159 protein-coding genes, 9 tRNA genes and 5 pseudogenes (1 of these 173 cut by a window edge) are annotated in these 172205 nt (G+C 59.2%); 59 read left to right on the top strand and 114 right to left on the bottom strand.

What is annotated here, in order from left to right:
* The coding region (gene ilvA / locus BT119_RS12290) for a threonine ammonia-lyase, biosynthetic (RefSeq protein WP_072365767.1) at positions 1 to 1473 on the top strand (1473 nt) is incomplete at its 5' end.
* A 164-nt stretch (positions 1474 to 1637) separates the two neighbouring features.
* Here the strand turns inward: ilvA and BT119_RS12285 are convergent.
* The 32 genes from BT119_RS12285 to BT119_RS12130 form a co-directional block, all read right to left on the bottom strand.
* A complete protein-coding gene (locus BT119_RS12285) occupies positions 1638 to 2462 on the bottom strand; it encodes a DUF2242 domain-containing protein (RefSeq protein WP_058397563.1) in 825 nt (274 codons plus the stop codon).
* 233 nt (positions 2463 to 2695) lie between these two features.
* Positions 2696 to 2772: transfer RNA gene (locus tag BT119_RS12280), tRNA-Asp, on the bottom strand.
* A 115-nt stretch (positions 2773 to 2887) separates the two neighbouring features.
* Positions 2888 to 2964, bottom strand: a tRNA-Asp gene (locus tag BT119_RS12275).
* Positions 2965 to 3043: 79 nt separating this feature from the next.
* Positions 3044 to 3119, bottom strand: a tRNA-Val gene (locus BT119_RS12270).
* A gap of 150 nt (positions 3120 to 3269) precedes the next feature.
* Positions 3270 to 4034, bottom strand: a complete 765-nt coding sequence (locus BT119_RS12265; RefSeq protein WP_161428779.1) for an SDR family oxidoreductase — start codon at positions 4032 to 4034, stop codon at positions 3270 to 3272.
* Between the two features lie 50 nt (positions 4035 to 4084).
* On the bottom strand, positions 4085 to 5296 hold the full coding sequence (locus BT119_RS12260; RefSeq protein ID WP_003368440.1) for an O-succinylhomoserine sulfhydrylase: 1212 nt from the start codon (positions 5294 to 5296) through the stop codon (positions 4085 to 4087).
* 20 nt (positions 5297 to 5316) lie between these two features.
* Positions 5317 to 6825 (bottom strand): amidophosphoribosyltransferase, encoded by a 1509-nt coding sequence (gene purF, locus BT119_RS12255; protein ID WP_003347797.1) that lies wholly within the window; start codon positions 6823 to 6825, stop codon positions 5317 to 5319.
* Positions 6826 to 6837: 12 nt separating this feature from the next.
* Entirely contained in the window at positions 6838 to 7425 is a 588-nt protein-coding gene (locus BT119_RS12250; RefSeq protein WP_003318487.1) for a CvpA family protein, read from the bottom strand.
* A 118-nt stretch (positions 7426 to 7543) separates the two neighbouring features.
* Entirely contained in the window at positions 7544 to 8215 is a 672-nt protein-coding gene (locus BT119_RS12245) for an SPOR domain-containing protein (protein WP_003368439.1), read from the bottom strand.
* Complete coding sequence (gene folC / locus BT119_RS12240; RefSeq protein ID WP_072365765.1) at positions 8199 to 9503, bottom strand: bifunctional tetrahydrofolate synthase/dihydrofolate synthase; 1305 nt, start codon at positions 9501 to 9503, stop codon at positions 8199 to 8201. Before folC ends, BT119_RS12245 begins: the two co-directional genes overlap by 17 nt.
* Positions 9500 to 10420 carry an acetyl-CoA carboxylase, carboxyltransferase subunit beta gene (gene accD, locus BT119_RS12235; protein WP_003318491.1) on the bottom strand — a complete coding sequence of 307 codons (921 nt, stop codon included), beginning with the start codon at positions 10418 to 10420 and terminating at the stop codon, positions 9500 to 9502. Before accD ends, folC begins: the two co-directional genes overlap by 4 nt.
* Positions 10421 to 10672: 252 nt before the next feature.
* Complete coding sequence (locus tag BT119_RS12230; protein ID WP_003368435.1) at positions 10673 to 11293, bottom strand: phosphoribosylanthranilate isomerase; 621 nt, start codon at positions 11291 to 11293, stop codon at positions 10673 to 10675.
* Between the two features lie 61 nt (positions 11294 to 11354).
* Positions 11355 to 12179, bottom strand: a complete 825-nt coding sequence (gene truA / locus BT119_RS12225) for a tRNA pseudouridine(38-40) synthase TruA (RefSeq protein ID WP_003368434.1) — start codon at positions 12177 to 12179, stop codon at positions 11355 to 11357.
* Positions 12180 to 12338: 159 nt separating this feature from the next.
* Positions 12339 to 15167 carry a motility hub landmark protein FimV gene (locus BT119_RS12220; RefSeq protein ID WP_072365763.1) on the bottom strand — a complete coding sequence of 943 codons (2829 nt, stop codon included), beginning with the start codon at positions 15165 to 15167 and terminating at the stop codon, positions 12339 to 12341.
* A 109-nt stretch (positions 15168 to 15276) separates the two neighbouring features.
* Complete coding sequence (locus BT119_RS12215) at positions 15277 to 16290, bottom strand: aspartate-semialdehyde dehydrogenase (RefSeq protein WP_003431002.1); 1014 nt, start codon at positions 16288 to 16290, stop codon at positions 15277 to 15279.
* Between the two features lie 85 nt (positions 16291 to 16375).
* Positions 16376 to 16936: a DUF1285 domain-containing protein gene (locus BT119_RS12210; RefSeq protein ID WP_003431001.1), complete on the bottom strand. Its 561-nt coding sequence runs from the start codon at positions 16934 to 16936 to the stop codon at positions 16376 to 16378.
* 28 nt (positions 16937 to 16964) lie between these two features.
* Positions 16965 to 17567 (bottom strand): DUF4823 domain-containing protein, encoded by a 603-nt coding sequence (locus BT119_RS12205; protein WP_003318496.1) that lies wholly within the window; start codon positions 17565 to 17567, stop codon positions 16965 to 16967.
* 123 nt (positions 17568 to 17690) lie between these two features.
* Positions 17691 to 18353, bottom strand: coding sequence for a TetR/AcrR family transcriptional regulator (locus BT119_RS12200; RefSeq protein ID WP_003368424.1), 663 nt, complete (start codon positions 18351 to 18353; stop codon positions 17691 to 17693).
* A gap of 153 nt (positions 18354 to 18506) precedes the next feature.
* Entirely contained in the window at positions 18507 to 19160 is a 654-nt protein-coding gene (locus BT119_RS12195; protein WP_072365761.1) for a LysE family translocator, read from the bottom strand.
* Positions 19161 to 19463: 303 nt separating this feature from the next.
* On the bottom strand, positions 19464 to 20249 hold the full coding sequence (locus BT119_RS12190) for a TatD family hydrolase (protein ID WP_003368418.1): 786 nt from the start codon (positions 20247 to 20249) through the stop codon (positions 19464 to 19466).
* 14 nt (positions 20250 to 20263) lie between these two features.
* On the bottom strand, positions 20264 to 20620 hold the full coding sequence (locus BT119_RS12185) for a PilZ domain-containing protein (RefSeq protein ID WP_003368414.1): 357 nt from the start codon (positions 20618 to 20620) through the stop codon (positions 20264 to 20266).
* A 34-nt stretch (positions 20621 to 20654) separates the two neighbouring features.
* A complete protein-coding gene (locus tag BT119_RS12180) occupies positions 20655 to 21641 on the bottom strand; it encodes a DNA polymerase III subunit delta' (RefSeq protein WP_072365759.1) in 987 nt (328 codons plus the stop codon).
* Positions 21634 to 22266, bottom strand: coding sequence for a dTMP kinase (gene tmk / locus BT119_RS12175; protein WP_003368410.1), 633 nt, complete (start codon positions 22264 to 22266; stop codon positions 21634 to 21636). Before tmk ends, BT119_RS12180 begins: the two co-directional genes overlap by 8 nt.
* Before the next feature lie 19 nt (positions 22267 to 22285).
* The gene (mltG, locus tag BT119_RS12170; protein ID WP_072365758.1) at positions 22286 to 23419 is read right to left on the bottom strand and encodes an endolytic transglycosylase MltG; all 1134 of its coding nucleotides are present in this window, start codon (positions 23417 to 23419) and stop codon (positions 22286 to 22288) included.
* A 2-nt stretch (positions 23420 to 23421) separates the two neighbouring features.
* The gene (pabC, locus tag BT119_RS12165; protein ID WP_003368405.1) at positions 23422 to 24237 is read right to left on the bottom strand and encodes an aminodeoxychorismate lyase; all 816 of its coding nucleotides are present in this window, start codon (positions 24235 to 24237) and stop codon (positions 23422 to 23424) included.
* Entirely contained in the window at positions 24237 to 25481 is a 1245-nt protein-coding gene (gene fabF / locus BT119_RS12160; RefSeq protein ID WP_004408311.1) for a beta-ketoacyl-ACP synthase II, read from the bottom strand. Before fabF ends, pabC begins: the two co-directional genes overlap by 1 nt.
* Before the next feature lie 114 nt (positions 25482 to 25595).
* Positions 25596 to 25832, bottom strand: a complete 237-nt coding sequence (gene acpP / locus BT119_RS12155) for an acyl carrier protein (RefSeq protein WP_003368401.1) — start codon at positions 25830 to 25832, stop codon at positions 25596 to 25598.
* A gap of 191 nt (positions 25833 to 26023) precedes the next feature.
* Positions 26024 to 26767: a 3-oxoacyl-ACP reductase FabG gene (gene fabG / locus BT119_RS12150; protein ID WP_003318510.1), complete on the bottom strand. Its 744-nt coding sequence runs from the start codon at positions 26765 to 26767 to the stop codon at positions 26024 to 26026.
* Between the two features lie 15 nt (positions 26768 to 26782).
* Positions 26783 to 27721: an ACP S-malonyltransferase gene (gene fabD / locus BT119_RS12145; protein WP_025990978.1), complete on the bottom strand. Its 939-nt coding sequence runs from the start codon at positions 27719 to 27721 to the stop codon at positions 26783 to 26785.
* Between the two features lie 116 nt (positions 27722 to 27837).
* Positions 27838 to 28860: a phosphate acyltransferase PlsX gene (gene plsX / locus BT119_RS12140; RefSeq protein ID WP_072365757.1), complete on the bottom strand. Its 1023-nt coding sequence runs from the start codon at positions 28858 to 28860 to the stop codon at positions 27838 to 27840.
* Between the two features lie 4 nt (positions 28861 to 28864).
* The gene (gene rpmF / locus BT119_RS12135) at positions 28865 to 29047 is read right to left on the bottom strand and encodes a 50S ribosomal protein L32 (protein ID WP_003179396.1); all 183 of its coding nucleotides are present in this window, start codon (positions 29045 to 29047) and stop codon (positions 28865 to 28867) included.
* Positions 29048 to 29060: 13 nt separating this feature from the next.
* Positions 29061 to 29588: a YceD family protein gene (locus tag BT119_RS12130; RefSeq protein ID WP_002552687.1), complete on the bottom strand. Its 528-nt coding sequence runs from the start codon at positions 29586 to 29588 to the stop codon at positions 29061 to 29063.
* 106 nt (positions 29589 to 29694) lie between these two features.
* Here BT119_RS12130 and BT119_RS12125 point away from each other — a divergent pair, with 106 nt between their 5' ends.
* The gene (locus tag BT119_RS12125) at positions 29695 to 30273 is read left to right on the top strand and encodes a Maf family protein (protein ID WP_003430981.1); all 579 of its coding nucleotides are present in this window, start codon (positions 29695 to 29697) and stop codon (positions 30271 to 30273) included.
* A 55-nt stretch (positions 30274 to 30328) separates the two neighbouring features.
* Here the strand turns inward: BT119_RS12125 and sppA are convergent, their stop codons facing one another.
* The 3 genes from sppA to rluC are packed head-to-tail and all read right to left on the bottom strand — an operon-like array spanning position 30329 to position 32960.
* Positions 30329 to 31327, bottom strand: a complete 999-nt coding sequence (gene sppA / locus BT119_RS12120) for a signal peptide peptidase SppA (RefSeq protein WP_003368394.1) — start codon at positions 31325 to 31327, stop codon at positions 30329 to 30331.
* Between the two features lie 24 nt (positions 31328 to 31351).
* The gene (locus BT119_RS12115) at positions 31352 to 32014 is read right to left on the bottom strand and encodes an HAD-IA family hydrolase (protein WP_003430979.1); all 663 of its coding nucleotides are present in this window, start codon (positions 32012 to 32014) and stop codon (positions 31352 to 31354) included.
* Positions 32004 to 32960, bottom strand: a complete 957-nt coding sequence (gene rluC / locus BT119_RS12110; protein ID WP_003317474.1) for a 23S rRNA pseudouridine(955/2504/2580) synthase RluC — start codon at positions 32958 to 32960, stop codon at positions 32004 to 32006. The genes BT119_RS12115 and rluC overlap by 11 nt, the downstream gene beginning before the upstream one ends.
* 726 nt (positions 32961 to 33686) lie before the next feature.
* Between rluC and rne the strand changes: the two genes are divergently transcribed.
* The gene (gene rne / locus BT119_RS12100) at positions 33687 to 36989 is read left to right on the top strand and encodes a ribonuclease E (RefSeq protein ID WP_175550569.1); all 3303 of its coding nucleotides are present in this window, start codon (positions 33687 to 33689) and stop codon (positions 36987 to 36989) included.
* Between the two features lie 153 nt (positions 36990 to 37142).
* On the opposite strand, the gene murB is transcribed toward rne, so the two are convergent.
* From murB to BT119_RS12050, 10 genes are all read right to left on the bottom strand, one after another.
* Positions 37143 to 38162 carry a UDP-N-acetylmuramate dehydrogenase gene (gene murB, locus BT119_RS12095; RefSeq protein ID WP_065349319.1) on the bottom strand — a complete coding sequence of 340 codons (1020 nt, stop codon included), beginning with the start codon at positions 38160 to 38162 and terminating at the stop codon, positions 37143 to 37145.
* A gap of 34 nt (positions 38163 to 38196) precedes the next feature.
* Positions 38197 to 38961: a 3-deoxy-manno-octulosonate cytidylyltransferase gene (kdsB, locus tag BT119_RS12090; RefSeq protein WP_003317470.1), complete on the bottom strand. Its 765-nt coding sequence runs from the start codon at positions 38959 to 38961 to the stop codon at positions 38197 to 38199.
* Entirely contained in the window at positions 38958 to 39143 is a 186-nt protein-coding gene (locus BT119_RS12085; protein WP_002552679.1) for a Trm112 family protein, read from the bottom strand. The genes kdsB and BT119_RS12085 overlap by 4 nt, the downstream gene beginning before the upstream one ends.
* 17 nt (positions 39144 to 39160) lie before the next feature.
* The gene (lpxK, locus tag BT119_RS12080; protein WP_058416599.1) at positions 39161 to 40156 is read right to left on the bottom strand and encodes a tetraacyldisaccharide 4'-kinase; all 996 of its coding nucleotides are present in this window, start codon (positions 40154 to 40156) and stop codon (positions 39161 to 39163) included.
* On the bottom strand, positions 40156 to 40587 hold the full coding sequence (locus BT119_RS12075) for an ExbD/TolR family protein (RefSeq protein ID WP_003317468.1): 432 nt from the start codon (positions 40585 to 40587) through the stop codon (positions 40156 to 40158). Before BT119_RS12075 ends, lpxK begins: the two co-directional genes overlap by 1 nt.
* A complete protein-coding gene (locus BT119_RS12070) occupies positions 40584 to 41261 on the bottom strand; it encodes a MotA/TolQ/ExbB proton channel family protein (protein ID WP_003430973.1) in 678 nt (225 codons plus the stop codon). The genes BT119_RS12075 and BT119_RS12070 overlap by 4 nt, the downstream gene beginning before the upstream one ends.
* Before the next feature lie 81 nt (positions 41262 to 41342).
* Positions 41343 to 43559 carry a DNA internalization-related competence protein ComEC/Rec2 gene (locus tag BT119_RS12065; RefSeq protein ID WP_072365755.1) on the bottom strand — a complete coding sequence of 739 codons (2217 nt, stop codon included), beginning with the start codon at positions 43557 to 43559 and terminating at the stop codon, positions 41343 to 41345.
* Positions 43560 to 43695: 136 nt separating this feature from the next.
* Positions 43696 to 44484: an ABC transporter permease gene (locus BT119_RS12060; RefSeq protein ID WP_003368378.1), complete on the bottom strand. Its 789-nt coding sequence runs from the start codon at positions 44482 to 44484 to the stop codon at positions 43696 to 43698.
* The gene (locus BT119_RS12055; protein ID WP_003317464.1) at positions 44481 to 45413 is read right to left on the bottom strand and encodes an ABC transporter ATP-binding protein; all 933 of its coding nucleotides are present in this window, start codon (positions 45411 to 45413) and stop codon (positions 44481 to 44483) included. The genes BT119_RS12060 and BT119_RS12055 overlap by 4 nt, the downstream gene beginning before the upstream one ends.
* 183 nt (positions 45414 to 45596) lie before the next feature.
* Positions 45597 to 46220, bottom strand: coding sequence for a glutathione S-transferase (locus BT119_RS12050; RefSeq protein WP_072365754.1), 624 nt, complete (start codon positions 46218 to 46220; stop codon positions 45597 to 45599).
* Positions 46221 to 46380: 160 nt separating this feature from the next.
* Between BT119_RS12050 and BT119_RS12045 the strand changes: the two genes are divergently transcribed.
* From BT119_RS12045 to BT119_RS12035, 3 genes are all read left to right on the top strand, one after another.
* Positions 46381 to 48828 (top strand): acyl-CoA dehydrogenase, encoded by a 2448-nt coding sequence (locus BT119_RS12045; RefSeq protein WP_072365753.1) that lies wholly within the window; start codon positions 46381 to 46383, stop codon positions 48826 to 48828.
* Between the two features lie 76 nt (positions 48829 to 48904).
* The gene (locus BT119_RS12040) at positions 48905 to 49315 is read left to right on the top strand and encodes a PA2817 family protein (protein ID WP_003317460.1); all 411 of its coding nucleotides are present in this window, start codon (positions 48905 to 48907) and stop codon (positions 49313 to 49315) included.
* A 190-nt stretch (positions 49316 to 49505) separates the two neighbouring features.
* On the top strand, positions 49506 to 50360 hold the full coding sequence (locus BT119_RS12035; protein WP_003368372.1) for a pirin family protein: 855 nt from the start codon (positions 49506 to 49508) through the stop codon (positions 50358 to 50360).
* A 67-nt stretch (positions 50361 to 50427) separates the two neighbouring features.
* On the opposite strand, the gene BT119_RS12030 is transcribed toward BT119_RS12035, so the two are convergent.
* Together BT119_RS12030 and BT119_RS12025 are read right to left on the bottom strand one after the other, a co-directional pair.
* Entirely contained in the window at positions 50428 to 51609 is a 1182-nt protein-coding gene (locus BT119_RS12030) for a patatin-like phospholipase family protein (protein WP_054080800.1), read from the bottom strand.
* A gap of 32 nt (positions 51610 to 51641) precedes the next feature.
* Positions 51642 to 52574 (bottom strand): lipid A biosynthesis lauroyl acyltransferase, encoded by a 933-nt coding sequence (locus tag BT119_RS12025; RefSeq protein WP_072365751.1) that lies wholly within the window; start codon positions 52572 to 52574, stop codon positions 51642 to 51644.
* A gap of 120 nt (positions 52575 to 52694) precedes the next feature.
* On the opposite strand from BT119_RS12025, the gene minC reads away from it, so the two are divergent.
* From minC to BT119_RS11995, 5 genes are all read left to right on the top strand, one after another.
* Entirely contained in the window at positions 52695 to 53435 is a 741-nt protein-coding gene (gene minC, locus BT119_RS12020; RefSeq protein ID WP_003368369.1) for a septum site-determining protein MinC, read from the top strand.
* Positions 53436 to 53666: 231 nt separating this feature from the next.
* Positions 53667 to 54479: a septum site-determining protein MinD gene (gene minD / locus BT119_RS12015; protein ID WP_003317454.1), complete on the top strand. Its 813-nt coding sequence runs from the start codon at positions 53667 to 53669 to the stop codon at positions 54477 to 54479.
* Positions 54479 to 54733, top strand: a complete 255-nt coding sequence (gene minE / locus BT119_RS12010; protein ID WP_003317453.1) for a cell division topological specificity factor MinE — start codon at positions 54479 to 54481, stop codon at positions 54731 to 54733. The genes minD and minE overlap by 1 nt, the downstream gene beginning before the upstream one ends.
* 90 nt (positions 54734 to 54823) lie before the next feature.
* Positions 54824 to 55459: an RluA family pseudouridine synthase gene (locus BT119_RS12005; RefSeq protein WP_003368367.1), complete on the top strand. Its 636-nt coding sequence runs from the start codon at positions 54824 to 54826 to the stop codon at positions 55457 to 55459.
* 632 nt (positions 55460 to 56091) lie between these two features.
* Positions 56092 to 57381, top strand: a complete 1290-nt coding sequence (locus tag BT119_RS11995; RefSeq protein ID WP_003368366.1) for a M18 family aminopeptidase — start codon at positions 56092 to 56094, stop codon at positions 57379 to 57381.
* Between the two features lie 254 nt (positions 57382 to 57635).
* Here the strand turns inward: BT119_RS11995 and BT119_RS11990 are convergent, their stop codons facing one another.
* Positions 57636 to 60992 (bottom strand): beta strand repeat-containing protein, encoded by a 3357-nt coding sequence (locus BT119_RS11990; protein ID WP_371857170.1) that lies wholly within the window; start codon positions 60990 to 60992, stop codon positions 57636 to 57638.
* Between the two features lie 847 nt (positions 60993 to 61839).
* Positions 61840 to 62559, bottom strand: coding sequence for a UTRA domain-containing protein (locus BT119_RS11985; protein WP_003368362.1), 720 nt, complete (start codon positions 62557 to 62559; stop codon positions 61840 to 61842).
* 354 nt (positions 62560 to 62913) lie between these two features.
* Between BT119_RS11985 and BT119_RS11980 the strand changes: the two genes are divergently transcribed.
* The 6 genes from BT119_RS11980 (at position 62914) to BT119_RS11955 (ending at position 68261) form a co-directional block, all read left to right on the top strand.
* Positions 62914 to 63981 (top strand): ABC transporter substrate-binding protein, encoded by a 1068-nt coding sequence (locus BT119_RS11980; protein WP_003368360.1) that lies wholly within the window; start codon positions 62914 to 62916, stop codon positions 63979 to 63981.
* Between the two features lie 78 nt (positions 63982 to 64059).
* Positions 64060 to 64866: an alkaline phosphatase family protein gene (locus tag BT119_RS11975; RefSeq protein ID WP_003430952.1), complete on the top strand. Its 807-nt coding sequence runs from the start codon at positions 64060 to 64062 to the stop codon at positions 64864 to 64866.
* Positions 64863 to 65705, top strand: a complete 843-nt coding sequence (locus BT119_RS11970; protein ID WP_003430949.1) for an ABC transporter permease — start codon at positions 64863 to 64865, stop codon at positions 65703 to 65705. Before BT119_RS11975 ends, BT119_RS11970 begins: the two co-directional genes overlap by 4 nt.
* A complete protein-coding gene (locus BT119_RS11965; protein ID WP_003368352.1) occupies positions 65692 to 66489 on the top strand; it encodes an ABC transporter permease in 798 nt (265 codons plus the stop codon). The genes BT119_RS11970 and BT119_RS11965 overlap by 14 nt, the downstream gene beginning before the upstream one ends.
* A gap of 1 nt (position 66490) precedes the next feature.
* Positions 66491 to 67480 (top strand): ABC transporter ATP-binding protein, encoded by a 990-nt coding sequence (locus BT119_RS11960; protein WP_003430947.1) that lies wholly within the window; start codon positions 66491 to 66493, stop codon positions 67478 to 67480.
* A 127-nt stretch (positions 67481 to 67607) separates the two neighbouring features.
* Positions 67608 to 68261 carry an HAD family hydrolase gene (locus BT119_RS11955; RefSeq protein WP_003368346.1) on the top strand — a complete coding sequence of 218 codons (654 nt, stop codon included), beginning with the start codon at positions 67608 to 67610 and terminating at the stop codon, positions 68259 to 68261.
* Positions 68262 to 68280: 19 nt separating this feature from the next.
* Here BT119_RS11955 and BT119_RS11950 read toward each other — a convergent pair whose 3' ends face one another.
* On the bottom strand, positions 68281 to 69243 hold the full coding sequence (locus BT119_RS11950; protein WP_072365747.1) for an NAD(P)H-quinone oxidoreductase: 963 nt from the start codon (positions 69241 to 69243) through the stop codon (positions 68281 to 68283).
* Between the two features lie 138 nt (positions 69244 to 69381).
* Between BT119_RS11950 and BT119_RS11945 the strand changes: the two genes are divergently transcribed.
* Together BT119_RS11945 and BT119_RS11940 are read left to right on the top strand one after the other, a co-directional pair.
* Positions 69382 to 71463 (top strand): carboxy terminal-processing peptidase, encoded by a 2082-nt coding sequence (locus BT119_RS11945; RefSeq protein WP_003430942.1) that lies wholly within the window; start codon positions 69382 to 69384, stop codon positions 71461 to 71463.
* A 117-nt stretch (positions 71464 to 71580) separates the two neighbouring features.
* Positions 71581 to 73353, top strand: coding sequence for a GGDEF domain-containing protein (locus BT119_RS11940; RefSeq protein ID WP_042930573.1), 1773 nt, complete (start codon positions 71581 to 71583; stop codon positions 73351 to 73353).
* 17 nt (positions 73354 to 73370) lie between these two features.
* Here BT119_RS11940 and BT119_RS11935 read toward each other — a convergent pair whose 3' ends face one another.
* From BT119_RS11935 to BT119_RS11915, 5 genes are all read right to left on the bottom strand, one after another.
* Positions 73371 to 73742 (bottom strand): hypothetical protein, encoded by a 372-nt coding sequence (locus BT119_RS11935; RefSeq protein WP_003430937.1) that lies wholly within the window; start codon positions 73740 to 73742, stop codon positions 73371 to 73373.
* Positions 73739 to 74080 (bottom strand): helix-turn-helix domain-containing protein, encoded by a 342-nt coding sequence (locus tag BT119_RS11930; RefSeq protein WP_003368334.1) that lies wholly within the window; start codon positions 74078 to 74080, stop codon positions 73739 to 73741. The genes BT119_RS11935 and BT119_RS11930 overlap by 4 nt, the downstream gene beginning before the upstream one ends.
* Positions 74081 to 74180: 100 nt before the next feature.
* Positions 74181 to 74633 carry a YkvA family protein gene (locus tag BT119_RS11925; RefSeq protein WP_003430931.1) on the bottom strand — a complete coding sequence of 151 codons (453 nt, stop codon included), beginning with the start codon at positions 74631 to 74633 and terminating at the stop codon, positions 74181 to 74183.
* 366 nt (positions 74634 to 74999) lie between these two features.
* Positions 75000 to 75773 carry a BamJ family beta-barrel-assembly machinery protein gene (locus BT119_RS11920; protein WP_003368330.1) on the bottom strand — a complete coding sequence of 258 codons (774 nt, stop codon included), beginning with the start codon at positions 75771 to 75773 and terminating at the stop codon, positions 75000 to 75002.
* Between the two features lie 206 nt (positions 75774 to 75979).
* Positions 75980 to 77389, bottom strand: coding sequence for a DUF4329 domain-containing protein (locus BT119_RS11915; protein WP_072365745.1), 1410 nt, complete (start codon positions 77387 to 77389; stop codon positions 75980 to 75982).
* A gap of 247 nt (positions 77390 to 77636) precedes the next feature.
* On the opposite strand from BT119_RS11915, the gene BT119_RS11910 reads away from it, so the two are divergent.
* Positions 77637 to 78155, top strand: a complete 519-nt coding sequence (locus BT119_RS11910; RefSeq protein ID WP_054080794.1) for a cupin domain-containing protein — start codon at positions 77637 to 77639, stop codon at positions 78153 to 78155.
* Between the two features lie 32 nt (positions 78156 to 78187).
* Here BT119_RS11910 and BT119_RS11905 read toward each other — a convergent pair whose 3' ends face one another.
* The 5 genes from BT119_RS11905 to BT119_RS11885 form a co-directional block, all read right to left on the bottom strand.
* Complete coding sequence (locus tag BT119_RS11905) at positions 78188 to 78580, bottom strand: VOC family protein (RefSeq protein WP_003368327.1); 393 nt, start codon at positions 78578 to 78580, stop codon at positions 78188 to 78190.
* 56 nt (positions 78581 to 78636) lie between these two features.
* A complete protein-coding gene (locus tag BT119_RS11900; protein ID WP_003368326.1) occupies positions 78637 to 79827 on the bottom strand; it encodes a CaiB/BaiF CoA transferase family protein in 1191 nt (396 codons plus the stop codon).
* Between the two features lie 125 nt (positions 79828 to 79952).
* On the bottom strand, positions 79953 to 80348 hold the full coding sequence (locus tag BT119_RS11895) for a hypothetical protein (protein ID WP_003368325.1): 396 nt from the start codon (positions 80346 to 80348) through the stop codon (positions 79953 to 79955).
* Positions 80349 to 80710: 362 nt separating this feature from the next.
* Positions 80711 to 80787, bottom strand: a tRNA-Asp gene (locus tag BT119_RS11890).
* A 21-nt stretch (positions 80788 to 80808) separates the two neighbouring features.
* A tRNA-Val gene (locus BT119_RS11885) sits at positions 80809 to 80884 on the bottom strand.
* Between the two features lie 171 nt (positions 80885 to 81055).
* Here BT119_RS11885 and rdgC point away from each other — a divergent pair.
* The gene (gene rdgC / locus BT119_RS11880; RefSeq protein ID WP_003317427.1) at positions 81056 to 81976 is read left to right on the top strand and encodes a recombination-associated protein RdgC; all 921 of its coding nucleotides are present in this window, start codon (positions 81056 to 81058) and stop codon (positions 81974 to 81976) included.
* Positions 81977 to 82072: 96 nt separating this feature from the next.
* Positions 82073 to 83023 carry a bile acid:sodium symporter family protein gene (locus BT119_RS11875; RefSeq protein ID WP_003368323.1) on the top strand — a complete coding sequence of 317 codons (951 nt, stop codon included), beginning with the start codon at positions 82073 to 82075 and terminating at the stop codon, positions 83021 to 83023.
* A gap of 214 nt (positions 83024 to 83237) precedes the next feature.
* On the opposite strand, the gene BT119_RS11870 is transcribed toward BT119_RS11875, so the two are convergent.
* The gene (locus BT119_RS11870) at positions 83238 to 85112 is read right to left on the bottom strand and encodes an MFS transporter (protein WP_003430909.1); all 1875 of its coding nucleotides are present in this window, start codon (positions 85110 to 85112) and stop codon (positions 83238 to 83240) included.
* A 242-nt stretch (positions 85113 to 85354) separates the two neighbouring features.
* Here BT119_RS11870 and BT119_RS11865 point away from each other — a divergent pair, with 242 nt between their 5' ends.
* The gene (locus tag BT119_RS11865; protein WP_003430908.1) at positions 85355 to 88831 is read left to right on the top strand and encodes a hybrid sensor histidine kinase/response regulator; all 3477 of its coding nucleotides are present in this window, start codon (positions 85355 to 85357) and stop codon (positions 88829 to 88831) included.
* 70 nt (positions 88832 to 88901) lie between these two features.
* On the opposite strand, the gene BT119_RS11860 is transcribed toward BT119_RS11865, so the two are convergent.
* Positions 88902 to 89840 carry an aspartyl/asparaginyl beta-hydroxylase domain-containing protein gene (locus BT119_RS11860; protein WP_044310477.1) on the bottom strand — a complete coding sequence of 313 codons (939 nt, stop codon included), beginning with the start codon at positions 89838 to 89840 and terminating at the stop codon, positions 88902 to 88904.
* Between the two features lie 174 nt (positions 89841 to 90014).
* Positions 90015 to 90989 (bottom strand): cysteine synthase A, encoded by a 975-nt coding sequence (gene cysK, locus BT119_RS11855; protein ID WP_003430906.1) that lies wholly within the window; start codon positions 90987 to 90989, stop codon positions 90015 to 90017.
* A 126-nt stretch (positions 90990 to 91115) separates the two neighbouring features.
* On the opposite strand from cysK, the gene BT119_RS11850 reads away from it, so the two are divergent.
* Complete coding sequence (locus tag BT119_RS11850) at positions 91116 to 92183, top strand: DUF748 domain-containing protein (RefSeq protein ID WP_072365742.1); 1068 nt, start codon at positions 91116 to 91118, stop codon at positions 92181 to 92183.
* 64 nt (positions 92184 to 92247) lie between these two features.
* On the opposite strand, the pseudogene BT119_RS11845 reads toward BT119_RS11850, so the two are convergent.
* Positions 92248 to 92469 (bottom strand): annotated as a pseudogene (locus tag BT119_RS11845) (DUF2442 domain-containing protein); the annotation flags it as partial.
* Between the two features lie 172 nt (positions 92470 to 92641).
* On the opposite strand from BT119_RS11845, the gene BT119_RS11840 reads away from it, so the two are divergent.
* Both BT119_RS11840 and BT119_RS11835 read left to right on the top strand, forming a co-directional pair.
* Complete coding sequence (locus tag BT119_RS11840; RefSeq protein ID WP_072365740.1) at positions 92642 to 93487, top strand: AAA family ATPase; 846 nt, start codon at positions 92642 to 92644, stop codon at positions 93485 to 93487.
* 39 nt (positions 93488 to 93526) lie between these two features.
* Positions 93527 to 94705, top strand: a complete 1179-nt coding sequence (locus BT119_RS11835) for a vWA domain-containing protein (RefSeq protein WP_003368305.1) — start codon at positions 93527 to 93529, stop codon at positions 94703 to 94705.
* Positions 94706 to 94762: 57 nt separating this feature from the next.
* Here the strand turns inward: BT119_RS11835 and BT119_RS11830 are convergent, their stop codons facing one another.
* From BT119_RS11830 to BT119_RS11820, 3 genes are all read right to left on the bottom strand, one after another.
* Positions 94763 to 95287, bottom strand: a complete 525-nt coding sequence (locus tag BT119_RS11830; RefSeq protein WP_003368303.1) for a DUF2937 family protein — start codon at positions 95285 to 95287, stop codon at positions 94763 to 94765.
* Between the two features lie 46 nt (positions 95288 to 95333).
* A complete protein-coding gene (locus BT119_RS11825; protein ID WP_072365738.1) occupies positions 95334 to 96134 on the bottom strand; it encodes a class II glutamine amidotransferase in 801 nt (266 codons plus the stop codon).
* A gap of 76 nt (positions 96135 to 96210) precedes the next feature.
* Positions 96211 to 96687 carry a hypothetical protein gene (locus tag BT119_RS11820; RefSeq protein ID WP_003368300.1) on the bottom strand — a complete coding sequence of 159 codons (477 nt, stop codon included), beginning with the start codon at positions 96685 to 96687 and terminating at the stop codon, positions 96211 to 96213.
* Positions 96688 to 96819: 132 nt separating this feature from the next.
* Between BT119_RS11820 and BT119_RS11815 the strand changes: the two genes are divergently transcribed.
* The 7 genes from BT119_RS11815 (at position 96820) to BT119_RS11785 (ending at position 103697) form a co-directional block, all read left to right on the top strand.
* Positions 96820 to 98880 (top strand): S9 family peptidase, encoded by a 2061-nt coding sequence (locus BT119_RS11815; RefSeq protein WP_072365736.1) that lies wholly within the window; start codon positions 96820 to 96822, stop codon positions 98878 to 98880.
* Between the two features lie 76 nt (positions 98881 to 98956).
* Positions 98957 to 99433, top strand: a complete 477-nt coding sequence (locus BT119_RS11810; protein WP_003345583.1) for a cyclic nucleotide-binding domain-containing protein — start codon at positions 98957 to 98959, stop codon at positions 99431 to 99433.
* Positions 99434 to 99499: 66 nt separating this feature from the next.
* Positions 99500 to 99874, top strand: coding sequence for a YajD family HNH nuclease (locus tag BT119_RS11805; RefSeq protein ID WP_003317410.1), 375 nt, complete (start codon positions 99500 to 99502; stop codon positions 99872 to 99874).
* An 86-nt stretch (positions 99875 to 99960) separates the two neighbouring features.
* Positions 99961 to 101739, top strand: coding sequence for a copper resistance system multicopper oxidase (locus BT119_RS11800; protein ID WP_072365734.1), 1779 nt, complete (start codon positions 99961 to 99963; stop codon positions 101737 to 101739).
* 8 nt (positions 101740 to 101747) lie between these two features.
* Positions 101748 to 102644 carry a copper resistance protein B gene (locus BT119_RS11795; RefSeq protein WP_003368284.1) on the top strand — a complete coding sequence of 299 codons (897 nt, stop codon included), beginning with the start codon at positions 101748 to 101750 and terminating at the stop codon, positions 102642 to 102644.
* A gap of 66 nt (positions 102645 to 102710) precedes the next feature.
* On the top strand, positions 102711 to 103211 hold the full coding sequence (locus BT119_RS11790) for an RNA methyltransferase (protein WP_003317406.1): 501 nt from the start codon (positions 102711 to 102713) through the stop codon (positions 103209 to 103211).
* A 105-nt stretch (positions 103212 to 103316) separates the two neighbouring features.
* Complete coding sequence (locus tag BT119_RS11785; RefSeq protein ID WP_003368282.1) at positions 103317 to 103697, top strand: YgaP family membrane protein; 381 nt, start codon at positions 103317 to 103319, stop codon at positions 103695 to 103697.
* Between the two features lie 4 nt (positions 103698 to 103701).
* On the opposite strand, the gene BT119_RS11780 is transcribed toward BT119_RS11785, so the two are convergent.
* Positions 103702 to 104151 (bottom strand): YcgN family cysteine cluster protein, encoded by a 450-nt coding sequence (locus tag BT119_RS11780; RefSeq protein ID WP_003368281.1) that lies wholly within the window; start codon positions 104149 to 104151, stop codon positions 103702 to 103704.
* Positions 104152 to 104361: 210 nt separating this feature from the next.
* Here BT119_RS11780 and BT119_RS11775 point away from each other — a divergent pair, with 210 nt between their 5' ends.
* Entirely contained in the window at positions 104362 to 104955 is a 594-nt protein-coding gene (locus tag BT119_RS11775; RefSeq protein WP_003317403.1) for a nitroreductase family protein, read from the top strand.
* Between the two features lie 66 nt (positions 104956 to 105021).
* Here BT119_RS11775 and BT119_RS11770 read toward each other — a convergent pair whose 3' ends face one another.
* The 6 genes from BT119_RS11770 to gvpU form a co-directional block, all read right to left on the bottom strand.
* A complete protein-coding gene (locus tag BT119_RS11770; protein ID WP_054080784.1) occupies positions 105022 to 105954 on the bottom strand; it encodes a D-2-hydroxyacid dehydrogenase in 933 nt (310 codons plus the stop codon).
* 70 nt (positions 105955 to 106024) lie between these two features.
* Complete coding sequence (locus BT119_RS11765) at positions 106025 to 106318, bottom strand: YcgL domain-containing protein (protein WP_003317401.1); 294 nt, start codon at positions 106316 to 106318, stop codon at positions 106025 to 106027.
* Positions 106315 to 107448: a ribonuclease D gene (gene rnd, locus BT119_RS11760; RefSeq protein ID WP_010432132.1), complete on the bottom strand. Its 1134-nt coding sequence runs from the start codon at positions 107446 to 107448 to the stop codon at positions 106315 to 106317. The genes BT119_RS11765 and rnd overlap by 4 nt, the downstream gene beginning before the upstream one ends.
* Positions 107449 to 107637: 189 nt before the next feature.
* Positions 107638 to 109278, bottom strand: coding sequence for a phosphoethanolamine transferase (locus BT119_RS11755; RefSeq protein WP_003430856.1), 1641 nt, complete (start codon positions 109276 to 109278; stop codon positions 107638 to 107640).
* Positions 109279 to 109510: 232 nt separating this feature from the next.
* The gene (locus tag BT119_RS11750; RefSeq protein ID WP_003345569.1) at positions 109511 to 111202 is read right to left on the bottom strand and encodes an NAD-dependent malic enzyme; all 1692 of its coding nucleotides are present in this window, start codon (positions 111200 to 111202) and stop codon (positions 109511 to 109513) included.
* Positions 111203 to 111515: 313 nt separating this feature from the next.
* The gene (gene gvpU, locus BT119_RS11745) at positions 111516 to 111998 is read right to left on the bottom strand and encodes a gas vesicle accessory protein GvpU (RefSeq protein WP_003409447.1); all 483 of its coding nucleotides are present in this window, start codon (positions 111996 to 111998) and stop codon (positions 111516 to 111518) included.
* 297 nt (positions 111999 to 112295) lie between these two features.
* On the opposite strand from gvpU, the gene BT119_RS11740 reads away from it, so the two are divergent.
* The gene (locus BT119_RS11740) at positions 112296 to 113279 is read left to right on the top strand and encodes an LLM class oxidoreductase (RefSeq protein ID WP_072365730.1); all 984 of its coding nucleotides are present in this window, start codon (positions 112296 to 112298) and stop codon (positions 113277 to 113279) included.
* A 472-nt stretch (positions 113280 to 113751) separates the two neighbouring features.
* On the opposite strand, the gene BT119_RS11730 is transcribed toward BT119_RS11740, so the two are convergent.
* The 5 genes from BT119_RS11730 to dapA all read right to left on the bottom strand — a co-directional run bounded on the left by BT119_RS11730 (position 113752) and on the right by dapA (position 117446).
* A tRNA-Ser gene (locus BT119_RS11730) sits at positions 113752 to 113841 on the bottom strand.
* A gap of 91 nt (positions 113842 to 113932) precedes the next feature.
* Entirely contained in the window at positions 113933 to 114643 is a 711-nt protein-coding gene (purC, locus tag BT119_RS11725; RefSeq protein ID WP_003430849.1) for a phosphoribosylaminoimidazolesuccinocarboxamide synthase, read from the bottom strand.
* Between the two features lie 28 nt (positions 114644 to 114671).
* Positions 114672 to 115430: an MBL fold metallo-hydrolase gene (locus BT119_RS11720; RefSeq protein ID WP_003430848.1), complete on the bottom strand. Its 759-nt coding sequence runs from the start codon at positions 115428 to 115430 to the stop codon at positions 114672 to 114674.
* Complete coding sequence (bamC, locus tag BT119_RS11715) at positions 115431 to 116549, bottom strand: outer membrane protein assembly factor BamC (protein ID WP_003368268.1); 1119 nt, start codon at positions 116547 to 116549, stop codon at positions 115431 to 115433.
* An 18-nt stretch (positions 116550 to 116567) separates the two neighbouring features.
* Complete coding sequence (dapA, locus tag BT119_RS11710) at positions 116568 to 117446, bottom strand: 4-hydroxy-tetrahydrodipicolinate synthase (RefSeq protein ID WP_003368265.1); 879 nt, start codon at positions 117444 to 117446, stop codon at positions 116568 to 116570.
* 325 nt (positions 117447 to 117771) lie between these two features.
* On the opposite strand from dapA, the gene BT119_RS11705 reads away from it, so the two are divergent.
* Both BT119_RS11705 and BT119_RS11700 read left to right on the top strand, forming a co-directional pair.
* Positions 117772 to 118335, top strand: coding sequence for a glycine cleavage system transcriptional repressor (locus BT119_RS11705; RefSeq protein ID WP_003368263.1), 564 nt, complete (start codon positions 117772 to 117774; stop codon positions 118333 to 118335).
* A gap of 9 nt (positions 118336 to 118344) precedes the next feature.
* Positions 118345 to 118818, top strand: coding sequence for a peroxiredoxin (locus BT119_RS11700; protein WP_003317382.1), 474 nt, complete (start codon positions 118345 to 118347; stop codon positions 118816 to 118818).
* 66 nt (positions 118819 to 118884) lie between these two features.
* On the opposite strand, the gene BT119_RS11695 is transcribed toward BT119_RS11700, so the two are convergent.
* A complete protein-coding gene (locus tag BT119_RS11695) occupies positions 118885 to 119955 on the bottom strand; it encodes an AI-2E family transporter (RefSeq protein ID WP_003430845.1) in 1071 nt (356 codons plus the stop codon).
* Positions 119956 to 119990: 35 nt separating this feature from the next.
* Entirely contained in the window at positions 119991 to 120242 is a 252-nt protein-coding gene (locus tag BT119_RS11690; RefSeq protein ID WP_003368260.1) for a sulfurtransferase TusA family protein, read from the bottom strand.
* A gap of 140 nt (positions 120243 to 120382) precedes the next feature.
* Between BT119_RS11690 and BT119_RS11685 the strand changes: the two genes are divergently transcribed.
* On the top strand, positions 120383 to 121816 hold the full coding sequence (locus BT119_RS11685) for a M48 family metalloprotease (protein ID WP_003368258.1): 1434 nt from the start codon (positions 120383 to 120385) through the stop codon (positions 121814 to 121816).
* 76 nt (positions 121817 to 121892) lie between these two features.
* Here the strand turns inward: BT119_RS11685 and nadA are convergent, their stop codons facing one another.
* Entirely contained in the window at positions 121893 to 122951 is a 1059-nt protein-coding gene (nadA, locus tag BT119_RS11680) for a quinolinate synthase NadA (RefSeq protein ID WP_003368256.1), read from the bottom strand.
* A 322-nt stretch (positions 122952 to 123273) separates the two neighbouring features.
* Between nadA and BT119_RS11675 the strand changes: the two genes are divergently transcribed.
* Positions 123274 to 124128, top strand: a complete 855-nt coding sequence (locus BT119_RS11675; RefSeq protein ID WP_072365728.1) for an oxidoreductase — start codon at positions 123274 to 123276, stop codon at positions 124126 to 124128.
* 70 nt (positions 124129 to 124198) lie between these two features.
* Here the strand turns inward: BT119_RS11675 and BT119_RS11670 are convergent, their stop codons facing one another.
* The 3 genes from BT119_RS11670 to BT119_RS11660 all read right to left on the bottom strand — a co-directional run bounded on the left by BT119_RS11670 (position 124199) and on the right by BT119_RS11660 (position 126546).
* Positions 124199 to 125524: a hypothetical protein gene (locus BT119_RS11670; RefSeq protein ID WP_072365726.1), complete on the bottom strand. Its 1326-nt coding sequence runs from the start codon at positions 125522 to 125524 to the stop codon at positions 124199 to 124201.
* A 119-nt stretch (positions 125525 to 125643) separates the two neighbouring features.
* Positions 125644 to 126225, bottom strand: a complete 582-nt coding sequence (locus tag BT119_RS11665; RefSeq protein WP_003368249.1) for a DedA family protein — start codon at positions 126223 to 126225, stop codon at positions 125644 to 125646.
* Between the two features lie 54 nt (positions 126226 to 126279).
* Complete coding sequence (locus tag BT119_RS11660; protein WP_003351897.1) at positions 126280 to 126546, bottom strand: cupin domain-containing protein; 267 nt, start codon at positions 126544 to 126546, stop codon at positions 126280 to 126282.
* A gap of 54 nt (positions 126547 to 126600) precedes the next feature.
* On the opposite strand from BT119_RS11660, the pseudogene BT119_RS27815 reads away from it, so the two are divergent.
* Positions 126601 to 126737: pseudogene (locus BT119_RS27815) on the top strand (TIGR03756 family integrating conjugative element protein); the annotation flags it as partial.
* 167 nt (positions 126738 to 126904) lie between these two features.
* Positions 126905 to 126997 (top strand): annotated as a pseudogene (locus BT119_RS26780) (twitching motility protein PilT); the annotation flags it as partial.
* A gap of 355 nt (positions 126998 to 127352) precedes the next feature.
* Here BT119_RS26780 and BT119_RS11650 read toward each other — a convergent pair.
* Positions 127353 to 129437 carry a calcium-binding protein gene (locus tag BT119_RS11650; protein WP_072365722.1) on the bottom strand — a complete coding sequence of 695 codons (2085 nt, stop codon included), beginning with the start codon at positions 129435 to 129437 and terminating at the stop codon, positions 127353 to 127355.
* Between the two features lie 205 nt (positions 129438 to 129642).
* Between BT119_RS11650 and BT119_RS11640 the strand changes: the two are divergent.
* A pseudogene (locus BT119_RS11640) lies at positions 129643 to 130793 on the top strand (IS3 family transposase).
* Between the two features lie 330 nt (positions 130794 to 131123).
* Here BT119_RS11640 and BT119_RS11635 read toward each other — a convergent pair.
* The 17 genes from BT119_RS11635 to BT119_RS11555 all read right to left on the bottom strand — a co-directional run bounded on the left by BT119_RS11635 (position 131124) and on the right by BT119_RS11555 (position 144773).
* Positions 131124 to 131199, bottom strand: a tRNA-Lys gene (locus tag BT119_RS11635).
* Between the two features lie 64 nt (positions 131200 to 131263).
* Positions 131264 to 131953: a 7-cyano-7-deazaguanine synthase QueC gene (queC, locus tag BT119_RS11630; protein ID WP_003364714.1), complete on the bottom strand. Its 690-nt coding sequence runs from the start codon at positions 131951 to 131953 to the stop codon at positions 131264 to 131266.
* A gap of 1 nt (position 131954) precedes the next feature.
* Positions 131955 to 132602 carry a 7-carboxy-7-deazaguanine synthase QueE gene (gene queE, locus BT119_RS11625; RefSeq protein WP_003390957.1) on the bottom strand — a complete coding sequence of 216 codons (648 nt, stop codon included), beginning with the start codon at positions 132600 to 132602 and terminating at the stop codon, positions 131955 to 131957.
* Between the two features lie 171 nt (positions 132603 to 132773).
* Complete coding sequence (gene ybgF, locus BT119_RS11620; RefSeq protein ID WP_072365720.1) at positions 132774 to 133592, bottom strand: tol-pal system protein YbgF; 819 nt, start codon at positions 133590 to 133592, stop codon at positions 132774 to 132776.
* 6 nt (positions 133593 to 133598) lie between these two features.
* Positions 133599 to 134102 carry a peptidoglycan-associated lipoprotein Pal gene (gene pal / locus BT119_RS11615; RefSeq protein WP_003314369.1) on the bottom strand — a complete coding sequence of 168 codons (504 nt, stop codon included), beginning with the start codon at positions 134100 to 134102 and terminating at the stop codon, positions 133599 to 133601.
* Between the two features lie 52 nt (positions 134103 to 134154).
* Entirely contained in the window at positions 134155 to 135405 is a 1251-nt protein-coding gene (tolB, locus tag BT119_RS11610; protein ID WP_210434907.1) for a Tol-Pal system beta propeller repeat protein TolB, read from the bottom strand.
* Positions 135406 to 135452: 47 nt separating this feature from the next.
* On the bottom strand, positions 135453 to 136523 hold the full coding sequence (tolA, locus tag BT119_RS11605) for a cell envelope integrity protein TolA (protein WP_003364724.1): 1071 nt from the start codon (positions 136521 to 136523) through the stop codon (positions 135453 to 135455).
* Positions 136523 to 136987 carry a protein TolR gene (gene tolR / locus BT119_RS11600; protein ID WP_002554654.1) on the bottom strand — a complete coding sequence of 155 codons (465 nt, stop codon included), beginning with the start codon at positions 136985 to 136987 and terminating at the stop codon, positions 136523 to 136525. Before tolR ends, tolA begins: the two co-directional genes overlap by 1 nt.
* Positions 136988 to 137001: 14 nt before the next feature.
* Positions 137002 to 137697 (bottom strand): protein TolQ, encoded by a 696-nt coding sequence (tolQ, locus tag BT119_RS11595; RefSeq protein WP_002554655.1) that lies wholly within the window; start codon positions 137695 to 137697, stop codon positions 137002 to 137004.
* Positions 137687 to 138154, bottom strand: a complete 468-nt coding sequence (ybgC, locus tag BT119_RS11590; protein ID WP_003314364.1) for a tol-pal system-associated acyl-CoA thioesterase — start codon at positions 138152 to 138154, stop codon at positions 137687 to 137689. Before ybgC ends, tolQ begins: the two co-directional genes overlap by 11 nt.
* 134 nt (positions 138155 to 138288) lie before the next feature.
* Positions 138289 to 139350, bottom strand: coding sequence for a Holliday junction branch migration DNA helicase RuvB (ruvB, locus tag BT119_RS11585; protein ID WP_003433316.1), 1062 nt, complete (start codon positions 139348 to 139350; stop codon positions 138289 to 138291).
* Positions 139351 to 139959 (bottom strand): Holliday junction branch migration protein RuvA, encoded by a 609-nt coding sequence (gene ruvA, locus BT119_RS11580; RefSeq protein WP_003364731.1) that lies wholly within the window; start codon positions 139957 to 139959, stop codon positions 139351 to 139353. It lies immediately after the preceding gene.
* An 86-nt stretch (positions 139960 to 140045) separates the two neighbouring features.
* Positions 140046 to 140570, bottom strand: a complete 525-nt coding sequence (ruvC, locus tag BT119_RS11575; RefSeq protein WP_003364732.1) for a crossover junction endodeoxyribonuclease RuvC — start codon at positions 140568 to 140570, stop codon at positions 140046 to 140048.
* A 130-nt stretch (positions 140571 to 140700) separates the two neighbouring features.
* Positions 140701 to 141447, bottom strand: coding sequence for a YebC/PmpR family DNA-binding transcriptional regulator (locus tag BT119_RS11570; RefSeq protein ID WP_003364734.1), 747 nt, complete (start codon positions 141445 to 141447; stop codon positions 140701 to 140703).
* A gap of 117 nt (positions 141448 to 141564) precedes the next feature.
* Positions 141565 to 143340, bottom strand: a complete 1776-nt coding sequence (aspS, locus tag BT119_RS11565) for an aspartate--tRNA ligase (protein WP_002554661.1) — start codon at positions 143338 to 143340, stop codon at positions 141565 to 141567.
* A gap of 292 nt (positions 143341 to 143632) precedes the next feature.
* Positions 143633 to 143977, bottom strand: a complete 345-nt coding sequence (locus BT119_RS11560) for a ribbon-helix-helix domain-containing protein (protein ID WP_072365718.1) — start codon at positions 143975 to 143977, stop codon at positions 143633 to 143635.
* Between the two features lie 322 nt (positions 143978 to 144299).
* Positions 144300 to 144773 carry a Dps family protein gene (locus tag BT119_RS11555; RefSeq protein ID WP_003314356.1) on the bottom strand — a complete coding sequence of 158 codons (474 nt, stop codon included), beginning with the start codon at positions 144771 to 144773 and terminating at the stop codon, positions 144300 to 144302.
* Between the two features lie 469 nt (positions 144774 to 145242).
* On the opposite strand from BT119_RS11555, the gene BT119_RS27635 reads away from it, so the two are divergent.
* Positions 145243 to 145851 (top strand): cold-shock protein, encoded by a 609-nt coding sequence (locus BT119_RS27635; protein WP_003364739.1) that lies wholly within the window; start codon positions 145243 to 145245, stop codon positions 145849 to 145851.
* 64 nt (positions 145852 to 145915) lie between these two features.
* Here the strand turns inward: BT119_RS27635 and BT119_RS11540 are convergent, their stop codons facing one another.
* Positions 145916 to 146122 carry a SlyX family protein gene (locus BT119_RS11540; protein ID WP_003364741.1) on the bottom strand — a complete coding sequence of 69 codons (207 nt, stop codon included), beginning with the start codon at positions 146120 to 146122 and terminating at the stop codon, positions 145916 to 145918.
* 2 nt (positions 146123 to 146124) lie between these two features.
* On the bottom strand, positions 146125 to 146550 hold the full coding sequence (locus BT119_RS11535; protein ID WP_003433318.1) for an HIT family protein: 426 nt from the start codon (positions 146548 to 146550) through the stop codon (positions 146125 to 146127).
* Positions 146551 to 147407: 857 nt separating this feature from the next.
* Here BT119_RS11535 and BT119_RS11525 point away from each other — a divergent pair.
* The 3 genes from BT119_RS11525 to BT119_RS11515 all read left to right on the top strand — a co-directional run bounded on the left by BT119_RS11525 (position 147408) and on the right by BT119_RS11515 (position 151642).
* Positions 147408 to 148733 (top strand): OprD family porin, encoded by a 1326-nt coding sequence (locus tag BT119_RS11525; protein WP_072365714.1) that lies wholly within the window; start codon positions 147408 to 147410, stop codon positions 148731 to 148733.
* A 171-nt stretch (positions 148734 to 148904) separates the two neighbouring features.
* On the top strand, positions 148905 to 150620 hold the full coding sequence (locus BT119_RS11520; RefSeq protein ID WP_072365712.1) for a proline--tRNA ligase: 1716 nt from the start codon (positions 148905 to 148907) through the stop codon (positions 150618 to 150620).
* 65 nt (positions 150621 to 150685) lie between these two features.
* Positions 150686 to 151642, top strand: coding sequence for a hypothetical protein (locus BT119_RS11515; RefSeq protein WP_003433321.1), 957 nt, complete (start codon positions 150686 to 150688; stop codon positions 151640 to 151642).
* A 48-nt stretch (positions 151643 to 151690) separates the two neighbouring features.
* Here the strand turns inward: BT119_RS11515 and dinB are convergent, their stop codons facing one another.
* Complete coding sequence (dinB, locus tag BT119_RS11510) at positions 151691 to 152752, bottom strand: DNA polymerase IV (protein ID WP_003364753.1); 1062 nt, start codon at positions 152750 to 152752, stop codon at positions 151691 to 151693.
* 261 nt (positions 152753 to 153013) lie between these two features.
* Between dinB and BT119_RS11505 the strand changes: the two genes are divergently transcribed.
* From BT119_RS11505 to BT119_RS11485, 4 genes and pseudogenes are all read left to right on the top strand, one after another.
* A tRNA-Met gene (locus tag BT119_RS11505) sits at positions 153014 to 153090 on the top strand.
* Positions 153091 to 153389: 299 nt separating this feature from the next.
* Positions 153390 to 153466 (top strand) — tRNA-Met (locus BT119_RS11495).
* 374 nt (positions 153467 to 153840) lie between these two features.
* Positions 153841 to 156458 (top strand): annotated as a pseudogene (mprF, locus tag BT119_RS11490) (bifunctional lysylphosphatidylglycerol flippase/synthetase MprF).
* Positions 156458 to 157792, top strand: a complete 1335-nt coding sequence (locus BT119_RS11485; RefSeq protein WP_072365709.1) for a virulence factor family protein — start codon at positions 156458 to 156460, stop codon at positions 157790 to 157792. Before mprF ends, BT119_RS11485 begins: the two are co-directional and overlap by 1 nt.
* An 86-nt stretch (positions 157793 to 157878) precedes the next feature.
* Here BT119_RS11485 and BT119_RS11480 read toward each other — a convergent pair whose 3' ends face one another.
* Positions 157879 to 159774, bottom strand: a complete 1896-nt coding sequence (locus tag BT119_RS11480; RefSeq protein WP_003433327.1) for a potassium transporter Kup — start codon at positions 159772 to 159774, stop codon at positions 157879 to 157881.
* 333 nt (positions 159775 to 160107) lie between these two features.
* Here BT119_RS11480 and BT119_RS11470 point away from each other — a divergent pair, with 333 nt between their 5' ends.
* From BT119_RS11470 to tsaA, 6 genes are all read left to right on the top strand, one after another.
* Positions 160108 to 161199, top strand: coding sequence for a catalase family protein (locus tag BT119_RS11470; protein ID WP_072365707.1), 1092 nt, complete (start codon positions 160108 to 160110; stop codon positions 161197 to 161199).
* 311 nt (positions 161200 to 161510) lie between these two features.
* Positions 161511 to 162854 carry a 30S ribosomal protein S12 methylthiotransferase RimO gene (rimO, locus tag BT119_RS11460; RefSeq protein WP_003433328.1) on the top strand — a complete coding sequence of 448 codons (1344 nt, stop codon included), beginning with the start codon at positions 161511 to 161513 and terminating at the stop codon, positions 162852 to 162854.
* A gap of 102 nt (positions 162855 to 162956) precedes the next feature.
* Positions 162957 to 163397, top strand: coding sequence for a GNAT family N-acetyltransferase (locus BT119_RS11455; protein WP_058416028.1), 441 nt, complete (start codon positions 162957 to 162959; stop codon positions 163395 to 163397).
* A gap of 92 nt (positions 163398 to 163489) precedes the next feature.
* Positions 163490 to 164200: an rRNA pseudouridine synthase gene (locus tag BT119_RS11450; protein ID WP_003364769.1), complete on the top strand. Its 711-nt coding sequence runs from the start codon at positions 163490 to 163492 to the stop codon at positions 164198 to 164200.
* 79 nt (positions 164201 to 164279) lie between these two features.
* Complete coding sequence (locus tag BT119_RS11445) at positions 164280 to 164741, top strand: YehS family protein (RefSeq protein WP_003433332.1); 462 nt, start codon at positions 164280 to 164282, stop codon at positions 164739 to 164741.
* 10 nt (positions 164742 to 164751) lie between these two features.
* Positions 164752 to 165444: a tRNA (N6-threonylcarbamoyladenosine(37)-N6)-methyltransferase TrmO gene (tsaA, locus tag BT119_RS11440; protein ID WP_003433334.1), complete on the top strand. Its 693-nt coding sequence runs from the start codon at positions 164752 to 164754 to the stop codon at positions 165442 to 165444.
* Between the two features lie 96 nt (positions 165445 to 165540).
* Here the strand turns inward: tsaA and fpr are convergent, their stop codons facing one another.
* Positions 165541 to 166320 carry a ferredoxin-NADP reductase gene (gene fpr, locus BT119_RS11435; protein WP_002554680.1) on the bottom strand — a complete coding sequence of 260 codons (780 nt, stop codon included), beginning with the start codon at positions 166318 to 166320 and terminating at the stop codon, positions 165541 to 165543.
* A 123-nt stretch (positions 166321 to 166443) separates the two neighbouring features.
* On the opposite strand from fpr, the gene BT119_RS11430 reads away from it, so the two are divergent.
* Positions 166444 to 167370, top strand: a complete 927-nt coding sequence (locus BT119_RS11430) for a LysR family transcriptional regulator (RefSeq protein WP_003339525.1) — start codon at positions 166444 to 166446, stop codon at positions 167368 to 167370.
* A 20-nt stretch (positions 167371 to 167390) separates the two neighbouring features.
* Here BT119_RS11430 and BT119_RS11425 read toward each other — a convergent pair whose 3' ends face one another.
* From BT119_RS11425 to BT119_RS11410, 4 genes are all read right to left on the bottom strand, one after another.
* The gene (locus tag BT119_RS11425) at positions 167391 to 167756 is read right to left on the bottom strand and encodes a diacylglycerol kinase (RefSeq protein WP_003364775.1); all 366 of its coding nucleotides are present in this window, start codon (positions 167754 to 167756) and stop codon (positions 167391 to 167393) included.
* Between the two features lie 81 nt (positions 167757 to 167837).
* On the bottom strand, positions 167838 to 168485 hold the full coding sequence (gene erdR, locus BT119_RS11420) for a response regulator transcription factor ErdR (RefSeq protein ID WP_003433336.1): 648 nt from the start codon (positions 168483 to 168485) through the stop codon (positions 167838 to 167840).
* Positions 168486 to 168500: 15 nt separating this feature from the next.
* Complete coding sequence (locus tag BT119_RS11415) at positions 168501 to 168683, bottom strand: hypothetical protein (protein WP_072365702.1); 183 nt, start codon at positions 168681 to 168683, stop codon at positions 168501 to 168503.
* A 46-nt stretch (positions 168684 to 168729) separates the two neighbouring features.
* Positions 168730 to 169440, bottom strand: a complete 711-nt coding sequence (locus BT119_RS11410; protein WP_003433338.1) for a tRNA-uridine aminocarboxypropyltransferase — start codon at positions 169438 to 169440, stop codon at positions 168730 to 168732.
* Positions 169441 to 169694: 254 nt separating this feature from the next.
* Between BT119_RS11410 and BT119_RS11405 the strand changes: the two genes are divergently transcribed.
* Both BT119_RS11405 and BT119_RS11400 read left to right on the top strand, forming a co-directional pair.
* A complete protein-coding gene (locus tag BT119_RS11405) occupies positions 169695 to 170111 on the top strand; it encodes a quorum-sensing-regulated virulence factor family protein (protein WP_003364781.1) in 417 nt (138 codons plus the stop codon).
* Between the two features lie 194 nt (positions 170112 to 170305).
* Entirely contained in the window at positions 170306 to 171418 is a 1113-nt protein-coding gene (locus BT119_RS11400) for an LOG family protein (RefSeq protein WP_072365700.1), read from the top strand.
* A 13-nt stretch (positions 171419 to 171431) separates the two neighbouring features.
* On the opposite strand, the gene recX is transcribed toward BT119_RS11400, so the two are convergent.
* Together recX and recA are read right to left on the bottom strand one after the other, a co-directional pair.
* Positions 171432 to 171899, bottom strand: coding sequence for a recombination regulator RecX (gene recX, locus BT119_RS11395; RefSeq protein WP_072365698.1), 468 nt, complete (start codon positions 171897 to 171899; stop codon positions 171432 to 171434).
* Positions 171900 to 171904: 5 nt separating this feature from the next.
* Positions 171905 to 172205, bottom strand: the 3' end of a protein-coding gene (gene recA / locus BT119_RS11390; RefSeq protein WP_002554688.1) for a recombinase RecA. The gene runs 764 nt beyond the window's last position; 301 of the gene's 1065 nt are visible here — the last part of the coding sequence; the start codon falls outside the window, past its right edge; the stop codon is at positions 171905 to 171907.

Genomic DNA, 172205 nt, shown 5'->3' with positions numbered 1-172205 from the left:
TACGACGTTGCCATCGAAACGCCGCTGCAAGGCGCTCGCCAGCTGTCCGAACGGCTGGGCAATCAGGTGCTGCTCAAGCGCGAAGACCTGCAGCCGGTGTTCTCGTTCAAGATTCGCGGCGCGTACAACAAGCTCGCGCAATTGCCCGCAGAGCAGACTGCACGGGGCGTGGTGACGGCATCGGCGGGTAATCATGCCCAGGGCCTGGCGTTGGCGGCACGCGAGTTGGGGATCAAGGCGACCATCGTCATGCCGCGCACCACGCCGGAGATCAAGGTCGAAGGTGTGCGCTCGCGGGGTGCCACCGTGGTGCTGCACGGCGATTCCTTCCCGGAAGCGCTGGCCTACTCGCTGAAGCTGGTCGATGAGCAGGGCTTCGTCTACATCCATCCGTATGACGACCCCGACACCATCGCCGGGCAAGGCACTGTGGCGATGGAGATTCTTCGTCAGCAACCGGGCCAGCTGGATGCGATCTTTGTTCCGGTCGGGGGCGGCGGTCTGATTGCCGGTATCGCGGCGTATGTGAAATACCTGCGCCCGGAGATCAGGGTGATCGGCGTCGAGCCGGACGACTCCAACTGCCTGCAAGCGGCGATGGCCGCCGGGGAGCGCGTGGTGCTGAGCCAGGTCGGACTGTTTGCCGATGGCGTGGCAGTGGCGCAGATCGGCCACCACACCTTCGAAGTGTGCCGCCATTATGTCGATGAAGTGATCACCGTCAGCACCGACGAGATCTGCGCGGCGATCAAGGACATCTACGACGACACCCGTTCGATCACCGAGCCCTCCGGCGCGCTGGGCGTGGCCGGGATCAAGAAATATGTCGAGCAGCGCGGCGTCAGCGGCCAGACGCTGGTGGCGATTGATTCAGGGGCCAACGTCAACTTCGACCGCTTGCGTCACGTGGCCGAGCGCGCCGAACTGGGCGAAGGCCGCGAGGCGATCATTGCGGTGACCATCCCCGAACAACCGGGCAGCTTCAAGGCGTTCTGCGAGGCCATCGGCAAACGGCAGATCACCGAATTCAACTACCGCTACCACACTGATCGCGAGGCGCACATCTTCGTCGGCGTGCAGACCCATCCCGAGAACGACCCACGCAGCGCCCTGATCGCCAGCCTGACCGGCCAGGGCTTCCCGGTGCTGGACCTGACCGACAACGAACTGGCCAAACTGCATATTCGCCACATGGTTGGCGGGCATGCCGAGCGGGTCAATGATGAAGTGGTGCTGCGCTTCGAGTTCCCGGAGCGACCGGGCGCGCTGTTCAACTTCCTCAACCGTCTAGGCGGCCGCTGGACCATCTCCATGTTCCACTACCGCAACCACGGCGCTGCTGACGGCCGCGTGGTTGCCGGGCTGGTGGTGCCGGAGGAAGAGCGGCATCTGGTCGGTGCTGCGCTGGATGAGATTGGTTACCCGTATTGGGACGAGAGCGAGAACCCGGCGTACAGGCTGTTTCTGGGCTAAGGCCGGGATATCTCGCGTTCCTCACGCTCCGCGTCACAAGAGGACGCAGAGCGTCCAGACCGGCATACCCACGCGGAGCATGGGCACGACGGTGATCTGACTGACAACTATCGTTCCTTACGCTCCAGCGTGGGAATGCAGTTCACGACGCTCCGCGCCACACCTTACTGCGCCGGGGCGGGCTCGACTGGCGTGGGGGCGGTGCTTTCGGCAGGTTCTGCGGCCGGTGTTTCGACCGTTTCTGCCTTGAATGAAGCAGGTTCGGACGGTGCAGGCACTGGTTCGCTTGCAGCAGGCGTAACCGGTTCGGCAGCAGGCTCGGCCTTCGGCGCGTTTTCTGACGACGCAGGCGCTAGCTTCGCAGGCTCGGCAGCCTTGGCGGGAGCCGCCGGGGCTGCGGGAGCCGTGTCAGGCACACCGAGGTCGGCCTTGGGCTTCTCGACAATATGCGCAGCCTTTTTCACTTCAGGCGGCAGGAAGTTTTCCACCAGACCGAAAAAGCGCTCGTAGAACTTTGCCGACGAGACGGTCTCACTGGCGACCTTGACCATCGAGTCGTCAGTCGAGCCTATCGGCATCGACACGGAACCCAGCACGCCGACACCGAGGCTGGCCGAGTTGTTGGTCTTCTTCAACGCGTAGCGGTCTTGCAGCGCGTTGGCGAACATGGTGGAACTGCCATCCTTCGCATCGGCGGCGCACACCAGATTGAAGCTGATTTCGATATGCGTATCGCCGGTCTGCTGGAAGCTCTTGCGGCCGGCAATCATCTTAGGGTCGCTGCTGGTGATGATATAGCCCTGACTCAGCAAGGCACGCCGCCCCGCCTCGCAGTAAGCCATGTCGGTCGCTGGGTAGCTTCGGGAGAAGGTCCCGGCGTCGTCGAAGTGTTCATGGTCATACACCGCCTGCTTGGGCGATGAACAGCCGGCTGCCATCAACACGGCAGAAATCCAGAGGGCGGTACGAACGTTCAGTAGCTTAAACATCGAAAATCCTGAGGAAGGAAAAGACTGCCAGCAAGACTGCGAACTGGGAAATGGCGGTAAGTCTGCAACAAGGCCGACGCTGGATCAACGTACAGTTCAAAAGGATTTGGATACAAACCACTCAGGCGCACGAAGCCAGGCCCTCAGACACACAAAATGCAGACAACAAAAAAGCGACCCTAGGGCCGCTTTCTTGTTTGCTTCAAGGAGTTCAAGGGCCTTGAAGCGGTGTATGGCGCAGCGGACGGGACTCGAACCCGCGACCCCCGGCGTGACAGGCCGGTATTCTAACCGACTGAACTACCGCTGCGTATCGCTGTAAACCTGTTTGAAACAAACCTTAGGTAGGCTGCTTCCTGTACATGTGACCGAAAGACCCTTGGGCTTTTCAATCGCAGACCCGGAGAACCCGATCTGTACAAATATGGCGCAGCGGACGGGACTCGAACCCGCGACCCCCGGCGTGACAGGCCGGTATTCTAACCGACTGAACTACCGCTGCGCATTGTGGACTTGCGTCCGTGTAAGCTTTTTAAAATCACTTTTGAAAGCCCTCGTACTTCAGCTTTCAAACTCAACGATGGTGGGTGATGACGGGATCGAACCGCCGACCCGCTGCTTGTAAGGCAGCTGCTCTCCCAGCTGAGCTAATCACCCTTTGCTTCGTTGAGGCCGCGAAATTTACGCACCTAACGAACCTAAGTCAATAGCCTGATTGAAGTTTTTTTAAAAACCGCCTCAATCACAAAACCCTCACCACACACCAAAAGCACAAGCAATAGCTCAATCGAAGCTCGTCCGCGCAAACTACTCGGCGTACACCATCTTGCGCGTCATGCCACCGTCGACCACGAACTCCTGCCCGGTCACGAAACCGGCGTTTCTGGACAACAGCCAGGCAACCATTGCCGCAACGTCCTCCACTGTCCCTACCCTGCCCGCCGGATGCTGGGCATGATCGGTCTCGGACAAAGGCTCGGCTCTGCGCAACGAGGGGTCGCGCGCGTCGATCCAGCCAGGGCTGACAGCATTGACACGAATCTCCGGCCCCAAACTGATCGCCAGCGCATGTGTCAGCGCCATCAGACCGCCCTTGCTGGCCGCATAAGCTTCGGTGTCGGCCTCCGACTGGCGAGAGCGTGTGGAGGTCAGGTTGACTATGCTGCCGCAATGCGCACGCAGGTAAGGCGCGCAATGCTTGGCCAGCAGCATCGGACCGCCGAGGTTGACTGCCAGTACACGGTTCCAGTGCGACAGCTCAAGGCTTTCCAGCGTAGTGTTGTGCGGATCGGCGATCGCGGCGTTGCACACCAGCGCATCGAGACGACCGAACTGCCGAAGCACCTCGGCCACGCCCGCTGCGACCTGCTCTTCACTGGCAACGTCCATGGCAATGAACAGGGCATTTTCACCCAGGGCACCGGCCACTTTCGAACCACGCGCACGATCCAGATCGGTCAACACGACTTGCCAGCCTTCGGCAATCAGCCACGCTGCAATGCCGAGCCCGATACCGCGAGCGGCACCGGTCACCAGGGCGACACGACCATTGTGGACGCTGGAAAATTTCAACGCCCACGTCTCACCCGGCTTGCCACTGGCCGGTTTGCTGGCCTCGCTACTCACAACGCCGCCAGACCACGGGCCAGGTCAGCCTGCAGATCAGCCACGTCTTCCAGCCCCACTGCAACCCGAATCAGGCTGTCGCGAATACCTGCGGCCTCACGTTCCTGAGGTGCGAGACGACCGTGAGAGGTGGTGCTCGGGTGAGTGATCGTGGTTTTGCTGTCGCCCAGGTTGGCGGTGATCGAAATCAGTCGCGTGGCATCGATGAAGCGCCATGCGCCGTCCTTGCCACCCTTGACCTCGAAGCTCACCACCGCGCCGAAACCCTTTTGCTGACGCTGGGCCAACGCGTGCTGCGGGTGGCTCTTCAGCCCTGCGTAATGGACTTTTTCGATGCCATCCTGCTGCTCGAGCCACTCGGCCAGTGCCTGGGCATTGGCGCAGTGAGCGCGCATGCGCAGGTTCAGGGTTTCGAGGCCCTTGAGGAAGATCCACGCATTGAACGGGCTGAGCGTCGGCCCGGCAGTGCGCAGGAAGCCGACCACTTCTTTCATCTGCTCGCTGCGCCCGGCAACCACGCCGCCCATGCAACGGCCCTGGCCGTCGATGAACTTGGTGGCCGAATGCACGACAATGTCAGCGCCCAGCAACAGTGGCTGCTGCAAGGCCGGCGTACAGAAACAGTTGTCGACGATCAGCATCGCGCCCTTGGCGTGCGCGATCTCGGCCAGGGCCGCGATGTCGACCAGCTCGGCCAGGGGATTGGACGGCGATTCGACGAAGAGCATTTTGGTGTTGGGCTTGATCGCCGCGTCCCAGCCGCTCAGATCGGCGAGAGGAACGTAATCAACCTCGACACCAAAGCGCTTGAAGTACTTGTCGAACAGGCTGATGGTCGAGCCGAACACGCTGCGTGACACCAGAACGTGATCACCGGCGCTGCACAGGCTCATCACCACGGCCAGGGTTGCCGCCATGCCGGTCGCCGTGGCGACAGCCTGCTCGGCACCTTCCAGTGCGGCAATGCGCTCTTCGAAAGAACGCACCGTCGGGTTGGTGTAACGCGAGTAGACGTTGCCCGGTACCTCACCGGAGAAACGCGCAGCCGCATCGGCGGCCGTGCGAAATACGTAACTGGAGGTAAAGAACATGGGTTCGCCATGCTCTCCTTCCGGTGTACGGTGATGCCCGGCACGTACGGCTAGGGTATCGAAACCTACGCCTTCAAGGTCGCTGTCCAGCCGACCTGCATCCCATTCCTGAGTCATGCCGCCCACTCCTTGCCCAATTAGTTGTTGTACAGATCGATGATCGCGCTCACTGCCTGAGTCTTGATCTTGGAGGCGTCATTACGCGCGCTCTCGATCCGGTTCAAATAATGCTCGTCGATGTCGCCGGTCACGTACTTGCCGTCGAAAACCGAGCAATCGAAGTTGTCGATCTTGATTTTCTTGCTGCCGCTGACCGCTTCGATCAGGTCATTCAGATCCTGATAGACCAGCCAGTCGGCACCGATGAGGTCGGCCACGTCCTGAGTGGTGCGGTTGTGGGCAATCAGCTCGTGAGCACTCGGCATGTCGATGCCGTAGACGTTGGGGTAGCGCACAGCCGGGGCTGCAGAACAGAAGTAGACATTCTTGGCACCGGCTTCGCGGGCCATCTGGATGATCTGCTTGCAAGTGGTGCCACGTACGATGGAGTCATCCACCAGCATCACGTTCTTGCCACGGAACTCCAGCTCAATGGCGTTGAGCTTCTGGCGTACGGATTTCTTGCGCGCAGCCTGGCCCGGCATGATGAAGGTCCGGCCGATGTAACGGTTCTTGACGAAGCCTTCGCGGAACTTGACGCCCAGATGGTTGGCCAGCTCCAAAGCGGCGGTCCGGCTGGTGTCCGGAATCGGGATGACCACATCGATATCGTGATCCGGACGCTCGCGCAGGATCTTGTCGGCCAGCTTCTCGCCCATGCGCAGGCGCGCCTTGTAGACCGAGATGCCGTCGATGATCGAATCCGGGCGCGCCAGATAGACGTGCTCGAAGATGCACGGTGCGTACTTGGGGTTGGCCGCGCACTGACGGGTGTGCAACTTGCCGTCTTCGGTGATGTAGACCGCTTCGCCCGGCGCCAGGTCGCGAATCAGGGTAAAGCCCAGTACGTCCAGCGATACGCTTTCCGACGCGATCATGTACTCGACGCCTTCGTCGGTATGACGCTGGCCGAACACGATAGGACGAATGGCGTCCGGGTCACGGAAGCCGACGATACCGTAGCCAGTGATCATGGCCACGACCGCGTAACCACCACGGCAGCGATTATGCACATCGGTCACTGCCGCGAAGATATCCTCTTCGGTCGGCTGCAACTTGCCACGCACGGCCAGCTCATGGGCGAATACGTTGAGCAGCACTTCCGAATCGGAATTGGTGTTCACATGGCGCAGGTCGGATTCGTAAATTTCCTTGGCCAACTGCTCGACGTTGGTGAGGTTGCCGTTATGCGCCAGCGTGATGCCGTAAGGCGAGTTGACGTAGAACGGCTGAGCCTCGGCCGACGTCGAGCTGCCCGCGGTGGGGTAACGCACGTGACCGATGCCCATATGCCCGACCAGACGCTGCATATGACGTTGATGAAACACATCGCGCACCAATCCGTTGTCCTTGCGCAGGAATAACCGGCCATCATGGCTGGTTACGATACCGGCAGCGTCCTGGCCGCGGTGCTGGAGGACGGTAAGCGCGTCATACAGCGCCTGATTGACGTTCGACTTGCCGACGATACCGACGATGCCACACATGCGACACAACCCCTACTTAGTGGAACTGGATTTACCGAGCACATCCTGCGGCATTGTAGACGGCAGGATCTGTTCCTTGAACGGCATGTCAGCGGGTACGCTGATGCCGCTGGCGAGCCACTTGCTGGACATCCCGAGAATCAGGTTTTTCGACCAGTCAGCGACCATGAGAAATTGCGGCACCAGCCTCGACTGCTGCCACCATTGATCCTGTTGCACCGGCCCCAGGCTCAACAGCCCTACCGCCACAACGACAAGCAGGCCTCCGCGCGCTGCGCCGAAGACCATACCGAGAAAACGATCGGTCCCGGAAAGCCCGGTGACGCGAATCAGCTCGCCTATCAGAAAATTGACCATGGCGCCTACCAGCAGGGTGGCGACAAAAAGAATGGTACAGCTCGCGATCACGCGGGCCGAAGGTGTTTCTATGTAATTGACCAGATACTGCGACAGCCCTGCGCCAAACATCCAGGCCACAACACCTGCAATGATCCACGTCGTCAACGACAGTGCTTCTTTTACGAAGCCGCGCTTCAGACTGATCAGGGCGGAGATGGCGACAATTCCGAGAATTGCCCAGTCAACCGGAGTAAATGGCACGTTGCAGCCTGCAGACGGATAAGGCGGCGCATTTTAGCAGAGCGTCCGCCTGCCGGTAAGCAGCGATTACCGGCGCGAGGCATTTTCCTTTGTGCCAGGGGCACCAGGTGCCGAACGGTCAGCCGCGCTCGGGCTGAAAGCGCACCACAATACCCTTGAGCTTTTGCTGTTTATCGAGCTGATCGCGCAGGCGATCGGCCTCGGAGCGCTCGATGAGCGGGCCGACAAACACCCGGTTCACGCCATCAGCGGTGCGAATGTAGGCGTTGTAGCCCTGGGTACGCAGCGTCTTTTGCAGATTGTCGGCATTGGCCCGATTGGACATGCTTGCCAATTGCACCGACCAACTGATCGACAGACCATTGGCATCGACGCCAGCAGGTGCTGCAGGTTTGGCAGGAGCCGGTGTCGCTGCTGGTGCAGCAGCCGTCGCTGGCGCCGGAGCGGGTGCCGGTTTGGCAGCAGGTTTGGAGACCGGAGCAGCAGGCGCTGCAGGTGCAGCCTGAACAGTCGGCGCAGGCGCGATCGGCATGGCAGGCGGCTGGTTGCTGCTCATGTCATCATCACCCGGCACAGGCTCCTGAGGCAGAACCTGAGGCTCCGGAACAGGCACCGGATCGACCCGCACCTGCGCAGCTGCAGGCGCCTGAGGCGCGGCTGGCGCCTCGACCTGCACCTGACGTGTTTCATCTTCACGCGTGAAAAGCATGGGCAGGAAAATGACCGCCACGGCGATCAGCACCAGTGCTCCAACCATTCGCTGCTTGAATACGTTATCCAGCAAAGCCATTTGCAGCGTCCTCATCGGTGTACCGGGCCAACCATTCAAGGGCCTCGGCAACACAGTAAAATGAACCGAACAGCAGAATCTCGTCATCGGGCGTGGCATGCGCGCACTGAGCTTCCAGCGCCAACGCGATACTCTGATAGGACGTCACGCGGGCGCCAAGGTTCTGCAAGGCCGTCTGCAACTCTTCTGCTGGCCGACTGCGCGAGGTCGGAAGCGGCGCAACAGCCCACTCTTCAATGACCGGTGCCAGGTGCGCGACCACGCCGTCGAGATCCTTGTCGCTGAGCAGACCAAACACCGCTCGACGCTTGCCGCCAACTGGCTGCCGCGCGAGGCGTTGGCCCAGAAACCGGGCCGCGTGGGGGTTATGGCCTACATCCAGAAGCAGGTTGAGCGACTTGCCGTGCCACCTGACGACCCTGCGATCGAGACGACCGGCGAGCCGGGTCTCGGCAAGCACCTTGCCTGTCGCATCCGCTTGCAATGGATACCCCAGCAGGGCAAAGGCCTGAAGCGCCAGCGCGGCATTCTGCATGGGCAGATCGAGCAGCGGCAGACCGCGCAGCTCGATCTGCTCGCCCTGAGCGACACCACGCCAGTCCCAGCTGTCTTCACCTATGGAAAGATCGAAATCCCGGCCACGCAGCAACAACGGACAGCCCAGCTCGCGAGCTTTGGCCAACAACGGCTCGGGGGGCGCGGGGTCACCGCACAGCGCTGGGCAGCCGGCGCGAAAGATCCCGGCTTTCTCGAAAGCGACCGACTCACGGGTGTCGCCCAGATACTCGGCATGATCGACCCCGATACTGGTGACCAGCGCCAGATCCGCATCCACTAGATTGACCGCGTCCAGACGACCGCCCAGACCGACTTCCAGCACCACTGCATCGAGCCGGGCCTGCTCGAACAGCCAGAACGCCGCCAGCGTGCCCATTTCGAAATAAGTCAGGGTGACATCGCCGCGCGCCGCTTCCACCGCAGCGAAGGCGTCGCATAGTTCCAGATCGGTTACCTCGACGCCCTGCACTTTCACCCGCTCGTTATAGCGAATCAAATGCGGGGAGCTGTAGACACCAACCTTCAAGCCCTGAGCCTGCAACAAGGCAGCGACAAAGGCGCAGGTCGAGCCCTTGCCGTTGGTGCCCGTCACCGTGATCACCTGGCGCGCCGGGCGTGTAAGCCCCAATTGCAGCGCCACCTGTCGAGACCGGTCCAGGCCCATGTCGATGGCCGACGGATGCAGTTGCTCCAGATAGGCGAGCCAGTCGCTCAGGGACGTAGAGGTCATATCGTCGCGGGTGCCGGCGGGACGACGATTGGCTCGATGACGGGTGCGACAAAGCGAGGGGTCGGCAGATTCATCATCTGTGCCAGCAGGTTACCCAGGCGCGGACGAAGCTCACTGCGCGAGACGATCATGTCGATGGCACCGTGATCCAGCAGGAATTCACTGCGCTGGAAGCCTTCAGGCAGCTTCTCGCGAACCGTTTGCTCGATGACCCGTGGACCGGCAAAACCGATCAGCGCCTTGGGCTCGGCGACGATGACGTCACCCAGCATGGCCAGGCTGGCGGAAACGCCACCGTAGACCGGGTCGGTCAGCACCGAGATGAACGGCAGCCCTTCTTCGCGAAGACGCGCCAGAACAGCCGAGGTCTTGGCCATCTGCATCAGCGAGATCAGCGCTTCCTGCATGCGCGCACCGCCGGAAGCGGCGAAGCAGACGAACGGGCAGCGATTTTCCAGCGCATAGTTGGCGGCACGTACGAAACGCTCGCCGACAATGGCACCCATCGAACCACCCATGAACGAGAATTCGAATGCCGAAGCCACCACCGGCATGCCCAGCAAGGTGCCGCTCATGGAAATCAGCGCGTCCTTTTCACCGGTCTGCTTCTGCGCAGCGGTCAGGCGATCCTTGTACTTCTTGCCGTCGCGGAATTTCAGACGGTCGACCGGCTCGAGATCGGCACCCAGCTCTTCGCGCCCTTCGACGTCCAGAAAAATGTTCAGACGTGCACGTGCGCCGATACGCATGTGGTGGTTGCACTTGGGGCAGACGTCCAGGGTCTTTTCCAGCTCAGGGCGATACAGCACCGCCTCACAGGACGGGCATTTGTGCCAGAGGCCTTCGGGAACCGAGCTCTTCTTGACCTCGGAACGCATGATCGATGGGATCAGTTTGTCTACCAACCAGTTGCTCATGCTTTATATCTCCAGTACCGGTGTGGCTCGAACGACTGACAAATCAAACGCCAGTCGCATGCCCTCGGATAAATTCGTATATGGACGACGATGAAAGGATAGCGATCGACTCATGGCCGGACCTGCGCGCCCCTCACCCCGATTTTTCACAACGACGGCGTTGCTCAGTGGCACCACCGCTTACTCGATTCGACCCGCGTGCCTCGTGGCGGGAACAGGCTTATGGACGGCGGCCGATCAATAGCCGTCACATCAGGTGCCGTGCACCGCACTCATGAACGCCAGGATCTTCTCCCGATCCTTGATGCCCTTGCTCTTTTCAACGCCGCCGCTGACATCCACTGCATAGGGCCGGACTTGAGCGATGGCCTGCGCCACATTGGCGGACGTCAGCCCGCCCGCCAGGATGACCGGCTTGTCCAGGTCGTCCGGAATCAATGCCCAGTCGAAGGTTTCTCCGGTACCGCCGGGCACCCCTTCAACGTAGGTATCGAGTAGCACGCCGCGTGCATTGCGATAGGTCCGGCAGACCCCGGCAATGTCATCACCGGCCTTGACCCGCAGCGCCTTGATGTACGGGCGATGATACCCATCGCACTCATCGGGTGTTTCATCGCCATGAAACTGCAGCATGTCCAGCGCGACGGCATCCAGCGTCTCGTTGAGCTCACAGCGACTGGCGTTGACGAACAGGCCAACGGTGGTGATGAACGGCGGCAACGCGGCAATGATGGCACGCGCCTGCAATACCGTCACCGCACGCGGGCTTTTCGGATAGAACACCAGACCGATAGCGTCGGCACCTGCCTCGGCGGCAGCCAGTGCATCCTCTATGCGGGTAATCCCGCAGATCTTGCTGCGAACGGCTGACATGTCGTGAGTAACCTCAAGCCTTTCGGAAAGTCCCGGATGTTAGCAAATGCTGCCGGGATCGTCAGCCGTCCAATTCCGCAAAGCCCGTAAGAAAATGAGGACCGATATAGCGCTCGGGCAACGGGAACTCATCACGGTACTCGACCCCGACCAGGTACAGCCCGTAAGGATGGGCCGTGACACCACCGGTACGCCGAATCCGGCTTTCCAGCACCTCCCGCGCCCACTCGACCGGACGCTCGCCGGTGCCGATGGTCATCAGCACTCCGGCGATATTGCGCACCATATGATGAAGAAAGGCATTGGCGCGCACATCGATCACGATCATCTTGCCGTGACGGGTCACGCGCAGATGGTGCAACTGCTTGACCGGCGACTTGGCCTGACACTGACCGGCGCGAAAGGCACTGAAATCGTGAGTACCCACCAAGTATTCGGCAGCCTGCGCCATGCGCTCGACATCCAGCGGGCGGTGGTTCCAGGTAATTTCCTGATTCAGGTGCGCCGGGCGGATCTGATCGTTGTAGATCACATACCGATAACGCCGGGCGATGGCCTTGAAGCGCGCGTGAAAGGTGGCCGGCATGACTCTGGCCCAAGTGACGCTGACATCATGGGGCAGATTGATATTGGCGCCCATGACCCAGGCCTTCATGGTGCGCTCGGCCTGGGTGTCGAAGTGCACCACCTGACCACAGGCATGCACCCCCGCGTCCGTGCGACCGGCACACATCAGTGACACCGGTGACGCGGCCACTTTTGACAAAGCGTCTTCAAGGGTTTCCTGCACGGTCAGCACGCCGGACGCCTGACGCTGCCAGCCGCAATAGCGCGAGCCCTTGTACTCGACGCCCAGCGCGATTCGGGAAAAGCCCTCGGCCGCCATCTCGGCGGCCGGGTTATCTATGTTCGCCAAAGTGGTACAGCCTGTCGGTTCGCGAAAAGTCGGCCATTATACGGCCGCAAAAAAAACACGCTACTCAAGCCGGACATCTGAAATGCAAACGGCCGCATAAGCGGCCGTGTGCAGGTTGCCGGGGTTGAATCAGGCCAGCCGCGAAAGCATCTCCCGCGCTTCGCTTTTCTGACCGTCATCGCCCTCGGTGACGACCTCATCAAGAATATCCCGAGCGCCGTCCGCATCGCCCATGTCGATGTAGGCACGCGCCAGATCAAGCTTGGTCGCCGCCTCGTCAGTACCAGCCATGAAGTCGAAGTCCGGCTCGTCATCCAGCGCTGCCGCATCCTCGGCGGTGAATCTTGGCTCATCGAGCGGCGGATGTTCGAGATTCTGCGAAAGACGCTCAAGCTCGGCGTTGACGTCGTCGATTTCAGTCGCGAATGCCTGGCTTGCCTGATCGGTTTCAATCTCGTCCGCCAGCGACAGGTCGAAATCCTCTGGAAGCTCAAGGTCATCAGTGACCGGTGGTGTAGGCGAGGTTTCACCCAAATCCAGCGGATCTTCGCCAAGGCCGAGCAGGAAATCATCTTCGCTCTTGAGGGCCGGGTCTTCCTCGGACAAGTCCAGATCGAAGTCGGCGAGGTCCTGCGGCGTTGCCGCTGCACGGGCCTCTTCCTGCTGCTGCATGACAGACTCGAAGCTCAGCTCTTCGTCATCCGCTACCGCCGAGACCTTGGGCTCGTCGAGCATCAGGTCATCGAGATCGTTAACGGTAGAGACTTCAGGCACAGACGGTTCTTCGAACTCGTCCAGGCTCAAGTCAAAATCGTTATCAAACGGGTCTGCCTCTTCGACAGGCTCTGCGGCCAGCGGAGCGGTGACTTCCGGCTCAGGCTCAGGCGTTGCAACAATTTCAGGCTCAGGCTCAGGCTCAGGCTCCTGCTCTGCCGAATCATCGGCCAGCAGCTCTTCAAGATATTTGGCATCGAGCTCTGCAACCAGTGCGGCCGTTGTAGCCGCCGCGGCGGCTGCAGCGACGGCAGGAGCAGCCGATGCAGTAGAGGTTTCAGAAGCCAGCGGCGCAGCAACAGGTGCCACCGGCTTCAGGGTCGAGTTAAGTTCTTCCCGCTGCTCGACCTCAGCTTCAAGCTTTCCCGCAGCCACCAGTTTACGTTCGTGGGCGGCATAGGCTTTGTTGTTACCCTGCTCGGCGTAGATTTCCATCAGTTTCAGACGGATATCGTCGCGCTTGGGGTCTTCGTTGACGGCTTCTTCCAGCAGCTCGATCGCCTGATTCATACGACCGTAAGCGATATGGATCTCGGCCTGAACCAGCGGATCGGCAGGACGTTCACGACCGGCAACGGCTGCTGCGGCGCCTCCCATGCGCACGTTGGGCGGCGGCACATCAAGCCCGTCGAAGCTGGCGGGCGGTGCATTCATGTCCATGTCCGAGACGAAATCCGACTCCTCGGCCAGCGCACGCGCCATGCGCTTGTGCTTCTCGGCTTCGGCCTTCGCCGCGCGACGACGCGCCAGGAACAACAACAGCAAGGCCAGAATCAGCAGTACCGCCCCGCCGATCAGGCCAAGCAGTACAGGGTTGTTGATGATTTTCTGCAGCGCGTCCTGGTCTTCGTCTGCTGCAGCAACCGGCTCCACCGCCAGCGGCTGCTCTGGCGCCGGCGTCGCAACTTCGGCAGCACCGGCAGGCAATGCATCTTCAGGCGCAATCTCGCCAGCCGGTTTGACCGGAGCACCGTTGGCGTCGACCAGCGAGGCAGGCACCGCCGCGTTGGCCGGCGTTGCAGCTTCCGGGGTAGCGGCAGGTGGAGGCACGACTGCGCCAGCGGCCTGCATCTTGGCCAACTGACCGTTTTTCAACTCGATCAGACGCTGCAGCTTGTCGAGCTGGCTTTGCAGGTCGTTCATGCGGCTTTTCAGCTCGGCATTATCACGACGTGTGGTATCCAGCGCTTCCTGAGCCACGGCCAGCTTGTTGCCCAGATCGCTGTCGCCCGCCGCACCTTTTGCCGCCGGCTTGCCGCTTGCCGAAACCAGACTGAGGTTATCGGAGGTATCCACTTTGGAAGGCGCCGCACCCGCGCGGTCACGACGGGTAGCATCGACCTGACGTGTACCGGCCGGCAGACGGCGACCTTCACGCCAGGCGCTGTATTGCCGGGAAACTTCTGCCACTGCCTGTGATTGCGGCAGCGCGGTGGTCTGCTGCGGCGTCGGAAGGCGCAGCACCTGCCCTTTCTTCAGGCGGTTGATGTTGCCACCAATGAACGCATCCGGATTCAAAGCCTGAATCGCCAGCATGGTTTGCTGGACAGTCCCGCCATTGCGCACCTTCGCAGCAATTTCCCACAAGGTGTCGTTATTGGCGGTGACGTACTGTGACTGCTTGTCGGCGGCTGGCGCCGGCAATGTGGATGTGTTGGCTGCCGGTGCTGGCGCTTCGGCTGCCGGCGCTTCAGCCGACGGGGCTACCGTTGCCAGTTGCGCAGGCGCCGCGGGCGCTGCAGCGGGGGCCGGGGCAGCAGCCGCAGCGGCTGCCTCGGGAGAGAATTTCGGCGGATCGAGCAGAAGGCTGTACTCACGCAGCAACCGGCCATTGGGCCAGAGCACCTGAACCAGAAACTTCACATAAGGCTCGCGCACCGGCTTGCTGGAAGTAATGCGCAGAACACTTTTACCGCTGGCATTGATAACCGGGGTAAAGGTGAGATCGTTGAGAAATGCCTGACGGGTCACACCCGCCTGCGCGAAGTCGGCCGTGGTGGCCAGGCTGGGCACAACTTGCGTTGCGTTGAGCCCCTGAGCCTCGGTCAACTCGATTTCCGCTACCAATGGCTGATTCAGGGTCGACTTGACCGACAATTCCCCGAGCCCCAGCGCCTGCGCCATACCCGATGACAGCGCTGATGCCGCAGCGATTGCTAATACCAGTTTACGAACCTGAACCATAGCCCATCCCTTGTTTAAAGATTCCCCGAGATCCGGGGAGGTAGTCCTGCATTTGGGTGTAAGGCGTATCGCCGCTAAAACAATTATTCAAATTGTTGCCAAGTATCTTTTACACATAGTCTTTTATCAACAATTCGCCAACCTGCACAGCGTTGAGCGCAGCGCCTTTGCGCACATTATCCGAGGTCAGCCACAGATTGAGCTGCTCGGAATCGTCGGTTCCCGCCCTGACGCGTCCCACATAAACCACGTCCTGGCCCACCGCATCGCCCACCGGCGTAGGGTAATCCCCCGCATCGACCAGTTCGATTCCGTCTGCAGACTCGAGTGCTGCATTGACCGCCGCCACGTCGACCGCCCCGGCCGTGCGCAACGCTACCGTGAAGCTGTCACCAAAGAACACCGGTACCTGAATGCAGGTCGCAGACACTTTGAGCGATGGCAGCGCCAGCAGTTCGCGCAATTCTTCGACCAGACGCCTTTCCAGCGGCAGGTGCCCCGACGCGTCTGGTGTCCCTACTTGCGCCAGCAGGTTGAACGCCATCTGACGATCAAAAAACCGCGCTTCCAGCGGGCGAACATTCAATAGCTCGGTGGTCTGACGAGCCAGCTCACTGACGCCTTCACGCCCCAGTGCCGATACCGCCAGACACGCCGTTACCGCCACCGACTGTATATCGATCAGGCCGAGCAACGGCGCCAAAGCCAGGGCAACCGCAGTGGCAGAAGCACTGGGACTGGCAACCAGACAAGGAGCGACGCCACGGTTGTGCAAAAGCGTAGCATTTATTTCCGGCACGACATTAGGTGCCTGGACTGCGGTAAATGCGCCCGACAGGTCGATGACCGTGCACCCCGCCGCTACCGCCTTTTCGGCGTGACTGCGACTGACCGCAGGTCCTGCAGCGAAAAACGCCATGCGCACCGTGCTGAAATCGAACTCGTCGACTTCACGTACGCGCACATTCTTGCCTCGAAACGGCACCGAGTGGCCTGCGGATTCGATGCTGGCCAGCAGGTACAGATTGCCGACCGGGAAATTGCGCTCCTCCAGAACCTGCACAACGGTTTCGCCGACAGTACCGGTTGCGCCGACTACGGCGATATCAAAGGACTGGCTCATGCAAAAACCTCAGGAAAATCAGGGAGCGGCACTTTAACCGCCGCATTGCCGACAGGCAATTCAAGCCGGCAATCAGGTGTGTATTTCAAGGCTCGAGCCCTATCGGGAAGAACACGCCATGGCTCCAGACGCCCAGCCAGCGCTGTTCATCTATATCGCGGGAAACGGCCAGCTCGACCAACTGATAGAAAACATTGCGGTGAATCAGCGCCTCCAGATTGCTCCGCACGTGAATGTAGGGCGCCGGTTCCTGGGTATCAGGGTCGGTTACAACGCGTAAAGGGTGTTCCGGTCCCGCCTCGGCCTGATCCTCTACATTGGTCAGAAAGCGCAACACCTGGCCCTCACCCTCCCCCAGCACCTCAAGGCTGACGGCGACAAAAGGCGCATCATCAACCGTGATGCCGACCTTCTCCACAGGAGTGATCAGGAAATAGTCGTCGCCGTCGCGGCGCATAATGGTCGAGAACAACCGGACCATCGGTTTGCGGCCAATCGGCGTACCCAGGTAATACCAGGTACCGTCGCGAGCGATACGCATGTCGATATCGCCGCAGAAATCCGGATTCCACAAATGAACAGGCGGCAACCCCTTGGTTTTGGGGATCTGTGCAAACAGATCACCCGCCTTGTTTGAATCGGTCACTCCACCCTCCTGATGCGAGCTTTAGGCTCTAGCGTTCGACACCCAATAAGGTACGAGCGTAGTCCTCAAGAGGCGGACCCAGCAAATCCTCCGGGCTTTTGTCGTAAAGCGTCAGCAATCCGCCACGGCTGCGAATGCGTGCGCTGTCGATGAGGTAGCGGGTGCCGGTCTCGATCAGCATCAGCTGAATGACGCCGCTGTCGACGCCCAGACGATCCACCGCTTCCTGATCGGCCCATTGATCGCCATTGCCGATGCGGTCGTCAGCCTTGGCGAAACGCGCATAGAGCAAATAGTGTGCGCCCGCAGCACGCGCCTCGACCATGGCTTCATCCAGCCCCAATGGGCCTCGGGCACGACGGACCATCGGGAAGTACTCGATAAAGCCCTTGAAGGCTTCTTCAGCCACCACGTTGGGGCGCGGATAGGCATTGCCTGGCGGCACGAAGGCGCCCTGAGCGATGTAAATGAACGAGTCAGGCTGCACGCGCCAGTTGGCAGTACGACGGGTTTCGCTATGGTCGAGCAGACCTGCGTCGCTGAATTGCTCGCGAACACCTTCGCCCATGTCACTGACTTTCATGCAGCCACTCAACGCCAGAAGCGCGAGCAGCATAACCAGGCTACGCATTATCCCCTCCCAAATACCGGTGACGGAAAACCGGCGAATGGTCGTCGGATGCAGCTTCCGCGCCATATCTGGCACAGCCGCCATCAAAGCCTTGAAGCTGGCGCTCAAGACCGGGCTGGCGGGTTATTCGGCGGCGGGATCCGGCGTGGGCTCAGCGCTGACGTCGCCGTCGCGCTTGCGCTTATTACCCATGCGTACGCCGATATCCATGAGGAAGTGGAAGAAGCCTTCCTGGTCTTCCAGCACGTTGCTCCAGAACGGCGAGTGATACAGCGCAACGGCGCCATGCACCAGCGCCCAGGCAGCACAGTAATGGTAGTAAGGCGGGACATCTTCGAGCTTGCCTTCACTGATGCGGCCTTTGATCAGCAGCGTCAGGTGTTCGAAGTTGGAAGCGCGGATCTTGTGCAGCTCTTCGACCAGCTCAGGCACCTGATTGCCCTTGACCACCTTCTCTTCCAGGCGGTCGAACAGACGATAGCGCTGCGGGTCACGCATGCGGAATTCGAAGTAGGCGCGCGACAGCGATTCCTTGTCCTTGTCGACATCGGCCGAATGCAGCAGCTCGTTCAGGTCCCGCTCGTAGTCGAGCATCAGGCGCAGGTAGATTTCCGCCTTGGACTTGAAGTGCTTGTAGATGGTGCCTTTGCCAATGCCGACGGCGTCCGCGATCATCTCGACAGTGACGCTGTCTTCGCCTTGCTCGAGAAACAGCTTTAGCGCGGTGTCGAGAATTTCCTGCTCACGGCGGCGAAATTCACGGACCTTACGAGGTTCTTTCTGCATAGAGAGGTCTGTCAGGATCGAAATCGAAGCGGGGTATTATGCCCAATCGGCGCTAAATTGCACGGTTCATCCATACTTGTCGACCTGCATGAACGATTCGCACGGGAAATCCGCACCGGTCATCGCGCGCTAGCATTCCGCTGCGCTGGAAATCTAGTGCGCTGGCAACGCGGGGGCAGCGACGACAAATTCCATATAACCCGTGATCACCACATACAACGTGAAGTAGGCAAAGATCAGCGCCGAGGCTATGTAAGACCAGCGCAACATTCGCTCGCCCATGAAACGCCCTCCCTGGTGAGCCAGCGCACACAGCGAGATCGACCAGACCACGCCTGCGGCGACGAACCCGGCGAGAAAGGTCGAAGCGCTGGCAAGATCAGAGCCTTGCCGGGCAATCAGCGCTCCGCCGACTGCGGCAAACCAGAGGATGGCGCTGGGAGAGGACATCGCCAGAAAGATCCCGCGCAGGAACAGCGCCAGGCTGGATTTTTCCGATGCAACGTCATGGCTGCCGAGACCGGTGCTGACGGCGGTGGCACTCATGACCATCCTGAAGCAGAACCAGGCCAGCACCGCAGTGCCGCCAATCCAGAGCACGTAGCGCACGGCTTCATATTGCAGCAGCACGGCCATGCCGAGCATGGCCAGGATTGCGTAGGCCAGATCCCCAACGCAGGTTCCCAGGCCCAGCCACAGGCCTCTGGAAAAACCGCGCTGCATGGACAGCGTAATCATGGCGATGTTTGCCAGACCGATGTCCAGGCACAAGGAAAGACTCAGCAGAAAACCATTGGAAAACTCCACCCCACCACTCCATTACTGCGACACCTTGGTATTTCGCCCGATGAGAGTGTTCATCGAGCACTCAAGGATCGCTTTAGTATTCCAAAACTGTTTAAAAAACGACCAAAAGACACTGGACGCTACGCCGTCCTGAACAATACTTAAGCTGCTGACGCGTTATCATTCCCCAAATGACTCGGCAGTAGAGGTGCCAAAGGAAGAGCGCGCCTTTGTTTTACTCCTAATGGTCTTAACCCGGCTTCACCCCCCAGAATCCGGGTTTTTTTTGCCTGCGATTTGCCTGCCCGTCGACGTCCGTATCCGTCAGCGCTGAACGTGCGCCAGCGGAAACAGGCGAGCGAAATTGGCTGTGGTCTGCTCGGCAAAGCGCTCATAGGACTCGCCTCGCAGCATGGCCAGAAACTCGGCAACCTCACGTACGTACTGGGGCAGATTCGGCTTGCCCCGGTACGGGATCGGTGCAAGGTACGGGGAGTCGGTCTCGACCAGCAAACGATCGGCGGGCACCTGCCTGGCAACGTCGCGCAGGGCATCGGCATTGCGAAACGTCACGATACCGGACAGCGAAATGTAGTAACCCAGGTCCAGCGCGGCCTTGGCCATCTCCCAGTCTTCGGTGAAACAGTGCAGGACACCGGCGTGGGGCAAGGCGGCTTCGCGCAACAGGCTGAGGGTATCGGTACGTGCGCCCCGAGTGTGGATGACCACTGGTTTTTCAGTGATTCTGGCTGCCTCGAGATGAACCCGGAAAGACGCCTGTTGCAGCTCGGCCGCTTCAGGTTCGTAGTGATAGTCCAGACCGGTCTCGCCAATCGCTACCACCCGCGGGTGATCCAGTTCCTTGAGCAACCAGTCCAGGGGCGGCATTTCGCCGGGCTTCACGTCCAGCGGATGAATGCCCACCGAGCAATCGACATCCGCGTAGCGTTCGGCGAGTGCCTTGACCGCACTCGCATTGTCGGCGCTGACACCGATGCAGAGAAAATGCCCGACCCCTCTGCCACGGGCGGCATCGAGGGCTGCATCCAGAGAGCCATCGTGCTGGGCAAGGTCAAGGCGATCGAGGTGACAATGGGAATCTACAAGCATGGGTTAAAACACAACTACATCGTATGGGTTGGACGATCGGACTTGAGAGCGCCGACCAGGTAAGTTTCGATCAGATTGCGGGCGGTGTTGTCGCCGTCATTGAACTGCACGCCCACGCCAGCGGTGCGATTGCCCTGGGCGCCTTTTGGCGTGATCCAGGCAACCCGGCCGGCTACCGGAACCTTTTCCGGTTCGTCCATCAGATTGAGCAGCATGAACACTTCATCGCCCAGCTTGTAGCTTTTGCTGGTCGGAATGAACAGCCCGCCGTTTCTGATGAACGGCATGTACGCAGCGTAGAGAACGGATTTGTCCTTGATGGTCAGGGACAGAATGCCATTACGTGGACCTGTGCTCGGCGGCAAACTCATGACAACACCTCAACGGTTCCGGATAACGCAGAGTCTACGCCTGTCCCGGCAGGCCTGCCCACTGCACCAACAACGCTTCAAGCAGCAAGACCCGATTGAGGTTGGCCTTGGACATGACTTTCTGACGCTGCGCCAGAATCCAGTCCTGAATATCCAGCACTTTGGCGCGAGAAGACTTCTGCGCCAGGTACTGAATCACCTTGCGCATGTCACCCAGGCCAAGGCCTTCCTCGTCCTGCGTCATCTGATAGCGCAGGATCAGATGCGACCAGTCACAGAACCAGTCGAACAACAGTAACAGCGGGATATCCTTCCAGCCTTCGGCCAGCTGGGTAGCCGACTGTTGTTGCTTGAGCAGCTTCTTGACGCCGTCGACCACCAGCGCGCGCTGTTCGCGAACGCCCTGCGTATGCAGCGCCACCGCAGCCAGCGGCGACCCGGCGGCCAGCGTCAGCAATTCGAAGCGCTCGTCCTGGGAGCAATCGGGCAAGGCCCCGCTCAGCCAGTCGAGGCTCATCTGCTCGCCAGGCAATGGGCAGGCCTGCTGCACGCAGCGGCTCCTCACCGTTGGCAGCAAACGACTCGGTTGATGGCTGACCAGCAACAGAACGGTATTGCCTGACGGCTCTTCCAGACTTTTCAGCAAGGCATTGGCGGCGTTGGTATTCATCGCTTCCACCGGCTCGACGAGCACCACCTTGCGCCCGCCCATCTGGGCGGTCTGCACCACGAAACTGACCAGATCACGCACCTGATCGACCTTGATCGGTTTGTCCGCCTCTTCCGGTTCAAGCACGTAATTGTCAGGATGGCTGCCAGCCGCCAGCAGCAGGCAGGACTTGCAGTGCCCGCAGGCATCGAGCCCTTCGGGCGTCTTGCACAGCAGGCTGGCCATCAGCCGTTCAGCCAGGGCGCGCTTGCCGATACCCGCCGGCCCGTGCAGCAGATAGGCGTGAGCATGCTGGGCGCGACCGGCCATCTGCTGCCAGAGCGAAGCCTGCCAGGGGTAGGCTTCAGCCACGTTGCAGCTCCAGCAACTGAGGCAGCAAGGTATCGAGGGAAGCCTGAACATCGGCCAGGGTCTGTGCGGCGTCTACCAGGCGATAGCGCGCAGGTTCAGCCTTGGCGCGCTCCAGATAGGTGCTGCGCACGGCGTCGAAGAATGCCCGGCCTTCCTGCTCGAACCGATCCAGCCGACCGCGTGCAGCGGCACGTGAAAGGCCGATCTCCACGGGCAGGTCGAACACCAGCGTCAGGTCAGGTCGCAGGTCGCCTTGAACGAATTGCTCCAGCGCTGCAATACGCTCATGGGACAGGCCGCGACCGCCGCCCTGATAGGCGTAGGTCGCATCGGTAAACCGATCACAGAGCACCACCTCGCCACGCGCCAGCGCTGGACGAATGACTTCGGCCAAATGCTGTGCACGCGCGGCAAACACCAGCAGCAGTTCGGTGTCGGCGCTCATGGCCTCGTCGCTGGGCGCCAGCAACAGCTCGCGAATACGCTCGGCCAGCGGAGTGCCGCCCGGTTCGCGGGTCAGCAGTACCTGAATACCCTGCGCACGCAATTGCGCCGCCAAGTAGTCGCGGTTGGTGCTTTTGCCTGCACCTTCCGGGCCTTCAAGAGTGATAAACAAGCCAGTCACAGGTCATCCTTAATCGTCATCATTGCGCACTCGGCTCGGACTGCGGCGCATCCGGAGCATCCGCAGGCACGGTTTCCGAAGAGGGCGAGTCAGTTGCCGGTGCCGGTGTGGCCGGTGCTGCAGGTGCCGGGCTGGAGCGATAATCCGCGCGGCGCTTGAGCTGATAGTCACGCACGGCCGCATTATGGGCATCCAGGTCGTCCGAGAACACATGGCTGCCGTCACCCTTGGCCACGAAATACAGGCTGCTGCCGTCCACCGGATTGAGCGCAGCATGAATCGCTTCGCGCCCCACCAGCGAAATGGGCGTCGGCGGCAGGCCGGCGATCATGTAGGTGTTGTAGGGTGTTGCTTCCTTGAGGTTGGCGCGGGTCAGTTTGCCGTTGTAGCGCTCGCCCATGCCGTAGATAACGGTCGGGTCGGTCTGCAACTGCATGCCCAGCTTCAGGCGACGCACGAACACACCGGCTATCTGGCCGCGCTCCTGAGGTACGCCGGTCTCCTTCTCGACCAGCGATGCCATGATCAGCGCCTGGTAAGGGTTTGAATAGGGAGCCTCTGACGACCGCGCATTCCATTCCTCGTCGAGTACTTCTTCCAGGCGGCTATAAGCCTGCTTGAGCAATTCGGCATCGGTCATGCCGCGCACGTAGCGGTAGGTGTCGGGAAAGAAGCGGCCTTCTGGAAACACATCGGGATGGCCGATTTTCGCCATCAGCTCGCTGTCGGACAGACCTGCCAGCGTTTGATCGAGCTTGGCCTGCTTGGCCAGCGCAGCACGCACCTGGCGGAAATTCCAGCCTTCGACCAGCGTCAGGCTGTATTGCACGACCTCCTTGCGCTTCCAGACGTCGAACAGGCCCTTGACGTTCATGCCCGGCACCATGCGGTATTCACCGCTGTGCAGCGCCTGTCCGGACAGGTTGAAACGCCAGTAGAGACGCAGCCAGAAAGCGTCCTTGATCACGCCATCGGTCTGCAATCGATTGAGTACGCCGGTCGGCGTTGAACCAGCAGGAACGTCCAGCAGTTGTTCCTGAGCCACCTCAAGTGGCTGGTTCAGCGCCTGATACTGCTGCCAGAACGCAAAGCCGAGCAGCAAACCTGCCAGGACAACCGCTGTTTCCAGCAACACCAATATTTTTCGGATCAAAATCAGATATCCAGAAGGGTGCGGGCAATACCTTGCAGTTTACGGGTGAGCGGCCCGACCGGCCAGTTCAACGCTGCAAAGCTGCAAACCGGCCAGACGCCGTACACGCTATTGCATAGAAACACTTCGTCCGCCGATTCAAGGTCAGACATGTGCAGGTCACGGATATCGACAGCCAGCCCCAGCTTTGGTGCCTGATGCAGCAACTCGGCACGCATCACACCGGCGACCCCGCAGCGGCTGAGATCGGCAGTCAGCAGACGACCCTGACTGACCAGAAACAGGTTGCTGTAGACACCCTCTATCAGTCGCCCGGACGTGTCACGCATCAAGCCCTCGGCGTGCTCGCTGTCACTCCACTCGGAGCGAGCCAGTACCTGCTCCAGACGATTGAGGTGCTTGAGTCCAGCCAGAAGCGGCTGTTCCGCCAGACGCGTCTGGCAGGCAAACAGGCGCACGCCCTGCTCGGCATGCACACCCGGATAGGCTGGCGCAGGGCCGCCCTGCAGGATTCGACGCGATTGAGCATTGGGGGCTGGAGCGTAACCGCGCTGGCTGTCGCCGCGGGTAAGGATCAGCTTCATGACCCCATCGCCAAGCTCTGCAGCGAAGCGGGTCATTTCTGCACGGATAAGCGCATGATCGGTTGCGATCGACAAGCGCGCGCATCCGTTTTCGAGACGCTGCAGATGGCGCTCCAGGAGCAATGGCTGCCCGGCCTTGACGACGATGGTTTCAAACAGTCCATCGCCGTAGGCCAGCCCCCGGTCCTTGAGGGACAAGGCGTCTGCGGGGCAGCCATCGACCCAGGCGGGCATTACTCGGCGAACCGACGGAATACCAGCGAGCCGTTGGTGCCACCGAAGCCGAAGGAGTTCGACAGAACGACGTCGATCGGCATGCGGCGCGCTTCGTGGGGCACGAAGTCCAGATCGCAGCCTTCGCTTGGCTCATCCAGGTTGATGGTCGGCGGAGCCACCTGATCAACCATTGCCAGCACACTGAAGATCGCTTCGACAGCACCGGCGGCGCCCAGCAGGTGGCCGGTCATCGACTTGGTCGAACTGACTGCCAGCTTGTAGGCGTGATCACCGAATACCGATTTGATCGCAGAAGCTTCGGCCAAATCGCCTGCAGGCGTCGACGTACCGTGTGCGTTGATGTACTGCACCTGATCGGGATTGACCCTGGCATCACGCAACGCATTGACGATGCAGCGCGCAGCACCGGCGCCGTCATCAGGTGGCGAGGTCATGTGATAGGCGTCACCGCTCATGCCGAACCCGACCAGCTCTGCATAGATGGTCGCGCCACGCGCCTTGGCGTGCTCAAGCTCTTCGAGCACCATGGCACCGGCACCATCTGACAGGACGAAGCCATCGCGGCCCTTGTCCCAGGGACGACTGGCGCGGGTGGGGTCGTCGTTGCGGGTCGACAGCGCACGCGCTGCACCGAAGCCGCCCAGACCGAGGCCGCAGGCGGCCATTTCAGCGCCGCCAGCGATCATCACGTCCGCTTCGTCATAGGCGATGTTGCGCGCGGCCATGCCGATGCAGTGGGTTGCAGTGGTGCAAGCCGTCGCGATGGAGTAATTGGGTCCCTGTGCGCCCAGATGGATCGACAGGAAACCGGAAATCATGTTGATGATCGAGCCAGGAACGAAGAACGGTGAAATCCGTCCTGGACCCTGCTCGTGCAGCAGACGACTGCTGTTTTCGATATTGGTCAGACCACCGATGCCCGAACCCATGGCAACGCCGATGCGCTCACGGTTTGCATCAGTGACTTCAAGGCCGGCATTACGCACTGCCTGGAAGCTGGCCGCGAGGCCATACTGAATAAAGAGATCGAGGCGGCGCGCTTCTTTGGGCGCGAGGTATTCTTCGACGTTGAAACCCTTGACCGAGCCGCCGAAGCGGGTGGTGAAGGCTGACAAGTCCGTGTGCTCGATAAGGCCAATGCCACTGCGGCCCGCCAGAATGCCTTGCCAACTGCTGGGCACGTCATTGCCCAGTGGCGAAAGCATGCCCATCCCGGTGACCACGACGCGTCTACGCGACACAGGACTCTCCTTCTCTCTTGTTTACGGAACAATCACAGCGTTTTTTAAAGAAAAAACCGCACGCCGATTAAAGCAGTGCGGTTTTCCCGTGACAGCAGTCAGCGACTACAAATCTTAAGCCTGATGGTTAGTGACGTAGTCGATTGCTGCTTGAACGGTAGTGATCTTTTCCGCTTCTTCGTCCGGGATTTCGGTCTCGAATTCCTCTTCCAGAGCCATTACCAGCTCGACGGTGTCCAGGGAGTCAGCGCCCAGGTCCTCAACGAAAGAAGCAGTGTTGACAACCTCTTCTGGTTTGACGCCAAGTTGCTCTGCAACGATTTTCTTGACGCGCTCTTCGATGGTGCTCATACCTAGTTTTAACTCCTAGTGGAAATGTTCAGGCATCTGGCCAGTGGGTAAGTGTATAGAAGAGGTTTTGCGAATTTCAAGCTTAACGCTCTCCCCTTATGCCCAACCGTACCTTCGCCCATTCATAGATTGCAGCTTTATAACGGATTTTAGACAGCTCGTATGACATTTTTTTGAAACAGGTCGTCACATTAGCTCATGTACATGCCGCCGTTAACAGGGATTGTGGCCCCGGTAACGTAGCCTGCGCCTTCGGACGCAAGAAAAGCGACTACGTGCGCAATCTCTTCGGCTTGCCCCAAACGGCCCAGGGGTATCTGGGTAATCAGTGACTCACGCTGAGCCTCAGGCAGCTCACGCGTCATGTCGGTGTCGATGAAACCCGGTGCCACCGAATTCACGGTGACCGCCCGCGAGCCCACTTCACGGGCCAGAGCCCTGCTGAAGCCTTCCAGACCGGCCTTCGCGGAAGCATAGTTTACTTGACCGGCGTTGCCCATGGCACCCACAACCGAACCAATGCTGATAATACGTCCCCAACGCGCCTTGGTCATGCCACGCAAAACGCCCTTGGAAAGACGGAAAAGGCTGTTCAGATTGGTGTTGACGACGTCATACCATTCGTCATCTTTCATGCGCATCATCAGGTTATCACGGGTGATACCGGCATTATTGACCAGAATCAACGGTGCGCCAACGCGCTCCTGAATGGTGGACAGGACCGAATTCACAGACTCGGCATCACAGACATCCAGCATCAGGCCAAAGCCTTCGATGCCGTTTTCCTTGAACGTCGCACTGATGCGCTCGGCGCCGGACTCTGACGTCGCGGTGCCCACGACAACAGCACCGTTGCGTCCCAATTCCAGAGCAATGGCTTGACCAATGCCGCGACTTGCACCGGTTACCAGTGCCACTTTACCTTGAAGGCTCATGCAGGCTTCTCCTAATCAGGCCAGTGCCGCGCGCGCGGCGGCAAAGGCGTCCGGGGTATCAAGGTTGTAGGTAATCACGCCGTCGGCGCAACGCTTGTTCAGACCGGCCAGCACTTTGCCCGGACCGCACTCCACAAGCTGGGTCGCACCGCGACTCGCCAGACATTGAATGGATTCGACCCAGCGTACCGGCTTGTACAACTGCTCCAGCAAATCACGCTTGAGCGTCGCCAGATCACTGACAGCACTGGCACTGACGTTTTGTACCAGCGCGATTTCCGGCGCCTGCCATTCGATGGCCTCAACAGCCTCGGCGAAACGTTCGGCAGCCGGGCGCATCAGTTCGCAGTGCGATGGCACGCTGACCGGCAACGGCAAGGCGCGCTTGGCACCACGGGCCTTGCACAACTCCATGGCACGCTTGACGGCCTCGGCGGAACCGGCAATCACCACCTGACCCGGCGAGTTGAAATTCACGGCACTGACGACTTCGCCCTGCGCCGCTTCGGCGCAGGCTGCGATAACGTCGGCATCATCCAGACCCAGAATGGCGGCCATGCCGCCCTGACCCGCTGGCACCGCTTCCTGCATCAACTGGCCGCGACGCTCGACAAGCTTCACGGCGTCGGCCAGGCTCAGGCTTTGCGCGGCCACCAGTGCGCTGTATTCGCCCAGGCTGTGACCGGCGACGAACGCAGGAACCGCACCGCCCTCGGCCAGCCACACATGCCACAAGGCAACGGAAGCGGTGAGAATGGCCGGCTGGGTCTTGTCGGTCTGATTGAGCAGCTCGGCAGGACCGTTCTGAGTCAATGCCCACAGGTCGTAGCCAAGAGCTTCGGAAGCCTGCTCGAAAGTGTCGAGGATCAGCGGATGCTGCGCGCCTTGCTCGGCGAGCATACCGAGCGATTGCGATCCTTGACCCGGAAAGACGAATGCGAGGGATGCAGACATTTGACAAGCCTCTGAATTATTGTCGCCAAAATGGGCGTCCGGACAAGCCGAACGCGGGAATTCTAATTTACATGACTGATCGGTTGGATGACTGACCAGTCTGATGCGTCACATTTTCAGGTTCGGCCGTCCTGAAACATCGCTTCAAGCCGCCCCTTCAAACGCTCTGGCAGGTTTTCACGGGACTCGACGACCGCTCGCTGAATCGCACTCTGAAAACCTGAAACACTCGCAGAACCGTGGCTTTTCACCACGACCCCCTGCAACCCGAGCAGGCTCGCACCATTATGACGGGCGGGTGCCAGATCGGTCTGCAAGCGCTTCAGCAAGGGCAACGCCAGCGCGCCGACTGCCCTGCTGAGCAGATTACGCTGGAACAGCGCCTCGATTCTGGCTGCAATCATGGTCGCCAGCCCCTCACTCGACTTGAGCAATACGTTGCCGACGAAACCATCACACACCACCACGTCAGCCTCCCCCCTGTACAACCCGTCGCCTTCTACATAACCAATGTAGTTAAGCCCCGACGCAGACTGCAAAAGACCGGCAGCACGCTTGACCTGCTGATTGCCCTTGATGTCTTCAGTGCCCACGTTGAGCAAGGCCACTCTGGGCGTTGCGACACCGAGGATCTCGGCAAGCACCGAACCCATCACTGCAAACTGATAGAGCGCCTCGGCACTGCAATCTACGTTCGCCCCCAGGTCCAGCAGTTGGCAATGACCCGAGCAAGTGGGAATGGCTGCGATCATTGCCGGGCGGTCGATCCCTGGCAAGGTCTTGAGCACGAACCGGGAAAGCGCCATCAGCGCACCGGTATTGCCGGCACTGACACAGGCCTGGGCCTGACCGCTGGCCACCAGCTCGAGAGCAACGCGCATGGAGGAGTCAGGTTTGCCACGCAACGTCTGAGACGGACGCTCGTCCATCGCAATCGTTTCACTGGCATGAATGACACGCAGGCGCGAACGGTCCACGGCTTCATGAGCAGAGACGAGTTCTTCAATAAGGGGAGCTTGGCCGACAAGGGCCAGGTGAAGCGAGGGAGTAGCTGTCAGGCACGCGAGGCTTGCCTGAACAATGTTGCGGGGACCGAAGTCCCCGCCCATTGCGTCGATCGCGATGATCGGAGCGGACAAGAAATTACTCGTCAGCGCCCTTGTCGATCACTTTACGACCACGGTATACGCCTTCTGGCGATACGTGGTGACGCAGGTGAACTTCACCAGTGGTCTTTTCTACCGACAGAGTGCTTGCCTCAAGAGCGTCGTGCGAACGACGCATGTCACGGGCAGAGCGGGATTTTTTGTTCTGCTGAACAGCCATAATTGATTAACTCCTAAACGTTTGGGTCACGCTTTAACTGCGCCAATACACTGAACGGGTTGGACCGCGTTACCTCGTCCACGCTCGGTTCGGGCTCATCGAGACCCGCCGGTTGCTGGCATTCTTCAGGATGATGAGCAGGCACAATGGGCAAGGCGAGCAATAGCTCCTCCTCGATCAATGCCAGCAGATCCAAAGGATCTTCGCCCAGTTCCAGCACGTCATAACCTTTCGGTAACGACTGGGTATTCGCACCCTCCTTCACCACGGCGTAACTGCATTCGCTGTGGATCGGCAGGGTCACCAGCTCAAGACAACGCTGGCAAACCATCTTGACCGGGACGTCTATCGAACTGTGGATAACCACAGAACGGCGTTCGTCACGCTCAAAAACGAATTTCGCCTGCACCGTACCGACAGTGTCGGCCAGCGGGTCGCAGAGTCTCTTCAGATCGCCCAGCAGCACTTCACCCTGAAGGGTAGTGCCGCGATCGGACAATTTGCGCGGGTCAACGTGAGATGGAATCGGGTCATTCAACATAGGCGCAGCATTCTAGGGATGCCCCCCGGGCATGTCAAAGGAAATTCAGGCCTGTTCGTCACTCCGGCCACTCTTTAGAATCAACGCTCAGCCTACGGAGAACCGCATGCCATCCCTGCTCCTCGCTTCCAGCTCCTCATACCGCCGCGAACTGCTCGCCCGCCTGCGCCTGCCATTCACCTGCAGGTCTCCGGATATCGATGAAAGCCGGCGACCGAACGAGGCCGCATTCGACCTCGTACAACGCCTTGCCCGGGAGAAGGCCCAGGCGCTGGCCGCGGAACATCCACACCACCTGATCATCGGCTCCGACCAGGTCGCCGTTCTTGACGAACAGGTCCTGGGCAAACCGCACAGCTTCGAACGCGCACTGGAACAGCTGACGGCAGCGAGCGGCAAAAGCGTGACCTTCCTGACCGGTCTGGCCCTGCTCAACAGCTCGACCGGCGAGTGCCAGGTCGACTGCGTGCCTTTTACAGTACACATGCGCGAACTCGACCGGGCCAGCATCGAACGCTACCTGCATGCTGAACAGCCCTATGACTGCGCAGGCAGCTTCAAGGCAGAAGGCCTTGGCGTCAGCCTGTTTCGCAGCACCGAAGGCAGCGATGCGACCAGCCTGATCGGCCTGCCGCTGATACGCCTGGTGGACATGCTAATAAAGGAAGGCCTCAGCGTACCCTGAGACTCAGACAAAGAACCCGGCCATCGGCCGGGTTCTTTATTTCTGCATCAAGCCATCAACGCAGGCTTGGGCCGTTGAAACCGACCAGCATGGCAATTCGCTCAGCGATACTGGTGCCGAGTTTTTTCGAAAAGCGATCAAAAGGCGACTCTTCGACGGTGTACTCGACGATGTCCTTTTCCTTGATTACGTCACGCGCAACATAACTTGCACTGCCCAACCCATCCACCAGACCCAGCGCAACAGCCTGCTCGCCGGTCCAGATCAGCCCGGAGAACAGCTCCGGGTGATCCTTGTCCTTCAGCCGGTCGCCACGACCCTGTTTGACACTGGCGATGAACTGGCGATGAGTCGTGTCCAGCACACCCTGCCAGAACTGCGTTTCATCAGCCTTCTGCGGCTGGAACGGATCAAGGAATGCCTTGTGCTCGCCGGAAGTATAGGTACGGCGGTCAACGCCGAGCTTATCCATGGCACCGACAAAGCCGAAACCTGCTGCCGTCACACCGATCGACCCCACCAGACTGGCCTTGTCGGCGTAAATCTGGTCAGCGGCACTGGCGATGTAATAAGCCCCCGAAGCACCGAGATCGGTAATGACCGCATACACCTTGATGTCCGGCTTCGCCGCGCGCAGACGACGGATTTCGTCGTAGACATAGCCCGACTGCACAGGACTGCCACCCGGGCTGTTGATTCGCAGAATCACACCCTTGGTCTTTTCATCCTCGAAGGCCTTCTGCAGCGCAGTGACAATGTTCTCGGCACTGGCCGCTTCCTTGTCGGCAATCACGCCCTGCACATCGATCAGCGCAGTGTGGCTGGAACGACGAGAAGTGCCGCCCTCGAAATCCAGCATCGGGACGATCACTGCAACAAACAGGAACGCGAACGTCAGCAGCTTGAAAAAGATCCCCCAGCGACGCGCGCGGCGCTGCTCCTGAACACTGGCCAGCAGCGTCTTTTCAAGAAGCTTCCAGCTCTTCGCCTCTTCCCTGCCATTGATGCCCTCGTCCGCGCCTTGCGAAACGGGTGCCTTCCATTCGTCAGACATGTTCCAATCACTCCAACCCGAAAACTAGACGCTGCGCCCGTTCAACCAGGTGCGCAGCTCGGAAAAATGCTCGATAGCCAGCCGCGGCTCGAACTGACGCAGCGACTCCAGCGGCTGAGCGCCATAGCCCACCGCAACCGAATCCATACCGGCGTTGCGAGCCATCAACAGATCGAACGAAGCATCGCCGATCATTAGCGAACGCTGCGGCGTAACCTCACAGTGCGCCATGATCTCGTTCAACATCAGCGGATCAGGCTTGCTGGCGGTCTCGTCGGCTGCCCGGGTGACATCGAAGTAATCCTGCCAGCCATTGGCCTTCAGCACACGATCAAGCCCACGACGCGCCTTGCCGGTAGCGACCGCCAGACGATAGCCGTCCTCGCGAAACGCCTGCATCGACTCCACCACACCGTCGAACAGCGGCGACGGCACGTTATCCATCGCCATGTAACTGTCCGCGTAGTGCTGCCGAAAATCGATCAGCTGGTTGCCGCTGATCTGCGGATACAGGGTTCGAATCGCCTCGGGCAGCCCCAGGCCAATAATCCCCTTGATCGCCGTATCGTCGCGAACTTCAAGGTCGGTCTCGATGGCCGCCGTGCGCATGGACAGGACGATACGCCCGACCGAGTCGGCCAGTGTGCCGTCCCAGTCGAAAATCAACAGATCGTAATCACGGCGCACTCAAACGCTCCACTGTTTTGGCCCACATGTCATCGACAGGCGCCTGCACATTAAGCTTGCTGCCATCGGGCATCGGCACCGTCAGCATGTAGGCGTGCAGAAACAGACGCTTGCCGCCCAGATCGCGAATTTCGCGACTGAAATTCTCGTCACCGTACTTGGTGTCACCTGCAATCGCATGACCCGCGTGCAAGGTGTGCACGCGGATCTGGTGGGTACGTCCGGTGACCGGCTTGGCTTCGACCATGGTGGCAAAGTCGCCAAAACGACGCAGCACCTTGAAAATCGTCAGAGCCTCCTTGCCCTCTTCATTCACTTCGACCATGCGCTCGCCGGAGCGCAGGTTGCTTTTCATCAGCGGCGCACGCACCTGCTTCAGGGCCGTTGCCCAGTTACCGCGGACCAGCGCCATGTAGCGCTTGTCGACGCCGTCGCCGCGCAGGGCTTCGTGCAGATGACGCAGCATGCTGCGTTTCTTGGCAATCATCAGCAGACCGGACGTGTCGCGATCGAGACGGTGCACCAGTTCGAGCTCCTTGGCATCCGGGCGTAACTGGCGAAACGCTTCGATCACACCAAAACTCAGGCCGCTGCCGCCATGCACGGCGATACCTGCGGGCTTGTTGAGCACGATAAGCGCCTTGTCTTCGTAAACGATCGCAGCTTCGAGACGCTGCAACAATGCCTGCGCGACCGGCACAGGCTCGTCGCGCTCAGGCACGCGCACAGGAGGAATGCGCACGATATCGCCTGCCTGCAACTTGTACTCCGGCTTGATCCGCCCCTTGTTCACACGCACTTCGCCTTTGCGCAAAATGCGGTAAATCAAGGTTTTGGGTACACCCTTGAGATAAGTGATCAGAAAATTATCGATGCGTTGACCGGCAAGTTCCGGGGCAACCTCAACCAGCTGGACGCCGGGGGTTGGGGGGGCAATATTCGTCATGCCGCAAATGATAACAATTTTTTATGGATTTGAAGCACTTAATGATTGCTGCTATAGTCGCGAACGCCGCCAAAAGCGGCCGGACAGCGGAGCAACGGTTGACAACCGGCCCTGACCAACGCAATTCACAAGGACGGGAGGCCGTCCTACGCAGTGTTCGGTGACAACGGAGCACGCTGAAAACGTAACGAGCGCAGGTGACATGAGGCCGGAAACACGCCTGACCGCAGAGCAGACAGCTCGCGGCCAGTGCGGACAGTTCATGGCCAGTTCACAAAGTGCAGTCGCTTTCAGACGCTACGAGCGAATGCTTCGGGAACAACGCCTCAAGCCATGATGCGCGACCTTCCCTATCGAAGGTCGCGGTAAATGCCAACCCGCTGCGGATTCTGCGCGCGGCAGCACCCGAATTATCAGGGATACGTGTAGGGTGGAGACGCACAACCATCGGACTGTGTAGCACAAGGCTTGTTCTAGACGCTTCATCTCGTCCGCTACCGATGGTCGATTCCTCCTCCTGACAAAGCTTTTGCTGAAAGGGGTGTCTTATGCCACCACAGCAAGCAGGAAACGTCGTCGCGACCCTCCGCCCCCTCTGGGCGAGGACCTCGCTAGACACTGGAGTGTCCAACCACTCCTGACGTGCCCTGACACCGACCGTGAGAAGTCGTGTGTGCCGAACGCCGTTTCCGGCAGCCCGGAAACCGACGGTACTACATGAAAAGAATGCTGATTAACGCAACTCAACCCGAAGAGTTGCGTGTTGCACTGGTAGACGGCCAGCGCCTCTACGACCTGGACATCGAGTCAGGTGCACGCGAGCAGAAGAAGGCCAACATCTATAAAGGCCGAATCACTCGCATCGAACCCAGCCTCGAGGCTGCCTTTGTCGATTTCGGCTCTGAGCGCCACGGCTTCCTGCCCCTCAAGGAAATCTCCCGCGAGTACTTCAAGAAAGCCCCTGAAGGCCGCGTCAACATCAAGGACGTCCTGAGCGAAGGCCAGGAAGTCATCGTTCAGGTCGAGAAAGAGGAGCGTGGTAACAAGGGCGCAGCCCTGACCACCTTCATCAGCCTCGCAGGCCGCTATCTGGTTCTGATGCCGAACAACCCTCGTGCCGGCGGTATCTCGCGCCGTATCGAAGGCGAAGAGCGCAACGAACTGCGTGAAGCCCTCAACGGACTGATCGCTCCAGCCGACATGGGCCTGATCGTTCGTACTGCCGGCCTGGGCCGCAGCAGCGAAGAAATGCAGTGGGACCTCGATTACCTGCTGCAACTGTGGACCGCCATCAAGGAAGCGTCCCTCGATCGCTCCGCCCCTTTCCTGATCTACCAGGAAAGCAACGTCATCATCCGCGCCATCCGTGACTACCTGCGTCAGGATATCGGTGAAGTCCTGATCGACAGCATCGAAGCCCAGGAAGAAGCGCTGACTTTCATCCGTCAGGTGATGCCGCAGTACGCCAGCAAGATCAAGCTGTACGAAGACAGCGTTCCGCTGTTCAACCGCTTCCAGATCGAAAGCCAGATCGAAACCGCCTTCCAGCGCGTAGTCGAACTGCCTTCCGGTGGCTCCATCGTCATCGATCCGACCGAAGCCCTGGTGTCCATCGACATCAACTCGGCGCGCGCCACCAAAGGCAGCGACATCGAAGAAACCGCCCTGCAGACCAACCTTGAAGCGGCTGAGGAAATCGCCCGTCAATTGCGTCTGCGTGACATCGGCGGCCTGATCGTCATCGACTTCATCGACATGACGCCGGCCAAGAACCAGCGCGCCGTGGAAGAGAAAGTCCGCGAAAGCCTGGAAGCCGACCGTGCCCGCGTGCAGATCGGTCGCATTTCGCGCTTCGGTCTGCTGGAAATGTCCCGTCAGCGCCTGCGTCCATCGCTGGGCGAAAGCAGCGGCATCGTCTGCCCTCGCTGCAACGGCACCGGCATCATCCGTGATGTTGAATCGCTGTCGCTGGCCATCCTGCGCCTGATCGAAGAAGAAGCCCTGAAAGACCGCACTGCCGAAGTGCGCGCCCAGGTGCCGATTCCGGTCGCGGCTTTCCTGCTCAACGAAAAACGCAACTCGATCACCAAGATCGAACTGCGCACCCGTGCGCGCATCATCATTCTGCCGAACGATCAGCTGGAAACGCCGCACTTCGAAGTTCAGCGTCTGCGTGATGACAGCCCTGAAGCGCACAGCAGCCAGACCAGCTATGAAATCGCTGCTGCCGCTGCCGAAGTGGAAGAAATTGCACCACTGGCCGCCGCAACCCGCACCCTGGTTCGTCAGGAAGCGGCCGTCAAGACTGCTCCGGCTCGCGCCAATGCGCCGGTCCCGGTAGAAGCCGCTGCCCCTGCGGCAACGCCTGCACCGGCACCTGCCGCTCACGAGCCAAGCCTGTTCAAGGGTCTGGTGAAATCCCTGGTCAGCCTGTTCGCGACCAAGGAAGAGCCTGTCGCTCCGGTTGTGGTTGAGAAGCCTGTTGCAGAACAGCGTCCAGCCCGCAACGAGGAACGCCGCAACGGCCGCCAGCAGAGCCGTGGCCGCAACAATCGCCGCGACGAAGAGCGCAAGCCTCGTGAAGAACGCGTCCCCCGCGAAGAGCGTGCAGAGCGCGCACCTCGTGAAGAGCGTGCTCCGCGTGAAGAACGTGCACCTCGTGAAGAGCGCACCGTTCGCGAACCGCGTGAAGCCCGCGAGGAGTCGGCACCGCGCGAAGAGCGTCCAGCCCGTACCACTCGCGAGCGCAAGCCGCGTGAAGCGCGCGAAGATCGCCCGGTTCGCGAACTGCGCGAGCCTCTGGATGCAGCCCCTGCGGTGAACCTCGCTCGCGAGGAGCGTCCTGAACGCGCACCACGCGAAGAGCGCCAGCCGCGCGCACCTCGTGAAGAACGTCAACCACGCGCCGAACAGGCCGCGGCTGCCGTGAGCGAAGAGGAAGTGCTGCTCAACGAAGAGCAGATCAATGACGAGAACCAGGAAGGCAACGACGGTAGCGAAGGCGACCGCCCTCGCCGCCGCTCGCGTGGCCAGCGTCGTCGCAGCAATCGTCGTGAGCGTCAGCGCGATGCCAATGGCAACGTGATCGAAGGCTCCGAAGAGAACGGCAACGAAGAAGAAGGCAGCGCCACCGACCTGTCGGCGGGTCTGGGCTTCACCGCCGCAGCTTCCGCTGCCAGCAGCGTGATCAGCGCGCCTGCCGAAGCCGACGCGCATCAGCAGGCCGAACGTGCCAACAGCAACGCCGCCGCTGCAGACGCCGAGCCAGCGCATCAGGCAGCTGCTGCCAAAGCATCTGCGACCGAAGCGCCTGTGACTGAAACGCCAGCCACCGAAGCACCGGCTGCCGAAAAAGCACCGACCGTTGCCGAACCGACTGTCGAGGCACCTGCCGTTGAAGCCCCTGTAGCGGACGATGCTCCTGTAGCACAGCCTGCTCCAGAGGTTGAAGTTCAGCCAGCAGCGGTCGAAGCCCCGGCCATTGCTGCGCAGTCCGAACTGTTCGAAGCACCTCACGCAGAACGCGTAGTGCCGTTCAAGCCGACGCCAGAGCCAGCACCACAGGCGCCGGTCGAAGCGGCGGCTCATGAGGAAGTGCCAGCCACCGAATCATCCGAACTGCCAACGCCTGCACCTGCTGCTGCCGTCGAGCCGGTAGCCGTGAAAGAAGAGCCTGCTCCTTACGTCGCGCCTCAGCCGGTCGTTGAAGAACAGGCACCTGCCCCACTAGAGCAGGCACCTGCGGCTGAAGAAGCAGCGCCTGCACCAGTGGTCAGCAGCACGGGCCGCGCACCGAACGATCCTCGTGAAGTTCGTCGCCGCAAGCGTGAAGAAGAAGCACGTCGTCAACAGGAAGCCGCTGCTGCCAGCGCTCCAGTCGTCGAGGCAGCGCCTGCTGCCGCTGAAGCAGAATCGGCCCAGCCTTCACCGGCAGCCGGGGAAAAGACCGAAGAAGCGGACACTGAGCAACCAGCAGTCAAACCGCAACATGAAGCCGAGAAAGAAAACGAGCCTAAACCCCTCGTCTAATCCTGGCCCATGAAAAAGCCCCGCCTGTTTGCACAGGCGGGGCTTTTTCATGCCCGTTGATTGAGGGCTGCACTGCGTTCATCTTCAATACACAGCGCTTGATCTGATCCCTTCGCGAGCAGGATCGCCCCACAAGAGACCATCTTCAGGCTATCAGTAGAGGTTCGGCTCCATCTCCAGCTCGACACCGAAACGTTCGGCGATGTCGGTCTGGATACGGCGCGCCAGACTCAGCAGCTGCAAGCCACTGGCCTGCCCATAGTTGACCAGCACCAGCGACTGAAGCTTGTGCACGCCAGCATCACCATCGCGATAACCCTTCCAGCCCGCCTGCTCGATCAGCCATCCGGCCGCCAGTTTCACCCGGCCATCGTCCAGCGGGTAGCCGACGACACCTGGGTGTTGCTGTTTGATCGTTGCGTACAGTTCGGCAGGGATAATCGGGTTTTTGAAGAAACTGCCGGCATTGCCCAGCACCGCGGGGTCAGGCAGCTTTTCACTGCGAATGGCGCAGATCGCACGGCTGACATCGAACGGCGTCGGCCGATCAATACCCAGCTCGTCGAGACGCTGACGAACCGGGCCATATTCGAGGTGCAGGCGAGCTACGCGACTGAGCTTGAAACGCACACGCAGGATCAACCAGCGCGCGACCTGATGCTTGAACACGCTGTCGCGGTAGCCGAACGCACAGTCCTCCAGAGAAAACTCGCGCAATTCGCCGGTTTCACGATCCAGCGCAGTCAGGCTATGGAAGACATCCTTGATCTCGACGCCATAGGCACCGATGTTCTGCATGGGTGCCGCACCAACGGTGCCTGGAATCAGACTGAGGTTTTCCAGCCCCGCCAGCCCCAGCTCAAGACAGGACTGCACGAACGGATGCCAAGGCTCGCCAGCCTCTGCCTCGACAATCGACTCGAGACAGTCCTCATGCACGATGCGAATGCCGCGGCTGACCATGCGTACGACCAGTGACTGCACGTCAGCGCTGAGCAGCAGGTTGCTGCCACCGCCAATCACCAGCAGTGGCACATCGTGCTCGGCCGAATAGGCCAGCGCCTGGCGAACATCGTCATCGCTGTGCGCTTCGGCAAATAGCCGGGCTTGAACATCCACACCGAACGTATTGAACGGTTTGAGGGAAATCGCGGATTGCACCTGCAAGGTCATACCCTCGCCTTCCCGAACCAATGGACGCAGCGCATCAACCCTCCAGCAAGCGCCTTACGCGCTCCAGGTCTTCAGGCGTATCAACGCCACCGGGTGGCGCTTCAAGCGCGTCGGCAACGTGAATCCGCACGCCATTCCACAGCGCACGCAATTGTTCCAGGCTTTCAGTGTTTTCCAGCCAGCACGGCCCCCAACTGACGAAGTCATGCAGGAAGCCCGCACGGTAGGCATAGATACCGATATGCCGACGATAAGGCACACCGGCAGGCAATTGGTCACGATTTGCTGCGAGCGCATCGCGCGCCCATGGCAAGGGAGCCCGGCTGAACGTCAGCGCCAGGCCGTTGATGTCCGTAGCAACCTTGACGATGTTGGGGTTGAACAACGCCGCTACGTCGTCGATAGGTTCGGCCAGCGTAGACATGCCAGCTTCGGGATGGGCGGCCAGATTGGACGCCACCTGATCGATCACCGCAGGCGGGATCATCGGCTCGTCGCCCTGCACATTGACGACAATCGCGTCAGCCGCCAGGCCCAATTGCGCGGCCACCTCAGCCAGACGATCGGTGCCGGAGTTGTGATCGTCGCGCGTCAGCAGCACTTCGGCACCAAAAGCCTGACAGGCTTCGACAATGCGCGCATCGTCGGTGGCAATCACCACACGTTCGGCGCTGCTCTTGCACGCCTGCTCCCAGACCAGCTGAACCATGGGTTTGCCGGCAATGGTTTTCAGCGGCTTGCCCGGAAAGCGACTGGAGCCGTAGCGCGCCGGAATGACAACGGTAAACGCTGCGGTCATTTTTCCAGCCGCTCGTCGGTGCTCAGGGTACGAGCTTCGCTTTCGAGCATCACCGGGATGCCGTCGCGCACCGGATAGGCAAGACCTGCGCCCTTGCTGATCAGCTCGGTCTTGTCGGCGCTGAGCTTCAATGGTCCCTTGCAGACAGGGCAAGCGAGGATATCGAGTAGTTTGGTGTCCATAGGAGATCCTGAAGCAATCATGGAGAAAGACGTAGCAGTTGCTGGTCGAACCAACCGACAAAGGCATCGGAAGGTAGTGCATCCACTGCCAGATACCACCAGTCATCAGCGGCAAAGGCACGGCATTTCACCGCATCCTTCTCGGTCATGACCAAGGGCAACGCAGGTGCAAATGTCAGCGCCTCGGCGCTGTAGACAGCATGGTCGGCGAACGCGTGAGTCACCGGTTGCCAGTGTAATCCTTCGAGGGTATTGAAGAAACGTTGGGGATTGCCGATTCCGGCGACCGCATGCAGCGCCTGACCGGCCGGGAAATAATCCACCGGCTGACGTTCGCCACTGCGCAGATTGATCAGCGCCGAAGGCTTGAGCCTGAAGGCGTAGCCGTCGTTCCTGTCAGCCGTCGCGCCGTTATAAAGCAAGGCGTCGACACTGCTCAGCCGCTCGACCGGTTCGCGCAACGGCCCGGCAGGCAGACAACGGCGATTGCCCAGACCACGGGCGGCATCGATCAGCACCAGTTCCAGGTCGCGGGCCAGACGGTAATGCTGCAAGCCGTCGTCGGAAAGAATCACATCCAGTGGTTCGGCAGCGAGCAAGGCCTGTACGGCACGACTGCGATCCGGATCGATCATCAGTGGCACGCCGCAGCGCTGAACGATGAGCAGGGGCTCGTCCCCTGCCTCGCTGGCACTTTGTTCAGGCAGGACGCGCCACGGCAGGCTTGGCGGCGTGGCGCCGTAACCGCGGCTGACCACACCGACACGCAGGCCGCGACGGCGGCAGTGCTCGATCATCCAGAGAATCAACGGCGTCTTGCCAGTGCCACCGACGGTGATATTACCCACCACGATAACCGGCACCGGCGCGCGATAGATATCACCCTCGCCCGCCAGAAACCGCGCCCGTTTGCGCTCTACGACACGCCGGTAAAGGCCTTCGAGCGGGCGCAACAGCGCCAGCGCAGGGTGGCCCTTGTACCAGGCGTCGAGCAAACGGTCAGTGAATGCCATCAGTTAGCCGGTGTGGCCTCGACAGTGGTCATGCGCAAGTGACTGAAGCCCAGCTTGCCCGCCGCATCCATGGCCGTGATGACCGACTGGTGCGGGGTCTTGCCATCGGCACTGATCGACAGCGGCAGACTGGTATCGCCCCCCGACTCGCGCTGCAGCGCTTCGATCAGCGTTGCCAGGTCGTTTTTCGGCAACAACTGATTGTTCAGCGAGAAAATCCCGTCGGCGTTGATGGCGATGTCCAGCTGTTTGGCGCTGGCGTCTACGTCCGGCGTTCCGGTAACGGCCTGTGGCAGATCCACCCGCAACTGGGTTTCGCGAGTGAAGGTGGTCGTCACAATGAAGAACAGCAGCAGGATGAACACCACATCAATCAGAGAGACCAGATTGATGTCGATGTTTTCCCGGGGTCTGCGACGGCGAAATTTCACTTCTTCTTGCCCCCGCCCGCTCTGGCCAGCGACTTGAGGTCGATCTTGGCGTCGATCAGATCGACATCGCGGTCGCCCTGCACCACTTCAACCAGACGAATGGCCTGTTGCTCCATGCCGACCACCAGCTCATCGACGCGGCTCTGCAGAAAGCGATGAAAGAAGATCGCCGGGATCGCGACGATAAGACCCGACGCCGTACAGATCAGCGCCTTGGAAATACCACCTGCCAGCACACCGGCGTTGGCGGTGGCCCCGGAGCTGTTGAACGAGCCGAAGATATCGATCATGCCCAGCACGGTGCCCAGCAAACCAAGCAGCGGCGCCATGGCAGCGATCGAGCCCAGTGCGCTGAGGTAGCGCTCCAGCTCATGAATGACCCGCGCAGCGGCTTCTTCGATGCATTCCTTCATGATCTCGCGACCATGCCTGGAATTGGCCAGACCTGCGGCCAGGATTTCACCCAGCGGCGAGTCCGCGCGCAGCTGCTTGAGCTTTTCGCTGTCCAGCTTCTTTTCCTGAATCCACTGCCAGACCTGCCCGAGCAGGTGCGGTGGGGTGATACGGCTGGCACGCAACGTCCACAGGCGCTCGATGATGATGCCGGCGGCGGCGATGGAGCTCAGAATAATCGGCAGCATCATCCAGCCGCCAGATTTGACCAGTTCCCACACAGTGATCACTCCCTCGAAAAATTGGCGCCACTCTACCATAGGGTCGCCAAGTGCCGAACGCCGAGATCGATATCCATTCACTCAATCACGCCAGAAGCGCCGTTGCGCGCGCTCCGCCTGTGGCGTTCCGAACGTCCCCAGTTGCAGGCGGACCGCGCCCAGCTCGGCACTGTCGTAACTGGCGATGCCCAAGCCTCGATAGCGCGCCATGACCAACGGATGCGGGTGACCGAACGCGTTGTTGCGACCACGGGAAATCAGCACGCCTACCGGTGCCACGGCGCGCAGAAACGCTTTGGACGACGAGGTCCGGCTGCCGTGATGTGGCGACTGCAACCAGTGAGCACGAAGGTCGAACCCGCTGTCCATCGCCGCGCGCTCGGCGCTCACATCGATATCGCCGGCCAGCAGCAGACGCTCGCCCCCGGCGTCGACGCTGAGGATGCAGGAGGCTGGATTGCCATTAGGCCCCTGCTCCCAGCGCCACGTGGAAAACACCACGCCATCCCACTCCCAGCGTGCACCGCTCTCGCACAATCGGGCATCGAGTTGCGGCGCGAGTCTGGCCAGCTCGCCACCCAGCACCCGGCTCACCGGAAAGGCCTGATGAACCGCCGCCGCACCTCCGGCATGGTCTGCGTCGGAATGGCTGATCAACATCAGGTCGAGATGGCGGACACCTGCCTTGCGCATGGCGGGCACGACCACGCGCTGACCGATATCGAACTCACCGAAACGTGGACCTGCGTCATACAGGAGTGTGTGGTTGCGGGTGCGCAGGAGAATCGCCAGGCCCTGCCCCACATCCAGTTGCAACACGTCCACCTGGCCTTCAGGCACTGATTCGAGTGGCGGAAAAACGCACAGCAACAGCAACGGCCAGCCCAGCGGCCGCACGGGCATGCCCTTGGGCAGCAACAAGAGCAAGGCCCCGAGCAGGCTCAACCACCATGCCCAGATTGGCACCGCACTGGGTAGCCAGGCCGGCAATGCGGCAGCCACAGCGTCGAGGAACACGAACAGCCACTGCAGCGCCCCGCCCGCCAGCCACAGCAGACCTTCACCGACCACAGGGACCGGCAGCAACAGCGTTCCGAGCAATGCCGGAGGCAGGACGATCACGCTGACCCAAGGGACGGCAAGCAAGTTGGCAAACGGCCCACTGAGGCTGATCGGCAGGTTCAGCGCCAGCAGGATCGGCAACAAGCCAACGGCGATCAGCCATTGCGCCCGTGTCCAGCTTTGCCACCAGCGCCAGGCGCCGAGACGTCCGCTAAAAATCAGGATCAGAATGCCGACCGCTGCGAAGGACAGCCAGAAACCCGGCTGCAGCGTCACCAGCGGCTCGAAGATCAGCACCGTGTTGAAGGACAGCAACAAGGGCCAGACCACGCCCAGATGGCGAAAACGCAAGCGCCACAGCAGCACCATCGCGACCATCACACAGGCGCGCCGGACCGGCACCTCGAAACCGGCCAGCAGTCCGTAGCCCAGTGCAGCGCTGAACGCCAGTGCACACGCCCACGGCAGCCAGGGCAAAAAGCGCGGCCACAGCCCCCAGCGCGCCAGGCCTGCGACCAAGGCGTAAATCACCCCGGCCAGCAACCCGATGTGCTGACCGGAAATGACCAGCAGATGCACAGTGCCGGTATCCTGCAACACCTGCCAGTCGGTGCTCGATAGCCCTGAGCCATCGCCCAGCACCAGCGCTGCCAGACCACCCTCACGGCCCTGCGCATCGACCGCCAGCAGGCGCTGACGAATGGCATCGCGCCAGGCGGCACGCGCGGGTGCCAATAGCTGACCATCCACTACCGTGCCGGTCGCACCGATGCGCTGCGCCAGCAGCCAGGCTTCATAGTCGAAAGCATCCGGATTGACCAGCCCGGCCGGTCGCTTGAGTTTGACCGCCATACGCCAGCGCTCGCCGCTGCTCACCGGCTGGCCGCCGTACCAGGCCACCCTGATTCGCGCGGGCAGCCTGGCACGTCGTGACGTGGCACTTTCCAGTTCGAAACGCACCACACCTTCGGCGACACTCGGTAAACCGACCACCTTGCCCTGCACCCACAGCGTCTGACCATCGAGACGCGGCGCCAACCGGTCACTCAACGCCCACTGCGCCGACACGCAGGCCCAAGTGAAACCGAGCAGGAGCAACGCCAGTGGATAGGTACGGAACGGCAGCAGCATCAACGCCAGTATCGGCATCAACAGCAATAGCCAGGTCGGCGGCAACGCCGGTAGAAAACGCAGGGCAAGCAGCCCGAGCGCGAGCGCGATCATCCCTGTGCGCATGACGGTTCCTTGCAGCGGAAAGCCTCAAGGATCAGCGCACCGGGGAAATGTCGGAAGAGGTGGTGTGTTGCAGAATCTGAACGGCCGCTCCCGGCCAGCGCTCGACCCGCCAGCCTGGCGGGTCAAAGCCAATGTGTTACTGACGCATACCGCGACCGCTCACCAGCAACCTGGCGCAGCCGATATACAGCACGAAGGTCGCCACGATCATGAACGCCAGAGCGATGCTGATCTTGATGTCGGAGACGCCCAGAATGCCGTAGCGGAAGGCATTGACCATGTGCAGGACCGGGTTGGCCAGCGACACGGTCTGCCAGAACGGCGGCAACAGGTTGATCGAGTAGAACACGCCACCCAGATAGGTCAGCGGGGTCAGGACGAAGGTCGGAATGATCGAGATGTCATCGAAGTTGCGTGCAAACACTGCGTTGATGAACCCCAGCAGCGAGAAAATCGTCGCGGTCAACACCACCACCAGAATGGTCACGCCCAAGTGGTGCACCTGCAGGTCGGTGAAAAACATCGACAGCATGGTGACGATGAAACCGACCATCAGACCACGCAACACACCGCCCAGGGTGTAACCGACCAGAATGGTGTGCGGCGAGACCGGCGAGACCATCAGTTCTTCGATGGAGTGCTGAAACTTGGCACCGAAGAAGCTCGAGACCACGTTGCCGTAGGAGTTGGTGATCACCGACATCATGATCAGCCCCGGCACAATGTACTGCATGTAGGTAAAGCCGCCCATGTCGCCGATCTGGCGACCGATGAGGTTACCGAAGATGACGAAGTACAGAACCATGGTGATGGCTGGCGGCAGCAGGGTCTGCGGCCAGATCCGCATGAAGCGGTGCACTTCACGGTAGACGATGGTTTTCAGGGCAATCAGGTTGGGGCGCAACTCGCCGTTGGCTACGGTCATACCGCCACCTTCGCGAGGTTTTTTTCCACCAGGGACACAAACAACTCCTCAAGGCGATTGGATTTATTACGCAGGCTCAAGACTTCGATGTTCTGGAAGGCCAACTGGCTGAACAGCGCAGTGATGCCGACGTTCTTGTCGACCTGCACTTCCAGGGTGTGGCTGTCGAGCAGGCGACAAGGGAAACCGGGCAGTTGTGGCGCGGTCTGCCAGGAGGCCTTGAGATCGAGCACGAACGTCTCGACGGTCAACGTGCTGAGCAGCTGCTTCATGCCGGTGTTCTGCACGATCACCCCGTGGTCGATGATGCCGATGTTGCGGCACAGCTGTTCAGCCTCTTCCAGGTAGTGCGTGGTGAGGATGATGGTGATGCCTTTGCTGTTCAGCTCGGTCAGAAAGGTCCACATCGAACGGCGCAACTCGATGTCCACGCCTGCAGTGGGTTCGTCGAGGATCAGCAGGCGCGGCTCGTGAATCAGCGCACGGGCGATCATCAGACGCCGCTTCATGCCGCCGGACAGCGAACGCGAAGGCACGTCGCGCTTTTCCCAAAGCCCCAGCTGCGTCAGGTACTGCTCGGCGCGCTCTTTGGCGATTTTCGCCGGGATGCCGTAGTAGCCCGCCTGAGTGACGACGATGTCCAGGGTCTTCTCGAACTGGTTGAAGTTGAACTCCTGCGGCACGACACCGATGCAACGCTTGAGCGCAGCGGGCTCGCGATCCAGGTCGTGGCCAAAGATGTTCACCGTACCGCTGGTCTTGTTGACCAGCGTCGAGATGATGCCGATGGTGGTGGATTTGCCAGCGCCGTTGGGGCCCAGCAAGGCGAAGAAATCACCTTCGGCGACGTCCAGATCGATGCCATTCAAGGCCTGGAAACCGTTGCCGTAGGTTTTGGTTAGCTGCCGAATGGACAGAGCGGAAGACATATCGGGAAAGGTACTCATCAGAAAAAGGAATTGAAGATGACTGTCACCAGCCGCCTGCCGTGACGACCCAGCCGCGCAATGGTGCTTGGCTGCGCCGTTCAAGTACAGACACATCTGTTAATAGTAAATATCGAGCGCCGGACATGCGCCCGATCAGCCCTATCACCTGTTCACATCACATGCTCAGGTTAAAGGGGTCATGACCGCCTTGCGATAAGCCGGGCGAGTCTTGAGACGCTCATACCAGGCTTGGAGGTGAGGCAGCGGCGGACGTTCAATCGGCATTTCAAACCAGCCGTAGGCGAAGCATCCCAAGGGAATATCACCCATGCCGAACGCATCGCCAGACAGATAGGGCTGTCGCGACAGCGCCTCGTCGGCCACTAGCAGCAGGCTGTGCAGCGTCCTGATGCCTTGCTCGATGGCCGGCCAGTCCTGTTTATCGGCGGGCGTGCGTATTACCCCCCAGAACACCGGGCTGAACGGCGCGGCGATGGTCGAGGTGGTCCAGTCCATCCACTTGTCTGCGTTGGCACGGGCCTGCAGATCTGCGGGGTATAAATCAGAATCGGGGGCATGGCGGGCGGCCAGATAGCGCACGATGGCGTTGGACTCCCACATCACGAAGTCGCCGTCTTCGATCATCGGAATCCGGCCGTTGGGGTTTTTCGCGCGATAGGCCGCTTCGTTGACCAGGCCGAATGCACCACCGGCGTCCTGCGTCTCGTAGGGTACGCCCACTTCCTCGGCAATCCAGAGTGCCTTGCGCACATTGCTGGAATTCTTCCGCCCCCAGATCTTGAGCATTGCGTTCCCCTCGCAGTCGCTGATAAATAAAGGCTCACAGTCTACCCCGAAGCGGCGGCAACTTCCTCGTCAACCAGGGGTCACTATCGATGTCGCCTCACCACTGCCCGGCGACCAGTTTGATCGCCGCCACAGTGGCGGTCATCACGGAGGAATATTTATGCTGTTGTTGTGGATTGTTGTGCTGGTCGTCGGCATTGCCTGGCTGGCTCATCGGCGAACCGCCCCGCTCCCGGCGCTTGGCGTGGTAGCTGTCTACCTGCTGGCCATGGGCATTTTCAGTCACGCGCCAGGATGGCTGCTGACGGTGTTCTGGTTGCTCTGGCTGGCAGTATTCATACCGGTAATGCTGCCCGATCTTCGCCGCAAGCATTTCACTGCGCCTATGTTCAGCTGGTTTCAAAAAGTCCTGCCGCCGATGTCGCAAACCGAGCGTGATGCGATCGATGCCGGCACGGTCTGGTGGGATGGCGAGCTGTTTAGCGGGCGCCCGGACTGGGGCAAGCTGCTGGCCTACCCGAAAGTCCAACTGACCGAAGAGGAACAGGCCTTTATCGATGGGCCGACCGAAGAACTCTGCGCGATGGTCAGCGACTGGGAAATCGGCCAGGCCATGGACCTGCCGCCTGAAGCCTGGGCGCACATGAAAGCGCACGGTTTTTTCGCGCTGATCATTCCCAAGGAATTCGGTGGCAAGGGCTTCTCCGCCTACGCCCACTCCCAGGTAGCCATGAAGCTGGCCACCCGCAGCGGCGACCTGGCGTCCACGGTGATGGTGCCCAACTCTCTCGGCCCGGCCGAATTGCTGCTGCATTACGGCACCGACGAGCAACGCAATCATTACCTGCCACGTCTGGCACGCGGTGAAGACATCCCCTGCTTCGCGCTGACCGGTCCGCTGGCCGGTTCCGATGCAGGCGCGATGACCGACACCGGGATCATCTGCAAGGGTCAGTGGCAGGGCGAAGAAGTCATCGGTCTGCGCCTGACCTGGGAAAAACGCTACATCACCCTCGGCCCGGTCGCCACCCTGCTGGGTCTGGCCTTCAAGGCCCACGACCCTGAGCACCTGCTCGGCGAAAAAGACGATCTGGGCATCAGCCTGGCGCTGATTCCGACCGACACGCCCGGCGTGGAAATCGGCCGCCGTCACCTGCCATTGGGCGCAGCGTTCATGAACGGCCCCAACTCGGGCAAGGACGTGTTCATCCCGCTGAGCTACCTGATCGGTGGTCAGCCGATGCTGGGCAAAGGCTGGATGATGCTGATGAACTGCCTGTCGGTGGGTCGTTCGATCTCGCTGCCGGCAGTCGGCACCGGCGCAGCCAAGTACACCAGCCTGGTCACTGGCCAGTACGCGAAGGTGCGTGAGCAATTCAACGTGCCTATCTCGGCGTTCGAAGGCATCCAGGAAGCGCTGGCGCGTATCGGTGGCAATGCCTGGCTGATGGACAGCGCGCGCATGCTGACCGCCAATGCGGTCGACCTGGGCGAGAAGCCTTCGGTGCTCTCTGCAATCCTCAAGTATCACCTGACCGAGCGCGGTCGCGAGTGTATCGGTCACGCCATGGACGTGCATGGCGGCAAGGGCATCATCATGGGCCCGAACAACTATCTGGGTCGCAACTGGCAAGGTGCACCGATATTCATCACGGTCGAGGGCGCCAACATCCTCTCGCGCAACCTGATGATTTTCGGCCAGGGCGCGATTCGCTGCCATCCCTTCGTGCTCAAGGAAATGGCCCTCGCCGGGCGCGAAGACAAGCAGCAGGCGCTGATCGAGTTTGACAGCCTGCTGCTCAAACACATCGGTTTTGCGGTGAGCAATGCCGCCAGCACCTTCATCCTCAACCTGGGCTTCGGTCATTTCGAAAGAGCGCCGGGTAACGGCTTGAGCCAGGGCTATTTCCGCGCGCTCAACCGTCAGGCAGCAGCGTTCGCGATGCTCGCCGACTTGAGCATGATGCTGCTGGGTGGAGAATTGAAACGCCGCGAACGCCTTTCGGCCCGCCTGGGTGACGTGCTCAGCCATATGTACCTGGCCTCGGCAGCGCTCAAGCGTTATCACGACCTCGGTTCGCCGGACCATATGAGCCCGTTGTTCCGCTGGGCCATGGAAGAAAGCCTGGGGCATTCGGAACGTGCGATGGACGAGATCCTCAGCAACTTCCCCAACCGCATACTGGGTGGGGTGCTGCGTGCCGTAGTGTTCCCGTTCGGTCGCCGGCACAAGGGGCCATCGGACAAGCTTGATGCGGAAGTTGCCCAGGTGCTGGGCCGCGCCAAGGGCGATCCGACGCTGGAAGAGTTGCTGGCAGGCTGCTATCGCCCGCAATCGGCAGACGATCCGGTCGGCGCGCTGCAACACGCCATCGACCTGCTCAGCGCTGCGTATCCGCTGCACAAGAAGCTGCAAGTGGCAATCAAGAGTGGTCAGGTCAAGCCGGACGCTGGCGAGCCTGTCATCGACGCCGCGCTGCGCATCGGTGTGTTGCAGGCCGACGAAGCGCAAACCCTGCGTACCGCCGAGGCAGCCCGCCGCAAGGTGATTGATGTGGATGATTTCGACAAGGAAGAACTGACCCTGGCAGCCGGCAAGATTCGCTGATAGTCAGGTCGCACCACACAGCAGGCGCGTAGAGCTTTATACTCTCGCGCCTGTTTTTGCATTTGAGGATTACCCAATGGCCGACGCCACTCTCGATCACCAACTTGGCCTGCTGGCACACCTGCGCAGCATTCTGGTCGCGCTGGGCGAGGCCGAGCAGGTTCCGGAAGAAAGCCACGCGCTGTTCATGGAGCGTTTCGACGAACTGGTCGAGCTGTTGCCGCAGGACCCCATCGAAAGCCAGTACCTGGGTCAGGACATCCTCTGCCAGGTCATCCAGCGCTACCCGCAAATCGCGCATCTGGTACCGCGCGACCTGCTGTGGTTCTTCGCCGGTGACTGCCTGCACTTCATGCCGGATGATGAAATCGAGCTGTATCAGGCGCTGGAAGAACGCCGCTACGAAGCGGAGCAGAACGAGGAACCGTTCGACTGGAATCAGGAGAAACAGCTGCTGAGCATGTCGACACAGGGCAGCAAGCACTGAGCATCCTCTGGCTTCAAGCCTGCCCCGGAGATCATTCCGGGCAGGCTGCCTGTCACTCCGCGCCACTGCGTCATGCAGCGCAACCTATCGACCAATACGATCATTCTGTCCCGGCATTCGAATAAATTTATCGAATGGACAGGCATACCATGACACTTCGTATCACCTGATAAGGAGTGCTCTGTCTCCCATGACTCAATTTCGTAAAGTCCTGTCCATTCAAGCGGGTCAACCAGCGTCCGATGGCGCGGGCGTCAAGCTGACGCGCGTCTTCGGCGGACGTGGCGTGGAGCAGTTCGATCCGTTTCTGATGCTGGACGAGTTCGGGTCAGACAAGCCGGATGACTACATCGCCGGTTTTCCACCTCACCCGCACCGTGGCTTCGAAACGGTGACCTACATGCTTGAAGGCCGTATGCGTCATGAAGACCATATGGGCAATGTCGGCCTTCTGCAGAGCGGCGGTGTGCAGTGGATGACGGCGGCACGCGGGATCATTCACAGCGAAATGCCTGAACAGGAAGAAGGCACCATGCGCGGCTTTCAGCTCTGGCTGAACCTGCCGGGCAAGAACAAGCTGAGCGATGCCAGCTACCAGGACATCCAGCCGGAAAACGTTCCGAGTGTCACCACCCAGGCCGGTGTACAAGTGGTGGTATTGGCCGGGCATTTCGACGATGGCCAGGTTCGCCAGGCCGGGGCAGTACAGCGTCCGGACACCGAGCCGTTGTACTTTGACTTTGATATGCCTGCCGGCAGCCGTATCAGCCCGCACGTACCCGAAGGGCACCTTGTGCTGCTGTACGTCTATGAAGGCAGTGTCGAGCTGGAAGGCAGCACCCAGCCGATCGGTAAACGCCAAATGGCACGCCTGTCCGACATCGGTGAGGTGCAGATCAGCAGCGCCGCTGGTGCGCGGCTGTTGCTGATTGCAGGCAAGCCCCTGCGTGAACCGATCGTGCAGTACGGCCCCTTTGTGATGAACACCAAGGAAGAGATCGAGCAGGCGATTCGTGACTTCCGGGAAGATCGTCTGACGGCGTGACAACTTCGCTCACTGAGCCCTTCGCACGCTGATCAAGAGACAGAGGCCCCGCCTCTGTCTCGCCGAGTTATTCCAGACGCAGAAAGCGCTTCAGTTCGGCACCCTGAGCAATCGCGTCGTGACGCCCCAGTTCGATCAATTCGCTGCAATAACCTGACTCGAACAGCAGATAGCTCAGCACACTGGCGCCGCTGCTCTTGGTCGCACCCGGCCCGCGCAGGAACGTGCGCAGTGCGGGGGGCAATTCGCGGCGGTGGCGGGCCGCAATCTCATCCAGCGGACGGCTCGGCGAAATCACCAGCACTTCCACCGGCTCCATGCCCGGCTGCCTGACCTGATCCTCGGGCAGCAACGCACTGGCGGTGTTCAAGCGTTCGAGCAGCTCGATATCGCTTTCCAGGTTGTCGATGAACGTGCTGTTGAGCATGTGGCCGCTGATCTGCGCCAGGCTTGGCTGAGCGCCGCGTGGCGCGCGGGGTGCCGGTCTTTCGGCTTTAAGGCCGCGCGGGTTGCCGCTCACGCCGACCACCAGAACACGATTGGCGCCCAGGTGCAGCGCCGGGCTGATCGGTGCCGACTGACGCACGGCCCCGTCGCCAAAGTATTCCTCGTCGAGCATCACGGGGGCGAACAGCAAGGGAATGGCTGAACTGGCGAGCAAGTGATCCACGGTCAATTGCGTCGGACGGCCGATACGGCGATGGCGCAGCCAGGGTTCGATCGTACCGCGGCCCTGATAAAACGTGACCGCCTGACCCGATTCGTAACCGAAGGCAGTCACCGCCACTGCACGCAAATGATGAGCGTCGATGGCGGCTTCGATTCCGGACAGGTCCAGCCGCTCATTGAGCAGATCACGCAGGGGCGAACTGTTGAGCAAGGCAACCGGGATGTTTCGTCCAAACCCCAGCAGACTGCGACCGAAAAAACGGCTGGCCTGATGAATCACCCCGGACCAGTCGCTGCGCAGCACCTGATGGCTGCGAAATGACTGCCAGAATTCGGTCAATTGATGGATGGCAATCCGAAAATGCAGCGCGCCACTGGCCAGCTTGACGGCATTGATCGCGCCAGCCGACGTACCGACGATGACCGGAAAGGGATTGGGCGAACCGGGCGGCAGCAGGTCGGCAATGCCTGCCAGTACGCCGACCTGATAGGCCGCACGCGCCCCGCCACCCGATAAAATCAGCCCGGTTACAGGCTCGACACCACTTACTGCACTGCTCGTTACTGCGCGATCCTGCATCTACGACTGACCTCGGTGATCAACGACGCTTTTTATCTATGTTTCTCATATAGCTTCTGTTCACCGGCTGGTCGACTTTTAAAGCGTCGATGGGCCCAAAGATATTGTTCCGGGCATTCAATGACGGCTTTTTCCACCCATTGATTGATGCGCAGGCAATCGGCTTCGTCGCTCTCACCCGGAAAGTTGTCCAGCGGCGGATGAATCACCAGCCGGTAACCGCTACCGTCTGCCAGACGCCGCTGAGTGAAGGGCACAACCTGCGCACGGCCCAGGCGGGCGAATTTGCTGGTGGCGGTCACGGTCGCGGCCTGGATGCCGAACAGCGGCACAAAAATGCTCTGTTTGGCGCCATAGTCCTGATCCGGCGCGTACCAGATCGCCCGACCGGCACGCAGCAACTTGAGCATGCCGCGTACGTCATCGCGCTCGACAGCCAGTGAATCAAGGTTATGGCGCTCGCGTCCGCGACGCTGGACGAAGTCGAACAACGGGCTCTTGTGTTCGCGATACATGCCGTCAATGGTGTGCTGCTGGCCCAGCAGTGCCGCGCCGATTTCCAGCGTGGTGAAATGCAGCGCCATCAGAATCACGCCCTCGCCTTTTTCCTGGGCACTCTGCAAATGCTCGAGCCCTTCGACGTGGGCAAGCCTGGCCAGACGCTTTTTCGACCACCACCAGCTCATGGCCATCTCGAAGAAGGCAATCCCGGTGGAGGCGAAGTTTTCCTTGAGCAGACGCTTGCGCTCGGCCGCGGACAAATGCGGGAAGCACAGCTCCAGATTGCGTGACGCGATTTTTTTTCGATCAGTGGCCACACGGTACATGATGGCGCCCAGTGCCCGACCGATGACCAGCAGAACGCGAAATGGCAATTGAACAATCAGCCACAAGAGCCCCAGCCCCAGCCATAGCGGCCAGAAACGGGGGTGAAGGAAACTGGCTTTAAGACGCGGGCGATCCATTTGGGCTTCCGTCAGAACAAAGGCCGCGCATTCTACAACGGTTCTGGCCGCTTGCGGCTCGCGGGCGTTCTCGCTATAAGTCTCGGCACTTTTAGCGACAAGCTGTTGTGTATATCAACCATGAGCCAGATTGAATCGCAAAACCCGGAACCTGTATTTCAGCTCAAGGGCAGCATGCTCGCCATCACCGTGATGGAGCTGGCCCGAACCAACCTTGAAGCGCTCGACAGGCAGTTGGCGGCCAAGGTGGCACAAGCCCCCAACTTCTTCAGCAATACGCCGCTGATCCTGGCTCTGGACAAACTCGCACCCAACGAAGGCCCGGTGGATCTACCGGGTCTGGTGCGTATCTGTCGCCAGCATGGCCTGCGCACCCTGGCGATCCGCGCCAACCGTATCGAAGACATTGCCGCGGCGATTGCCGTCGACCTCCCGGTGCTGCCGCCGTCCGGCGCACGTGAGCGCGTGATCGACCCGGTCGAGGCCGAAGCACCGAAAAAAATCCCGGAAAAACCGCCAGAGCCACTGATCAAGCCGACCCGCGTGATAACCGCTCCGGTACGCGGCGGTCAGCAGATCTACGCCCAGGGCGGCGACCTGGTGGTGGTCGCGCCGGTCAGTCCCGGTGCGGAACTTCTCGCCGATGGAAACATCCATGTCTACGGCCCGATGCGTGGCAGGGCACTGGCGGGAATAAAGGGCGATACCAAGGCACGGATCTTCTGCCAGCAGTTGAGTGCCGAACTGATTTCGATTGCCGGGCAATACAAGGTGTCCGAGGACTTGCGCAGGGACCCGTTATGGGGCTCGCCGGTCCAGATCAGCTTGTCAGGTGATGTGTTGAACATCATTCGTCTTTAACGGATACTGCCGCAATTTTCAAAGCATCTCTGATTCGTCGCGAAATTGTCGTGAAGGCGGCAGGAAGTTCTGAAAAGCACTGCTTTTCAGCGGGTATATGAGTCGAAAGTAATAGCTTAGTGCTAGCTTTCCGGAATCAGACCCCAGGATTTCCAGAATGCTTCGGCGGGCGCGGCGCCAGGAGATGCCTTTCAGGGACTCAATGTCCTTTTCCTCTAGGGGTGATACACCTTGGCCAAGATTCTCGTTGTTACATCCGGCAAGGGTGGTGTGGGCAAGACCACCACCAGCGCCGCCATCGGTACCGGTCTCGCACTGCGCGGCCACAAGACAGTCATCGTCGACTTCGACGTCGGCCTGCGTAACCTCGACCTGATCATGGGTTGCGAACGTCGTGTCGTGTATGACTTCGTCAACGTGGTCAATGGCGAAGCCAACCTGCAACAGGCGCTGATCAAGGACAAGAAGATCGAAGGCCTGTTCGTGCTGGCCGCCAGCCAGACCCGTGACAAGGAAGCACTGACCAAGGAGGGCGTTGAAAAAGTCCTCATGGAGCTGAAGGAATCCTTCGAATACATCGTCTGCGATTCGCCGGCCGGTATCGAAACCGGTGCTCACCTGGCCATGTACTTCGCCGACGAAGCCATCGTCGTGACCAACCCTGAAGTCTCGTCGGTACGTGACTCCGACCGCATGCTGGGCCTGCTGGCCAGCAAATCGCGTCGCGCCGAACGTGGCGAAGACCCGATCAAGGAACACTTGCTGCTGACCCGCTACAACCCTGAGCGCGTCAGCAAGGGCGAAATGCTCGGCGTGGAAGACGTCAAGGAAATCCTTGCCGTTACCCTGCTCGGCGTGATCCCCGAATCCCAGGCTGTACTGAAAGCCTCCAACCAGGGCGTGCCGGTCATTCTAGATGACCAGAGCGATGCGGGTCAGGCCTACAGCGATGCGGTTGACCGCCTGCTGGGCAAAACACTTGAGCACCGGTTTCTGGATGTGCATAAGAAAGGATTCTTTGAACGCCTGTTCGGGGGTAATTAATGAATATTTTTGACTTCTTTCGTGACCGCAAAAAAGGAAGCACGGCCTCGGTCGCGAAAGAGCGTCTACAGATCATCGTTGCTCACGAACGCGGCCAACGCAGTACCCCGGACTACCTTCCTGCGCTGCAGAAAGAGCTGGTGGAAGTGATCCGTAAATACGTCAATATCGAGTCTGACCAGGTACAGGTCGCTCTGGAAAGCCAGGGCAGCTGTTCGATTCTGGAACTCAATATCACCCTGCCCGATCGCTGATCAGGCAGTCGCTCGCGGCGGTATCGGCGCACTTCTACGGAAGCTGCGCCCTTGCCGCCGTTGGCGTTTCTAGCGTTTCGAGGCCGTTGCATGCCGTTGTCGAACATCCGCATCATTCATCAGGACGCCGCCGTTCTGGTGATCGATAAGCCTACCCTGCTGCTTTCCGTTCCCGGCCGTGCCGACGATAACAAGGATTGCCTGATTACCCGCCTGCAGGAAAACGGTTACCCCGAAGCGCGTATCGTCCATCGCCTGGACTGGGAAACCTCGGGCATCATTCTGCTGGCCCGTGATGCCGATACGCATCGAGAGCTGTCGCGTCAGTTTCATGACCGCGAAACCGAGAAAGCCTACACCGCACTGTGTTGGGGCCAACCGTCCCTGGACAGCGGCAGTATCGATCTGCCATTGCGCTATGACCCTCCCACCAAGCCCCGGCATGTGGTGGACCACGAGGGTGGCAAACACGCGCTGACATTCTGGAAGGTTGTCGAGCGGCATGACACTTACTGTCGCGTCGAGCTCACGCCGATCACTGGCCGCTCGCATCAGTTGCGTGTGCACATGCTGTCGATCGGGCATCCGTTGTTGGGTGATGGTCTGTACGCGCATCCGGAAGCGCTGGCGGCGTATCCGCGTCTGTGTCTGCATGCCAGCATGCTGAGCTTTACCCATCCGGGGACCGGCGAGCGATTGACCTTCGAGTGCACCGCGCCGTTCTGATCTGAATGACACGCTGAATATCGTGCAGATGCTCCGCGTCACACAGCGGTTCTGCGACTTCAGGTGGATTTAGGGTCGACTCAGGTCACCTTTTCGCCCCTCGGCGAGTTACTTTGATGGGGCCAAAGTAACCAAAGCCCCCCGCTCCTGTTTCCGGCCCGACTTCGTCGGGTTCCTTCGCCCTGTCACTGATCCGGGGGTCGCCGCAACGGGCCATCCATGGCCCGGTGCGGCTAGCCTGGCGTCCTGCCAGGCTACCCCCGGATCAGCGCCAGGACTCAGCCGTCACTAACGTCGCACTCTGCGTCGTCAGTGCCACCGCGGTTGAAAAGCGCTTTTACTCTCGGCGCTGTGCGTCAGCTTAGACTATCGTGCCTGCGCTCCGCGTAGGCATGCAGTTCGTTACGCTCCGCGTCACCCAGGGTTTGCGATATCAGGTGGATTGGCGTTCGGCTCAAGTTACCTTTTCGCCCCTCGGCGACTCACTTTGAGGGACCAAAGCGAGCAAGGCCCTTGGCTCCGTTTTCCGGCTCAACTTCGTCAGGCCCTTCGCGGTCGAAAAGCGTTTCTGTGGCAGCGGCAACGACTGAGCCAATGCGGTAAACTCGCGCCATTGCTGTCTGGAGCTATTTATGCGCGCAGAGTTGAACAAAGGCCTCATCGATTTTCTGAAGGCTTCTCCCACCCCGTTCCACGCCACCGCCACCCTCGTGCAACACTTCGAAGCCGCAGGCTTTCAGCGGCTGGACGAACGTGACACGTGGGCAGTAGAAACCGGGGGCCGTTATTTCGTCACCCGTAATGACTCTTCCATCGTCGCTTTCCGAATGGGTCGTCAGTCACCACTCACGGGCGGCATCCGCATGGTCGGCGCACACACGGACAGCCCGTGCCTGCGGGTCAAGCCGCAACCGGAACTGCAACGTCAGGGTTTTTGGCAACTGGGCGTCGAAGTCTACGGCGGCGCCTTGCTGGCCCCCTGGTTTGACCGTGATCTGTCGCTGGCCGGCCGTGTCACTTTCCGCCGCGACGGCAAGGTTGAAAGTCAGTTGATCGACTTCAAACTGCCGATCGCCGTGATCCCCAATCTGGCGATTCACCTGAACCGCACTGCCAACGAAGGCTGGGCGATCAATGCGCAAAACGAACTGCCTCCCATCCTGGCGCAGGTCGCCGGTGACGAGCGCGCCGACTTCCGGGCATTACTGACCGACCAACTGGCCCGCGAGCACGGCCTCAATGCCGATGTGGTGCTCGATTACGAGCTGAGTTTCTACGACACCCAGGGCGCCGCTGTGGTCGGCCTCAATGGGGACTTCCTGGCAGGCGCACGCCTGGACAACCTGTTGTCGTGTTTCGCCGGGATGCAGGCACTGCTCAACACCGAGAGCGACGAAACCGCCCTGCTGGTGTGCACCGATCACGAAGAAGTCGGCTCGTCTTCCGCTTGTGGCGCAGACGGTGCGATGCTCGAGCAGATCGTCCAGCGTCTGTTGCCAAGCAGCGAAGACTACGTGCGCACGATTCAGAAGTCGCTGCTGATATCAGCCGACAACGCCCACGGCATTCATCCCAACTACGCTGACAAGCACGACGCCAATCATGGCCCCAAGCTCAACGCAGGGCCGGTGATCAAGGTCAACAGCAACCAGCGTTACGCCACCAACAGCGAAACCGCCGGTTTCTTCCGCCATCTGTGCATGGCCGAAGAGGTCCCGGTACAGAGCTTTGTAGTACGCAGCGACATGGGTTGCGGCTCGACCATCGGACCGATCACTGCCAGCCATCTGGGTATTCGCACGGTAGACATCGGCTTGCCGACGTTCGCCATGCACTCGATTCGCGAACTGGCCGGTAGCCATGACCTGGCGCATCTGGTCAAGGTATTGAGTGCGTTCTATGCCAGCCACGAGCTGCCATAACGGCTGAGGCGATAATCGATAACGCGGGGGTGACCTGTTGCTCCCGCGTTTCGGTGTTGACGCTCGCTAAAGTGCCCATTGAAAGAAATAAAATGTCTCTCATCATAACGATAAAAAAGATACTTTTGCCTGCGCCATTTTGAACCACCTCGTACCGGACAACAGGTCATTTGTTTATAAAGGGACTTCATGTCCCGAATTCCATCGACGCGCCCTGTCGATGATTCAGTCGTGGAGTGCTTGAATAACGCGGGCTACTTTACCTCTATCCAGTCATCGTCCTCGTCGGGTTTATCGACAATATCGTCATCTTCGTTCACGTAATACGGTATGTCGGCCTCAACACCGTTCTCACCCGTTCTGGCGACCAGTTGCCTGTACCTCTTCCCGTCCCAGAGCCTGAAAATAAGTATGGAGTCTTCTCCAGCCGAGAGCGTCGAGCCTTCACTGCCAATCAGTTTGCTACGAGCGCCTGCCGTCAAGACACTGTTCTTACCAGCGGTCAATCTGCTTTGGTCTCCCGCCATCAGGGTGCAGTCATGCCCGCCGGTCAGTTTGCTTTTATCGCCGGCAGTCAGATAACTGTTATTACCGGCCAGCAGTTTGCTGCGGTCACCCGCGGTCTGATTACTGTCTGCACCGGCAATCAACCGGCTGCGATCACCCGCCAGTTGTACACTGCCCGCACCGGCAATCAGCGTGCTGCGAAAACCTGCTGTCTGCGAGCTGCCCTTGCCGGCGATCAGCATGCTTTTATTTCCGGCGACCTGAATGCTTTCATGGCCTGCAATCAACGAGCTGCCGTAACTTGCAATCTGGTTACTGCCATAACCCGCAGTCAACGTGCTGCGAACGCCCGATGTAAGACTACTGCCATAACCGGCGATCAAAACGCTGCGAAGTCCGGCGATCAGCGTACTGCCATAGCCTGCCGTCAGAAAACTTCTGATTCCGCTGGTCAGGGAGCTGCCATAGCCGGCTATCAATGAACTGTCCTGCCCGGCCGTTGCAGTGCTGCCGTAGCCCGCAGTGAGTGAGCTTCCATACTCTGCGGTCTGAGTACTGCCGTAACCGGCCGTGAGGGTACTTTTATAGCCGGCTGTCTGCGTACTGCCATAACCGGCGATCAGCGAGCTGGCAAAGCCGGCTGTGGAGGTACTTCCGTACCCGGTGGTGAGCGAGCTGTTTTCCTGTGCGGTTTGCGTGCTGCCGTAACCGGCGGTCAACGTGCTCTCATAACCCGCAGTCTGCGTGCTGCCATAACCCGCAATCAGCGAGCTCGCATAGCCGGCGGTGGAGGTACTTCCATAACCTGTCACCAGATCACTGCGCTCCTGCGCGGTTTGCGTACTACCGTAACCGGCGGTCAACGTGCTCTCGTAGCCTGCCGTTTGCGTACTGCCGTAACCCGCGATGAGCGAGCTGGAATAGCCCGCAGTAGAAGTACTTCCGTAACCTGTGGTGAGCGAGCTGTTTTCCTGAGCGGTTTGCGTACTGCCGTAACCGGCGGTCAACGTGCTTTCGTAGCCTGCAGTCTGCGTGCTGCCATAGCCGGCGATCAAGGAGCTGGAATAGCCCGCAGTCGACGTGCTTCCGTAGCCTGCGACCAGGTCGCTGCGCTCCTGTGCCGTCTGGGTACTGCCGTAACCGGCGGTCAGTATGCTTTTGAAGCCCGCCGTCTGAGTGCTTCCATAGCCGGCGATCAGCGAACTGTTTGACCCTGCCGTTGAAGTGCTGCCATAGCCTGTGACAAGGTCGCTGTGTTCTCTGGCGGTCTGGGTACTGCCATAACCGGCGGTCAGCATGCTTCTGTAACTCGCGGTCTGGGTGCTGCCATAACCTGCGATCAGCGAACTGCCCGAGCCTGCGGTTCCCGTACTGCCATAGCCCGCAATCAGGTCGCTACCGTCCCTGGCCGTCTGAGTACTGCCATAACCAGCGGTCAGGATACTTTTGTGGCCCGCTGTCTGTGTACTTCCATAACCCGCAATGATGAAACTCTCGTGACCCGCGGTACCTGTACTTCCGTAACCGGTGGTGAGGTTACTGGCAGCCCCGGCCGTTTGCGTACTGCCATAGCCTGATGTGAGTACGCTGCCCTGCTGTGCGGTCTGGGTACTGCCATAACCTGCCGTGAGCGAGCTTTCACTGCCCGAGGTTTGCGTGCTGCCGTAACCGGCGATCAGCGAGCTGTCAGCGCCAGCTGTTCCGGTACTGCCATATCCGGCCGTCAGGGTGCTGCCCTCACGGGCAGTCTGGGTACTGCCATAGCCTGCGGTGAGCGAACTTTCGCTGCCTGACGTCTGCGTGCTGCCATATCCGGCGATCAACGAACTGTCGGCACCTGCCGTGCCAGTGCTGCCGTAGCCCGCCGTCAGGTTGCTGCCTTCCTGGGCCGTCTGCGTACTGCCGTAACCCGCTGTCAGCGCACTGTCACTTCCCGAGGTCTGCGTGCTGCCGTATCCCGCGATCAGCGAGCTGTCGACACCTGCTGTACCCGTGCTGCCATACCCCGCCGTCAGATTGCTGCCTTCCTGAGCCGTCTGCGTACTGCCGTAACCCGCCGTGAGCGAGCTGTCACTGCCCGAGGTTTGCGTGCTGCCGTAACCGGCGATCAGCGAGCTGTCGGAACCTGCCGTGCCGGTGCTGCCATATCCAGCAGTGAGATTGCTGCCTTCCTGGGCCGTCTGCGTGCTGCCGTAGCCTGCGGTCAGGGCGCTGTCACTTCCCGAGGTCTGCGTGCTGCCGTATCCCGCGATCAGAGAGCTGTCGACACCTGCTGTACCCGTGCTGCCGTACCCCGCCGTCAGATTGCTGCCCTCCTGGGCCGTCTGCGTACTGCCGTAGCCCGCGGTCAGCGAACTGTCGCCTCCCGAGGTTTGTGTACTGCCATAACCGGCGATCAACGAGCTGTCCGAGCCAGCCGTGCCGGTGCTGCCATACCCAGCGGTGAGATTGCTGCCCTCCTGAGCCGTTTGCGTGCTGCCGTAACCCGCTGTGAGCGAGCTGTCTTCTCCAGAAGTCTGGGTACTGCCGTAGCCGGCGATCAGCGAGCTGTCCGAACCTGCCGTGCCGGTGCTGCCATACCCGGCGGTGAGATTGCTGCCTTCCTGAGCCGTTTGCGTGCTGCCGTAACCCGCTGTGAGTGAGCTGTCCCCGCCCGAAGTCTGAGTACTGCCGTAACCGGCGATCAGCGAGCTGTCCGAGCCTGCCGTGCCGGTGCTGCCGTACCCTGCCGTCAGGTTGCTGCCTTCGCGGGCGGTCTGGGTGCTGCCGTAACCCGCTGTCAGCGCGCTGTCCCCACCGGCGGTCTGGGTGCTTCCATAGCCAGCGACCAGCGAGCTGTCGGAGCCGGCGGTGCCTGTACTTCCATAACCGGCAATTAGATCACTGTGATTGCCAGCGGTCTCGTTACTGCCATAACCGGCAATCAGACGACTGTGATTGTCGCCACTCAACGTGCTGCCGTAAGTGGCGGTCTGCACATTCTGCGGCGTCGTCACCGGCAGGGTGTTTACTGGGGCGGCAGCCGCGCTGACCGACGCGACATCGAACACTTCATGACGGGCCTGTTCGGCCACCGGTAACGTGACACTTGCTACCGCAGGCATGGGCGTGGGTATGGCAGTGGGCATTGGCGTTGACGTTGACGTTGACGTTGACGCAGGGTCGGCCTGACGTGCCGAAATGAAGTGTGACGCGCTGATCCTGTCGCCGACATGAACCACCTCGGCCCGCGGAAACTTGACCATTCCCGGCTCTTCCAGACTGATGATGTCTGCAACGGCAACTTCACAGACAATCCATCGAGCATCGGCATGCACGCTTAGAAAAGCGCTGGTTCCAGCGCCCCACAGTAAACCGACCAGACCATTCTCATGCCGCCTGGTTGACTGCCAGTATCTGGATTCCACCGTGCCGGACGCGGGCCATATAAGGCCGCAGTGATCGGCCATATTATTTGCACAGGTACGCAGCACCAACGCCTTGTCGAGAGTCATTACAGCATCCTCATAGATCCTTTAAATAAAAGCAGCCGCACTTATCAAGCATTGCTTTATAGGACAACTGCCATGTCAACCTTAATCCAAACATGGAACGATCGTGCAAATAAAACCAACTAACCAGTGCTTATCCTTCCACACCAAAAACCTACCACACCCCATTAACAAACATTAATTAATATTAAGATTTTTCTTAAATCCGCTGAAAACTAGAATAATTACTCTGGGACATTTCATCAAAAAAACCAACTAATTTAACGCCACCCCGCCAGCAACAATAGAATAACGCTCATTAATTTTTTTTGTTAATCAAATGCATGCATTACACAAAACCTATTAAACAGGCTGTACATTGCACACATTCTTATCAACGAAATGAGTATTTATTTATAGAAAACAGCGAACTAACGGTGGCACAGACCGCGCTTGGGAAGTGGGTTTGCCACACCGGCATTCAGTCGCCGTTCACCTCTGCGCGCACATGAATAGCATCATGACGCCAGTATTCGAGGTCACAGTCGATCAACCGATCTTTCCGATCATAATTGACACGTGCAATGCGCAGGCCCGGGCTACCCAGTGAAACCTTCAGTGCAGCGGCTGCTTCGCTGTGCAGCGCCGTGGGGACCATGTCGAAGCGCACCCGACCGTAATGAATGTCATAGCGGCGGGCGTAGAGTTCACTGAGCGATTCGTTCAGGTCGTGTTCGAGAATGCCGGGGAACAACTCCGGTCTCAGGTAGTGCTCGACATACAGCACCAGACGCTGATCGATCCGTCGCGCGCGACAGATCTGGATCACGCTCGACAGCGCCGGCAGTTCCAGCATTTCGCAGATCATCGCTGAAGCAGGTTGCAGGCGTGCAGACAGAAGCCGGGTGTGCGGCACCCTTCCCTGTGCACAGACCATTGCGTGGAAATGGCTACGCCTGATCAGGTCATAGGCCAGTCGCGGCGGCGAGATGAACCAGCCACGCCGCTCTTCCCGATAGATCAACCCCTGCGCCTCAAGCTGCAACAGCGCTTCACGCAAGGTGATGCGGGTGGTGGCGAATACCTCGCTGAGCTTGCGCTCTGCAGGCAACTTGCTGCCATGCGGCAACAAACCATGTTCGATCTGCTCCTGCAGCGCATGGCAAATGGTTGTTACCGCCCGTGGCACATCTTCGCGCATTCCGGTATCCGTCTGGACTAGACCAGCCCTGTTACGAGGCATACATCAGTGCAGCCAACGCCGTTGACTCCCTTGCCGTGAGCCTAGGCCGGGGACATGACTGTACTGTTACAGGACAAATCACGTTGCATGCCAACTGCGCCGAAAAGAGCCCATAACCCCCTGCCCAACAGGCCCATTGCGATGGTCTACGCTTAGCGCCAGGCACTGCCGGGGCCCGTGAAAAACGCTTTTGTCCGTGCAACACGACACGAAAATGTCATGCAAAAAGCCTAACTTGGCTCAGGTATTGCTGATCTAGACCAAATAATCCGCAACGAACACTTTTCTCAAGAAGTGCACTAGGAGCTCCGAATGAAACATCTTTTGTTGGCATCACTCCTCGGTTCAGCCATGGCAATGAGTTCGCTGGTCATGGCTGCGGACACGGATCTTAAAACGCTGGAGGCTGCGGCCAAGGCTGAAGGCGCGGTCAACAGCCTCGGCATGCCGGATGACTGGGCAAACTGGGGCGGCATCTGGAAAGACCTGGAAGCCAAATATGGCCTCAAGCACATGGACACCGACATGAGTTCGGCCCAGGAGATCGCCAAGTTCGAGGCGGAGAAAGACAACGCCAGCGGTGACATTGGCGACGTAGGCGCAGCGTTCGGCCCTATCGCCACAGCAAAAGGCGTTACCCAGCCTTACAAGCCAACTACCTGGGATCAGATCCCGACCTGGGCCAAGGACAAGGACGGCCACTGGGCGCTGGCCTACACCGGCACCATCGCCTTCATCGTCAACAAAAACCTGCTGCACGGCTCTGAAATCCCGAAAAGCTGGGCTGACCTGAAAACCGGCAAATACAAGGTGTCCATCGGCGACGTGAGCACTGCGGCTCAGGCTGCCAACGGTGTACTGGCAGCGGCCATCGCCATGAAAGGTGACGAAACCAACATCGCACCGGGCCTGGCACTGTTCACCGATCTGGCCAAACAGAAGCGTCTGTCGCTGGCCAACCCGACCATTCAGACCATCGAGAAAGGCGAAATCGAAGTCGGTGTGGTCTGGGACTTCAACGGCCTGAGCTACAAAGCCAAGATGACCAAACCCGATGATTACGTCGTGCTGATCCCTTCGGACGGCTCGGTGATTTCCGGCTACACCACCATCATCAACAAGTATGCCAAACATCCGAACGCCGCCAAGCTGGCGCGTGAATACACCTTCAGCGACGCGGGTCAGATCAATCTGGCCAAGGGCAATGCACGCCCGATTCGCGTAGAGCACATCAAACTGCCTGAAGATGTTCAAGCCAAACTGCTGCCGCAAGACCAGTACAAAAACGCCAAGCCAATCGAGAACGCAGAGGCGTGGGAGAAAACTTCCAAAGCGCTGCCGCAGATGTGGAACGAGCAGGTCATCATCGAGATGAACTGATCCTCTCCTGCGGCTCAGGGATGAAGTCGTGTACTCCGGGCGAGCCAGTCTCGCCCGTTCTTTCAAAGCGAGTCGCCCATGAAACACAACGTCATCCTGATCGTGCTGGACGGCCTCAATTACGAAGTCGCACGCCATGCGATGGGGCACCTGCAAGCCTGGCATGATGCGGGCCGGGCCGCGCTCTACAAGATGGAATGCGAACTGCCCGCCCTCTCACGCCCCCTTTACGAATGCATACTGACCGGTGTCGCGCCCATCGACAGCGGCATCGTGCATAACAACGTCTCGCGCCTGTCGAATCAGCGCAGCATCTTTCACTATGCTCGCGACGCCGGGCTGAGCACTGCAGCAGCGGCCTATCACTGGGTCAGCGAGCTGTACAACCGCACCCCGTTCGACCCGGCACGCGATCGCCATACGGAAGCCACGGATCTGCCGATTCAGCACGGACTGTTCTACTGGGCCGATCACTACCCTGATTCGCACCTGTTCGCCGACGCCGAAAGCCTGCGCCTCGGGCACGCCCCGAACTTTCTGCTGATCCACCCCATGAACATCGACGACGCCGGGCACAAGCACGGCCTCGACACTGCGCAGTACCGCAACAGCGCCCGCAGCGCAGACATCATTCTGGCTGACTACCTGCAACGCTGGCTGGATGCGGGTTATCAAGTGCTGGTGACGGCCGACCACGGCATGAACAATGACCGCTCGCACAACGGGCTGTTGCCGGAAGAGCGTGAGGTGCCGCTGTTCGTCATCGGTGATGCCTTCAGCCTGAATGTCGACGCCGCGCCGCGCCAGATCGATCTGTGCGGCACCGTCTGCGAGCTGCTTGGCGTGCCGCACGACAAACCGGTCTGCCGGGAGATTCTCAATTGACAACCTTTTCCCGAGGCAAGTGGCTGGGGCTGTTGTGCCTGCTGCCCTTCGCCGTATTTTTCATCGTGTTTCAGATCGCACCGCTGCTGTGGGTCGCGATCCACAGCCTGCAAAGCGATGCCGGCTGGGGCTGGGAAAACTTCATCCGGGCGTTCAGCTCGAAGTTCTACCGGCAAGCCATTCAGTACAGCCTGGAGATCAGCTTCTGGTCGAGCCTGTTCGGCATCATCATCTCGATCCTGGGTGCCTATTCGCTGCGCAAGGTGGATTCGCGGCTGCGCGATTTCGTCAACTCGTTCGCCAACATGACCAGCAATTTTGCCGGCGTTCCACTGGCGTTCGCGTTCATCATCCTGCTGGGGTTCAACGGCGCGCTGACCCTGATCCTCAAGCAGACCGGGATCATCGATGACTTCAACCTGTATTCCAAGACCGGACTGATCATCCTTTATACCTATTTCCAGATCCCCCTCGGCGTGCTGCTGCTCTACCCCGCATTCGATGCCGTGCGCGAAGACTGGAACGAGTCGGCAGCGCTGCTGGGGGCCAGCAGCTATCAGTTCTGGCGCTACATCGGCCTGCCGGTGCTGACCCCGGCGCTGCTCGGCACGTTTGTCATTCTGCTGGCCAATGCGCTGGGCGCCTATGCCACGGTCTACGCGCTGACCACCGGCAATTTCAACGTATTGCCGATCCGTATCGCGGCGATGGTCGCGGGGGATATCACGCTGGATCCGAACATGGCCAGCGCGCTGGCGATGATTCTGGTCGGGCTCATGACCCTGGTCACCGTGGTCCATCAGTGGTTGTTGAGAAGGAGCTACCATGTCACGCGTTGAACGAGGGCCTGCGAGCATTTATCACAAGACAGTGGTCTACCTGCTGTTCCTGATCCTGTTGCTGCCACTGGCCGGCACCTTCCTGTACTCGATCGCGACCAGTTGGTCGGCGACCATTCTGCCCAGCGGCCTGACCTTCAAATGGTACGTGGCGCTGTGGAGCGACCCACGCTTTCTGACGGCGTTCGGCCAGTCGTTGCTGGTCTGCGTCGGCGCACTGGTCCTTTCGGTGGTGCTGATTCTGCCCCTGCTGTTCGTCGTGCATTACTACTTTCCGCGCCTCGACGGGCTGATGAACATCCTCATCCTGCTGCCGTTCGCCGTGCCGCCCGTGGTCTCCTCGGTCGGCCTGCTGCAGCTGTATGGCTCAGGCCCCATGGCGATGGTCGGTACACCGTGGATTCTGATTGGCTGTTATTTCACGGTCGCCCTGCCCTTCATGTACCGCGCCATCACCAACAACCTGCAGGCCATCAACCTGACAGACCTGATGGACGCCGCCCAGTTGCTCGGCGCCAGCACCTGGCAGGCGGCGTTCATGGTCGTGCTGCCCAACCTGCGCAAGGGCCTGATGATTGCCCTGCTGCTGTCGTTCTCGTTCCTGTTCGGCGAATTCGTGTTCGCCAACCTGCTGGTCGGCACGCGCTATGAAACCCTGCAGGTCTACCTCAACAACATGCGCAACAGCAGTGGTCACTTCAACAGCGCGCTGGTGATTTCCTATTTCCTCTTCGTGCTGGTGCTGACCTGGGCCGCCAATCGACTGAACAAGGACAAAGACTGAGATGAGTTTTGTCAGTATTGAAAACCTGCAGAAAAGCTACGCCAGCACGTCAGTGTTCAGCGACATCAACTGCAGCATCGCGAAGGGCGAATTCGTTACCTTGCTGGGCCCGTCGGGCTGCGGCAAATCCACGTTATTGCGCTGCATTGCCGGGCTGACCCCGGTCAACAGCGGGCGCATTTTGCTCGATGGCAGCGACCTGGTGCCGCTCACGCCGCAAAAGCGCAACATCGGCATGGTGTTCCAGAGCTATGCGCTGTTTCCCAACATGACCGTCGAGCAAAACGTTGCCTTCGGGCTGCGCATTCAGAAAGTCGGTGCCGACGAGAGCTCAAGGCGTGTTGCCGAGATTCTGCGCATGGTCGAGCTGCACGATTTTGCCACGCGCTACCCGCATCAACTGTCCGGCGGGCAATGCCAGCGTGTGGCGCTGGCGCGCTCGCTGGTCACTCGCCCGCGTCTGCTGTTGCTCGATGAGCCGCTATCGGCGCTGGACGCGCGGATTCGCAAGAACCTGCGTGAACAGATACGCGCCATTCAGCGCGAGCTGAGCCTGACCACTATTTTCGTGACCCACGACCAGGAAGAGGCACTGACCCTGTCAGACCGTATCTTCCTGATGAATCAGGGCCGGATCGTGCAGAGCGGTGACGCCGAGACACTGTACACCGCGCCGGTGGACGTTTTCGCCGCAGGCTTCATCGGCAACTACAACCTGCTGGAAGCCGACGATGCCACTCGCCTGATGCAGCGCCCGATCAACAGCCGTGTGGCGATCCGCCCTGAGTCGATCCAATTGAGCCTGACGGGCGAACTGGAAGGCGAAGTACGCAGTCACAGTCTGCTCGGCAACGTCATCCGCTACCGGGTCCAGGCGCGTGGCGTAGACCTTGTGGTCGACGTACTGAACCGCAGCGCCGACGACCTGCACCCGGACGGAAGGCGTGTAACACTGAACATTGAACCGTCGGCACTCTGCGCCTTGAACTGAGCGTTGCCTTGAACTGAACGCGCCGTGAACTGAATTCGTTCTGCACGCATAACGCCACGCGCTTGCCGATCAAGACGCCATGCGTGAAGCTGACAGCCGACTCAACAGACTTTTAGGAGAAACGCACATGCCCCTGGCAATTTTCGACCTGGACGAGACCCTGATCGGTGGTGACTGCGCCACGCTCTGGAGCGAGCAGATGGGTCGCCTGGGCTGGGTTGACTCGACGTCGTTCATGCAACGCAACGACGAACTGATGGCCGCCTACAGCGAGGGCAAGCTCGCGATGGAAGACTACATGGCCTTCAGCCTGGAACCCATGGCTGGCCGTACCCCTGAAGAAATCGACCATCTGGTCGGCCCTTGGGTCGAGGACGTCATCGAGCCGATCATCTACAGCGACGCCTGCACATGCATTGCAAAGCACCGCGCCAAGGGTGACCGCATTCTGGTGATCTCGGCGTCGGGCGTGCACCTGGTCAAGCCGATCGCCGAACGCCTCGGGATCGACGAAGTGCTGGGTATCGAACTGGACGTGCAGCACGGCGTCTACAGCGGTGCAACCGTCGGCGTGCTGACCTATCGGGAAGGCAAGATCACGCGCCTGATGGAATGGCTGGATGCCGAGGGGGAAAATCTCGAGGGTGCGAGTTTCTATTCGGATTCGCGCAATGACCTGCCGCTGCTGCTCAAGGTTGACCACCCTAACGTGGTCAACCCCGATGCCGTGCTACTGGAACACGCGCAGAAAGCGGGCTGGCCGGTGCACGACTGGAGCTGAGTCCAGAGGCACCGCCTGATCAGACCAGGCTTTCGTCGATGACCAGCACGATCTTGCCGGACACCGTGTTGGTCGCCAGCTCTTCGAACGCCGCCTCGGCATCCTTGATCGCAAAGGATTTCGCCAGTTGCGGCTTGAGGCGGCCCTCAGTGAACAGCGGCCAGACGTGCTGGCCCAGGTCGCTGAGCAGGTCGGCCTTGAACGTGTCGTCGCGACTGCGCAAGGTCGAACCCATCAGCCGGATACGCTTGCCCAGTACGTGAGCCAGATCCACCTGCGCCTCGCGGCCGCTCATGACGCCGATCAGCACCCAGCGACCGTCCAGGGCCAGCAGTTTGACGTTGAGCTCGGCGTAGCTCGCCCCCACCGGGTCGAGGATGACGTTGAACGGTGCAAAGTCGTTCAGGCCTTCAAGGCTTTCGCTGCGTACCACACCGCCCTGAGCACCCAGTTCGACGCAATAGGCCAGACGTTCGGTCGAGCCGACACTGACCCAGACCGGATTGCCAAACGCCTTGCAAAGCTGAATCCCGGCTGAACCAACCCCACTTGCGCCAGCGTGCAGCAAAACCTTCTCGCCAGGCTTGAGCCCGGCGAGCTCGAACAGGTTCAACCACGCGGTGGCATAGACCTCGGGAATGGCGGCCGCCTCGTGCAGCGACAGACCTTCCGGTACCGGCAGCACGTGTCGCCCATCGACCACCACTTCTTCGGCCATCGCCCCGCCCGCCAACAGCGCGCAGACGCGGTCTCCGACCATCCAGGACGTACCCGGACCGACTTCGGCGATCACGCCCGAGCACTCCAGACCCAGCGTCCGAGTGACGCCGGGCGGCGGCGGATACTTGCCTTCGCGCTGTAACAGATCGGCACGATTCAAACCTGCCGCAGCCACTTTGATACGTACCTGCCCCACATCGAGGGCCGGACTCGGCTCCTCGACCCATTCCACATGTCCTTCAACGCCTTGCAATGCCTTCACGGTGCCTCCATAGTGAGTCCAGACTGAGCCCGTGGCTGTTTTGCCCGGGCTTTTGCATTATGCGGCCGGGTCCAAAGGAACCGGCGACCTCAAAGACGGCCTAATATGCGTTATCAATTGTCCTCGCGTCGAATCAGCATGAAGCAATTATTCCCCAGCACTGCCCTCGCACTGTTTGTCGGCCTTAGCGTTTTGCCGATGTCAGCCAGTACCTTTGCCGCCAACAGCTGGGATAATCTTCAGCCGGACCGCGACGAAGTGATTGCCAGTCTCAACGTGGTTGAGCTGCTCAAACGACATCACTACAGCAAGCCGCCCCTGGACGACAAGCGTTCGGCGATTATTTACCAGAGCTACATCAAGCAACTGGACCCCTCGCGCAGCTATTTCATGGCCAGCGACATTGCCGATTTCGACAAATGGCAGTTCCAGTTCGACGACTTCCTGAAAAGCGGCGACCTGAACGCCGGCTTCACCATCTACAAGCGCTATCTGGACCGCGTCAATGCGCGTCTGAATTTTGCGCTGGCCGAGTTGGGCAAGGGCGTCGACAAGCTCGACTTCAATACCAAGGAAACCCTGCTGGTCGACCGCAAGGACGCCGCATGGCCCAAGGATACTGCCGAGCTCGACGAACTGTGGCGCAAGCGCATCAAGGATGAAGTCCTGCGTCTGAAGATTGCAGGCAAGGACCCGGCGAAGATTCAGGAAACCCTGACCAAGCGCTACAAGAATCAGCAGGCGCGTCTGAACCAGACCCGTGCCGAAGATATCTTCCAGGCCTACATCAACACATTCGCCATGTCCTACGACCCGCACACCAACTACCTGTCACCTGACAGCGCGGAGAACTTCGACATCAACATGAGCCTGTCGCTGGAAGGCATCGGCGCCGTGTTGCAGAGCGACAACGACAACGTGAAGATCGTGCGTCTGGTCCCGGCAGGTCCGGCGGCCAAGACCAAACAGGTCGCTCCGGCCGACAAGATCGTGGCCGTTGCCCAGGGCGACAAGGAAATGGTCGACGTGATCGGCTGGCGCCTCGATGAAGTGGTCAAGCTGATTCGCGGTCCGAAAGGCTCGGTGGTACGCCTGGAGATCATCCCGGCCAGCAATGCACCGAACGACCAGACCAGCAAGATCGTCGCCATTACCCGTGAAGCGGTGAAGCTTGAAGAACAGGCGGCCAAGAAGTCGATCCTGCACCTCAAGCAGGACGGCAAGGATTACAAGCTCGGGGTCATCGACATTCCAGCCTTCTATCTGGACTTCAAGGCCTACCGTGCTGGCGATCCGGAATACAAGAGCACCACCCGTGACGTGAAGAAACTGCTCACCGAATTGCAGGCCGAGAAGGTCGACGGTGTGGTACTGGATCTGCGCAACAACGGTGGTGGTTCGTTGCAGGAAGCCACCGAGCTGACCAGCCTGTTCATCGACAAGGGCCCGACCGTGCTGGTGCGTAATGCCGACGGCAAGGTCGACGTCCTGGAAGACGAAGCCAAGGGCGCGTTCTACAAAGGCCCGATGGCATTGCTGGTCAACCGTCTGTCTGCGTCGGCGTCGGAGATTTTCGCCGGGGCGATGCAGGATTATCACCGCGCGCTGGTGATCGGTGGCCAGACCTTCGGTAAAGGCACCGTGCAGACCATTCAGCCGCTCAATCACGGCGAACTGAAACTGACACTGGCCAAGTTCTATCGGGTTTCCGGTCAGAGCACCCAGCATCAGGGCGTGGTACCGGACATCACGTACCCATCGCTGATCGACACCAAGGAGATCGGCGAGAGCGCGCTGCCCGAAGCCATGCCGTGGGACAGCATCAAACCGGCGATCAAGCCGGCAATCGACCCGTTCAAGCCGTTCCTGGCTCAATTGCAGGCGCGTCATGAAGCACGTTCGGCAAAAGACGCCGAGTTCGTGTTCATTGAGGATCGCCTGGCGCTGGCCAAGAAGCTGATGAACGAGAAGACCGTCAGCCTCAATGAAGCCGACCGTCGTGCCGAGCATGCGTCTATCGAAAGCAAGCAACTTGCGCTGGAAAACACCCGCCGCAAGGCCAAGGGTGAAGAGCCGCTCAAAGAGCTGAAGAAGGAAGATGAAGACGCGCTGCCGGTAGAAGACGAGAAAACCAAACCCGAGGACGATGCCTACCTGGCAGAGACCGGGCGCATTCTCATCGACTATCTGGGTCTGAGTGCGGCTGTCGCGAAAAAGTAACGCAGGCTCATTGATGGCCAGTTAGCCGCAACGTCATCAAACAGTCATGAAGCTGTCGTGAAATACGGGGCTGAACGCGAAAGCGCTCAGCCCTTTTTCATTCTCTCCGAGACGACCATGACCATAACAGAGCAGCTGAGCGCACTGAGTTCCATTCTGGCTCGTGGTGATTTGCACAGCTTGTTCCAACCCATCGTCTCGCTGTCGGAGCACCGGATTCTGGGCTATGAAGCCTTGACCCGCGGCCCGTCCAACAGCGCCCTGCACTCGCCCCTGAATCTGTTCGCCATCGCCCGCCAGGCCGGGCGTCTGAGCGAGCTGGAGTTAAGTTGCCGAGACAGCGCCTGCCGACGTTTCAGTCAGCAGAAGTTGCCGGGCAAGCTGTTTCTCAACGTCTCCCCCGAATCGCTGCTCGAAAGCTCTCATCCTCCGGGTCGGACGCTGGAAATGCTGCGCCGATACCACATCGCGCCGAAGGACGTGGTCATCGAACTGACCGAGCAGATGCCTACCGACGATTTCGACCTGCTGTACAACGCCTTGCATCACTATCGCGACATGGGCTTCTCCATTGCGTTGGACGATCTCGGTGCCGGTTATTCGAGCTTGCGACTGTGGTCGGAGCTGCGCCCGGACTATGTGAAAATCGATCGGCACTTCATCGACGGCATTCATCAGGATGCGGTGAAGCGCGAGTTCGTCGGCTCCATGCTACAGATGGCCAAGGCTTCCAGAGCGACGGTGATTGCCGAAGGCATCGAATTGCCCGAAGAGCTGGCGACGCTGAAAGACATGGGCGTGAACCTGGTTCAAGGCTATCTGCTGGCGCGCCCTCAGGAGCGCCCGCCGCGCGACACTCGCGCCATGCTGCCCAGGACAGAGATCGCAGTGACGCCGCTCAACGAAGAAGCGGCCGACCTGTCTGCCCTGCTCAACCCGCAGCCATCGGTCAGCCAGTCAACTCCCACTGCTGAAGTGCTGGAAGCGTTTCGCAGGCAGGCCAACCTCAACTCTTTGGCGGTGCTGGATGACGACGCCCGACCGTGTGGCATCGTCCACCGGCACTCATTGTCCGAGGCCCTGCTCAAGCCCTTCGGCACCGAGCTGTTTGCCCGCAAACCGATCAGCCGTCTGATGAGCAGTGACTTTCTGGCCGTGGAAGTCAGCCAGTCGCTGCAACAGGTCAGCCGGCTGTTGACCAGCCGTGCCCGGCAACGCATCGAGGAGGATTTCATCATCACCTCGAACGGTACCTATCTTGGGCTAGGCCGGGTGATCGACGTGCTCAAGCTGATTACCGAAATGAAGATCCAGCAGGCACGTTACGCCAACCCGCTGACCCTGCTGCCCGGCAACGTCCCGATTCAGCAGTGCCTGACTCGACTGCTGCAGCAAGGCCGCGCATCGATGATCTGCTACGTGGACATCGACAGTTTCAAGCCCTTCAACGACATCTACGGTTATGCCCGTGGCGACGAGGTGCTGCTGTGTCTGGCGCAATGCCTCAACGACCGCATCGATCCGGCCAGGGACTTTGTCGGGCACATCGGCGGAGATGATTTTCTGATGGTGCTGGGCTTTGATGACTGGGAACGACGCCTGAAAAGCCTGCTGGATGATTTTCAGAATCAATGCCGTCGTTTCTACCGCGCAGAACACCTGGAAGCCGGGTGCTTCATCGCCCTCAACCGGCAGGGCCAACGCCAGGAATTCCCCCTGCTGTCGCTGTCGATCGGCGTGGTGCACCTGCATGAAGAAAGCTGCACGTTGGTCGATGCCAGCCAACTGGCCGACCTCGCTTCACAGGCCAAGCACTTCGCCAAGGATGTCGCTGGCGCAAGCATTCACGTCATAGATTCGACGCGACTGGATTTGTTGATGCAGGCGTGAGTGCCGGTGCCATTCCCCTACTGCGCTTCAACTTCCGGATAACTGTATTCAAACACCCGAACCACTTCCGAGGCATGCCATGAGGCTGCCGCGACGCCGTCCGAAGGTCCGGAGAAACGGCCCAGGCGTTCGGCACACTCGAAAAAACCAGGACGCGGCAGGCGGCTTGCGCCCTGACTGATGACCAGCGAACTGCGCAAGGGTTGTTCAGCGCGGGCATCCATGGCGGCGAGGTGCTCAAGAGCCGCCGTCAGGGTCTGCATGGCCGGACTGGGCAGTTGCAGGCGTTCCACCAGCGCGCGATAGGTCAGCAGATGCCGTTGGCGACGGGCCAGATCGAGCTCATTGAGCAGCCCGTCCCAATGCTGACGACTGATGCGCACGCTCACGACTCACCTCGCCAGCCCGGCACCCCAAGCTCCCACGCCAGGCTGCGCTTGATCGCGCCGTCCGGCTCACGAGTACCGTTCTCGATCAATTCCAGATAGGACGGGCTGATCCCGACGGTACGCGCCAGGCTCGCCGCTTCAAGGCCCTTGGCCTCGCGCAGTGCACGCAACTCATCGAACCCTGGAAGCTCACCGGCGGTAGTGCCGGAAGTCGATACAGCTGGCTCGCTGGACGGTTTGCCGGCCAGTCCGGCAGCCTTGAGCAGCGCTTGATACTGCGCCCAGGGCAGCACTGCATATTCAGGCTCCCCGTCACGGGATATCACTTGAAGATCCATAGAGTCACCTTGTACTACACGACCGCATACTGATCAGGCCTGATCCATAGGCAGGCATCTTAACAGCGGAACGCCAGGGCTGGTGTTCAATCCGTGAGACTTACACCTTACCCCGCTCTTGCTCCAGCAGTGCCTGAGTCTTCGGCAGTTGCTCGACCACGATGAGTTTCTCGGGCGATTGCTGCGCCCGCCATGCACGAAAGGCATCCAGTTCATTGCTCAAGTGCTTGGTAACCCATGCAAGCACGGCGATGTCATCGAGCATGCCGAGGCCGGGTATCCAGTCGGGGATCGCATCCAGCGGGCTGAGGAAGTACATCAGACCGGCGACGATGGACAGAATCGCTTTGGGGCTGATGCTGCGGTATTCGCCCCGCCAGTAAGCCAGGCACAAGGCCTGCAGCAAACGCAGGTCTTCCTTGAGCTTGCCGAGACGATTACCTTCACTGTTGCCCTTGCGCGCGACAGCGAACAATAGCCCTGGCAATCGCCCGGCTGCCAGCAGACGCCGGGCTCCGGGCAGATAACGGATAAAATTCCACGGTGCTTTCATACCCACTCCCGCTCAGCAAAATGTCGTTCGATAAAAGCAGGTCCGCTGGACCTGCCTGGCCAAAGCCACAAGGTTATCCACAATAATTGTGGATAACCTTGTGAACAGTGGCTTTTTTCCAGCCTCAACCCCCCGTTTTCGGGGGGCCACAGTCAAATCGGGCGTTTTTTACTCACAAAAAAACTACAAACGTGTGAACCCGACACCCTCTATGAGACGAGTGCCTTGATCCTGCCGGACTGTCGGACAATGCTTTTGCATGCATCCATGGTAGTGGGACTGCCCGAATGGCCAAGCGTTCGGGAAATAAGCCGGACACAAAAACGCCCTGTCGAGACAGGGCGTTTTCTGTAGCCAGGTAGAGCGTTACTTCTTGGCCGGAGCCGAAGCGGCAGGGGCTGCCTCTTCTTCTTCGTCGGCATCAGCACCTGCAGTCGGTGCCGCTGCAGGGTCTTTGATACCCAGCAGTTCGAGATCGAACACCAGTACCGAGTTGGCCGGGATCGCCGGGCTCGGGCTCTGTGCGCCGTAAGCCAGATCACTCGGGATGAAGAGTTTGATCTTCTCGCCGACGTGCATCAGTTGCAGGCCTTCGACCCAACCCGGAATCACACCGCCAACAGGCAGGTCGATCGGGCTGCCGCGCTCAACGGAACTGTCGAAGACCTTGCCGTCGATCAGCTTGCCTTCGTAGTGAACAGTCACAACATCGGTAGGCTTGGGCTGAGGGCCGTCGGCTTTCTTGATGATCTGATACTGCAGGCCGGAAGCGGTGGTGACCACGCCGTCCTTCTTACCGTTCTCTTCGAGGAATTTCTTGCCAGCGGCAGAAGCCTCTTCGCTCATCTTCGCCAGACGCTCTTCGGAACGCTTTTGCAGCGCGGAGAAGGCTTCAACCAGCTCTTCGTCCTTGAGTTTCTGATCTTTCTTGCCGACAGCGTCTTCGATACCCAGGGCTACAGCCTTGGAATCCAGATCATCCATACCTTCCTGAGCCAGGCTTTTGCCCATGTTCAGACCGATGCCATAAGACGCTTTTTGTGCTGGGGTTTTCAGCTCAACGGTGCTGGCTTGCTTGTCACAACCTGCGAGTACCAGACCGACCAGGGCAATCGCCGCTGCCAACCGATGCTGTTTCATGCTAATTCCTTGTTCATGCGCCAAAAGGGCAAACGAGTAAAGCCGCGAGCTTATCAGGCCGCCGCGATCAATGGCTACCGGCATGAGAGGGAGAAAACGCCGATAAGTTCAGGTATCCAAAGGTTTTCCCGGATCTGTACCGCATTGTTCAGTTGCAGTTCAGTTTGTGATTCGCGACGGCAAGGCGCCGGCACGCTGCACAGGGCTCAGCCCACGGGACTGATCACACCGGCATCGGGCCAGCGCTCACTGGTCTGCAGCACGCGCAGATGCCCGGCCCGCGCCACCCGAAGGACGAAATCCTGCACGCTGAGGGTACCGGCCGCGAGTTGCGCCTGAATGGACCCGTCCCCCGAATAGACACGCGATACGCTTTGCAACAGTTGAAACTCCTCGTCGGACTGGCTGGGTGTGTAACAAAGCAGTGCGCCGTCGGCTGCCGAGAAATAAACGGCGGACATTTCGAAACCATAGCGAATCGGCATGCCTTTGCGGCGCTGGGCCGGTTTGTGCCGATAGCTGAACATCCGATGCAGGTCATCCGGCTCGAAGAAATCGTTCATCACTTCACGCCCACCCTCGACGGCCAGATTGGCTGAACAAAAATACATACCGTCCACACGATAGCCGTCAGGCAATGCAGGCCGGTAATACGCATCGGGATGGAACGCCGAACACGGCGCATACACTGGCATGCCGTCATCGAGCGTCGGCTCGGCAATCCGATAGGCTCGGGTGACCGGATTGAACAGAAGAAAACCGATGATCTGTGAATGAATACGACTGCCGATACGGCCATGTGCGTAGCGTGCAGCCTCGTCGGCGCTGTCGAACGGCGCGCTGAGGCTCAAAGATCGGGGCGGCCATTGCACGTCGCAGCTTGCGGGCGATTTGACCGGCGCCGCGCGAGCAGCGGTTGCGTCAGGATACGGGTGCCAGTCGGCCAGCACTTTGCCCACCCGTCCCCACAGTAGGCTGGGCACTATCACGCGCAGATCCCCGGCACCGGCCAGCAGACGAACCACATCACTGGGCATCATGCTGAGGTTCTGCAACGCCTGGTGGATCTGGCTGAGTTCACACAGGTGCGGCATGCTCGGCGGACCGGAGACGCGCGCAAACAAGGCGTCTTCGGCGGCAGAGCGAGACAGTGTGTATTTGATCAGGGAACCGTCAGGCCCGGAAAGATAGGTCGCCGAACACACCTTCTGATCATCGATCACTGCGTAAATGTCGCCGACTGAAAGGCTGTTCGGGTAAGTGACCTTTTCACTCTCCGGCCACTCGTCGAGCCCGGCCTGCAGTGACGGGTGAGAATGGTAGACCGCATAGTCGTCATGCCCATGCGGGTAGAGCACATAACCTTCCTGCTCGTTGCGCGGGAAGACTTCATTGGGATCGAAGCTGAACTGGCTGCCATTCATGGGTTCGGTCGCGATGTATTTGCCATCCCTGCGAACCAGAATGAAACCGCCGTATTCGCGATCACGCCGGTCGCCGATCCGCTCATGAGCATAACGCGCCGCATCATCAGGATGATCGAACGGCGCGCTGAGCGTCGGCATATCGGGGTGGTGATCGATGGATCGCTTGAAGAGTCTTTTTCTGGGGTGCATGCACGGTTCCTTGAAAGCCTGACTGATTGAGCCATGAGCGTAAGGAAACCCGAGACAGCGAGTGACATAGATGAATATGACGTTATGTGGATCGGCCAGCGCCGAACAACATGAAATTAAAGATAATTTTTAAGCGTTCTGGGATGTGCTTCGATCCGCGGCGTGGGCGAATCGGCCCAGACCCTGCGTCGACCATCGCGACTGGCGACCAGGGCTTACGCAGTTTGTCGTGCTCAGGAACATTTTTATGCAACCGACCACTCGTTTTCGCTCAACGCGCTCGACAGCTCGCCAATTGGCAAGCCTGGCCTTGATCGCCACAGCAGCCCTGTTGCCGGTCAGCGCAGCCTATGCCGCCAAGAAGCCGCCGTTGGTTGTCACTGAGGGCATCAAGGCCTACCGCCTGTGCACAGGCCCCGACAATCTGTCACACGTTATCGTGGGTTCGATCGATCAAAAAGCCATGACCGATGTCAGCACCCTGCACTTCAAGGAAACCCCGGCGCACTCCACCTATGACTGGCATCCGGCACCCGAAGAGCAGTACGTGATCACCCTGTCCGGCACTCTGGAATTTTCCACCACCGGCGGCGAGAACTTTGTCCTGCACCCCGGAGAAGTGTTGCTGGCGCAGGACACCACCGGCCCTGGCCATCGCTGGAAACTGATCGACGACCAGCCGTGGCGACGCGCGTACATCATCACCAAGCCAGGTGACAAAGGCGCGTTCGTGCCGAAAGACGGAGCGCCTGCGAAGGGCTGCTGATGCAGTGATGCAGCCGCCCTCATAGAGTGCGATTAAATCGACACATCCGCCGCTGGCTCGGAAATTTCGATCAGGTTCAGATCCGGATCACGCACATACACCGACCAGATCGGCCCGGTAGCACCGGTGCGCTCGACCGGGCCTTCGACGATCGGCCAGTCCTGCTCCTGCAGGTGCACAATCACCTGCTCCAGCGGGATGGTGGCGATGAAACACAGATCCAGCGCACCCGGTACTGGCAAATGAGCCTTGGGCTCGAACTCCTTGCCGCGTTCATGAACGTTGATTTTCTGATTGCCGAAGCGGAATGCCAGACGCCCCTGACGAAAGCGTTCAGGGGTCATCCCCAGAACGCGTACGTAAAAGTCCTTGCAGGCGTCGATATCGGCAGTGGTCAGTACCAGGTGGTCCAGATGATCAATCACGGGATCAGCTCCGTTTGAAATAGAGTTCTTTTTTACGACAACGGCCACGTTTCGGATCAGATAATGCCGAGCCGACGCCATTCGGCACGTGTGGCAGCATCTATACCATGCGCTTCAAGCACGGCATCGGTGTGTTGACCGAGTGTTGGCGCAGACGATGTTACCTGACCCGGCGTGGCTTGAAGTTTAGGCACAATCCCCGGAAGGGTGACGGGTGTTCCGTCGTCCAGCGTGCCCTGCAACAGCATGTCCCGCGCCTGATAATGCGGGTCACTGGCAATGTCGGCAGCGTCGTAGATCTTGCCTGCCGGAATGCGTGCTTCGTTGAGCGCCGCAAGGACTTCGTCCATCGAGCGTTCGGCGGTCCAGGTCGAAATGGCCGCATCGATGCGCGCAACGTGCCTGACCCGCCCGTCGTTATGCTGAAGTTCGGGGTCGCTGGCCAGGTCCATGCGGCCGATCTTTTCCATCAGGCGCCGGAAGATGCTGTCGCCATTACCCGCGATCAGCGCGTACTTGCCGTCATTGCAGCGGTAGGCATTGCTCGGAGCGATGCCAGGCAGACTGCTGCCAGCCGGCTCGCGGACAGTATCGAATACCGAATACTCGGGAATCAGACTTTCCATCATGTTGAACACTGACTCGTACAACGCGACATCTATCTGCTGCCCCTCGCCACCGTTCTGCTCGCGGTGACGAAGCGCCAGCAGAACGCCGATCACACCGTGCAGCGCAGACAGCGAATCGCCAATCGATACGCCGACACGTACTGGTGTGCGCCCTGCCTCACCGGACAGATGACGCAAACCGCCCATCGCCTCGCCGATCACGCCAAAACCCGGCCGGTCGCGATACGGGCCGGTCTGCCCGTAGCCAGAGACACGCAGCATGATCAGTTTCGGATTGAGGGCGTGCAGCGCTTCCCAGCTCAACCCCCAGCCCTCAAGTGTGCCGGGGCGGAAGTTCTCGACCAGTACATCGGCATCCCGGATCAGCCGCCGTACCATTTCCTGCGCCTGAGGCTGGCGCAGATCGAGGGTCACGGACTGTTTGTTGCGGGACTGCACCGCCCACCAGACGGACGTGCCGTTATGCAGCAAACGCCATTTGCGCAGGGGGTCCCCGGTCAGCGGCGGCTCGACCTTGATGACCTCGGCACCGAACTCGGCGAGAATCTTCGCCGCGAACGGCCCGGCAATGAGCTGACCCAGCTCCACCACCTTGATGCCCTGAAGAGGCAGGCTCATGACACGTCCTTTCTTGTTGGGAGGTGGAGGAATGATCTGCGCAAATGCGCTGGATGGAAAGCCGGACGGTGCGCTGCCAGATCGGACCGCCGTAAAAAACCCCGCACCAGGCGGGGTTCATTGAATCAATTACTGCAGGCCAACTGGAAACTCATCGAGGCATCACCCGAGGCTCCCCGTTTGCCGACCATAAGCCCCAATACATTGACCTGCTCTGTTGTTGCAGCGCCGCCCAACTTGGCGTGCCCGTAGAACAGCCGCTCATGATCACTGGTATCGATGGAAGATACCGAGCAAAAACCTGGAGACTTTTCAAATTGCCCTTCCTTGAAGAGCACTTTATAAGTCGCGAAGTAGTCTTTCTGACTGCTGTAACTTACAGACTTGATCCACGGCGACGACTGAGCAACGACATTGCCGTGCTGGTCGATGGTTGCGGTGTGCAGTGCTGGCGTGGCCAGCGCGCCCGCAGAGAGGATCAAGGCTGTGGTGCCTGCAAGCAGTTTAAAACGATTTTTCATAGTTATCCCTTAACTCACTACCGTATCAGACCGCCTCGATTCGGCGGTCGGCTTGGATTAATTATTCTGGGTAATCAAGAGCACTCCTGATGCCTGAATACCCGATCAACCCATGCAGCTAATACCAGCAAAGAGGATAAATCAAGCGTTCACCGGAGCTAACTAACAAGCCTGGTTTTAACTTCAATATTTAAGGAAATCACTTACATTCGCGAAGAGTAATTCTTACAGAACTTCAATAGAACTGCCGCAGGGGCATTGCACGAGGAGGGTTGGGATTTCCAGACGACAGAAAGCAAAAAGCCCGCACTAGGCGGGCTTTCTGTTTGCTTCAAGGAGTTCAAGGGCCTTGAAGCGGAATATGGCGCAGCGGACGGGACTCGAACCCGCGACCCCCGGCGTGACAGGCCGGTATTCTAACCGACTGAACTACCGCTGCGCGTAACACTAAAAGCGAGTTTGGTGGGTGATGACGGGATCGAACCGCCGACCCGCTGCTTGTAAGGCAGCTGCTCTCCCAGCTGAGCTAATCACCCTTCACTCTCGGTGTGGCGCGCATTCTACGGAGCGACCTGTACTCTGGCAAGCACTTTTTCAAATAATTTTTATAATCCTTCCAAAGGCTTACAAACGCTCTGTACAGGGTTGGCCCCAGCGGCTGAGGAGCGAATAATGCCCGCCTTTGTATAGAAAGAGAGATTCACCTCATGTGGTTCAAAAACCTGCTTGTCTATCGCCTGACCCAGGACGTGCCTTTTGATGCCGAAGCGCTGGAGACAGCACTGGCGACCAAGCCGGCGCGCGCCTGCGCCAGCCAGGAGGTAGCCACCTATGGTTTCGTCGCTCCTTTCGGCAAGGGCGAAGACGCTCCATTGGTACACATCAGTCAGGACTTCATGCTGATCGCCGCACGCAAGGAAGAACGCATTCTGCCGGGCAGCGTCGTGCGTGACGCGCTCAAGGAAAAGGTCGACGAGATCGAAGCCGAGCAGATGCGCAAGGTCTACAAGAAGGAACGTGATCAGCTCAAGGATGAAATCATCCAGGCTTTCCTGCCGCGCGCCTTTATCCGCCGCTCCGCCACCTTCGCCGCCATCGCGCCGAAACAGGGCCTGATCCTGGTCAATGCCTCCAGCCCGAAACGCGCCGAAGACCTGTTGTCCACTCTGCGCGAAGTCATCGGCTCGCTGCCGGTACGTCCGCTGACGGTCAAGGTTTCACCGAGTGCGACCATGACCGACTGGGTCAAGACCCAGAAAGCAGCCGACAACTTCTTCGTGCTGGACGAGTGCGAGCTGCGCGACACCCATGAAGATGGCGGTATCGTGCGCTGCAAGCGTCAGGACCTGACCGGCGACGAAATCCAGCTGCACCTGAGCACAGGCAAGGTCGTGACCCAGCTGTCGCTGGCCTGGCAGGACAAATTGTCGTTCGTGCTGGACGATAAACTGGTGGTCAAGCGTCTGAAGTTCGAGGACCTGCTGCAGGATCAGGCCGAACAGGACGGTGGTGACGAAGCGTTGGGGCAACTGGACGCCAGCTTCACGCTGATGATGCTGACCTTCGGCGAGTTCCTGCCGGAGCTGTTCGAGGCACTGGGCGGCGAAGAGATTCCGCAAGGCATCTGATACGCGCTTTTGCAACATTGCCGCTCGAAACACCGCGCCGTCTCGTCAGACGGCGCATTCATTTCATCCCGGTTATTCAACAAGAAGGAGCAGGCCATGCGTGCGTTGGCAGCCTTGAGTCGTTTTGTCGGCAACACGTTTGCCTACTGGGTTTTGTTGTTCGCCATTCTGGCATTTCTGTTTCCGCAGGTTTTCATCGGCCTGAAAAGCTGGATCGTGCCGCTGCTGGGGCTGGTCATGTTCGGCATGGGCCTGACCCTGAAACTTGACGACTTCTCCGAAGTGGCGCGTAACCCGTGGCGAGTGGCGCTGGGTGTGATCGCGCACTTTGTAATCATGCCCGGTGTAGCCTGGTTGCTGTGCCAGGTGTTTCAACTGCCGCCGGAGATCGCCGTGGGCGTGATTCTGGTCGGTTGCTGCCCGAGCGGCACTTCATCCAACGTCATGGCCTGGCTGGCAAAGGGTGATCTGGCGCTGGCGGTGGCAATCGCTGCGGTCACTACCCTGCTCGCCCCGCTGCTGACCCCGACCCTGATCTGGTTCCTCGCTTCGGCGTGGCTGCCGGTGTCTTTCCTCGATATGTTCTGGTCGATCCTGCAACTGGTCATGCTGCCGATTGTGCTCGGTGTGGTTGCACAGCGCCTGTTGGGTGCGCGGGTCAGCTATGCCGTGGACGTGCTGCCGCTGGTCTCGGTGGTCAGTATTGTGATGATCGTCTGCGCTGTAGTCGCCGCCAGTCAGGCAAAAATCGCTGAATCCGGCCTGCTGATCATGGCAGTGGTGATTTTGCACAACACGTTCGGTTTTCTGTTGGGTTATTTCACTGGCAAGGTTTTCAAGCTGCCATTGGCGCAACGCAAGTCGCTGGCGTTGGAGGTCGGCATGCAGAACTCGGGGCTGGGCGCTGCGCTGGCGAGTGCTCATTTCTCGCCGCTGGCGGCGGTGCCAAGTGCGCTGTTCAGTGTCTGGCACAATATTTCCGGGGCGTTGCTGTCGACGTATTTCAGGAAGATGCCGGAGGAAGAGAATACGTCCAGGCCGCAGTGACGCTTTGCTTCATACAGCTGTTCTGTGACATCAGGCGGATTGGGGTTCAGGCTCGACTATCGCTCCCACGCTCCGCGTGGGAACGCCGTTCGTGACGCTCCGCGTCACACGGCGGTTCTGTGACATCAGGTGGATGTGGGTTCCGGCTCAGGTCACCTTTGGCTATCGTGCCAACGCGAAGTGGTTGGCACGTCAGTCGTACGGAGCGCCGACGCTACTGCACTTTCCCTCTCAGTGCTTTCACTTCTTCGCGCACGTCCACGGGGGTTGCCACGTCTGCTGCAATGGGCGAGCCGGCAACCAGCACGACGCGAGACCACAGGCGGCGAAACAGGGTCTTGCTCGGGTCGCGGCTGAAGAAGCTGCCCCACAGGCCTTGCAGTGCCAGTGGAATGACCGGTACCGGGGTTTCCTGAATGATGCGGCTCATGCCGTTCTTGAAGCCGTTGATTTCGCCGTCGGTGGTCAGTTTGCCTTCCGGGAAGATGCACACCAGTTCGCCTTCTGCGAGGTACTGGGCGATGCGTTTGAACGATTTCTCGTAGATGTCCATGTCTTCGTTACGCCCGGCAATGGGGATGGTCCCTGCAGTGCGAAAGATGAAGTTAAGCACGGGCAGTTGGTAGATCTTGTAGTACATGACAAAGCGGATCGGGCGCCTCACTGCGCCGGCAATCAGCAATGCATCGACAAAGGACACATGGTTGCAGACCAGCAGCGCCGCGCCTTCGTCAGGGATACGGTCCAGATTGCGGTGTTCGACGCGGTACATGGAATGGCCAAGCAGCCAGATCATGAAGCGCATGGTGAACTCGGGGACGATCTTGAAGATGTAGATATTGACCGCGATGTTCATCACCGACACGGCCAGAAACAGCTGCGGGATCGACAGTTTGGCAACGCTCAGCAGCAGGATCGAGACAATCGCCGAGACCACCATGAACAGCGCGTTGAGGATGTTGTTGGCGGCGATGACGCGCGAGCGCTCTTTTACCGGCGTGCGCGACTGGATCAAGGCGTACAGCGGCACGATATAAAAGCCGCCGAAGATGCCGATACCGAGAATGTCGAACAGCACCAGCCAGCCCTGCCCGGAAGACAGCACCGCCAGCCAGTCGTTGGCCTGCACGTTCTGCGGGAAACCGCCCGAATGCCACCACAGCAGCAGGCCGAAAATCGTCAGGCCCATCGAGCCGAACGGCACCAGCCCGATCTCGACCTTATGCCCGGACAAGCGCTCGCAGAGCAGCGAGCCCAGCGCGATGCCGATGGAGAACACGGTCAGAATCAGGGTAACGACCGTTTCGTCGCCGTACATCCATTCCTTGGCATAGGCCGGGATCTGCGTCAGGTAGATCGCCCCCACGAACCAGAACCACGAGTTGCCGACAATCGAGCGCGAAACCGCAGGCGTTTGCCCCAGCCCCATGCGCAAGGTCGCCCATGACTGGGTGAAGATGTTCCAGTTGAGTTTCATCTCCGGCGAGGCGGCATCGGCGCGCGGGATACCGAAGCTGGCCAGGAACCCCAGGCAGGCGACCAGCACGATGGCAGCCGCCACCACCCAGGCATAGTGCGAAGAAGACATCATCACACCCGCGCTGATGGTGCCGGCCAGAATCGCCAGAAAGGTGCCCATCTCGACCAGCGCGTTGCCGCCGACCAGTTCGCTCTCGCGCAGGTGCTGGGGCAGAATCGAATACTTGACCGGTCCGAACAGCGCCGAATGCGTGCCCATGGCGAACAGCGCGGCGAGCATCAACTCCAGATGATTGAACAGAAAACCTGCGGCACCGACCGCCATGATGACGATCTCTCCGAACTTGATGATCCGGATCAACTGGTCCTTGGGGTACTTCTCACCGAACTGCCCGGCCAGCGCCGAGAACAGAAAGAACGGCAGGATGAACAGCAAAGCGCACAGATTGACGTAGATCGAACGATCCCCGTCGATGCTCAACTTGTAAAGGATGGCAAGGATCAATGACTGCTTGAAGATATTGTCATTGAACGCCCCAAGGGACTGCGTAATGAAAAACGGCAGGAAACGGCGTTTCCCGAGCAGGCTGAATTGTGACTGTTGGCTCATCGTCCGTGGTCCTGAGAGGCTGGGGTGAACTGACGCAGCGGCCAATCCGAGGCACATTGAAGACGTAACGCTGACGAATGTCGATAGGACATTTCTTTTTACAAAATCTGTGTCGCTATTTTTATCACTTCGGGCTTGGTCGGGGCAGCTGCGACACCGCGCCACGCTCGACCTTGGTCGACAAAGACGAAGCGCAGCCATCGTGCGAGACTGCGCGTTATCGATACGGTGTGGAATTTGATATGTCGCTGTCCAGCGGGCTGATTGCGGCCGTTGCCTTGTCCTATATGGCCATCATGTTTGCTATCGCCTTTTACGGCGACCGCTACAGCGCGTCGCTGCGCCCGACCATGCGCGCCTGGGTCTACAGCCTGTCGCTGGCGGTGTACTGCACCAGCTGGACGTTTTTCGGCGCAGTGGGCCAGGCCGCCGAGCAATTGTGGTCGTTCCTGCCGATCTACCTGGGGCCCATCGTGCTGATGGTACTGGCACCCTGGGTGCTGCAAAAAATGGTGCTGATCAGCAAACAGGAAAACATCACCTCGATCGCCGACTTCATCGCGGCGCGCTATGGCAAATCCCAATCCCTCGCAGTCATGGTGGCGCTGATCTGCCTGATCGGCATGCTGCCGTACATCGCGCTGCAGCTCAAAGGCATCGTGCTGGGGGTGAATATCCTGATCGGTGCCGTGGCCGATTCCACCGGTATTCGTGCTCAGGACACCGCGCTGGTGGTGTCGCTGATTCTCGCGCTGTTCACCATCGTCTTCGGTGCGCGCAATCTGGATGTCACCGAACACCATCGCGGCATGGTGCTGGCCATTGCTTTCGAGGCGCTGGTCAAGCTGTTCGCTTTCATGGCAGTCGGTGTGTTCGTCACGTTCGGCCTGTACGACGGATTCGACGACCTGTTCAATCAGGCCAAACTGGCGCCACGCCTCGAGGAATACTGGAAAGACACGATCAACTGGCCGTCGATGTTCGTGCAGACCGGCGTGGCGATGATGGCGATTGTCTGCCTGCCCCGTCAGTTCCACGTGACGGTGGTCGAGAACATCGAGCCTCAGGACCTGAATCTCGCCAAATGGGTGTTCCCGGCCTATCTGGCGCTGGCTGCGCTGTTCGTGGTGCCGATTGCGCTGGCCGGACAAATGCTCCTCCCCGGCTCCATGCTGCCCGACTCGTTCGTGATCAGCCTGCCGCTGGCGCACGCTCACCCGTCGCTGGCGCTGCTGGCCTTCATCGGCGGAGCATCGGCAGCAACCGGCATGGTGATCGTCGCCTGCGTGGCGCTGTCGACGATGATTTCCAACGACATGCTGCTGCCGTGGCTGTTGAGACGCAAAAACACCGAGCGGCCGTTCGAGGCGTTTCGTCACTGGATGCTTTCTGTCAGACGCATCAGCATCGTGATGATTCTCCTGCTGGCCTACGTCAGCTACCGGATGCTGGGGTCGACGGCCAGTCTGGCAACCATCGGCCAGATCGCCTTTGCCGCGATCACCCAGCTGGCTCCCGCCATGTTCGGTGCGTTGTACTGGAAGCAGGCCAATCGGCGTGGCGTATTTGCAGGCCTGGCGGCGGGCATCTTCATCTGGTTCTACACCCTTGTGCTACCGGTAGCGGCGCATGGCATGGGCTGGTCGCTGAGCACTTTCCCGCTGCTTTCCTGGCTGCACAGCAACCCGTTCGACCTGCCTATCTCGCCGATGACCCAGGGCGTGGTGCTGTCGATGGCCGGCAACTGTACGTTGTTCGCCTGGGTGTCGATGTTGTCGCGCACGCGAGTAGCCGAGCACTGGCAGGCGGGTCGTTTCATCGGCCAGGAAACCCAGGGACGCGACTTCAGCCGCCCCCTGCTCGCGGTGCAGATCGAGGACTTGCTGAGCCTGTCGGCACGCTTCGTTGGTGAGGACCGCGCGCGACAGAGTTTCATCCGCTTCGCCCACAGGCAGGGCAAGGGTTTCAACCCCGGCCTGAATGCCGATGGTGAATGGATCGCGCATACCGAGCGGCTGCTGGCCGGCGTGCTCGGCACCTCTTCGACCCGCGCCGTGGTCAAGGCCGCTATCGAAGGTCGCGACATGCAGTTGGAAGACGTTGTACGCATCGCCGACGAAGCCTCCGAAGTTCTGCAGTTCAACCGCGCGCTGCTGCAGGGTGCCATCGAAAACATTACCCAGGGCATCAGCGTGGTGGACCAGTCCTTGCGGCTGGTGGCCTGGAATCGTCGTTACCTGGAGCTGTTCAACTACCCCGAAGGCCTGATCGGCGTTGGCCGGCCGATTGCCGACATCATCCGTTACAACGCCGAGCGCGGACTCTGCGGACCGGGCGAGGCAGAGGTTCACGTTGCGCGGCGTCTGCACTGGATGCGCCAGGGCCGCGCTCATACCTCTGAGCGGTTGTTTCCCAATGGCCAGGTGATCGAACTGATTGGCAACCCGATGCCGGGCGGCGGATTCGTCATGAGTTTCACCGACATCACCGAGTTCCGCGCCGCCGAACACGCCCTCAAAGGCGTCAATGAAAGCCTTGAGCAGCGGGTAGCCGCACGTACCCACGAATTGTCCCAGCTCAACCAGGCGCTGACCGACGCCAAGGGCACCGCTGAAGCCGCCAACGAATCGAAAACCCGCTTCCTGGCCGCGGTGAGTCATGACCTGATGCAGCCGTTGAACGCTGCACGGCTGTTCTCCGCTGCGCTGTCACATCAGCAGGAAGGGATTTCCAGCGAAGCCCAGCAATTGGTTCGGCACCTGGACAGCTCGCTGCGCTCCGCCGAAGACCTGATCAGCGACCTGCTGGATATTTCCCGAATCGAAAACGGCAAGATCACCCCGGATCGTCAGCCGTTTCCGCTCAGCGCGCTGTTTGACACCCTGGGTGCCGAATTCAAGGCGCTGGCCCAGGAACAGGGTCTGAGCTTTCGTGTGAGGGGCAGTTCACTGCGCGTCGACAGTGATATCAAACTGTTGCGCCGGGTGCTGCAGAACTTTTTGACCAACGCTTTCCGCTATGCCAAAGGCCCTATTCTGCTGGGTGTCAGGCGCTACGGTGACAGCCTGAGCCTGGAAGTCTGGGACCGGGGGCCGGGCATTCCCGAAGACAAACGCAAGGTAATCTTCGAAGAATTCAAACGCCTCGACAGCCACAAGACTCACGCGGCCAAGGGGCTGGGTCTGGGGCTGGCGATTGCCGATGGTTTGTGCCGCATTCTCGAGCATCCTTTGCAAGTGCGCTCATGGACCGGCAAAGGCAGCGTGTTCAGCGTGCGGGTGCCGCTGGCCGCGCCTCAGGCGGCAGTCCCCGCAACACTGCCCGATGTCAGCCGCCCCGCGCTGAACGGCACACAGGTGCTGTGTGTCGACAACGAGGACAGCATCCTGATCGGTATGCACAGTCTGCTGTCACGCTGGGGCTGTCAGGTCTGGACCGCGCGCAATCGCCAGGAATGCGAAGCGCTGTTGAACAATGGCATCCGGCCGCAGATTGCTCTGGTGGATTACCACCTGGATGAGGGCGAAACCGGTACTGAACTCATGGCCTGGCTGCGCACCCGACTGGGTCAACCGGTACCGGGCGTGCTTATCAGTGCCGATGGGCGTGCGGAGTTGATCGCTCAGGTGCACGCGGCGGGGCTCGATTACCTGCCCAAGCCGGTCAAGCCTGCAGCGCTGCGCGCGCTGTTGAGCCGGCATGTGAGTCTGGACGGGTAACGGAATGCCGGTTGTTCGCAGAGGCTGCGAACAACCGGATCAGAGGGGGAATAACCGGAAAGACTGTCGCTTAACCGAACAACCAGTAGCCCAGCAGCGTCAGTACCACGACTGCCAGAACAGGGCGCAGTACGCGGTAAGCCTTGGGGTTGGCGCGCTTGAACTGCTTGACCTTGCCACTGAAACCATCGCTGAAACGCTTGCTGAATGCATACGCCTGATTGATTCCGCCGACGCGCTCGTCGTCAAGGTTCTGCGGAGCGGTGGCGCGGCCCAGAAACGCGCTGACGCTGCGGTTCATACGGGTCATGAAGCGGTTGGTCAACGGACGCTCGACATCACAGAACAGAATTACACGGGTCTGGTCGGTCTCGTTCTTGACCCAGTGAACGTAGGTCTCATCGAACATGACGTCCTGACCGTCACGCCAGGCGTATTCCTTGCCATCGACGAAGATCCGGCAGTCATCGGAGTTGGGTGTCGACAGGCCCAGGTGATAACGCAGCGAGCCGGCGAACGGATCGCGGTGCGGATTGAGGTGACTGCCACCCGGCAGCAGCGCGAACATCGCGCCCTTGACGTTGGGAATGCTGTTGACCAGTTCAACGGTTTTCGGGCACAGCGCCTCGGCAGACGGCAGGGCCTTGTCGTACCACTTCAGGTAAAAGCGCTTCCAGCCCTTCTTGAAGAACGAGCCAAAACCGGCGTCGTTGTTTTTCTCCGCTGCACGAATATAGCCTTCGTCGAACAGGTGCATGGCTTCGTCGCGAATGGTTTCCCAGTTGTCCTTGAGGATGTCCAGCTCAGGGAATTTGCTGCGGTCCAGATAGGGCTCGGACGGGACGCGGGAAAACAGGTACATCAGTGCGTTGTACGGTGCGAACAATGCCGAATGGTTGACGAACTGCCGCAACAGAGGCAGTCGGGCCCGACCGCGCAAATGAACGTACAGCGTGCTGCCCAGAAACAGCATCAGGATCGATGCCTTGGCAACAAATGAAAGGGTCATGAAGCTCTCCTTGAAGCGGGCAGATAACGCCAAACGTCACGCGGGCAGTGCTGATGCATGATTCTGAATAATGACTGGAGCGCCGGTCGAACAACGCTCATCGTCCGGCAAGTCGTAGCTGGCCATCATAAACCCTTGCGTTGCCCGCATGAAGTACGCACTTGCGAAGATGTGTTACTGGGAAAGCTCCTGATCGGTAAACAGATCGCTGAACAGCATGCTCGACAGGTAACGTTCGCCGGAGTCCGGCAGGACCACCACGATCGTCTTGCCCTGCATCTCCGGTTTTTCAGCCAGACGAACGGCGGCCGCCATCGCCGCGCCGCAGGAAATACCACAGAGAATGCCCTCCTCCTGCATCAGACGCCGGGCCATGGCCTTGGACTCTTCATCGGTGACACGCTCTACCCGGTCGACAATCGACAGGTCGAGGTTTTTCGGGATGAAGCCGGCGCCGATGCCCTGAATCTTGTGCGGGCTGGGGGTGATCGTTTCACCGGCCATCGCCTGGGTGATGATCGGCGAACCGTCCGGCTCGACTGCGACCGACAGGATCGGTTTGCCTTCGGTGTGCTTGATATACCGGGAGATACCGGTGATAGTCCCGCCAGTCCCTACGCCTGCTACCAGGACGTCGATGGCACCGTCGGTGTCTGCCCAGATTTCCGGGCCGGTGGTTTTTTCATGGATGGCCGGGTTGGCCGGGTTCTCGAATTGCGCCGGCATGAAATATTTCTCGGGGTTGTCTGCCAGCAGTTCTTCGGCCTTGGCAATCGCACCTTTCATCCCCTTGGCCGCTTCGGTCAGCACCAGTTCTGCGCCCAGTGCCTTGAGTACCTTGCGACGTTCTATGCTCATGGAAGCGGGCATGGTGAGCATCAGTTTGTAGCCACGGGCAGCGGCAACGAAGGCCAGACCTATGCCGGTGTTGCCCGAGGTCGGTTCGACGATGGTCATGCCAGGCTTGAGCCTGCCGCTGCTTTCGGCGTCCCAGATCATATTGGCGCCGATACGGCATTTAACGGAATAACCCGGATTACGCCCTTCGATCTTGGCCAGAATGGTGACACCGCGCGGCGCGATACGGTTGATCTGCACCAACGGCGTATTACCGATGGAATGGGCGTTATCAGCGTAGATACGGCTCATGAGGGTGTCCTTGTGCACATCGGTTAAAGACCCAAAGCCTATGCCGCCAACTGTGGGGCGTCCAGTCTGACCGAACGGATGACGGCGCGAGCAGTCAATCCTTCATTGAAACAGGAGACTCATGTCATGAAACGTCGCTACAGCTGGCCGCTATGGACCCTGGCCGCTCTGGTAGTCCTGCTGATCGCTGTCAATATCGCCCTGCCGTATCTGGTGCGTGACTATCTGAACGACAAACTGGCCGACATGGGTGACTACCGGGGCGAGATCACCGATGTGGACCTGGCACTGTGGCGAGGGGCGTACCGGATCAAGGGGCTGAAGATCGTCAAGACCGACGGCAAGGTCCCGGTGCCCTTTTTCGACGCACCGATGATCGAACTGGCTGTCAGCTGGCATTCACTCTGGTATGACCATGCAGTGGTCGCGAAAGCCCTCTTCACCGGCCCGCAGATCAACTTCGTGGACGGCGGCAGCAAGCAGGACTCGCAGACCGGTCAGGGCACCGACTGGCGTACCGAGATGGACAAGCTGCTGCCCATCACCCTCAACGAATTGCGCATCGATAACGGGCGCATCACCTTCAATAACTTCAACTCCACGCCCAAAGTAAAAATCGAGGCGGATCAGGTCAATGCCAGCATCTATAACCTGACCAACGTGGTCGACGTGGAAGGCAATCGCGATGCCGAGTTCAAGGGCAAGGCACGTCTGCTGGGCCATGCCGATCTGGAGAGCTCAGCCAGATTCGATCCGTTCAGCAACTTTGAAGACTTCGACTTCAAACTGCGCGCCACCGGCATCCAGCTCAAGAAACTCAACGATTTCTCGTCGGCCTACGGCAAGTTCGATTTCAACGCCGGCGATGGCGATGTGGTGATTGAAGCGCAGGCCGACAAAGGCCAGCTCAAGGGCTACATAAAGCCGCTGCTGCGCAACGTGGACGTGTTCAACTGGCAGCAGGATGTCGAAAACAAGGACAAGGGTGTTTTCCGCTCGATCTGGGAAGCGCTGGTCGGAACCAGCGAAACCGTGTTGAAAAACCAGCGGGAAAACCAGTTCGCCACACGCGTCGACCTCAGCGGCAGCGTTCATCAGCAGGACATCAGCGGCTTCCAGGCGTTTCTGCAGATCCTGCGCAATGCTTTCGTGCAGGCATTCAATGCGCGTTATGAGAGCAGCAAGGGGTCTTAGCGGTTTTTTCAAGCGCGCCAACGATGAAAAATCGTACGTTTTCATCAGGGGCAGCGTTGACTTAACTGTCGGAAAACAAAGTATCCGCGCCTGTCTGGATGTCCAGTTCAGGCCATTCGACGCTCCAGCCATGGTCGCCCAACTGTGCCTGGGCGAACGCGTCATCGGCTATCAGTGGACGCAGGTCGGGGAAGGTCTGCACATCGGAGCTCATGTCGAAGGTGTGTTGCTGATCATCTATCAACGTCAACGCCAGCCGGTGGCCGGCCAATACTTGAACATCCTTAAAGCAGCGTTACAATTTCGACCCGGTCACTGCGTGACGCCCCATTCAAGAACTGAATGAGGCGTCTTCGTTCACAGCCATCGGGCCGCCACGTTATAGTCAGGGCATTGCTTGCCCTATTACGGCGCGCGTGCCGACCGGTTACGCGCACCCACGCGAAAAGGATGGATCAATGAAGTTCGAAGGTACGCCGGCCTACGTTGCCACTGACGATCTCAAGCTGGCGGTCAACGCGGCCATCACGCTGGAGCGTCCACTGTTGGTCAAGGGCGAGCCCGGCACCGGCAAGACCATGCTCGCCGAACAACTGGCCGAGTCCTTCGGCGCGAAACTGATTACCTGGCATATCAAGTCCACGACCAAGGCCCATCAAGGCCTGTACGAGTACGATGCGGTGAGCCGTCTGCGCGACTCGCAACTGGGCGTCGACAAGGTCCACGACGTACGCAATTACCTGAAGAAGGGCAAGCTCTGGGAGGCCTTCGAGTCTGACGAGCGGGCGATTTTGCTGATCGACGAGATCGACAAGGCCGATATCGAATTCCCCAACGACCTGTTGCAGGAACTCGACAAGATGGAGTTCTACGTTTACGAGACGAATGAAACCATCAAAGCCAGGCATCGACCGATCATCATCATTACCTCCAACAACGAGAAGGAGTTGCCGGATGCCTTTCTGCGTCGCTGCTTCTTCCACTACATCGCCTTCCCGGATCGGGCCACGCTGCAACGCATCGTCGATGTGCATTACCCGGACATCAAGAAAGACCTGGTGAGCGAAGCGCTGGACGTATTCTTTGACGTGCGCAAGGTGCCGGGGCTGAAGAAGAAGCCCTCCACCTCCGAGCTGGTCGACTGGCTGAAGCTGCTGATGGCCGACAACATCGGTGAAGCCGTGCTGCGCGAACGCGACCCGACCAAGACGATTCCGCCATTGGCCGGCGCGCTGGTCAAGAACGAGCAGGACGTGCATCTGCTGGAACGTCTGGCGTTCATGAGCCGTCGCGGCAATCGCTGATCGTGTCTATCCAACCTGCCATGTAAAAGGGCGACAGCCATGCTGCTCAACCTGTTCAACGAAATGCGCGCGGCCAAGGTGCCGGTGTCTCTGCGTGAACTGCTGGACCTGATCAATGCGCTTAAACAGCGGGTCGTGTTCGCCGACATCGATGAGTTCTACTTTCTGGCGCGCACGATTCTGGTCAAGGACGAGCGCCATTTCGACAAGTTCGACCGGGCCTTCGGTGCTTATTTCAACGGCCTGGAAAACCTCGACGAGCATTTGCAGGCGCTGATCCCGGAAGACTGGCTGCGCAAAGAGTTCGAGCGTTCGCTGACGGACGAGGAACGCGCGCAGATTCAATCGCTGGGCGGCCTCGACAAGCTGATCGAAGAGTTCAAGAAACGCCTGGAAGAACAGAAGGAACGCCATGCCGGTGGCAACAAATGGATCGGCACCGGTGGCACCAGCCCGTTCGGCTCGGGCGGCTACAACCCGGAAGGCATCCGCGTCGGCGATGCAGGCGAGCGCAAAGGCAAGGCCGTCAAAGTCTGGGACCAGCGCGAATATAAAAACCTGGACGATCAGGTTGAGCTGGGGACGCGCAATATCAAGGTGGCCCTGCGCCGCCTGCGCAAGTTCGCTCGTCAGGGCGCTGCGGATGAACTGGACATCGACAGCACCATCGATCACACCGCACGCGATGCGGGCCTGCTGAACATTCAGATGCGTCCGGAGCGGCGCAACACCATCAAGTTATTGCTGCTGTTCGACATCGGCGGCTCGATGGATTCACACATCAAGGTCTGTGAAGAGCTGTTCTCCGCATGCAAGACCGAGTTCAAGCACATGGAGTATTTCTACTTCCATAACTTCATTTACGAATCGGTGTGGAAGAACAACCAGCGCAGAAACTCGGAGCGGACCGCCACCCAGGACCTGCTGCACAAGTATGGCGAGGACTACAAAGTGATTTTCATCGGCGACGCCTCGATGGCGCCCTATGAAATCACCCAGCCCGGCGGCAGCGTCGAACACTGGAATGAAGAGCCAGGCTATGTGTGGATGCAGCGCTTCATGGCCAAATTCAAGAAGATCATCTGGATCAATCCCTATCCGAAAGATGCCTGGGACTACACCACCTCGACGCATGTTGTGCGTGATTTGATCGAGGGTCAGATGTATCCGCTGACCCTTAGCGGTCTGGAAGAAGGCATGCGCTACCTGGCGAAGTGAAGGCGGCGGGCGCGCGACCATAGCGACGCCCGCTCTGCTTGTCACAACGGCCTGCAGTCAACTCCTGTGGCGTTCGAACTGCGGCTTGCGTCGTCCGCCGTGGATCACCCAGCCGAGCAACAGCACGAAGCTTTCGATCACCAGCGCCAGCAGCAATGCACTGATAATGCCCCAGGCAATGACCTCGGGGGCCAGCAGAACCTGCCACGTATAACCGTTGAAGGTTTCGCGACGGATATCCGGATCGGAAGAAGTGGCCACGAACAAGGCTTTGGAATACCAAGGCCCCTGAAGCCCGAGCCACTGACGCTCAAGGATGTGGGTGCGGTTCATCAGGGTGTCGATAGTGTCCGCATCGCTGCGAAAAACCGGGTCCTCACTGCTGCGATAATGCTGGATCAGCGCCTGAATATCGCCCTTGAAGAACTGCTGCGCAGTGGCGGTATAGCCCTTGACGGATTGCTGCGCCTCAATCAGATGCGCTTCGACACGCTTGCTGTAGTCACTGATGAAACCGGGAATCTGTACCCCGAACAGCAGGCCCATGGTGAACAGGACCAATCGCAGATAACTTCGCAGCATCAATATCCCTCTTCTTTTTTATCCAGTAAGCCGATGGGCCGGTGTCTCAGGGCTTGGTCGTTTCAGTGACGGTGTCGACCGAGCCCTGCGCCACGCACTCGCCCTTGCGCCACAGGCTCCACTGGCCCGGCTCATAGCGGTTCCAGTTTTCGTTCTCGGTCAAGGGTTCGGTCGCGATGACCGTGACCACGTCGTGCGGCGTCGTTTCAGCCTGAAAATCGACAATCACGTCGACATCTTTCAACCTCGCCGGACCGAATGGGGCACGGCGGGTGATCTGAACCAGTTTGGTACTGCAAAAGCAAAACAGCCAGTCACCGTCGCTCAACAGACAGTTGAACACGCCTTTGCTGCGATATTCGGCACACGCCTGGATCAGAGAAGGCAGCAATTCCTCGACTTCGACCGGTTCGGGAAAGGCTTCGCGGACGCGATTGAGCAGGTCGCAGAATGCCGCTTCGCTGTCGGTATCGCCCACCGGCCGATAAAAGGTAACGCCCGGGGTGAAATCCGCCAACTGACCATTATGGGCAAAGCACCAGTTACGGCCCCAGAGTTCACGCACGAAAGGATGGGTATTGGACAGGCAGACCTTGCCGACGTTGGCCTGACGAATATGGCCAATCACGACTTCGCTTTTGATGGGATAGCGCTGCACCAGTTGTGCGACTTCCGATTCGCTGCTGGCTGCCGGGTCCTGAAACAGGCGCAGGCCGCGGCCCTCGTAGAAGGCAATGCCCCAGCCATCGCGATGCGGACCGGTGCGGCCGCCCCGCTGCATCAGCCCGGTAAAGCTGAAGACTATGTCGGTCGGGACATTGGCGCTCATGCCCAGTAGTTCACACATGCTCAGGTTCTCGCTTCAAGACGTTTTGCAGCAGGTCACGCGCCGCTGCTAACGGCGCTTGCCAACGAAGCGGGAGCTACAGCCGCGGCTCGACCCGTGCAGCCCTGGTCGGCGGAAGGGGCGCAGCGTTTCTGCGAGCGTAGTGATCGTCTTCGGCAAACGGTTCGTCAGCAGGGTCGGTGTCCACAGGCTGGGCCGCAGCCTTGGGTTGGCGAGCCTTGCGGCTGCGCTCGATCGGCCAGCGGATCAGCACGAACAGCAGGTACGCGGCGAAGGCGAACATGCCGTACATGGCAAGGTCCGACACGGCGGTCCAGACATTGCTGCCGACCTTGAACATCAGGTCGAGCGCGGTGATCGCCACGGCTGGTGCCATCGCGTCCTTGGCAGGGTCGACCATGGTCGGCGTAAACAGCAGCACCGCGACCGCCACCAGCAACGGCTCCTTGAGATACCGCCACATCCAGCGGGTCATCAGAAACCATACCAGCAGGCAACCCAACGCGGCGAAGGCGTAGACGCTCCAGGCGATCAGATAGTCGTTTTCGGTCATGACGTCCGTGGTAAGCCAGGTAAAGAGGCGCTTATGATAACGGCTTTTGCCTGACGCGGCTTGCCTCGCTGCAGTATTCGGTTCAGCGTGTACCGATATTTTCCTGATTGATGCCTTAACAGAGAGCCCAGCATGTCCTTCTCGAATGCAACCTCCAGCGCCCCGATCGCTCGCAAGGCCGACGGTTCCGACCCCTACGCCTGGCTGCAGAACCGCGACACTGACGAAGTGCTCGACTACCTCAAGGCCGAAAACGCCTGGCAGGAGCAGCAACTGGCAGAGCAGGCCGGACTGCGCGATAGCCTGTTTGAAGAGATCAAGGGCCGTATCCTCGAAACCGACCTGTCGCTGCCCTCCCCTTGGGGGCCGTACCTTTATTACACCCGCACCACACAAGGCGACGAATACGCCCGACACTACCGCTGCCCGCGCCCGGCCGACGACAGCAACACGGTGGATGAAAACGCTGAGGAGCTGTTGCTCGACCCCAACGAGATGGCCGATGGCGGCTTTTTCTCACTGGGCGCGTTCAGCATCAGCCCGGATCACCAGCGTCTGGCCTACAGCCTGGACACCAGTGGCGACGAGATATACGAGCTGTACGTCAAAGAGCTGAGCACCGGTCAGATCAGCAGCCTGCCTTTCGAAAACTGCGACGGCAGCATGACTTGGGCCAACGACAGTCAGACCCTGTTTTTCGGCGAGCTGGACGAAACCCATCGTCCGGGCAAGCTGCATCGCCATACCCTGGGCACGTCATCAGCCGAGCTGGTGTTCGACGAGCCGGACGGCAGATTCTTCCTGCATTGCTTCCGCAGCAGCTCAGAGCGCCAACTGATCATTCTGCTCAACAGCAAAACCACCAGCGAAGCCTGGGTGCTGGACGCCGATCATCCGCAACAGGCCTTCACCTGCCTCGCGCCACGCAGCGAAGGCCACGAATACTATCCGGACCACGGGCTGCTCAATGGCGTCTGGACCTGGTTCATCCGCAGCAATCAGAGCGGCATCAACTTCGCGCTGTATCACGCTGCGCAACAAGCCAGTGATGTACCGGGGCGCGAGGACTGGCAGACACTGGTCGCGCACGACGACCAGGTCATGCTCGAAGGCGTCAGCCTCAACGCCAAAGGCATCAGTCTGAGCCTGCGCGAGGGCGGCCTGCCGATCATCGAAGTACGTCCGCAGGCGCTGCCGACTTATCGCGTGCAGCTGCCTGACGCCGCGTACAGCCTGTACGTGCAGGACACGCTGGAATTCGACAGCGACAAGATTCGCTTGCGCTACCAGTCGCTGAACCGTCCGGCCCAGGTCCGCCAATTGACCCTGGCCAGCGGCGAGCAGGCAGTGCTCAAGGAAACCGCGGTACTGGGCACCTTCGACGCCGATGCCTACGTCAGCCAGCGTTTGTGGGCCACGGCCAGCGATGGCACTCAGGTGCCGATCAGCTTGGTGGTCAAGCGCGAACTGGCCGGACAGGCCACCCCGCTGTATCTGTACGGCTACGGCGCCTATGGCGAGAGCCTCGACCCGTGGTTTTCCCACGCCCGTCTGAGCCTGCTCGACCGTGGCGTGGCGTTCGCCATTGCTCATGTGCGCGGCGGCGGCGAGCTGGGCGAAGCCTGGTATCGCAACGGCAAGCAGGAACACAAACAGAACACCTTCGGTGATTTCATTGCCTGCGCCGAACACCTTGTTGCCCAGGGGCTGACCAGCGCCGAACAATTGGTGATCAGCGGTGGCAGCGCCGGTGGCCTGCTGATCGGTGCGGTGCTCAACCAGCGGCCAGAGCTGTTCAAGGCAGCGATTGCCGAAGTGCCGTTCGTCGATGTGCTGAACACCATGCTCGACCCGGACCTGCCGCTGACCGTCACCGAATACGACGAATGGGGCAACCCGCAGGAGCCCGAGGTCTACGCGCGTATCAAGGCTTACGCGCCCTACGAAAACGTCACGGCCCAGGCATACCCGGCCATGCTGGTCATCGCCGGTTATAACGACAGCCGCGTGCAGTATTGGGAAGCCGCCAAATGGGTCGCGAAGTTGCGCGCCACCAAGACCGACGACAATCCGCTGCTGCTCAAGACCGAACTGGGTGCCGGACACGGAGGCATGAGCGGTCGCTATCAGGGCTTGCGTGACGTGGCGCTGGAATACGCGTTTATCTTCAAGGTATTGCAGATCGCTGAATGAACTTGGTGTGAAACACCTGTCTTACTAGGATCGGGGGCAGCGGAGTTGCCCCTTTGTCAGGATTACCAGACCTCACATGTCAGAACCACTGTCCAACCTGAACAACGCCATACGCGACATGCTGCTGGATTGCGGCCTGTTCGACACGCTGCTGCCGGGCGATTTCTTTACCGTAGCGGGCTATTTCAGCATTACCGATATCGATAAAGGCGAGACCATCTTCGCCGAGGGCGATGCCGGAACCTTCATGTGCATCATCCATCAGGGCACCGTGTCTGTGCAGAAGCTTGCTGCAGACGGTCAACAGGTGGAAATCGCCGTTCTGCGGCGCGGACGCGCCTTCGGAGAAATGGCGGTGCTGGATGGCGAGCGCCGCTCCGCCAGTTGTATCGCAGCCACCAGTTGCCAGCTATTGAACCTGGGCCGTGATTCGCTGGACAAGATGCTCGAGGACGCGCCGAAAATCGCCGCCAAGATCATTCGCGCCCTGGCCATCTCGTTGTCCAAGCGCCTGCGCATGGTCGATGGTCAATTACTCTCCCAGCAGGTGTGAGTTTGCCCATCTGGCGCTAAACTTACCGACATTCCGCTTTCAATGCGCACACGCACAGGTGACACCATGAGCACGGCCAATCCTCCTTCCCATACTGCCAAGCTGGACCGCATCCTGGCCGACGCCCAGCGCGACCGCGAGATGGGCTACCGCGACAAGGCGCTGCGCATGTACCCGCACGTTTGCGGCCGCTGCGCGCGCGAGTTCGCAGGTAAACGCCTCAGCGAACTGACCGTACACCACCGCGACCACAACCATGACAACAACCCGCAGGACGGCTCCAACTGGGAGCTGCTGTGCCTGTATTGCCACGACAACGAGCACTCGCGCTACACCGATCAGCAGTACTTCGCCGATGGCTCCCTGGGCAGTCCGAAAACCGCCAAGGCGACCCACAACCCGTTCGCTGCACTGGCCGGGCTGATGAAAAAGGACGAGTGACCTCGGTACCTTCAACGCCCCACGCTCCCCCGCCCTACCCGCACTTCTCCTGGCCTGCGGCCACCCGACCGACCGGATATTTCGCCATGCCCACCCGAACCTCAAGACGAACCTTTGTGAAAGGGCTGGCCGCCAGTGGCCTGCTCGGCGGCCTCGGGCTATGGCGCAGTCCGGCGTGGGCGGTGACCAATCCGGGTCAGCCCAACGGGTTGTCCGGCACTGAGTTCGATCTGTATATCGGCGAAACCCAGGTCAACATCACCGGCAGCGCCAGGACCGCGCAGACCATCAACGGCGGCATTCCCGGCCCGCTGCTGCGCTGGCGCGAAGGCGACACCGTGACCCTGAGGGTCAAGAACCGGCTCGACGAAGCCACATCCATCCATTGGCACGGCATCATCCTGCCGGCCAACATGGACGGCGTGCCAGGGTTGAGCTTTGACGGCATCGCGCCGGATGGCCTGTATGTCTACCGCTTCAAGGTCAGGCAGAACGGCACCTACTGGTATCACAGCCACTCCGGCTTCCAGGAACAGTCGGGGGTCTACGGGCCACTGGTGATCGACGCGAAAGAGCCGGAGCCGTTCGAATATGATCGCGAACACGTGATCATGCTCAGCGACTGGACCGACGAAAAGCCGGTCCAGCTGATGAAAACGCTCAAGAAACAGTCCGATTACTACAACAATAACCAGCGCACCGTCGGCGACTTCATCAACGATGTGGGTGAAAAGGGCTGGAGCGAGACCACCAGGGATCGCTGGATGTGGGCGAAGATGAGAATGGACCCGACCGATCTCGCGGATGTCAGCGGCGCAACCTACACCTACCTGATGAACGGTCAGGCGCCGAACATGAACTGGACCGGGCTGTTCAAGCCTGGCGAGCGGATCCGACTGCGGCTGATCAACGGCTCGGCAATGACGTACTTCGACGTGCGTATTCCGGGCCTGAAGATGACCGTGGTGGCCAGCGACGGCCAGCACGTCAAGCCGGTGACTGTCGATGAGTTGCGCATCGCAGTGGCGGAGACTTTCGACGTGATTGTCGAACCGGCGGAAGGTGCCTATACCCTGTTCGCCCAGTCGATGGACCGCACCGGTTATGCCCGCGGCACCCTGGCCAGCAGGCCCGGCCTGCAGGCTGTCGTTCCGCCCCTCGATCCACGCCCGCTGTTGAGCATGGATGATATGGGCATGGCGGGCATGGATCATGGCAGCATGAACCATGCCGCAGCCCCGACAACGCACGACATGTCAGGCATGGACCACAGCAATATGGGGCACGACGCGATGCCCGGAATGGACCACACGCAGATGCCGGCCCCGAAAACGCCGGGCCCGCAATCGCACCCCGTGAGCGAAAACAATAACCCGCTGGTCGACATGCAAGCCATGAGCACCTCGCCCAAGCTCGACGATCCGGGCATCGGCCTGAGGGGCAATGGCCGTAGAGTCCTGACCTACGCTGATCTGCACAGCACCTTCGAAGACCCGGACGGTCGTGAGCCAAGCCGCACGATCGAGCTGCACCTGACCGGGCATATGGAAAAATACGCCTGGTCGTTCGACGGTGTGAAGTTCTCGGACGCCAAACCGCTGATGCTCAAATACGGTGAGCGGGTGCGTGTCGTGCTGGTCAACGACACGATGATGACCCACCCCATCCATCTGCATGGCATGTGGAGCGACCTCGAAGACGAAAACGGCCGGTTCATGGTGCGTAAACACACCATCGACATGCCACCGGGATCACGCCGCAGCTATCGGGTGACCGCCGATGCGCTGGGCCGTTGGGCTTATCACTGTCACATGCTGTACCACATGGAAATGGGCATGTTCCGCGAAGTGCGGGTTGAAGAATGAGGACCTTGATGTTGAGCAGAACGCTGAATTCGCCCCGCCTGCCGATGCTGTTGCTGGCTGCCGGGCTGACCGCTGCACCGTGGACCTTGAGCATGGCCGCGGGGATGGAAGGCATGGACCACGGCAGCCATGCGATGCATATGGATGCCAGCGACAGCGAGGACGCGTCCTCGACGCAGTCTGCGCCCGCCCAGAGCCGAACCCCGATCCCGCCGATCACCGATGCGGACCGGGCTGCGGTGTACACCAGCCACGCCGGCCATCAGGTCCATGACAGCGCCATTAACAGTTACTTTCTGGCCGACAAGCTGGAATGGCAGGACGCCAATGACGGCAGCGCGCTGGCCTGGGACCTGTCCGGCTGGATCGGCGGTGATATCGACCGCCTGCTGTTGCGCTCCGAAGGCGAGCGAACCAACGGCAAGACCGAAGAAGCGGAAATCCAGGCGTTGTGGGGCCACTCGATCAGCCCATGGTGGGACGTGGTCGCCGGTGCACGTCAGGATTTCAAACCGGGCGCGCCGCAAACCTGGGCCGCCTTCGGCCTGCAGGGCCAAGCCATTTCGGATCTGGATATCGAGGCCACCGCGTTCATCGGTGAAGCCGGGCAGACCGCCGCTCGCCTGGAGGCCGACTACGACCTCCAACTGACCAACAATCTGGTGCTGCAGCCCACCGCGGAGCTGAACTTCTACGGCAAGAACGACCCGCAACGCGGCAATGGTTCGGGCCTGTCGACCAGCGAGTTCGGCCTCAGGCTGCGCTACGAAATCACCCCGCAATTCGCACCTTATGTCGGCGTGAGCTGGGACCGCTCCTACGGCAAGACGGCCGATTACGCGCGCGAGGACGACGAGGACACCCAGGACGCGCGACTGGTGGTCGGCGTGCGCATGTGGTTCTGAACACAGTCAATGGCATTGCTCTGAGGCTGCCGTATAATCCCCGGTTTTCTTCAGAGCACCCTCCCCGTGGCCAACAAACGGTACGCCTGCATCGGTCTTTACAACCCCAAGTCCCCGGAAAACGTCGGCTCCGTGATGCGTGCGGCCGGCTGTTACGGCGTGGCGTCGGTGTTCTATACTGGTAAACGCTATGAGCGCGCGCGGGACTTCATCACCGACACCAAGAAAATCCATCAGGACATCCCGCTGATCGGCATCGAAGACCTCAAAAGCATTCTGCCGCTGGGTTGCATCCCGGTGGCCGTCGAACTGGTCGACGGCGCCCGCGCACTGCCCGAATACACGCACCCTGATCGCGCGCTGTATATCTTCGGCCCGGAAGATGGCTCGCTGGATCAGGAGATTCGCGACTGGTGTGAAGACGTGGTCTATATCCCGACCGAGGGCTGCATGAATCTGGCGGCGACCGTCAACGTCGTCCTCTACGACCGCATGGCCAAAGGTATCAATACCCGTTCGGGCCCGCAGTTCGGTCGCGAGAAAATTGATCCGGCCAGTGACCGCTGACGGAAAAGCATTGAACCTGTGTCGCGCGCGGGCAGTCAGTTTCTCTGAATCGAGCAACTGCTTCCAATTTGCCAACTCCGACCTACTACCTCATGGAGAGCCATCATGCGCGACACCCCGATCATCGAACGCATCGACACACCTGAACTGCTTCAACGCAACCCCGAGCAGAATGTACAGGGCTGGGAGCGCATCGGCTCACTGGCTGGCGGCGTACTGCTGATGGGTAAAGGCGTCCGTCGTGGCGGCTTTCTGGGCCTGATTCAACTGGCCATCGGCGGCGCGGCACTGGCTCGCGGTATCAGTGGTCACTGCTCGGCGAAAAGCCTGATGGAAAAAGGCCGCAGCGATCTGCAAAGCGCACGCTCGACCATCGAACGTGCAGGCGCAGAACTGAACACCCTCAAGGACGACGCTGAAAATGCCGTGAAGACGGCGGCTGTCAAAGGCGTGGAAGCGTTGACCGAGCCAAAGCCGGTCATTTAAGCATTCAACCTGCGCGAAAAATCAGGTAATCCTCCCAGTCGTCTTCGGCCACATTGTTCTCGCTGAGCATGCGGCCTGACTGGGAGATGCGTTCGTGATGCACGGCCGTGCGATCACCACACACCAGATGGTGCCAGAGCGGCAAATCCTTGCCCTCGCTGACCAGACGATAGCCGCAGGTCGGCGGCAGCCACTTGAACTCATCTGCCTGACCAGGCGTCAGCTGAATGCAATCAGGGACCGAGGCACGACGGTTTGCGTAGTCGGAGCACTGGCAGGTTTTCAGATCGAGCAGCTTGCAGGCAATTCGCGTGTAATAAACCGCGTTGTCTTCCTCGTCCTCAAGCTTCTGCAGGCAGCACAGGCCACAGCCATCGCACAACGACTCCCACTCCTGGGTATCGAGCTGGTCAAGGGTCTTGCGAATCCAGAAGGGTTCAACTTTAGCGGCCATGGTTCGGACAACGGTATCGATAATGAAAAGGCCGCCAGTCTAGAGGTACACGGGGTGCGGGCCAAGCACTTGCGACTGCCGGTAGCCGGGACTTGTCAGCGACGGGGCAAAACAGTAGCGTTAACGGGTTTTCAGTGCGTTCAAGCGATGCCTGCCGACCACGGCCCATCAAGCCACGCTCGTTTTCAACCTTCGCTATCAAGGACTTTCATGAGCACGAACCCTCGCATCGCCGATCACCCTATCGACCCGCAATTCACCGAGCGCTGGTCGCCACGTGCCTTCAGTGGCGAGAGCATCGACCAGGAAACCCTGCTGAGCTTTTTCGAAGCCGCACGCTGGGCACCCTCGGCGTATAACTCGCAGCCCTGGCGCTTTCTCTATGCACGTCGCGATACGCCAAACTGGGAGCGTTATCTGGGCCTGCTGAACGAGTTCAACCGCAGCTGGGCGCAACACGCGGCGGCCTTGGTGATCGTCATTTCCAAGACCACCTTCGTCGCCCCCGGCGCAAGCGAAGAGAGCCCGGCGCTATGGCACACCTTCGACACGGGTTCGGCATGGGGTTACCTGGCACTGCAGGCCAGCCTGAGCGGCTGGCACACCCACGGCATGGCCGGTTTCGATCAGGATCTGACCCGCAAGGAACTGAATATTCCCGAGGGCTACGCTGTGCACGCGGCCATCGCGATTGGCAAGCTGGGTGACAAGTCGACCCTGCCGGACTACCTGCAAGGCCGCGAAGTGCCAAGCCCGCGCAAGCCGCTGGCAGAACTGGCCGCCGAAGGTGATTTTTCGCTGTAACCGACTGGTTGCAGTAATCGATGCCTGCGAGCCGGCGCCTGAAACGTCGGCTCGTTGGCAAGGGCGTCAGTAACCTCGCAAAAAATCGACCTCGCCGCGCAGCGCCTCTCCTGCCTGGAAAGCTTGCAGGTTATGGACGAAAAGCTCGGTCATGGCCACGGGCGAGGTAGGCGCCGAGCTGTGACCGGTCAACAGCAGACCGTAGGCAGTCCAGAACGGATGCCGCTGCGGCAAAGGCTCCTGACGGCAGACGTCAATCACCGCGCCAGCCAGATGCCCTTCCTTCAACGCCTCGACCAGATCCGCATCGACAACCGCCACGCCGCGCCCGACGTTGATGAACAGCGCCGTGGGCTTGAAGCTGGCGAACAGCTTGGCATCGTACAGGTCGTGCGTCTCGGGCGTGTTGGGCAGCAGGTTGATGACGTAATCCATCTCGCCGAGCAGACGCGTCATGTCTGACAACGCCGTCACTTCGATGAACGGTTCCTGTGCGCGCGCACTGGAAGCCACACCGTACACCTGCACACCGAACGGCAAGAGGAACTCGGCAACCCGCTGACCGATATCACCGGCACCGACGATCAATGCCTTGCGGCCCGACAGACTCTGCCCGGTCCGGTTGTCCCACTTGCGTTCGACCTGGCTCATCAGGCGCGCCAGCACCTCGCGCTCATGGCCAAGCATGTAGGTCAAAACGAATTCGGCCATGACCTGACCGAAAATCCCGACTGCACGGGTCAGGCGATATTCCCGCGACAGGCTGTCAGCCAGCAGCGGTGTGATGCCCGCCCAGGTGGATTGCAGCCACTGCGGCTTGTGCCCCTGCCGCAACAGGTTGGCCATCAGGTCCGGCTGTCCCAGCCAGACCGGGCAGTCGCTGGCCATGCGCGACAGCTCGGCAGAATCGCCAGTGCTGAAAACTTCCAGATCAGGCGCAGCCTTGCGCAACAATTGGGTGTAAACGTGGTAATCGTGCTCGGCAATCAGAACGCGCATGTTTCAAAAACCTTAAAAACAGGACAGGCAACCCACGTCGATGTGGGCTGCTTTACAACGTAGGCAACGATTACATGGGATCGTTGCGGCGCAGCAGCTCTTCGGGCAGGTGCTCGATGTAATCGTCTTCAGCCGGCGGCATCTGCAAGTGATAGCCCTGGCTGTCAAGGTTCTCAAGCACCACATTGATATCTTCACGCGACAGCGCCCGCTCGGGGCTCAGCACCAGATCGAATGCATGAACCGGCTTGCCGAACGCCACCATCAGCTCTGGAGGCACACGCTTGAGAACGTCGCTCTTCAGGACGTAAAGGTACATCTCGTTTCTTTTCGGGCTGCGATAAATCGAGCAGATGCGCTTCAAGACGGTTCTCCGGGGGTGGCCAGGCTGTCCAGCAGCGCCTGACCCATCAACTCGCGACGCCAGCCACGCAGCGAGTCGGGTAATTGGTAAGGACCGTCGGGGTAGCCGCTCTTGAGCAGGGCTTCGAGGGTCTTCTTGCGCAGCATCAGTTCCGGGGCCATGTCCAGTTGCTCGGCATACTGCTGACCGATTGCACGCAGACGCTTGATCGACCCGGCGGCATCGATGGGCAATGGCTCGGGCAACGCAGGTGGCCACTCTTCTGGAGGCAGCACGCTCGCGGTCTTGATCAGCTCGAGCAGAAACTCGCCGTCATGGCGGACCGTACGCGGGTGCATGTCTTCGATCCGCGCCAGCGCGCCGAGGTTGTCCGGCTGGGTCTTGGCCAATGGCCAGAGCGAGTGTTCGCGCACGATACGGTTGCGCGGCAGGTTGCGGGCACGCGCCTCGCGCTCACGCCAGGCACACAGCTCGCGCAGCACCGCCAGCTGGGCACGGGACAACTTCCAGGCCAGCTTGGCGTCGCGATACACCTCGTACGGGTCCACCTCACGGCGCAGGTTGGCGACCAGTTCAGCGCCGTCGTCCAGCAGCCAGGCGTATTTGTCGTCGGACAAGCGCGGGCGCAGGATGGTGAACAGCTCGGCCAGGTGCACGGCATCTTCGGCCGCGTAGCTGATCTGCGTTTCCGACAGCGGACGCTGCAGCCAGTCGGAGCGGGTTTCGCCCTTGGGCAGGTCGATGTCGAGGACCTCCTGCACCAGACGCGAGTAGCCCATGGAAAAACCGAGGTTCAGGTAGGCAGCTGCCAATTGGGTATCGAACAGCGGAACCGGCAGGCTGCCGGTCAGGCGCAGCAATACCTCGAGGTCTTCGCTGCACGCATGCACCACTTTGATGACGTCGGGGTTTTCGAGCAACGCAGACAGCGGCCGCCAGTCGTTGATCAGCAATGGATCAATCAGCCAGGCGCTCTGCCCGTCGCCGATCTGCAGCAGCGCAGCGATCGGATAAAAAGTGTCGACCCGCATGAACTCGGTGTCGAGCGCCACGAAAGGCAGTGACTGCCATTGTGCGCAATGCCGGGCGAGGCTGTCGTCGTCGCGAATCCAGTGAATATCGATGGCCACACGGCTCTCCCTTCAACAATGGCGCGCAGTATATATCGTCATGGGAGATTATCGCGCGTCTGTCGTCCGGGTCTGGCGCATCTTCATGCAAATGAAGGACAGGAGGAGCTATTGCCTCACAGACACGCTGCCAATGATCGCCCCCACGGCTTGAGAGGACGATCAATACCCGGCACGCCGCGCATGTCGTTACTTGTCGGTGGTCGCCAACTCGCTGCGGCATGCGGCAAACATATCGAGACTGGGGTCATAGACCTTGGTATCGACTTTCAGCAGACCGAGCATGGAATGGAAAAGATTGTCCTGGCTCAACGGTGCATTGCGCTGTTTGGCCAGACACTCCGGCGTAACGGCAAAGGACTTCTGATAGGTATCGGACAACCAGACCATCATCGGCACATGCTTTTGCTGATCAGGCGCCAGCACATAAGGCGTGCCATGCAGGAACAGATTATATTCGCCCAGAGATTCGCCATGATCCGACAGGTACACCATGGCGGTATCGACCTTGTTTTGATTGGTGCGCAGAAGATCAATCAGCGTGGACAATACATGGTCGGTGTACAGCAACGTATTGTCGTACCCATTGACGATGCTGTCCCGGCTGCAATTGTTCAGCGCATTGCTTTCACACACCGGGGTAAACGTTTCAAAGTCTTTCGGGTAACGTTTGTAGTATTCAGGACCGTGGCTGCCCATCTGATGCAGAACAAGCACCGTGTCCTTGTCGAGGCCGTCGATAAAGGCCTGCAGGTTTTGCAAGAGTATCTCGTCCCGGCATTCATGGTTGTTGCACAACAGCGGGTCCTTGAGATTGCTCACGTCCTGGAAGGTCACTCGATCACAGGTGCCCTTGCAGCCCGCTTGATTGTCACGCCATATCACGTCTATACCCGCGCGCTTCAGTACGTCCAGCAAGCCTTCCTGATTACGCGCCTGGGTAGCGTTGTAGTTCTTGCGTCCCATATTGGAAAACATGCAAGGCACCGATACTGCGGTTTCGGTACCGCAGGAATACACATCGGTAAACGCCACCAGTCCGCTTTCCTTGTTCAGGTTGGGCGTGGTGTTACGACCGTAGCCAAGGATTCCGAAGTTCTCGGCCCGGGCACTTTCGCCGACCACCAGCACGGTCAATGATTTGCGGGCGTGCGTGGCCCAGTCCGCAGAACGCTTGGCGTCCTCGCCGATCTTGACGAAGGGACGCCTGGCGGAGATCACCTGCTCACTCAGGTAGCCCAGCGACGCACCAATGTAATTGCTTGGCACGACCATCAGGCGCAATTCATGGTGGTTGCGGAACAACGACGACAAGCCCTGGTAATTGGCCAGTGCAATGGCGCCGATTGCCACGCAGCACGCCACCGTCACCAACAGTTTGCTGAACAATTCGAGGTGCCAGCGACGGTAGCTGATCGGCAGTTTCCAGAGTATCAGCGAAGGCACTATGCCCAGCAGAAGGATATACAAAGCCAGTTTTAAAGACAGCAGCCCCTGCACTTCCGTGACGTTGGTTTCAGCGAAGTTTCGAAACATGCCCGCGTCGATCATGACCCCGTATTCGGTCATGAAATAAACCACCCCCGCGCTGATCATAAACAGACTGATCAACACCGGTTTAAGCACACGACGAAATGCCAACAGCGTCAACACGATATTGAACACGCAGAAAATCATCAAGCCAAACGCAAAGCGCATGGCCAACCCTTTGCTATCGGCGCTGGTAATCGAGAAAAGATGCTGCCAAAGATTGATATTGAAACCCAGTAACAGAAACGCACTGGCAAGTAGGGTTACAACCTCTGGACGAACAGTTCTGGGTGTCGGCATCGTGGTCTGCTTATCGAATTAATATGCATCGGGCATTCAGGAGCCAGTGAACACTCCGATGGCGCGCACTGTAGGCAGCGCATCATCAATTTTATGTGAAAAAGGTGAGAGGATTGGGTTGAATGAAGCTTATTTCACTGTAAAGAAACTCATTGCAGCGTTACTGCATTTGCAGAGCAGCGTGTCTCCGCAAGCAAGCTTGCGGAGACGTCATCCTCGCAGATACGCCCGATCAGACCGAGCGGCGGCGATAGGCCCGGTAGCCCGGCAACCAGAAATTACGCTCGATGGCCTCAAGCAGCGCCTCTTCGGTGGTTTCCAGCGCCAGCCCTTCGGCTTGCGCTTCCTTGGCCACAGCCAGGGCGATCTTGCGGCTGACCTGCTGGATTTCCTTGAGCGGCGGCAACACCGCATCGCCCTTCCCTGTCACCATCGGCGAGCACTCGGCCAGCGCATTGGACGCCGCCATGAGCATCCGGTCGGTGATGCGCGATGCCTTGCAGGCCACCACGCCGAGGCCGATGCCCGGAAAGATGTAGGAGTTGTTGCACTGCGCGATGTGTACCGTGCGGCCGTTGATCTCCACTGGCGCAAACGGACTGCCGGTGGCCACCAGCGCATTACCGTCGGTCCAGCGCAGGATTTCTTCCGGAGTGGCTTCTACCTTGGAAGTCGGATTGGACAGCGGCATTACCAAGGGTTTGGCGCAATGCTTGTGTAATTCGCGAATCACCTGCTCGGTGAACAGACCCCGTTGCCCGGACACACCGATCATTACGGTGGCCCCGGCGTGGGTGACCACGTCGAGCAACTGCGGGAAGGCTTCGGAGCCGGCAGTCCAGCCAGATACGTCGGCAGTCTTTTGCGCCAGTCGCTTCTGGAAGTCGAGCAGGTTATCCATGCCTTCGGTCAACAGGCCGAAACGATCGACCATGAAGATACGTTTGCGCGCTTCGCTTTCGCTCAGGCCTTCGATGCGCATCGCTGCGATGATGTGCTCGGCGATCCCGCAGCCTGCCGAACCGGCACCGACAAACACCACCTTCTGCTGGCCGAGGGTTTCATTCTTGGCCTTGCAGGCCGCCAGCAACGTACCCACGGCAACCGACGCGGTGCCCTGGATGTCATCGTTGAAGCAGCACAGCTCGTCCCGATACTTTTCGAGCAGCGGCATGGCGTTGGACTGGGCGAAATCTTCGAACTGCAACAGCACGTCCGGCCAGCGACGCTGCACCGCGTCGATGAACAGCGCGATGAAGTCTTCGTATTCCTTGCCCGATACCCGCTCGTGACGCCAGCCCATGTACATCGGGTCGTCCAGCAGCTCACGGTTGTTGGTGCCGACATCCAGCACGATCGGCAGCGTGTACGCCGGGCTGATCCCGCCACAAGCGGTGTACAGCGACAGTTTGCCGATCGGAATGCCCATGCCGCCGATGCCTTGATCACCCAGACCGAGAATTCGCTCGCTGTCGGTCACGACGATGATTTTGATCCGGTCCTTGGTCGCGCTGCGCAAAATATCATCGATGCGGTCGCGCTCAGGGTAGGAAATGAACAGGCCGCGATGCGTGCGGTAGATCTTGGAAAACTCCTGACAGGCCTGCCCCACCGTCGGCGTGTAGATGATCGGCAGCATCTCGTCCAGGTGGGAGTCGAGCAGACGGAAAAACAGGGTTTCGTTGTTGTCCTGGATCGAGCGCAGGTAGATATGCTTGTCCAGGTCGCTCGCACACTGTTTGTACTGGCTGTAGACCCGGGTGACTTGCTCTTCGATCGTCTCCACGTTCTGCGGCAGGAGCCCGATCAGATTGAATTCGACCCGCTCTTGCGGGGTAAAGGCACTGCCTTTGTTCAGCAGGGGCATTTCCAGCAGTGAAGGTCCTGCGTAGGAAATGTACAAAGGTCGCGAAGTTTTGGTCATTTTCTCTAATCGCCTTTTTCGTCTACTCATTAATTCTTTACGTCGACCGGGGCGGGCAGCCTGGCTCAGTTCTTGTTGTTTTTTCTTGTCGCCAGCTCTCTATCAGGCCATGCCGAAAACCATTCGGCAGATAAGGTCAGGGCGAACATATTACTCGCCTGACAGCGGCTTGCGACATTTTGTCGCGCAAAGAGTGGCTAAGTGACGCTACTGCAGGTGCAGCATTCCGTGACCAACCAGTGCATTCTGCACGCTGGAAGCCATCATGGTCTCGGGTTGAAAAAGCCCCGACGGACGTCGAGGCTCCATGGGGTCAGGCTGCGTCAGGCTTTTCGGCGATAAGCCCGATGGTGAACCCATCGACGGCCGAGATTCGGCCCCGCCACAGCACACCGGCATCACAAATCGGGTTGCCGTCAGTGGAATAGGTGCGGCAGTCCTTCAAGTGAATGAAATGGAAGGCCGGGGTGTCTTCAGATGACTCACCGGGCTTGAAGGACAGGATCATCTCTTTCATGGTCGCGTCAGTGCCGTTGGCGAACGAGCTGAACGGTGCCGAGATATCGTCGGCCAACTGCTCGAAATACGCATCGTGAGAAATCAGATGCCCGGAAACCAGATTTCCACCCACCGACAGCGTCACGCCCATCTCAACCTTGGTGTTGGCAACAAACTTGACCAGCCATTGCAGCAACCAGTCGATCTGCTTGCCCTGCCATTTGAACTGGGCAATCACGTCATCGTGGCTCTGGCTGGGAGAAGGTTGCGACTTTTGTACCTGATCTACGTCTGACATCTGAAAGCTCCTCGCCTCACAAAACGTTGAACCCAAGGTATAGATCAGAAAGGGCGAAAGCGAAACCGGGAGGCAGGATTAGTTTGCGAATAGCCGAATGGGACGAGTGAGACCAGGCGATTTCGCAGGTGGATGGTGACAGTGTTTCTACCCTGCACGGGATGCCAGTGGTTCAATTAAGTGCTGCAGACCGACTATTCGTGATTTTTTTTCACCATGACTGATCCAAAAGGTCTGAGATCAGCCTGAAGGTCATCTATAGAATCAAATGATCGATTTCCGAAACGGAGTAAAACGATGACTCAGAACAATCAATCGCTCGGCCTGGAGAACCATACGGCGTTCAGCGGTACATTCCAGCGTGATCAGTTGACCATCGGGTTCATCTCGCCCGCGCGAGGCTATCCTGACAGCCCTTTTCCCAGCCTGGAGGACCAGGCCGAGATCGTGCAGCGCCTTGATCAGAGCGATGCTGCGACGCTGTGGCTGCGCGATGTGCCGTTTTACGATCCGTCATTTGGTGATACCGGCCAGGTCCTTGATCCGATGGTGTACGCGGGCTGGCTGGCAGCGCTCACGACCAGAATCGCCATCGGCACCGCAGGCATCGTCAGCCCGTTGCGGGAGCCGGTTATCACCGCCAAGCAGATTGCGACGGCGGACCAACTCCTCGGAGGCCGCTTTCTCGCGGGCATGGCTTCGGGTGACCGGGCAACAGAATATCCGGCTTTCGGAGTCGACTTTGCCAGCCGGGCTGAACGCTATCGGGAAGCGGTAACGCTGATCAAAACGCTGCTTTCAGAGTCGTTTCCGCGGCTGAAGACACAGCATTTCGGCCAGTTGCGGGGCGACATTGATCTGGTACCCAAACCCGTTGCTCAACCGGTCCCTGTCATCGCCATCGGTCGTGCTGGACAGAGCCTGGAGTGGCTTGCGGCCAATGTCGATGCCTGGATCTGGCATGGCGATGCGCTGCGCATGCCGGAGGCTGTACCGCATTGGCGTGAGGCAACCGCTTCCAGGGGATTCATCCCTTTCGGCTACGGCGCGATGTTCGACCTCGACGCCAATCCTGACGCGCCGCTACAAACGGGGCGGATGCTACGGGGTGGTCGAAAGGCGCTGAAGGACTTCTTCTCCCGGCAACGCGAAGCCGGGATCAATCATGTCGCATTGAACCTCAAGCCGACGCGGCGTCCCTCTCTGGAGGTAATCGATGAACTTCAGGAGCACATTCTCCCCGAGTTTTCCATCACCTCCCAACATGCCCGGCAGGCGTGAGGTTGGCTCCCAGGCAGGCACTTAACGCGCTGACTTTTGGCAGCGCCTCGCGACTTCGCAGCCAGACAAAACTCATCGGCAGGCCTTCGGTAGCAAGATCCAGTAGCACCGCCACCAGCCTGCCGCTATTCAGATGCCGCTGGCCAATCAATACGCGCCTTGCCCTGTGGCTCGGTCTGGGTTGAAGTCAGCGCAATCTCGACTTCCTGCAGATCTGAAACGACCGTCGTGCAGGTACGGTAGAAGGTTTCCCCCGCCTCGGTGAGCGACAACCGACGCGTGGTGCGCTGAAACAACCGGGGCGCACACGCCCTTCCAATCACGCTACTGATGAGGCACCGCGCTCAAGCGGTGGCTCGGCTGGTCTCACGGTAAAAGTAGCCTTTCACGATAGAAGTGAGGGGCTGGGCTGAGGATCATCAAATCCCGGAAACCAAAAAGCCCCGCATTGCGGGGCTTTTTGGATAAATAATGGCGGAGAGATAGGGATTCGAACCCTAGGTACCGGTGAAGGTACAACGGATTTCGAATCCGTCCCATTCGGCCACTCTGGCATCTCTCCAACGGCGCGCATCATAACAGCATCAACGCAGAAGGCGAAGCCCTTCTGCTGTTTTTTTTCGTGCTATCAAGCGCTTGCGTGCTTTTTCCGCTTACAGCGGCACGCCCAGACGGTTTGCGACTTCTTCATAAGCTTCGATAACGTCGCCCAGACCCTGACGGAAGCGGTCCTTGTCCATTTTCTTGCGGGTGTCCTTGTCCCAGAGACGGCAGCCGTCAGGGCTGAATTCGTCGCCAAGGACGATTTCACCGTGGAATACGCCGAACTCGAGTTTGAAGTCGACCAGCAGCAGGCCAGCGTCGTCAAACAGCTTGGTCAACACGTCGTTGACCTTGATCGACAGCTCTTTCATGCGAACCAGTTGCTCGGCGGTACCCCAGCCGAATGCCACAACGTGGGATTCGTTGATGAACGGGTCGCCCTTGGCGTCGTCCTTGAGGAACAGTTCGAAGGTGTACGGATTGAGCCTGGTGCCCTCTTCGATGCCCAGGCGCTTGACCAGGCTGCCAGCGGCGTAGTTACGCACGACGCATTCGACCGGGATCATGTCGAGCTTCTTGACCAGGCACTCGTTGTCGCCCAGCAGCTTGTCGAATTGGGTGGGGATACCCGCCTCTTCAAGCTTCTGCATGATGAAGGCGTTGAACTTGTTGTTCACCATGCCTTTACGGTCCAGCTGTTCGATGCGCTTGCCGTCGAACGCCGAGGTGTCGTTGCGGAACAGCAGGATCAAGCGGTCAGCGTCGTCGGTCTTGTAAACCGATTTGGCTTTGCCGCGGTAGAGTTCTTCACGTTTTTCCATGATGGGCTCCGCTTGCTAAGTAGTTGGGCTAGGCGATATGTCGCCAGTCGAGCCCTGAATCTTGATCGGCCAGTTGCAGCCAGTCCGGGTCGCACCCGAGGGTGTCGACGAAACATTGCCGGGCCAGATGCGGCAGGTTGTTCTTGCTGCTGAGATGCGCCAGCACCAGGTGCTGAAGGTCCTGCCATCCCAGCTCGCTCACCAGGCTGGCGGCCTGATGGTTGTTCAAATGACCTGTTTCACAGCCCACGCGCTGCTTGAGAAAGACCGGATACTGGCCTCGGGCAAGCATGTCGCGACAGTGATTGGCCTCGATCATCAAGGCATCCAGGCCTTGATAACGCTGTAATACGTTGGAGCAGTAAGACCCAAGGTCGGTCAGTAGGCCGAAGCGGCGCTTGCCGTCACTGAAGACGAACTGCGTCGGCTCGAGCGCATCGTGAGCGACCGACACCACGTCGATGTCCAGTGCGCCGATCCGCAAACTCTCCCCGCCTGCCAGGAGGCCGGCAATTTCCACCGGCTTGCGCATTCCGCGCAAGGTCCCGTTGCTGAGGTAGACCGGCACATTGTAGCGCCGCGACAGCAAACCCACGCCATGCACGTGATCGGCATGTTCGTGGGTTACCAGAATAGCGCTCAGCTGGCTTGCCGAGACGCCCAGACGAGCCAGGCGCCGCTCGGTTTCCCGCAAGGAGAAACCGCAATCGACCAGTACGTACGTATCATTGCTTGCGACCAGCGTGCCGTTGCCACGACTACCGCTGCCGAGAACCGCGAAACGCACTTAACCCAGGTTGTCTTGAATAACGCTCAACACCCGGCGCGCGATATCCGCTGGCGCAACGGTGTTGATGTTCTTCTCGACGGTCACTTGAACGTTGTCACCGACCTTGCTCAGGCGGACCTGATAGCGCTCGGCACGGGCATCGATCTCTTCCTTGGTCGACTTGCTGCCAAACATCCTGCCGAAGAAACCAGGCTCGTTTTCAGGCGTTTTGGCCTTTTCAGCCAGGTTGATGTAGTACAGACCCAGGCTGCGGTTGATGTCCTCGACACGCCAGTCGCCCTGATCCAGGGCGCGGCCAACACTCGACCATGCGCGGTCCAGGTCGGCACCGAGGTTCAATACCGGGTTGCCGCTGCCGTCTTCGCTCAAGGCAACACGGCTCGGGGTGTCGTAGTCACGTGCCGCCAACAGGGAAATAGAGCCGCCCTTCTCGGCGTTGCGGCCCATGCTGGCCAGCAGATCGTCGGTCAGTGCGGCATCGAGGCCCAGGTTGGTGGTGCGCGTCGGGAAGGCCACGTCGGCAGTGCTGCCGGCAGGACGCTCGACGCTGACCACGTAGACTTCACTGGTATTGCGCTGCACGCCCGGCTCGATACGCACCCGCACGCGGGTTTCTGCATCGGCGGCGACGCCAGCGGCGCTCAGACGCTTGGCCACCGAAGCGGACAACTCATCGAGGCGCTGCCACGAGGAGCTGAACTCGCCTGTCTGCGGACGCTCTTCGGCGATACGGAAACCGTTGTCTTCGAAATACTGATGAGCCACCGGCCAGACTTCGGCAGGCTGGCGCTGAGCCAGGATCCAGCGCGCATCGCCACTCTTCTGCAGGCTGAAGTCGCTCGACTCGGAAGTCGTGCCCAGCGGCTGAGGACGCGGCACGATGTACTCGCCGTCTTTCTGGGTGCTGTCAGCCACGTTACGCGGGATCGGCAGCAAAGGATCCAGGCGTTTGACGCCGCTAACATCGGCGGGCAACTGCATGGGCGGGGTCTGGGTCGCCTGGAGGTAATCGCTGCCGCGATCACGGAAGTAACCATCTTCGCCCCAGAGCCAACCGCAACCGCTGGTGCTGGAGATAATAAGAGCAAGTGCGGAAAGTCCGGCCAATCGCTTCATTGCGTGATACTTCCTCAATTAAACCAGGACGCCGGACTGGCGCATGGCCTGACGCAGCGGTTCATGACAGGCTTCGCTGAGCCAGGTAAGCGGCAGACGGATACCGTCTGGCATCAAACCCATTTCATGCAAGGCCCACTTCACGGGGATAGGGTTGGATTCGATGAACAGGGTGTTGTTGAGCGGCATGAGCTTTTCGTGAATCGCCCGGGCCGTTTGCGCATCGCCACGCATGGCCGCTGCGCACAGATCGCTCATGGCGCGCGGTGCAACGTTGGCGGTGACGGAAATATTGCCCTTGCCACCCAGCAGCATCAACTCGACTGCTGTAGCGTCGTCGCCGGAGTACACCAGAAAATCGCTGCTGACGCTGGCCAGGATGTCCTTGGCGCGTTGCAGGTTGCCGGTGGCTTCCTTGATGCCGACGATGTTTTTTACCGTCGACAGACGCGCAACGGTCTCTGGCAGCATGTCGCAGGCCGTACGGCCCGGCACGTTGTAGAGGATCTGCGGGATGTCGACGGCATTGGCGATGTGGCTGAAATGCTGGAACAGGCCTTCCTGAGTCGGCTTGTTGTAGTAAGGCGTCACCAGCAGGCACGCGTCGGCACCCGCATTTTTGGCGTTGGTGGTCAGTTCGACGGCTTCACGCGTCGAATTGGCGCCTGTACCGGCGATGACCGGAATGCGACCTGCAACCTGAGTGACCACCCGGCGGATGACTTCGATGTGTTCGTTCACATCCAGCGTCGCCGATTCACCGGTGGTGCCTACGGCAACAATGGCGTTGGTGCCCTCTTGCAAGTGGAAGTCAACCAGTTTGCTCAGGCTGTCCCAGTCCAGACGACCTTGTGCATCCATTGGTGTGACCAGTGCCACCATACTGCCCGCAATCATGCAACCGCTCCTGCCGGAAAAAGAGAGCCGTAATGGTACTGGCGCTATCAGCCTTGTACAAGCGAAGTACCGCGCTCTGAGCATTCCCCTGAGCGATGGTTTTCGCTACCCTTCGTCCTTTGATCGGTACTGGTCACCTGCGCACCTCGCTCAATCGGTCGAATTTGTCGCCAGAAGCCCTGCCCCAGCGCACTCCAGCCCAGTCATGGTATATCCATGCAGGCCAAGCGCCGAGGGACCCGGCAAGTTATCTTGCGCCATCGATTGTCGAAACAGCCCCGCAAGTCCGAAAAAGTACCGACCGCTCATCGTCTAGGAATGCTGCATGTCGTCCACCCCCACAGTTCGCGAACAATTCCTTGTCATCAGTGCCCTTGGCGCAAACCCCATGGAGCTGACCAACGTCCTGTGCCGCGCCAGCCATGAAAACCGCTGCTCGGTCGTCACCTCGCGCCTCACCCGCCACGGCGAGTGCAGTGCGCTGATTCTTCAGGTGTCGGGCAGCTGGGACGCTCTGGCGCGCCTTGAAACCGGCCTGGCGAGTCTCTCCAAGAAGCATGCGTTCACGACCAGCGTCGTGCGCAGCGCCACGCTGGAGAACCGTCCGGAAGCCCTGCCCTACGTGGCCTACGTCAGCTCGGCGTACCGCCCGGACATCATCAATGAGCTGTGCCAGTTCTTCATCGACCACAACGTCGAGCTGGAGAACCTGATCTGCGACACCTATCAGGCTCCGCAGACCGGCGGCACCATGCTCAACGCCACGTTCACGGTGACACTGCCTGCCGGGACGCAGATCAGCTGGCTGCGCGATCAATTCCTCGATTTCGCCGACGCGTTGAATCTGGACGCACTGATCGAACCCTGGCGCCCACAAGCCCCAATGTAAGGAGTCCTCATGACTGTCACAGTAGATCATCCGGTTCCCGATTTTCAGGCACCCGCTACCAGCGGACAGACTGTCGAGCTGTCTGCGCTCAAGGGTCAGCAGGTCGTGATTTATTTTTACCCGAAAGACAACACGCCCGGCTGCACCACGCAGGGCCAGGACTTTCGTGACCATATCGCGCAGTTTCAGGCAGCCAACACGGTTGTGCTCGGTGTTTCCCGGGACAGCCTGAAGACCCACGAAAACTTCAAGGCCAAGCAGTCTTTCCCGTTCGAGCTGATTTCGGACAAGGACGAAGCTGTCTGCCAACTGTTCGACGTCATCAAGCTCAAGAAGCTCTACGGCAAGGAATACCTGGGCGTCGACCGCAGCACCTTCCTGATCGACAAGGAAGGCGTACTGCGTCAGGAATGGCGCGGTGTGAAAGTGCCAGGCCATGTGGCTGAAGTATTGGCGCAGGCCGAAGCCCTGAACAAAGGCTGATCAGCATGCCCCGCTGCGGCGCGCAAGGTGCCGCAGCGATTCAGTCCTGCTGTCGCAATGATCGCGTCAAAGCAACGGGGCTACCGTCGGCTCATTGCGTGGCCAGGCGTCGAGCACGGCCTTGAACAGCGTGGCCAGCGGAATCGCAAAGAAGATCCCCCAGAACCCCCACAGCCCACCGAACAACAGCACGGCGCAGATGATTGCGACCGGGTGCAGATTGACGGCCTCGGAAAACAACAGAGGCACCAGCACGTTGCCATCCAGCGCCTGAATGATCCCGTGAGCGATCATCAGGTAGATGAACTGATCACCCCAACCCCACTGAAACAGACCGATCAACGCCACCGGCACGGTGACCACCACTGCGCCGACATAAGGCACGACCACCGATATGCCGACCAGCATTGCCAGCAGCGCCGCGTAATTGAGCCCGAGCGCGGCGAAAGCGATGTAGGTCACGCCACCACAGATGAAAATCTCGATGACCTTGCCGCGAATGTAATTGGCAATCTGGCGCTTCATCTCATCCGCCACCCGGTTGATCAAGGCACGCTCACGGGGCAGATAACCACGCGCCCAGCGGCCGATCATGTGCCGATCCTTGAGGAAGAAGAACACCAGAATCGGTACCAGCACCAGATAGATCATCAGGTTGACCAGCAGAGGCAGACTGGAGATCGAGAACGTCAGCGCCAACTGACCGATCTTGCCCACTTCACCACGGGCGACTTCAATGGCCAGCAGCACTTGCTCGTCGGACACCAGATGCGGATAACGCTCGGGCAGCAACAGCAGTACCGACTGCCACTTGGCAAGCATGCCCGGTGCTTCGTTGAATAAGGTGATCAACTGATGCCAGAGCAGAGGCACCAACACCAGCAGGAACACCAGCAATACGCCGATGAACAGGGTGAAGACCAGACCGACGGCGGCCATTTCAGGCATGTGCAGGCGTTCCAGAGCACTGACCAGGCCATGCATCAGAAACGCCAGCACCAGACCGGCGAGAACCGGCGCCAGCATGCCGCCCAGCGTCAGGACAAGGGTGAACGCCAGAAACAGCAAAACTGCCAGGACCACCGCTTCCTCGTCAGAGAAATAGCGTTGCACCCAATTGCGAAGCACATTGAACATCAAACATCCTTTTCGAAAAAAACCGCAGCAATGGATCAGGCCTTGCGCAGCCAGTAACGATAAATGCCAGCATCGACCTCTTCATACAGCAACTCATGCCCGGCAAGCCTGGCAAAGGTTCGAAAATCGCGCTGCGAACCGGCATCGGTGGCAATGACTTTAAGCACCGCGCCGCTGGCCAGGCGGTTGAGCTCCATCTTGGCTTTCAGCAGGGGCAGCGGACAGTTGAGACCACTGGCATCCAGTTCGGCATCACAGGCCTCGGGGCGCACTACAGCGTCAGACATCGTTTCTCTCCAGGCGGACACATCGAATTACAAAGCGGGGCCGAAAAGGCAGCACGAACAAGGCGGCAAGAATACCTCACTCTGGTCAGCACGCCATTGAGCCAGCTACAGTACAGGTTCTTCTGACCAGAGCTTCGTGCATGAATTTTTTGCGTCCTACACTGCTCACTCTCGCCTGCCTGTTCGCTACACACGGCATGGCGGATGACCTCCCCTCACTGGGTGACGCCAGCTCCTCGATTGTCTCTCCCGAACAGGAGCACCGTCTGGGCCGTGCGTGGCTGGGGTTGCTGCGCGGCCAGGTGGCGCAGCTGTCGGACCCGCAACTCAAGGACTACGTCGAAACCTCGGTCTACAGCCTTGCCGAGACCAGTCAGGTTCAGGACCGGCGGCTTGAATTCATCCTGATCAACAGCCCGCAACTCAACGCCTTTGCCGCACCCGGCGGGATCATCGGCGTCAACGGCGGTTTGTTTCTCAATGCTCAGACCGAGGGCGAGTACGCTTCGGTACTGGCTCACGAGCTGGCTCACTTGTCGCAGCGCCACTTCGCCAGAGGCATAGAAGCCCAGCAACGCATGCAGGTGCCAGTCATGGCCGCGATGCTGGCAGGTATCGTCATGGCAGCCGCAGGCGCCGGTGATGCGGGTATCGCCACCATCGCCGGCTCACAGGCCGCCGCGATCCAGGAGCAACGGCGCTTTTCACGCCAGAACGAGCAGGAGGCCGACCGCATCGGCATTCTCAACCTGGAGAAGGCCGGTTATGACCCGCGTAACATGCCGACCATGTTCGAGCGCCTCATGCGCCAATATCGATTCGACGCCAGACCTCCGGAGTTTCTGCTGACTCACCCGGTCAGCGAATCGCGGATCGCCGACACACGCAACCGTGCCGAACAGGCCAAACCGGGCGGTAAGGAAGACAGCGTGCTGTATCAACTGATGCGCGCCCGCGTGGCACTGATCTATGAAGAAACGCCTGGCATCGCCGCCAAGCGCTTCCGTGCGCAACTGGTTGAAAACCCGAAATCCGATCCGGCGCGCTATGGTCTGGCCATCGCACAGATCAAGGGCGGACAGTTGAACGAGGCCAGGGAAACCCTCAAGCCATTGCTCGAAAAAGCGCCGAACGACATTACCTACAACCTGACGCAGATCGATCTGGACATCACCAATAACCGGCTGGCCGATGCGCAGCAGCGTGTCGATCGCATGCTGACGCTGTACCCCGGCAATTATCCGCTCAACGACGTGCGTATCGACGTGCTGCTCAAGCAGAACCGCACGGCCGAAGCCGAGAAAAGCCTTGAAGCGCTGCTCAAGACCCGCCCGGACGATCCGGACATCTGGTACGTCGTGGCGGAAACCCGTGGCCTGAATGGCAACACCATCGGGCTGCATCAGGCGCGCGCCGAGTACTTTGCGCTGGTCGGTGATTTCCGTCAGGCGATCCAGCAGCTGGACTTCGCCAAACGCCGTGCGGCCAATAATTTTCAGCTGGCATCACGGATCGATGCGCGGCAAAAGGATCTGATCGAGCAGGAGCGGATGGTCAAGGACATGATGAACTGATCGTCCGGCGCAAGGCGCCCGATACGACCACAAATGAAAAGCCCGACGCTTCAGTCGGGCTTTTTCATCACAGCGGTCAGGCGTTGCCTGCCTGTCGCAAGCGCGCTGCCTGAGTGAAGTCCAGCATGCGTTGCAATGGGCGCACGGCATTGGGGATCAGCGCCGGGTCGACGAATATCTCGTTACCGCCCTCACGCAGGCACTGCAAGGTGCGCTCAAGCGTATTCATCGCCATCCACGGGCAATGTGCGCAACTCCGGCACGCCGCGCCGTTACCGGCCGTAGGCGCCTCGATAAAGATCTTGTCCGGACACAGCTGCTGCATCTTGTAGAAGATGCCGCGGTCAGTGGCGACGATGAACGTCTTGTTGGGCAAGCGTTGCGCTGCAGCAATCATCTGGCTGGTGGAGCCGACCACGTCAGCCAGCTCGATGACCGCTTCCGGCGACTCCGGGTGAACCAGAATCGCAGCCTCGGGGTACAAGGCTTTCATGTCTTCGAGCTGCTTGGATTTGAACTCTTCGTGGACGATGCAGGCACCGTCCCACAACAGCATGTCGGCACCGGTTTCACGCTGAATGTAGCGGCCCAGGTGCTTGTCTGGCGCCCAGATGATTTTCTCACCGTTGTCCATTAGACTCTCGACGATCTCCAGCGCACAGCCTGAGGTCACTACCCAGTCCGCACGGGCTTTGACCGCTGCCGAGGTGTTGGCATACACCACCACCGTACGCTCCGGATGCTGGTCGCAAAAAGCGGAAAACTCGTCGACCGGGCACCCCACATCGAGCGAGCAGGTGGCCTCGAGCGTCGGCATGAAGACGCGTTTTTCCGGGTTGAGGATCTTCGCGGTTTCGCCCATGAAACGTACACCCGCCACCAGCACAGTACTGGCCGCGTGGTTATTGCTGAAGCGCGCCATTTCCAGAGAGTCGGCCACGCAGCCACCGGTTTCCTCGGCCAGCGCCTGGATAACCGGATCACAGTAATAGTGAGCGACCAGCACGGCGTCCTGCTTCTTGAGTTCCTCAGCAATGTCGGCACGGTAACGCGCCTGCTCTGCCGGGCTCAACGTCCTGGGCTGTTTGGCATCAAGATGCGCCTGCACCAGGAAACGTTCGGAGATCTGTGTCATGTTCACGGGACCTGAAAGCGCCAGTGCGCGAAAGGCAAGTTTACACCCGAAATACAGGCAATAAAAAAAGCCTGACAGAGGTTGCGCCATCTGTACAAAGGCTTATGGCTGATACCCGGTGGATATCGGCCAGACTTCTTGAGGCGCGCCGATTCTAGCGCCAAAAAACTGATTTAACAGCTGTTTCTGGCTCATCAGGCAGCGATGAGAAGCGTTCCTGAGGACCCGCTTGCCGAGGCGTGATTCCGACTGGCGACTCAATGAAACGACCCACGCTATGCCCTGTCACAACCATCAGACCCCTTGTGAAGGAGAAAATGACATGGCAGGCGAATCGACCAATACCCCGGTGTGGTTCATCACCGGCTGTTCCACCGGCTTCGGCCGCGAACTGGCCAAACTTGTCATCGCGCGCGGCTGGCGCCTCGTGGCAACGGCCAGGGACAAGTCGCGAGTCGCAGACCTGGCCGAGGGTGCGGAAGGCCAGGTACTGGTGGTCGACCTCGACGTCGGCAAGGCAGACCAGATAGAAGCCGCCGTGGCTGCCACAAAGGAACAGTTCGGCAGAATAGACGTACTGGTCAACAATGCGGGTTACGGTTATCAGAGCTCGATCGAAGAAGGCGAGGATGCTGAAATCCGTGCCCAGTTTGATGCCAACGTGTTTGGCCTGTTCGCCGTCACCCGCGCCGTGCTGCCGATCATGCGTGAGCAACGCAGCGGCCACATCATCAATATCACTTCGGTTGCCGGCCTGATCGGCTTTCCGGGATCGGGCTACTACGCAGCCTCCAAGCACGCCGTCGAAGGTTTTTCCGACGCGCTGCTCGCGGAGGTCAAGCCATTGGGGATTTCCGTCACGTGCGTAGAGCCGGGACCGTTTCGCACCGACTGGGCAGGACGCTCATTGCGCCAGACGCCATCGCGCATCGACGACTACAAGGACACTGCCAGCAAGCGTCTGGAGTCGACCAGACAATCGAGTGGCAATCAGGCCGGGGACCCGGTACGCGCCGCAGAGGCGATGGTCGCCCTGACCCAAAAACCCGACGCGCCGCGTCATCTTGTATTGGGCAGCTGGGGATATGACGCCGTGGTGGCTGATCGTCAGACACGCTTGAAGCAGATCGAGCAGGTTCGCGACATCAGCATCGGCGCGGACTTTCCGAAAGAGTGAGGTGCTGAGCACTGCACAGCTGCCAGGCAGGGACGATGAATGCTGTCAGGCACGCATCGCCCGCCCGTTCTCAAACGTTGCTCCAGCCACTTAAATCGCCAGCCCGCAGTCGAGAATTGATCTCCTGCAACTGATGCAAAGGAAGTGCTCCCAGAGGCTTCCCCTTTGCCTGCTCGGCCACTTGAGCTGCCAGGTTTTGCCGAAATGCCTGTATTTGTTGCGCGTCCAGATACTGAGCTTTTTCGCTTTTTTGGCCTTTAACACGCACGACTATGTCGGTAGGCAATTCAAAGCCCTTGACCGCGCACCCCAGGCACAATGTGGCGAAATCACCCAGGCTACGCACCTCCACTTCTTTCAGCTTCCCACCATTCTCCGGACTTCCGGCAAGTGGGTGCTCGGTATCCTGATAAGAGTGCTGCGTGGTTTTCGAGCGTAATTTGATTTCATGCGTAGACAGGTTGTTGATTTTCTCGAAACCGAACACCAGTGGAACAATGGCTCCCTTGTTCAACAAACCCAGGTAAGGGGCCTTGCCATTTTCCAGAGAACGCTGCAGTTCACTCGCCGCCTGATGATAAAAGCGATTCAGCTCTTCACCCTGTAACTTCTTTACCTGCCCATCGACTCTCAACTCAATCGAGCCAGGTAACTTCAGTGAGTCCAGATGCTCGCCCAGTGGGGCATTGATGAATGGGAGTCCGCCTAATTTATTGATGTACCCGCCATGCAGTAAACGTTGCAGCCACGCAGCACCTTCGATATGCAGCGTCTCTGGGCTGCTCACTTCGATCGATGGCGCGAGTTCATTGGTGGAGAGCGATCTGCCGTTGTCCAGCGCATGCAGGATCACTTGCGCCATTCGGTGTTGCTGAGCGCGCGAGTAAGCATTGCTGGGATGCATCCCCTCACCTTTCGCATAGATTCTGGGCTTGCTGCGCAAGTCTGCACGAGTGGTTTCAGCGCTCGCACTCTCCCGCGTTCGATCAGAGAAAAACACCTTGCCTTCAAGAGACTGGGTTCCACCCTTTGCATCATTGACACCGCCCCTGAGCGCTCCCGACTGCAGGATTTCCAGCCCCCAGGGCGTTCCGTGCAGAGCCTCGGGCTTGGTATAGCCCAGTGGCGCAGTCGGGTTGAGTGACTGCAGTAATGCCATGCGCAGACTGGAACGGCTGCGCTCGTCGATATCACGCATAGTGTCGAGGACGTCCAGAGGCGAGTGCCCTTGTGCATCCAGTTTATTGGCGCGCGCGCCCTCATTGCGCAGCTGCGCTACGGCCTTGCTGTCGCGACTGACCACTGCAGCATGCAGCGCAGTGCCAGGCGATGGCGCTTGAGTTGCAGGCGAATGAGCGGGCGGGATGAAAGACGGAGAATTACGAATGGGGTTCATGGCGGGTCTCATGGCCTAAAACCCCTTGGTGGACCCGACGCAGACAGCGGTTCCAATACAGACAGGTCTCTGTCCGTCACTGAAGGGCGTCTTGCCGTTACGCCGACTCCACCGCCACCTCAATCATGCGTTGCCTTGGATCGGCGACGCATATACCGCACCAACGCCGCGAGAGTCACCAGTGCTACCACCGAAAGGAAGATTGGCAGGCGATACGGCTTCAGGTCACCAAGTAAATGCTGTAACGCCTCTCCGGCCCAATAGCCGGCGCAGACGAACAGGGTTGCCCAGACTGCCGCACTCAGCACATTGATAAGCGCGAAACGCCAAGGCGACAGGCCACTTGCACCTATTACCATGGGCCCCACCAGGCGCATGCCGTAGAGAAAGCGAACAGCGAATACCGAGGTCGTGGGGTAGCGCTGGATGAGCCCCTCGACCCGCCTAATGGCAGACTGGTGACGCTTGAGTCTGGGCAGCAGGCGCTCCCCGGAATAACGTCCGGTCCAGAATAACAACTGATCGCCGAGCATACCGCCCAACGTGGCCAAGCCGATTACTTGCAGCAATTGCAAAGTGCCCTGATGCGCAGCGATACCGCCAAGGATCAACACTGTTTCACCTTCCAACAGGCAGCCCAGGAAGATGACCCAATAGCCGTAGGCGGCGATCAGCGCGTTGAGGTCGAGATGTTCGAACATGGTCTTTCCTGTACGTCTGACATCACTTGAATCCAGGCTGAAAGGCCAGCGTCGTCACTTTCTTCCCACGAGGTACCGTACGCCATGCTCACCAAACACTTCCGAATGGGGCTCGTTACATTCCAGGTGAAAAATATCTCCTGAGTTGTAGGTGAAATCACCATCAGATTTATGGATGACGAGGCTACCGTGCAGAACCAGCGCCATCGCCTCAAAGTTGTGGGCATGCGAGTTCAGCGTTCCAAACGCTTCGCGCTCAACTTCAACAACGGTTCCAAACCCTTCGGCAGCCAGCAGTTGCAAAAAAGCCTCTTTTTCCATTTTTCACTTTTCCTGAATCTTTTGGATGGAGTAGCGAACCTGATCGACGGCTGGAATGGCGGCGCCGGGACAACTAATCACAGCGTTATAGATCACTTTGAGGGAGCAACATTCAATAAGTTTGCCAGCGCTTCCGGCCCTGCCTGCCGAGCACATTGGAGACCATCGCCTGGTGGCAGGGAGTTCCCGAAAAGCGCACACGCAAGCCCCGACTTCCGCTGGTGAAAGGCCGGTGGTCTGACAATCAAGGGGGCATGTGACCGCTTACCGACTCAGTTGCCTAGGCTCGCTTCGTATCCGGCTCGTTGAGGCACTGACTAATGACATCTCTTACGACGATGAATCTGAGGTCGAGGATCGGCTACCCGATGCCTTCGGCCAGGATGTGTTCGTACTGCGCAGATCAAATGCGCAGGTGCGTCAGTTCGACCAGTTGGGATTTCCGGAAGACACCTGCAGCACGCCAACTGCCGTAAAGCGCGCTTTCTCCAAGCTGATCGCGCTTTTGAGGATCCATACTGGCTGCGCATCCTGTCAGCGACAACATAATCAGAAAGGATGAGCTGAAAGAAAATCGAGATCTCATAAATGGGATCCGTGATTTTGGTGAATGCGAATATCGAATCCTCGTGCTGAGCAACCCTTGGATCGACATCAGGCCGTGGCGGGCATTAGAACGACTTTTATGAGTTCGTGGAGTGGCTGTTGTCCAGAATAGCGTCGCCCTGGATAACGGCAGCCAGCAAGCCCAAAGGCGCGCCAGCCACCCTCACCACTGCTCAGAACCCCATCAATGTTCTGCCCAGCTACACCATATCTGGTGATTGGGTGAACGCGCTAGCCACACCCACCATCGACACCTGCGCGGTTGGCGCAAAGATCATATCGTTGTTGCCCAGATCCTGGGTCCAGTCGTCGGTGAGGGCAATCTCAAACCGATGGCCCTGAGCGTCAGGTTCCACATCCTTGAGGTAGGTGCGGTCCAGATCCGCATTATAGGCCATCTTCAGTGTAGTGCCGGTACCGTCACCGAACCCTGTGTAACCCAGCGCCGACACATCTATCTTGTCGTTGTTGTTTGCGAACCGGACAATCAGGTCCACGAAACTCTGGCTGTCCGTGCGGTAGCTGTCAGTGGCTGCCGTGTAGCGGAATACGTCAGCGTCATTGATGCCATTACGGCCAGAGACCGAAAGGTTCGGGTCGTCGCCGCCGATCAGCAAGTCGGCGCCCGCGCCTCCGATGATCACATCCGAGCCTCTGCCGCCGTCGATACGGTCGTTGCCGGCCAGGCCATAGATGACTTCCGACATTGCGCTTCCCGTGATTACGTCCTTGCCAGCCGTTCCTTCGACGGTGGGGGCCGTGAACACCAGGTTGGTGCTGTTAAACTGCCCCGTCAGGTTGCCTTCGAACGCCAGTTCGAAGCGCTGTCCGTTGGCGTCGGCATCGAAGCTTTTCAGGTATGTGCGCGTGCCCTCAGCGTTGGCCTGGATGGCCAGCGTGCCGTTATGGCCATCGCCAATGCCGGTAAAGCCCAACGAAATCAGATCGACACGGTCCTGAGAGGCGTCGAAGTCCAGAATCCGGTCGCTGCCTGTTTCGGTAGCGGTACGGTAGCTGTCGCTGATCTGGGTGAAGCAGAAAATATCTGAGCCCGTCCCGCCTGCCAGCACGTCACGGCCACCCGCGCCTTGCAGCACATCGTCTCCGCCCAGGCCACGGATAATCTCGGCTGTGTCGTTGCCAATCAGGTGGTTGGCCTGGCTGGATCCGTCCACGTGGTATTGGCCGTCCTGGCTGCCGAAGGTGGTGTCCAAGCTGCCATCGGCGTTCAGTCGGGTGATCACGTCGCCGGCGATAAGGATTTTGCCATCCGGCTGAACGATTGCCGAGTGGGCATAGTTCTTCGCGCCTTGGGGCACCTGGATCGTCAGCTTGCCATCGTCACTAAAGGAGGTGTCGAACGAGCCATCCGCATTCAGCCGCAGTACGTTGAAGGCGTTATTGTCGTTACTCTCGCCGGCCACGATGATCTTGCCATCGGCTTGCACGGTTATCGCAGCCCGGTAGTCCAGCCCCAGCGCAGTATCAAAATACACCACACCGTCCACACCGAACGCGGTATCCAGGTTGCCGTCGGTTGCAAGTCGCTGAACGGCATAAACCGGACCGCCCGGGTCGTGGGGGCCGTCGGCGCCCACATACAGCCAACTGCCGAGCAATAAGCTGCCGTCGGTCTGCACAACGGTGGCGATATTACCGGTGCCGTAATGCCCCGTCGGGTTGAGGAGAAGTGCGCCGTTGGCACCGAAATCCTCGACCGGCGCCCCGGTGCTGTCCAGCTTGAACACGATCGCTTGGGACGTGCCGCGAAGGCTGACGTACACCGAGCCATCTGCTGTGGCGTAAATAGCCATTCCATCAGCGCCGATCGGTACATCAAGGCCAGCCGCGCCGCCTTTGCCGAAAGTGGTGTCCAGAGTGCCATCTACGTTGAAGCGTTCTACCTTCAAACCGCCAAGCCCTGGCTGTGCTGATAGCACTTTACCGTCGGCCTGCACCGCCATTACGTAGTAAGCATAATCTTCCGGGTCCAGGTTGCCGGGCACGAGGGCAATTCCCTCTTGGCCGAAGCTGTTGTCCAGGCTGCCGTCAGCGTTGAGGCGCACCGCCGTGTAGCTGCCGCGCGTACCATAGCTTTCATCGCCCGTCGAGCCAGGATAGCCAATGGCAGTCTGGAAGCTTTCGCCACCGACAAGGATTTTGCCGTCAGGCTGAAGGATGATGCTCCAGTTTGAATCGCCACCCGAGGATGGGTCGACCTGCACTGTTCCCGGGCCTGTTCGCACGGTGTAGTTGATGGTGGCCTTGCTATCGATTGACGCCATGACATTGTCCTTTAGGCATGGAACCCGAACGGATTGGGAAGGGGCTTGCACGGATCCTGTGGATCTGACCTTGGCAAGATGAATAAATGCGAACGGTTTAAGCTTTGCCGACAATCGCAGTGCGAGCATCGCTCAGTGCATATTGAATCGCCCCGGGTTTCGTAGACACCTCCATGCCTTAAACTGAGGCCAATCAGGAGGTGCCATGAGCAACCCACGTTATCCCGAAGAATTCAAAATCCAAGCGGTCAATCAAGTGACCGAAAAGAAGCTGCCTGTCGCTGATGTGGCGGCGCGTCTTGGCGTGTCGCCGCATAGCCTCTATGCCTGGATAAAGCGCTACAGCAAACCTCAGGTAGAACGGCAGCAAGACGATGATCAGCACGCTGAACTGCGTCGTCTGCGAGCGGAACTCAAGCGGGTCACTGAAGAGCGAGACATCTTAAAAAAGGCCGCCGCGTACTTTGCCAAGGAGTGCGGCCGAAGTACGCCTTTATCAAGCAGCGCGCGGGCGACTACTCCATTCGACGGCTTTGCCTGACGCTGAAAGTCCATCCCAGTGGTTATTACGCTTGGTTGTCTGAGTCGCAATCTGCAAGCGCTAAAGACGACCAGCGATTGCTGGGTTTGATCAAGCACTCGTAGCTGGAGAGCGGCGGAGTTTATGGTTATCGCAAAATCCATGAAGACCTGCGCGAGGTCGGTGAAGATTGTGGTCGGCATCGTGTGGCGAGGTTGATGCGTCTTGAAGGTCTGCGCCCTCAGACAGGGTATCGACGTCGCCCTGGAAAGTACGGCGGTAAGCCAGCGGTCGCCTCACCCAAATTACTGAAGCGCGAGTTCGATGTCGTGGAACCCAACAAGGTTTGGGTCACCGACATCACCTACATTCGTACGTATGAAGGCTGGCTGTATTTGGCGGTGGTGCTGGATCTGTTTTCTCGTCAGGTCGTTGGCTGGTCAATGAAGTCGCAGATGACCAGTGATTTGGCCATTGATGCGTTATTGATGGCGGTTTGGAGGCGAAAACCGAAACAAGAGGTGATGGTTCACTCCGACCAGGGCAGCCAGTACAGCAGCTCCGATTGGGGCAGTTTTTTGAAGGCAAACAATTTGGTTGCCAGCATGAGCCGCCGAGGCAATTGTCATGACAACGCCGTGGCTGAGAGCTTTTTCCAGCTTCTGAAACGGGAACGAATCAAGCGGAAAATCTACACCTCACGGCAAGATGCTCGTAGTGATGTGTTCGATTACATCGAGATGTTCTACAGCCCAAAACGCCGCCATGGTTTCAACAATCAGCTGTCACCGGTAGAGTTCGAAAAACGTTACGCAATGAGCTTGCAAGGTGTCTAGAAAATCCGGGGCGATTCACTCCGTTATGGCCTACATACAAGGAGAGTCCCGTTGCCAGACCAGCCTGTTCCCGGTCTCGCTGGAGGAACTGATCCCTGAAGATAACCTCGTACGGGTTATCGACCTGTATGTCGCCAAGCTCGATCTGGGCCAGCTCGGCTTTGAGAAAGCTCAGCCTAAGGCCACTGGGCGCCCTGCTTACGACCCCGCCGATCAGCTGAAATGCCGTGACGGAAGCCCAATCAGCTACCCCACCTCAGGCCGGATAATCTGCAAGGCAAAAAAAAACCTGGAAATCCGCATTTTCATGGGCCTTCCAGATTTTCGAAATGGTGGGTCGTGTGGGATTCGAACCTACGACCAATTGGTTAAAAGCCAACTGCTCTACCAACTGAGCTAACGACCCTCTGTTGTGTGGCGCGTATATTACTGATTTTTATGAGTAATTCAACACCTTTTTTTAAAAAACTTTAAAAATAGCGAGTCGGGTCTGCGATACCGGCGGCGGTAAAGCCCTCTGCGCGCAAACGGCAGCTGTCGCATTTGCCACAGGCACGACCCTGGTCGTCAGCCTGGTAGCAGGAAACCGTCAGCGAGTAATCGACTCCCAACGCAGTGCCTGCCTTGACGATGTCCGACTTGCTCAGATTCTGCAGCGGCGCCCTGATGGTGAAGCCCTGCCCTTCCACACCGGCCTTGGTAGCCAGATTGGCCATGCGCTCGAATGACTCGACAAACTCGGGACGGCAATCCGGATAACCCGAATAATCCACGGCATTGACGCCAATGAAGATATCCCGCGCGCCCAGGACCTCTGCCCAGCCCAGGGCGAGCGACAGGAAGACGGTGTTGCGTGCCGGTACGTAGGTGACCGGAATGCCTTCAGAAGGCGACTCAGGCACGGCAATCGAGCTGTCGGTCAATGCCGAGCCACCTATACCGTTGAGGTTCAGGCCGATGACCTTGTGCTCCACGGCACCGAGATCACCGGCAACGCGTGCAGCGGCATCCAGCTCGGCGCGATGACGCTGGCCGTAATCGAAGCTCATGGTGTAACAGGTGTAACCCTCGGCGCGTGCCATGGCTACGACGGTCGCAGAGTCCAAACCACCAGACAGGAGGATCACGGCTCTTTTTTCAGTCTTGGTCAATTCACTCATATCAGCGCCCCGGCTCGTCATCCCAAAGAATTTTATGCAACTGCATCTGCAGGCGTACCGGCAGGTTATCAGCCACGATCCAGTCCGCCAGATCACGGCCCTTGAGCTCGTGGTGGCTGGCCGAGAACAGAACTTCGCCCGCACGACGATCAAGACCGTACTGAATCAGCTTGGAAACGGCCCAGTCATAATCCTCGCGCGAACAGATCACGAATTTAACTTGATCATTGGCCGTCAGCAGTTCCATGTTCTCGTAGCGATTACGCGAGACTTCTTTTGACCCTGGGGTCTTGAGGTCTACTACGCGACTGACACGAGGGTCCACCGCCGAGATATCCAGGGCACCACTGGTCTCCAGAGACACTTCATAGCCTGCATCGCAAAGACGCTTCAGCAACGGAATGGCATTGGGCTGGGCGAGAGGTTCGCCACCGGTGACGCAGACATAACGAGGGCGATAGGAGGCCACTTGTCCAAGGATGTCGTCCAGCGTCTGAATAGTGCCGCCACTGAACGCGTAGGCACTGTCGCAGTACTGACAGCGCAACGGGCAGCCGGTAAGGCGTACGAATACGGTGGGCAGGCCAGCCGTACGGGTTTCACCCTGCAACGAGTGAAAGATTTCGGTGATGCGTAATGTGTCTTGCATATCAGCCACGGGCGTAACAGCTAAACAGGCCGTCCGCCTCCGTCAGGCACTTCAAGGGACTCGGCAATCGCGGAATCCAGAAAAGCGTAAGGTGTACCGGAATTTCGGGTGCGAGATTCTAACGAAAAAAGCCGCGACTAGCGCGGCTTTCTTGATCAGCGGGTCAGGACATCAAAGGCGCTGGAGATCCCGTTGCGCCAATTGTGCAGCTGAAGTGCCCGGATACTGGGCAACGACCTGCTGCAATATGCCTTTTACCTTATCGGTGTGACCCAGACGGCGTTCGACATCAGCCAGCTTGTAGAGCGAATCAGGCACCTTGGCATGCTTCGGATACTGCTGACTGACTTTGGCGAACGCCTGACCAGCGCCCTGAAGGTCGCCTTTGGCCAGATTTACTTCACCCAGCCAGTATTGGGCGTTGCCCGCATACGAGCTGTTGGGGTATTTGCGCAGGAAAGCGGTGAAGGCCTGACTGGCCTTGTCGAAATCCTTTGCCTTGATCAAATCGAAAGCTGCTTCGTAATAAAGCTTTTCCTTCGCCGGATCAGGAGGCTCGGTGCCTGCTGCCGGTGCCTGCTGAGCCGCTGAGGCCAAAGGCGTCCCGCCGGCGTCGATAGCGCCACCAGCAGGTTGGGAATTATTGGTAGCCGGAGCGGCTGCGCCACTGGCTATACGTTGATCGAGTTCCTGATAACGCTCCAGAGCTTCCTGCTTCATGCGCTGGATATCATTTTGCTGGACCTCGACAACACCGCGCAAACGCGCGATTTCGTCCTGCATTTGCTGCAGCTGCATGAACAGCTGACCTTGTGCCGAGGCAGGGGCCGTAACCCCTCCCCCGGCATAGGCGCCGGACGTGCCATAACCCGCTGGCGGATAACTGCTGCTGCCAGAGCCAGAATTGTTATCGACCACAGGTGCCGCACCCAACGCTGAAAGCGGAAGGGCGAGGGCCAAAACGGTTAGAGCACGTCGGCACGTTCGCATGTCAAATTACTTACGCAGTTCGACGCGACGGTTTTGAGCCCAGGACTGCTCGTCGTTGCCGGTAGCAACTGGACGCTCTTCGCCGTAGGAAACCAGTTCCAGCTGAGCTGGGGAAACACCTTGCAGTACCAGGTAGCGCTGAACGGCTTTCGCACGACGCTCGCCCAGTGCCATGTTGTACTCGCGAGTACCACGTTCGTCGGTGTTGCCTTCCAGAACAACGCGAGCGCCGTTAGCTTTCAGGTCTTTGGCGTGCACGTCCAGGGAGCGCATGGCTTCTGGCTTCAGGTCCGAACTGTCGTATTCGAAGTAGAAGGTGGTGATTGCGCGCAGAGCAGCTTCTTCGCTCAGGGAGCCGTCAACAGCACCCGAGTTGGCGCCGTAACCAGCGTTAGGATCAACAGCAGCACCGCCTGCACCGGCATTGTCGCCGCCTTTGGACGAGCAACCTACAGCTACGGCCATGGCCAGAGCCAGCGCAGCAAATTTACCAAACTTCAGCATTTCCATCTTGAAACTCCTAATGAACCCCAGTGTGTTAAGCAAATCGTGTAGCGCCGCGTCAGTTCAGGTAAGGGGACCAGGAAGGTTCTCTGACTTCGCCTTGAGCGGTAGGAAGCGGGAGCCTTACGCGTCCGTTAATGGACACGAGCATCAAGACTCCCCGGCCCTGCTGGCGGGTGGCGTAGATTACCATGGTGCCGTTGGGCGCAACAGTAGGCGACTCATCAAGGTTGCTATCTGTGAGGATTTTTACGCTACCGCGGGCCAAATCCTGCACTGCCACCTTGAAATTAGTGAAGCCGTCCTGCCGGTGAATCATTACCAGCGTCTTTTCATCGGCTGACAATTTCGGGTTGGCGTTGTAGTTACCCACGAACGTCACGCGTTCGGCACCGCCGCCATTGATATTGGTCTTGTAGATCTGTGGCTTGCCGCCACGGTCCGACGTGAAGTATAGCGTAGACCCGTCCTTACCGAAGAAAGGTTCAGTATCAATCGAAGAATCGTTGGTGACGCGGCTCAATTGACGCGACGCCAGATTGATTACATAGATCTCCGGGTTGCCGTCCTTGGACAGCACGAACGCCAGCTTGCTGCCATCCGGCGACCAGGCAGGCGCACCGTTCAGGCCTTCGAAGTTGGTGATCTGTTCGCGACGACCGGTATCGATGTGCTGAACAAAGATGCGTGGACGCTTCTGTTCGAACGAGACATAGGCAATACGCTTGCCGTCCGGCGCGAAACGCGGCGACAGGATTGGCTCACGGGATTGCAACAGGGTTACCGCACGAGCACCGTCGTAATCCGAACGCTGCAGGGTGTAACGCGTGTTGTTTTCCGAGAAGCGTTCGGCCGTCACGTAGAGCATACGAGTGGAAAACGCACCCTTGATACCGGTGAGCTTCTCGAACGACTGGTCGGCAATGTAATGCGCCATGTCACGCAGCTGGTCATTGGTACCCGATACGTTGCCGGTCAGTACCTGCTGCTCGGTAGCGACGTTGAACAGTGCGTACTGGATCTGCAGACGTCCGCCGGCAGGCGTGATGTTGCCGACCATGACGTACTGGGCACCCAGCGCTTTCCAGTCACGGAAAATGACTTCGCTGGCCTGGGTCGGCAAGCTGATCATGTTCTGCTTCGGGATCGGCGCGTAGTAGCCGGAGTTGCGCAGATCGTTGCTTATGATTTCGGCCATGTCTTCAGGCAGAACGTTACCGCCCTGCCATCCGAAAGGCACAACAGCGATGGGCGCTGCACGGTCACTGCCGCTGGTGACCAGAATGTTCTTTTCTTCTGCCGACACCATTGCGGATGCGAAACAGAGAACGACCAGCAGTCCTCGAAAAAGGTTGATCACAAGGCTAGATCTCCAGGTGTGAATGTCATCTTGAATGAACGATAGGGCGCGAAGTCAGCCGGCTTCAGACCCTGCATTTCTGTCAAACGTCCAATGTTCTTCACCGCAGCAACCGCAGAGCTGTCAAACGGTCCGTCACCACTGGATTTGGCAATCGATACAGAGGCAATCGTACCGTCGGGCAACATCCCGATCTGCAACGTTACCGACATGTTGTTACGTGCCGATGGTGGACGACTCCAGCCTTCGGAAGCCCTGACACGAATCAGGTCATCGAAACTGCCAGCCGTTTCATCGCCTCGCTCGTCAGCCAAAGCCTGTTGCCGCTCCGGTTTGTCGGAGAGCAAATCGGCCAATGCCTGCGCCTTCTTGTCTTCAGCGGATTTACGGGCTGCTTCCTGCGCCTTCTTGGCGGAATCGGCAGCGGCTTTTTTCTTCGCGTCCTCGGCAGCCTTTTTCTTGGCGTCTTCTGCGGCCTTTTTCTTGGCCTCATCAGCAGCCTGTTTCTTGGCTTCCTCGGCAGCAGCTTTCTTGGCGTCTTCTTCGGCTTTTTTCTTCGCCTCTTCTTCGGCCTTTTTCTTGGCTATATCAGCCTGCTGCTTCTCTTCAAGCTTTTTGGCGTCGGCAACCTTCTTGGCTTCATCGGCTTTCTTGGCATCGTCAGCCTTTTTGGCCTCCTCTGCTTTCTGTTCGGCCTTTTTGGCTTCGTCGGCAGCTTTCTGCTCTTCGGCTTTTTGAGCAGCCTCTTCTTTCTTTTGTTCCGCAGCTTTTACAGCTTCCTGTTTTTGCTGCTCGATCTTTTTCTGCTCCAGCTGTTCGACTTCGGTTTGTCGCGCAGCGGTTTTCTTCGCCTCACCGGCAATCTTCTGGTTGGTCTGGGTAGTGGCCTGGCTCTTGGACTTGAGCTGATAGAGCGTTGCCTGAACGATAGGCTTGGCTTCGGGCAGATCCGGAGTCATGGCAAAGCTGACGAACAGCATGCCAAAGATCAGAATATGCAATGCCACGGCCCAGACACTGGGCCAGAAGTAGCTTTCCGAGGCGGACGGCTCTCGAATCGGCTGCATCAGGGTGCCTCGGTAATCAAGCCAACGTTCCCGACCCCAGCCTTCTGCAGCCCGCCCATCGTGCCCATGACCGAGCCGTAATCGACGGTCTTGTCACCACGAATGAAAACCTGCGTCTGCTTGCCTGCATCACGACCGGCAGCGACGATCTTGGTCACTGCGGCAGTCAGCTGTGGCAGGGTCATTGCCTTGTCCATCTGCTTGTCGGTATCGACTTCGCTGCCAAGGTTCCAGTAATAGGTCTTGTCAGCCTTGATCGAAATGGTCAGGACCTGATTGTTGTTGTCTTGCGGCAAAGCCTCGCTGGAGACCTTGGGCAAGTCGACTTTCACGCCCTGGTTGATCATGGGAGCCGTCACCATGAAAATCACGAGCAACACCAGCATCACGTCGATGTAGGGCACTACGTTCATTTCGGCGACCGGCTTGCGTTTTCTGCGACGATCTCGAGCGATTAAAGCCATGGGGAATTACCTGCTCACTCTTCGCTGGTGTGCACTTTACGGTGCAGGATGGCCTGGAACTCGTCAGCGAACGTGTAGTAACGGCTGATCAAGGTCTCACTGCGCGCAGCGAAACGGTTATAGGCAATAACGGCCGGAATGGCTGCAAACAGGCCGATGGCCGTTGCAATCAGTGCTTCGGCAATGCCCGGTGCCACGGTCGCCAGCGTTGCCTGCTGCGCCGTCGCCAGACCGCGGAAGGAGTTCATGATCCCCCAGACAGTACCGAACAGACCGACATAAGGGCTGGTAGAACCCACGGTCGCCAGATATGGCAGACCCGCTTCGAGCTTCTCTTCCTCGCGGGAGATGGCAACACGCATGGCGCGCGCCACACCTTCCATGACCGCATCAGGATCGACGCCGGACTGCTGACGCAGGCGCGAAAACTCCTTGAAACCGGCACGGAAGATCTGCTCGACGCCCGAGTCCGGATCGGGATTGCTGCCCGCCTGACGGTACAGTTTGGACAGATCGATACCCGACCAGAAACGCTCTTCAAAGCTGTCCAGTGCACGTCGGCCTGCGCGCAGCATGTTGCTGCGCTGAAAAATCACGATCCACGAAGTGACCGAAGCAGCTACCAGAATCAGCATTACCAACTGAACAACAATGCTGGCATTGCTGACCAAACTCCACATGGAGGAATGGTCGACGACGTTAGCTTCCACGCTTTATCTCCTGCTCTGAATGTATGCCCGCGCCGCCCTGGTCGGCAAAGGCCGCTCGCAGAGCTTCGGGAATGGCCCGGGGTTTAAAACTATCGGCGCGTACACACGCCACCAGGAACTGCCCTTCACAGAGCAGCGTTGCATCCGACGCCCGCCTGATCTGCTGTTTAAAGCGCAGGCTGACGCGATTCAATTCGGTTACTTCCGCACTGACGAGCAACTCGTCATCCAGCCGCGCCGGCTTGTGATAACGAGCCTCACTGGAGTGCACGACAAATAAAAGGTTTTCCTGCGCCAGTTCGGATTGGGCAAAGCCCAATTCCCGTAGCCGCTCGGTACGAGCCCGCTCCATGAATTTCAGATAATTGACGTAGTAGACGATGCCGCCGGCATCGGTGTCCTCGTAATAAACGCGACAGCGATGTGCGAACGACTGAACCCCGTTTTGCGCGCGCATACTCTAGAGCTTACTCCTCAGGTTGCCAATCGGGTCAGGCAACTGTTTTTCAACCTTTTGCCACTTAGTTACAGGTATCGGCGGCAGGACTGGCAATGTGACCACAGAGACCGCAAATAAATTGCAAGCCATCGCTATAAATCCACAGGCTCGTCGCCAAAATCGTCCGGCACTGGTATCTCCCCCATCCTCGACGGGATGTTCAGGCCGAAATGCAGATACGCATGCCGGGTGACCACACGCCCGCGAGGTGTGCGCATGATATAGCCTTGCTGGATCAAATAGGGCTCGAGTACGTCTTCGATGGTATGACGCTCCTCGCTGATGGCCGCTGCCAGGCTGTCGATACCCACCGGACCACCGTCGAACTTTTCGATCATGGTCAGCAGCAAACGCCGGTCCTGATGATCGAAGCCGTGCTCGTCGACGTCCAGCAGATTGAGGGCCTTGTCGGCTGTCTGCCGGGTAATCTGCCCGTTGCCACGAACTTCGGCAAAATCCCGCACCCGACGCAACAGGCGGTTGGCGATACGCGGCGTGCCACGGGCGCGCCTGGCGATCTCGAAAGCGCCCTGCGGTTCGATGACCAGCCCCAGAATGCCTGCCGAGCGCGAGACAATCGTCGAAAGATCGGCGATGTTGTAAAACTCGAGTCGCTGCACAATGCCGAAGCGATCGCGCAACGGGTTGGTCAACATGCCGGCGCGAGTGGTCGCGCCGACCAGCGTGAACGGCGGCAGATCAAGTTTGATCGAACGCGCTGCCGGGCCTTCACCGATCATGATGTCGAGCTGGAAGTCTTCCATTGCCGGGTACAGCACTTCCTCGACGATCGGCGACAGACGATGGATCTCGTCGATGAACAGTACGTCATTGGGTTCGAGATTGGTCAGGATCGCTGCCAGATCGCCAGGCCGTTCGAGGACCGGGCCGGACGTGCTCTTGATCGACACGCCCATTTCCTGAGCGATGATGTTGGCGAGCGTGGTCTTGCCCAGGCCGGGCGGACCGAAGATCAGCGTGTGATCCAGCGCTTCGCTGCGACCACGGGCAGCCTGGATGAACAACTCCATCTGCTCGCGTACGGTCGGCTGGCCGATGTAGTCCGCGAGGCTCAGTGGCCGAATCGCGCGGTCCATCTGTTCATCACGATCACGGCCACCAGTGGCGGTTATCAGGCGGTCGGCGTCTATCACTTAACCCATCCCCTTCAACGCACGGCGAATCAGATCCGCACTGCTCAAATCTTTTTCCTTGATGGCGGAGACGGCCTTGCTCGCCTCCTGAGGTTTGTAGCCCAGCGAAATCAGTGCGCTGACCGCATCGGACTCTGCCGACGCGACAGGCTCGGCCTGGTTGGGGCCATTGGAAACCAGCGTAAAGGTGCCTGGCAAGGACTCCCAGGCCTTGAAACGGTCCTTGAGCTCGACCAGCAGCCGCTCGGCGGTCTTCTTGCCCACACCGGGGATACGCGTCAGCGCTGATGTGTCCTGCGCCTGCACGCAACGCACCAGCTCATCGACTTCCAGACCGGACATCAGCGCCAGTGCCAGCTTGGGTCCGACGCCATTGAGCCGGATCAGCTCACGAAACAGCTCGCGTTCGCGCTTTTCGTAGAAGCCGTACAAAAGGTGCGCGTCCTCGCGGACCACCAGGTGGGTGTGCAAAGTCACCGTTTCGCCAACATGCGGCAGCCGGTACAGGGTGGTCATCGGCACTTCCACCTCATAGCCGACACCGTTGACATCCAGCACCAGATGCGGAGGCTGCTTTTCGGCGAGAGAGCCGCGTAAACGTCCAATCACGTTTCAGATCCTTTCGTGTTGCCTGTCGCTCGCGCGAAGAAGTTGAACACCGTCATCATAGAAAATAGGCGGACACATAATGCCAGTCAGAGCCGCAAGCGGCCGCCGCGACTGCGCGCAGTGCCCAACCCGTGAGGAATCAGACTGGAGCGCGTATGCGCGTGGCACAGCGCGATGGCAAGGGCATCGGACGCATCGATTTGCGGTTTCTGGGTCAGCTTGAGCAGGTGCATGACCATCATCATCACCTGTTCTTTATTGGCACCGCCGGTTCCTGCAACGGCCTGCTTGACCTGGGTTGCGGTGTATTCGGCAATTTCCAGCGCTTCTTCGGCACCCGCCACGATGGCCGCGCCCCTGGCCTGCCCCAGCTTCAATGCCGAATCGGCGTTACGCGCCATGAACACCTTTTCGATACCCATCGTCACCGGTCCGTAGGTCTTGATGACCTCCCGCACACCGCGATAAACGATCTGCAAACGCTCGTGCAGCTCGCCGCTGCCAGTGCGGATACAGCCCGACGCGACATAGACACAGCCGCGCCCGGTGTCGCGTACCACACCATAGCCGGTAATTCGCGAACCGGGATCGATACCAAGAATAAGAGTCATAACGCCTGCAGCTTGAGGAGGTCACGCAAAACAATAGGTGCAGCATAAAGGCAGAAGCCGGGGGCCGATAGCTGCGTGTTGCTCACAGCTTCGTTCCCCCGGCTTCCGACCTGGTGTTACCGGTGAGCGATCAGCCCAGCTGCTCCATCACTTCGTCCGGGATTTCCGCGTTTGAATAGACGTTCTGCACGTCATCCAGGTCTTCGAGCATATCAATCAGCTTGAGCACCTTTTCAGCGGTTTCCAGATCAAGCACGGCGCTGGTGGTCGGCAGCATGACGATTTCTGCATCTGCCGCCTTGAAGCCCGTAGCCTCCAATGCGTTACGCACCGCGTAAAACCCGGAGAACGATGTGAACACATCGATCGAGCCGTCTTCGTTGGTCACGACATCGTCTGCATCGGCCTCCATGGCAGCCTCGATCAGCGAATCCTCATCGACACCGGCAGCGAAGGATATCTGGCCCTTGCGATCGAACAGGTAGGCAACAGAGCCGTCGGTGCCGAGATTGCCGCCGCATTTGGTAAATGCGTGGCGCACAGCCGCCGCGGTACGGTTGCGGTTGTCGGTCATGGTTTCGACCATTATCGCTACGCCGCCCGGACCGTAGCCCTCGTAACCCAGCTCCTCGACATCATCACCGTCGGATGCCCCTACCCCTCGCGCCACCGCACGATCAATGGTGTCACGGGTCATGTTCGCACCAAGCGCCTTGTCCAGCGCCAGACGCAGACGCGGGTTGGAACCAGGGTCACCGCCGCCCTGACGTGCAGCAACGGTCAGCTCACGGATCCACTTGGTGAAAATCTTGCCTTTTTTGGCATCCTGACGCTCTTTGCGGTGCTTGATGTTCGCCCACTTAGAATGACCTGCCATTTTTCGCTCCAGATTCTTTTTGAAACACCTTCACCTTTCGCCCCGAACAGCCCGGGCAAAAAGCTTCACTCAATAAGGGCAGATACAGGGCGTATCGACGATACGCCCTGCCCGGCATCACTCGGCCTTCGGCTGCTCGCGCAGACGGATGTGCAGCTCGCGCAACGCTTTGGCATCGACAACGCCAGGCGCCTGGGTCATGACATCGGCCGCGCTCTGGGTTTTCGGGAACGCGATCACTTCGCGAATCGATTGCGCGCCGGTCATCAGCATCACCAGACGGTCCAGACCGAAAGCCAGACCACCGTGCGGTGGCGCGCCGTATTTCAAGGCATCGAGCAGGAAGCCGAACTTCTCCTGCTGCTCGTCTTCGGCAATGCCCAGCAGACGGAAGACCGCCTGTTGCATTTCCTTGCGATGGATACGGATCGAACCGCCGCCCAGCTCGGTGCCGTTGAGCACCATGTCATAGGCACGGGACAGCGCGGTCGCCGGGTTGGCTTCCAGCTCTTCAGGCGTGCACTTGGGTGCGGTGAAGGGGTGGTGCAACGCGGTGAAGCTGCCGTCGTCGTTTTCTTCGAACATCGGGAAGTCAACGACCCACATCGGTGCCCACTCGCAAGTGTGCAGCTTGAGGTCATTACCGATCTTGATACGCAGCGCGCCAAGGGCCTCGCTGACGATCTTGAACTTGTCCGCACCGAAGAAAACGATGTCGCCATCAACCGCACCAACGCGATCGAGGATGACGTTCAGATTGTCTTCCGGGATGAACTTGACGATCGGCGACTGCAAGCCTTCCGGCCCCTTCGCGCGCTCGTTGACCTTGATGTAGGCCAGCCCCTTGGCACCATAGATGCTGACGAACTTGGTGTAGTCGTCGATCTGGCTGCGCGCCATGCTGGCGGCGCCCGGTACACGCAGTGCGGCAACGCGCCCCTTGGGGTCGTTGGCCGGGCCGCTGAACACCTTGAATTCCACGCCGGTGAGCTGATCGGCAACATCCACCAGTTCCAGCGGGTTACGCAGGTCCGGCTTGTCGGAACCGTAGCGGCGCATGGCCTCTTCGAAAGTCATGTGCGGGAAATCACCGAACTCCAGGTCCAGGACTTCCTTGAACAGCTGACGAACCATCTTCTCGGTCAGACCGATGATGTCCTCTTCATTGAGGAAGCTGGTTTCGATGTCGATCTGGGTGAATTCCGGCTGACGGTCGGCACGCAGGTCCTCGTCGCGGAAGCACTTGGCGATCTGGTAGTAACGGTCGAAGCCGGCCACCATCAGCAGTTGCTTGAACAGCTGAGGCGATTGCGGCAGAGCGAAGAAGCTGCCCGGGTGTGTACGGCTTGGAACCAGATAGTCGCGAGCGCCTTCCGGTGTAGCGCGGGTCAGGATCGGCGTCTCGACGTCGAGGAAACCGTTGTCATCCAGGTAGCGACGGATACTGGTCGTGATGCGCGAACGCAGACGCAGCTTCTCGGCCATCTCCGGACGGCGCAGGTCGATGAAGCGATAACGCAGGCGTGTTTCCTCGCCGACGTCGGAGTACTCATTCAGCGGGAACGGCGGCGTTTCGGACTCGTTCAACACCTCGAGCTCGTAACCCAGAACCTCGATGGCGCCAGACGCCATGTTCGCGTTCACGGCACCTGCCGGACGAGCACGAACCTTGCCCACGACCTTGACCACGTACTCGCTGCGCACACGGTCGGCGGCTGCGAAACTGTCGGCACGATCAGGGTCGAACACGACTTGAGCCATGCCTTCACGGTCGCGGATATCGAGGAAGATAACGCCCCCGTGGTCACGACGACGGTGGACCCATCCGCAAAGGGTAATTTCCTGGCCTTCCAGACTTTCGTTCAGTTGGCCGCAATAATGGCTGCGCATCATGATGGTGTTTTCACTTCTCGTAATTCGAATTCGGTGGCGATTTCGCTCCTGGCTTGCGCTCAGTGGTACAAGGCACCGGCACAAGGCTAAAGCCAGCCCTGGCCCACGCAGAGTCACGCCCGCTAGCAAGACGGAGGATTATATAGAGTTAATTGGCACAGTGCAGCCGAACGACCCCATTAACGACCGGATAAGGTTGTGACCACCCCGCGCAGCCGCGCTGTTCACTCGCGCTGCGGGGGAAAGCGCAGGCACGCCTGAGCGAGCCCGCAGAAATAAGGATAAAACCAAGCTAGACGTGGGAATTTTCCAGGCAGTCGCCCTTCAAAAGATGCGCCACACAGACAACACGAATCAGGCCACTGAAATTCTTTACCCCCCCGTACCGTAAGTGAACCTCCCGATCAATGTAGGACGATACCGCATTAACAGAGCATTCATTGGAACTGGCGATACCTGAAAGAATGTTCCAGTACACGTTCTCAAGACGCAGGCACGTCGCCAGACCGTTAAGCCGAACGGATTTGGAATGTGGCTGCGCCAGCGTCATATTGAAATCCTCGACAAAAGGATCATGGCGTATTTCCACCTCTCGATGTAACAACTTAAGCTCTCGCTCAGCACTTCGTAACACCATAACCGCCACCTTCAAATCATTGAGTTTTAAACACCAAAAGAAATATTCAAAAACAAATAAATGTCCCGATGTATAAAACATGATTGGCGATTTTATAGCCAGAAGCCCCTACACCTTATCACTGTAGGAGATGGCAACAGAAAATAGCGGAATATCGTTTAACCTTGAAGGGACTATGAAGAAAACGAGGAGAACTGCAGCGCAGCGCAGGACATTCGGGCCTTGAGCTGCCCGAGTGATTGCGCAATGAAGGCAGGTGACGAGAGGGAGGAACAGTTGAAGAGCGGGACGAGTGGCACTTGAAGCCACCCGCCCCTGGCCGTTACTTCGATTCAAGCATCGAGCGCAACATCCAGGCCGTTTTCTCATGAACCTGCATGCGTTGTGTCAGCAGGTCAGCTGTCGGCTCATCGCTAACCTTATCCAGAAGAGGAAAGATACTACGAGCAGTACGGACAACAGCCTCTTGACCCTGCACCAGACTTTTGATCATATCTTCAGCACTTGGCACGCCTTCTTCTTCCTTGATGGAAGACAGGCGAGCATACGTCGAATAAGTGCCAGGAGCAGGGAAGCCCAACGCACGAATACGCTCGGCAATAGAGTCAACCGCCAGTGCCAGTTCGTTATACTGTTCTTCAAACATTAAATGCAGCGTGCGAAACATCGGCCCGCTGACATTCCAGTGAAAGTTGTGAGTCTTGAGGTAAAGCACATAAGTATCCGACAGCAGATGCGACAGACCGTCCACGATCGACTTGCGATCCTCTTCACTGATACCAATATCGATTGCCATGTTTCATGCCCTTTTAGTGAGGATTGAAAAGCAGTAAAGACCACTACTCTATCAAGAGAACCCGAACGGCGCAGCTTTCCGTTGGTGCGATGCTGCCAGCTGACAGCGACTCGCACCAATGCCACGGCTGTTCCAACGGGGCCGCAGCGGGCACCCGGCGCGGAAAATCCCCGCCAGCCTGTAAGAATCATCAGCAAAATCCGCCAGAGCCCTCTGTTTCGGCCTCTGCAGAGGCACTAAAGGACAGCGTGATGCCAAGGCAGGACAGGCGCCTGCACCATTATCGATTGCTGATTTGAGTAGGATCAGGCTTTGCTGTTAAATACACGGCGTGTCGCCAACGAGTTGTCATCCAGCGCTGGCACATAGGCCGGCCCAGCGTCCGTGCATCACGCCTCATCTTGTTCAGAAGCGTACCGGGCGTTACCAGCTATTTCTTGTAATCCTTCTTGCATGTGAGCTTTTTAAAATGTTGAAAATCGTCCACCTGGTAACGGGAGCAGCAGCCCTGTTGCTCTCTTTCATACCCAGCCTGCGTAGTGAAGCGGCATCTCTCTACCTGCAAAATCCTGACGCGATCTGCCTGGCTTTCCTAGGGCTGCTTAACCTGATACTCGCTCCGGTCATTCCTTACTGGAATCGAGGCCCGCGTCATAATCTGCAAAATCTGGTCAGTGCACTGCTTGTCATTGCGGTAATCGTACAAACGCTAACCTTGCTTGTTCCTCTACCAGGCATCGCAGGCCAACCCGCCATTCTGGTGAGCCTGGCTATCGCCATCGTAGCCGTCGCCCTGCACCTGGGTGTCAGCTTTTACAGGTCTTACACCCCTTCGTCCGCGCCGCAAAGCCACGACATGGGAAATCGTGATACCGGCACCGTAAAGTGGTTCAACACGTCCAAGGGTTTCGGCTTCATCTCCCGGGATTCCGGCGACGATATTTTTGTGCATTTTCGCGCCATTCGCGGTGAGGGTCATCGCGTACTGGTCGAAGGGCAACGCGTCGAATTTTCCGTGATGAACCGCGACAAAGGCCTGCAGGCCGAAGATGTCATTGCAGCCCTGCCCCGCCGCTAATTGTTTCAAGCAATAAAAAACCGCGACCTCCTGACGGAAGTCGCGGTTTTTTTATGCCAGCCGATCAATAGTGAGGTGGCGGAGCATCTTCCTCGAAGGTCTCGAACTGGCTACCCATTTCCTCCTGACGCTTGAGCATCGCCGCCATCTGCAGTTGCAGATGATCCAATTCGCGCCGCTGCTTTACCAGCACGTCATTGAGTGCCTGGATCGTATCGTCCTGAAAGGCCATACGGCTTTCAAGCTCCATGACTCGCTCTTCAAGGCTCATGATTACTCCTCCTCAAATCGGAAATCATTTGTCAGTACCGGCTTCAACTGCCGACGGATTGCCGAGAGCTGTTCGTCGGTATAAGCGATGGCAGCATGCTTGCCCCACACGGGCGCAGGCCAGGCGGCATCGTCACGTTTGCGCACGATGACGTGCATATGCAGCTGGCTCACTACGTTGCCCAAGGCGGCAACATTGATTTTATCCGCATCGAAGAGCTCGTTCAGCACCTTGGCCAGCGCACTCGTCTCCTGCCACAACTGCATCTGGTCTGCTGCACTCAGCTGAAAGACTTCGGTGATGTCTGCGCGGCGCGGCACCAGAATGAACCAGGGGTAGTGGCTGTCGTTGGAGAGCAGTAACCGGCATAGCGGAAAGTCGCCAATCGGCAAGGTGTCTTGTTGAAGACGGGAATCCAGAACGAACACGATAAAAAGCTCCTGATTGCCAGGTGAATGCACCTGCCCTGTCGGTAACAGGGTGCTGCGATAGGCAGTCAGGATACTAGGCTTCGCGTAAGGCTTCACCTGCGCACCAGAATGCATCCACTGCAACAGTCGCCGCACCGATTTGACGCCACTGACTGACGGCGGATCCCGCTGAAAACAGCCTCACCTTGAGCCACCGCCTTACAATTGCCTACCTCGCGTACATGAAAATGAAACATTCATTGCCTCACCATGACCGCCACCCATAGCAATGCTCCAGGTTCAGGCGAACCCGATGGGGAATGCACCAAAATCACACACTGCTGTTGCGTCAGCAACACGGTGGATTCGTTTTCTACTCAATGTAAGCCTATAACGGTAACGTTTTTGGGCGAGAGGGGCAGAAGCCAGCCTTGGCGGAGAAAAGCCAGTGGTATTTTCAAAAAATAAAAATAGTCATTTAAAACAGCTAGATGGAGCAAAAAAGCGATCTTGATTCTGATTTTTCACAAAATTTTTTCATTTTCGGAAACTTTGTGCACGCTTGTTGCTTTATCACCCATATGATCACGACACCCCTGGCGGAAAACAGGGGTGACAGCATCAAGGGAAACAAGGCTTGCGACCCTGAGGGACGCCGTGACGGACCGCACTTTGATCGATCCGACAATGTGCAGAATGCCACTACAGGCTAGCTCGGCTGCGCGTCGTAAAGATTCTGAAAGGATAAGGCTGTAGCTATAGCAACCCAAGTCAGCGTGATATAGATTCCGCCGACAAAAATAGAAAGAGCCGCCCAGATAAAAAAACAGGTGGGACGGCAGACAAATCTTCTAAAAACCAAAGGAGCAATCACGATGAGAGTGATGAAGTGGAGCGCAATCGCACTGGCCGTTACGGCAGCCAGCGCCCAAATGGCAACAGCCGCACCTTTCGTCAGCGATCAGGCTGATGCCAAGGGCTTTGTGGAAGGCAGCACGCTTGACCTGAAGTTGCGCAATTACTATTTCAACCGTGACAACAAAAACGGCAGTAGTGATTTGAGGGACTGGACCCAAGGTCTCTGGGCGAATTTCAGCACCGGTTACACTCAAGGCACGGTCGGTGTTGGAGCTGAAGCTTTTGGCTATTTCGGCATGCAGCTCTGGGCTCCGGACGCATACTCGGGTTCCACTAACCTGGCATTCAACCGTACTACCGGCGAAAACGAAAACTCCCTTGGCAAGCTCGGCGGCGCCGTCAAGTTCCGCATCTCGAAAACAGAGCTGAAAATTGGCGACATGCAGCCCACTAGTCCTGTATTCGCAGTTGGCGGCTCTCGCTTGCTTCCGCAAACAGCAAGTGGTTTGAGCTTGCAAAGTAGTGAAATCGCTGGCCTCGATCTCGAAGCTGGCCACTTCTACTCCGGCACCAGCCAGAACGACACAAGCCATGACGGCGGAATTTTTGCCAACTATGCTGGCGTTGAGTCCAATAGCGCGGACTTCGCTGGCGGCAAATATGCAATCACCGACAGTTTGGGCGTTGCATTCTATGCGGCCAAGCTGGAAGACATTTGGGATCAATACTACGGTAACGTGAACTACGCCCTGCCACTGGGTGGAGATCAGTCTCTGGCATTTGATGCGAATATCTATCGCACCGTTGACGAAGGCAGCGCCAAAGCCGGCTCGATCAGCAACACCGCATTCTCCGGTTCCGCAGCTTACTCGTTCCTTGCTGCCCATACCGTGACCCTGGCGTTCCAGAAGATCAACGGTGACACCCCGTTCGACTACATCGGTATCGGTGACAACAACCGCGGTGGCGACTCGATCTTCCTGAACAACTCGATCCAGTACTCCGACTTCAACGGCCCGGGTGAAAAATCCTGGCAGGTCCGCTATGACCTGAACATGACTCCTTACGGCGTTCCAGGCCTGAGCTTCATGACCCGCTACATCAAGGGTACTGACATCGACGGCACCAAAACACCTACCGGCAGCGCTTATGCTGGCCTATACGGTGCAGACGGCGAGCACCACGAAACCAACCTTGAAGCCAAATACGTCGTACAGACTGGCCCAGCCAAAGACCTGTCCTTCCGTATGCGTCAAGCATGGCACCGCGCCAACGCCGACCAGGGCGAAGGCGACGTCAACGAGTTCCGCCTGATTGTCGATTACCCGATCTCGATCCTGTAATCACCACTCAGCACTCGTTAATAGAAGAAGCCCGGCACATGCCGGGCTTTTTCATGCTCCCATCAAAGCGCTCTGACGCCACCTGCAAGCCAGCCCCGCCCTGTACGCGACCGGCACACCGCCGTACAATGCCAGGTCATTTCCTGTCTCAGCAACCGACAACGGCCAACCATGCGCACCAGTCAATTTTTGCTCGCCACACAGAAAGAAACCCCTTCCGATGCGGTCGTGGTCAGCCATCAGCTGATGCTGCGCGCCGGCATGATCCGCAAGTTAGCATCCGGTCTTTACACCTGGCTGCCCATGGGCCTGCGCGTGCTGCGCAAGGTCGAAGCCATTGTTCGTGAAGAAATGGACGCCGCAGGCGCACTCGAAATCTTGATGCCCGGCATTCAACCCGCAGAGCTGTGGCAGGAATCCGGACGCTGGGAGCAGTATGGCCCGGAGCTGATGCGTCTGGTCGACCGCCACAACCGTGAGTTCTGCCTGGGCCCGACCCACGAAGAAGTCATCACCGATCTGGCACGCAATGAGCTCAACAGCTATAAACAGCTGCCAATCAATCTGTACCAGATCCAGACCAAATTCCGTGACGAGATCCGCCCACGCTTCGGCCTGATGCGTGGACGCGAGTTCGTCATGAAAGACGCTTACTCGTTCCACGCCGATCACGAATCGCTGCAGGTCACCTACGACCGCATGCATCTGGCGTACAGCAACATCTTCACCCGCCTGGGCCTCAAATTCCGCCCGGTCGAAGCGGATAACGGCTCGATTGGTGGCGCAGGCTCGCACGAATTCCACGTACTGGCCGAATCCGGCGAAGACGATATCGTGTTCAGCGATGGCTCCGATTACGCAGCCAACATCGAAAAAGCCGAAGCGGTGCCTCGCGAAAAGACTCGTCCGGCCGCTACTGAAGAATTGCGTCTGATCGACACTCCAAACGCCAAAACCATCGCCCAACTGGTCGAGGGTTTCGGTCTGCCCATCGAGAAAACCGTCAAGACTCTGGTGGTCCATGCGGCCGAAGAAGGCAAGCTGATCGCCCTGATCATCCGCGGCGATCACGAGCTCAATGAAATCAAGGCCAGCCAGCTGGAACAGGTCGCCAGCCCGCTGGTCATGGCGTCCGAAGCCGAACTGCGCGACTCCATCGGCGCAGGCGCGGGCTCGCTGGGCCCATTGAACCTGCCACTGCCGTGCATCATCGACCGCTCTGTCGAGCTGATGAGCGACTTCAGCGTGGGTGCCAACATCGACGACAAGCACTACTTCGGCGTCAACTGGGAGCGCGATCTGCCGGTGCCGACCGTCGCCGACCTGCGTAACGTGGTTGCGGGCGATCCAAGCCCGGATGGCAAAGGCACGCTGGAAATCAAGCGCGGCATCGAAGTGGGTCACATCTTTCAGCTGGGCACCAAGTACAGCGAAGCGATGAAGTGCCAGGTGCTGGGTGAGAACGGCAAGCCGGTCAATCTGGCGATGGGTTGCTACGGCATCGGTGTTTCCCGGGTGGTGGCGGCTGCCATCGAACAGAACAGCGACGAAAACGGCATCATCTGGAACGACACCCTCGCACCGTTCCAGATTGCGCTGGTTCCGCTGCGCTACGAGACAGACGCCGTTCGTGAAGCGACGGACAAACTGTACGCCGACCTGACGGCTGCCGGTTTTGAAGTATTGCTCGACGACCGCGACAAGAAGACCAGCCCAGGCATCAAGTTCGCCGACATGGAACTGATCGGTATCCCGCACCGCATCGTGGTGAGCGACCGAGGCCTGGCCGAAGGCAATCTGGAATACAAGAGCCGTACCGAATCGCAACCGCAAGCCATTGCAGTCGCGGACGTGCTGTCGTTCATCCAGGGCAAAGTGAACCGCTGAGTCAAAAGGCGCACCTGTTAGCAGGTGCGCCGCTCTTCACTCGCCCAATCCGCATCAGAGATCCCATGCTCAAACGAAGCACCCTAAGCCTCGGCAGCGCCGTTCTGTGCGGCTCATTTCTCGTCGGCGGCTGTGCCAACCAGCTCTCTCAGCGCAGCGAGCACGAGGAGCGAGTTGAACGCAAACTGCTCGAACATACCCTGCAAGTCGATATCGGCGAACCCAAGACACTGGAGTTGCCGCAACGCCGCGTGCGGATTCACGAGCACAAATCGTTCGAGGTCACCGACTTTGAAGTCACTCGACACTATGACCGCTACACGCCTTACCAACCGTGGCGGGAGGTCTACGAGATCCCGCTCGGCGCGATAGCGGTTGTCGCAGGTGTCGGGGCCAACGTGGTCAACGTGTTTGCGCTGGGCAATTTGCCGGAAAGCATGACCAAGGACTGGATTCACTATGGCGTGGCAGGTCTGAACCCGTTCATGAATGCCCCGTCCCACGGTCGCGCCGAGCAGAATCTGGCGAGCATCGACGAGGTTCAGAAGGACAAGCGGATCGAGAACTCCACCCTGCCCTGGAATGAACGCCCGGTGATGGTCAAGGCTGGCAATGAAACTCACGAAATGAGCACTGACCGCAACGGCATCCTGCGCCTGAACCTGCTGGACAGCCCGTTTGCGGAACAGGACCTGAGCCGCATCACGCGCATCTATATCAATGTCGAAGACGATCAGGACAGCGCGCACGCGAACGCCAGTTTGCCAATCAGCCATTCGCTACGCGGCAAGTTGCTGGAGGCGCACGCCCTGATCTACGACGACCTGGAAGATGACGAGGTCAGCCAATGGGTGCATCGCGTCAAACGTCTTTCTGACATGGGGCTGGAAGAAGAAGCCAGCGAGCTGGAACAGAGCCTGATCGAACTGACGCGCAACGATCCGCAGTTGCAGGGTGAGTTTCTCAAGTCTCTCGCCAGAGACGCTGGCCGTCTGGTCGCCGTTCCTGCCCAGAGTCAGTAGCAAGAGCCCGTAACATGAAAGGCCGCGGCGTATAACCGCGGCCAGTCATTATCGAGAGAACAATTCCAGTTGCTCATGGGCTGCACGCAGATCGTGCAAACGTACGCCTATGCCCAGCAAGCGGACCGGCTTGCCACCACGGGCGAACGCCTGAGCCAGCAACTGTTCATAGCTGCCCAGATCCCTGCCGGCTCCGGACTGCTCCAGAGTCGTCTGCGTAAAGTCGTGAAACTTCACTTTGACGAACGGCTTGCCGGGCCGGTACTGCCCTTCCATTCTGGCCATGCGGCCACTCAACGTTTCCAGCAGGTCCGGCAGCTTTTCCAGGCAGGCCGCCAGATCGGGCAGATCCGTGTCGTAGGTATTTTCAACGCTGACTGACTGACGTCGGCTGTCATTCTGCACGGGGCGGTCATCGATCCCGTGCGCCAGACTCCAGAGGCGCTCGCCAAAGCTGCCGAATTCCCGGACCAGCGCGAGCTTGCTGCGGCTTCGCAGGTCGGCGCAGTCGACGATACCCAGCCGGCCGAGCTTGTCTGCGGTGACTTTTCCGACGCCGTGAAGCTTGGTGACCGGCAAGGAAGCAACGAAATCCTCGACCTGATCCGGTGTGATGACGAACAACCCGTTGGGCTTTTTCCAGTCGCTGGCGATCTTGGCGAGAAACTTGTTGGGCGCAACGCCCGCCGACACGGTGATGTGCAACTGATTCGAGACCCTGCGACGGATGTCCTGCGCGATGCGTGTGGCACTGCCGGAAAAATGCCCGGCCTCGGACACATCCAGAAAGGCCTCATCCAGAGACAACGGCTCTATAAGGTCGGTGTAATCGCGAAAGATCGTGTGGATTTCCCGCGATGCTTCTTTATAAGCATCCATGCGCGGCTTGACGATGGTCAGGTCCGGGCAGAGTTTGAGCGCATGCCGGGACGACATGGCCGAACGCACCCCATAGGCGCGCGCCTCGTAATTACAGGTCGCAATCACCCCGCGCCGCTCCGCAGAGCCGCCTACCGCCAGCGGCTTGCCAGCGAGGTCGGGCTCGTCACGCATTTCAATGGCTGCATAAAAGCAGTCACAGTCGATGTGGATGATTTTGCGCTGCGTCATGACCTGATGGGATTTTGCAATCAATGGCCGCGCAGTATCTCATTCGTACCGCCAAGTAACATCCAATGATGCGAAAGGCCGCCATGAAAAGTAGTCAAAAGCCCATCACGCATGACCGAAAAAGCCGCAAAGCCCCGTCATGCAAGCGCCGATGCCGTGCAGACCGATCATTTGGATCCGCTAAGCATTTGAAGAAAAAGCACTTTTTTAAAACTAACCATTGACACCTCGCCATCTCTCTGTAGAATGCCGCCACACAGACGCGGGATGGAGCAGTCTGGTAGCTCGTCGGGCTCATAACCCGAAGGTCGTCGGTTCAAATCCGGCTCCCGCAACCAAACATCAAGAAAGGCTACTCGAAAGAGTGGCCTTTTTTGTGCGCGCCTGAAAAGCACCCTTCCAAGGCCTGGACATGGACCACGCCTCGCGCAGATATAGATCGCTCCCGGCGACCTGCGGCAAATCCTGACCAAAGGCCTTACGTTTTCCTGATAATGCCCCACGCAAGCGCGCAGCCCTGAAAACTGCGCATCCGAACCCAATCGTGCAAAATCTGCACAATCTGCTACTCATTTGCAGGCTTTCCGGATTAAGGGTTGACACATCGGCGTTCGGCTGTAGAATGCCGCCACACAGACGCGGGATGGAGCAGTCTGGTAGCTCGTCGGGCTCATAACCCGAAGGTCGTCGGTTCAAATCCGGCTCCCGCAACCAAACATCAAGAAAGGCTACTCGAAAGAGTGGCCTTTTTTGTTTCCGGTAAAAAAGCAGTGCGGGCAACGGCTAACTGTCTGACAAAAAAGACTATTTCCAAAGCCCTTTGAAACCCTATCATCACATCTGTAACGTAATGCGTGCATTTACGACAGTTTTTGCGTGCGCTGCCGATAGGTGTTACTAAGCTGAATCACGACTGAACCGTAGCTGAACAGCATCACCCGGCTCGATTCGCTATTCGCTCGTTAGACGTTGACGCGCTAACATCCTGAAATATTTTCTGCGTAGGGATTGGTAACTTGGCTGCATACCTCCATCCTGTCGCGCACGATCCAAGGAGTGATTGATGCGCGACAACATGTCCGATTCCAATGAAACCATTGATGCAGAGCAACCCATCAGCCCACCGCGCCATAACTGGCGGGAGCTGCTGAGCAAATACCGACAGCCCATCGGGCTGGCAGTGATGCTGCTGTTGTTCAGCCTGGCCCTTATAGCCTGCCGCCACATGCTGGTCGAAATGGACTGGTATGCGCTGCACGACTCGCTGTTCGCAGTCCCCCTGCCCGCCTTGGGCGGTGCGCTGCTCGCGGCAATCGTCGGCTATATCATCCTGATGGGCTATGAACTGTCGGCCAGTCGCTATGCCAATGTCGACCTGCCCATCAAGACGCTGCTTCTCGGTGGCTTCACCTCATTTGCCATCGGCAATGCGGTCGGCCTGTCGATGCTGTCCGGTGGCTCGGTGCGCTACAGGCTTTATTCACGCCACGGCGTAGGCGCAATCGAAATTGCCCGCATGACCGTGTTCGCCAGCCTGTCACTGGGTTGTGCGCTGCCGCCGCTGGCTGCACTGGCCACGTTGAGCAACCTGTCAGGCGCGTCACTGGCACTCAAGCTTCCCGTCGACGTGCTGGCTGTCGTCGCCACAGCAGTTTTGATCGGCAGCCTGCTGCTGGCGGTGTTTGTCTACCGTCGCCGCCTGCCGGAACAGGACATCCCGCACAATATTCTGGTTCGTCTCGGTCGTCGTACCTTGCGCCTGCCGGATTTGAAGCTGACGCTGATCCAGCTGGTGATCACCGCGCTGGATGTCGCCGCCGCAGCGATGGTCCTGTACCTCCTGCTGCCGCACGCGCCGCCGCTGGGTGCATTCATCCTTATCTATCTGCTGGCCCTCGCTGCTGGCGTACTCAGCCATGTGCCTGGCGGCGTCGGTGTGTTCGAAGCGATTCTGCTCGCAGCCTTTGCCAACGAACTGGGTGCCGCCCCGCTCGCCGCTGCGCTGCTGCTGTACCGCCTGATCTACGTGATCCTGCCGCTGCTGCTGGCCTGTCTTACCCTGCTGTTTACCGAAGCCCAACGCCTGCTGCCGACCCGGCAGGCCATGCGCGTCGCCTCAGGGCTGGCGGCACCGATTCTGGCACTACTGGTTTTCTTGTCGGGGGTGGTGCTGCTCTTCTCTGGTGCCACCCCTGAAATCGATACCCGTCTGGAAAACGTCGGCTTCATGATCCCGCATCGACTGATCGATGCATCGCACTTCGGGGCCAGTCTTGTCGGCGTACTGTGCCTGCTGCTTGCCCAGGGCCTGCGTCGGCGACTGTCGGCCGCATGGATGCTGACTTCTATTTTGCTGCTGGTCGGTGCAGTGCTGTCGATACTCAAAGGCTTCGACTGGGAAGAAGCCAGCATGCTGCTGCTGACCGCCTGCCTGCTGCTGACCTTCCGCCGTTCGTTCTACCGTCCAAGCCGCCTGCTGGAGCTGCCGTTCTCGCCGGTCTACCTGATTGCCAGCATTTGTGTGGTCGGTGCCTCGATCTGGCTGCTGCTGTTCGCCTATCAGGACGTGCCCTACAGTCACCAGTTGTGGTGGCAGTTCACCCTCGATGCAGACGCCCCGCGCGGCCTGCGTTCGGCGCTGGGCAGCGCAGTACTGCTGGTGGTGGTTTCGCTGACCTGGTTGCTGCGTACTGCCAGGCCAGTCATCAAGCTGCCCGACGCAGCAGATCTGGACAAGGCAGCCGAGATCCTCAAGGCATCCAAACAGCCGGATGGCGGCCTGGTGCTGACCGGCGACAAGGCGATCCTGTTTCATCCGACCGGCAATGCATTCCTGATGTACTCGCATCGCGGCCGCAGTCTGGTAGCGCTTTACGATCCGATCGGCCCTACACAGCAGCGTGCCGAGCTGATCTGGCAATTCCGCGATCTGTGCGACGTGCACCATGCACGTCCGGTGTTCTACCAGGTACGTGCAGAAAACCTGCCGTTCTACATGGACATCGGTCTCACCGCCATCAAGCTGGGTGAAGAAGCGCGCGTCGACCTGCGGCGCTTCGACATCGACGCCAAGGGCAAGGAGATGAAGGACCTGCGTTACACCTGGAACCGGGGTGGCCGCGACGGTCTTTCGCTGGAAATCTACGAACCGGGCCAGGCGCCGATCGACGAGCTGAAAGTGATTTCAGACGCCTGGCTGACGGGCAAGAATGTCCGTGAAAAAGGCTTCTCCCTGGGCCGCTTCAGCACCGAGTACCTAAAGTACTTTCGCATTGCCATCGTGCACTTTCAGGGCAAGCCGGTCGCGTTCTCCAACCTGCTGGAAACCACCAGCCCGGAACTGGCCAGCCTTGACCTGATGCGCTCTCACCCGGATGCGCCCAAGCTGACCATGGAGTTCATGATGGTCGGCCTGATTCTGCATTACAAAGCCCAGGGCTACGCGCGCTTCAGCCTGGGCATGGTGCCTTTGTCGGGTCTGCAGCCACGACGCGGTGCACCCATCACCCAGCGTCTGGGTTCGATGATCTTCCGCCGTGGCGAACAGCTGTACAACTTCCAGGGGCTGCGTCGCTTCAAGGACAAGTTCCAGCCTGACTGGGAACCTCGTTATATGGCCGTGCCTGCCGGACTTGATCCGCTCGTGGCACTGGCTGACACCGCCGCCCTGATTGCGGGCGGCCTGACTGGATTGGTGAAACGCTGATGATTCGACGCTCCTGGCGCCTTTTGCTCGCAGCTCTGGTAATTGTTCTTTTAATCGTAGCGCTGGGAGTCTGGGTCTGGACCCGCCCCGCACCGCCCGCATCACTGGAACACTCGAACCTTGACGGTGGCGCGCCGCTGACCAGCGTAACACCGGCCACCAGCATCAAGACCCGTATCGCACTGGCCGTTACCGCTGAAGACATGTTGACCGACAAGCAATTGCTGGCGATGAGCAAGGATGCGTCAGCACGCATCATTCAGGTGGTCTTGCCCAAGGACGACTGCGTCCTGCAGCAGAAGACCTTCCAGGACGCTCTGGCGAAGCTCGACGGCCCGGCAAAGGTCGTCGGTGGCATAGGCCCTGGTGCAACGCTGGCCTGGCGCTGGCTGGCCGGACAGACCGATGACAAGGCGCAGGCCATTTCCGTAGGTTTTGCGCTTGAACATGCCTCGAACCCGCCGCCTGTTGTGGAAGAGGACGAAAAGCCACCACAGATCTGTGACGTGCCACTGCCACAAAAGGCTGAGCACGGGCACTGGCTGGCCGCCTGGAATGACGCGCCGGATGATCCGAGCGCAGCGTTCGTGCGCGACCAGACCAACGCCGACACCAGCATCAGCGACTACGACATTCCGCTGCCTCAGGTGCTCAATACCGAACTTCGTCATCTGCTGCTCGGCGAGAATGACAGCGGCGGACTGGGCATACCAACGGTCGAAGTCCCGGCCAGCCAGCCTTCTGACACGGTGACGCTGTTCATGTCCGGTGACGGCGGATGGCGCGACCTGGACAAGGTCGTGGCTGGCGACATGGCCAAGATGGGCTACCCGGTGGTCGGCATCGATGTGCTGCGCTACTACTGGGAACACAAGACGCCGGAACAGACCGCCGTCGACCTCACCGACCTGATGAACCACTACCGTCAGAAATGGGGCACCAAGCGCTTCATTCTGGCTGGCTACTCGTTCGGTGCGGACGTTATGCCAGCCATCTACAATCGCCTGGCCGTAGACGATCAGAACCGGGTTGACGCAATCATTCTGCTGGCCTTCGCGCGCACTGGAAGCTTCGAGATTCACGTTGACGGCTGGCTCGGTAACGCAGGCAAGGAAGCCACCACCGGACAGGAAATGGCCAAGCTGCCAGCCGCCAAGGTGTTCTGCGTTTACGGCGTAGAAGAGAAGAAAGACAGCGGTTGCACCGACACCACCGCCGTTGGCGAAGCGGTTCAGTTACCAGGCGGTCATCACTTCGATGAAGACTACCCGGCACTGGCCAAACGTCTGATCGACGCGATCAACAAGCGTCAGGGCAAGACTACCGCTCAGTAACGCTGCAGTCTGCGACCCAAAAAAATCCCGGCACCGTGAGGTTGCCGGGATTTTTTATCTGCGCTGCCGGACAACCCGGCCAACGTTTACATCTCCACTTGCGTACCCAGCTCGATCACCCGGTTGAACGGCAGCTTGAAGAAGCGCAGGTTGCCGTTGGCGTTCTTGAGCATGAAGGCGAACAACGCTTCACGCCAACGCGCCATGCCATCCATCTTGGACGGGATCACCGTCTCGCGGCTGAGGAAGTACGTGGTGCGCATCGGACTGAAGTCCAGCTCCGGCAAGTGACACAGGGCCAGTGCAGCCGGTACATCGGGCTCATCGATAAAGCCGAAGTGCAGGATCACCCGATAGAAGCCTTCGCCATAGGATTCCACTTCGAAACGCTGAGCGGACGGCACACGCGGCGAATCTTCATACACCACCGTCAACAGCACCACTTGCTCGTGCAACACCTGGTTGTGCAGCATATTGTGCAACAGCGCATGGGGCACGGCATCCGAACGCGCCGTCAGGAACACTGCCGTGCCCTGCACCCGATGCGGCGGCTGAACGCGAATACTGCCGATGAAGATCGGCAATGGCAGGCCGCCCTCGTCGATTCGCTCCGCGAGCAATTGCTTGCCGCGCTTCCAGGTGGTCATGAGAATAAACAGCACCGCACCCGCCAGCACCGGGAAGGCCCCGCCCTGGAAGATCTTCGGCACGTTGGCCGCGAAGAACAGACCGTCCACCAGCAGCAGGCAGATCAGCAATGGAACGGCCAGCAATGGCGGCCATTTCCAGAGCATCAGCATGACGGTCGACACCAGAATGGTGGTGCAGAGCATGGTCCCGGTCACCGCCACGCCGTAGGCAGACGCCAGCGCGCCAGACGATTCGAAGCCGATCACCAGCAGAATCACGCCCGCCATCAGCGCCCAGTTGACGGCACCGATATAGATCTGGCCTTGCGCGTCGCTGGAGGTGTGCTGGATGTGCATGCGCGGAATGTAGCCCAACTGGATTGCCTGCAGCGTCATCGAGAAGGCGCCGGAGATCACCGCTTGCGAGGCAATGATGGTTGCCATCGTCGACAGACCGATCAGTGGCAGCAGCGCCCAGCCCGGCGCCAGCAGGTAGAACGGGTTACGAACCGTTTCAGGATTGCCCAGCACCAGCGCACCCTGACCGAAATAGTTGAGCAGCAACGCAGGCAGCACGAGGATGAACCAGGCACGTGAAATCGGCTTGCGGCCAAAGTGCCCCATGTCGGCATACAGCGCCTCGGCCCCCGTCAGGGCGAGCACTACAGCACCCAGAATGGCCACACCAATGCCCGGATGGATGATGAAGAAATTCACACCCCATGCCGGATTGACCGCTTTCAGCACTTCCGGCGACTGCATGATGCCATAGACACCCAGCGCACCGAGCACCAGAAACCAGGTCACCATCACCGGGCCGAACAGCACGCCGATGCGCGCGGTGCCATGACGCTGAATCAGAAACAGGCCCACCAGCACCACCAGCGCCATAGGCACGATCCAGTGATCGAGGCCATCGAACGCCAGTTCAAGCCCTTCCATCGCCGACAACACCGAAACTGCCGGGGTGATCATGCTGTCACCGTAGAACAATGCGGCGCCGAACAGTCCGAACACCACCATCATCATTTGCAGGCGGGGATGCTTGGCCGACGCACGCCGCGCCAGGGCCATCAGCGCCATGATGCCGCCCTCGCCCTGGTTATCGGCACGCAGGACGAACGCCATGTATTTGAAGGAAACCACCCAGATCAGCGACCAGAAGATCAGCGACAGTACCCCGAGAATCGCATCATGGGTCACTTCCACGCCGTACCCCCCCTGAAACACCTCCTTGAGGGTGTACAGCGGACTGGTACCGATGTCGCCGTAAACCACCCCGACTGCGGCGATCAGCAGTCCGATGGGCTTGGCAGCGCCTCCGGCCTCCGCATGACTGTTTGCTTGACTCATCCACTACTCCCGGAAACCAGACATGAGGTTCAACACTGAGAACATCACAAGGCGTAACAATTCAGATTCAGCCAGACATTGACATGCCTCGGCGCGATGGCGCGAAGCATAACGCAGCACTCGTCGTAATTCTTGGTGAAACGCAGATGGTTATATCGATCCGGCCTGCCACCACGCCTTGATCACGGCCCCTTGAAGCAGTTTTTCGAAGCAACATTTCTCATGGAACGACAAAAATATCGGCCGGTCATTACTTAAGCCTGCCGCATCAGGGGTCTTCAAGAACCGCATCGACGCCAGGGCACCCTGATCCCCTCCCACCGAGATGCTCTGATGACCACACAAAACCTGACTGTCCAGCCGTTACCCTTCCAGCCCTTATTTGAAGTCGTTCCGGACGATGAAGCGCAGACCAGCAAAGAGCTGGTCGAAGCCATGCATTCCATCCTCGAGACCACGTATCAAGACACGGGGCACGCCATTCGCAGTGTGCACGCCAAGGCTCACGGCTTGCTTCACGGTCAGATTCAGGTCTACGGCGACCTGCCCGAGCCGTTGGCCCAGGGTGCCTTTGCCAGGCCCGGCAACTTCCCGGTCGTCATGCGCTTCTCGACCAACCCGGGCGACATTCTGGACGACAAGGTATCCACGCCCAGAGGCCTGGCCATCAAACTGGTCGGCGTTGAAGGCGCGCGCTTGCCTGGCAGCGCAGAGGCAACCACTCAGGATTTCGTCATGCAAAACGCCAAGGCCTTTACCGCCAAGGACCCCAAGGCCTTCCTGAAGACCTTGAAGTTGCTGGCCAAAACGACCGACAAGGCTCCGGGCATGAAACGTGCGTTGTCTGCCGTCCTGCGCGGCATTGAGTCGGTGATCGAGTCTGCAGGGGGCGAAAGTGGCACACTGAGAAGTCTCGGCGGGCACCCGATGACCCACATCCTCGGCGAGACGTTCTACACCGTCGTGCCTTTTCTGTACGGCCCCTACTACGCCAAGCTCAGCGTCGTGCCCGTCTCCGCCGAGCTGATTGCGCTGACCGACAAGGCGCTGGACCTCAAAGACAATCCGGACGGTCTGCGCGAAGCGGTCAAAGCGTTTTTTCTTGAACACGACGCCAGCTGGGAAGTCCGCGTTCAGCTGGCCACGGACTTGGAAAAAATGCCGATCGAGGACGCCTCGGCGATCTGGCCGGAAGACCTCAGCCCCTACGTCACCGTCGCTCGCATCGATGTGCCCCGCCAGTCGTCGTGGTCCGAGCAAAACGTTCAGGAAATTGACGAAGCCATGGCATTCAGCCCGTGGCACGGCCTTGAGGCGCATCGTCCATTGGGCGGCGTCATGCGCGTGCGCAAACCGGCCTATGAACACTCGGCGGGCTTTCGCAGTCAGCACAACGGCTGCCCGATGCACGAACCGCGGCGCTGAGAACATGTGAAAGTCAGTCCAGGCCTATTCATGCGGGCCTGGACTGCATTCAAAATGTCTCAGTCGCACGCTGCAACCTCGTCCATGCCCCTCAATACACTGCGTGTACCGGAGCTACTGTCGATCATAATGCGATCGAATGGGTGGGCGCTGGCCCCGTCTGCGTCTCGCGTACGTCGTAATTCTCATGCAAACGCTGGTCATCCTGTCCACTCACCGCTAGAATTGCGCACTTTTTGATCAGAGGCGCAGCAAGCGCCCAGTCAGCGCCTGCGCTTCGTGTCCGGGTGCCCTTCACGCCGAGGTTTGCCATGTCCACCGTCACCACGCCGTCCGCCCCCAAGGTTGGATTCGTTTCACTGGGTTGCCCAAAGGCACTCGTTGACTCTGAACGCATCCTGACCCAACTGCGCATGGAAGGTTACGAAGTCGTTGCGACCTACGAGGACGCCGACGTGGTGGTGGTCAACACCTGTGGCTTCATCGATACGGCCAAGGCCGAGTCGCTGGAAGTGATCGGCGAAGCCATCAAGGAAAACGGCAAGGTCATCGTTACCGGCTGCATGGGCGTCGACGCCAATGTCATCCGCGACGTACACCCCAGCGTGCTGTCGGTGACCGGCCCGCAGCAATATGAACAGGTGGTCAACGCGGTGCACGACGTAGTGCCGCCCCGTCAGGATCACAATCCGCTGATCGATCTGGTGCCGCCACAAGGTGTCAAACTGACCCCGCGTCACTACGCGTATCTGAAAATTTCCGAAGGCTGCAACCACAGTTGCAGCTTCTGCATCATCCCGTCGATGCGCGGCAAGCTGGTCAGCCGCCCGGTGGGCGATGTGCTGGACGAGGCCAAGCGCCTGGTAAAATCCGGCGTGAAGGAACTGCTGGTCATTTCCCAGGACACCAGCGCCTATGGCGTTGACGTCAAATACCGTACCGGTTTCTGGGACGGTCAGCCGGTCAAGACCCGCATGACCGAGCTGTGCCAGGCGCTGGGCTCGATGGGCGTCTGGGTGCGCTTGCACTATGTCTACCCGTACCCGCACGTCGACGAACTGATCCCGTTGATGGCCGCTGGCAAGATCCTGCCGTACCTGGACATCCCGTTCCAGCACGCCAGCCCGAAAATCCTCAAGCTGATGAAGCGTCCGGCCTTCGAAGACAAGACGCTGGCGCGCATCAAGAACTGGCGTGAGCAGTGTCCTGACCTGATCATCCGTTCGACCTTCATCGTCGGCTTTCCGGGCGAAACCGAAGAAGACTTCCAGTACCTGCTGGACTGGCTGACCGAAGCGCAGCTGGACCGGGTTGGCTGCTTCCAGTACTCGCCGGTTGAAGGCGCGCCCGCCAATCTGCTGGACGCGGCCATCGTGCCGGACGACGTCAAGCAGGATCGCTGGGATCGTTTCATGGCTCATCAGCAGGCAATCAGCGCTGCGCGCCTGCAGATGAAGATTGGCAAGGAAATCGAAGTGCTGATCGACGAAGTCGACGATCGTGGTGCCGTGGGCCGCTGCTTCTTCGACGCCCCGGAAATCGACGGCAACGTGTTCATCGGCCTGGAAGACGGCAGTACCGTTCAGCCCGGCGACAAGATCATGTGCCGGGTGACCGATGCCGACGAATACGACCTGTGGGCCGAGATGCTCTAAGCGCTCGCCCTGGTTGCAAACGAAAGCCCTGCCCTTTAACCGGCAGGGCTTTTTTGTCTCCGGCTGTTGTCTATCCAGGACCAGCTGAAAGGAGGACGCGAGATGCCGCTGTATACACCGGATACCCACGATTACCCGGAATTGACCGAGGTATGGGAACGCTCGGTGCGCGCGACCCATGACTTTCTGCCAGACGCCTACATCACCCGGCTCAAGGGGCTGCTGCCGCAGTATCTGGGCAGTGTGACCCTGTTCTGTACCCGGGATGAACAGCTCAACATCACCGGCTTTGCGGGCACGCGCAAGACCAGTCTGGATATTCTGTTCATCGAGCCGGACCATCGCGGCCAGACGCTGGGCACGCAGTTGCTGGCTCATGCAATCGAGCAGTTCAATATCCGTGAACTGGACGTCAACGAGCAGAATACGCAGGCGTTGGGGTTTTACCGCAGGTATGGTTTCGAGGTTGTCAGCCGCTCTGAAGTCGATGGCCTGGGCCAGCCTTACCCCATGCTCAGAATGCGCCTGATCGATCGTCAATGACATCGATTGCAACGCAGATGCAATGTTGCCGCGATTAACCGTCGCCAGACGGTTACAATGGCGACTTTATTTTAGCAAACGGCTTTTTTGTCATGACAGACCCCATTCGCCTTTCCAAACGCCTAATCGAGCTGGTCGGTTGCTCCCGCCGGGAGGCCGAGCTGTTTATCGAGGGCGGCTGGGTCACGGTGGACGGCGAGGTCATCGAAGAACCGCACTTCAAGGTCAGCACCCAGAAAATCGAACTCAGCCCGGACGCCAAGGCCGACGCCCCGGAGCCGGTGACGATCATCCTGCACAAACCCGCCTCGGCAAGCGCCGAAGAGGCTTTGCAGATGATCACTCCGGGCACGCTTTCCGTAGAGCACAGCTACAGCAAGCGTCCGCTCAAGGGCCACTTCATGCGCCTTGAGGCGATTTCAAGCCTGCAGGCCAACGCCAGCGGCTTGATGGTGTTCAGCCAGGACTGGAAGATCCTGCGCAAGCTCACCGATGACCGCAGCAAGATCGAGCAGGAATACGTGGTGGAGATCTCGGGCGAGATGGTTGCTCATGGCCTCAACCGGCTGAACCACGGCCTGACTTACAAAGGCAAGGAGCTGCCGGCCGTGAAAGCCAGCTGGCAGAACGAGAACCGCCTGCGCTTTGCGATGAAAAATCCGCAGCCCGGCATCATCGCCCTGCTGTGCGAGGCCGTCGGCCTGAAGATCGTCGCCATCCGCCGTATCCGTATTGGCGGCGTGTCCATGGGCAAACTGCCCGAGGGCCAGTGGCGCTACATGACGGCCAAGGAAAAGTTCTGACCCTCGCGCCACCCACCTTATTACAGCGCGCATGACCACCGTCATGCGCTGCCCTACGACTTATCAGGAACCACGCCTCATGATGAACAACGACGTACTGCGCAGCGTGCGCTACATGCTCGATATCAGCGACAGCAAGATTGTCGAGATCACCGCACTGACCGGTTTTGAAGTGTCGAAAAGCGATGTCATCGCGTTCATGAAAAAAGAGGAAGAAGAAGGCTACCTGGATTGCAGCGATGAAATCATGGCGCACTTCCTTGATGGCCTGGTCTACTTCAAGCGTGGCAAGGACGAAAGCCGTCCGCCACAGCCGATCGATTTGCCGATCACCAACAATATCGTCCTGAAAAAACTGCGCGTGGCGTTCGAACTGAAAGAAGATGACATGCACGCCATCCTCAAATCAGTCGACTTCCCGGTCTCCAAGCCAGAACTGAGCGCCCTGTTCCGCAAGGTCGGACACACCAACTACCGCGCCTGTGGCGATCAACTGCTGCGCAATTTCCTCAAGGGCCTGACCCTGCGCGTGCGTGGCTGAACCTGCCACGATGAGCTACAACGTCTCCCCTGTCGGCTTCGTGCGCTCCTGCTTCAAGGAGAAATTCGCCATCCCTCGCCAGCCACAACTGGCCCCGGCGGCCCGCGGGGTGCTGGAGTTGGTGGCACCGTTCGATCAGGGTGAAGCGGTTCAGGGGCTGGAACAGGTCAGTCACGTCTGGCTGCTGTTTCTGTTCCACCTGGCGCTGGAAGACAAGCCACGCCTGAAGGTGCGCCCGCCGCGCCTGGGTGGCAACCAGTCGATGGGCGTGTTCGCTACCCGCGCAACCCATCGTCCCAATGGCATCGGCCAGTCAGTGGTCAAGCTGGACAAGGTCGAGCCTGGGCGGCTCTGGCTGTCCGGCATCGACCTGCTGGATGGCACGCCGGTGCTGGACATCAAGCCCTACGTACCCTACGCCGATGCAATTGGCGATGCGACCAACTACATCGCCAGTGCTGCGCCAGCCCTGATACCGGTGCACTGGCAAGACGCCGCGCTGCAACAGGCTCGCGAACACGCGCTGCGCCTGAATGAGCCGCTGGTCGAACTGATCGAGCAGTGTCTGGCCCAGGACCCGCGCCCGGCCTATCAGCTGCCCACGCCGGAACGTCGCTATGGTGCTCAGTTCTGGGATCTGGACGTGCGTTGGCACTACCCGCAAGCGGGTGTGATTTGCGTGCTGGAAGTGCTGCTCGCCTGACGCTGCTGCTTGCCTAAACTGATCGAGGCGACAAATCCCGCGCAACAAAAACCCGCCTGATCCAGTCAAGGACGAGGCGGGTCTTGTGCAGCCGGTTTACTTCTCGACGAAAGCACGCTCGATCAGATAGTCGCCCGGCTCGCGCATACGCGGCGATACGGTCAGGCCGAAGCTGTTGAGCACTTCACTGGTCTCGTCGAGCATGCTTGGGCTGCCGCACAACATGGCACGGTCGTCCTGCGGGTTGATCGGCGGCAGGCCGATGTCGCTGAACAGCTTGCCGCTGCGCATCAGGTCGGTCAGACGACCTTCGTTCTCGAAGGGCTCGCGGGTGACCGTCGGGTAGTAGATCAACTTGTCACGCAGCGCTTCACCGAAGAATTCATTTTGCGGCAGATGCTCGGTGATGAATTCGCGATAGGCGACTTCGTTCACGTAACGCACGCCGTGGCAGAGTATGACTTTCTCGAAACGCTCGTAGGTTTCGGGATCTTGGATGACACTCATGAACGGCGCAAGGCCGGTGCCAGTGCTCAGCAGGTAAAGATGCTTGCCCGGCTTGAGGTCGTCCAGCACCAGCGTACCCGTAGGCTTCTTGCTGATGATGATTTCGTCACCTTCCTTGAGGTGCTGCAACTGGGAGGTCAGCGGGCCGTCCGGCACCTTGATGCTGAAGAACTCCAGATGCTCTTCCCAGTTCGGGCTGGCAATCGAATAGGCACGCATGAGCGGACGACCGTTTGGCTGCTGCAGACCGATCATCACGAATTGACCGTTCTCGAAACGCAAACCAGGGTCGCGGGTGCACTTGAAACTGAAGAGGGTGTCGTTCCAGTGGTGGACGCTGAGGACACGCTCGTGGTTCATGTTGCTCATGTACGTGGGGACTCCTGAAAAAATAGTGCGCGCAGAAGCACTGCGCTATTGCGCGACATTCTAGTGGCAGACACAATATCTGTTAAATGAATTATCAAGATATAGGTTATCGGTTATATAGATATGCGATTTACTCTCCGTCAGCTCCAGGTATTTGTGGCCGTCGCCCGGCAGGAAAGCGTCTCCAAAGCCGCGGTACTGCTTTCACTTTCGCAGTCGGCTGCCAGTACCTCCATCACCGAGCTGGAGCGCCAATCGAGCTGCCAGCTATTTGACCGCGCCGGCAAGCGCCTCAGCCTCAACGCCACCGGCAGGCAATTGCTGCCGCAAGCCGTCGCGCTGCTCGATCAGGCCAAGGAAATCGAAGACCTGCTCAATGGCAAGTCAGGCTTCGGCTCCCTGGCGGTCGGGGCTACGCTGACGATCGGCAATTACCTGGCGACGCTGCTGATCGGCGGCTACATGCAGCGCCATCCGGAAAGCCAGGTCAAGCTGCATGTCCAGAACACTGCGCATATCGTACAACAGGTCGCTCACTACGAGATCGATCTGGGCCTTATCGAAGGCGATTGCAGCCACCCGGACATCGAAGTGCAATCCTGGGTCGAAGACGAACTTGTGGTGTTCTGTGCCCCGCAGCATCCGCTGGCCAAACGCGCTCAGGTAACGCTGGAAGAGTTGACCCACGAAGCCTGGATCCTTCGGGAACAAGGCTCGGGCACGCGCCTGACGTTCGATCAGGCGATGCGTCATCACCGTAACGGGCTGAATGTCCGGCTGGAGCTCGAGCACACCGAAGCGATCAAACGTGCAGTCGAATCCGGGCTGGGCATTGGCTGCATCTCCAGACTGGCGCTGCGCGATGCCTTTCGTCGCGGCAATCTGGTGGAGCTGGCCACGCCCGAGCTGGACCTGGCCAGGCAGTTCTATTTCATCTGGCACAAACAGAAATACCAGACCTCAGCCATGCGCGAGTTTCTTGAGCTGTGCCGCGCATTCACCGCCGGAGTTCAGCGCAGCGACGAAATCGTGCTGCCAAGCCTGTATTGACGCGTCTGTATCGAAAGGCATCAGCCCAGCAGAATGATCGCCCACACCAGACCGATCATGCTCAGAGCGATGAACTGGGCAGCGCTGCCCATGTCCTTGGCGTTCTTGGACAGCGGGTGCAGGTCCAGCGAGATGCGGTCAATGGCCGCCTCTACGGCCGAGTTGAGCAGCTCGACGATCAGCGCCAGCAGGCACACGGCAACCAGCAGGGCATGCTCACCCTTGCTGACGTGCAGGAAAAACGACAGCGGGACCAGGACCACGTTGAGCAGTACCAACTGACGGAAAGCCGCTTCACCTTTGAAGGCAGCGCATAAACCGTCCAGTGAATAACCTGCGGCATTAAGAATACGTTTCAGACCGGTTTGGCCTTTGAAGGGCGACATAGAGAGGCTGCTGTGTAAAAAGATGAGGAAAGCTAAGGCAATAAAGGTCAAAAAAGCGTGAATACTGGAACCTGAAAGCCGTCAGCTGGACGAAATGGACTCAAGCTGCTGTAACAACAATGCTGCCTGGGTGCGCGTGCGTACGCCAAGCTTGCGGAAAATCGCCGTGACATGTGCCTTGATGGTGGCTTCCGACACGCTGAGTTCGGAAGCAATCTGCTTGTTTAGCAAGCCTTCACAAACCATCGTCAACACTCGAAACTGCTGCGGCGTCAGGCTGGCAAGGCCTGCGCTGGCGGCCTTTGCCTCGTCTGAAACACTGATCACTTCATTGACCTGCGGCGGCCACCAGACGTCACCATCAAGCACCGTGCGTACCGCCTGCTGAATGACTTCCAGCGAGCTGGATTTAGGAATGAAGCCACTGGCACCAAACTCTCTGGAGCGCACCACGATGGAGGCTTCTTCCTGCGCCGAGACCATCACCACCGGTATCTGCGGGTACTGGCCACGCAACAGGACCAGCCCGGAGAAGCCATAGGCCCCTGGCATGTTCAGGTCCAGCAGAACCAGATCCCAATCAGCCTTCTCCGCCAGGCGCGACTCAAGCTGGGCAATGCTTTCTGCCTCGACCAGCCGTGCGTCAGGCCCCAGACCGATGCTCAGCGCCTGATGCAGCGCACTGCGAAACAGGGGATGATCATCGGCGATCAGGATGTCGTAGGTCATGTAATGATCCTGTTTTTATAGTGAGGGACCGACGAATCGGCCACCCAGCGAGGCTGGCGAACGCGCAGTGCGCAACCCAAAGCGGGCGCCGGCGCAATGCCAGACCAGATGAATCGGCTTCCAGGCGGCGCCAAGCATGCCCAGCATGGCCATGACGGTCAAGCGCGAAGCGTCGATACCCGAGAACATAGATGGCAATTAGCCAAACCAGTGGACTTCGGCAGCCCCTTGTTATGAACAGCCTTCAAATGAACGCTTTCAAATGGGTATGCGCCACGTCGTCGGGATCAATCGGATTCTGATACTTGGCGCCCAGATAATGAGCGCTGAACACGTCCAGATAAGCATCCAGCACTCCGCTGGCGCTGGCATCACCGGCCAGCTCCAGACACAGGGCGGCCACTTCCGCCGTGCAGAAGTGATCGTCGCGCCTTGATCGACGCAAACGGTAGCGCGAGATCTGCTCGGGCTCCAGACTCAATACTGGAAAACGCTCCAGATAAGGGCTCTTGCGAAACATCTTGCGTGCTTCGGTCCAGGTGGCATCCAGCAGAATGAACAGCGGGCGCTTGCCATCCAGGCGCGAAACCTTATTCACCACGCGGTCCTCGGCAACAAACTCACCGGGAAAAACGATGTAAGGCTGCCACTGCGGGTCATCCAGCAAGGCGAGCAATTGCTCATCGACCTCTATCCGCGACCAGAGAAAGGCATGAGTGTCCTTGATGACGTCGGCGATCAGCCAGCCGGTGTTGGTCGGTTTCAAGGGCTCGGTGTCATACATCAGCAGGCAGATGCCTGACTCGGCAGCGACGCTGGGTCGCCATTCGCACAGGCAATAGCTGGAAATCACCCGGCAATCCGGGCAGCGCGGCGCTCGCGAGCCTCGGGCAATAAAAGGCCTGGTACTGCGGGCCAGACGCTCATCGCGCAGGCGGGAGACGGCATGGCTCATTACAGGACACGCCTGCGGGGGAAAGACATCGACACCACAAAGACTCGGCAGGATTAAAGTCCGCGCAGTTTATCAGAGCCCCGGCACTTCAACGCGCTTTCGGTCCGCAGGCCTGTTTTCGTACAGAGCCTAGGCCCGATGAAGGCTCCTGCTCTATACTGCTGCGCCATCGCACCCCGCGCTATCGGTGGGCTGCCCGGAACGCACTTTGAAGTCGCTGGTCCAACGGCCAGTTACTTAATCAGGAGAGTTTAATGCTGCGCCTTATCGTACCCACCCTTACGCTTTTGCTCGTTGCTCCACTGTGCGCCCAGGCGGCGTCGAAACAGGAGTTCGAACTCAGCAAGATGCTGGAAAAAGTCGCTAAGGAAAGCAGTGTCGGCACGCCGAGAGCGATCAACGAAGACATCCTCGATCAGGGTTACACCGTCACCGGCAACCAGTTGATCAACCACTTGAGCGTTCGTGAAGGCCAGGCTCAACAGATGCGCGCCAATCCGGACGTGATGCGCAACCAGTTAGGCAACAGCGTTTGCCACAACAATGGTTTCCGCCAGTTGATGACCAAGGGTGCCGTCCTCAAGTATCAGTTCACTGAGTACAAGACCAACCGCCCGGTTGCAACGCAAACCTTTCAGGCTTCCGACTGCACTGTAAAACCCAAGCAATAAGCCATATCCGACATGTAACCTCCCCCCCGCGCGCCTGTCCCTCAGGCGCGTCAGTCGAGCAACTCTCAAGACATCCTGCAACTAATCCACCTTGGCAATGAACAGGGAATGGGTAGCCTTTCGCTGCAAACCGGGACATCATCGATTCAACACGCCCCATCGGGCCATTGATCCAGCAGGAGGAAAAATCCCGAATGCCGTATGTACCTGACGATCTTCTATCCCGACACTTCCAACGCGACGGTCTCGACCTGACCAGCCAGATTGAAGAGCACATCAATGAGGTGGCTCCGGGCACGAAAAACCTGCCGCTGTACCGCGACATGATGCTCACGGTGTTGCGCATGGCCCAGGATGACCGCAACCGCTGGGACGTCAAGATAACGCTGCAAACCCTGCGCGAACTGGACAAGGCCTTTCGGGTGCTCGAGCGTTTCAAGGGCCGCCGCAAAGTCACTGTATTCGGCTCCGCTCGCACACCGGCGGAACATCCGCTGTACGCACAGGCCAGAGAGCTGGGTGAAAAGCTGGCCCGCTCCGACATGATGGTCATCACCGGCGCGGGCGACGGCATCATGGCGGCAGCCCATGCCGGCGCAGGCTTGAAACACAGCCTTGGGTTCAACATTACCCTGCCCTTCGAACAGCACGCCAATCCGACAGTGGAGGGCAGCGAAAACCTGCTGCCCTTCCACTTCTTCTTCACACGCAAGCTGTTCTTCGTCAAGGAAGCCGACGCGCTGGTGCTATGCCCCGGCGGCTTCGGAACTCTGGATGAAGCCCTGGAAGTGCTGACATTGATACAAACCGGCAAAAGCCCGTTGGTGCCTGTTGTATTGCTGGATACGCCTGGCGGAAGTTTCTGGCAAGGTGCACTGGACTTCATCAAGCATCAGTTGCAGGACAATCACTACATTCTGCCAGCCGACATGAAACTGATGAGGCTGGTCTACAGCGCCGATGAAGCGGTGGAAGAGATCAACCGGTTTTATGCCAACTTCCATTCCAGCCGCTGGCTGAAAAACAAGTTCGTGATCCGTATGCATCATGCGCTGAACGAACAGGCCCTGGAGCACATGCAGGAAGCGTTCGCTGACCTGTGCATCAATGAAAACTTTCATCAGCACAGTTATCAGGGCGAAGAGCACGATGAAGCGCAATTCAGTCACCTGACACGACTGGCGTTCACCTTCACAGGACGCAATCAGGGCAGGCTTCGGGAACTGGTGGATTACATCAATCAACAGGAAAACTGGGAAGACGCTTCAGTGACAAGGGACGCAGCTCGGAATCGGGCGCCACAGTAAGCGCCCTGATAGATCAGTCATCCCCGCCACGGCCGCTTAACAAGCGGCCGATCATTTCCAGCGGATAGCCGCGATAACCCAGAAAACGCCCCTGCTTGGCCCGCTCGCGCGCATCGACAGGCAGGGCACCGGCAAACTTGCGCTGCCAGAGTTCGTGAAGCTTCTCCTGCCAATCAACGCCGCACTCCCTGAGCGCCTGCTCAATGTCGGCACGTTGCAAGCCTCGCTGACCCAGCTCTTCGCGAATACGAACAGGACCGTAGCCCGAACGTGCCCGGTAAGAAACGAAGCTTTCGAGGTAACGGGATTCAGAGAGCAGACCTTCCTCGACCAGACGATCAAGGGCTGCATCGATAAGCTCGGGGGGAGCGCCGCGCTGACGCAGTTTACGCGTCAGCTCGACTCGACCGTGCTCGCGACGTGCGAGCAGGTCCATTGCAGTGCGCCGGACGGCGACGGGTGTATCGAGTACGGCAGGCATGGCTATCAGATATCGACATCTGCTTCAGACATGTCATCGGCAGCCACTGCTTCACGTGAGCCGACAGCCTTGGTATCGACCCCAGGGGTCAGCAACTTGTCGCGGATCTGCTTCTCGAGCGCCTTGCAGATTTCCGGGTTATCTGCCAGGAACTTGGCCGAGTTGGCCTTGCCCTGACCAATCTTGCTGCCCTGGTAGCTGTACCAGGCGCCGGACTTCTCGACAAAACCATGCAGAACGGCCAGATCGACGATTTCACCGTTCAGGTAGATACCCTTGCCGTAAAGAATCTGGAACTCGGCCTGA

Origin of the sequence: Pseudomonas sp. NFACC10-1, from assembly GCF_900119195.1 — a bacterium.
Classification (GTDB): Bacteria; Pseudomonadota; Gammaproteobacteria; order Pseudomonadales; family Pseudomonadaceae; genus Aquipseudomonas; species Aquipseudomonas cerasi.
Note: the sequence above shows the minus strand (reverse complement) of the source record. Positions and strands in the feature narration are given on the sequence as shown.

Coding starts and splice junctions, on each gene's coding strand:
- BT119_RS12285 (WP_058397563.1), bottom strand. CDS start 2,462: ATGTTTAAGCTACTGAACGTTCGTACCGCCCTCTGGATTTCTGCCGTG.
- BT119_RS12260 (WP_003368440.1), bottom strand. CDS start 5,296: ATGACTCAGGAATGGGATGCAGGTCGGCTGGACAGCGACCTTGAAGGC.
- purF (WP_003347797.1), bottom strand. CDS start 6,825: ATGTGTGGCATCGTCGGTATCGTCGGCAAGTCGAACGTCAATCAGGCG.
- BT119_RS12245 (WP_003368439.1), bottom strand. CDS start 8,215: ATGGCTTTGCTGGATAACGTATTCAAGCAGCGAATGGTTGGAGCACTG.
- folC (WP_072365765.1), bottom strand. CDS start 9,503: ATGACCTCTACGTCCCTGAGCGACTGGCTCGCCTATCTGGAGCAACTG.
- accD (WP_003318491.1), bottom strand. CDS start 10,420: ATGAGCAACTGGTTGGTAGACAAACTGATCCCATCGATCATGCGTTCC.
- BT119_RS12230 (WP_003368435.1), bottom strand. CDS start 11,293: ATGTCAGCCGTTCGCAGCAAGATCTGCGGGATTACCCGCATAGAGGAT.
- truA (WP_003368434.1), bottom strand. CDS start 12,179: ATGGCGGCCGAGGGCTTTTCCCGAATCGCGCTGGGCGTCGAGTACAAG.
- BT119_RS12220 (WP_072365763.1), bottom strand. CDS start 15,167: ATGGTTCAGGTTCGTAAACTGGTATTAGCAATCGCTGCGGCATCAGCG.
- BT119_RS12215 (WP_003431002.1), bottom strand. CDS start 16,290: ATGAGCCAGTCCTTTGATATCGCCGTAGTCGGCGCAACCGGTACTGTC.
- BT119_RS12205 (WP_003318496.1), bottom strand. CDS start 17,567: ATGCGTAGCCTGGTTATGCTGCTCGCGCTTCTGGCGTTGAGTGGCTGC.
- BT119_RS12200 (WP_003368424.1), bottom strand. CDS start 18,353: ATGCAGAAAGAACCTCGTAAGGTCCGTGAATTTCGCCGCCGTGAGCAG.
- BT119_RS12190 (WP_003368418.1), bottom strand. CDS start 20,249: ATGCTTGTAGATTCCCATTGTCACCTCGATCGCCTTGACCTTGCCCAG.
- BT119_RS12185 (WP_003368414.1), bottom strand. CDS start 20,620: ATGAGTTTGCCGCCGAGCACAGGTCCACGTAATGGCATTCTGTCCCTG.
- pabC (WP_003368405.1), bottom strand. CDS start 24,237: ATGCCCGCCTGGGTCGATGGCTGCCCCGCAGACGCCTTGTCCCTCAAG.
- acpP (WP_003368401.1), bottom strand. CDS start 25,832: ATGAGCACCATCGAAGAGCGCGTCAAGAAAATCGTTGCAGAGCAACTT.
- fabG (WP_003318510.1), bottom strand. CDS start 26,767: ATGAGCCTTCAAGGTAAAGTGGCACTGGTAACCGGTGCAAGTCGCGGC.
- fabD (WP_025990978.1), bottom strand. CDS start 27,721: ATGTCTGCATCCCTCGCATTCGTCTTTCCGGGTCAAGGATCGCAATCG.
- rpmF (WP_003179396.1), bottom strand. CDS start 29,047: ATGGCTGTTCAGCAGAACAAAAAATCCCGCTCTGCCCGTGACATGCGT.
- BT119_RS12130 (WP_002552687.1), bottom strand. CDS start 29,588: ATGTTGAATGACCCGATTCCATCTCACGTTGACCCGCGCAAATTGTCC.
- BT119_RS12125 (WP_003430981.1), top strand. CDS start 29,695: ATGCCATCCCTGCTCCTCGCTTCCAGCTCCTCATACCGCCGCGAACTG.
- sppA (WP_003368394.1), bottom strand. CDS start 31,327: ATGTCTGACGAATGGAAGGCACCCGTTTCGCAAGGCGCGGACGAGGGC.
- rluC (WP_003317474.1), bottom strand. CDS start 32,960: ATGACGAATATTGCCCCCCCAACCCCCGGCGTCCAGCTGGTTGAGGTT.
- rne (WP_175550569.1), top strand. CDS start 33,687: ATGCTGATTAACGCAACTCAACCCGAAGAGTTGCGTGTTGCACTGGTA.
- murB (WP_065349319.1), bottom strand. CDS start 38,162: ATGACCTTGCAGGTGCAATCCGCGATTTCCCTCAAACCGTTCAATACG.
- kdsB (WP_003317470.1), bottom strand. CDS start 38,961: ATGACCGCAGCGTTTACCGTTGTCATTCCGGCGCGCTACGGCTCCAGT.
- BT119_RS12085 (WP_002552679.1), bottom strand. CDS start 39,143: ATGGACACCAAACTACTCGATATCCTCGCTTGCCCTGTCTGCAAGGGA.
- lpxK (WP_058416599.1), bottom strand. CDS start 40,156: ATGGCATTCACTGACCGTTTGCTCGACGCCTGGTACAAGGGCCACCCT.
- BT119_RS12065 (WP_072365755.1), bottom strand. CDS start 43,559: ATGCGCACAGGGATGATCGCGCTCGCGCTCGGGCTGCTTGCCCTGCGT.
- BT119_RS12060 (WP_003368378.1), bottom strand. CDS start 44,484: ATGACCGTAGCCAACGGCGAGTTGCGCCCCAACCTGATTGCCCTGAAA.
- BT119_RS12055 (WP_003317464.1), bottom strand. CDS start 45,413: ATGTCTTCCGCTCTGTCCATTCGGCAGCTAACCAAAACCTACGGCAAC.
- BT119_RS12050 (WP_072365754.1), bottom strand. CDS start 46,220: ATGCTCAAGATCTGGGGGCGGAAGAATTCCAGCAATGTGCGCAAGGCA.
- BT119_RS12045 (WP_072365753.1), top strand. CDS start 46,381: ATGCTGTTGTTGTGGATTGTTGTGCTGGTCGTCGGCATTGCCTGGCTG.
- BT119_RS12040 (WP_003317460.1), top strand. CDS start 48,905: ATGGCCGACGCCACTCTCGATCACCAACTTGGCCTGCTGGCACACCTG.
- BT119_RS12035 (WP_003368372.1), top strand. CDS start 49,506: ATGACTCAATTTCGTAAAGTCCTGTCCATTCAAGCGGGTCAACCAGCG.
- BT119_RS12030 (WP_054080800.1), bottom strand. CDS start 51,609: ATGCAGGATCGCGCAGTAACGAGCAGTGCAGTAAGTGGTGTCGAGCCT.
- BT119_RS12025 (WP_072365751.1), bottom strand. CDS start 52,574: ATGGATCGCCCGCGTCTTAAAGCCAGTTTCCTTCACCCCCGTTTCTGG.
- minC (WP_003368369.1), top strand. CDS start 52,695: ATGAGCCAGATTGAATCGCAAAACCCGGAACCTGTATTTCAGCTCAAG.
- minE (WP_003317453.1), top strand. CDS start 54,479: ATGAATATTTTTGACTTCTTTCGTGACCGCAAAAAAGGAAGCACGGCC.
- BT119_RS12005 (WP_003368367.1), top strand. CDS start 54,824: ATGCCGTTGTCGAACATCCGCATCATTCATCAGGACGCCGCCGTTCTG.
- BT119_RS11995 (WP_003368366.1), top strand. CDS start 56,092: ATGCGCGCAGAGTTGAACAAAGGCCTCATCGATTTTCTGAAGGCTTCT.
- BT119_RS11990 (WP_371857170.1), bottom strand. CDS start 60,992: ATGCCTGCGGTAGCAAGTGTCACGTTACCGGTGGCCGAACAGGCCCGT.
- BT119_RS11985 (WP_003368362.1), bottom strand. CDS start 62,559: ATGCGCGAAGATGTGCCACGGGCGGTAACAACCATTTGCCATGCGCTG.
- BT119_RS11980 (WP_003368360.1), top strand. CDS start 62,914: ATGAAACATCTTTTGTTGGCATCACTCCTCGGTTCAGCCATGGCAATG.
- BT119_RS11975 (WP_003430952.1), top strand. CDS start 64,060: ATGAAACACAACGTCATCCTGATCGTGCTGGACGGCCTCAATTACGAA.
- BT119_RS11965 (WP_003368352.1), top strand. CDS start 65,692: ATGTCACGCGTTGAACGAGGGCCTGCGAGCATTTATCACAAGACAGTG.
- BT119_RS11960 (WP_003430947.1), top strand. CDS start 66,491: ATGAGTTTTGTCAGTATTGAAAACCTGCAGAAAAGCTACGCCAGCACG.
- BT119_RS11955 (WP_003368346.1), top strand. CDS start 67,608: ATGCCCCTGGCAATTTTCGACCTGGACGAGACCCTGATCGGTGGTGAC.
- BT119_RS11945 (WP_003430942.1), top strand. CDS start 69,382: ATGAAGCAATTATTCCCCAGCACTGCCCTCGCACTGTTTGTCGGCCTT.
- BT119_RS11940 (WP_042930573.1), top strand. CDS start 71,581: ATGACCATAACAGAGCAGCTGAGCGCACTGAGTTCCATTCTGGCTCGT.
- BT119_RS11930 (WP_003368334.1), bottom strand. CDS start 74,080: ATGGATCTTCAAGTGATATCCCGTGACGGGGAGCCTGAATATGCAGTG.
- BT119_RS11925 (WP_003430931.1), bottom strand. CDS start 74,633: ATGAAAGCACCGTGGAATTTTATCCGTTATCTGCCCGGAGCCCGGCGT.
- BT119_RS11920 (WP_003368330.1), bottom strand. CDS start 75,773: ATGAAACAGCATCGGTTGGCAGCGGCGATTGCCCTGGTCGGTCTGGTA.
- BT119_RS11915 (WP_072365745.1), bottom strand. CDS start 77,389: ATGCACCCCAGAAAAAGACTCTTCAAGCGATCCATCGATCACCACCCC.
- BT119_RS11910 (WP_054080794.1), top strand. CDS start 77,637: ATGCAACCGACCACTCGTTTTCGCTCAACGCGCTCGACAGCTCGCCAA.
- BT119_RS11900 (WP_003368326.1), bottom strand. CDS start 79,827: ATGAGCCTGCCTCTTCAGGGCATCAAGGTGGTGGAGCTGGGTCAGCTC.
- BT119_RS11895 (WP_003368325.1), bottom strand. CDS start 80,348: ATGAAAAATCGTTTTAAACTGCTTGCAGGCACCACAGCCTTGATCCTC.
- rdgC (WP_003317427.1), top strand. CDS start 81,056: ATGTGGTTCAAAAACCTGCTTGTCTATCGCCTGACCCAGGACGTGCCT.
- BT119_RS11875 (WP_003368323.1), top strand. CDS start 82,073: ATGCGTGCGTTGGCAGCCTTGAGTCGTTTTGTCGGCAACACGTTTGCC.
- BT119_RS11870 (WP_003430909.1), bottom strand. CDS start 85,112: ATGAGCCAACAGTCACAATTCAGCCTGCTCGGGAAACGCCGTTTCCTG.
- BT119_RS11865 (WP_003430908.1), top strand. CDS start 85,355: ATGTCGCTGTCCAGCGGGCTGATTGCGGCCGTTGCCTTGTCCTATATG.
- BT119_RS11860 (WP_044310477.1), bottom strand. CDS start 89,840: ATGACCCTTTCATTTGTTGCCAAGGCATCGATCCTGATGCTGTTTCTG.
- cysK (WP_003430906.1), bottom strand. CDS start 90,989: ATGAGCCGTATCTACGCTGATAACGCCCATTCCATCGGTAATACGCCG.
- BT119_RS11850 (WP_072365742.1), top strand. CDS start 91,116: ATGAAACGTCGCTACAGCTGGCCGCTATGGACCCTGGCCGCTCTGGTA.
- BT119_RS11840 (WP_072365740.1), top strand. CDS start 92,642: ATGAAGTTCGAAGGTACGCCGGCCTACGTTGCCACTGACGATCTCAAG.
- BT119_RS11835 (WP_003368305.1), top strand. CDS start 93,527: ATGCTGCTCAACCTGTTCAACGAAATGCGCGCGGCCAAGGTGCCGGTG.
- BT119_RS11830 (WP_003368303.1), bottom strand. CDS start 95,287: ATGCTGCGAAGTTATCTGCGATTGGTCCTGTTCACCATGGGCCTGCTG.
- BT119_RS11825 (WP_072365738.1), bottom strand. CDS start 96,134: ATGTGTGAACTACTGGGCATGAGCGCCAATGTCCCGACCGACATAGTC.
- BT119_RS11820 (WP_003368300.1), bottom strand. CDS start 96,687: ATGACCGAAAACGACTATCTGATCGCCTGGAGCGTCTACGCCTTCGCC.
- BT119_RS11815 (WP_072365736.1), top strand. CDS start 96,820: ATGTCCTTCTCGAATGCAACCTCCAGCGCCCCGATCGCTCGCAAGGCC.
- BT119_RS11810 (WP_003345583.1), top strand. CDS start 98,957: ATGTCAGAACCACTGTCCAACCTGAACAACGCCATACGCGACATGCTG.
- BT119_RS11805 (WP_003317410.1), top strand. CDS start 99,500: ATGAGCACGGCCAATCCTCCTTCCCATACTGCCAAGCTGGACCGCATC.
- BT119_RS11800 (WP_072365734.1), top strand. CDS start 99,961: ATGCCCACCCGAACCTCAAGACGAACCTTTGTGAAAGGGCTGGCCGCC.
- BT119_RS11795 (WP_003368284.1), top strand. CDS start 101,748: ATGTTGAGCAGAACGCTGAATTCGCCCCGCCTGCCGATGCTGTTGCTG.
- BT119_RS11785 (WP_003368282.1), top strand. CDS start 103,317: ATGCGCGACACCCCGATCATCGAACGCATCGACACACCTGAACTGCTT.
- BT119_RS11780 (WP_003368281.1), bottom strand. CDS start 104,151: ATGGCCGCTAAAGTTGAACCCTTCTGGATTCGCAAGACCCTTGACCAG.
- BT119_RS11775 (WP_003317403.1), top strand. CDS start 104,362: ATGAGCACGAACCCTCGCATCGCCGATCACCCTATCGACCCGCAATTC.
- BT119_RS11770 (WP_054080784.1), bottom strand. CDS start 105,954: ATGCGCGTTCTGATTGCCGAGCACGATTACCACGTTTACACCCAATTG.
- BT119_RS11755 (WP_003430856.1), bottom strand. CDS start 109,278: ATGCCGACACCCAGAACTGTTCGTCCAGAGGTTGTAACCCTACTTGCC.
- BT119_RS11750 (WP_003345569.1), bottom strand. CDS start 111,202: ATGACCAAAACTTCGCGACCTTTGTACATTTCCTACGCAGGACCTTCA.
- gvpU (WP_003409447.1), bottom strand. CDS start 111,998: ATGTCAGACGTAGATCAGGTACAAAAGTCGCAACCTTCTCCCAGCCAG.
- BT119_RS11740 (WP_072365730.1), top strand. CDS start 112,296: ATGACTCAGAACAATCAATCGCTCGGCCTGGAGAACCATACGGCGTTC.
- purC (WP_003430849.1), bottom strand. CDS start 114,643: ATGGAAAAACGTGAAGAACTCTACCGCGGCAAAGCCAAATCGGTTTAC.
- bamC (WP_003368268.1), bottom strand. CDS start 116,549: ATGAAGCGATTGGCCGGACTTTCCGCACTTGCTCTTATTATCTCCAGC.
- dapA (WP_003368265.1), bottom strand. CDS start 117,446: ATGATTGCGGGCAGTATGGTGGCACTGGTCACACCAATGGATGCACAA.
- BT119_RS11705 (WP_003368263.1), top strand. CDS start 117,772: ATGTCGTCCACCCCCACAGTTCGCGAACAATTCCTTGTCATCAGTGCC.
- BT119_RS11700 (WP_003317382.1), top strand. CDS start 118,345: ATGACTGTCACAGTAGATCATCCGGTTCCCGATTTTCAGGCACCCGCT.
- BT119_RS11695 (WP_003430845.1), bottom strand. CDS start 119,955: ATGTTCAATGTGCTTCGCAATTGGGTGCAACGCTATTTCTCTGACGAG.
- BT119_RS11690 (WP_003368260.1), bottom strand. CDS start 120,242: ATGTCTGACGCTGTAGTGCGCCCCGAGGCCTGTGATGCCGAACTGGAT.
- BT119_RS11685 (WP_003368258.1), top strand. CDS start 120,383: ATGAATTTTTTGCGTCCTACACTGCTCACTCTCGCCTGCCTGTTCGCT.
- nadA (WP_003368256.1), bottom strand. CDS start 122,951: ATGACACAGATCTCCGAACGTTTCCTGGTGCAGGCGCATCTTGATGCC.
- BT119_RS11675 (WP_072365728.1), top strand. CDS start 123,274: ATGGCAGGCGAATCGACCAATACCCCGGTGTGGTTCATCACCGGCTGT.
- BT119_RS11670 (WP_072365726.1), bottom strand. CDS start 125,524: ATGAACCCCATTCGTAATTCTCCGTCTTTCATCCCGCCCGCTCATTCG.
- BT119_RS11665 (WP_003368249.1), bottom strand. CDS start 126,225: ATGTTCGAACATCTCGACCTCAACGCGCTGATCGCCGCCTACGGCTAT.
- BT119_RS11660 (WP_003351897.1), bottom strand. CDS start 126,546: ATGGAAAAAGAGGCTTTTTTGCAACTGCTGGCTGCCGAAGGGTTTGGA.
- BT119_RS11650 (WP_072365722.1), bottom strand. CDS start 129,437: ATGGCGTCAATCGATAGCAAGGCCACCATCAACTACACCGTGCGAACA.
- queC (WP_003364714.1), bottom strand. CDS start 131,953: ATGAGTGAATTGACCAAGACTGAAAAAAGAGCCGTGATCCTCCTGTCT.
- queE (WP_003390957.1), bottom strand. CDS start 132,602: ATGCAAGACACATTACGCATCACCGAAATCTTTCACTCGTTGCAGGGT.
- ybgF (WP_072365720.1), bottom strand. CDS start 133,592: ATGCGAACGTGCCGACGTGCTCTAACCGTTTTGGCCCTCGCCCTTCCG.
- pal (WP_003314369.1), bottom strand. CDS start 134,102: ATGGAAATGCTGAAGTTTGGTAAATTTGCTGCGCTGGCTCTGGCCATG.
- tolB (WP_210434907.1), bottom strand. CDS start 135,405: ATGGTGTCGGCAGAAGAAAAGAACATTCTGGTCACCAGCGGCAGTGAC.
- tolA (WP_003364724.1), bottom strand. CDS start 136,523: ATGCAGCCGATTCGAGAGCCGTCCGCCTCGGAAAGCTACTTCTGGCCC.
- tolR (WP_002554654.1), bottom strand. CDS start 136,987: ATGGCTTTAATCGCTCGAGATCGTCGCAGAAAACGCAAGCCGGTCGCC.
- ybgC (WP_003314364.1), bottom strand. CDS start 138,154: ATGCGCGCGCAAAACGGGGTTCAGTCGTTCGCACATCGCTGTCGCGTT.
- ruvC (WP_003364732.1), bottom strand. CDS start 140,570: ATGACTCTTATTCTTGGTATCGATCCCGGTTCGCGAATTACCGGCTAT.
- BT119_RS11570 (WP_003364734.1), bottom strand. CDS start 141,447: ATGGCAGGTCATTCTAAGTGGGCGAACATCAAGCACCGCAAAGAGCGT.
- aspS (WP_002554661.1), bottom strand. CDS start 143,340: ATGATGCGCAGCCATTATTGCGGCCAACTGAACGAAAGTCTGGAAGGC.
- BT119_RS11560 (WP_072365718.1), bottom strand. CDS start 143,977: ATGGTGTTACGAAGTGCTGAGCGAGAGCTTAAGTTGTTACATCGAGAG.
- BT119_RS11555 (WP_003314356.1), bottom strand. CDS start 144,773: ATGGCAATCGATATTGGTATCAGTGAAGAGGATCGCAAGTCGATCGTG.
- BT119_RS27635 (WP_003364739.1), top strand. CDS start 145,243: ATGTTGAAAATCGTCCACCTGGTAACGGGAGCAGCAGCCCTGTTGCTC.
- BT119_RS11540 (WP_003364741.1), bottom strand. CDS start 146,122: ATGAGCCTTGAAGAGCGAGTCATGGAGCTTGAAAGCCGTATGGCCTTT.
- BT119_RS11525 (WP_072365714.1), top strand. CDS start 147,408: ATGAGAGTGATGAAGTGGAGCGCAATCGCACTGGCCGTTACGGCAGCC.
- BT119_RS11520 (WP_072365712.1), top strand. CDS start 148,905: ATGCGCACCAGTCAATTTTTGCTCGCCACACAGAAAGAAACCCCTTCC.
- BT119_RS11515 (WP_003433321.1), top strand. CDS start 150,686: ATGCTCAAACGAAGCACCCTAAGCCTCGGCAGCGCCGTTCTGTGCGGC.
- dinB (WP_003364753.1), bottom strand. CDS start 152,752: ATGACGCAGCGCAAAATCATCCACATCGACTGTGACTGCTTTTATGCA.
- BT119_RS11485 (WP_072365709.1), top strand. CDS start 156,458: ATGATTCGACGCTCCTGGCGCCTTTTGCTCGCAGCTCTGGTAATTGTT.
- BT119_RS11480 (WP_003433327.1), bottom strand. CDS start 159,774: ATGAGTCAAGCAAACAGTCATGCGGAGGCCGGAGGCGCTGCCAAGCCC.
- BT119_RS11470 (WP_072365707.1), top strand. CDS start 160,108: ATGACCACACAAAACCTGACTGTCCAGCCGTTACCCTTCCAGCCCTTA.
- rimO (WP_003433328.1), top strand. CDS start 161,511: ATGTCCACCGTCACCACGCCGTCCGCCCCCAAGGTTGGATTCGTTTCA.
- BT119_RS11455 (WP_058416028.1), top strand. CDS start 162,957: ATGCCGCTGTATACACCGGATACCCACGATTACCCGGAATTGACCGAG.
- BT119_RS11450 (WP_003364769.1), top strand. CDS start 163,490: ATGACAGACCCCATTCGCCTTTCCAAACGCCTAATCGAGCTGGTCGGT.
- BT119_RS11445 (WP_003433332.1), top strand. CDS start 164,280: ATGATGAACAACGACGTACTGCGCAGCGTGCGCTACATGCTCGATATC.
- tsaA (WP_003433334.1), top strand. CDS start 164,752: ATGAGCTACAACGTCTCCCCTGTCGGCTTCGTGCGCTCCTGCTTCAAG.
- fpr (WP_002554680.1), bottom strand. CDS start 166,320: ATGAGCAACATGAACCACGAGCGTGTCCTCAGCGTCCACCACTGGAAC.
- BT119_RS11430 (WP_003339525.1), top strand. CDS start 166,444: ATGCGATTTACTCTCCGTCAGCTCCAGGTATTTGTGGCCGTCGCCCGG.
- BT119_RS11425 (WP_003364775.1), bottom strand. CDS start 167,756: ATGTCGCCCTTCAAAGGCCAAACCGGTCTGAAACGTATTCTTAATGCC.
- erdR (WP_003433336.1), bottom strand. CDS start 168,485: ATGACCTACGACATCCTGATCGCCGATGATCATCCCCTGTTTCGCAGT.
- BT119_RS11410 (WP_003433338.1), bottom strand. CDS start 169,440: ATGAGCCATGCCGTCTCCCGCCTGCGCGATGAGCGTCTGGCCCGCAGT.
- BT119_RS11405 (WP_003364781.1), top strand. CDS start 169,695: ATGCTGCGCCTTATCGTACCCACCCTTACGCTTTTGCTCGTTGCTCCA.
- BT119_RS11400 (WP_072365700.1), top strand. CDS start 170,306: ATGCCGTATGTACCTGACGATCTTCTATCCCGACACTTCCAACGCGAC.
- recX (WP_072365698.1), bottom strand. CDS start 171,899: ATGCCTGCCGTACTCGATACACCCGTCGCCGTCCGGCGCACTGCAATG.